This window comes from Ramlibacter sp. WS9 (assembly GCF_003797765.1).
GTDB lineage: Bacteria > Pseudomonadota > Gammaproteobacteria > Burkholderiales > Burkholderiaceae_C > Ramlibacter.
On record NZ_RKMB01000002.1, the window covers coordinates 54975 to 276714 of the forward strand.

General features: G+C 65.8%; 220 protein-coding genes and 2 pseudogenes (2 of these 222 only partly in view). 120 read left to right on the top strand and 102 right to left on the bottom strand.

Going from position 1 to position 221740, the window contains the following annotated elements; translation table 11 throughout:
• Both glpK and EEB15_RS03155 read right to left on the bottom strand, forming a co-directional pair.
• Positions 1-1067 carry the 5' portion of a glycerol kinase GlpK gene (glpK, locus tag EEB15_RS03150; protein WP_141508090.1) on the bottom strand. 427 nt of this gene lie to the left of the window's left edge, so the window shows 1067 of its 1494 coding nt (coding positions 1-1067); it begins with the start codon at positions 1065-1067; the stop codon falls past the left edge of the window.
• A gap of 29 nt (positions 1068-1096) precedes the next feature.
• The gene (locus tag EEB15_RS03155) at positions 1097-1864 is read right to left on the bottom strand and encodes a DeoR/GlpR family DNA-binding transcription regulator (RefSeq protein ID WP_141508091.1); all 768 of its coding nucleotides are present in this window, start codon (positions 1862-1864) and stop codon (positions 1097-1099) included.
• Between the two features lie 154 nt (positions 1865-2018).
• On the opposite strand from EEB15_RS03155, the gene glpD reads away from it, so the two are divergent.
• The 7 genes from glpD to EEB15_RS03190 all read left to right on the top strand — a co-directional run bounded on the left by glpD (position 2019) and on the right by EEB15_RS03190 (position 9695).
• Positions 2019-3626, top strand: a complete 1608-nt coding sequence (gene glpD, locus EEB15_RS03160; RefSeq protein ID WP_199236445.1) for a glycerol-3-phosphate dehydrogenase — start codon at positions 2019-2021, stop codon at positions 3624-3626.
• On the top strand, positions 3626-4699 hold the full coding sequence (locus EEB15_RS03165; RefSeq protein ID WP_141508093.1) for an ABC transporter ATP-binding protein: 1074 nt from the start codon (positions 3626-3628) through the stop codon (positions 4697-4699). Before glpD ends, EEB15_RS03165 begins: the two co-directional genes overlap by 1 nt.
• Positions 4699-5775, top strand: coding sequence for an ABC transporter ATP-binding protein (locus tag EEB15_RS03170; protein ID WP_141508094.1), 1077 nt, complete (start codon positions 4699-4701; stop codon positions 5773-5775). The genes EEB15_RS03165 and EEB15_RS03170 overlap by 1 nt, the downstream gene beginning before the upstream one ends.
• A gap of 115 nt (positions 5776-5890) precedes the next feature.
• Positions 5891-6781 (top strand): carbohydrate ABC transporter permease, encoded by an 891-nt coding sequence (locus EEB15_RS03175; RefSeq protein WP_141508095.1) that lies wholly within the window; start codon positions 5891-5893, stop codon positions 6779-6781.
• Positions 6778-7593: a carbohydrate ABC transporter permease gene (locus EEB15_RS03180; protein WP_141508096.1), complete on the top strand. Its 816-nt coding sequence runs from the start codon at positions 6778-6780 to the stop codon at positions 7591-7593. The genes EEB15_RS03175 and EEB15_RS03180 overlap by 4 nt, the downstream gene beginning before the upstream one ends.
• Before the next feature lie 16 nt (positions 7594-7609).
• Positions 7610-7918, top strand: coding sequence for a DUF2160 domain-containing protein (locus EEB15_RS03185; RefSeq protein WP_141508097.1), 309 nt, complete (start codon positions 7610-7612; stop codon positions 7916-7918).
• A 46-nt stretch (positions 7919-7964) separates the two neighbouring features.
• The gene (locus EEB15_RS03190; RefSeq protein ID WP_141508098.1) at positions 7965-9695 is read left to right on the top strand and encodes an ABC transporter substrate-binding protein; all 1731 of its coding nucleotides are present in this window, start codon (positions 7965-7967) and stop codon (positions 9693-9695) included.
• A gap of 112 nt (positions 9696-9807) precedes the next feature.
• Here EEB15_RS03190 and EEB15_RS03195 read toward each other — a convergent pair whose 3' ends face one another.
• Positions 9808-11529 (bottom strand): 7TM diverse intracellular signaling domain-containing protein, encoded by a 1722-nt coding sequence (locus EEB15_RS03195; RefSeq protein ID WP_158289976.1) that lies wholly within the window; start codon positions 11527-11529, stop codon positions 9808-9810.
• A gap of 196 nt (positions 11530-11725) precedes the next feature.
• Here EEB15_RS03195 and EEB15_RS03200 point away from each other — a divergent pair, with 196 nt between their 5' ends.
• Positions 11726-11974, top strand: coding sequence for a hypothetical protein (locus tag EEB15_RS03200; RefSeq protein ID WP_141508100.1), 249 nt, complete (start codon positions 11726-11728; stop codon positions 11972-11974).
• A gap of 11 nt (positions 11975-11985) precedes the next feature.
• Here the strand turns inward: EEB15_RS03200 and EEB15_RS03205 are convergent, their stop codons facing one another.
• The 4 genes from EEB15_RS03205 to EEB15_RS03220 are packed head-to-tail and all read right to left on the bottom strand — an operon-like array spanning position 11986 to position 14362.
• Positions 11986-12465, bottom strand: coding sequence for an Lrp/AsnC ligand binding domain-containing protein (locus EEB15_RS03205; RefSeq protein ID WP_141508586.1), 480 nt, complete (start codon positions 12463-12465; stop codon positions 11986-11988).
• A 26-nt stretch (positions 12466-12491) separates the two neighbouring features.
• Positions 12492-12851: a phosphomannose isomerase type II C-terminal cupin domain gene (locus EEB15_RS03210; RefSeq protein ID WP_141508101.1), complete on the bottom strand. Its 360-nt coding sequence runs from the start codon at positions 12849-12851 to the stop codon at positions 12492-12494.
• 16 nt (positions 12852-12867) lie between these two features.
• Complete coding sequence (locus EEB15_RS03215; RefSeq protein ID WP_141508102.1) at positions 12868-14112, bottom strand: type II toxin-antitoxin system HipA family toxin; 1245 nt, start codon at positions 14110-14112, stop codon at positions 12868-12870.
• Positions 14105-14362: an XRE family transcriptional regulator gene (locus EEB15_RS03220; RefSeq protein WP_233259332.1), complete on the bottom strand. Its 258-nt coding sequence runs from the start codon at positions 14360-14362 to the stop codon at positions 14105-14107. Before EEB15_RS03220 ends, EEB15_RS03215 begins: the two co-directional genes overlap by 8 nt.
• 297 nt (positions 14363-14659) lie before the next feature.
• On the opposite strand from EEB15_RS03220, the gene EEB15_RS03225 reads away from it, so the two are divergent.
• From EEB15_RS03225 to EEB15_RS03290, 14 genes are all read left to right on the top strand, one after another.
• On the top strand, positions 14660-17677 hold the full coding sequence (locus EEB15_RS03225) for an L-glutamate gamma-semialdehyde dehydrogenase (protein ID WP_141508104.1): 3018 nt from the start codon (positions 14660-14662) through the stop codon (positions 17675-17677).
• Between the two features lie 59 nt (positions 17678-17736).
• A complete protein-coding gene (locus tag EEB15_RS03230) occupies positions 17737-18249 on the top strand; it encodes an RDD family protein (RefSeq protein ID WP_141508105.1) in 513 nt (170 codons plus the stop codon).
• Between the two features lie 31 nt (positions 18250-18280).
• Complete coding sequence (locus tag EEB15_RS03235; protein ID WP_141508106.1) at positions 18281-18994, top strand: RDD family protein; 714 nt, start codon at positions 18281-18283, stop codon at positions 18992-18994.
• A gap of 10 nt (positions 18995-19004) precedes the next feature.
• The gene (locus EEB15_RS03240) at positions 19005-20024 is read left to right on the top strand and encodes a stage II sporulation protein M (protein ID WP_141508107.1); all 1020 of its coding nucleotides are present in this window, start codon (positions 19005-19007) and stop codon (positions 20022-20024) included.
• Positions 20014-20748 (top strand): hypothetical protein, encoded by a 735-nt coding sequence (locus tag EEB15_RS03245; RefSeq protein WP_141508108.1) that lies wholly within the window; start codon positions 20014-20016, stop codon positions 20746-20748. Before EEB15_RS03240 ends, EEB15_RS03245 begins: the two co-directional genes overlap by 11 nt.
• Positions 20732-21493: a DUF4129 domain-containing protein gene (locus tag EEB15_RS03250; protein ID WP_233259333.1), complete on the top strand. Its 762-nt coding sequence runs from the start codon at positions 20732-20734 to the stop codon at positions 21491-21493. The genes EEB15_RS03245 and EEB15_RS03250 overlap by 17 nt, the downstream gene beginning before the upstream one ends.
• Before the next feature lie 58 nt (positions 21494-21551).
• A complete protein-coding gene (locus EEB15_RS03255; protein WP_141508110.1) occupies positions 21552-22784 on the top strand; it encodes a DUF4350 domain-containing protein in 1233 nt (410 codons plus the stop codon).
• Positions 22785-22792: 8 nt separating this feature from the next.
• Positions 22793-23788 (top strand): MoxR family ATPase, encoded by a 996-nt coding sequence (locus EEB15_RS03260; protein WP_141508111.1) that lies wholly within the window; start codon positions 22793-22795, stop codon positions 23786-23788.
• A 21-nt stretch (positions 23789-23809) separates the two neighbouring features.
• Positions 23810-25168, top strand: coding sequence for a DUF58 domain-containing protein (locus EEB15_RS03265; RefSeq protein ID WP_141508587.1), 1359 nt, complete (start codon positions 23810-23812; stop codon positions 25166-25168).
• Between the two features lie 48 nt (positions 25169-25216).
• The gene (locus EEB15_RS03270) at positions 25217-25750 is read left to right on the top strand and encodes a DUF805 domain-containing protein (RefSeq protein ID WP_141508112.1); all 534 of its coding nucleotides are present in this window, start codon (positions 25217-25219) and stop codon (positions 25748-25750) included.
• Between the two features lie 139 nt (positions 25751-25889).
• Positions 25890-27047, top strand: coding sequence for an ABC transporter substrate-binding protein (locus EEB15_RS03275; protein ID WP_141508113.1), 1158 nt, complete (start codon positions 25890-25892; stop codon positions 27045-27047).
• A 36-nt stretch (positions 27048-27083) separates the two neighbouring features.
• The gene (locus tag EEB15_RS03280) at positions 27084-29192 is read left to right on the top strand and encodes a DUF3857 and transglutaminase domain-containing protein (RefSeq protein WP_141508114.1); all 2109 of its coding nucleotides are present in this window, start codon (positions 27084-27086) and stop codon (positions 29190-29192) included.
• Between the two features lie 45 nt (positions 29193-29237).
• Positions 29238-29561 carry a transcriptional regulator gene (locus EEB15_RS03285; protein WP_141508115.1) on the top strand — a complete coding sequence of 108 codons (324 nt, stop codon included), beginning with the start codon at positions 29238-29240 and terminating at the stop codon, positions 29559-29561.
• A gap of 7 nt (positions 29562-29568) precedes the next feature.
• Positions 29569-29838, top strand: a complete 270-nt coding sequence (locus EEB15_RS03290; RefSeq protein ID WP_233259334.1) for a DNA-binding transcriptional regulator — start codon at positions 29569-29571, stop codon at positions 29836-29838.
• 9 nt (positions 29839-29847) lie between these two features.
• Here EEB15_RS03290 and EEB15_RS03295 read toward each other — a convergent pair whose 3' ends face one another.
• The 3 genes from EEB15_RS03295 to EEB15_RS03305 form a co-directional block, all read right to left on the bottom strand.
• A complete protein-coding gene (locus tag EEB15_RS03295; protein ID WP_233259335.1) occupies positions 29848-31356 on the bottom strand; it encodes a hypothetical protein in 1509 nt (502 codons plus the stop codon).
• Positions 31357-31358: 2 nt separating this feature from the next.
• Positions 31359-32603, bottom strand: coding sequence for an SPFH domain-containing protein (locus tag EEB15_RS03300; RefSeq protein ID WP_370283393.1), 1245 nt, complete (start codon positions 32601-32603; stop codon positions 31359-31361).
• Between the two features lie 71 nt (positions 32604-32674).
• Positions 32675-33340: a hypothetical protein gene (locus tag EEB15_RS03305; RefSeq protein WP_141508118.1), complete on the bottom strand. Its 666-nt coding sequence runs from the start codon at positions 33338-33340 to the stop codon at positions 32675-32677.
• A 165-nt stretch (positions 33341-33505) separates the two neighbouring features.
• On the opposite strand from EEB15_RS03305, the gene EEB15_RS03310 reads away from it, so the two are divergent.
• Genes EEB15_RS03310 through EEB15_RS03320 form a run of 3 tightly spaced genes read left to right on the top strand, consistent with a single transcriptional unit; the run spans position 33506 to position 37619 of the window.
• Complete coding sequence (locus tag EEB15_RS03310; RefSeq protein WP_141508119.1) at positions 33506-34201, top strand: response regulator transcription factor; 696 nt, start codon at positions 33506-33508, stop codon at positions 34199-34201.
• A gap of 20 nt (positions 34202-34221) precedes the next feature.
• Positions 34222-36294: a HAMP domain-containing sensor histidine kinase gene (locus tag EEB15_RS03315; RefSeq protein ID WP_141508589.1), complete on the top strand. Its 2073-nt coding sequence runs from the start codon at positions 34222-34224 to the stop codon at positions 36292-36294.
• A 23-nt stretch (positions 36295-36317) separates the two neighbouring features.
• Positions 36318-37619 (top strand): UDP-N-acetylglucosamine 1-carboxyvinyltransferase, encoded by a 1302-nt coding sequence (locus EEB15_RS03320; RefSeq protein ID WP_141508120.1) that lies wholly within the window; start codon positions 36318-36320, stop codon positions 37617-37619.
• Between the two features lie 57 nt (positions 37620-37676).
• Here the strand turns inward: EEB15_RS03320 and EEB15_RS03325 are convergent, their stop codons facing one another.
• The gene (locus EEB15_RS03325) at positions 37677-38984 is read right to left on the bottom strand and encodes a type II toxin-antitoxin system HipA family toxin (RefSeq protein ID WP_141508121.1); all 1308 of its coding nucleotides are present in this window, start codon (positions 38982-38984) and stop codon (positions 37677-37679) included.
• Complete coding sequence (locus EEB15_RS03330) at positions 38981-39355, bottom strand: XRE family transcriptional regulator (protein WP_233259336.1); 375 nt, start codon at positions 39353-39355, stop codon at positions 38981-38983. Before EEB15_RS03330 ends, EEB15_RS03325 begins: the two co-directional genes overlap by 4 nt.
• A gap of 150 nt (positions 39356-39505) precedes the next feature.
• Between EEB15_RS03330 and EEB15_RS03335 the strand changes: the two genes are divergently transcribed.
• A complete protein-coding gene (locus tag EEB15_RS03335) occupies positions 39506-40978 on the top strand; it encodes an amino acid permease (protein WP_141508122.1) in 1473 nt (490 codons plus the stop codon).
• Positions 40979-40990: 12 nt separating this feature from the next.
• Here EEB15_RS03335 and EEB15_RS03340 read toward each other — a convergent pair whose 3' ends face one another.
• Complete coding sequence (locus EEB15_RS03340) at positions 40991-41320, bottom strand: hypothetical protein (RefSeq protein ID WP_141508123.1); 330 nt, start codon at positions 41318-41320, stop codon at positions 40991-40993.
• 228 nt (positions 41321-41548) lie between these two features.
• Here EEB15_RS03340 and EEB15_RS03345 point away from each other — a divergent pair, with 228 nt between their 5' ends.
• Positions 41549-42037, top strand: a complete 489-nt coding sequence (locus tag EEB15_RS03345; protein ID WP_233259337.1) for a RidA family protein — start codon at positions 41549-41551, stop codon at positions 42035-42037.
• Here EEB15_RS03345 and EEB15_RS03350 read toward each other — a convergent pair.
• From EEB15_RS03350 to EEB15_RS03360, 3 genes are all read right to left on the bottom strand, one after another.
• On the bottom strand, positions 42034-43131 hold the full coding sequence (locus EEB15_RS03350) for a hypothetical protein (protein ID WP_141508125.1): 1098 nt from the start codon (positions 43129-43131) through the stop codon (positions 42034-42036). The two genes, EEB15_RS03345 and EEB15_RS03350, sit on opposite strands and share 4 nt — an antisense overlap.
• Positions 43132-43291: 160 nt before the next feature.
• Positions 43292-44269, bottom strand: coding sequence for a tripartite tricarboxylate transporter substrate-binding protein (locus tag EEB15_RS03355; protein ID WP_141508126.1), 978 nt, complete (start codon positions 44267-44269; stop codon positions 43292-43294).
• 25 nt (positions 44270-44294) lie between these two features.
• The gene (locus EEB15_RS03360; RefSeq protein ID WP_141508127.1) at positions 44295-45461 is read right to left on the bottom strand and encodes a mandelate racemase/muconate lactonizing enzyme family protein; all 1167 of its coding nucleotides are present in this window, start codon (positions 45459-45461) and stop codon (positions 44295-44297) included.
• 98 nt (positions 45462-45559) lie between these two features.
• Between EEB15_RS03360 and EEB15_RS03365 the strand changes: the two genes are divergently transcribed.
• The 3 genes from EEB15_RS03365 (at position 45560) to EEB15_RS03375 (ending at position 47682) form a co-directional block, all read left to right on the top strand.
• On the top strand, positions 45560-46465 hold the full coding sequence (locus EEB15_RS03365; RefSeq protein WP_141508128.1) for a LysR family transcriptional regulator: 906 nt from the start codon (positions 45560-45562) through the stop codon (positions 46463-46465).
• 81 nt (positions 46466-46546) lie between these two features.
• Positions 46547-47134 carry a helix-turn-helix domain-containing protein gene (locus EEB15_RS03370; protein ID WP_141508591.1) on the top strand — a complete coding sequence of 196 codons (588 nt, stop codon included), beginning with the start codon at positions 46547-46549 and terminating at the stop codon, positions 47132-47134.
• 2 nt (positions 47135-47136) lie between these two features.
• Positions 47137-47682 carry a GNAT family N-acetyltransferase gene (locus tag EEB15_RS03375; RefSeq protein WP_141508129.1) on the top strand — a complete coding sequence of 182 codons (546 nt, stop codon included), beginning with the start codon at positions 47137-47139 and terminating at the stop codon, positions 47680-47682.
• 7 nt (positions 47683-47689) lie between these two features.
• On the opposite strand, the gene EEB15_RS03380 is transcribed toward EEB15_RS03375, so the two are convergent.
• Positions 47690-48280: a DUF2087 domain-containing protein gene (locus EEB15_RS03380; RefSeq protein WP_141508130.1), complete on the bottom strand. Its 591-nt coding sequence runs from the start codon at positions 48278-48280 to the stop codon at positions 47690-47692.
• Between the two features lie 235 nt (positions 48281-48515).
• Between EEB15_RS03380 and EEB15_RS03385 the strand changes: the two genes are divergently transcribed.
• Entirely contained in the window at positions 48516-48866 is a 351-nt protein-coding gene (locus EEB15_RS03385; RefSeq protein ID WP_141508131.1) for a hypothetical protein, read from the top strand.
• Positions 48867-48905: 39 nt separating this feature from the next.
• On the opposite strand, the gene EEB15_RS03390 is transcribed toward EEB15_RS03385, so the two are convergent.
• From EEB15_RS03390 to EEB15_RS03405, 4 genes are all read right to left on the bottom strand, one after another.
• Complete coding sequence (locus EEB15_RS03390; RefSeq protein ID WP_199236446.1) at positions 48906-50060, bottom strand: DUF1501 domain-containing protein; 1155 nt, start codon at positions 50058-50060, stop codon at positions 48906-48908.
• Positions 50057-51424: a DUF1800 family protein gene (locus EEB15_RS03395; RefSeq protein WP_141508133.1), complete on the bottom strand. Its 1368-nt coding sequence runs from the start codon at positions 51422-51424 to the stop codon at positions 50057-50059. Before EEB15_RS03395 ends, EEB15_RS03390 begins: the two co-directional genes overlap by 4 nt.
• Before the next feature lie 619 nt (positions 51425-52043).
• Entirely contained in the window at positions 52044-56663 is a 4620-nt protein-coding gene (locus EEB15_RS03400; RefSeq protein ID WP_233259338.1) for a CheR family methyltransferase, read from the bottom strand.
• 45 nt (positions 56664-56708) lie between these two features.
• Positions 56709-57683, bottom strand: a complete 975-nt coding sequence (locus EEB15_RS03405; protein WP_141508135.1) for a chemotaxis protein CheB — start codon at positions 57681-57683, stop codon at positions 56709-56711.
• A 38-nt stretch (positions 57684-57721) separates the two neighbouring features.
• On the opposite strand from EEB15_RS03405, the gene EEB15_RS03410 reads away from it, so the two are divergent.
• Positions 57722-58201 (top strand): hypothetical protein, encoded by a 480-nt coding sequence (locus EEB15_RS03410; protein WP_233259339.1) that lies wholly within the window; start codon positions 57722-57724, stop codon positions 58199-58201.
• Positions 58202-58232: 31 nt separating this feature from the next.
• Here the strand turns inward: EEB15_RS03410 and rocF are convergent, their stop codons facing one another.
• Entirely contained in the window at positions 58233-59141 is a 909-nt protein-coding gene (gene rocF / locus EEB15_RS03415; RefSeq protein WP_141508137.1) for an arginase, read from the bottom strand.
• A gap of 64 nt (positions 59142-59205) precedes the next feature.
• Here rocF and EEB15_RS03420 point away from each other — a divergent pair, with 64 nt between their 5' ends.
• From EEB15_RS03420 to EEB15_RS03450, 7 genes are all read left to right on the top strand, one after another.
• The gene (locus EEB15_RS03420) at positions 59206-60246 is read left to right on the top strand and encodes an NAD(P)-dependent oxidoreductase (RefSeq protein ID WP_141508138.1); all 1041 of its coding nucleotides are present in this window, start codon (positions 59206-59208) and stop codon (positions 60244-60246) included.
• A 20-nt stretch (positions 60247-60266) separates the two neighbouring features.
• Positions 60267-61334: a dihydrodipicolinate synthase family protein gene (locus tag EEB15_RS03425; protein WP_141508139.1), complete on the top strand. Its 1068-nt coding sequence runs from the start codon at positions 60267-60269 to the stop codon at positions 61332-61334.
• A gap of 78 nt (positions 61335-61412) precedes the next feature.
• Positions 61413-62423 carry a tripartite tricarboxylate transporter substrate binding protein gene (locus EEB15_RS03430; RefSeq protein ID WP_141508140.1) on the top strand — a complete coding sequence of 337 codons (1011 nt, stop codon included), beginning with the start codon at positions 61413-61415 and terminating at the stop codon, positions 62421-62423.
• Between the two features lie 101 nt (positions 62424-62524).
• Entirely contained in the window at positions 62525-63040 is a 516-nt protein-coding gene (locus EEB15_RS03435) for a tripartite tricarboxylate transporter TctB family protein (protein ID WP_141508141.1), read from the top strand.
• A 10-nt stretch (positions 63041-63050) separates the two neighbouring features.
• Entirely contained in the window at positions 63051-64580 is a 1530-nt protein-coding gene (locus tag EEB15_RS03440) for a tripartite tricarboxylate transporter permease (RefSeq protein WP_141508142.1), read from the top strand.
• Between the two features lie 7 nt (positions 64581-64587).
• On the top strand, positions 64588-65436 hold the full coding sequence (locus EEB15_RS03445; RefSeq protein WP_141508143.1) for a sugar phosphate isomerase/epimerase: 849 nt from the start codon (positions 64588-64590) through the stop codon (positions 65434-65436).
• Positions 65433-66848 (top strand): mandelate racemase, encoded by a 1416-nt coding sequence (locus tag EEB15_RS03450; RefSeq protein WP_141508144.1) that lies wholly within the window; start codon positions 65433-65435, stop codon positions 66846-66848. The genes EEB15_RS03445 and EEB15_RS03450 overlap by 4 nt, the downstream gene beginning before the upstream one ends.
• Here EEB15_RS03450 and EEB15_RS03455 read toward each other — a convergent pair.
• Positions 66829-67833: an asparaginase gene (locus tag EEB15_RS03455; protein WP_141508145.1), complete on the bottom strand. Its 1005-nt coding sequence runs from the start codon at positions 67831-67833 to the stop codon at positions 66829-66831. The genes EEB15_RS03450 and EEB15_RS03455 overlap by 20 nt on opposite strands.
• Before the next feature lie 22 nt (positions 67834-67855).
• Positions 67856-68491 (bottom strand): glycoside hydrolase family 75 protein, encoded by a 636-nt coding sequence (locus tag EEB15_RS03460; RefSeq protein ID WP_141508146.1) that lies wholly within the window; start codon positions 68489-68491, stop codon positions 67856-67858.
• Between the two features lie 114 nt (positions 68492-68605).
• On the opposite strand from EEB15_RS03460, the gene EEB15_RS33590 reads away from it, so the two are divergent.
• Both EEB15_RS33590 and EEB15_RS03475 read left to right on the top strand, forming a co-directional pair.
• Positions 68606-71392 (top strand): PAS domain S-box protein, encoded by a 2787-nt coding sequence (locus tag EEB15_RS33590; protein ID WP_158289977.1) that lies wholly within the window; start codon positions 68606-68608, stop codon positions 71390-71392.
• Positions 71393-71507: 115 nt separating this feature from the next.
• On the top strand, positions 71508-71945 hold the full coding sequence (locus tag EEB15_RS03475) for a hypothetical protein (RefSeq protein WP_141508147.1): 438 nt from the start codon (positions 71508-71510) through the stop codon (positions 71943-71945).
• Here the strand turns inward: EEB15_RS03475 and EEB15_RS03480 are convergent.
• Complete coding sequence (locus tag EEB15_RS03480) at positions 71876-72661, bottom strand: sulfite exporter TauE/SafE family protein (RefSeq protein WP_141508148.1); 786 nt, start codon at positions 72659-72661, stop codon at positions 71876-71878. The two genes, EEB15_RS03475 and EEB15_RS03480, sit on opposite strands and share 70 nt — an antisense overlap.
• Positions 72662-72761: 100 nt before the next feature.
• On the opposite strand from EEB15_RS03480, the gene EEB15_RS03485 reads away from it, so the two are divergent.
• Complete coding sequence (locus EEB15_RS03485; protein ID WP_141508149.1) at positions 72762-73022, top strand: hypothetical protein; 261 nt, start codon at positions 72762-72764, stop codon at positions 73020-73022.
• A gap of 24 nt (positions 73023-73046) precedes the next feature.
• Here EEB15_RS03485 and EEB15_RS03490 read toward each other — a convergent pair whose 3' ends face one another.
• The 9 genes and pseudogenes from EEB15_RS03490 to EEB15_RS03535 form a co-directional block, all read right to left on the bottom strand.
• Positions 73047-75203, bottom strand: a complete 2157-nt coding sequence (locus EEB15_RS03490; RefSeq protein ID WP_158289978.1) for a TonB-dependent siderophore receptor — start codon at positions 75201-75203, stop codon at positions 73047-73049.
• A gap of 1139 nt (positions 75204-76342) precedes the next feature.
• Positions 76343-76780 (bottom strand): hypothetical protein, encoded by a 438-nt coding sequence (locus EEB15_RS03495; RefSeq protein WP_141508151.1) that lies wholly within the window; start codon positions 76778-76780, stop codon positions 76343-76345.
• Positions 76781-76870: 90 nt separating this feature from the next.
• Positions 76871-77296 (bottom strand): hypothetical protein, encoded by a 426-nt coding sequence (locus tag EEB15_RS03500; protein WP_141508152.1) that lies wholly within the window; start codon positions 77294-77296, stop codon positions 76871-76873.
• Between the two features lie 85 nt (positions 77297-77381).
• Positions 77382-78689 (bottom strand): McrC family protein, encoded by a 1308-nt coding sequence (locus EEB15_RS03505; protein WP_141508153.1) that lies wholly within the window; start codon positions 78687-78689, stop codon positions 77382-77384.
• Positions 78670-80994, bottom strand: a complete 2325-nt coding sequence (locus tag EEB15_RS03510; protein ID WP_141508154.1) for an McrB family protein — start codon at positions 80992-80994, stop codon at positions 78670-78672. The genes EEB15_RS03505 and EEB15_RS03510 overlap by 20 nt, the downstream gene beginning before the upstream one ends.
• Positions 80995-81131: 137 nt before the next feature.
• Positions 81132-81265: pseudogene (locus EEB15_RS03515) on the bottom strand (transposase domain-containing protein); the annotation flags it as partial.
• 113 nt (positions 81266-81378) lie between these two features.
• Positions 81379-82269: a hypothetical protein gene (locus EEB15_RS03520; protein ID WP_158289980.1), complete on the bottom strand. Its 891-nt coding sequence runs from the start codon at positions 82267-82269 to the stop codon at positions 81379-81381.
• Between the two features lie 213 nt (positions 82270-82482).
• Positions 82483-84828: a xanthine dehydrogenase family protein molybdopterin-binding subunit gene (locus EEB15_RS03530; RefSeq protein ID WP_141508156.1), complete on the bottom strand. Its 2346-nt coding sequence runs from the start codon at positions 84826-84828 to the stop codon at positions 82483-82485.
• Positions 84825-85313 carry a (2Fe-2S)-binding protein gene (locus EEB15_RS03535; protein ID WP_141508157.1) on the bottom strand — a complete coding sequence of 163 codons (489 nt, stop codon included), beginning with the start codon at positions 85311-85313 and terminating at the stop codon, positions 84825-84827. The genes EEB15_RS03530 and EEB15_RS03535 overlap by 4 nt, the downstream gene beginning before the upstream one ends.
• Before the next feature lie 160 nt (positions 85314-85473).
• Between EEB15_RS03535 and EEB15_RS03540 the strand changes: the two genes are divergently transcribed.
• The 6 genes from EEB15_RS03540 to EEB15_RS03565 all read left to right on the top strand — a co-directional run bounded on the left by EEB15_RS03540 (position 85474) and on the right by EEB15_RS03565 (position 90293).
• Positions 85474-86199 (top strand): hypothetical protein, encoded by a 726-nt coding sequence (locus EEB15_RS03540; RefSeq protein ID WP_141508158.1) that lies wholly within the window; start codon positions 85474-85476, stop codon positions 86197-86199.
• 413 nt (positions 86200-86612) lie between these two features.
• Positions 86613-86882, top strand: a complete 270-nt coding sequence (locus EEB15_RS03545; RefSeq protein WP_141508159.1) for a BrnT family toxin — start codon at positions 86613-86615, stop codon at positions 86880-86882.
• Positions 86866-87165, top strand: coding sequence for a BrnA antitoxin family protein (locus tag EEB15_RS34440; protein ID WP_141508160.1), 300 nt, complete (start codon positions 86866-86868; stop codon positions 87163-87165). The genes EEB15_RS03545 and EEB15_RS34440 overlap by 17 nt, the downstream gene beginning before the upstream one ends.
• Positions 87166-87258: 93 nt before the next feature.
• Positions 87259-87750 (top strand): hypothetical protein, encoded by a 492-nt coding sequence (locus tag EEB15_RS03555; protein WP_141508161.1) that lies wholly within the window; start codon positions 87259-87261, stop codon positions 87748-87750.
• A 244-nt stretch (positions 87751-87994) separates the two neighbouring features.
• On the top strand, positions 87995-88771 hold the full coding sequence (locus tag EEB15_RS03560) for a DUF6602 domain-containing protein (RefSeq protein ID WP_141508162.1): 777 nt from the start codon (positions 87995-87997) through the stop codon (positions 88769-88771).
• A 181-nt stretch (positions 88772-88952) separates the two neighbouring features.
• Positions 88953-90293 carry a putative sensor domain DACNV-containing protein gene (locus EEB15_RS03565; RefSeq protein ID WP_141508163.1) on the top strand — a complete coding sequence of 447 codons (1341 nt, stop codon included), beginning with the start codon at positions 88953-88955 and terminating at the stop codon, positions 90291-90293.
• A gap of 394 nt (positions 90294-90687) precedes the next feature.
• Here EEB15_RS03565 and EEB15_RS03570 read toward each other — a convergent pair whose 3' ends face one another.
• The 6 genes from EEB15_RS03570 to EEB15_RS03595 all read right to left on the bottom strand — a co-directional run bounded on the left by EEB15_RS03570 (position 90688) and on the right by EEB15_RS03595 (position 96712).
• Positions 90688-91050, bottom strand: a complete 363-nt coding sequence (locus EEB15_RS03570) for a glycine cleavage system protein H (protein WP_233259340.1) — start codon at positions 91048-91050, stop codon at positions 90688-90690.
• Positions 91047-91658 (bottom strand): peroxidase-related enzyme, encoded by a 612-nt coding sequence (locus tag EEB15_RS34140; RefSeq protein WP_141508164.1) that lies wholly within the window; start codon positions 91656-91658, stop codon positions 91047-91049. Before EEB15_RS34140 ends, EEB15_RS03570 begins: the two co-directional genes overlap by 4 nt.
• Complete coding sequence (locus EEB15_RS34145; protein WP_141508165.1) at positions 91655-92179, bottom strand: CMD domain-containing protein; 525 nt, start codon at positions 92177-92179, stop codon at positions 91655-91657. The genes EEB15_RS34140 and EEB15_RS34145 overlap by 4 nt, the downstream gene beginning before the upstream one ends.
• Positions 92176-93666, bottom strand: coding sequence for an NAD(P)-binding domain-containing protein (locus tag EEB15_RS03585; protein ID WP_141508166.1), 1491 nt, complete (start codon positions 93664-93666; stop codon positions 92176-92178). The genes EEB15_RS34145 and EEB15_RS03585 overlap by 4 nt, the downstream gene beginning before the upstream one ends.
• A gap of 11 nt (positions 93667-93677) precedes the next feature.
• On the bottom strand, positions 93678-94655 hold the full coding sequence (locus EEB15_RS03590; protein ID WP_141508594.1) for a tripartite tricarboxylate transporter substrate binding protein: 978 nt from the start codon (positions 94653-94655) through the stop codon (positions 93678-93680).
• 71 nt (positions 94656-94726) lie between these two features.
• Positions 94727-96712, bottom strand: coding sequence for an aminotransferase class V-fold PLP-dependent enzyme (locus EEB15_RS03595; protein ID WP_141508167.1), 1986 nt, complete (start codon positions 96710-96712; stop codon positions 94727-94729).
• Between the two features lie 85 nt (positions 96713-96797).
• On the opposite strand from EEB15_RS03595, the gene EEB15_RS03600 reads away from it, so the two are divergent.
• A complete protein-coding gene (locus tag EEB15_RS03600; protein ID WP_141508168.1) occupies positions 96798-97274 on the top strand; it encodes an Lrp/AsnC family transcriptional regulator in 477 nt (158 codons plus the stop codon).
• Positions 97275-97276: 2 nt separating this feature from the next.
• Here EEB15_RS03600 and EEB15_RS03605 read toward each other — a convergent pair whose 3' ends face one another.
• The 3 genes from EEB15_RS03605 to EEB15_RS03615 all read right to left on the bottom strand — a co-directional run bounded on the left by EEB15_RS03605 (position 97277) and on the right by EEB15_RS03615 (position 100322).
• Positions 97277-98176, bottom strand: coding sequence for a LysR family transcriptional regulator (locus EEB15_RS03605; protein WP_141508169.1), 900 nt, complete (start codon positions 98174-98176; stop codon positions 97277-97279).
• A 66-nt stretch (positions 98177-98242) separates the two neighbouring features.
• Positions 98243-99310 (bottom strand): NAD/NADP octopine/nopaline dehydrogenase family protein, encoded by a 1068-nt coding sequence (locus EEB15_RS03610; RefSeq protein ID WP_141508170.1) that lies wholly within the window; start codon positions 99308-99310, stop codon positions 98243-98245.
• Between the two features lie 10 nt (positions 99311-99320).
• A complete protein-coding gene (locus EEB15_RS03615) occupies positions 99321-100322 on the bottom strand; it encodes a tripartite tricarboxylate transporter substrate binding protein (protein WP_141508171.1) in 1002 nt (333 codons plus the stop codon).
• Between the two features lie 315 nt (positions 100323-100637).
• Between EEB15_RS03615 and EEB15_RS03620 the strand changes: the two genes are divergently transcribed.
• The 5 genes from EEB15_RS03620 to EEB15_RS03640 all read left to right on the top strand — a co-directional run bounded on the left by EEB15_RS03620 (position 100638) and on the right by EEB15_RS03640 (position 104365).
• A complete protein-coding gene (locus tag EEB15_RS03620; protein WP_141508172.1) occupies positions 100638-101120 on the top strand; it encodes a GreA/GreB family elongation factor in 483 nt (160 codons plus the stop codon).
• 70 nt (positions 101121-101190) lie between these two features.
• Positions 101191-101397, top strand: a complete 207-nt coding sequence (locus EEB15_RS03625; protein WP_141508173.1) for a dodecin — start codon at positions 101191-101193, stop codon at positions 101395-101397.
• 230 nt (positions 101398-101627) lie between these two features.
• Positions 101628-102287 carry a metalloregulator ArsR/SmtB family transcription factor gene (locus tag EEB15_RS03630; protein ID WP_141508174.1) on the top strand — a complete coding sequence of 220 codons (660 nt, stop codon included), beginning with the start codon at positions 101628-101630 and terminating at the stop codon, positions 102285-102287.
• Between the two features lie 19 nt (positions 102288-102306).
• Positions 102307-103038, top strand: a complete 732-nt coding sequence (locus EEB15_RS03635; protein ID WP_141508175.1) for an MBL fold metallo-hydrolase — start codon at positions 102307-102309, stop codon at positions 103036-103038.
• A 4-nt stretch (positions 103039-103042) separates the two neighbouring features.
• Positions 103043-104365 (top strand): MFS transporter, encoded by a 1323-nt coding sequence (locus tag EEB15_RS03640; protein WP_141508176.1) that lies wholly within the window; start codon positions 103043-103045, stop codon positions 104363-104365.
• 10 nt (positions 104366-104375) lie between these two features.
• Here EEB15_RS03640 and EEB15_RS03645 read toward each other — a convergent pair whose 3' ends face one another.
• Entirely contained in the window at positions 104376-105215 is an 840-nt protein-coding gene (locus tag EEB15_RS03645) for a sterol desaturase family protein (RefSeq protein ID WP_141508177.1), read from the bottom strand.
• A gap of 128 nt (positions 105216-105343) precedes the next feature.
• Here EEB15_RS03645 and EEB15_RS03650 point away from each other — a divergent pair, with 128 nt between their 5' ends.
• Positions 105344-106483, top strand: a complete 1140-nt coding sequence (locus EEB15_RS03650; protein WP_141508178.1) for a helix-turn-helix transcriptional regulator — start codon at positions 105344-105346, stop codon at positions 106481-106483.
• Between the two features lie 13 nt (positions 106484-106496).
• On the opposite strand, the gene EEB15_RS03655 is transcribed toward EEB15_RS03650, so the two are convergent.
• Positions 106497-107267: a methyltransferase domain-containing protein gene (locus tag EEB15_RS03655; RefSeq protein WP_141508179.1), complete on the bottom strand. Its 771-nt coding sequence runs from the start codon at positions 107265-107267 to the stop codon at positions 106497-106499.
• A 26-nt stretch (positions 107268-107293) separates the two neighbouring features.
• Positions 107294-107662 (bottom strand): DsrE family protein, encoded by a 369-nt coding sequence (locus EEB15_RS03660; protein WP_141508180.1) that lies wholly within the window; start codon positions 107660-107662, stop codon positions 107294-107296.
• A gap of 203 nt (positions 107663-107865) precedes the next feature.
• Here EEB15_RS03660 and EEB15_RS03665 point away from each other — a divergent pair, with 203 nt between their 5' ends.
• Genes EEB15_RS03665 through EEB15_RS03675 form a run of 3 tightly spaced genes read left to right on the top strand, consistent with a single transcriptional unit; the run spans position 107866 to position 110835 of the window.
• Positions 107866-108399: a DUF4395 family protein gene (locus EEB15_RS03665; protein WP_233259366.1), complete on the top strand. Its 534-nt coding sequence runs from the start codon at positions 107866-107868 to the stop codon at positions 108397-108399.
• Positions 108323-109468: a sensor histidine kinase KdpD gene (locus EEB15_RS03670; RefSeq protein WP_141508182.1), complete on the top strand. Its 1146-nt coding sequence runs from the start codon at positions 108323-108325 to the stop codon at positions 109466-109468. The genes EEB15_RS03665 and EEB15_RS03670 overlap by 77 nt, the downstream gene beginning before the upstream one ends.
• On the top strand, positions 109465-110835 hold the full coding sequence (locus EEB15_RS03675) for a sigma-54 dependent transcriptional regulator (RefSeq protein ID WP_141508183.1): 1371 nt from the start codon (positions 109465-109467) through the stop codon (positions 110833-110835). Before EEB15_RS03670 ends, EEB15_RS03675 begins: the two co-directional genes overlap by 4 nt.
• Before the next feature lie 294 nt (positions 110836-111129).
• Here the strand turns inward: EEB15_RS03675 and EEB15_RS03680 are convergent, their stop codons facing one another.
• Positions 111130-111480 carry an RNA-binding protein gene (locus EEB15_RS03680; protein ID WP_141508184.1) on the bottom strand — a complete coding sequence of 117 codons (351 nt, stop codon included), beginning with the start codon at positions 111478-111480 and terminating at the stop codon, positions 111130-111132.
• A gap of 242 nt (positions 111481-111722) precedes the next feature.
• Positions 111723-112061, bottom strand: coding sequence for a c-type cytochrome (locus tag EEB15_RS03685; RefSeq protein ID WP_141508185.1), 339 nt, complete (start codon positions 112059-112061; stop codon positions 111723-111725).
• A gap of 141 nt (positions 112062-112202) precedes the next feature.
• Between EEB15_RS03685 and EEB15_RS03690 the strand changes: the two genes are divergently transcribed.
• Entirely contained in the window at positions 112203-113186 is a 984-nt protein-coding gene (locus tag EEB15_RS03690; protein ID WP_141508186.1) for a DUF3616 domain-containing protein, read from the top strand.
• Between the two features lie 178 nt (positions 113187-113364).
• Here the strand turns inward: EEB15_RS03690 and EEB15_RS03695 are convergent, their stop codons facing one another.
• Positions 113365-113973 (bottom strand): hypothetical protein, encoded by a 609-nt coding sequence (locus tag EEB15_RS03695; RefSeq protein WP_141508187.1) that lies wholly within the window; start codon positions 113971-113973, stop codon positions 113365-113367.
• Between the two features lie 213 nt (positions 113974-114186).
• Here EEB15_RS03695 and EEB15_RS03700 point away from each other — a divergent pair, with 213 nt between their 5' ends.
• Positions 114187-114393, top strand: a complete 207-nt coding sequence (locus EEB15_RS03700; RefSeq protein ID WP_141508173.1) for a dodecin — start codon at positions 114187-114189, stop codon at positions 114391-114393.
• Between the two features lie 40 nt (positions 114394-114433).
• Here EEB15_RS03700 and EEB15_RS03705 read toward each other — a convergent pair whose 3' ends face one another.
• Positions 114434-115321, bottom strand: a complete 888-nt coding sequence (locus tag EEB15_RS03705; RefSeq protein ID WP_141508188.1) for a LysR family transcriptional regulator — start codon at positions 115319-115321, stop codon at positions 114434-114436.
• A gap of 82 nt (positions 115322-115403) precedes the next feature.
• On the opposite strand from EEB15_RS03705, the gene argC reads away from it, so the two are divergent.
• On the top strand, positions 115404-116333 hold the full coding sequence (gene argC, locus EEB15_RS03710) for an N-acetyl-gamma-glutamyl-phosphate reductase (RefSeq protein WP_141508595.1): 930 nt from the start codon (positions 115404-115406) through the stop codon (positions 116331-116333).
• Positions 116334-116346: 13 nt separating this feature from the next.
• Here the strand turns inward: argC and EEB15_RS03715 are convergent, their stop codons facing one another.
• Positions 116347-117144 carry an IclR family transcriptional regulator gene (locus EEB15_RS03715; protein WP_141508189.1) on the bottom strand — a complete coding sequence of 266 codons (798 nt, stop codon included), beginning with the start codon at positions 117142-117144 and terminating at the stop codon, positions 116347-116349.
• A gap of 108 nt (positions 117145-117252) precedes the next feature.
• Between EEB15_RS03715 and EEB15_RS03720 the strand changes: the two genes are divergently transcribed.
• The 3 genes and pseudogenes from EEB15_RS03720 to EEB15_RS34150 all read left to right on the top strand — a co-directional run.
• On the top strand, positions 117253-118224 hold the full coding sequence (locus tag EEB15_RS03720) for a tripartite tricarboxylate transporter substrate binding protein (RefSeq protein ID WP_141508190.1): 972 nt from the start codon (positions 117253-117255) through the stop codon (positions 118222-118224).
• 7 nt (positions 118225-118231) lie between these two features.
• Complete coding sequence (locus tag EEB15_RS03725) at positions 118232-119407, top strand: alpha-hydroxy acid oxidase (RefSeq protein WP_141508191.1); 1176 nt, start codon at positions 118232-118234, stop codon at positions 119405-119407.
• A 131-nt stretch (positions 119408-119538) separates the two neighbouring features.
• Positions 119539-120624 (top strand): annotated as a pseudogene (locus EEB15_RS34150) (radical SAM protein); the annotation flags it as partial.
• A 470-nt stretch (positions 120625-121094) separates the two neighbouring features.
• On the opposite strand, the gene EEB15_RS34155 reads toward EEB15_RS34150, so the two are convergent.
• A complete protein-coding gene (locus EEB15_RS34155) occupies positions 121095-122549 on the bottom strand; it encodes an amidohydrolase family protein (protein ID WP_233259341.1) in 1455 nt (484 codons plus the stop codon).
• Positions 122542-123516: a tripartite tricarboxylate transporter substrate binding protein gene (locus EEB15_RS03740; protein WP_141508192.1), complete on the bottom strand. Its 975-nt coding sequence runs from the start codon at positions 123514-123516 to the stop codon at positions 122542-122544. The genes EEB15_RS34155 and EEB15_RS03740 overlap by 8 nt, the downstream gene beginning before the upstream one ends.
• Before the next feature lie 180 nt (positions 123517-123696).
• On the opposite strand from EEB15_RS03740, the gene EEB15_RS03745 reads away from it, so the two are divergent.
• Positions 123697-124602 (top strand): LysR substrate-binding domain-containing protein, encoded by a 906-nt coding sequence (locus EEB15_RS03745; RefSeq protein WP_158289981.1) that lies wholly within the window; start codon positions 123697-123699, stop codon positions 124600-124602.
• Here the strand turns inward: EEB15_RS03745 and EEB15_RS03750 are convergent.
• Positions 124599-126461: an ABC transporter ATP-binding protein gene (locus EEB15_RS03750; protein ID WP_199236449.1), complete on the bottom strand. Its 1863-nt coding sequence runs from the start codon at positions 126459-126461 to the stop codon at positions 124599-124601. The genes EEB15_RS03745 and EEB15_RS03750 overlap by 4 nt on opposite strands.
• Positions 126462-126587: 126 nt before the next feature.
• Between EEB15_RS03750 and EEB15_RS03755 the strand changes: the two genes are divergently transcribed.
• Positions 126588-127268 (top strand): glutathione S-transferase family protein, encoded by a 681-nt coding sequence (locus EEB15_RS03755; RefSeq protein ID WP_141508194.1) that lies wholly within the window; start codon positions 126588-126590, stop codon positions 127266-127268.
• 580 nt (positions 127269-127848) lie between these two features.
• Here EEB15_RS03755 and EEB15_RS03760 read toward each other — a convergent pair.
• Both EEB15_RS03760 and EEB15_RS03765 read right to left on the bottom strand, forming a co-directional pair.
• Positions 127849-128604 (bottom strand): hypothetical protein, encoded by a 756-nt coding sequence (locus EEB15_RS03760; RefSeq protein ID WP_141508195.1) that lies wholly within the window; start codon positions 128602-128604, stop codon positions 127849-127851.
• Positions 128605-129171: 567 nt separating this feature from the next.
• Positions 129172-129693 (bottom strand): M48 family metallopeptidase, encoded by a 522-nt coding sequence (locus EEB15_RS03765; protein WP_141508196.1) that lies wholly within the window; start codon positions 129691-129693, stop codon positions 129172-129174.
• A gap of 112 nt (positions 129694-129805) precedes the next feature.
• On the opposite strand from EEB15_RS03765, the gene EEB15_RS03770 reads away from it, so the two are divergent.
• Positions 129806-130717, top strand: a complete 912-nt coding sequence (locus EEB15_RS03770) for a Tim44 domain-containing protein (RefSeq protein WP_141508197.1) — start codon at positions 129806-129808, stop codon at positions 130715-130717.
• A gap of 3 nt (positions 130718-130720) precedes the next feature.
• Here the strand turns inward: EEB15_RS03770 and nhaR are convergent, their stop codons facing one another.
• Genes nhaR through EEB15_RS03795 form a run of 5 tightly spaced genes read right to left on the bottom strand, consistent with a single transcriptional unit; the run spans position 130721 to position 135999 of the window.
• The gene (gene nhaR / locus EEB15_RS03775; RefSeq protein WP_141508198.1) at positions 130721-131620 is read right to left on the bottom strand and encodes a transcriptional activator NhaR; all 900 of its coding nucleotides are present in this window, start codon (positions 131618-131620) and stop codon (positions 130721-130723) included.
• A gap of 30 nt (positions 131621-131650) precedes the next feature.
• Entirely contained in the window at positions 131651-134197 is a 2547-nt protein-coding gene (locus tag EEB15_RS03780) for a carboxypeptidase-like regulatory domain-containing protein (protein WP_141508199.1), read from the bottom strand.
• Positions 134194-134949, bottom strand: a complete 756-nt coding sequence (locus tag EEB15_RS03785) for a DUF4139 domain-containing protein (protein WP_141508200.1) — start codon at positions 134947-134949, stop codon at positions 134194-134196. The genes EEB15_RS03780 and EEB15_RS03785 overlap by 4 nt, the downstream gene beginning before the upstream one ends.
• A 34-nt stretch (positions 134950-134983) precedes the next feature.
• The gene (locus EEB15_RS03790; protein ID WP_141508201.1) at positions 134984-135457 is read right to left on the bottom strand and encodes a hypothetical protein; all 474 of its coding nucleotides are present in this window, start codon (positions 135455-135457) and stop codon (positions 134984-134986) included.
• A 20-nt stretch (positions 135458-135477) separates the two neighbouring features.
• Complete coding sequence (locus EEB15_RS03795; protein ID WP_141508202.1) at positions 135478-135999, bottom strand: hypothetical protein; 522 nt, start codon at positions 135997-135999, stop codon at positions 135478-135480.
• Positions 136000-136257: 258 nt separating this feature from the next.
• Between EEB15_RS03795 and EEB15_RS03800 the strand changes: the two genes are divergently transcribed.
• The 3 genes from EEB15_RS03800 (at position 136258) to EEB15_RS03810 (ending at position 138489) form a co-directional block, all read left to right on the top strand.
• Positions 136258-136614, top strand: coding sequence for a hypothetical protein (locus EEB15_RS03800; RefSeq protein ID WP_141508203.1), 357 nt, complete (start codon positions 136258-136260; stop codon positions 136612-136614).
• A 93-nt stretch (positions 136615-136707) separates the two neighbouring features.
• A complete protein-coding gene (locus EEB15_RS03805) occupies positions 136708-137964 on the top strand; it encodes a putative Na+/H+ antiporter (protein WP_141508204.1) in 1257 nt (418 codons plus the stop codon).
• 45 nt (positions 137965-138009) lie between these two features.
• Positions 138010-138489 carry a VOC family protein gene (locus EEB15_RS03810; protein ID WP_141508205.1) on the top strand — a complete coding sequence of 160 codons (480 nt, stop codon included), beginning with the start codon at positions 138010-138012 and terminating at the stop codon, positions 138487-138489.
• A gap of 662 nt (positions 138490-139151) precedes the next feature.
• On the opposite strand, the gene EEB15_RS03815 is transcribed toward EEB15_RS03810, so the two are convergent.
• Both EEB15_RS03815 and EEB15_RS03820 read right to left on the bottom strand, forming a co-directional pair.
• Entirely contained in the window at positions 139152-139418 is a 267-nt protein-coding gene (locus EEB15_RS03815; protein WP_233259342.1) for a GIY-YIG nuclease family protein, read from the bottom strand.
• Positions 139415-140170: an IclR family transcriptional regulator gene (locus tag EEB15_RS03820; protein ID WP_141508207.1), complete on the bottom strand. Its 756-nt coding sequence runs from the start codon at positions 140168-140170 to the stop codon at positions 139415-139417. Before EEB15_RS03820 ends, EEB15_RS03815 begins: the two co-directional genes overlap by 4 nt.
• 101 nt (positions 140171-140271) lie before the next feature.
• Between EEB15_RS03820 and EEB15_RS03825 the strand changes: the two genes are divergently transcribed.
• From EEB15_RS03825 to EEB15_RS03850, 6 genes are read left to right on the top strand one after another with little or no spacing between them, the layout of a single operon-like run.
• Positions 140272-141240 (top strand): tripartite tricarboxylate transporter substrate binding protein, encoded by a 969-nt coding sequence (locus EEB15_RS03825; RefSeq protein WP_141508208.1) that lies wholly within the window; start codon positions 140272-140274, stop codon positions 141238-141240.
• Positions 141241-141242: 2 nt separating this feature from the next.
• Positions 141243-141923, top strand: coding sequence for an RraA family protein (locus EEB15_RS03830; protein ID WP_141508209.1), 681 nt, complete (start codon positions 141243-141245; stop codon positions 141921-141923).
• Positions 141920-142846 (top strand): NAD(P)-dependent oxidoreductase, encoded by a 927-nt coding sequence (locus EEB15_RS03835; protein ID WP_141508210.1) that lies wholly within the window; start codon positions 141920-141922, stop codon positions 142844-142846. Before EEB15_RS03830 ends, EEB15_RS03835 begins: the two co-directional genes overlap by 4 nt.
• Positions 142847-142897: 51 nt before the next feature.
• Complete coding sequence (locus EEB15_RS03840; protein ID WP_141508211.1) at positions 142898-143305, top strand: DUF1801 domain-containing protein; 408 nt, start codon at positions 142898-142900, stop codon at positions 143303-143305.
• Between the two features lie 5 nt (positions 143306-143310).
• Complete coding sequence (locus EEB15_RS03845) at positions 143311-143799, top strand: helix-turn-helix transcriptional regulator (protein ID WP_233259343.1); 489 nt, start codon at positions 143311-143313, stop codon at positions 143797-143799.
• Entirely contained in the window at positions 143796-144212 is a 417-nt protein-coding gene (locus EEB15_RS03850; RefSeq protein ID WP_141508212.1) for a VOC family protein, read from the top strand. Before EEB15_RS03845 ends, EEB15_RS03850 begins: the two co-directional genes overlap by 4 nt.
• A 5-nt stretch (positions 144213-144217) precedes the next feature.
• On the opposite strand, the gene EEB15_RS03855 is transcribed toward EEB15_RS03850, so the two are convergent.
• Entirely contained in the window at positions 144218-145114 is an 897-nt protein-coding gene (locus EEB15_RS03855) for a LysR family transcriptional regulator (protein WP_141508213.1), read from the bottom strand.
• Positions 145115-145201: 87 nt separating this feature from the next.
• Between EEB15_RS03855 and EEB15_RS03860 the strand changes: the two genes are divergently transcribed.
• The 3 genes from EEB15_RS03860 to EEB15_RS03870 are packed head-to-tail and all read left to right on the top strand — an operon-like array spanning position 145202 to position 147896.
• Entirely contained in the window at positions 145202-146587 is a 1386-nt protein-coding gene (locus EEB15_RS03860) for an acyclic terpene utilization AtuA family protein (protein ID WP_141508214.1), read from the top strand.
• Positions 146587-146922, top strand: a complete 336-nt coding sequence (locus EEB15_RS03865) for a hypothetical protein (protein WP_141508215.1) — start codon at positions 146587-146589, stop codon at positions 146920-146922. Before EEB15_RS03860 ends, EEB15_RS03865 begins: the two co-directional genes overlap by 1 nt.
• A complete protein-coding gene (locus tag EEB15_RS03870; RefSeq protein ID WP_141508216.1) occupies positions 146919-147896 on the top strand; it encodes a tripartite tricarboxylate transporter substrate binding protein in 978 nt (325 codons plus the stop codon). Before EEB15_RS03865 ends, EEB15_RS03870 begins: the two co-directional genes overlap by 4 nt.
• Positions 147897-147955: 59 nt before the next feature.
• On the opposite strand, the gene EEB15_RS03875 is transcribed toward EEB15_RS03870, so the two are convergent.
• The 5 genes from EEB15_RS03875 to EEB15_RS03895 are packed head-to-tail and all read right to left on the bottom strand — an operon-like array spanning position 147956 to position 152796.
• A complete protein-coding gene (locus tag EEB15_RS03875; protein WP_141508217.1) occupies positions 147956-148951 on the bottom strand; it encodes a D-2-hydroxyacid dehydrogenase family protein in 996 nt (331 codons plus the stop codon).
• A 22-nt stretch (positions 148952-148973) separates the two neighbouring features.
• A complete protein-coding gene (locus EEB15_RS03880; protein ID WP_141508218.1) occupies positions 148974-149702 on the bottom strand; it encodes an RraA family protein in 729 nt (242 codons plus the stop codon).
• 29 nt (positions 149703-149731) lie between these two features.
• The gene (locus tag EEB15_RS03885; RefSeq protein ID WP_141508219.1) at positions 149732-150778 is read right to left on the bottom strand and encodes an alpha/beta fold hydrolase; all 1047 of its coding nucleotides are present in this window, start codon (positions 150776-150778) and stop codon (positions 149732-149734) included.
• 16 nt (positions 150779-150794) lie between these two features.
• Positions 150795-151769, bottom strand: coding sequence for a tripartite tricarboxylate transporter substrate binding protein (locus EEB15_RS03890; RefSeq protein ID WP_141508220.1), 975 nt, complete (start codon positions 151767-151769; stop codon positions 150795-150797).
• A 25-nt stretch (positions 151770-151794) separates the two neighbouring features.
• Entirely contained in the window at positions 151795-152796 is a 1002-nt protein-coding gene (locus EEB15_RS03895; protein WP_158289982.1) for a cyclase family protein, read from the bottom strand.
• Between the two features lie 120 nt (positions 152797-152916).
• Here EEB15_RS03895 and EEB15_RS03900 point away from each other — a divergent pair, with 120 nt between their 5' ends.
• Complete coding sequence (locus EEB15_RS03900; RefSeq protein WP_141508599.1) at positions 152917-153825, top strand: LysR family transcriptional regulator; 909 nt, start codon at positions 152917-152919, stop codon at positions 153823-153825.
• A 247-nt stretch (positions 153826-154072) separates the two neighbouring features.
• A complete protein-coding gene (locus tag EEB15_RS03905) occupies positions 154073-154528 on the top strand; it encodes a cupin domain-containing protein (protein WP_141508222.1) in 456 nt (151 codons plus the stop codon).
• 67 nt (positions 154529-154595) lie between these two features.
• Here the strand turns inward: EEB15_RS03905 and EEB15_RS03910 are convergent, their stop codons facing one another.
• From EEB15_RS03910 to EEB15_RS03945, 8 genes are read right to left on the bottom strand one after another with little or no spacing between them, the layout of a single operon-like run.
• Positions 154596-156137 carry a CoA-acylating methylmalonate-semialdehyde dehydrogenase gene (locus EEB15_RS03910; RefSeq protein ID WP_141508223.1) on the bottom strand — a complete coding sequence of 514 codons (1542 nt, stop codon included), beginning with the start codon at positions 156135-156137 and terminating at the stop codon, positions 154596-154598.
• Positions 156138-156142: 5 nt separating this feature from the next.
• Entirely contained in the window at positions 156143-156316 is a 174-nt protein-coding gene (locus EEB15_RS03915) for a DUF1508 domain-containing protein (protein ID WP_141508224.1), read from the bottom strand.
• An 18-nt stretch (positions 156317-156334) separates the two neighbouring features.
• The gene (locus EEB15_RS03920) at positions 156335-156994 is read right to left on the bottom strand and encodes a glutathione S-transferase family protein (protein WP_158289983.1); all 660 of its coding nucleotides are present in this window, start codon (positions 156992-156994) and stop codon (positions 156335-156337) included.
• A gap of 4 nt (positions 156995-156998) precedes the next feature.
• Entirely contained in the window at positions 156999-157811 is an 813-nt protein-coding gene (locus tag EEB15_RS03925) for an amidohydrolase (protein WP_141508226.1), read from the bottom strand.
• Positions 157812-157814: 3 nt separating this feature from the next.
• Positions 157815-158792 carry a tripartite tricarboxylate transporter substrate binding protein gene (locus EEB15_RS03930; RefSeq protein WP_141508227.1) on the bottom strand — a complete coding sequence of 326 codons (978 nt, stop codon included), beginning with the start codon at positions 158790-158792 and terminating at the stop codon, positions 157815-157817.
• A complete protein-coding gene (locus EEB15_RS03935; RefSeq protein WP_141508228.1) occupies positions 158789-159541 on the bottom strand; it encodes an RraA family protein in 753 nt (250 codons plus the stop codon). The genes EEB15_RS03930 and EEB15_RS03935 overlap by 4 nt, the downstream gene beginning before the upstream one ends.
• A gap of 17 nt (positions 159542-159558) precedes the next feature.
• Positions 159559-160605: a dipeptidase gene (locus EEB15_RS03940; RefSeq protein WP_255466283.1), complete on the bottom strand. Its 1047-nt coding sequence runs from the start codon at positions 160603-160605 to the stop codon at positions 159559-159561.
• A gap of 20 nt (positions 160606-160625) precedes the next feature.
• The gene (locus tag EEB15_RS03945) at positions 160626-161462 is read right to left on the bottom strand and encodes an IclR family transcriptional regulator (protein WP_141508230.1); all 837 of its coding nucleotides are present in this window, start codon (positions 161460-161462) and stop codon (positions 160626-160628) included.
• Positions 161463-161555: 93 nt separating this feature from the next.
• Here EEB15_RS03945 and EEB15_RS03950 point away from each other — a divergent pair, with 93 nt between their 5' ends.
• The 11 genes from EEB15_RS03950 (at position 161556) to EEB15_RS04000 (ending at position 171262) form a co-directional block, all read left to right on the top strand.
• On the top strand, positions 161556-163019 hold the full coding sequence (locus EEB15_RS03950; protein WP_233259345.1) for an aldehyde dehydrogenase: 1464 nt from the start codon (positions 161556-161558) through the stop codon (positions 163017-163019).
• The gene (locus EEB15_RS03955; protein ID WP_141508231.1) at positions 163016-163534 is read left to right on the top strand and encodes a thiamine pyrophosphate-binding protein; all 519 of its coding nucleotides are present in this window, start codon (positions 163016-163018) and stop codon (positions 163532-163534) included. Before EEB15_RS03950 ends, EEB15_RS03955 begins: the two co-directional genes overlap by 4 nt.
• A gap of 3 nt (positions 163535-163537) precedes the next feature.
• On the top strand, positions 163538-164137 hold the full coding sequence (locus EEB15_RS03960; protein WP_141508232.1) for a thiamine pyrophosphate-dependent enzyme: 600 nt from the start codon (positions 163538-163540) through the stop codon (positions 164135-164137).
• Entirely contained in the window at positions 164134-164925 is a 792-nt protein-coding gene (locus EEB15_RS03965) for an ABC transporter ATP-binding protein (protein WP_141508233.1), read from the top strand. The genes EEB15_RS03960 and EEB15_RS03965 overlap by 4 nt, the downstream gene beginning before the upstream one ends.
• Complete coding sequence (locus EEB15_RS03970) at positions 164922-165632, top strand: ABC transporter ATP-binding protein (RefSeq protein ID WP_141508234.1); 711 nt, start codon at positions 164922-164924, stop codon at positions 165630-165632. Before EEB15_RS03965 ends, EEB15_RS03970 begins: the two co-directional genes overlap by 4 nt.
• Position 165633: 1 nt before the next feature.
• Positions 165634-166515, top strand: coding sequence for a branched-chain amino acid ABC transporter permease (locus tag EEB15_RS03975; RefSeq protein ID WP_141508235.1), 882 nt, complete (start codon positions 165634-165636; stop codon positions 166513-166515).
• On the top strand, positions 166512-167501 hold the full coding sequence (locus EEB15_RS03980) for a branched-chain amino acid ABC transporter permease (protein ID WP_141508236.1): 990 nt from the start codon (positions 166512-166514) through the stop codon (positions 167499-167501). The genes EEB15_RS03975 and EEB15_RS03980 overlap by 4 nt, the downstream gene beginning before the upstream one ends.
• Complete coding sequence (locus EEB15_RS03985) at positions 167498-168730, top strand: ABC transporter substrate-binding protein (protein WP_141508237.1); 1233 nt, start codon at positions 167498-167500, stop codon at positions 168728-168730. Before EEB15_RS03980 ends, EEB15_RS03985 begins: the two co-directional genes overlap by 4 nt.
• 8 nt (positions 168731-168738) lie before the next feature.
• Positions 168739-169881 carry an ABC transporter substrate-binding protein gene (locus EEB15_RS03990; RefSeq protein ID WP_141508238.1) on the top strand — a complete coding sequence of 381 codons (1143 nt, stop codon included), beginning with the start codon at positions 168739-168741 and terminating at the stop codon, positions 169879-169881.
• Between the two features lie 117 nt (positions 169882-169998).
• Positions 169999-170445 (top strand): SRPBCC family protein, encoded by a 447-nt coding sequence (locus EEB15_RS03995; RefSeq protein ID WP_141508239.1) that lies wholly within the window; start codon positions 169999-170001, stop codon positions 170443-170445.
• Positions 170446-170494: 49 nt separating this feature from the next.
• Positions 170495-171262 carry a transglutaminase family protein gene (locus tag EEB15_RS04000; RefSeq protein WP_141508240.1) on the top strand — a complete coding sequence of 256 codons (768 nt, stop codon included), beginning with the start codon at positions 170495-170497 and terminating at the stop codon, positions 171260-171262.
• Between the two features lie 47 nt (positions 171263-171309).
• Here EEB15_RS04000 and EEB15_RS04005 read toward each other — a convergent pair whose 3' ends face one another.
• Together EEB15_RS04005 and EEB15_RS04010 are read right to left on the bottom strand one after the other, a co-directional pair.
• Positions 171310-171825, bottom strand: coding sequence for a DUF3237 domain-containing protein (locus EEB15_RS04005; protein WP_141508602.1), 516 nt, complete (start codon positions 171823-171825; stop codon positions 171310-171312).
• An 11-nt stretch (positions 171826-171836) separates the two neighbouring features.
• Positions 171837-172235: a nuclear transport factor 2 family protein gene (locus tag EEB15_RS04010; RefSeq protein WP_141508241.1), complete on the bottom strand. Its 399-nt coding sequence runs from the start codon at positions 172233-172235 to the stop codon at positions 171837-171839.
• Positions 172236-172449: 214 nt separating this feature from the next.
• On the opposite strand from EEB15_RS04010, the gene EEB15_RS04015 reads away from it, so the two are divergent.
• Positions 172450-172893 (top strand): helix-turn-helix domain-containing protein, encoded by a 444-nt coding sequence (locus EEB15_RS04015; RefSeq protein ID WP_233259346.1) that lies wholly within the window; start codon positions 172450-172452, stop codon positions 172891-172893.
• Between the two features lie 40 nt (positions 172894-172933).
• Positions 172934-173566 carry a LysE family translocator gene (locus EEB15_RS04020; RefSeq protein WP_199236450.1) on the top strand — a complete coding sequence of 211 codons (633 nt, stop codon included), beginning with the start codon at positions 172934-172936 and terminating at the stop codon, positions 173564-173566.
• A 72-nt stretch (positions 173567-173638) separates the two neighbouring features.
• Here the strand turns inward: EEB15_RS04020 and EEB15_RS04025 are convergent, their stop codons facing one another.
• A complete protein-coding gene (locus tag EEB15_RS04025) occupies positions 173639-174394 on the bottom strand; it encodes a DUF2182 domain-containing protein (RefSeq protein WP_141508243.1) in 756 nt (251 codons plus the stop codon).
• Positions 174387-175202, bottom strand: coding sequence for a DUF899 domain-containing protein (locus EEB15_RS04030; RefSeq protein WP_141508244.1), 816 nt, complete (start codon positions 175200-175202; stop codon positions 174387-174389). The genes EEB15_RS04025 and EEB15_RS04030 overlap by 8 nt, the downstream gene beginning before the upstream one ends.
• Positions 175203-175304: 102 nt before the next feature.
• Here EEB15_RS04030 and EEB15_RS04035 point away from each other — a divergent pair, with 102 nt between their 5' ends.
• Genes EEB15_RS04035 through EEB15_RS04045 form a run of 3 tightly spaced genes read left to right on the top strand, consistent with a single transcriptional unit; the run spans position 175305 to position 178682 of the window.
• On the top strand, positions 175305-176528 hold the full coding sequence (locus EEB15_RS04035) for a helix-turn-helix domain-containing protein (RefSeq protein WP_141508245.1): 1224 nt from the start codon (positions 175305-175307) through the stop codon (positions 176526-176528).
• Between the two features lie 9 nt (positions 176529-176537).
• Entirely contained in the window at positions 176538-177185 is a 648-nt protein-coding gene (locus EEB15_RS04040; RefSeq protein ID WP_141508246.1) for a PQQ-binding-like beta-propeller repeat protein, read from the top strand.
• A gap of 57 nt (positions 177186-177242) precedes the next feature.
• Positions 177243-178682 carry a hypothetical protein gene (locus EEB15_RS04045; RefSeq protein ID WP_141508247.1) on the top strand — a complete coding sequence of 480 codons (1440 nt, stop codon included), beginning with the start codon at positions 177243-177245 and terminating at the stop codon, positions 178680-178682.
• A gap of 4 nt (positions 178683-178686) precedes the next feature.
• Here EEB15_RS04045 and EEB15_RS04050 read toward each other — a convergent pair whose 3' ends face one another.
• On the bottom strand, positions 178687-178914 hold the full coding sequence (locus EEB15_RS04050; protein WP_141508248.1) for a hypothetical protein: 228 nt from the start codon (positions 178912-178914) through the stop codon (positions 178687-178689).
• A gap of 188 nt (positions 178915-179102) precedes the next feature.
• Here EEB15_RS04050 and EEB15_RS04055 point away from each other — a divergent pair, with 188 nt between their 5' ends.
• The 6 genes from EEB15_RS04055 (at position 179103) to EEB15_RS04080 (ending at position 183501) form a co-directional block, all read left to right on the top strand.
• Positions 179103-179339, top strand: coding sequence for a hypothetical protein (locus EEB15_RS04055; RefSeq protein ID WP_141508249.1), 237 nt, complete (start codon positions 179103-179105; stop codon positions 179337-179339).
• 213 nt (positions 179340-179552) lie between these two features.
• Positions 179553-180224 carry a hypothetical protein gene (locus EEB15_RS04060; protein ID WP_141508250.1) on the top strand — a complete coding sequence of 224 codons (672 nt, stop codon included), beginning with the start codon at positions 179553-179555 and terminating at the stop codon, positions 180222-180224.
• 82 nt (positions 180225-180306) lie between these two features.
• Complete coding sequence (locus EEB15_RS04065) at positions 180307-181053, top strand: hypothetical protein (protein ID WP_141508251.1); 747 nt, start codon at positions 180307-180309, stop codon at positions 181051-181053.
• Between the two features lie 140 nt (positions 181054-181193).
• Entirely contained in the window at positions 181194-182117 is a 924-nt protein-coding gene (locus EEB15_RS04070) for a toll/interleukin-1 receptor domain-containing protein (RefSeq protein WP_141508252.1), read from the top strand.
• A gap of 375 nt (positions 182118-182492) precedes the next feature.
• On the top strand, positions 182493-182984 hold the full coding sequence (locus tag EEB15_RS04075) for a DUF4440 domain-containing protein (RefSeq protein WP_141508253.1): 492 nt from the start codon (positions 182493-182495) through the stop codon (positions 182982-182984).
• Positions 182985-183039: 55 nt separating this feature from the next.
• Positions 183040-183501, top strand: coding sequence for an isoprenylcysteine carboxylmethyltransferase family protein (locus EEB15_RS04080; RefSeq protein ID WP_141508254.1), 462 nt, complete (start codon positions 183040-183042; stop codon positions 183499-183501).
• An 81-nt stretch (positions 183502-183582) separates the two neighbouring features.
• On the opposite strand, the gene EEB15_RS04085 is transcribed toward EEB15_RS04080, so the two are convergent.
• From EEB15_RS04085 to EEB15_RS04120, 8 genes are all read right to left on the bottom strand, one after another.
• Positions 183583-183837 (bottom strand): Txe/YoeB family addiction module toxin, encoded by a 255-nt coding sequence (locus EEB15_RS04085; RefSeq protein WP_141508255.1) that lies wholly within the window; start codon positions 183835-183837, stop codon positions 183583-183585.
• Positions 183834-184085, bottom strand: a complete 252-nt coding sequence (locus tag EEB15_RS04090) for a type II toxin-antitoxin system Phd/YefM family antitoxin (protein ID WP_141508256.1) — start codon at positions 184083-184085, stop codon at positions 183834-183836. The genes EEB15_RS04085 and EEB15_RS04090 overlap by 4 nt, the downstream gene beginning before the upstream one ends.
• A gap of 61 nt (positions 184086-184146) precedes the next feature.
• Entirely contained in the window at positions 184147-185118 is a 972-nt protein-coding gene (locus EEB15_RS04095; RefSeq protein WP_141508257.1) for a tripartite tricarboxylate transporter substrate-binding protein, read from the bottom strand.
• Positions 185115-186554, bottom strand: coding sequence for a sensor histidine kinase (locus tag EEB15_RS04100; protein ID WP_141508258.1), 1440 nt, complete (start codon positions 186552-186554; stop codon positions 185115-185117). The genes EEB15_RS04095 and EEB15_RS04100 overlap by 4 nt, the downstream gene beginning before the upstream one ends.
• Positions 186535-187200: a response regulator gene (locus EEB15_RS04105; RefSeq protein WP_141508259.1), complete on the bottom strand. Its 666-nt coding sequence runs from the start codon at positions 187198-187200 to the stop codon at positions 186535-186537. The genes EEB15_RS04100 and EEB15_RS04105 overlap by 20 nt, the downstream gene beginning before the upstream one ends.
• A gap of 12 nt (positions 187201-187212) precedes the next feature.
• The gene (locus tag EEB15_RS04110) at positions 187213-188190 is read right to left on the bottom strand and encodes a tripartite tricarboxylate transporter substrate binding protein (protein ID WP_141508260.1); all 978 of its coding nucleotides are present in this window, start codon (positions 188188-188190) and stop codon (positions 187213-187215) included.
• A 63-nt stretch (positions 188191-188253) separates the two neighbouring features.
• A complete protein-coding gene (locus EEB15_RS04115; protein WP_141508261.1) occupies positions 188254-189180 on the bottom strand; it encodes a pseudouridine-5'-phosphate glycosidase in 927 nt (308 codons plus the stop codon).
• Between the two features lie 37 nt (positions 189181-189217).
• A complete protein-coding gene (locus EEB15_RS04120) occupies positions 189218-189424 on the bottom strand; it encodes a hypothetical protein (protein ID WP_141508262.1) in 207 nt (68 codons plus the stop codon).
• A 133-nt stretch (positions 189425-189557) separates the two neighbouring features.
• Between EEB15_RS04120 and EEB15_RS04125 the strand changes: the two genes are divergently transcribed.
• The 4 genes from EEB15_RS04125 to EEB15_RS04140 all read left to right on the top strand — a co-directional run bounded on the left by EEB15_RS04125 (position 189558) and on the right by EEB15_RS04140 (position 192399).
• Positions 189558-190217: a CoA pyrophosphatase gene (locus EEB15_RS04125; RefSeq protein WP_141508263.1), complete on the top strand. Its 660-nt coding sequence runs from the start codon at positions 189558-189560 to the stop codon at positions 190215-190217.
• A gap of 64 nt (positions 190218-190281) precedes the next feature.
• Entirely contained in the window at positions 190282-191178 is an 897-nt protein-coding gene (locus EEB15_RS04130) for an SPFH domain-containing protein (RefSeq protein WP_141508264.1), read from the top strand.
• A gap of 25 nt (positions 191179-191203) precedes the next feature.
• Positions 191204-191398, top strand: coding sequence for a hypothetical protein (locus tag EEB15_RS04135; RefSeq protein WP_141508265.1), 195 nt, complete (start codon positions 191204-191206; stop codon positions 191396-191398).
• Complete coding sequence (locus EEB15_RS04140) at positions 191395-192399, top strand: serine hydrolase (protein ID WP_141508266.1); 1005 nt, start codon at positions 191395-191397, stop codon at positions 192397-192399. Before EEB15_RS04135 ends, EEB15_RS04140 begins: the two co-directional genes overlap by 4 nt.
• Here EEB15_RS04140 and iaaH read toward each other — a convergent pair.
• On the bottom strand, positions 192396-193907 hold the full coding sequence (gene iaaH, locus EEB15_RS04145; protein WP_233259347.1) for an indoleacetamide hydrolase: 1512 nt from the start codon (positions 193905-193907) through the stop codon (positions 192396-192398). The two genes, EEB15_RS04140 and iaaH, sit on opposite strands and share 4 nt — an antisense overlap.
• A gap of 178 nt (positions 193908-194085) precedes the next feature.
• Between iaaH and EEB15_RS04150 the strand changes: the two genes are divergently transcribed.
• The 3 genes from EEB15_RS04150 to EEB15_RS04160 are packed head-to-tail and all read left to right on the top strand — an operon-like array spanning position 194086 to position 196091.
• Complete coding sequence (locus EEB15_RS04150; protein WP_141508268.1) at positions 194086-194823, top strand: LuxR C-terminal-related transcriptional regulator; 738 nt, start codon at positions 194086-194088, stop codon at positions 194821-194823.
• 42 nt (positions 194824-194865) lie between these two features.
• On the top strand, positions 194866-195606 hold the full coding sequence (locus EEB15_RS04155) for a GNAT family N-acetyltransferase (protein WP_141508269.1): 741 nt from the start codon (positions 194866-194868) through the stop codon (positions 195604-195606).
• Entirely contained in the window at positions 195603-196091 is a 489-nt protein-coding gene (locus EEB15_RS04160; RefSeq protein ID WP_141508270.1) for a GNAT family N-acetyltransferase, read from the top strand. The genes EEB15_RS04155 and EEB15_RS04160 overlap by 4 nt, the downstream gene beginning before the upstream one ends.
• Positions 196092-196135: 44 nt before the next feature.
• Here EEB15_RS04160 and EEB15_RS04165 read toward each other — a convergent pair whose 3' ends face one another.
• Positions 196136-196912 carry a phosphatase PAP2 family protein gene (locus EEB15_RS04165; RefSeq protein WP_141508271.1) on the bottom strand — a complete coding sequence of 259 codons (777 nt, stop codon included), beginning with the start codon at positions 196910-196912 and terminating at the stop codon, positions 196136-196138.
• 199 nt (positions 196913-197111) lie between these two features.
• Here EEB15_RS04165 and EEB15_RS04170 point away from each other — a divergent pair, with 199 nt between their 5' ends.
• On the top strand, positions 197112-198263 hold the full coding sequence (locus EEB15_RS04170) for an efflux RND transporter periplasmic adaptor subunit (protein WP_233259348.1): 1152 nt from the start codon (positions 197112-197114) through the stop codon (positions 198261-198263).
• Positions 198264-198275: 12 nt separating this feature from the next.
• Complete coding sequence (locus tag EEB15_RS04175; RefSeq protein ID WP_141508272.1) at positions 198276-201473, top strand: efflux RND transporter permease subunit; 3198 nt, start codon at positions 198276-198278, stop codon at positions 201471-201473.
• 722 nt (positions 201474-202195) lie between these two features.
• Here the strand turns inward: EEB15_RS04175 and EEB15_RS04180 are convergent.
• Genes EEB15_RS04180 through EEB15_RS04195 form a run of 4 tightly spaced genes read right to left on the bottom strand, consistent with a single transcriptional unit; the run spans position 202196 to position 207023 of the window.
• A complete protein-coding gene (locus tag EEB15_RS04180) occupies positions 202196-203017 on the bottom strand; it encodes a class I SAM-dependent methyltransferase (protein WP_141508273.1) in 822 nt (273 codons plus the stop codon).
• Positions 203018-203065: 48 nt separating this feature from the next.
• Positions 203066-204532: an ATP-binding protein gene (locus EEB15_RS04185; RefSeq protein ID WP_141508274.1), complete on the bottom strand. Its 1467-nt coding sequence runs from the start codon at positions 204530-204532 to the stop codon at positions 203066-203068.
• A 2-nt stretch (positions 204533-204534) separates the two neighbouring features.
• Entirely contained in the window at positions 204535-205098 is a 564-nt protein-coding gene (locus EEB15_RS04190; protein ID WP_158289985.1) for a YfiR family protein, read from the bottom strand.
• A gap of 20 nt (positions 205099-205118) precedes the next feature.
• Complete coding sequence (locus EEB15_RS04195) at positions 205119-207023, bottom strand: TonB-dependent siderophore receptor (RefSeq protein ID WP_158289986.1); 1905 nt, start codon at positions 207021-207023, stop codon at positions 205119-205121.
• A gap of 244 nt (positions 207024-207267) precedes the next feature.
• Between EEB15_RS04195 and EEB15_RS04200 the strand changes: the two genes are divergently transcribed.
• From EEB15_RS04200 to EEB15_RS04215, 4 genes are all read left to right on the top strand, one after another.
• The gene (locus tag EEB15_RS04200) at positions 207268-208230 is read left to right on the top strand and encodes an HlyD family secretion protein (protein WP_141508277.1); all 963 of its coding nucleotides are present in this window, start codon (positions 207268-207270) and stop codon (positions 208228-208230) included.
• Positions 208227-209015, top strand: coding sequence for an ABC transporter ATP-binding protein (locus tag EEB15_RS04205; RefSeq protein WP_141508278.1), 789 nt, complete (start codon positions 208227-208229; stop codon positions 209013-209015). The genes EEB15_RS04200 and EEB15_RS04205 overlap by 4 nt, the downstream gene beginning before the upstream one ends.
• Positions 209012-210142, top strand: coding sequence for an ABC transporter permease (locus tag EEB15_RS04210; protein WP_141508279.1), 1131 nt, complete (start codon positions 209012-209014; stop codon positions 210140-210142). The genes EEB15_RS04205 and EEB15_RS04210 overlap by 4 nt, the downstream gene beginning before the upstream one ends.
• 86 nt (positions 210143-210228) lie before the next feature.
• Positions 210229-210837 (top strand): M15 family metallopeptidase, encoded by a 609-nt coding sequence (locus EEB15_RS04215; RefSeq protein ID WP_141508280.1) that lies wholly within the window; start codon positions 210229-210231, stop codon positions 210835-210837.
• 25 nt (positions 210838-210862) lie between these two features.
• On the opposite strand, the gene EEB15_RS04220 is transcribed toward EEB15_RS04215, so the two are convergent.
• Positions 210863-211660 carry an alpha/beta fold hydrolase gene (locus tag EEB15_RS04220; protein ID WP_158289987.1) on the bottom strand — a complete coding sequence of 266 codons (798 nt, stop codon included), beginning with the start codon at positions 211658-211660 and terminating at the stop codon, positions 210863-210865.
• Positions 211661-211838: 178 nt separating this feature from the next.
• Between EEB15_RS04220 and EEB15_RS04225 the strand changes: the two genes are divergently transcribed.
• Entirely contained in the window at positions 211839-212447 is a 609-nt protein-coding gene (locus EEB15_RS04225; RefSeq protein WP_141508282.1) for a hypothetical protein, read from the top strand.
• A 27-nt stretch (positions 212448-212474) separates the two neighbouring features.
• Here the strand turns inward: EEB15_RS04225 and EEB15_RS04230 are convergent, their stop codons facing one another.
• From EEB15_RS04230 to EEB15_RS04250, 4 genes are all read right to left on the bottom strand, one after another.
• On the bottom strand, positions 212475-213926 hold the full coding sequence (locus tag EEB15_RS04230; protein WP_158289988.1) for a LamG-like jellyroll fold domain-containing protein: 1452 nt from the start codon (positions 213924-213926) through the stop codon (positions 212475-212477).
• 306 nt (positions 213927-214232) lie between these two features.
• Positions 214233-215522, bottom strand: coding sequence for an ABC transporter substrate-binding protein (locus EEB15_RS04240; RefSeq protein WP_141508284.1), 1290 nt, complete (start codon positions 215520-215522; stop codon positions 214233-214235).
• Between the two features lie 29 nt (positions 215523-215551).
• The gene (locus tag EEB15_RS04245; RefSeq protein ID WP_141508285.1) at positions 215552-216565 is read right to left on the bottom strand and encodes an ABC transporter ATP-binding protein; all 1014 of its coding nucleotides are present in this window, start codon (positions 216563-216565) and stop codon (positions 215552-215554) included.
• A gap of 93 nt (positions 216566-216658) precedes the next feature.
• Positions 216659-217432, bottom strand: a complete 774-nt coding sequence (locus EEB15_RS04250) for a helix-turn-helix transcriptional regulator (RefSeq protein ID WP_141508286.1) — start codon at positions 217430-217432, stop codon at positions 216659-216661.
• Positions 217433-217551: 119 nt separating this feature from the next.
• Here EEB15_RS04250 and EEB15_RS04255 point away from each other — a divergent pair, with 119 nt between their 5' ends.
• The 3 genes from EEB15_RS04255 to EEB15_RS04265 all read left to right on the top strand — a co-directional run bounded on the left by EEB15_RS04255 (position 217552) and on the right by EEB15_RS04265 (position 220439).
• Complete coding sequence (locus tag EEB15_RS04255) at positions 217552-219105, top strand: wax ester/triacylglycerol synthase family O-acyltransferase (RefSeq protein ID WP_141508287.1); 1554 nt, start codon at positions 217552-217554, stop codon at positions 219103-219105.
• Between the two features lie 84 nt (positions 219106-219189).
• The gene (locus EEB15_RS04260; RefSeq protein WP_141508288.1) at positions 219190-219870 is read left to right on the top strand and encodes a helix-turn-helix transcriptional regulator; all 681 of its coding nucleotides are present in this window, start codon (positions 219190-219192) and stop codon (positions 219868-219870) included.
• The gene (locus EEB15_RS04265) at positions 219867-220439 is read left to right on the top strand and encodes a DUF6036 family nucleotidyltransferase (RefSeq protein ID WP_141508289.1); all 573 of its coding nucleotides are present in this window, start codon (positions 219867-219869) and stop codon (positions 220437-220439) included. The genes EEB15_RS04260 and EEB15_RS04265 overlap by 4 nt, the downstream gene beginning before the upstream one ends.
• Positions 220440-220502: 63 nt before the next feature.
• Here the strand turns inward: EEB15_RS04265 and EEB15_RS04270 are convergent, their stop codons facing one another.
• On the bottom strand, positions 220503-221740 hold the 3' portion of the coding sequence (locus tag EEB15_RS04270; RefSeq protein WP_141508290.1) for a winged helix-turn-helix domain-containing protein. Its footprint extends 1519 nt past the window's final position; the window shows 1238 of its 2757 coding nt (coding positions 1520-2757); the start codon falls outside the window, past its right edge; its stop codon occupies positions 220503-220505.

Below are 221740 nucleotides of genomic sequence, written 5' to 3' on the forward strand. Positions count from 1 at the left end.
TCGGGCTTCCAGTACGGCGCGCCCAGGCCGGTGAAGGCCGGCACCATCATCACGCCGCCGGAGTCGGGCACGCTTTCGGCCAGCGACTGGACCTCGCCGCTGCCCTTGATCGCGCGCAGCCCGTCGCGCAGCCACTGCACCACAGCGCCGCCGACGAACACGCTACCCTCCGTCGCGAACTCGGTGCGCGCCGTCACCTGCGCGGCGCTGGTCGTGAGCAAACCGTTGGATGACGTCTGGAACTTCTCGCCGGTGTTCATCAGCAGGAAGCAGCCAGTCCCGTAGGTGTTCTTGGCCATGCCCTCCTTGAAGCAGGCCTGGCCGAACAAGGCGCTCTGCTGATCGCCGGCGACGCCACCGATCATGATCGCGCCGCCCAGCAGCCGCGGCTGGGTATCGGCGAAGTGCCCGCTGGAAGGCAGCACCTTGGGCATCAGTTCGATGGGAACATCGAGCAGCTTCAGCAGCTCTGCATCCCACTCGTTCTTGCGCACGTTGAACAGCATGGTGCGCGAAGCGTTGGTCACGTCAGTGGCATGCAGCGCGCCCCCAGTCAATTGCCACATGAGCCAGCTGTCGATGGTGCCGAAGGCCAGTTCGCCGCGCTGTGCCTGCTCGCGCGCGCCGGCCACGTTGTCGAGCAGCCATTTGATCTTCGTTGCGGAGAAATACGAGTCGATCAACAAACCCGTGCGCGACTGGATCAGCTGCGCGTGCCCCTGCTCACGCAGTTGCGCGCAGACCGGCTCGCCGCGCCGGTCCTGCCACACGATGGCGTGATGAATCGGCTGGCCGGTCTTGCGGTTCCAGATGACGGTGGTCTCGCGCTGGTTGGTGATGCCCAGCGCGCGGATGTCGGCCGCCTTGATGCCGGCCTGGGCGATGGCGTCCTGCGCCGTTGCCAGTTGGCCGCGCCAGATCTCCATCGGGTCGTGCTCGACCCAGCCGGGCTGCGGATAGATCTGCGGCAGCTCACGCTGGGCCTGCGCGACGATGTGCCCGCTCTGGTCGAAGACGATGCTGCGCGAGCTGGAAGTGCCCTGGTCGAGTGCAAGAAGGTAGGTCATGGCGTTCGTTCAGTTCGATTCTGCTGGGCTCAGTTGGCGGCGATGTCGCAGCGCACTCCGGCGTCCGCCAGCAACGCCGGGAACGGATCCGACGGCGGCCTGTCGGTGAAGAGGCGGTCGATCTGCGAGAGCGTGGCCAACTCCACCATCGCGGGCCGATTGAACTTGCTGTGGTCGGCGGCGAGCCAGACCTCGCGGGAGTGCTCGATGATGGTTTGCGCAACCTTTACCTCGCGGTAATCGAAGTCGCGGAGCGACCCGTCGGCCTCGATTCCCGAGATGCCGATCAGCGCGATGTCGACCTTGAACTGGCGAATGAAGTCCACCGCCGGCTCGCCGATGATGCCGCGGTCGCGCGTGCGCACCACCCCGCCGGCAACGATCACCTCGCACTGCGGGTTGCTGCTCATGATCGCCGCGACGTTCAGGTTGTTCGTGATCACGCGCAGGCCCGTGTGGCCCATCAGCGCGCGTGCGATCGCTTCCGTCGTGGTGCCGATGTTGATGATCAGAGAACAGTCGTTGGGCACCTGGCTCGCCACCGCGCGCGCGATAGCGGCCTTGCCTGCCGCATGCAGGCTTTCGCGCTGCTGGTGCGCGATGTTCTCGATGGTGGAACTGGGCACCCGCACGCCGCCATGAAAGCGCGCCAGCAGGCCCTCGTCGGCCAGGCGCTGTACGTCGCGGCGGACCGTCTGCAAGGTCACGCCCAGTTGGTCCGCCAGTTCTTCCACCGTGGCCGAGCCGCGGCCCCTGACGACGTCGAGCAGCTTGAGCTGCCTTGGATTTGAATTCACGCGTTTTTTCTTTCGGACGATTGGCGCCCACGGCGAGCGTAATACGAACAAGAAAGAGCGAATTAAGGGAAAACGCCTAGCTAAAACGAATCGAAACGAACAACAATAGAACGGATTCGAAAAACACATTGATACATTTCAATTAGGGATCCCTGTGTCTGTTGTCGTTCCTCCTCGCGGCGCCGCGTCGGCCGCGTCCACACCCGGCGCGCCTTCGAGTGAATTCGATTGCGACGTCCTGGTCGTGGGCGGCGGCATCAATGGCGCGGGCATTGCCCGCGACCTGGCCGGGCGCGGCTGGCGTGTTGCGTTGTGCGAGCAGGACGATCTCGCCTCGCACACCTCGTCCGCGGCCACCAAGCTCATTCACGGGGGCTTGCGCTACCTGGAGTACTACGAGTTCTCGCTGGTGCGCAAGGCGTTGCAGGAGCGTGAGGTGCTGATGCGCAGCGCGCCGCACATCATCCGCCCCCTGCGCTTCGTGATGCCGCACGACCCCTCGATGCGCCCGGCCTGGATGATCCGTGCCGGGCTGTTTCTCTATGACCACCTGGCGCGCCGTGACGTGCTGCCGGGCACCACCACCATCGACCTGCGCGGCCACGAAATGGGGGCCTGCCTGCAGCCGCACCTGGGCCGGGCCTTCGTGTATTCGGACGGTTGGGTCGACGACGCGCGGCTCGTGGTGCTGGCCGCGCTCGATGCGCAAGCGCGCGGCGCCACCATTCATACGCGGACGCGCTGCGTGGCCGCACAGCGCGACGCTGACGGCTGGACCGTCACCCTGCAGAACGCAACCGCGAACCGCCAAGTGCGCGCTCGCGCGCTGGTGAACGCGGCCGGCCCCTGGGCCGAGTCGTTCCTGCGCAACGAAGCGCGCGCCGCCCACGGCGAGCCGCTCGCCAGCCGCAGCCTTCGTCTCATCAAGGGCAGCCACATCGTCATCCCGCGCCGCTTCGAGCATGACCACGCTTACGTGTTCCAGAACGCCGACAAGCGCATCATCTTCGCCATCCCGTACGAAGGGGAGTTCACGCTGATCGGCACGACCGACGTCGAACTGCAGGGCGAGCCGCGCAGCGCGCGCATCGACGCGCAAGAGACGCGCTACCTGTGCGAGCAGGCCAGCCGCTACTTCAACCGGCCGGTCTATCCGTCCGAGGTGGTGTGGAGCTATTCCGGCGTGCGACCGTTGCTGGACGACGCGTCGGGCGACCCGTCCGCCGTCACGCGCGACTACCTGCTCGAACCCAACACGCAGGCCGCGCCGCTGCTCTCCATCTGGGGCGGCAAGATCACCACGTTCCGCAAGCTCGCCGAAGAAGCCGCCGACCAGGTCGGCCGCATGCTCGGCGATGCGCGCAGCGCCTGGACCGAAGGCGCATCGCTGCCAGGCGGCGATTTCTCCAGCTGGATCGGCGTAGCGCAGCGCCCCGACACCGACTTCGAACGCTTCGCCGCCGAAGTGCGCAAACGTTACCCGTGGTTACCAGAGTCGCCTCTGCGACGCATGGCGCGCTCCTATGGTTCACGCATCGATCAAGTGCTTGCAGAATCGGCGCCCGGCATGGGACGCGAAGTGGCGCCCGGCCTGTGGGAAGCGGAACTCGACTACCTGCAGCGCGAAGAGTGGGCCACCTCGGCCGACGACGTGCTGTGGCGGCGCAGCAAGCTGGGGCTGCATTACGACGCCCAGCAGCGCGATGACGTCGCGCAGTGGATGGGAAACACGGGAACCGAACAAATGAAAAAGGTCGCGTGATGCAGCTGACCCTGGATGGCATCAGCAAGAAAGTCGGCGCGGAGGATTGGCTCTACGAGATGAACCTCGCGCCGCGCCCGGGCGCCGTGACGGTGCTGCTCGGTGCGACGCAGGCCGGCAAGACCAGCCTGATGCGGATCATGGCGGGCCTGGACACGCCCAGCCATGGCCGCGTGCAAGTGGATGGCCAGGACGTGACCGGCATGCCGGTGCGCGAGCGCAACGTCGCCATGGTCTACCAGCAGTTCATCAACTACCCGTCGCTCAAGGTGGCGGACAACATCGCCTCGCCGCTCAAGCTGCGCGGCGAGAAGAACATCGCGCAGCGCGTGCGCGAACTCGCGGAACGGCTGCACATCGACATGTTCCTGGACCGCCTGCCCGCCGAACTCTCCGGTGGGCAACAGCAGCGCGTGGCACTGGCGCGTGCGCTGGCCAAGGGCGCGCCGCTGATGCTGCTGGACGAACCGCTGGTGAACCTGGACTACAAGTTGCGCGAAGAGCTGCGTGAAGAGTTGACCCAGCTGTTCGCCGCCGGCGATTCGACGGTGATCTACGCGACCACCGAACCGGGTGAAGCGCTGCTGCTGGGCGGTTACACCGCCGTGCTGGACGCGGGCGAGCTGCTGCAGTACGGGCCGACGGCTGAAGTGTTCCATTCGCCCAAGTCGCTGCGCGTCGCCCGCGCATTCAGCGATCCGCCGATGAACCTGATTTCGGCGGAGGCTGCGGTGCTCGGCGTCAAGTTGGATGCCGGACCTGAACTTTCGATTCCGCTGCCCGCCGCCGCGTCCAAGTCGCTCACCATCGGCGTTCGCGCCGGGGCGTTGCGAGTGGGCAAGCGCGAAGGCGATGTCGCGCTGCAGGGCAAGGTGGAACTGGCCGAGATCTCCGGCTCCGACACCTTCGTGCACGTGGAGACTTCCGTCGGCGAAGTGGTGGCGCAGCTCACGGGCGTGCACTACTTCGACCTGGGCGCACCCATCACGCTGTACCTGAACCCCGCGCAGGTGTATGTCTTCGACGCGACCGGCTCGCTGCTGGTCGCACCTCAACGAAAGGCAGGCCGCTGATGTCCCGCATCGACCTCGACCTGGCGCACGCCTACAGGCCCAACCCCAAGCAAGACAGCGACTACGCGCTGCTGCCACTGAAGATGACGTTCGAGGACGGTGGCGCTTATGCACTGCTCGGCCCGTCCGGTTGCGGTAAGACGACGATGCTCAACATCATCTCCGGCCTGGTCGCGCCGTCGCATGGCAGCGTGAAGTTCGACGGCCAGGACGTCACGCAGCGCAGCCCGCAGGAGCGCAACATCGCGCAGGTGTTCCAGTTCCCGGTGATCTACGACACGATGACTGTCGCCGAGAACCTGGCCTTCCCCTTGCGCAACCGCAAGGTCCCGCAGGCTCAGATCACCAAGCGCGTCGGCGAGATCGCGGAGATGCTGGAGCTCTCCGGCCAGCTGAACCAGCGCGCTGCCGGCTTGGCCGCTGACGCCAAGCAGAAAATTTCGCTCGGCCGCGGCCTGGTGCGGCCCGACGTGTCTGCGGTGCTGTTCGACGAGCCGCTCACGGTGATCGATCCGCATTTGAAGTGGCAGCTGCGCCGCAAGCTGAAGCAGATCCACCACGAGCTCAAGCTCACGCTCATCTACGTCACGCACGACCAGGTGGAGGCACTCACCTTCGCCGAACAGGTCGTAGTGATGACGCGCGGGCGCGCGGTGCAGGTCGGCGGTGCCGACGCGCTCTTCGAGCGCCCACAGCACACCTTCGTCGGCCACTTCATCGGCTCGCCGGGCATGAACTTCCTGGCCGCGCAGGCTGCGCCGGGCGAACTGCGCATCGCCGGCACGACGCTGTCGTTCGCGGCACCGAACCCGCTGCCTGACGGCGACCTCAAGCTCGGCGTGCGGCCTGAATACGTGAAGCTGGTGCCACAAGGCACGCCCGGCGCGCTGCCTGCGGAAGTCAAGCAAGTGCAGGACATCGGCACCTACCTGATGCTCACCGCTTCTATCGCGGGACAGCCAGTCAAAGCGCGACTCACACCCGAGACGCAAGCCCCGCAGCGCGGCGACACCGTCTGGCTGCAGATGGTGGGTGAGCACACCTGCTTCTACAAGAACGAGGAGCTCGTCGCATGAGCACGCACGGCAATTGTTCCCTCTCCCTCTGGGAGAGGGCTAGGGTGAGGGCTCTGCGCGCGGTGCCCCTCACCCCACCCTCTCCCCAGAGGGGCGAGGGAGAAAGGCAACCGACATGAGCACGACAACAAAGCCCGTCAACCAGAAAGCCTGGCTGCTGATCCTGCCGGTGCTGGTCTGCGTGGCCTTCTCGGCCATCCTGCCGCTGATGACCGTTGTCAACTACTCGGTGCAAGACATCATCTCGCCCGAGCGGCGCGTCTTCGTCGGGACCGAATGGTTCGCCGCCGTGATGCGCGATGAAGACCTGCACGCCGCTTTGTTGCGACAGCTGACGTTTTCCCTCGCCGTGCTCGCCGTCGAGATTCCGCTGGGCATCGCGCTCGCGCTCTCGATGCCCGCGACAGGCTGGAAGGCCTCGATGGTCCTGGTGATCGTCGCGCTCTCGCTGCTCATTCCCTGGAACGTGGTCGGCACGATCTGGCAGATCTACGGCCGCGCCGACATCGGCCTGTTGGGCGCCACGCTGCAGTGGATCGGCATCGACTACAGCTACACCGGCAACGCGCGCGATGCCTGGATCACCGTCCTGGCGATGGACGTGTGGCATTGGACGCCGTTGGTCGCGCTGCTTTGCTACGCGGGCCTGCGTTCGATTCCCGATGCGTACTACCAAGCGGCACGCATCGACGGCGCCAGCAAGCTGGCCGTGTTCCGCTTCATCCAGCTGCCCAAGATGCGCGGCGTGCTGATGATCGCGGTGCTGCTGCGCTTCATGGACAGCTTCATGATCTACACCGAGCCCTTCGTGCTCACCGGCGGCGGGCCCGGCAACGCCACCACGTTCCTCTCGCAATTCCTCACGCAGAAAGCCGTCGGCCAGTTCGACCTGGGCCCGGCCGCCGCTTTCTCGCTCATCTACTTCCTCATCATCCTGCTGCTCTGCTTCGTCCTCTACAACTGGATGCAGCGGGTGGGTACGCAAGAGAAAGAGGTGACGGTATGAACAACGCCGGCAAGTTCCAGTTCAAGACTCTCTTCCTCATCGCGTACATCATCTTCGCGCTGTTGCCCATCTACTGGATGGTCAACATGAGCTTCAAGACCAACAACGAAATTCTCTCCAGCTTCTCGTTCTTCCCGCAGGAATTCACCTGGGCCAATTACCAGCGGATCTTCACCGACGAGAGCTGGTATTCCGGGTATATCAACAGCCTGATCTACGTCGCGATCAACACCGTGATTTCTGTGGCGGTCGCCCTGCCCGCGGCCTACGCGTTCTCGCGTTACAGCTTCCTGGGCGACAAGCACGTGTTCTTCTGGCTGTTGACCAACCGCATGACGCCGCCCGCTGTGTTCCTGCTGCCGTTCTTCCAGCTGTACACCACCGTTGGCCTGATGGACACGCACATCGCGGTGGCGCTGGCGCACCTGCTGTTCAACGTTCCGCTTGCCGTGTGGATCCTGGAAGGCTTCATGAGCGGCATTCCGCGCGAGATCGACGAGACGGCGTACATCGACGGCTACTCCTTCCCGCGCTTCTTCGCCACCATCTTCCTCCCCCTGATCAAGGCCGGCGTGGGCGTGGCGGCGTTCTTCTGCTTCATGTTCAGCTGGGTCGAGCTGCTGCTGGCGCGCACGCTCACCAGCGTCAACGCCAAGCCGATCGTCGCGACGATGACGCGCACGGTTTCCGCCTCGGGCATGGACTGGGCCACGCTCGCCGCCGCCGGCGTGCTGACCATCGTGCCGGGAGCGATCGTCATCTGGTTCGTCCGCAACTACATCGCAAAAGGCTTTGCGATGGGTCGCGTCTAACTTCGAGGAAGCAATCATGTTCGACTGGATGGTCTGGACGACACCGGTGACGGTGTTCTTCACTTGCATCGCGCTGATGCTGGCCGGCATGACCGTGTGGGAGCTCAAGTCACCCACCGTCATGCGCAAAGGGTTCCTGCCGATCGCCACCACCCGCGGCGACCGGCTCTTCATCGGCCTGCTGACCGCGGGCTACATCAACCTGGCCTTCATCGGCCTGGCGGGCAAGTTCGCCGCATGGTTCTCGCTGGAGCAGGAACCCAGCATCTGGATCAGTTTCGTTCTCTCGATGGCCGTGCTCGCACTCATCATGCGGCGCGGCTGAGTTTTCGCGTTTCCTTCACACCAACCAAGCAACCAGGAGAAGACAAATGAAGATGAGATACACGGCGCTGGCCATCGCGGCCGCGCTGGCCGTGGGCAGCCAGGCCTGGGCCGACGAGGCCGCGGCCAAGAAATGGGTCGACAGCGAATTCCAGCCGTCGACACTCAGCAAGGAGCAGCAGATGGCCGAGATGAAGTGGTTCATCGACGCCGCCAAGAAGTTGCAGGCCAAGGGCGTGAAGGAAATCTCGGTGGTTTCCGAGACCATCACCACACACGAGTACGAGTCGAAGACCATGGCCAAGGCCTTCGAAGAGATCACCGGCATCAAGGTCAAGCACGACCTGATCCAGGAAGGCGACGTGGTCGAGAAGCTGCAGACCTCCATGCAGTCCGGCAAGTCGATCTACGACGGCTGGATCAGCGATTCCGACCTGATCGGCACGCACTACCGCTATGGCAAGGTGATGAACCTCACCGACTACATGGCGGGCAAGGGCAAGGACTACACCAACCCCGGCCTGGACCTGAAGGACTTCATCGGCACCAAGTTCACGACCGGCCCGGACGGCAAGCTGTACCAGCTGCCCGACCAGCAGTTCGCCAACCTGTACTGGTTCCGCGCCGACCTGTTCGCGCGCCAGGACCTGAAGGACAAGTTCAAGGCCAAGTACGGCTACGACCTGGGCGTGCCGCTCAACTGGTCGGCCTATGAAGACATCGCCGACTTCTTCACCAACGACGTGAAGAACATCGACGGCAAGCCGATCTACGGCCACATGGACTACGGCAAGAAGGACCCGTCGCTCGGCTGGCGCTTCACCGATGCCTGGCTCTCGATGGCCGGCACCGCCGACATCGGCGCGCCCAACGGCCTGCCGATCGACGAGTGGGGCATCCGCGTCGCCGCCGACAAGTGCACGCCGGTGGGTGCCTCCGTCGCCCGTGGCGGTGCGACCAATTCGCCCGCCGCCGTCTACGCGCTCACCAAGTACGTCGACTGGATGAAGAAGTACGCGCCCAAGGAAGCCACCGGCATGACCTTCGGCGAAGCTGGCCCAGTGCCTGCACAAGGCCAGATCGCGCAGCAGATCTTCTGGTACACCGCCTTCACCGCCGACATGACCAAGCCGGGCCTGCCGGTGGTCAACGCCGACGGCACGCCCAAGTGGCGCATGGCGCCCGGCCCGAACGGCCCCTACTGGAAGCAGGGCATGCAGAACGGCTACCAGGACGTCGGCTCGTGGACCTTCTTCGCCAACCACGACGAGAACAAGACCGCCGCCGCCTGGCTCTACGCGCAGTTCATCACGGCCAAGACCACGTCGCTCAAGAAGACGCTGGTGGGCCTGACGCCGATCCGCGAGAGCGACATCCAGAGCAAGGCCATGACCGACATGGCGCCCAAGCTGGGTGGCCTGGTCGAGTTCTACCGCAGCCCCGCCCGCGTGGCATGGAGCCCGACCGGCACCAACGTGCCCGACTATCCGAAGCTCGCGCAACTGTGGTGGAAGAACGTGGCCCAGGCCGTGACGGGTGAGAAGACCCCGCAAGGCGCGATGGACACGCTGGCCGATGAGATGGACCAGGTGCTGGGCCGCCTGGAGCGCGCCGGCATGGCCAAGTGCGCGCCCAAGCTCAATGCCAAGGGCGACCCGGCCAAGTGGCTGAGCGACAAGCAGGCGCCGTGGGCCAAGCTGGCCAACGAAAAGCCGAAGGGCCAGACGATCGCCTATGACTCGCTGCTCGCGGCGTGGAAGGCCGGCAAGGCTCGCTAAACAGATAGGCGTCCAACGGCACCCCGTCGGGGGTGTTTCTTATTTCGTGGGGTTCAAGCCGTGTGGGCGCAAGCTCACACGGCTTTTTTTCGCTTGGCGTGGGACCATGCGGTCACGCCGCTGTCTTGCCCAGTGTGTACACAGCTCGCTTGCTGTCTTCGGGCACGTCGGCGAGCAGTGCCTCCAGGCGCTCGATCACGCTCGCACCGCTCTCGTTGTCGTACGGCACCGTCACCTGCGCCACCCGCAGGTGCGCGACCCATTCCATTGGCTTGTTGTGCGAGGGCATGAGGCAACGGGCCACGATGCGCTGGCCGACGGTCTGCGCCTGGTCGGTCGAAAGCGGCCCCTCCACCAGCATGCCGAAAGTGTGCGCTCCCAGGCGCGCGACGGTGTCGATCTCGCGCGCACCGGCCAGCAACCGGCCCGCCACGCTCATGGCGAGCTCGTTGGCCCACTGGCGGTCGAAGTCGCGCCGGATGCGCTCCGAGTTCGCGATTTCGAGTACCACCGCCACACTCGCGTAGCGCAGCCGCCTGGAACGGGCGATGGTGCGGTCCAGCCGCTCGCGGAACACATGCGCGTTCACCAGGCCCGTCCCCGGATCGATGCGGTCCAGGCCCTGCAGCCGCCGCCGGTGTTCGCGCCGGTCGTGGCTGCGCAGCATGAGGACGATCAGCAGCAGGGGCAGCTCGATGGCGATCGCCACCTGCATCAGGTGCAAGGTCCAGCCTCGCACCGGCGTGATGCCCCAGGTGCCTGCCAGCGGGAGAAAGACGCTGAAAGCCACCGGCAACAAGGCCCAGAGCATCCAGCGCGCATAGCGGTCGCCGTGCCGCGCGGCCCAGGACAGGACGAACACGCTCACCAGGCAAGCGAAGCCGATGGCTGGCACCATCAGGCGAAAGCGCATCGAGGGCTCGACCTCGGCGATGGCCACGGCCAGGCCTACGCCCGCGAGCGCCAGCGCAAGCAGCGCGTTGTGCAGCCGCGCAAAGCGGCTCGGCAATTCCACGGCCGATGAAAAGAACCAGAGGAACGCGCTGGCGGCAAGGACCGGCAGTGTCAATGGCGCCAGGTCGTTCCACCAGGGCCACCGCGGCCACAGGAACAGCCCGCCGATCCCTGTGACCGCCGCCTGCGCCAGCGCCATGGTGACCACGGCCAGCCCGTAGCGCGCATACATGCCGTCGCGCAGCACGACGCCGCTCAGCAGCGCGACCACAGCCGCCAGCGCGGCCAATCCGAAATACGCGCCCAGGAAAAAGGAATCGCGCTGCTCTTCGTTGCCGACGAACCCACGATCGACCAGTGTCATGGGCGCGCTGAAGCTGTGCGGGTTTTCGATGCGCAGCAGGAACTGGCGCGGGGCGTCACGCGCCGCCGCTACCGGCAGCAATGGATGCCGGTGCGGTACCGGCCACTGCGCCACGGCGATGGTGTCGCCCGCGCTGGGCGTGGGAAGCGATGGCGCATCGACGGCGAACAGCGTCGCCCGGTTCAGGGCCGGGTACTGGATGCGCAAGAACCAGCCTTGTTCCTGGACCGTGGGCAGCACCGAAAAGCGGATCCAGAGCGCCTTGCCGGATTCGAGCGGGTAGATGGAATCGGCGTCGACCATGGACCAGGCGGCTTCGGGCAGGCTGGCAACCTCCTGCTGGCCGGCCGCGCCGCGTTGATCCACCCACGCCTGCGCACGGGACGCCAGGGAGATAGGTTGAGCACCCGCGTTGAGCGAGATGGGCGGCACTTCGGCCCGCGCGGGCACGGCCGCGCACATCGTCAACGCCCAGAGCAAAAGCAAGGCGCCCCGGAAAACCCACGAGTTGCCCATGTGTCCCAAACCCATTCAGCCAAAAGACTTCCATTGTCATGGCAACGCCCCAACCGGGCTTATTTCACGGATTGCCAGCCCTCCTGGGCCCGCCCGCACATCAGTGGCTTTGTCCTACAAGCACAATTCGTTGCTCCTAGTAGTGTTGTGTAGCCCGGCTGTAAGCGGGCGCTCCAGATGTACAGGAGAAGCGACAATGGTTGAACGCGTGGTCGGCCCGATCGGGGGCTATTACATCGCCAGCTATGCCTGCGCCATGGGCGAGTTTGGCCGCCAGTTCCTGGGGTTCGCCAAAGTCTGCGCCGCCAAGCCGCAAGATTACTGGAAGGCCCAGGCGTTTGCGGAATGCAGCACCACCGAGTTGCTGGATTCCGCCGAAACCGCGCTGGAGTGCGCCGAGCGCGTGGCCCGCTCGCACATCGCGCAGATGAAGCCGGTGCGCTGACTGCGCGGCCGTCAGCCGCGCAGCGGCAGTCGCGTCGTGCTCTTCACTTCTTCCATCACCGCGTAAGTCCGCGTCTCGCGCACCCCCGGCAGCTGCCACAGCACCGTGCCCGCGAAGTCGCGGTAAGCCACCATGTCGGCCATGCGGGTCTTGAGCAGGTAGTCGAAACCACCGGCCACCATGTGGCATTCGGCGATCTCGTCGTGCACCTGCACCGCCGCCTTGAACGCCTCGAACACGTTGGGTGTGGTGCGATCGAGCAGCACTTCGACGAAGACCATCATCCCCGCGCCCAGCTTCATGGGGTTGAGCCGCGCCTCGTAGCCCAGGATGTAGCCGTCGCGCGTGAGCCTTTGCACCCGCGCCAGCACCGCCGTGGGCGACAGCGTCACCGCTTCGGCGAGCTTGAGGTTGGAGATGCGGCCGTCCTGCTGCAGGACGTTCAGTATCTTGAGGTCGATGCGGTCGATGTCCAGCCCGGTTTCGCTCATGGTCACGGGGGCGGTGCGTTGTCCGCCTAGGCGCGCCCGTAGCTGTCGGCGAGCCGGGTGATGTCGTCCTCACCCAGGTAGTCGCCGATCTGGACTTCGACGATCTCCAGCGCCTCGCGGGTTCGGTTCTCCAGGCGATGCACTTCGTTTTTCGCGATCTGGCAGTGCTGGCCCGTGCCCATGTCGCGTTCGCTCTCGCCGATGACCACGCGGGCGGTGCCCATGGTCACGACCCAGTGCTCTTCGCGTTGCCGGTGTTTTTGCAGGCTGAGCTTGTGACCCGGCAGCACGTGGATGCGCTTGATCTTGCTGCCCGGCGTCTCACCGATGACCTCGTACCAGCCCCAGGGCCGGTCCTCTCGCGTATGGATGGGTGTTGGGTTCATGGCGTCGGATTGTCACTCATCCGCCGCGGTTGTATTCCGCTCTCTGCAGTCGCAGTGCGTCACGGTCGATGAAGCGCGCCAGGTAGTCGATGTCGTCGTCCTTCACGCCGGCGGCGGCGAAGGCCTGCTTCCAGCCGTCGACTGCTCCGCACACCTCGCGCACGACGGCACGGGCCGCCGCCGTCCGAAGCCCGAACTGGGCGGCGGAACTCATGGCGTTGGCGAGCGTGGACTCGGCGCCGTGTTGGCCGACCGCGAGTTGCTGGTAGCCTAGGCCCTGCGCCGCCGGCACGACGTCGAAAGCCGGCGACAGCAAGTAGCGCCCGTCGGCCTGGCGCAGGAGCGCGTGGTTCTTCTCGTGGTCATCCGTGTTGTCCATGAGGATATTGAAGACCATGCGGCGGAACAGTTGCTGCTGCTGCTCGGCAATGCGATCGGCAGGCGCCATCCGCCGCAGAAGCTGGGCGAGTTCCGGATAACCCAGCTCTTCACCGGCGGCTTTGAGCAGGACGTTAGCTGAAACGGCATGAAGCCGGGCGCCTTCCGCTCGGTCGAAGCGTTCGACCGCGACCACGTGTCCGCGACCGTGGTTGTGGCCCAGCTTGATGGCCCGCGTCGGTGCGACATCGATGCCGCAGACGGCCGCCAGGCGCATGGTGGCATGTTCGACCAGCGGCTCGTCGTACTCGGTCACCTCGGGGAACTTCACGATCCATTGCCGCCCATCCATTTGCAACAGCGACTTCGGGCGCGCACCGCCGAGCGAGCCTCCGGGACGCACCAGGCGCCGCTGGCGTTCAGGCACAGGCTCGTTCGCGAGCACCATGCGCACCGCTTCGGCCATGGGCTCGAGCTGGTGGAACTCGGGAACTGGCCCCGGCGTCCAGGGCACGTACGCGTCGCCGCGCGAGCTGACGCCCAACGCGCCGGAACGATCGTCGCCGGCAAACAGCAGGAACTCCAGAATGGACAGGCGAGGCGTCATCTCGAACTTGCGGATGACACGTTCACCCCACCGATCGGTCCGGGCGTCGTCCACCGCGCCGGCGGCCCGGTCCTTCTCGGCGGGGATGAAGAGGCCGTCGCGCAGCGGCAAGTCGTCACTCAACGCAAATCCAGCGGCCAGCCAGTGGTCGGCGTACCGCAAAGCCACCGCACGCCCACCGAGGGCCAGGCTGAGCTGCCCCACCGGCTCGGGCCGCTGCGGGTCACCCAGCCACCACAACGACAAGGAGTCCTGGGGTTGGTACGGCTCAAGCATCGGCTTTCCCCCTTCGATGCCGCGCGCGGGCCGAACTCACCTCGTTCTCCAACGCTTCGATGTCATTGGCTGGATCCGCCAGTTGGCCCAGGGCCTGCTGGCGGTTGATGAGCCAGAGCGCGGTGACATACACACCCATCGAGACCGTTGGATCGCCTTTTTCAAGCTTCATCAAGGTGGGCACAGAGATGTTGAGCCGTTGGGCCCAGCCCTTGAGTGGCTCCTTGCGCCGCTTGCGGGCAGTGGCCAAGTCACCGCCGAGCTTGCGCAGCGCCGCAGCGGCGGAGGACGGAAGGGAATCAAGTGCGGGCGACAGTTGTGGCACACGTATAGTTTAATTTATTCGAGAAAATGTTCAATAATACTTTCACTATTCGGCCTTGTATTGCTCTGCGAGTCGTTAGGGTGTTTCCGAACTAGGCATTTGATAATCACCTAGCGATCCAATCTTTCTGGTTAGTTTCTCTAATTTATCTAAGTTAATTGGCGAAAAACTCACCAAATATTGGAAGAACATAGCGGAATTGTCCACACGAGATGACCCGCCATGCAACGCTTGCCCTTCCCCTACCGGCCCGAATCCGACGTCGTCGGCCACCGTCTTCAATCACTGAGCGGAAATGGCCCCCACGCTTCGCTGCCCCCCGAGGGGGCCGTCGCCGCCTTGGGGCGGCCCAGCGGCGGCGGCCTCGATTGGGCCGCCGCCGCCAGCGTCGCCCAGCCCTGGGTGCAGGCGGTGCGCAAACACCCTCCGCCGTTCTGGGCGATGGAAAGCCTGCTGAAGGAATACCCCATCTCCAGCGCCGAGGGCTTGGCCTTGATGCGGCTCGCCGAAGCACTTTTGCGCGTGCCCGACGCCGAAACGGCGATCGCACTCACGGCCGATCAATTGGGTCGCGCCGATTTCGAAGGTTCGGCCGACAGCGCGCTGGCACGGTTGTCGAGTGCGGCGCTTTCGATGTCCAAGAGGTTCCTGCCCGATGCCGAGCGCGAGAGCGGCCTGTTCGGCAAGCTCGGCGCCAAGACCGTCGTCGCGGCGACGCTGCGCGCGGTGCAACTGCTGGGGCGCCAGTTCGTACTGGGCCAGGACATTGCCGAGGCGATGCGGGAGGCGGATGGCGCACGCAAGCACACCGCGAACCTGCGTTTCTCGTATGACATGCTGGGCGAAGGCGCGCGCACCGAACGCGATGCGCTGCGCTACCTGGAAAGCTATCGCAACGCCATCGAGAAGATTGCCAAGCGCGCCCGCGCCGAGGGCCCGGTCGAAGCCAACGACGGCATTTCGATCAAGCTGAGCGCGCTGCACCCGCGCTACGAAGACGCGCAGCGCGAGCGCGTGCTGGCGGAGCTGGTGCCGCGCGTGTGGAGCCTCTGCGAACTGGCTGCCCGCGCCAACATCAACCTCACCATCGACGCCGAGGAAGTGGACCGCCTGGAGCTCTCGCTCGAAGTGTTCGAGGCCCTCGCGGCGCAGGTCGCGACTCACCATCGCCAGTGGCAGGGTTTTGGCCTGGCGCTGCAGTCGTACCAGACTCGCGCGCTGGAGCTGATCGAGCATGTCGCCGGCGTCGCACGCCGCTACGGCCTGCGCTTCATGTGCCGCCTGGTCAAGGGCGCGTACTGGGACGCGGAGATCAAGCGCGCGCAGGAGATGGGCCTGCCGCACTACCCGGTGTTCACGCACAAGCACCACACCGACATCTCGTACCTGGCCTGCGCGCGCGCGTTGCTGGAAGCGCAGGACGTGATCTACCCGCAGTTCGCCACGCACAACGCCGGCACCATTGCGGCGATCCTGCAGATGGCCGCACGCACTTCCTCCAAGTTCGAGCTGCAAAGACTGCACGGCATGGGCGAAGGAATCTATCGCGAGGTGCTGAAGAACCCGCTGATCGCCTGCCGCGTCTATGCGCCGGTGGGCCAGCATCGCGACCTGCTCGCCTACCTGGTGCGGCGTCTTCTGGAGAACGGCGCCAACTCCTCCTTCGTGCACCAGCTGGCCGACGAGTCGGTGGGCATGGACCAGTTGCTGGTGTCGCCGCTGCGGCTGCAGGCCGTATCGTCCCTGCCGCTGCCGCCTGACCTGTTCGGCACCGCGCGCAAGAACAGCATGGGTCTGGACCTCACGGTGGAAAGCATGCGCGCGCCTTTGCTCGCGGCCTACCAGACGGTGCAAGTCACGGCCATTCCGATGTTCGATCCGCAACGTGTGGCCGCCGCGGTGAAGCGCTCTTCTGCCGCGTACCCCGCGTGGCGCGCGACGCCGGTAGCCGTTCGCGCCGCGATCTTGCGCCGCGCCGCCGACGCAATGGAAGCCCAGATGCCCAACCTCTGCGCGCTGCTGGTCAAGGAAGCGTTCAAGACCTGGGGCGATTGCGTGGCCGAAGTGCGCGAGGCGGTGGACTTCTTGCGCTACTACGCCAACGAGGCTGAGCGCATCATGCAGCCGGTCACTTTGCCGGGACCGACAGGCGAAAGCAACGAGTTGCGCCTCACGGCGCGCGGCCCGTGGGTGTGCATCAGCCCCTGGAACTTCCCGCTCGCGATTTTTGCGGGCCAGGTCGCGGCCGCGCTGGCCACCGGCAACACGGTGTTGGCCAAGCCGGCGGAACAGACACCGGCGATCGCGATGGAAGCCGTCAAGCTGCTGCATGCCGCGGGCGTGCCCCACGATGCGCTGCAACTGCTGCACGGCCCTGGCGAGACCGTGGGCGCGGCGCTGGTGGTCGAGCCCGGCATCGCGGGCGTGGTGTTCACCGGCTCGACGCAAGTGGCGAAGATCATCAACCGCGGACTGGCGGCCAAGGACGGCCCCATCGTGCCGCTGATCGCCGAGACCGGCGGCATCAACGCGATGGTGGTCGACTCCACGGCGTTGCCGGAGCAGGTCGCCGACGCCGTGGTGCAAAGCGCTTTCCGCTCCGCGGGGCAACGCTGTTCCGCGCTGCGCCTCTTGTGCGTGCACGAAGGCATCGCCGACGGTGTGATCGAGATGATCCAGGGCGCGGCGCGCGAGCAGGTGACGGGGGATCCGGCGCTGCTTTCCACGGATGTAGGGCCGGTGATTGATCAGGAGGCTTATGAAGGAATCCACAAGCACATCGAGTGTCTGCGCACGACGGCCAAAGACCTCTGTCATGCCCGCGATGACACCCCGACTGACATTCGACACCTCATCCCGCCCCAAGCCTTCGAAGTCAAATCCATCGCCGACGTGAAGCAGGAGATCTTCGGCCCGGTACTGCACATCGTCCGCTGGCGCGGCGACCCGCAGGCCGTGATCGACCAGATCAACGCGCTCGGTTACGGCCTCACGCTCGGCATCCAGACCCGCATCGACAGCCGCGCGCTGGCGATGGCTGCGCGTGCGCACGTCGGCAACTGCTACGTCAACCGCAACATGATCGGCGCCGTGGTCGGCGTCCAGCCGTTCGGCGGCGAGGGCCTGTCGGGAACCGGCCCCAAGGCCGGCGGGCCGCACTATCTCTACCGCTTCTGCGCCGAACAGACGCTCACCATCAACACCACGGCGGCGGGAGGCAACGTGCAACTGCTTGCATAAAGCCGGGCGTGAGCTGGCCCTAGAATCTGCGTACGAAAGAACTCGCAGGAGGGGGCCCCATGAGCAGCGATATGCAGGACGACCGCTTTGCGCCGCCGCGCGCCCACGTGGAAGACGTGGAGACGGCGGCCGAAGGCATGCAACTGGCCACGCGCGGCACCCGCTTGGGCGCGGCGATCATTGACGTGGTCATTGCCATGGCCGCCATGTGGGTCGTGTCCGTGGTCACGCCGTGGAACCCGTTCAACACCGAGGGCTTCACCTGGTCTAAGGCCCAGTTCCTCAGCCCCGCGCTCGGTTTCCTTCTGTTCCTGGCCGTCAACGGCTGGCTGCTGGCCACGCGCGGGCAGACTGTCGGCAAGTCCCTCCTCAAGATCCGCATCGCCCGGCCCGACGGCAGCCCGGCCTCGCTGGGCCGGCTCATCGGGCTGCGCTACGGCGTCGGCAGCGCGATCAACATCATCCCTGCCGCCGGCCAGGTGTGGGGCATCGTCGACGCCCTGCTGATCTTCCGCAAGTCCCACCGCTGCCTGCACGATTCCATCGCCGACACCATCGTGCTGAAGGCATGACCGCCTGACCTCCGCTGCCCCTATCGCCCCCGTGCCCCTGGACACGCTCTACACGGCCGAGACGCCCGAAGGCATCGCGCTGTCGCTGCGGCCGGCCGGCGTGGTGGCGCGGGCATTGGCGTACGCCGTCGACTTCGGCATCCGGCTCGGCATCTTCTTCGTCATCGCGATGATCGCCGGCGCGCTCGGCGGCATGGGCTCGGCGGTGCTGCTCATCTCGTACTTCGCCCTGGAATGGTTCTACCCCGTGGCATTCGAGCTGGCGCTGGGCGGCGCGACGCCGGGCAAACGGATGGTGGGCATCCAGGTGGTGATGGATTCGGGCCTGCCGCTGACGCCCGGCGCTTCCGTCATCCGCAACCTGCTGCGCGCGGCCGACTTTCTGCCCTTTCTCTATGCGGCCGGCGCGGCCTGCATGCTGCTGCGGGCGGATTTCAAGCGGCTGGGCGACATCGCCGCCGGGACGCTGGTGGTGTACGCCGAGAGCGTGCGGCTGCATGGCGAGGTGCCCGCTGCCGACCCGCTCGCGCCCGCGCGCCCACTTGCGCTGCGAGAGCAGGTCGCGATCCTCGCGTGGGCCGGCCGCGCCACGCGCCTCACGCCCGAGCGGCTGGAAGAACTCGCGCACATGGCTTCGCCCGTGATCCCGAACAACGGCACGCGTGCCGCGAACAGCAGCGCCACGTCCCGCCTGCTGGGGCTGGCGCAATGGGTGCTGGGCCGGCGCCACGGACAGCGCAAATGAGGCGCCGCCAATGAGCCCGCTGAAATTCGAAGCCGACCACGCAACAGCGTGGGCCGAACTGGAAGCACTGCTGGACCATGCGGAAGGCCAGACCAAAAAGCGCGCCAAGACCGCCCTGGACGGTGCGCGGCTCGCCGCCCTGTACCGCGCGGTGTGCGAACAGCTCGCGCTGGCTCAAGCGCGCGCCTACCCGGTGCACCTGACGCAGCGCCTGGAATCGCTCACGCACCGCGCGCATCAATTGATCTACCGCCGCCGCGCCTGGGGCATGGAACGGCTGCGCAGCCTGGCGCTGGTGGACTTTCCCGAAGCGGTGCGCGCGCACCGGCACTACCTGTGGGCGGCGGCACTGCTGTTCATCGTGCCCGCACTCGTCACCGGCTGGGCCATCTGGCGCGACCCAGGCTTCATCCTGCACCTGGTGAGCGCGGACGACGTGCAGCAGTTCGATTCGATGTACGGCGACAACGATCGTGCACTGGGCCGCGAGCGCGGAGCCGACACCGACTGGGAGATGTTCGGCTTCTACATCATGCACAACATCGGCCTGGGCTTCCAGTGCTTCGCCGCCGGTGTGTTCGCGGGCATCGGCAGCGCCTTTTTCCTGGTGTTCAACGGCCTGTTCCTGGGCGCGATGACGGGCTACATGATCGCCGGTGGCTACTCGGAGAACTTTCTTTCCTTCGTCGTCACGCATGGCGCGTTCGAGCTCACCGCCATCGTGCTGGCCGGCGCCGGCGGGCTGCGGCTGGGGCACTCGTGGCTGTCGCCGGGCCGACTCACACGAACGGAATCCATCAAGCTCGCGGCGCGCGAGGCCGTGGTCGTCATCTACGGTGTGATCGGCCTGTTGCTGATCGCCGCGGCGGTGGAGGCTTTCTGGTCGTCCGCGCGCTGGATCGCGCCGCAGGTGAAGTACGGCGTCGGCGCGGTGTGCTGGACTTTCGTGCTGTCCTACCTGGCCTGGCAAGGCCGGCCCCGCGCGGCCGCGCCGCCTGCGGCACGCAACGAAAGCCCCGATGCGCGTTGATGCCCTGGCCGTCAAGCTGCGCCCGCGCCCCATGGCCGAAGCGGCGGATCTGGGTGTGCTGCTGGTGCGCACCCACGCGCGTTCCATCTGGCTGACATGGGGGCCGGTGTTCGCAGCGACGCTGCTGCTTGCCCTGGCCACCATCGAGATCGCATCGTGGCTACCCGCGCTGCTGATCTTCTGGCTCAAGCCCTGGCTCGACCGCAGCCTGCTGTTCGTGCTGTCGCGCGCCGTGTTCGGCCAGGAGACGCGCTTCATCGACTTGTGGAACAACCGCGGCACCGTGTGGTGGGCGCAGCTGCTGGGCACGCTGACGTTGCGCCGCCTGTCGCCCTGGCGTTCGTTCACGCAGCCGATCTACCAGCTCGAAGGCCAGCGCGGCAAGGAAAGGCGCAAGCGCCGCAACCAGCTGCTGCGCGCCAAGCGCGGTGCCGCCGGCGCAATGCACCTGGTCTTCGCGCACACCGAAGTCGCGCTGGGGATAGGAGCGATGGCCGTCATGGTGTGGTTCGCGCCGGAAGGGACGCACCGTCACATGCTGCAGTGGCTTTTCGATTCGCAGGCGCAAGGCAATAGCCTGTTGCTCGCGGCCATCTACGGCGCCGTGGTGCTCGCGCTCGAGCCCTTCTATGTGGCCGCGGGTTTCGCGATGTACCTCAACCGGCGGGTCGAGCTGGAAGCGTGGGACATCGAACAGGAGTTTCGCCTTGCGTTCGGCAGTTAGGCGTCTGGGCGCCCTGCTTCTCTGCGCCTCGCTGGCCGGTGCGGGATATGTGGCCGGCGCGGCCCATGCGCAAGACGCCGCGCCCGCGCCGTCGCGCCAGGAGGTGCAGGCCGCAACCGTGCGGGTGGCGCAGGACCCGGACCTCGCCGTCAAGGTGAAGGAAAAGACGCTGCGGTTCAAGCCCAGCGACGAGCCCAAGAAGCCCGAGGCCTCACCCGGCTTGAAGTGGCTGGCGGACCTGATGCAGTGGATCTCGGAAACCGGGCGGCTCCTGGTGTGGGCCGGTGGCGCCGTGGTGGTGGCGCTGCTGCTGGTCGGCCTGCGCCGCTGGGTGCAGGCCCGTGCCGAGGCGCGCCTGCCGGCGCTGGGCGCGTTGCCAAGCCACGTGCAAAGCCTGGACATCCGCCCCGAGAGCCTGCCGGACGACGTGGGCGCCGCGGCGGCTGTGCTATGGCAACGCGGCGAGCATCGCGCCGCGCTGTCGCTGCTGTATCGGGGCGCATTGTCGCGGCTGGTGCATGACCACGCGGTGCCGATCCGCGCGGCCACCACCGAAGGCGAATGCCTTGCCTTGGCACAGCGCACATTGGACGCGGGACGCGGCGATTTCTTCGCGCGGCTGGTGCGCGCGTGGCAACTCGCCGTCTATGGCGCCCGCCTTCCTCAGGATGCCGACGCGCTGGCGCTGTGCCGCGAATTCGATGTTCACCTGCGCGCCGCACCGCGCATCGAGGCCGCGCGATGAGCCGCTGGGCCGCTCCCGAGGCTCATGGCACCGCAGCACGTAGTGCGGAGGTTTTCTGATGAGCCGCGACAACCTGATCCGCCTGTTGGTGGCCGTGCTGGTGGCTGCGGGCGTTGCGTGGCTGGCCACCGCGACTGAATGGGCCGAAGTCGATGTGACTCGCCCGCCGCGCGGCGAGGCTGCAAAGAATCGGCTGTACGCGGTGCAGTCGCTGCTGCGCACACTGGGCGTGACGGTGGTCAAGCGCCAGAACCTGGAAGCGATGCCGCCGCCACAGGCCCGGCTGGTGCTGCAGTCGCGCCACTGGGACCTCTTCCCCGAACGCGGCAAGCGCATGCGGCAGTGGGTCGAACAGCAAGGTGGGCATCTCATCATTCCGGGGTCGCTGGTAGACCATAGCGAGCTCGCCGACTGGCTGCCGGTGCAAGTGATCGAGGAAGACACAAAGAAGCGCGAGGAGGAGCCGGACGCCCGGCCCGCGCGCAAGCCAGCGCCTGACAGAGACTGCCGCCCGCTGGCCGAGCCCGAGGACGTGGCGCCGGTGTACCCCGAAAGCCGCAGCTACAGGATCTGCGTGCCGAAATACTGGGAGCGCTACAAGCTCGCGCCAGGCCGCGCGGCGCAGTGGTCGCTGGCCGGCCCAGCCGGCATGGAGATGATGCGCGTCGCCGCCGGCCGTGGCAGCGTCACGGTGATCGCGCCCTGGTCGGTGCTGGACAACACCAACGTGCTGCGCGCGGACAACTCACTCGCCGCGGTAGCGGCGCTGCAAGCCGGCCCCGGCGCGCAGGTGTGGTTCGTGGCCGAGGAAGCACGCGAGCCGTTCTTCTCCTGGTTGTGGCAGGAAGCCTGGCCCGCCGTCGTGCTGGCGCTGCTGGCGCTCGCCCTCTTCCTGTGGCGCGGTGCGGTGCGCTTCGGTCCTACGGCCGCCATCGCCCCGAGCCATCGCCGCTCGATGACAGAGCAGGTCGGCGGCACGGCGCATTTCCTGCAGCGCCACGGCGCGGCGGCGCTGCATGCCGCGCAGGTTCGCGCACTGCACGAAACAGCGGGCCGGCATGTCCGCCATTACGCGCAGCTCGACGCTTTCAAACGCGCGCAGGCACTCGCCGACGCCACGGGCGTGGAGCGGCAGGCCATCGCGCGCGCGCTGCGGCCGGGCGCGCGCAAGGCGGCCGATTTGCCCGCGCACCTCGACATCCTGGAGACGGTGCGGCGGCGCCTCGGCGCGGCAGCAGCCTCGACGTCCAAGCCTTCTTCAGAGCATCCCTCTTCCGATCTTTCTTCCTAGGCAACGCCATGCAACTCATCAAACCCGAAGACCTCGCCCGCGCCGCCGAACTGCTGCAGCACCTTCGCACCGAAGTCGGCAAGGCCGTGGTCGGCCAGCAGGAAGCGGTGGAGCAAACACTGGTCGCCCTCGTGGCCTGCGGGCACGTGCTGATCGAAGGCGTGCCCGGCCTGGGCAAGACACTGCTGGCCCGCGCGTTGGCCAAAGCGATGGCGCTCAGTTACGCGCGCGTGCAGTTCACGCCCGACCTGATGCCGTCGGACATCACCGGCCATTCGGTGCTGGACGCCGCCACGCCCGGGGAAGGCGGCATCGGCAACCTGCGCATGCACAAGGGGCCGGTGTTCACCAACCTGCTGCTGGCCGACGAGATCAACCGCGCGCCGGCCAAGACGCAGAGCGCCTTGCTGGAAGTGATGCAGGAATACCAGGTGACGCTGGAAGGCCAGCCGATGGCGCTGCCGCAGCCTTTCATGGTGATGGCCACGCAGAACCCGATCGACACCGAAGGCACTTACCCGCTGCCGGAAGCGCAGCTGGACCGCTTCCTGCTCAAGATCAACATCGGCTACCCCACACAGGTGGAAGAGACGGCGATCCTGCGGCTGACGACCGAGCGCCAGGCCGGCAACCAGTTCCCGCTCGACGCGGTGAACGTCTGCCTGGAGGAGCGCCAGGTGCTCGGCCTGCAACGCATGGCCGCGTTCATCCTGGCCGACGACAAGGTGCTGGACTACGCGGTTCGCATCACGCGCGCCACCCGCGCGTGGCCGGGCCTGTCGTCGGGCGCGGGGCCACGGGGTGCGATCGCGTTGATCCGCGCCGCGCGCGCCACGGCGCTGCTCCAGGCACGCGACTTCATCACACCCGACGACGTGAAGCGGCATGCGCTGCCGGCCCTGCGCCATCGCGTGCTGCTCGCGCCGGACGCGCAGCTGGAGGGCCGCTCGGTCGACGAGCTGCTGCGCAACGCGCTGGAAAGTGTCGAGGCGCCGCGGCTGTAAGCGAGGCACGCCTTCTTCGTGATGCGTTCGTTCACGCTCCCCAGCCGCAAGGCGGTGCAGGCCGCCTTGCTGTTCACCGTGGTGACGGCCGTGGCTTTGGTCGCGGGCTGGCCGCTGGCCGACGTCAGCGCGGCTGCCGGCGTGGTGCTGGCGCTGAGCCTGTTCTGGCTGCTGCTGGACCTGTGGCACGGCAGCCGCGCCTGGAAACGCGCGCCCCTGCGCACGGAGCGCAAGCTGCCCAACGCGTTCGCGCTCGGCGTGCCGACGGTGCTCACTCTGGGCGTCGTCAACGAGGGCGACACACCTTGGTCCGTCGAAGTGTTCGACGAGGTCGACCCGCGCTTCGCCTTCGAGGGCCTGCCGCAGTCGGTGACGGTACCGGCCGGCGGCCGCGCCGACATCCGCTACACCGTCACGGCATTGCGGCGCGGCGTCGCGCGCTTTGGCGTGACGCAGCTGCGCTGCCGCAGCCGCGGCGGCAGCCTGGATGTGTTGCGCTCGGTGGGCGAATCCAAAACCATCCGCGTGTACCCCAACTTCGCCGCCGTGGCCGGCTACGCCTGGCTGGCGGGTGACCGGCGCCTGGCGCAGATCGGCATCAAGACCTATGCGCAGCGCGGCATGGGCACGGATTTTCGGCAACTGTCGGAATACCGGCGCGGCGACTCGATCCGCCACATCGACTGGAAGGCGAGCCAGCGCCACGGCAAGCCCATCGTGCGCGAGTTCCAGGACGACCGCGACCAGCGCGTGTTCTTCATGCTCGATTGCGGCCGGCGGATGCGCGCCGACGAGGGCACGCGCGAAGCCGGTGGCAGCCACTTCGACCAGGCGCTCAACGCCCTGATGCTGCTGGGCTACGTGGCGCTGAAAGAAGGCGACGAGGTCGGCGCCATGACCTTCGGCAACCCGCCGGGCGAGCAGCGCGATTTCGCGCCGCGCAAGGGCATCGCCACGCTCAACGCGCTGATGAACCGGCTGCACGACATCGAGCCGGGCGCCACACACTCCGACTACCTGGTGGCCGCGCAGGATCTGCTTCGGATGCACCCCAAGCGCGCGCTGGTGATCATGCTCACCAACTTCCGCGACGAGGACGCCGCGGAGTTGAAGCCCGCACTGCGCCTGCTGCGCCAGAAACACCTGGTGCTGGTGGCCAGCCTGCGCGAGCGCGTGCTGGGCGAGATTGCGGCGCAGCCACTGCGCGAGGCGCGGCACGCCGTCGAGGTGGCGGGCGCGCACCTGTTCCAGCAGTCGCGGCGCGACGCGTTCGCCGGCGTGGTCGGCAACGATCCGCTGTCGATCGACGTGGAACCCGCGCAGCTGGCCGTGGCCCTGGTCAACCGCTACCACGCGGTCAAGAAGTCGGGCCTGCTTTGAACTTCGGCGCGGCCACCCTAGAATCTTTTTAAAACAAGGAGGATGGAAATGTCTGCAGTGAATCCCTATCTGCCCCCCAACGCGGCGGTTGCCGATGTCAGCGGCGGCGAGACCGGCGTCCAGCCGGTGAAGTTCTTTTCTTCGCAAGGCCGCATCGGGCGACTGCGGTACCTGGCGTACCTCACGTTCGGCTACTTCGCGCTGATCGCCGCGTCGATGGCGGTCGGCGCGCTCGCGGGTTTCCTGGGCGGAAGCAATATGGCCGCGGTGCTGGGCGGCCTGATGGCCGTCCCCTTCATGGTGTACTGGGCGCTGGTGTCGATCCAGCGCAGCCACGACATGGGCTGGAACGGCTGGACCTGGCTCTTGGTCCTCATCCCCATCGTCGGGCTGATCTGGATCTTCAAGGGCGGCACGCCCGGCCGCAACGACTACGGCCTGCCCCCGCCGCCGAACACCACCGCCGTGCGGATCGGCGCCTTCCTCTTCCCCACCATCATGGTCATCGGCATCCTGGCCGCGATCGCTCTGCCAGCTTACCAGTCGTACGTGATGCGCGCGAAGGCCGCGCAGGTGAAGTAGAACCCGGGGCTTTGTCGGCGGCGGGACAATTTCGGGGAAAGTCCCGCCCGGGTACACCCGCAGATTGTCGCTGCGAGGACAACGGCCGCACCCTTGAAAAACTAGTCTGGCGCTCCCGCATCACTGCAAGGAGCAGCCCATGACTTTCGCCCGTCCACCTTTCCGGATGACGCGCCGCCGCGCGCTGGCGTCGCTGGCCGCAGCGCCCCTTGCGCTGCACGGTGTCGCAAGAGCGCAGGACAGCCAGGCCGTACGCATCTGCCAGTCGATCGCGCTGTCGGGGCCGCTGGGCGATCTGGGCCAGGCCATGCACCAGGGCGCGCAGGCGTGCTTTGCCGCCGTCAATGCGCAAGGCGGCGTCCACGGCCGCAAGATCGCGCTGTTGGTGCAGGACGATGGCTACGACGTCAAGCGCGCACTGGCCAATGCCGAGGCTTTCCTCGCCGACCGCTCCACCTTCGCCCTTTTCAACTGCATGGGCACCCCGATGATCGACGCCATGCTGCCGCAGGTGATCGAAAGCGGCTTGCCGTTCTTCGCCCCCTTCAGCGGCGCACTGCTGGCGCGGCCGAAGAACGGGCGCAACGTATTCAACATCCGCGCGAGCTATCCCGACGAGGCCGAGCAGCTGGTGCAGCACCTGGCCACCGTCGGCATCAAGCGCATCGGCATCGCGTACCAGAACAACTCTTTCGGCAAGGAGGTGTACGAGGGCGCGCGCATCGCGATGGACAAGCACCAGCTGAAGGGCGGCGCCGCCGTGACGGTGGAGAACAACGGCGCGGACGCGGCCACGGCCGCCGCGAAGCTGGTCGAGGCCAACCCCGAGGCGGTGCTGGTCGGGCTGGCCGGCAAGCCGACGCTGGACTTCGTCAAGGCGATCCGCGCCCAGCGGCGGGGCCTGCCGCTGTACGCGCTGTCGGTGATGGGCTCGGCCGCCACGTTGCGCGCGCTGGGCGACGACGCCATCGGCATCGCCGTCTCGCAGGTTGTCCCCTCGCCCGCCAAGAGCGTCATGCCGGTGGTGCGCCAGTTCCAGCAGGCCTGGAAGGCCACGGGCACCGCGCTCGAACCTTCGCACCTGGCGCTGGAGGGGTACATCAACGCCCGTGTGTTCGTCGAGGCTTTGACCCGCGCCGGCCGCAACCCTTCGCGCGAACGTTTCATCGAATCGACCTGGGCCATCAAACGGCACGACCTCGGGGGCTTCGAAGTGAACTTCAGCGAGCCGGGAAAGAACGCCTCGCGCTACGTGGAGTTGACGATGGTGGGCAGGGACGGGAAGTTCATCCGCTAGCGTGGGATACCATGGCTCCAGGAAGAGGGGCGCCGGATGATTCGAGGCTTTGACAGGTTACTGCAACGCGCGCGCCAGGCCGCGCGCCTGCTGGCTCTGGGCAGTGCCGTGCTGCTGCCGCTCGGTGCCTGGTGCGCCCCCGACTACCTGCGCGGGCCGGCGCCGCGTTGGGTGGCACCACAGGCACTCGATGTCGAAGCGCAGGCGCCGCTGGGGCAGACCACCAACGGGATGCACTACCTCCTGGTCGACCAGCAGGTGCAGCTCGATCCTCAGGGCAGGACCAATTTCAAGCGCCTGGCCATCCGCGCGCTGAACCAGCGCGGCGTGGAAATCGTCGGCCGCATCGGCATCGACTTCGACCCGTCGTACGAAACCTTGACGCTGCATTCGCTCAGCGTGCACCGCGACGGGCGCGTGCAGGACCGCATGGCTTCGACGCAGGCGCGCGTGCTGCAGCGCGAGACCGAACTCGAGAACCAGATCTATGACGGCAGCCGCACGGTGGACCTGACGCTGGACGACGTGCGCCCAGGCGACGTCGTCGAATACGCCTTCAGCATCCGCGGCGGCAACCCGGTGTTCGGCGGACGCTCGTTCGGGCGGATGGACATGCAATGGCGCGCGCCGGTCCACCGGCTGCACCGGCGGCTGCTGGTGCCGGAGGGCCAGGCCATGCAGTTCCGTTCGCACCTGACGGCGCTTCAGGCGCGCACGCGGAACGCCGGCGGGTGGGTCGAGCATGTCTGGGAGGCGGCCGGCGTGCCGCCGATGGCGCGGCAGGACGACGTGCCCGGCTGGTACGACCCATATCCGGCCATCCAGTGGAGCGCCTTCGCCGACTGGGCCGCCGTGGCGCGGTGGGCCGAACCCTTGTACGCGGTGCATCCGAACGCCGCCGCCGCACTGCGGCCGGAGATCGACCGCATCGCGGGCAGCGCGGCGACGCCGGAGCAGCGACTGCTGGCGGTGCTCGATTTCGTCCAGTCGCAGATCCGCTACCTGGGCATCGAGATGGGACCGGGCTCGCACGCGCCACGGCCGCCCGACAAGGTTCTGGAGCGCCGCTATGGCGATTGCAAGGACAAGGTACTGCTGGCCGTGACGATGCTGCGCGCGCTCGGCGTCACCGCCCATCCTGCGCTAGTGCACACCCGCTTGCGGGGAACCATCGACAACCGGCTGCCCTCGCCCGGCGCGTTCAACCACGTGATCTTCAAGGCCAAGGTGGACGGACGCGAGCTGTGGTTCGACCCGACTCGCTTTCCGCAGAAGGGCCGGCTGGACAGCATCCCGCAGGCCGACTTCGGCCGGGCCCTGCTGCTCGATGGCGATGCCACGGCACTCAGCGCCATGCCCGCCACCACGGGCGGCCTGCGCCAGCGCCATGTCGCCTTCCACATCGATGCGTCGGCCGGATTCGACACGACCGCGACCGTGACGGTCACCTCCACATTCGATGGCCTCGCCGCCGAGCGGATGCGCGACACGCTGCGCAACACCAACCTCGACGACCTGCAGCGCAACTACCTCAACTACTACCTGCGCTCGTACAGCAAGCTTTCGCAGGCCAAGCCCCTGGACTTCGCCGACGACGACGCAGCCAACCGGCTGGTGACCACCGAGCACTACCAGGCCGCTTCGCTGCTGGGCAAGGAAAGCGGCACCGGCAAGCCCGTCGTGTATTTCGACGTACCGGACATGAAGGCCATGCTGGGCCGGCCCGACGACACGCTGCGCAGCGCTCCCCTGGGCATCGCCCACCCGGAGGACGTGTCGGTCGACCTGACGGCGCGGCTGCCGAGAAAATGGACCATCGAGACCTCGTCCAGCGAAGTCAAGGACGCGGCGTTCCACTACAGCGAAGCCAGCAGCTACGACGGCAAGACCCTCAAGCTGAGCTACCGCTACCGCAGCCTGGCCGACCATGTTCCGCCGGCCGGCCTGGCCGGCTATGTCGCCAACCTGGAAAAGGCGCGCCGCACCGTCGGCTACACCTTGTGGCCGCACGCGGCCCCCGCCAACCCATGGACCGAGAGGCCGCCGCTGGCCTGGTCGCTGGGCATGCTGCTCGTGGTCCTGCTGGTAACGGCCGTGGCTTTGTGGTGGCAAAAGCGCGCCCGGAAGGCCGCGCCTGCCGCATAGAGAATCGCCCATCGCGCAAATACCCCAATGGGGTATACTTCCAGCATGTACTTGACCGTAGCCCAGACGGCCATCTTTCAGCGTCAGGCAACGGACATCTGGGCAGAAACCGAGCTCGACGAGTTCGTTTCCTGGATCGCGCGCAACGCCTTGGAGGGCGACGTGATCCCGCAGTCCGGAGGACTGCGCAAGGTGCGCTGGAATGCTAGCGGCCGGGGCAAGCGTGGTGGCGCTCGAGTGATCTACTACAACCTCATGGAAGACGGCACGGTTTGGCTATTGACGGTTTACACCAAGGCGAGGTTCGATAACTTACCGGTCGCCTATCTCAAGGAGTTAAAAAATGCCATCCCGAAAAAAAGTCGTTGATCCCGACATGCTGGCCTTCCAGGCTGACCTGCTGGCCAGCGTCAAGCAAATGGCGGCCGGCAAGGCCGCACGCAAAACGCGGGTCGCCGTGCCGGCTGTGGTCAGCGCACGCCTGTCCAGCGGGCTGAGCCAGGCTCAGTTCGCAACCCTGCTTGGCATTTCGGTCAGAACCTTGCAAAAGTGGGAGCAAGGCGAGCGCGAGCCAACTGGTGCCGCGCGCAGCCTGATCCGGATCGCGCAGAAGCACCCGCAACTCCTGCTGGATGCCTTGCAATAGCAACGCGTCTCAGCGCAAACTCACCGTCATCCTCTTCCAGCCCGGGTCCTGCCAGCGCTGAAACACGCCGAGCACGCTCGCCTCACCGGCCTGCCGCTCGGTGGTGAGCGAATCGATGCGGATCAGCTCGAAGCTGCGCTTGTACTTGCCTTCGCCCTGCGCCTCGCGCGCCACGAGCATCTGCTTGCCGCCGGGCACCCAGCCCGCGAATTCGGCATAGCCGACTTCTGGCGCTGTGGTCGCGGGCGGCAGCACGTCGATGGTCCAGCCCTGAGGCTGCCTGCGGAACACCCACAGCTCGCTCCAGGCTTCCATCGGCTGCACAGCCAAGGCCAGTGCATTGCCCTCGCGGTTCAGGCTGGCCGACTGCGCCCACACGAGCGCGTAGGTGCAACGTTTCGCGAGCGGGTTGCTTGCGTCGCGCTTCGCATCGACCAGCATCACACAGGTTTCGCCGGGCTGTCCGGCGGCCGTGACGATCGCAGGCAGGCGTGCAGCGTGCGCGGCGGATGCGGCCACAGCAGGCACGGCTGCCCAGCGCGAGGCATTGGTACGCATCGCCGCCTCGTTGTACGCGGGCTGGTCGACGTCGGTGAGTTCGGTCTTGCTCACGCCGGCGAGCTCGGCCAGCGCGCGCTGGGCAGCCGCATCGGCCGGCTGGCCCTGGCGGGTGCGCTGATAGGCGATGGTGCTCCACAGGCCGGCGCGGCGCATGTGCACGCGGTTCTTCAGGTAGCCCGGCAACGCCGCGGCATCCACTCGCTCCAGCGCGTCGGCGCGCCACTGGTCCAGCTGCGCGCGCTCCAGCGGCCGCAGGTTGGGGTCCACGCATTCGGGACGCGTCAGCGCCAGCGCGGCACGGGCCCGCTGCGGCGCCGTCGATTCCATGGCCAGGACGCGGCGGAACGCTTCGCCCTCGTAGCAGATCTGGATGCGCCCTTCGCGCTCGTAGCTCTTGAACTTGATGCCGTAGCGGCCCGCGACCTCCAGGTGCGCGGCCAGCGTGGCCTGCGCGGGCTTGGAGAGGGCCGCGCCGAAGGCCGCGCGATGCGCCAGCCGGTCGGCCATCGTCCCCAGCGCATCGAAGGCCTCGATGCCTTCCTTGCCTCGCAAGGTTTCCGCCGGTGCAGCCTCGATGTACGCCATCGTGAAGCCGATGCCCAGCGCTTCCGAGCCGGGCGTTTCACGCACGAAGCGGATCACCGACATCAGCTCCGGCGCCTCGGCCGGCGCCAGCGCGGTGCGCCGCACCTGGCTCGCCTTGACGAAGCCGGCGCGCTCGCGCTTGTGGTCATAGACCTGCAGGTAGTCCAGGCGCTCGCCGCGCACTTCCACCAGTTCGCCCTGCCACAGCTGGGCCTGCTGCTGCGCGGAGTCGCGCGGCGCGGCGCGCAGTGAAGCCTGGTCGCTGATGACGATGCCGGCCTGGTTGGACGCCGCCGCGCCCGCGGGCAGCGCAGCGGCGCCGGCGTTGACAGCCGTCAATGCAAAGGCCATGGAGGCAAGTGCGCGCCGCATGATCACTGCTCCTCTTTCGCTGCGGCCTGCTGCTCCGCCTGTTCACCGGAAGGCTGGCCGCGCTTGCTGCCCAACAGCGCCGCGCCGATGAAGCCGCCATCCGAAGGCGGCGCCGCGATGATCACCTGGATCTTGTCCGAGAGCTTGTCGGCCATGGTCTTCTGGATCAGGAGCGGGTGCCGCGTGACGAGCGCGCCTTCGCGCGCCATCTGCTCGGCGTTCACCTTGCCGATGCGGTCCAGGCGCCACGCTTCCACCTCGGCCAACTTCTGGCGCGCGTCGGCTTCGCCGCTGGCCTCGATGCGCCGGGCCTGGGCGGTGCCCTCGGCCACCTTCATGCGCGACTGCTTCTCGGCTTCGGCTTCCAGCTGGCGCTGCTCGATCTGGCGCTGCTTGAACGGCAGCACGTGCTTCATCGCTTCTTCCTGCGCCTTGGCCGCGATGATCTGCTCGCGCGCGGCGGCTTCGGCCCGCACTTCGCGCTGCACTTTCTCCGCGCTGGCTTCCAGCTCGGTCTGCTTGACGCGCTTTTCCTTCAGTTCCAGCGTGTAGCGCATCTTCTGCGTTTCGAGTTCCTCGGCCAGCAGGCCTTCCATGCCGCGCTTGTAGTCGGCCGGCAGGTCCACCTTGCCCATCAGCACGCCGCGCAGCACGATGCCGTCGGCGGCCAGGCGCGGCTTGAGTTCGCCCTCGATCACCTGCTGGATCTCGGCGCGGCGGGTCGAGAATATCTCGCGCACGGTGTAGCGCGCGAACACCTTGTAGATCACGCCCTGCACCGCCGGCTCGACGATCTCCTGGGCGTAGTTGTCCGGCAGGTTCTTCGACACCGTGGCCAGCTTCGCCGGGTCGAGGGCATAGCGCACCGTGAGGTCGACGCCCACCGACAGGCCTTCGACGGATTGCAGGGGAGCCGCGCCGTTGGACTGGCGCACTTGCTCGGGGCGATAGACCTGGTCGCGCAGCGAATACACGCGCATGTCGTGCAGGCCCGGCAGCACGAAGACGCTGCCGTCGCGAAATTGCGTGACGGTGCCGGTGAGCTGGTTGGTGCGCACGCCGATGTCGCCGCGCGGCACGTTCTCCACCGGGAAGTGCTTGTAGAGGAGCCAGCCCGCCAGGCCGGCGGTGCCCACGAAGAGGATGACGCGCTGGGCACGAGCCAGCCGCGACAACGTGGCTTCGGCATTGAAGGGGAAGGCCGCGGCCGTGGCGTCGCCGACGGGACGAATCTTGCGGGCCAGCATCCGGCGAACGGCGCGGGCAATGACTTGGAGGCGGTGAAGCATGATGGTTTTCCTTGGTTTGATGAAATTTCTCAGCAGCCTTCACCCATCGCCCACAACTGGGCGCTCGGCGGGTTCTGGCCGGGCTTGGCGCGGGTGGACAGCAGCAGGAAGCGCTCGTCACCCACTTCCACCAGGAAGTCGGGCATGGCGTCGCCATCGAGGTCCGCGACGGTGTGGACGCGGGTGGCGGCGGCCGGCAGGCCGAGGGTGTAGGTGTGCGTTTCGCCGCCGTACGTGATGGCGTACTGCGTGCCCTGCTCGTTGCTTTCCACGACGAACGAGAAGCGCGTCTTGCCCAGCATCAGCTCGTACTGGTGGCCGGCCTTCGGGCGGAGGATGACGTTGGAGAAGCGATAGACCGGGCGGCGGCCTTCCTTCAGCCGTGCACCCGGCACACGCACATACGTGGCTTCGTCGGACTCGATGCGATCGGTTTCGCTCGGCGTCACGGCTTGCACTTCGATGCTCTTGCCCGAGGGCGTCAGGCGGTACCAGCCGTCCACCGGCCAGTCGGGCGAAGGCACGCCCGCCACTTCGTTGCGCCACGCGGAGGCTTCGAGCATGTAGCCTTCTTCATGGATCCCCGCGGCCCAGGCGGAGGCGGCGAGCGCGGCGCCGGCCCAGAGCAGGCCCAGCTGGCGCAAGGCGCGGGCGGTGGTGGAACGGGCGGAACGGGTGGTTTGGGTGGTGGTCATCGCTTTCTCCTTCAGGTGTGTTGCGATGGGATTGATTCTTCGCAGAAGGCCCGGAGCGAACAACGCGGGCGCGGGGCGGCTTCGTTCCGGCCCCGGAAGAAACCTTCACACCGCGCGGCCGCCCCCGCCGGGATAATCCATGCAGCACATCCCGCAGGAGCCGCCTTGACCCTCGTCGCCGTGATCGAAGACGACCAGCCCACCAGCAACCAGCTGGCCGGGTGGATTCGCGCCGCCCGCCCCGGCATCGAGGTGCACCAGTGGTTCACCCGCGACGACGCGGAAGCGGCGCTGGCCCGCGAGGCTTATGACGTGGTGGTGCTGGACATCGAGCTCGGCCGCGAGCGGCATGCCGGCGTGGCACTGATCAACGCGATCAACAAGCAGCGCCAGGGCACACCGGTGCTGGTGGTGTCGGCCATGCCGGCCGCGATCTACCGCAGCATCATGAAGGCGCTGGACGCCTGGGACTACCTGCAGAAGACGACGTTCGAGGAAAGCGATTTCATCGAGACGTTCCTGGAGATCCTGCGTGTCGCCAAGAGCACCAAAGCCGCCGATGCCAAGCCCGTGGCCGCGGAAGAACTCTCGCTCGACCCGCTCTGGCAGCGCACGCCGATGTGGCGTGGCGAGCGCATCAACCTGCCGCTGACGGCGCAGCGCATCCTGGCCACGCTCTACCAGCGCGCCGGCGAAGTGGTGTCTTACGACGAGCTGTTCGACGTGGTGAAGAGCGGCCGCAACCGCGACAACGTGCGCAAGCACGTCAGCACCATCCGCGACGCCTTCCGCGAAGCCGACCCGAAGTTCGAGGGCATCGAGAACGTGCCGATGCGCGGGTTCCGGTGGGTGAAGCGGTGAGCGTCCTCCCCAAGCTCGAAATGCCGCGCCTGGGTCTCGCGTCGTTCCGGCGCCGGATCCTGTTTCGCGGCGTGTTCCTGCTTCTGGCGACCGCCACCATCGCGCTCGCCCTGGTGCTGCTCAAGGAAGAAAAAGAGCGCAGCTACCAGAACTACCGGCAGAACTTCGGCCGCACGCAGGCCGAGGTGCTGGCGCGGCTGCGGCATCCGGCCGGCCTGCTGGCGCTGCTCAACCCCCGGGTGCAGGACGACGTCACGCCGCTGCGGCCGCTGATGCTGCCCTATGGCGCGCTCGATTTCGACGACCAGAACAAGGCGCAGCAGGCGGTGGAGATGGCTGGCTGCTCAGTGCGTTATCCGGACGACAGCTCGATCTGCGTGGCGATCGGCAACAACCCCTACGCGGGCGGTTTCATCTATCTGGTGGGCCGCTTCGCCGCCGGCGAGCTGGTGCCGCGCGAGCGCGGCGCGCTGGATCTGGACACGGTGCATCGCGCGGCAGTGAGCCTGAACATTCGCGGCCAGACGATCAAATGGGTCGCGCCCTTCGAGGCGCTGTCCGATCCCGGTGCGGCGCTCGCGCGCGGCCGCCTCACCGGCTTCGAGGACACCGGCGAACCCACGCTGGCCAGCGGTGCTCGGCCGGTGCGCGATTTTCGCGGGTGGCTGTGGCAGAGCGGGCGCTGCATCGATGCCGATGCGACGCCACCCGCGTGCCCACGGCGCGCGTTCTTTTCGATCCGCCTGCCGGTGGAGGCCTTCCGCGAAGCCCTCTTCGCCGGCCCGCGCCCGGTGTGGCCGCCGGCCGACCTGGACACCATCCGCGTGCACATGCAGATGTTCGCGCCCGGCAGCGACAAGCCGCTGTTCGACAGCAACGCGGCCGGCGCGGTGCCGCCGCCTTCGCTGGACGATTTACGCAAGGCGCTATTGCCCGGCGAGACCCTCACGGTGCGGAAGGCGCAAGACGCGAAGCAGGCGCCGCTGGTGCTCAAGGGCGAGGAGGAAGCCGAACTCACATCGCCGCTCATCGCTCGCCTGATCCGCCAACTGCCGGTGGAAGGCGCGAGCCTGCCGCCGCCCGCACGCGAGATCGTCACCACGCCCGTCGGCCGCTACGAGGTAACGCTGGAAGGCGATGCGCGCGGCATCGAGCGCGGCTTGAGCGCCGTTGCGACGCGTGTGTCCTGGTACGTCGCCGCGATGCTGGCGGCCATCGCACTGGCGTGGCTGCTGATCGAAGTGGGCCTGATCCGCCGCATCGCGGTCCTCACGAAGCGCGCCGCTGCTGTCTCGTACAACGTGCAGGACGCGCGGGCCGACCAGCGCATCGGCCGTATCGACCTGTCGGACCTGCGCGGCTCGGACGAGCTCGGCATCCTGGCCGGCAGCCTGGCCGACCTGCTGCAGCGGGTGAAGGACGACGTGCAGCGCGAAGAGCTGCGCGCGCAGCAGGAGCGCGACATGCTGCAGGCCGTGGGCCATGAAATTCTCTCGCCGCTGCAGTCGCTGATGGTGCTGCATCCGCAGCCCGGCGACGCGGGCCACCGCTACGTGCAGCGCATGCAGCAGGCCGTCAAGGTGCTGTACGGACAGGCATCGCCCACCGAGGCGTTGCAGGCCGCGCACCTGGAAGTGGGCACCATCGACCTGGACGAGTTCCTGCATCACGTCGCGAGCAATGCGCACTTTGCGGGCATCGACAACGTGCGCTACGAGCGCAGGGGCGAACCGGTGATCGTGCGTGCCGACGAGTTCTCGCTGGAGGATGTGGTGACGCATGTGCTTCGCAACGCCGACCGGCATCGCCATGCCGGCACGGCGATCACGATGTCGCTGTCCATGGACGCACCTGGGTTGGCCACCGTGACCATCCACAACCAGGGCGCGCCGATTGCGGAACCGCTGCTGGAGCGCGTGTTCGAATACGGCGTGTCGGGCGCGGGTGCAGGCGCTGAGGCGCCGTCCACTGGCCAGCGCGGCCAAGGCCTCTTCGTCGCGCGTACCTACATGAACAAGATGGGTGGGACGATAGAGGCGTGCAACGAGCCCGGCGGCGTCAACCTGGTCCTAAACCTGCAGCTGGCCCCGTGACCTTCCTGTATCAAGGCTGAACCATGTCCAATCTCATCGTCCACGGCGGCAAGCCGCTTTCCGGCCGGATCATCCCGTCGGCCAACAAGAACGCGGTGCTGCCCGTCTTGTGCGCGACGCTGCTCACCGTGGAGCCCCTGCGCCTGCACGGCATCCCCGACATCACCGATGTCCGCAAGATCCTGGACATCTTCCGCTCGCTCGGCAGCGAGGTGCGCTGGGACCAGGCGGCGGGCACCCTTGACCTGAACCATCGCGACTCCGCGTTCGACCCGGCGCAACACCGGCTGCCAGAAGAGATGCGCTCGTCCATCATGCTGGTGCCGCCGCTGCTGGCGCGGTTCGGCGTGGCGCGGCTGGAGGACAACGTGAAGGGCTGCACGCTCGGGATGCGCGAGATCGACCCGCACATCGAGGTGTTCCGGCGCTTCGGCGGCGAGGTCGAGCGCGCCGCCGGGTCGCTGCTGCTGCGGCGCACCGGCCCGCTGCGGCCCACCGACCACTGGCTCGACTACGCATCGGTCACCACTACCGAGAACTTCGTTCTGTGCGCCGCCGCCGCAAGCGGAACCTCGACGCTGACCAACGCGGCGTCGGAGCCGCACGTCCAGGAATTCTGCCGCTTCATGGCGATGATCGGCGTGCGGATCGAAGGCACAGGCACCTCGCGCGTGACGGTGCACGGCGGCACACCGCTGCGCGGCGGCGAGTTCACGTTCGACGAGGACTTCCACGAGATCGCGACTTTCCTGGCGCTGGGGGCCATCACCGGCGGCGACGTCACCGTGCGCAACACGGCGCCCGGCAACTTCCCGCTGATCGACCGCACGTTCGCAAAGTTCGGCGTGCAGATCGTGCACGAAAACGGCTGGTCGCGGTCCAGCCGCCCGGGGGCGCTTCAAGTGCAGGCGCCGTTCACCAGCAACGTGCTGACAAAGATCGAAGCCGCGCCTTGGCCCTACGTGCCGGTGGACCTGCTGCCGATCTTCATCGCGCTCGGGGCACGCGCGCAAGGCAATGCGATGTTCTGGAACAAGGTCTACGACGGCGCGCTCGGCTGGACCGGCGAGCTGTCGAAGTTCGGCGCGCATGTGTTCTCGGCCGACCCGCACCGCATCATTACTTTCGGCGGCGGCACGCTGACGCCGGCGGTCGTGGAAAGCCCGTACATCATCCGCGTCGCCATCGCGCTCTTCATGATGGCGGCCAGCATCGAGGGCCGCTCCGAAATCCGCAACGCCACGCCGATCCGGCGCGCCCATCCGCGCTTCGTGGAGAACCTGCGCAGCCTGGGCGCGGACGTGGAGTGGACGAGCGAGGAATGAAGGCTCCATCCCACGGAGCATTCGAGTCGCGACGGGGCGCGCGCCCGCGCCATCGCGTTACCGGAGTGAGAACGGGTTGCGCCGCTTGGGGCGCCCGGATCGCAAATGGTCCTTCGGCGAGAACTGCTGTCGTTCTTCTTTCTTCTCGCCGGAGTCGAGCCAACCCTGCAGCGTCTTCATGTCGGCGCCGCTCACGCCGCATGATCTGAAATGGTCCCGCCATCCGTTGACGATACCGATGAGCCGAACGACTTCTTCCGCGGCGGCGGGAGGCGGCAGCCCGAAGTCTTCGCACATCGTCATTGCGTTGGCGAGCGACGACTCTGAACCGAGGGCTCCGCACTTGAACTGTTGGTGCCCCTGGCCGGACATCGCAGGGAGCACGTCGTAGGCCGGCGCGAGTTGCATGCGCCCGTGCTTCCAGGGATCGGCGACCAACAGGGCGTGGTTCTTCTCGTGATCGTCGGTGTTTTCCACCAGGATGTTGAACACCATGCGCCGAAACAGCTCCACGCCATCGCGATCCGTGACGCCCGGCGCCCCCAGCCGCCGCAGCAGCTGCGCGAGTTCCGGATAGCCGAACTCCGCGGGCTCGACGTTCGCGGCACGCAATGCCGTCCCGGCGGACAGCGCGTGGAGCCGGCCCTTGCCATCGGCCGCGCGGTCGAATCTGCGGATCGCGATGGCGTGCCCGTCGACAAGCCTGATGGGCTGCGTCCGCGCGACGTCGATCCCTGCCTTCGCCGCCATCGTCATGGTGGCATGCTCGAGCAGCGACGTATCGACGTTCGAGCCCTGCGAGTTGAACTTGAGGATCCACTCGATTCCATCGATCTGGACGAGCGCTTTCGGCTTGACCCCACCGAGGGTTCCGCCGCCGTGGAGCACTTGCGCCTCGGCCTTGGAAACGGATTGGCCTTCCTCGATCTTTGCGGCGACTTCGCTGATCTTCTGGGCCTTGTCGATCGTAGGCAACGGGCCGAGAGGGGCCGGCTCGTACCGGGTCGCCGAGGTGGAAACGCCGAGGGCGCCAAAGCGATCGTCGCCGGCAAAGTAGAGGAACTCCATCAGCGAGTTCCTGCCGGGGTTGATGACCCATTCGATGACGCGCTCGCCCCACCTGTCCGGGCGCGCATCGTCGATGGCACCGACAGCCACCGGCTGACCGCCTTGCTGGCGGGATGGCGGAAGAAACAGCTGGTCCCTCAGCGGCAGGTCTTCGCTGAGGGCGAACCCGGAGTTCATCCACCCGTCCGCGTAACGCAGTGCGATGCCGGGACCGGTCGCGGACTTCGTCAGCACGCCGACGTGGATCGGGCTTGCCCGGTCGGCGACGAACCACAGGTGCAATTCCCGGAAGTTCATGCCGAATCCTTGGGCTTGCGCTTGTTCAGTTCGCGCCTGGCGGCCTGTGTGGCGCGCTGCCGGCCCAGGTCCATTGCCTGCTGCACGCTCATCTCGATCGCACCGCGGTCGTGCTCCGGGGCCGCGAGAGTGCCCAGTTCGCCATCGCGGCCGATCAGCCACAGAGCGGACGCGACGATGCCGACGCTGATGCCCGGATCGCCCGCTTCAAGCTTCATCAGCGTCGGCACGGAGATGCCGACGCGTTTGGCCCATACCTTCAGGGATTCACCACGGCGCAGCCGAGCCACGGCCAAGTCGGCGCCGAGGTCTCGGATTGCCGTGGTGGAGCTGATGGGCAATTGCCGAAGGGCGCGCGACTGGATTGGCATTAAGTAGATTTTAATAAAAATTCATTTTGTGTGCAAATCTAATTTATTTGGACGCCAACTTCCAGCGCCTCCCGAAACTCAGGCTGCGCGCCGCGCGAGGTATCGCTCGCGGCGGATTTCGGTCAAACTGCGGCCCCAAAGGAGGTGCACATGGGCAATCCCTCGGGCGTGGAATACGCCAAGGTCGACGCGAGCTACTTCACACGGCGCGGGCTGCGGCGCTACGCGGGCGTCTGGTCGCTCTGGGCGCTGGGCGTGGGCGCCGTGATCTCCGGCCATTTCTCCGGATGGAACCTGGGGCTGGCGAACGGTTGGGGCAGCATGCTGCTGGCCACCATCGTCATCGCCGTCATGTACCTGGGCCTGACGTTCTCGCTGGCGGAGATGTCGCCCGCGCTGCCGCATACCGGCGGCGCCTATTCCTTCGCGCGCACGGCGATGGGCCCCTGGGGCGGCTTTCTCACGGGACTTGCCGAGAACGTGGAGTACGTGCTGACGCCCGCCGTCATCGTCTACTTCATCGGCAGCTACATGGGTGGCATCTTCGGCACGCCCGCGGCCTGGCAGCCCGTGTGGTGGGTCGCGTTCTACCTGGTGTTCGTGTGCCTGAACATCGTCGGCGTGGAGCTCTCGTTCAAGGTGACGCTGGTGGTGACGCTGCTCGCCCTCGCGTGCCTGGTGGTGTTCTGGGTCAGCGCGCTCCCGGCCGCCGATTTCAGCCGCTGGGCGCTCAACGTCGGCCCGGGTGGGGTGGCCTTGCCGGAAGGCAACGGGCCCTTCCTGCCACTGGGACTGGGCGGGGTGCTGGCGGCGATGCCTTTTGCCGTCTGGTTGTTCCTCGCCATCGAGCAGCTCCCGCTGGCTGCCGAGGAATCGGTGGACCCGCGCCGCGACATGCCGATCGGCATCCTTGCGGGCATGGGCACCTTGTTGGTGTCGGCCTTCCTCGTCCTGTGGCTCAACCCGTCGCTGCCCAACATCGGATCGCACGCACTCGCAAAGTCGGGCGAGCCGCTGCTCGACGGCTTCAAGGCGATTTACGGCGCAGGCGTTGCGAAGGCGCTGGCGCTGGTGGCGGTGTTGGGGCTCATCGCGAGTTTCCACACCATCATCTTCGCCAAGGGCCGGCAGATCTATTCGCTCAGCCGCGCGGGCTACTTTCCGTCCGTGCTTTCAGTCACGCACTCCAGCCGCAAGACACCGCACCTCGCGATGACCGTGGGCGCGCTGATGGCGCTGGCCGTGATGTTCGCGCTGTGGCTCACGCTGGGCGCGGAACGCGGCGCCGCGGTGATCGGCGGCATCCTGTTGAACATGGCCGTGTTCGGCGCGATGTTCTCGTACCTGATGCAGGCGCTGGCGTTCATCCTGCTGCGGCGCCGTTTGCCGAAGCTCGATCGGCCCTACCGCAGCCCGCTGGGCGTGCCGGGTGCCGTCCTCACCATCGCCATCGCATTGGTCACGCTCTGGTTCCAGTTGAACGACCCGGTCTATCGCACCGGCGTGCTGTGGGTAGGCCTGTGGTTCGCCATCGGCGTGGCCTACTTCGCTTTGTGGGGGCGCCGCCGCCTCATCCTCTCACCGGAGGAAGAGTTCGCGATGAACGCCCGGTCGCCGGCTTAGGGACGGCCGGGATTAGTTCCGGTCGGCCTTTGCCACGCGCATCGGCTTGGCCGGCGCGGTGGTGTTGCCCATCGCGGTCGTGCCGGCGGTGCTGGCGCTGGTCGCAGGTTCGGCCGTCGTGGTGCCTGTGGTGGCGGCAGCCGCGGTGTTGGCGCTGCCTTGCGTGCCGCAAGCCGTCTTGGAAGGGTTGGCGCTCATGTTGCCGCCCTTCATGGCGTTGCCCGTGGCCGTGCAGTTGTTGCCTGCGGTGGAACTGGGCGGGTCGGCCTGTGCCATGGCGAAGCCGCTGGCGGCGAGGGCGGCGGCAGCGATCAGCGTGCCGAGGGTGGTCTTTGTCTTCATGGGGTCTCCTTGTGTTGACCCACCAGACCGTAGGGCCCCACGGTCGAGCCCGGCGTGCGAACTCGGCGGTACCAGCCGTAGGCCAGGCGGCCCTCCGGTGCAGCGCGGCGTCCTACGCTTGGCGCGGTGCTCCTGTATTTGGGCCGATACAGTACTCATGCCGTACTCATGGCATGTACCTGTGCCGCAGGCGCCGATGGCCTTACGCTCGAGGCAGGAGGTCTACCCGTGCCACACGCCCCATCCCGCCAGGACGCCCTGGACAGCATCATCCGCCGCCTCGGCCACTCGTTCGAGGGCGAGATCCGCATCGGCGGCAACTATGTGTCCGTGGTTCACGAAGGCCACACCGCCTGGGTCAGCGGCCAGGTGCCGCGCGTGGGAGATAGCGTCGTCGTCACCGGGCGCGTCGGCCGCGATGTCACGCTGGCGCAGGCGCGTCATGCCGCCGAGATTTGCACGGTGCGCGCGCTGCTATTGCTGAGGCAATCGCTGGGCAGCCTGGATGCGGTGAGCCGAGTCCTGCGCGTGGGCGTGTTCACCCAATGCGAGGCCGACTTCACCCAATTGAGTGAAGTGGCCGATGCGGCCTCCGACCTGTTGCACGCCGTGTTCGGCGAAGCGGGCCGGCATGCCCGCACCTCCGTGGGCGTTTACCAGTTGCCCAAGAATGCGTCGGTGGAACTGGAGATGACGGTGGCGACCGCAGACCGCTAAGCTGCGCCGGTCACGGGCCCTTCGTTCGTCATCTTCAGCCCCAGGTAAGTGCCGGAGCTGATGCCCAGCAGGCCCAGCAGCGTGCCGTTGAACTGCGGCATCGCCAGGTTGGCCCACACCTCGTGCAGGAAGATGATGCCCAGTACCAGCGTCCACGCGAACATCTGGAAGCGGTGGAAGTTGACGCCCTTGTCGTCGCTCAGCACGTCGCGCAGGAACCCGGAGGAAGCCGGGGCCGGCGCAGCGGCCGCGGCGGCAGTGCCCGCATTGGGCGAGGCGTCGATCAGCGATGAACCCAGCGCGGTGCCGGCGCTGATGCCCATCAGCGCGAGCACGGTGCCCGTGATGGACGAGTCGTAGTCGCCCGTGATGAGCCCGATGAACGCGTAGGAAGCCAGCGTGAGGAAGAACCAGACGGCCGCCTGCACGCGTGCCAGGCTGTACGCCTTGGCGCGCCCGCCAGCGGGCGCGGCGCCGTAGTCGCGAAGCATGTCGCTCTTGGCGGCCATGCGCCAGAACGTGAAGCCCAGCACGAGAAGCACCACGCCCCACGCCGCGAGCCAGCGCAGGTCGATGACTTCGAACAGCACCTTCGCGTTCGACGCGACGGGGTAGCCATCGGCCAGTCCCACGCTGGCTTCGGTTTCGCGGGCGACGGAGCGCGCGCGACCCAGCAGGTGGGTCCACACGTCGCGCGAAGCCTCGTCGCGCCGGAGCTCGAACCTCAGCGTCCCGGATTGCGGGTCGGTCGGCGGATAGGGCGACAGGTCCGGCACGGGACGGCCGTCGAGGAACAGGACGATCTTTTTCTTCACCGTGCTGCACGACGCGAGGTTCAGCAGCGTCTGCAGGTTCTTCACCTTCAGCTCGATGCCGCTGCGCAGCCGCACCGTGCGCGCATCGTCGGGCTTGGCGCCGTTGTGCACGTCCACGCGGGCGGCCTCCAAGACGGCCACCTGGTTCAGGTCCTGCGCGGTGGGACAGGCAGGCGGCGGGCTGACCGCGGGAACCACGGGCGGCGCATCCGCCGCGAACGCGTGCGCCGCGGCGGCCAGGGCCAGACCACAAACCAGGACAGCTCTTGCGAGTTTCATTGATCCCTCCCGCACGGACTGGCGCCGCGCTGCCGGGAGTATAGGGAATCGTCAGGGGTTCGCATCCTCCAATCAAAGGAGGCTCCTGGCCAAGGAGGCGCCCCGCGGGGTGCTCGCGCGTCCGCCAACGTTGACCTGTCGCGAACAGGAACCTACGAAATCAATCAGCGTACTCGCCGGCGTCCTTGATCACCTTCGACCACCGGGCCATCTCGGCCTCCACAAATTTCTTGTGTCCCGCCGGATCGAGTCGGCCGTCACTGATCACCGAAAGTCCCAGCGCCTCCTGGCGCTTGACCAGCTCTGGGTCCTTCAGGGCAAGGCGAAGGGCCGCGTTCAGCCTGGCAAGCACTGCTGGCGGCGTGCCACGTGGCGCGTACAGGCCGTGCCAGACCTGGACGTTGAAGTCCTTCAGGCCCGCCTCGGACAATGTCGGCGCATCCTTCAAGGCGGGAATCGGCAGGCGTTGCAGGCTCGTCACACCGTAGACCTTGACCTTCTTCCCCTCGATCTGCGGCACCGCGTTGGTCGCCTGTTCGCACATCAGGTCCACTTGCCCGCCGATCAAGTCCGTCATCGCCGGCGCGGTGCCCTTGTACGGAACCGTCGTCATGTTGATCTTGAGCGCGTTCTGGAACATGAGCCCACAAAGATGGGACGCCGAGCCCAGCCCCGCATTGGCGAGGTTGACCTTGCCACTGTTGGCGGCGATCCAGGTGCGCAGGTCCGCAAAGTTGTTGGCCGCCAGGCCGGGCTTGCCGATGAGGACGGACGGCGCTTCGTTGATCAGCCCGAGAAATTCGAAGTCTTCCAGCACCTTGAAGCCCAGCTTGCGGTACAGCGCCGGAGCCGTCGACATGCCGATGTGGTGGACGAGCAGCGTGTAGCCGTCCGGGCTCGCCTTCGCGACCTTGGTGGCGCCGATCGTGCCGCCCGCACCGCCGGCGTTGTCGACGATGACCGTCTGGCCGAGCGGCTTGCGAAGCGCTTCGGCCAAGTCCCTGGCGATCTTGTCGCTCGGCCCGCCGGCGGCAAAGGGCACGATCAGGGTGACCGGCTTGTCGGGGAATTCGGCCCAGGCGCCGATCGAGACAGTGGCCAGGACGAGCATGCCGACGATGCGATTGAAGATATTCATGTGATGGCTCCTGTTGAATCGGGCATCAGGCCGACAGCGCCTGCATCTCGCGGTACAGATCCGCCTTGCCTTCGAATCCGATGCCCGGCAAATCCGGCAGCGTGACGTAGCCGTCCTGCACCTTCACACCGTCCGGAAAGCCGCCGAAGGGCTGGAACAGGTCGGGATACGACTCGTTGCCGCCCAGCCCCAGGCCCGCCGCGATGTTCAGCGACATCTGGTGGCCGCCGTGCGGGATGCAGCGGCTCGCGGACCAGCCGTGTTCCTTCAGCATGTCCAGGGTGCGCAGGTACTCCACCAGCCCGTAGCTCAGCGCGCAGTCGAATTGCAACCAGTCGCGGTCGGGGCGCATGCCGCCATAGCGAATCAGATTGCGTGCGTCCTGCATCGAGAACAGGTCTTCGCCCGTGGCCATCGGGTTCTTGTAGTAGTTGCGGAGCAGCGCCTGCAACTCGAAGTCGAGCGGGTCGCCCGGCTCTTCGTACCAGAAGAGGTCGTATTGCGACAGCGCCTTGGCATACGCGATGGCGGTGTCCAGATCGAACCGGCCATTCGCATCCACGCACAGCTTCTGCCCGTCTTGCAGCACGCTCAGGATCGAGTCGATGCGGCGCAGGTCTTCGTCGAGCGACGCGCCGCCGATCTTCTTCTTGACGACGGTGTAGCCGCGGTCGATGTAGCTGCGCATCTCGTCCTTGAGCTTCGCGTGGTCCTGGCCGGGGTAGTAATAGCCGCCCGCCGCGTACACGAAGATCCTGCGGTTCGGCTGGCCGTTGCCGTAGCGGTCGGCCAGGAGCTGGAACAAGGGCTTGCCTTCGATCTTGGCGACCGCGTCCCACACGGCCATGTCGATGGTTCCGATCGCCACCGAACGCTCGCCGTGGCCGCCGGGCTTCTCGTTGGTGAACATGGTGTTCCAGATCTTGTGGGGATCCAGATTCCTGCCGCTGCTGTCGATCAGGGAGTCGGGGTTCGCCTCCATGAGGCGGGGGATGAAGCGCTCACGCATGAGCTTGCCCTGGCCGTAGCGGCCGTTGGAATTGAACCCGTAGCCCACCACCGGCTTGCCGTCGCGCACCACGTCGGTGATCACGGCGACCAGGCTCAGCGTCATCTTGCTAAAGTCGATGTAGGCGTTGCGGATCGGGGAACTGATGGGAATGGTTTTTTCGCGGATTTCGACGATCTTCATGAAATGTCTCCAGGGGTCGGTGAGGTGCCTTATGGTCGGCAGTTCGCCTTTGCGCGGCCAATGCTCTTTTTCTCTCCTTTGATGCCCGGAAAGCACCGATGCTGAATCTCGTCTGGCTCGAAGACTTCCGAACGCTGGCCGCCACCGGCAACTTTTCGCGCGCTGCCGAGGAGCGACACACGACGCAGCCCGCCTTCAGCCGGCGCATCCGGGCCCTGGAGGAATGGCTGGGCGCCGACCTGTTCGACCGGAGCACGCAACCGGCACGTCTCACGGAAGTGGGCGAATGGTTTCGCGCCGTCGCGGACGACCTGTTGTTGCGTGTCGCGCGCGTGCAGGGCGAGGCGCGCATGGTGGCGGAAGCCAGTTCGGTGACGCTGCGCATCGCCGCCACGCACGCGCTCTCCTTCACCTTCCTGCCGCGATGGCTGCGCGATCTCGAATCGCGCACCACGCTCGGGCCGGTGCAGCTCGTCTCCGATGTGCTGCAGCGATGCGAGTCGCTCATGCGGCAAAGCCAGGTGCAGTTCGTCCTCAGTCACGCGCATTCGCAGGCGCGCGGCGAACTGGACGCCGATCCGTACCTGTCCATCCCGGTGGGGCAGGACCAGCTCGTCCCGGTAGCCCAGGCGGACAGCGACGGAAGTCCCCGGTATCGGATCGGCGGGCGCGACACCGGCCAGGTTCCCGTGCTGCAGTACCCCGAAGAGTCGGGACTGGGACGCATTGTTCGCGCGGTGGTCGGGCGGCGGCTCGACGCGATGCCGGTGCGCGTGGCATTCACCGCGCACCTGGCGTCGGTCTTGCGGACCATGGCGCTCGATGGGCGCGGCATCGCGTGGCTGCCACTGACCCTGGTGCAAGAAGACCTTGCGGCGAACCGGCTCGCCGTGGCGGCCGCCGACGACTGGAAGATTCCGCTGGAAATCCGGCTGTACCGCGACCCGCGCCCTGCGGGGAAAGCCGCGGAGTCGTTCTGGCAATCGGCGAACTCGGGCCACTGAAGACGGGCACCCGCAGCTGGTTCGGTTCGTTTCGCGCGCCCGCTTGACGACTAATCCAATATCTTGGACACTCCGTCCAAGATGAAAGAAGAAGCCGCATCTCTCAACGACCGCATCGCCCAGCGCGTGCGCGACCTGCGCGCCGCGCGCGGCCTGTCGCTGGACGCGCTGGCCACGCACTGCGGCGTCAGCCGCTCGATGATCTCGCTGATCGAGCGCGGCGAAAGCAGCCCCACCGCCGTGCTGTTGGAGAAACTCGCGACCGGCCTGAACGTGCCGCTCGCCTCCCTGTTCGACACACCAGAGCCCGCGGCCAGCCCCGTTGCCCGCGCGGCCGACCAGCTGCCCTGGCGCGACCCGCATTCGGGCTATGTGCGCCGCAACGTCTCGCCCGCCGGTGCCGGCTCGCCGATCCAGATCGTCGAAGTGTCGTTCCCGCCCAAGGCGCGTGTGGCCTACGAGTCGGGCGCGCGCGAGCCGTTGATCCACCAGCAGGTGTGGGTGCTCGAAGGCACGATCGAAGTGACTGTCGGCGACGAGACCCATCGCCTCGGCGAAGGCGATTGCCTGGCCCACGTGCTGGACCGGCCCATGACTTACCACAACCCCACCCGCAAGACGGCACGCTATGCGGTGGTGATCGCCGCATTGCCCGGCGCACGGAGATGACGATGGCCCATGACACTTCCACGGATAACTTGACGGTGCGGCAACTGCACGCCGTCTCCGGCGACGAGCTGCGGCAACTCGCGGACGTGCTGTGCGACTGCGTCGCCGGCAACGCATCGGTGAGCTTCATGCAGCCTTTCGGCACGGAGCGTGCCCTCGCCTTCTGGCGCGACGTGGCTGATGGCGTCGAGCGCGGTGAGCGCGTGCTGCTGGTGGCCGACGACGAGGCGGGCATCGTGGGCACGGTGCAGCTGGTGCTGGCGCAACCCGAGAACCAGCCGCACCGTGCCGACCTGGTCAAGCTGCTGGTGCACCGCCGTGCGCGGCGTCGCGGCGCCGCCGCGCTGCTGATGCAGGCGGCGGAGCAAGCGGCGCGAGACTGCGGCAAGACGTTGCTGGTGCTGGACACCGCGAGCCCCGAAGCCGAACGCGTTTACGAACGCCAAGGCTGGCAGCGCGTCGGCGTTATCCCCAACTACGCCCTGATGCCCGATGGCGCGCTGTGCAGCACGACGTATTTTTATCGAGACTTGGCGACGTGGGCATGACAGCCATTTAGCGAAGCCCCGCCCGCCACGCCTGCAGAAACGCCCGAACTTCCCCATCGGGCCGGTGCGGCTCCTTCCAGTATTCGCGGCCGTCGCTGGTTCGGCCCAGCAGCTTCATGTTGACCAGTTCGCGCCGCAGCGTCGCGTAGTCGCCAAAGGTGTGGTTGGCGTTGATGATCGCGTTCACCTCCTTCTCGGTGTAGGGCCGGCGCGCCGCGAACTGCGTCCACAGCGCCCATGACGCCATCTGCTGCACCGACAGTTTGTGCGGCAGTCTCACCAGCCGCCGCGATTCGTCGAACTGCAGCAGCGTCTTGCGCGCGGTCGGCGACAACGCCTTCAGGTCGATGGCGGCATCCGCTGCCGGCGCGGCTTCCTGCGCGCGCAAGGCAGCGGGCAACGCGGCGGGCGCGGCGAGGGCCCGCGCCTTGAGCGTCGCGAAGTTGCGCAGGCCCGCCGAGCGGGCCAGCAGGTTCAGCAACTCCACGTGCGTGGGTGGCGGTTTGCCGGCGTCGTGGCGCTCGTGCAGAAAGCCCTTGAGGGTTTTGGCCAGCGCCGAAACGTCGGGCGTGGCAAAGGGGACAAGCAATCGTGTCATCGAACATTTCCCAACGTGCCCGGCTCGGGTGAGGAGTGCTGGAGTCGCCGCTTGCAGCCAGGGCACGGAAAGAATGTTTCAGGTGCTGGTGCTTGTCGTCACAGGTTCAGCTTGGAACTTGCGCTCCCGGCAACGTCTGGGTGAACTGTGGACCCGCCAGGATTGTAGCTGGCCGATACGTAACGCCTTGTTGATGAGGTACATCGCGCCGCGTGGGCGCCTACAGTTGCGCCCCATGGCACAAGACCACGTATCCGATATGAGTGTGATGGAGTTCCTCGTCGCGGCGGCGCTGGAGCGCTACCAGGCGAGCTGGGACCAGCTGATCGACAGCTGGTTCGACCGTGAGCGCTTCAGGACCGTCAATGCCGAGCTCGATGAAATCCGCAAGCTGGCCGCCGCATTGCCCCAGTTGTCCGTGGACATGGTCGAAGTGATCATGCGCCACGCCCAGCTGCTGCATGCCCTGGTGCGCACCGCCGGTTCGCGGCACGCGGCCCAGGTGATTGCCCTGCGCGACAAACACCTGACTGCCATCAACGCCATCAGGGGCAAGTGCACTCGCCTGCTTGCTGCGTCGCACTGACAGGCAGCGGCGGCAAGCTCAAGCTTCAGAAACTGACGTTCACGCCGACGTGCGCAGCAAGCGCGGCAACGGCTTGCCTCGTCCACCGTGCGGGAACAGCACCGGTGAAAGACGGTCCGGCTCCAGCGCGAAGCTCTCCGCACACGCGGCGGTGACCAGTGCGTCAAGCGCCAGCGTCGGCTTGAGATCGCGGCCATCCTGCAGGTTGGCGCTGCCGAGGCCGGGCCAATCGCTGACGATGCGCCCGCCGTGCACCGCGCCGCCGACCAGCATCGCCACTGCGCCGGTGCCGTGATCGGTGCCACCGGTGCCGTTGGCCGCCACCGTCCGGCCAAACTCGGTGGCCACGAGCACGACTGTCTTGTCCCACGCCGCGCCCATGCCTTCATGGAGCCCGGCGAGGAGGTTGTCGAGGTTCCTGAGCTGAGCCGCCAGCCGCGCGTTCTGACCACTGTGCGTGTCCCAGCCACCCGTCTCTATCATGGCGATGCGCGGGCCATCGGCGCGGCTGAGGAAGCCGGCCGCCATGCGCCCCAGCGCGGTCGCGTCCTGGCGGTTCGCGCCGCCCGCGCCAGCGGCCATGCCGCGCGCCTCCAGCGCGGAAGACCACAGCGCATGCAACTGCCGGTCCTGGGCATAGAGCTGCTCCACGCGCATCATCAAGTCTTCGTTCGCCTGCGGCAACGCGGAAGGTGCATAAGACGCCACTTCGAGCGGGCCACGCAGTGCCATCGGAATGGCCGGCGAGAACGCGATCGCGTCCTTGCCCCTGCGCGGCAGCACGCCCAGCAAGCGGTTCATCCAGCCGTCCTTCACCTGGTACGGCGCATTGCCACCGGTTTCCAGCACGTTCTGGCCATCGAAATGCGAGCGGTCTCGGTAAGGGGACGCGACCGCATGAAAGAAGCTCGCTTGCCCCGCCCCGTACAGGTTGCGCAGATTCGCGAGCGAGGGATGCAGCGCGAAAGTGCCATCCAGCTTCAAGGCGCTGGCGGGGTCGATGGCAAGCGCGCCGCGCGCAGTGGCGTAAGCGGGCTCGGCATACGGGATGACGGTGTTCAGGCCGTCGGCCGCACCACGCTGGACGATGAAGATGAAGCGTCTTTCGGTCGCGGCCTGCGCGAACAGCATGCGTGGAGAGGCAAGCAGTGCGGTCGCGCCGAGGAAGCTGCGTCGGTCCAGGCTCATTCTCATCTCCTCAGGAATTCCGGGGCCACGAGCAGCAGCGCCAGCGCGGTGCCACCACTGTCGGCACGGGCGATGGCACCGGCGGTGGCTTCGCTGAGCACGCCGCCAGGCAAGACGCGTGGGGCGAGCGCGCGCGCGTCGACGGCGTTGCCCGCCTGTTCGGCCAGTCGCTGCGCCGTCTCGACGCGCCGGATCAACGCATCGGGCGCAGCCCAGGTCCCGGCCAGGTCCGCGTAGCCGGCGGGCGAGCCGGGCCGCCACACCGGTTGGCCGAGCTGGTTCATGAGGTTGGCGGCTTGCCTTGCCGGCACCTCGCGCCGTCCCATCGCGCGCAGGCCGGAAATGCTCCACTCCCACGGCGACTTGAACTTGGCCTGGGCCGGCAACCATGCCTCGGGCGAACCCACCAGTTCGCGGTAGACGCTGGGCAAATCACCGCCCGTGCGAGCGAAGGTGTCGGCCAGGCGCCGCACGAGCGCCGGCGGCGGATCGTCGGCGACGAAGTGACGCGCAAGTTTGGTGGCGATGTGGCGCGCAGTCGCCGGCGCGGTGACCAGGTCGTGGAGGATGGCGCGGGCCTGCTGCTCGCCGCCTTCGGCATAGCTTCTGCCGAGCACCGTGCGCGCGCCGGGTTCGTGCAAAGCGGCGACGAAGCGGAACGTCGCCGCGGAGCCGTCTGCAGATCCATCGCCCGGCAGGGTCCAACCCGTGAGCGCCCGCGCGAATTCGGTCACGTCGTCCTGCGTGTAGCCGCTGCGCACGCCGAGCGTGTGCAGCTCCAGGATCTCGCGCGCCAGGTTCTCGTTGAGGCCGCGGCCGCGCTGCTGCCGCTCCTGCGCGCGCCGGGCCACGAAACTTTGCGGGCCGATCGACTGCGCCTGGTCGAGATAGAGCAGCATGGCCGGGTGGCGCACCACGGCCAGCAAGAGGTCTTCGAAGCGCCCCAGCACATTGGGGCGGATGGCATCGGCCTCGAAGCCGCCGGCCATGGCCACCACCAGCAGCTTGTCCACGGACACCGCGAAGTGGTTGGACCAGAAGTGCACCAGCCGTTCCACGAACGGCGTCGCGGTCTGCAGCGCGTTGGTGGTGCGGGCACCTACGGCCGCCAGATATTCTTCCCGGCCCGTGCGCAGATAGGCCTCGCGAATCCCGCTGCGCTCGCCCTGCGGCGCCTGCCGGACGGCGCGCTGTTGGGCGAGCCAGGAGTCGACCAAGGCCGGGGTGTGGGCAACAGGTTTCCAGGGCGCCGGCAAGGCCTCGTATTGCTCGAACTGCGCGAGCAGCCATCGCTGCGGATCGGCCGGCGCAGGCTCGTCGGACCGCGCACCGATGCCGAAGCGGTTCAGGGCAATTGCAAGAGCGCTCATGGCCGCATTGTGAAACGGGTAAACGCAACAACTCGTGTCGGGGTTGTATCCGAAAGGTAAAGCGCAGCTGAAGATGATCGAGTGCAGGAAGAACGAGTGGCAGCAATGCGAGCGGCCTTCGGGTGAATGAGGACCTGAGCGAGGCCCCGTAGGTTCCCGGTATTTCAGAGATCGAAGAGACTGGCGTTCTGAGACCTCGCGGCAACGCCGTGCATGGCCGGGCCGCGGCGCGATGGCTACGGCGTTGCTGTGAGATGGTGGCGTGCCAGCGGTGGCGTGCCACTGTCTTTGCCGACGGCGGAGGGGTGGCCAACGACCGGTGGCGCACCAACAAAGTCCCTGCGAAGCTGTGCGTGGGCGGGCTGCGGCGCGAATAAAGCCCAGGCGCTTGCGGCGGACGACCCCGCGACCCAGCACGGCTCAAGCCGTGCGACCGTCTCATGCTCGCGAAAACTGTTTGACCGGAGCGAAGCGCAGGGAGTTTTTTCGCGCGGGTCGCGGGGTCTCCCGGCGCAAGGGATTCGGCAGGAGCTTGCGACAGCAGGCGATGCCGAACGCCGTAGCCATCGCGCCGCAGCCCGCCCACGCACAGCTTCGCCGCGAGGTCCAACCAAACCGACTAGCGGCGCTTGCGCAGCAGCAACTCGTCCACCACCGCGCTCAGCTTGCGCAGGTCCACCGGCTTGGTCATGTGGGCATCGAAGCCGGATGCCAGCGCCTCGCGCGCATCGGACTCCTGGCCCCAGCCGGTGGCGGCGATCAACACGATCTTCTTGCCCCACTCCGTGCCGCGGACCTGGCGCGCCACCTCGTGGCCGTTCAGGTCGGGCATGCCGATGTCGAGGATGCCGACGTCGGGCCTCTGTCGCTGCATTTCCTGTACGGCCTCGAGCCCGCCGCTCACGCGAACCGTCGCGAAGCCGGCGATCTCCAGCAACCGCGCGATGCCCCAGCCCGCGTCGATGTTGTCGTCGGCGATCAGCACCAGGCCGCGCGTTTTCGACTTGGCGGCCGCGCCGGCTGCGGGCACGGTGACGCCGGGCGCCGGCACCGGCGCTTCAACCGCCTGCACCGCGCCGCGCACCGCGGGCAGCATCACGCGGAACTGGCTGCCCTGCCCCGGCCCGGCCGAAGACGCCTCGACCTTGCCCCCGTGCAGTTCGACGATGTTTTTCACGAGCGCCAGGCCGATGCCCAGGCCGGTCTTGCCGCGCTGGGCCGCGGGCTGGACCTGGGTGAACATCTCGAAGATGCGCTCCATCTGCGCAGACTCCATCCCCACACCGTTGTCCGTCACCGAGACGACGGCGCTCTTGCCCTCCAGCCGGGCCTTGAGGGCAATGCGGCCGCCGGGTTGCGTGTACTTGATGGCGTTGGTCAGAAGGTTCGACAGCACCTGGCCGATGCGCAGCGGATCGGCATCGAGCTCCACCGCGTACTTCGGCATGTCCAGCGTCAGGCTGTGGTGCGCGGCGTGCAGCAGCGGCCGCGTCGCCTCCAGTGCCGTGTCGACCACGGTGGACAGCATCACGCGTTCGCGGTGCAGCTCGAACCGGCCGAGCTTCAGGCGCGACACGTCCAGCAGGTCGTCCATCAAGGCCTTCATGGCTTCGGCCTGGCGCTTGACCACCTGGGCGGCCGCATCCCGGTCCGTGTCGGGCAGCTCGTGCGTGAGCAAGAGCCCGGCCGCGCTGTCGATGGAGGCCAGCGGGTTGCGCAGCTCGTGCGACAGCACGGCCAGGAAGCGGTCCTTGGCGCGGTCGGCTTCTTCCAGTTCGGCGCGCGCCCTTTCCGTGTCGGCGAGCGCGCGCCGCAACTGCGCCTGGCTGTGTTCCAGGGCCTGCTGGTTCTGGCGCTGCGCCGTCTGGTCGCGCAGGATCTTGACGAACCCCACCGCTTCGCCTTTTGCGTCGCGCATCAGCATCATCACGCCGCTCGCCCAGAAGCGGCTGCCGTCCTTGCGGCGATGCATCCGGTCGTCGCTGGCACGGCCCTGCTCCTGTGCGGTGGCGCCTTCCCGGTCGGGCGCGCCTTGCGCGCGGTCTTCCTCGGTGAAGATGATGTCGGCACTGCGGCCCATCACCTCATGTTCGGTGTAACCCAGCAAGCGCTGCGCGCCGCTGTTCCAGATGGTGACGCAACGCTTCAGGTCGGTCGAAAATATGGCGTACTCCGTCGCGTTCTCCACCACGAGCCGCAGACGCTCCTCGCTGTTGCGCAACTTCTCGGCGGCCTCTTTCTGCTGCGTGATGTCGCGCGCGATCTTGGTTCCGCCGATGACCTTGCCCTGCGTGTCCTTGATCGGCGAGATGGTCAGCGCGACGTGGATGTTCGTGCCGTCCTTGCACTGGCGCATCGTCACGAAATTGCTGATCGATTCGCCGCGGCGCACGCGATCGATCAGTTGCACTTGCTCCTCCTCGCTCCCCGGCGCAAGCAAAGTCAGCGGCTGGCCAATGGCCTCCATCGCCTGCCAGCCGAAGATGCGCTCGGCCCCGGCGTTCCATGACAGCAGCGTCTGGTCCAACGCGAAGCTCATGATGGCGTCCATCGACGAACCCACCACCGCCGACAGCCACAGCCGCACTTCCTCGGCCTGCTTGCGCTCGGTGATGTCGATGAAGGACACCACGACGCCGGCGATGTGGTCGCTCAGCGTTCGATAGGGCAACAGGCGCGACAGGAACCATTTGCCGTCGGGCAGGCCCACTTCGCGTTCGATCGGCACCAGCCGCTCCAGCACCCGCGCAGCGTCCGCGCTGAGCTGCGGATAGTCCAGGCGCGTCGCGAGATCGGCGAGCGGCCGGCCCAGGTCGGTGGCGATCAGGTTGAACAGCGTGATGGCCGACGGCGTGTAGCGCGTGATGCGCAGCTCGCGGTCCAGGAACACCGTGGCGATGGACGTGGCGTCCATCAGGTTCTGCATGTCGCTGTTGGAGTGCCCCAGCTCGTCGACCTTGTCCTTCAGCTCGTGGTTGACGGTGGTCAATTCCTCGTTGATCGACTGCAGTTCCTCGCGGCTGGTTTCGAGTTCTTCGGTGGCGGAGCGCAGCTCCTCGTTCATGGCCTGCAACTCCTCGTTGCTGGCCTTCAGCTCTTCTGTCGACGCTTCATACTGCTCCACGGTGTCGCGCAGGTGCGCCTTCAGGCGCTCCAGCTCGCGGTCGAGGTGGCGCGCGACGGGGTCGGCACCGGCACGCTCCGGTTGTGCCGCATCGGCCGGCACGGCAGTGCCCGTTGGCCGCGCGCTGAGCGTCACCAGGAACATGTCGGTCCCGATCGCGCGGGCCGGCGTCGCCCGGATCTCGACTTCGATGCTTTCGCCCGCGAGTTCGACCGGGCTCACCAGCACGTCGGCGGTGGCGTTGGTCTGCGCGGCCTTGTACAGCGCCGCGCGCAGCTCGATGCGCAGGCTGGAGTGCACGGCGTGCAGCAGGTTCTTGCTCGGCTCGCCGCCGCTGTACTGCAGGAAGCGGCCGGCATTGGGCGACAGGTGCAGGATTTCGTGTTCGCCATCCACCAGGATCGACGGCGGCGCCAGCGCTTCCACCAGCTTGAAATGCAATTCGCCCAGGGAGCCGCTGCGGCCCTCGCCCACGCGTGACGGCGGCGCCGGGGCCGCGGCATGCTCGAAGGCGCGTCCCGCGATCACCGGGCCGGTGTGCGCATGCTGCTGCGCCACCAGGGCCAGGGCGAGCGTACCGGTGCCCAGGGGTAGCGGCAATGCCATGCGCGGCAACGGGCGCTGGGCGAAGATGCGGTTTTTCTTGTCCAGCACCGTGAACAGCGGCGCGGCGTCTTCGGCCGATTCGGACGAGCCGAGGAACAGCCGGCCGTTGGGCACCAGCGCGAAGTGGAAGATCTCGAACACGCGCTTCTGGGCTTCACGGTTCAGGTAGATCAGCAGGTTTCGGCACGAGATGAGGTCCAGGCGCGAGAAAGGCGAATCCTTCAGCAAGTCGTGGTGCGCGAACAGCACCATCTCCCGTACCTCGCGCCGCACCCTGTAGCCGCGGTGTTCCTTGATGAAGTACCGGCGCAGGCGCTCCTCGGACACGTCGGCGGCGATGGTGGGCGGGTAGCTGCCTTCACGCGCGCTGCGGATCGCATCTTCGTCCAGGTCGGTCGCGAAGACCTGGATCATCGGCGGCGCCTCGATCTCGCGCGCCTTTTCCGTCAGCAGGATCGCCAGCGTGTACGCCTCTTCGCCCGTGGCGCAGGCCGGCACCCAGACCCGCACGGTGTCGTTCGGGCGCTTGCCCGTGAACAGCGCGCCCAGCTGCTCGTTCAGCGCGTCGAAGCAGTCGGCATCGCGAAAGAAGTTGGTGACGCTGATCAGCAGGTCTTGCAGCAACGCGCCGGCCTCGCCCGGCTGGGTGCGCAGGCAATCCAGGTAGCCGGTGAGGTTCTCGACACCGTTGACCTGCATGCGGCGGGCGATGCGGCGCACCACGGTGGCCCGCTTGTAGTTGGCGAAATCGCGGCCCGTGCGCGTGCGCAGGAATCCCAGCACGTCGCGCAGTTCCGACTCCTGGTCGGCGCGGGTGGGCGGCTTGTCGTGGGTGGGCGGCGGTCCCTCCTCGGGCGGTAGCTGCAACTCCTTCTCCAGCGCGAAGTAGCGGGCCACGCGCCCATGCATGTCGGCAACGGGCAGCACCCAATCGACCATGCCGGTGGCGATGGCCGAGCGTGGCATGCCGCCGTGTTCGGCCTCTTCCGGATCCTGCGCGACGGTCAGGCCGCCGCGCTCCTTGATGCGTTTGATGCCGATGGCCCCGTCGCCGTCGGCGCCCGACAGCACGACGGCCGCCGCATGCGGCCCGTAGGTGTCGGCCAGGGTGCGAAAGAACAGGTCCACGGCCACATGACGCCCGCGCGGCGTCAGCGCGTCGTCCGCCAGCACCAGGTAGTTGTCGACGGCACGAATGGCCTTGCCCGGCGGGATCACGTACACGTGGTTGGGCTCGACGCGCTGCCGGCCTGTCACCTGCACCACGGGCATGGACGAGCTGTGCTGGATCACCTCTCTCAGGTGACTCACGTGTTCGGGATCCAGGTGCATCACCACCACGAACACCTGGCCCGGGTTGGCCGGCACGGTTGCGAAGAATTTCTGCAGGGCGGGAATGGCGCCGGCCGAGCCGCCGAGACCGACCAGCGGGGTCAACTGGTAGCCGCGCGTGGGCACCACGTTGTCGATCAAATCCGCCATCGCCAGCTCGGCGTGGTCGGGCGTCATGTCGGTCATCCTGCCCTCTGGAGCTAACGGCCAATTATGCGCCGCTCAACTCTTCTCGCCGAGCTCCGCCAGCCGCTGGGCTTGTGCCTTGACCTTGTCCGCCTGGCGCCGTCCGGCCTCGGCCTGGGCCGGGTCGCCGGTGAGCTCCGCCACGACCGCCAGGCGGCGCAGCAGCATCTCGCGCTCCTGCAGCGAGCGCATGCTGCTCCACAGCGAATGCGCGGCCTGCTCGACCTGTGCGCTCTCGAGCGAGCGAGAAGTAAATGCATGGCCGGTGTGGCAGCGGTAGCGCAAGGGCCGCGCGTCGTCTATCTCCCAAAGGCCGCCCCCGCAGTCCGGACACGTGAGGCCCGACGGGTTGCCAAGGGTTTGGAGGTTCTCTACCGGTTCTCTCCCTTCAAAAACAGCGTGCTCTTGTTGCAGGCGCGCAGGTGCCGGCACCGGCGGCATGGATTGGGTACGGCCGGCCAGGTCGGCCAGCGCGGGTGCGATGTCGGGCAGGGGCAGGCAGGCGTCGACCGCGACGTTGGCCAATGCGCTTGCCGGCATGCCGGGCGCGAGAGCCGTTGCCGGATCCTGCACCAGAGCCGTGCCGCCGCAGTCCTTGATGGCGGCCAGCCCTGCCGTTCCGTCGTCGAGTTCGCCCGTCAGCACCACCCCGACGGCGCGGGGGCCCCAGGCCAGGGCCGCCGAGCGGAACAACGGGTCGAGCGCCGGCCGCGCGTGGTTCTCCCGCGGCCCGCGCGAAAGGCGCACGGTGTCTTCGGTGAACAGCATGTGGCGATCGGGCGGCGCGACGTAGATGATGCCGCGCTCCAGCGGCTCCCCGTCTTTCGCGTGCCGGGCGCCCAACGGCGCGCGCCGGTTGAGCAGCTCCGGCAGGATGCTCGGCTGGTTGCCCACGTGCAGCACCACGCCCACCACCGCGTCGAGGCTGGCGGGCAGCGCGGCAACCACTTCGATCAGCGCGGAGACGCCGCCGGAAGAGGCACCGATGACGATGGCACGTTGGGCATCCATGAAGTCGACAAGACAAAGAGTCCGCCCCCCAATTCTGCGTGTTTTTGCACGTTTTGAAATGCCGAACGGGCCATGTAGCCGCCGTCCCACAGCGCGGCGCCGCCACTTCCGACGCGGCCAGCGCAGCCGTGGCGGGAGACTCACTGCGGTCTCAACTTTGCAAGGACACGCACATGGCCTACAGCAGCATCCTGGGCGCCGAAGTCGCGCCCATCCACCCGAGCGGGCGCGACGCCGAACTGCTGGGCCCGAGCGACAGTTCCGACTCGGGCAGCGACGCGCTCGGCACCGACGAGCTCCATGCCGACAGCGATTCGCACGGTACGGGCGAGCGTGGCTTCGTAGCAGGCCGTGACGCCCGCGAGGGCGGCGACATCCTGCCCGACCGCGTGGTGAACCTGCGTGACGGCGAGGTCGACGCGCCCGACATCGACGCGCTGGGGATCACCGATCTGGATGACGGCGCGGACGACGCCGACCTCGACGACGAGGCGCAAGACGACGAGCGCGGCCGCTGATGCGTGCGCGCCGCGCCGGCGCCGGACGCCGTCAGCGAGCCAGCGTAGACGCGCCGAACAGGCTTTGCACGAACTCCACCGCGAGTTCCGCTGTGCGGTTGCGCACGTCGAGCGCCGGGTTGATCTCGACCACGTCGAGCGAGCCCATGCGGCCGGTGTCGGCGATCATCTCCATGCACAGCTGCAGTTCCCGGTAGGTCGGCCCGCCGCGCACGCCGGTGCCCACGCCGGGCGCATCGGCCGGGTCCAGGCAGTCCAGGTCGAAGCTCACGTGCAGGTGCGTGTCGTCGTCGATGTCGTGCAGCGCCTCCAGCATGGTGTTGCGCATGCCGTGCTCGTCGATGTGGCGCATGTCGAACACCTGCAGGCCGAGCTTGCGGATCGTCTTCTTCTCTTCGGCGTCGACGCTGCGGATGCCGATGAAGTCGATGTCCTGCGGCGCAATGGCGGCGGGCTCGCCGCTCCAGCCGACCAGCGACTTGGGGCCATGGCCCAGCAGGCACGACACCGGCATGCCGTGCACGTTGCCCGAAGGGGAAATGGTTTCGTTGTTGACGTCGGTGTGCGCGTCCAGCCAGAGCACGCGCAGGTGCTTTTTGGTGTAGCGGCAGTGCCGCGCGACGGCGCTGATCGAACCGATCGCCAGGCAGTGGTCGCCGCCCATCAGCAGCGGCACCTGCCCGGCGGCCAGCACGGCCGCCACGCGGTCGAACACGGAGCGATTCCACGCCACCACTTCTTCCAGGTGCCGCACGCCGCCGCTGGGCGCGGTCCACGGCGTGGGCGGCCCGGCCAGGTTGCCGTGGTCGATGACGTTGAGCGTGTCCGAGCGCAGCGCTTCGAACAGCCCGGCCACGCGCAGGGCGTCCGGGCCCATGCCCGCGCCGCGGACGCTGGCGCCGACGTCGGTGGGTGCGCCGATGAGGCTGACGGTTTTCATGGGGCGGATTGTGGCAGTTCGCGGCGGAACGTGGGGCGTTCCCGCATTGCCCCGATTTCACCAAATGGTTAAAGTCGCCGCGATGGAACTGCCCCAGCGTTTCGACGACGTGGCTCATCTCGAAGAGGTGATGTCGCAACCTTCCGATGCGTTGGTGCGCGACCTGGAACGCGCGCCCGGGGACATCATGGTGCTGGGGGTGGGCGGCAAGATGGGGCCGACGCTGGCGCGCATGGCCAAGCGCGCGTCGCCCGGCCGCAGGGTGATCGGCGTCGCGCGGTTCTCGCAGCGGGGACTGCGTGAAGAGTTGGAGCAGCACGGCGTCGACTGCATCGAAGCCGACCTGCTCTCGCGCGACGCGTTGGCCCGGCTGCCGGACGCACCGAACATCGTCTACATGGCCGGGCGCAAGTTCGGCAGCACGGGCAGCGAATGGTTGACGTGGGCGATGAATGCGCATGTGCCGGCACTGGTGGCGGAGCGGTTCCCTCGGTCACGCATCGTGGCCTTCTCGACGGCATGCGTCTATCCGTTCGTGGACACTGCCGGCAATGGAGCGACTGAAGACATGCCCCCCACTGCGCCGTCCGGCGAGTACGCCAACTCGTGCGTCGCGCGCGAGCGCATGTTTCAGCACTTCTCGCACGAGCATCAAACGCCCGGCCGCTTGCTGCGCCTTTCTTATGCCATCGATATGCGCTACGGCGTGCTGCACGACGTGGCGCAGAAAGTGCTGCGCCGCGAGACCATCGACCTGGCGATGGGCCATGCCAACATCATCTGGCAGGGCGAAGCCAACGAGTGGTCGCTGCGCGCGCTGGCGCATTGCGACACGCCCACCTCGCCGCTGAACATCAGCGGACCGAAAGTCAGCATCCGCGAAGTCGCCACGGCCCTGGGCCAGCGGCTCGGCATCGAACCTGTGCTCACGGGACAGGCGGCGCCGACGGCGTGGCTGGTCGATTGCACGAAGGCGTTCGAGCTGTTCGGCCCGCCGCAAGTGAGCCTGGAACGCATGCTCGACTGGACGGCCGATTGGGTGCGGCGCGGCGGCGACAGCCTGGGCAAACCCACACACTACGAAGCAAGAGACGGCAAGTATTGACCACCCCGAAAGAGTGACTGATGCATTGGAGCGATATTCCCGCCGACTCGCTCGCCGTGCTGCGCCGCGGCTCGGTGATCCCTGCGCACTTGCTGGCGCTGGACGCCGGGCGGAAGCTCGATGAGCGCCGCCAGCGTGCGATGACGCGCTACTACCTCGACGCCGGCGCCGGTGGTGTGGCCGTCGGTGTGCATTCCACGCAGTTCGCGATCCGCGATGTCGGTCTGTACCAGCCCGTGCTGGAGCTCGCGATGCAAACCGCACGTGAGTGGGAGCCGCTGGGCGGACGCCGCCCGCTGTTCATGGTCGCCGGCCTGGCGGGCCGCACCGGTCAAGCCGTGCGCGAGGCGGGCATCGCCCGCGGCCTGGGCTATCACGCCGGCTTGCTGAGCCTGGCCGCGATGAAGGGCGCGAGCGAGGACGAGTTGATTGCGCACTGCGAGGCGGTCGCGCAGGTCATGCCGCTCGTGGGCTTCTACCTGCAGCCGGCGGTGGGCGGCATCCACTTGCCGGCCGGCTTCTGGCGGCGCTTCGCTGAAATCGACAACGTGGTCGCGATCAAGATGGCGCCCTTCAATCGCTATCGGACGCTGGACGTGATCCGCGGGGTGGTGGCGGCGCGCGCGGAGGAGCGCGTAACGCTGTACACGGGCAACGACGATCACATCGTGCTGGACCTGCTGGCGCCGTTCACTTTCATGCGCGATGGCCAAGCGGTGACGGTGCGCATCCAGGGTGGCCTGCTCGGCCATTGGAGCGTGTGGACGAAGCGCGCCGTCGAGTTGCTCGAACGGATCCATCACGCTGTCGCTGCCGGCGTCGTCACGCCCGAGCTGCTCGCGCTGGACGCCCAGGTCACCGATTGCAATGCCGCGCTGTTCGACGTGGCGCACGACTTCCATGGCTGCATCGCCGGCTGCCATGAAGTGCTGCGCCGGCAGGGTCTGTTGCAAGGGACTTGGTGCCTGGATGCGAACGAAGGATTGAGTCCGGGGCAAGCCGACGAGCTCACGCGGGTGCAGCGCGACTATCCGCATCTCGTGGATGACGGGTTCGTTGCGGCGAACCGGGAGCGGTGGCTGAGTTAGGGCATCCCGGGTTGACAGCCCTTCCACCAATCCGTAGAGTCATTCAATTAACCAGTTAGTGAATTACCGGAGGCACCCATGCAAAAGCGCTACTTCCTCAAAGCCGTTTCGTTTGCCGTCGCCGCGCTGGCCGTGAGCGCACCCGTCATGGCCCAGCAATGGAAGCCCAACAAGCCGATCAACCTGGTCGTGCCCTGGGCCGCGGGCGGATCGACGGACCAGGTGACGCGCGTCACGGCCGCCGAGCTGGAGAAAGTGCTCGGCCAGAAGATCGTGGTGGTGAACCAGCCGGGCGCCTCCGGCTCGATCGGCACCAAGAGCGTGTGGGATGCACCGAAGGACGGCTACACCTGGGCCGCTGGCGCCGCACAAGACCTGGGCGCCTACCAGACGCTGGGCATGCTCGACGTGCCGGCCACCCAGTGGCACCTGTTCCTCACCGTGGCCAACGTGCCGGTGGTCGGCGTCAACGCCGGCAAGCCGTGGCAGACCATGCCGCAACTGCTGGCGGAGATGAAGGCCAAACCGGGCGAGGTGAAGGTGGCCACGGCCGGCGTCACCTCCGGCGGGCACAACGCCATGGAGCTGATCTCGCGCGCGGCCGACGTGAAGTACCGCCATGTCACCTACGACGGCGGCAACCCCGCGGCCGTGGCCACTGTGTCCGGCGAAACCGATCTCACGACGCAACTCGCGGTGGAGCAGGCCGACTTCATCCGCGGCAAGCGCATTCGCCCGCTCGCGGCCGTGAGCGACAAGCCGCTGGAGCTGGAAGGCTTCGGCACCATCCCGCCCATCACGCAGTTCGTGCCCGGCATCAAGGTGCCGACCAACTACTTCGGCATCTTCATCCCCAAGGGCGTGCCGCCGGAAGTGGTGGCCGAGGTGCAGCGGATCTGGGCCAGCAACATCGCCAACAACGAAGCGCTCAAGAAGTACGCCAACAGCCGCGGCGCCCTGTTCGCACCGGTGTCGGGCGACGCGGCTATGGCGGCCGCCATGCCGGCTATCGCCGCCAACGCCTGGCTGATGCAGGACACCGGCAAGGCCAAGGTGTCGCCGGACAAGGTCGGCATCCCGCGTCCTTGATGAATGGCACGCTTTTTTCGTCATCCTCGCGAAGGCGGGGATCCAAAGCTTCCGGACGCCTTGGATTCCCGCCTGCGCGGGAATGACGCTCCATAAGCGCCATGGACACTGAAGCGCAAGACCTCCCATCCCCCCGCTCCGACCTCATCTCCGGCGGCGTGTGGGTGGTGATCGGCACGGCCATTGGCATCGGCTCGTGGAACATGGACCGGCTCGCCAATCAGGGCGTGCCGGGCTTTGCCGCACCCGGCCTGGTGCCGGGCATCCTGGGCGTGCTGATCACGCTCACGGCGCTGGTGATCGTGATCCGCTCTTTGCACCGCGGCGCGCTCACGCCTGAAGGACGCGGGGAGCCCGGCCGCGCGACGATGGGCCGCACGGCCCTCGCGCTGGTGCTGTGCCTGGGCTTCGCGGCCGGGCTGGTCGGCCACGGCCTGCCGTTCTGGGTGGCGGCCAGCACCTACCTCTTCCTGCACATCTTCTTGCTGCAACTGCCAGAGCGCCGCGCTGCGGGACAAGTGGGCCGCGGCATCGTGGTCGCCCTGGCTGTCGCGTTGGGCGCCGGCCTCACCATCTCCCTGCTGTTCCAGTACGCCTTCCTGGTGCGGCTCCCTTAAAAAAGCAAACATGCTCGAAGGCCTCTACGCGCTCGGCCGTTCGCTGGGCACCTTCTTCACCTTCTGGCCGCTCACCTATGCGCTGGGCGCCACGCTGGTGGGCATCCTGGTGGGCTGCATGCCGGGCCTGTCGGCCACGCTGGCGATCGCGCTGCTCACCACGCTCACGATCAAGATGCCGCCCAACGACGCCATCCTGATCCTCATCTGCGCGTACGTCGGCGCGATCTACGGCGGCAGCCGCACCGCGATCCTGCTCAACATTCCGGGCACTGCCGCCAACGCGGCAGCCTGCCTGGATGGCTACCAGCTCGCGCTGAAAGGCCAGGCCGGCCGCGCCATGGGCATCGCGACTTGCGGATCGGTGGCGGGCTCACTGTTCGGCATCCTGTGCCTCGCGTTGCTGACGCCGATGCTCGGCGAAGTGGCGCTGTCGTTCGGCGCGTTCGAGTTCTTCTGGCTCGCGTTGTTCGGCGTGATGATGTCCGGCACCATCGCGGGCAGCGACCCGCTCAAGGGCTGGTTGATGGGCTTCGCCGGCCTGTTCCTCACACTGATCGGCCAGGACGGGATCAACGCGCACGACCGCTTCACCTTCGGCTACGGCGAGCTGTCGGGCGGGCTGTCGCTCATCCCCGCGCTGATCGGCGCTTTCGGCCTGTCGGAAATCCTCACCGTGCTGTCCGAGCCGGTGCGCAAAGCCGTCGTCAACAGCGTCGACTCGGTGCTGCCGCGCATCAAGGACGTGATCCAGTACTGGCGCACCATCCTGCGCTCGGGCGTGATCGGCGTCTACATCGGCATCCTGCCGGGTGTGGGCGAAGACATGGCGGCCTGGTCGTCGTACGCCGCGGCCAAGCGCGCGAGCAAGGAAAAAGAGATGTTCGGCAAGGGCTCGATCGAAGGCCTGATGGCGGCCGAGACCGGCGACAACGCCTCCATTCCCGGCGGCATCATCCCTGCGCTGGCGCTGGCGATCCCCGGCTCGGCGCCTTCGGCCGTGCTGATGGCCGCGATGATCATCCACGGCGTGCAGCCCGGCCCGATGCTGATGGTGAACCAGCCGCAGTTCGTCTACGACGTGGTGGCGATGACGCTGCTGGCCACGCTGGGCATGCTGTTCTTCGGGCTGTTCCTCGTCAAGCCGCTGCTGGCCATCATCCGCATCCCGCGCTCGATCATCATGCCGGTGATCATGGTGCTGTGCACCGTCGGCTCCTTCGCCATCGCGTCGCGGCTGTTCGACGTCTACATCATGCTGTTCATCGGGGTGTGCGGCTTCATCCTGCGCAAGCTCAACTACCCGATCCCGCCTTTCGTGCTGGGCATTGTGCTGGGCGACATCCTCGACAAGAGCCTGCGCCGCGGCCTGACGCTCAGCAATGGCGACCTGTCGCCGTTCATCACCCGGCCGATCTGCGCGTTGCTCGCGGGCGTCACCGTGTTTACCATGTTGATGTACGTGCCTTCGTTCAATCGCGGCATCAAAGCCGCGAACGCGAAGGCATGGGGATCGCTCAAGGGCCTGGTGGGCCGGTGAGGTCAGCATGAAATTCGCACTGTGCAACGAGGTGCTGCATCCGCTGCCGTTCGGGCAGCAGTGCAAGATCGCGGCGGCGCTGGGCTACGACGGGCTCGAAGTCGCGCCCTTCACGCTGGCCGCCGACCCGATGGACCTGTCGGACGCGCAGGCCGCGGAGTTCACCCGCATCGCCGCGGACTACGGCCTGGCCATCTACGGCCTGCACTGGCTGCTGGTGGCGCCGGCGGGCCTGTCCATCGTGAGCGAGGACGACGCCGTGCGGCAGCGCACGCTGATGGTGATGTCGCGCCTGGTGGAGCTGTGCGCGATCATGGGCGCCAACTACCTGGTCCACGGCTCGCCCAAGCAGCGGTCCGTTCCGCCGGGCATGGCGCGCGATCGTGCGCTGGCCCTGGCCACCGAGTGTTTCGCGCGGATGGGCAATGAGGCCAGCCAGACCGGCGTGGTCTATTGCATCGAGCCGCTGTCGCGCCGCGAGACGAACCTGATCAACACCGTGGCGGAAGCCGCCGCCATCGTCGACCAGGTCGCTTCGCCGGGCCTCAAGACGATGATCGATTGCAGCGCCGCCGGCCAGGCCGAATCGCAGCCGGTCGACGCGCTGATGGCGCAATGGATGCCGTCGGGCCACATCGCACATGTGCAGGTGAACGACCCGAACCGCCGCGGGCCGGGCCAGGGCGAGATGCGGTTCGCGCCCATCCTGCGCACGCTGATGCACATGCAGGCGCTGGGGCACTACAACGGTGTCGTCGCCGTGGAACCATTCGACTACGTGCCGGACGGCCCGGGCTGCGCGGCGCGGGCCATCGGCTACCTGAAGGGCGTCGTGGAAGGGCTGGCACGGGGATGACCGAAGCGCCGCGCTTTGCCGTTCGTGAGATCGAGCTGTACGAACGGCCTGTGGTGTTGCGCCTGCCCTTTCGCTTCGGCGTGGTGACGCTCACGCAATGCCCGCAGGCTTTTGCGCGGGCGCGCATCGAGTTCGCGGACGGCCGCAGCGAATGGGGCGCGGCGGCGGAGATGATGGCGCCGAAGTGGTTCGACAAGAACCTGCAGCTTTCCAACGAAGACAACTTCGATCAGCTGCGCGACGTGCTGCAACTGGCGCGCAAGGCGTATCTGTCGGACGCTTCGCCGGCCAGCGCGTTCGGCCACTTTGCGCGTCATCACGACGGCCACATGTCGGCTTCGGCAGCACGCGGCTTCAACCCCCTGCTGGCGAGTTATGGGCCGGCGTTGGTGGACCGGGCGGTGCTGGATGCGCTGTGCCGCGCGCAAGGTGTTTCGTTCTACGCCGCGATGGCGGTGAATCTGCCTGGCATCGGCGCGGGCCGTGCCGAATTCGCGGGGTTGGGGATGGACGGCTTTCTCGCAGGCTTGGCGCCCGCGCCGGGTATCGAGGCGCGCCACACCGTCGGCCTGCTCGATGCCGTGACCGCCGGCGACCTGTCGCACCGCATCAACGACGGCTTGCCGGAAACGCTGGAGGAAGTGATCCAGGCTTACCGGCATCGCTACTTCAAGCTCAAGGTCAGCGGGCAAGTCGATGCCGACGTGGCGCGGCTCGAGGCCATCGCCTCGGTGCTGGACCGCAGCGCGCTGCCCTACTTCGCATCGCTCGACGGCAATGAGCAATATGAGGACGCGCACGGCGTCGCGCAGCTCGCGAATGCGATCCGGGCCCGGCCTGCGCTTGCGCGGCTGTGGGAATCCATCCTCTTCATCGAACAGCCGATCGCTCGCAAGCTGGCGCTGGACGCGGACTTGCGCGAAGCGGATTTCGGCAAGCCGGTGATCATTGACGAGTCCGACGGCGAGCTCGACACCTTCGTGCAGGCGCGCGAGCGCGGCTACGACGGCGTGTCGTCCAAGACCTGCAAGGGCTTGTACAAGTCCATCCTCAACGCCGCGCGCTGCGCCGCGTGGAATCGCGAAGCCGGGCAGCCGCGCTACTTCATGTCGGCGGAAGATCTGACGACGCAGGCCGGGCTGTCGGTGCAGCAGGACTTGGCGCTGGTCAACCTGCTGGGCATTGCGCATGCGGAGCGCAATGGGCACCACTATGTCGATGGCATGGCGGCGCAGCCGCGGCACGAGCAGGACGCTTTCTTGTCTGCGCATCCGGATGTGTACGAGCGCAGCCACGGCGCCGTGCGGCTGAAGATTCGCGAGGGGCGCATTGCGCTGGGCTCGCTGGCGTGCGCGGGTTATGCGAGCGCGGCGATGCCGGATTTTGCGGCGCTCAGTCAAATACGAGCTTGAACGCCGCCTTGCGCTCCCCCACCTGCGTGCCCCGCGCATTCGCGATGGCCTCCGAGCGCCACGGCCGCAGTTCCTCGCGCTGACGCGCATCGAGCCAGCCCAGCTGATCCAGCACCGCCACTGTCGCCGAGATCACCGCAATCTTGTTGCCGTCGGAAATCTTCAGCGCAAAAGCCTGCTTGCGGCTGCGGCTCGCAAAGGCCTGCATGCCGTCCGCGCCGGCCTTGACCACCCAGTCGCCACGGCCCGCGCGCATGAAAGCCTGGTCGGCCCGCGCGGTGCCGGACACCAGATCCGGGTGGGCCGTCATGGCGTCGGCCAACTGCGCGAAGCTGTCGCCGAATTCCCCGTCGGCAACGCCGCTGGCCAGCCGCGCGTAGCCCCGCGCCAGGTGCGCGAGCGGCATGGCGAAGTTAGGCGCCGAGCAGCCGTCCGTCCCGATCTTCAGGTCTTCAGCCGCAAGCCCCACAACGCGCGCAACGTTGCGCCGGATCGCCTGCTGCAGCGGATGCCCCGGCGCCAGGTAGTTGCCGACGGGCCAGCCCTGCTGCACGCAGTGCGCCAGAAAGCCGGCGTGCTTGCCGCTGCAGTTGTTGTGGCGCTCATCGATGGTGGCGGGCGCGGGCCCCACGCCGTTCTCGACGTAGTACGGCATGTGGCAGCCGCACTGCAAGGTCTTGTACGTGAGGCCGGCCTTGTCCAGCATCGCGTCGACCTGCGCCACGTGCATGGGCTCGCCGCTGTGGCTCGCGCACATCATGGCGATGTTCTCGCGCGAGAAGCCGAAGAGCTTGGGGCCGTCGGCCTCAACGAACGGCAGGGCCTGCAGCGCCTTGAGCGTGGAGCGGGTGAACGAGCGCCAGTGCGCATCGCCGGCGTGGGCGACGACGCGGCCTTGCGTGTCGGTGACGGCGACAGCGCCGAAGTGAATGCACTCCAGCGTGCCGCCGCGGTATGTTTCTATCAGCGGAACCAGGGACGTCATGGGCGAATTATCGCCCGCGTCTTCAGGCCGGCTGCAACACGTAGCCCGGCGCGGCGGCGCCGGGCCACAGCTCGTACAGCACCTCGGGCTGTTCCGTGCCGCCGTCGCGCGGGCTGTCGGGCAGGCCCAAGGCCCGCGCGGCGGCAATGCTGAGTTCGCCGATCTTGCGTGCCGGGCCGCGCTCGGCCACGACACAATCGACGCTGCGGCCACGCCACGACGCGCGGGCCTTGCACCCGCGCACCACGCCCGTGGTCTGCTGCACCACCAGCGGTGGCACCACGATGTAGGGCACGGTCTCCGAATCCACGTAGGCCGCCGGGTCGTCATAGGCCTTGCCGGGATGGCGGTACCAGGTCATCGACGCGATGACGCCGCCGGCGAACACACGCGGCTGGTTGTCGTCACCCAGGATCACGATGGTGCGCGCCCAGGGCTTGGCGCACACGACCTTGCCGTCCACGATCTTCATGCCGCCATTGGCCAGCAGCTCCGAGCCGGTGTCGTCCACCTTGTACGCCGCCAGGCCGCCGTGCTGGCCGTTGGCGCCGTCCGCATCGATGTCGGCGTCGGCCATGTAGTGCACCCGCCCGTCCTCGTCTTCGAGGATGCGGCAGGCATAGCCTTCGGCGGTGATGGTTCCCAGCAAGCGTGTCATGGTGGCCTTTCGGTGGGGGCATTGTCGCTCGACCGGTACGCGGCGGACCCCAGCCTGCGCCACGGCCCGCCGATCAGCAGCGACTTTGCAACCCACTGTTGGCACAATGCGGTTGTGAAAAACCCCGCTCCCGCTGCTGTTGAGCTGGACACCGAACAGCGATTCCAGACCCTCTTCGAGCAGGCGCCGTTCAGCGTGCAGCTGCTCTCGGTCGATGGCCGGACGTTGAAGGTCAACCAGGCCTGGAAAGACCTCTGGGGCGCGCAGGACGGCGACCCGCTCCTGGAGTTCGTGCTCACCGAATACGACATGCTGGCCGACCCGCAGCTCGAAGCCAAAGGGGTGACGCCGCACTTGCGGCGCGCCTTCGCGGGCGAGTCGGTGCGGCTGCCCATCGCCTACTACGATCCTGCCGAGCTGGGCAAGCCCGGTCGTGCGCGCTGGGTGGAGGCCACGGCGCGGCCCATCAAGTCGGCCGACGGGCGGGTCATCGAAGTGATGTTGATTCACGAGGACGTGACCGTGCGCCTGCTGGCCGAGCAGCAGCTGCGTGCGAGCGAGATGCGCCTGCGGCAGCTGGCCAACACGATTCCCCAGATGGCCTGGATCTCGGACGCGCAGGGTGCAGTGGAGTGGTGCAACGACCGCTGGTTCGAGTACACCGGCCGAACGCTGGAAGAGATGGCCGGATGGGGTTGGCAGAGCGTGATGGATGAGCGGGTGATGCCGCTGGTGCTGCAGAAGTGGCAGCACTCCCTGGCCACCACCGAGCCCTTTCAGATGACGTTCCCGATCCTGGGGCGCAATGGTGAGTTCCGGCCCTTCTTCACGCTGGTCGCGCCTTTGAAGGACGAAACCGGCAAGGTCGTTCAATGGTTCGGCACCAACACCGATGTGACGCCGCTGCAGGACGCGGAGCGGCGAGCCCGCACCCTGACCGAGCTCTCGGAGCGGTTTCGCGCGCTCGACGACGGGGCGCAGCTGCAATACGCGGCGTCCGAGATCCTGGGGCGGTCGCTGGCCGTCAGCCGCGTGGGCTACGGAACGATCGACCCCGAGGCCGAGATCCTGCGTGTCGAGCGCGACTTCACGGCGGACGGCGTGGGCACCCTGGCCGGCGTGCTGCACCTGCGCGACTATGGCTCGTTCATCGACAGCCTGAAGCGGGGCGAATTCATCAGCATCGCCGACGTGCGCCTCGACGAGCGAACGGCAGCGGCAGCCAACGCGCTGGAGGGACGCAGCGCGCGCTCTTTCGTCAACGTGCCGGTGCTGGAGCAAGGGCGTCTTGTGGCGGTGCTGTTCGTCAATCACGCCAGCGCCCGCGAATGGACCGACGAGGAACACGGTTTCATTCGCGACGTGGCCGAGCGCACCCGCATCGCTACGGAGCGGGCCCGCGCCGAGAAGGCGCTTCGTGAGAGCGAGGCGCGGTTTCGCACCATTGCCGACGCCATGCCGCAGATGGTGTGGTCGACGCTGCCGGGCGGCTACCACGACTACTACAACCAGCAGTGGTACGACTTCACCGGCGTGCCGCCGGGATCGACCGATGGAGAAGGCTGGAACGACGTGTTCCATCCGGAAGACCAGCCGCACGCCTGGAGCATGTGGCGGCACAGCCTGGCGACGGGAGCAACGTACGAGATCGAATACCGGCTGCGCCACCGGTCCGGCGAGTACCGGTGGGTACTGGGGCGGGCGCTGCCCGTGCGCAACGAGAAAGGTGCGATCGTGCGGTGGATGGGAACCTGCACGGACATCCACGAACAGAAGCGGGCGCAGGAAGAGCTTGTGGCCAACAGCCGGCGCAAGGACGACTTCCTGGCGATGCTCGCGCACGAGCTGCGCAACCCGCTGGCGCCGATCAGCACCGCCGCGCAGCTGTTGAAAGCCGTGCCGACCGACAGGGCGACCGTCGAACACTCGGCGGACATCGTCAGCCGCCAGGTGCGGCACATGACGGCGCTGGTGGACGACCTGCTCGATGTCTCGCGCGTCACCCGTGGGTTGGTGGAGCTGGAGCGCGCCCCGGTTGACGTGAAGGCGGTGCTGGGCAATGCCGTCGAACAGGTGCGCCCGTTGATCGAGGCCCGCGGACACCAGTTGACCACGCGCATGGCCTCCGGCGACGTGTACGTTCTGGGCGACCGCACCCGCCTGGTCCAGGTGATGTCGAACCTGCTGAACAACGCCGCGAAGTACACGCCGCAGAACGGTTCGCTGTCGCTTTCGATGAGCGTCGGCAAGCAGGTGGAAGTGCGCGTCGCCGACAACGGCATGGGCCTGGAGGCACAGCTGTTGCCTCATATATTCGACCTGTTCACGCAGGGAGAGCGCACACCGGACCGCTCGCAAGGCGGGTTGGGCCTGGGGCTGGCGCTCGTCAAGAGCCTGGTCGAGCTGCATGGCGGCCGTGTGGCGGCTGAGAGTGAAGGACGCGGCCGGGGCAGTGCATTCACCGTGACGCTGCCTCTATTGAAAGCCTCGCCTCCGGCAGAGTCCCCAGTCCACCACCACGCTGGCACCGCCCCAACCTCTCCACCCCGGCGTGTCATGGTCGTGGACGACAACAAGGACGCGGCCGACGTCTTGGGGATGCTGCTGAAAAACCAGGGGCATGAAGTGCGTGTGGCGCACGACTCGGAGGAAGCGCTCGATGCGGTGCGCGACGCTCCCAGCGACGTTTTCATCCTCGACATCGGGTTGCCGGGCATGGACGGCTATGCGCTCGCCGGGCATTTGCGCGCCCATCCCAACGGTTGCGCCGCGATTTTCATCGCGCTCACCGGTTACGGCAGCACGCAAGACAAGCAGCGCGGCGACGAGGCGGGGTTCGACCATTACCTGGTGAAGCCCGCAGAGTTCAGCGAACTGATGCGGCTGCTGCAGATGGCGTGATGCGGGTTCTGTAATCTCAATCCGACATCGCTTGCCGACGCTCGCCGACGACGAGGGGTGGTGTGTTTGCGTTGGTATGAAGCAGCTACATCCTCTTCACTCGAAAGGTTCCACCATGAAAAACCACCTCATCTCCCTCGCGATTGCCATCGGCTTCGGGCTCGGCTCCAGCGCCTTCGCCGCGGACGGCATGACACGCGACGCCTACAAGGCCGAAAAGGACAAGATCGAAACGCAGGCGAAGGCCGACAAGAAGGCTTGCGACGGCATGAAGGACAACGCGAAGGACGTGTGCCAGGCTGAAGCGAAGGCCAAGGAAAAGATCGCCAAGTCCGAGCTCGACGCCAAGAACAACCCAGGCCCGAAGGCCGATGAGAAAGTCACCAAGATGAAGGCCGAAGGCGAGTACGAAGTCGCCAAGGAAAAGTGCGAAGACCAGCAAGGCGCGGCCATCGCCACCTGCAAGAAGGATGCGAAGGCGTCTTACGAGAAGGCCAAGGCGGCCGCCAAGTCCGCAGCGGCACCGAAGACGGATACGAAGGCCAAGTCCTGATACGCCAGGGCCAGCAGCACGAGCCCTGACACCACCATCAGGGCGTCGACGATCACGCCGAACGCGTGCGGCGAAAGCCGCAGCACGACGTGCTTGCCCAGAAAGGCGCCGCACATCAGCGCGGCGCCCGCGATCAAGCCTTTCAAGACCACGGCGGCCGGCAGCGCGTCCATGCTCGCGAACGTGAAGAGCTTCGTGGCGTACACGGCCAGCGAGGCCAGCGCCTCGGTGCCGAGCAGGCCGCCGCGCTCCAATCCGTAGGCTGTGAAGAGCGGCACCTTCAACGGCCCCGTCGAGACGACGATGCCGGTGAGAAACCCCAGAGGCGCGCCGATCAGCATCACGCCCACCCACGACACGCGCAGGCCGCGGTGCTTCAGCCAGCGGCGGGCCGGAACCATCGCCAGGAAGAAGAAGCCGAGCGCAACCTCCACCCACGAGGCCGGAACCGTCAGCAGCGTGCGCACGCCGAGCACCGCCGCCGGCAAGGCCGTGAGGCAGAAGGCGCCTGCGATGCGCCAGTCGACCTCCCTGCGCCAGGCGACGACACGCCCGAAGTTGCCCATGAACGCAGCGATGGCCATCACGGGCACGGCTTCGACCGGCCCCCACGCACCCACGAGCACCGGCATGAGCACGATCGACGAGCCCGTGCCGACGATGCCGCCAAGCGTGCCGCCGAACAGGCCGACGAGAAGAACAAGGGCGTAGTCCACCAGCTCGACTTTACGTTTATCTCAGGATCGCCGGATCCTCGTCCTCTCCAGCAGTCAGGATGGCGGCGACGGGTGGACAATGCAGATGTCAAGGAAGCCCATGAAGTACGACACGACTGAGCGCGGAGAACGCATCGAGGCGATTGGCCATCACAGCGGCTATCGGATCCGGATCTGCACATTGGCGGCAGCCAACCTCGCGATGTGGCCTGTCAGCATCCATGTGCGCGGATCGGAAAGCGAAGACGAGGTGAAGGTCGACGCGCCCAAGCGGCATCTGTCCAGCGCCGCCGAAGCCATCGAGTATGGGTATGAGTGCGCGGTCCTTTGGATCGAGGCGCAGGATCATCACGGGTATTGAATGGCTGGGAGCCCGCACTCGACCTCAGAACTGTGTTCCCACCGTTAGATACGCCCGCGGGGTCAGGTACAGCTCGCCCTGGCTGGTGGTCGTCCCGGCCGCCGGATCCTCGTAGCGCCGCATGCGGCGATAGGGTGCGTCCGTGATGTTCTGCAGGCCGATGCGCCAGTAGCCGAGGCCCGCCACCACACCGCCCAAATGCACGTCCAGTGTCGTGCGCGCTCGATCACGGCCGGTGCGCCCCGGCGCGGTCATGAGGTCGGCCGCACCGTTCACGTTCAGCGTGAAGCCGCCGAACAGGCCGCCCGTGCGGCGGATCGGCTTGGCGACATTGAGGCTGGCCGTGTAGCGCGGCTGGCCGGGAATGCGCTGCCCGGTGTTCGGCCCGCTCGTCATGCGCGAATTCAGCAGGCTCAAGTTGGTGTTGAGCGTCCAGTCGCGCGGCAGGCCGAGCACGCCCAGGTGGGTCCGCGCATCGAACTCGAGGCCCCACACCGTAGCGTCGCCCACGTTGCTGCGCTGTTCGAGCCAGCGGCCGCCCACTTGCTGCGTCACCAGCGGTCCGATCGCGTCGCTGACGCGCCGCACGAACAGGTTGCCGCCGGCCTGTCCGTCCGTGCCCAGACGTCGCTCGACACCGGTGTCCAGCGCCCACGACGTTTCGGGGCGCAGCGCGGGGTTGCCCGCGGTGTCCGGGTTGACGAGCGAATTCAGGCCGCTGCTGGGCGTGGTTCGATCCACGAGGTCCCACACGCGCGGGTTGCGCGTGGTCCGCGCCAGGTTCGCGCGCCACTGCCATTGATCATCCCAGGGCCTGCGCAGGTGCACGGAAGGCTGAACGACCGGGATGTGGCGCCGCACCGTGCCGAGCGTCGGCCCGCGGGTCGTGATGACGATGGACTCGCCGCGCAGGCCGGCGGTGATCGTGCCGCGCTCGCCCCACGCCCATTCGTCCTGCGCCCACAGAATGCGGCGGTCCAGTGTGGCCTCGGCGCTGAACGGGCCGGTGGCGCTGCTGTCGGTATCGATGCCCAGGGTGCGATGCTCTATTTCCGCACCGCCCATGCGCAGCAGCGGCGAGCCGGTGGTGGAGAGCTTGGTCTTGAAATTGGCGACGTCCTCGCGCCGCCGGTCGCCGAAGAAGGACGTACTGCCTATCGCTGGACCGGCCACCACGCTGCCCGCGCGATCGACGTCTTCGCGCAGGCGGTTCGCCGCCAGGGTGGTCTCCAGCTTGGTGCTTTCGAAGCGGTGCGTCCAGTCGGCGCCCAGCGTGGCGAAGTGGCGCACCTGGTGCTGGTGGTCCCGGGTGGCTGATGTGGCCGGCGGGTTACCGTCTATCGTGGTGGCGCTGTCGACGGCGCCGCCGAAGGTCGCGCGGCTGAAGAACCCGCGCAGCGTCAGCTGGTCGCCTGGGGCCAGCTTGCCCGTGAGCCGTGGCGTCAACGAGTATTCCTGGCGGCGGTAGCGGGAGACGCTCTCGCTTTCGGTCGTGCCCAGCGGCCCCACGACGCGGCTGTGGCCGTTCGAGCCGAGGAGCACACCGGTGCTGGCAGCGGCCAGGAAGTAGGCCCACGGATCGTCCGCGGGCTGGCCGGGCGTGGCCGGCCCGCGCTCGGTGAGCGGCCCGGTGCGGGAAAAGAAGATCTGCCCGCGGTGATGGCCCCACACGGTGTTGTCCGTCACCCGGACCGACGTCTCGCGCTTCACGGTGGCCTGCCGTAGCACGATGTTGATCGTGCCACCGGTGGCACCTGAGAACTCCGCCGACGGCGAGCGTACGACCTCGATGCGTTCCACCATCTCGGGAGGTAGCTGGTCCAGCGCCAGTTGGCCGCGACCACTCGCCTGCCGCTGGCCGTCCACCAGCAACTGCGTCGCGCTGCGCTCCATGCCGCGCATGCGGATCTCGACGCTGCCGTCCGCCGCGGTGTTGACCACCACTCCGGGCAACTGCTTGAGCACGTCGGCGACCGAGAACGCGCCCAGGCGTTCGATGTCGCCTCGGTCCAGCACCACCATCGAGCCTGGTGCAAAGAACCGGTCCTGCAGCGCGCGCCGGCTGGTGACCTCCACCGGTTCGAGCTGCGCACCCTCGCCACCCGCCTCTGGTGGCCGCTGCGCGTGCGCCAGACCGAGTGTCGCAACCGCGAGCAGCCCTCCAAGCCATGGTCGTGCCATGGTGTCTCCTCTTTTGTTTCCGTCGGCGCAATTGTGCCGCGCCATCGGCCGCAGCCTGCGCAAATGTCCGCTGGACAGAGGGGCACCATGTCCGCTTTCGGCCAGAAGCGGACCTCCAGCTCTTGCTAGCTACTGCCACCCGAACATCGCGGGATAGCCAGTACAGGCCTAGCTATCGAAAGCTACATATTGTCGTTAGCCAGCGCGACGCAGCGCCACCCTTGACACAGCTATGCATCGCGTCAGTACTCCGCAATATGATCAAAGACCCGACTTTGAAGAGACTTCACATCCGCGAGTAGGTCGTCAACGCACGGAAAAGCGACGGCCCCATTTTTTCGGTACTCGAACCTCTTTGATCCGTAAGCGTTAGAAAGCATCCGAACGTGCTCAAGCGAAACTCGCTCCTCAAGGCCGTGGCTCCGGGCAGTGTCGACAAGCCCGGCAAGATCGTGAGAGTACTTCTTCTTCAGTTCCGCGATTGCTACGCCATGCTTGTGTAGGAAGCACTTCAGCAGCAGCTCAGCGGAATGGCCCAGAAGGTAGTAGGCAACGATGTCTACCTTGACTTTGTAGCGGGAGTACGCGCAAGTATGTTCGCCGCCTCGAAGTACTCTGAAGCAAGTGAAAAAAGCGTCGCTTCGTCCTCATAGTGCGGGGGTTGTACGGCGTCTCTCATGACAGGCGGATGAACTCAAACTCGTACTCCTCACCGTCGATACGGGAGACCCGACCTATCCAATCTTCCCGAACGCTGAACGATTTCCTCACGGTGCTCGCATTGGTACCCGCCTGAACTTCGTCAGGCTTGTCTGAATGAGATATCACAAGTCGTACTTGCTGGTGCGAAGTGAATGCTCGTTGGACTCTTTCGCGGAACTCAGTGTTGCCCGGACCTTTCCAGCGGTCGAAGCGATCACGGCAAAGTACTCGCCCATCCTTCGGCAGAGAAAAGTGGTGCTCCCATAGACTTACAACCAGACTTCCATCTGGGGCCTCTGCGCAAACCGACCACTGAACGTTCTTCAGCTTTGCGCCGTATTTTGAGAAGGCTTCTGCGAAACGTAGATCAGCCATCCGGATACCGAGTTCTAGCGACTAGGCCGACGCACCGAAGGGCAACGTGTGGAGCAGACCTGCTATATGGCATGACTACGCACCAAACATTCATACCTCACATCGTCCCGCGGCATGAAATAGGTCGCATGAGGAAACGCATGGCCTGAATGCTGGGTAGGCAGATATACCCACCAGTCAGAGTCACCTGTCACGACTTCATACAGTTGCATGCCGAGCACCTGGGATGGCTTCGAGTCAAAGCGCTCGTTGAACTGGCGGTGGAAGTTGTGCTGGGCTCCGAAGCGGGTAAGAATCTCCGAGATTGCCTGTTGCGCGTCCAAGAAGGGCCTGGCCTGAGTCCGCACACCGTCCAAAGCTGCTTGAAAAGCCGCTTGAGTTAGAGCATGCAACTCGGGCGCTTCCCGAGAAAAATCGAAGTACTCTTGCCAGTAAGGCTTAAGCTTCGCCCGATCCAGGCTAGGACCGATCTCTGAGCGGCACTCGATATCAGTAATCATGTCCTGCTGCCTCGGGGCGGAGTTGAACGGTGGAGGAGAACGAGTCCGGCAACCGCGGAGGCCATTGGGCATCGCGAGTTGAGTGACTTCCTATTCCTCATCAGCATCTTCTGCACAAAGTTGAAAGATTCTGCACCCAAACCTGGTGCGTCCGAAATCAGCGCAAATCATCGCACCTCGTTCGCGATGGTTTCCCAAGAACGGGGTCATATGCTCGATATTGGAACGACGTCCAAAAATGCAGAGAAAAGCACGTGACTTGGGCTTGTCTTTCAGAAACGCCCGAAGTTTCTCCACGTCGTTCTTGACCTTTGCGGTCGCTGACTTCGCCCACTTCACCTCCATCGCGAATGAACTCCCAGGTTTTCTCGCGAAGAAGTCGAGTCGCTTCTTGTCACCGACTTCGGCGTGCTCCACACCAGGGCACTCATATTCACACTCTACTTCGTAGCCTTGCGCGGTCAGGATTCGGAGAATGGGTTCATATAAGACGTACTCGCTGAACGCGCTGTTCATTTCGCATGCTGCGAGATAGCTTACGTACGACGCCAGGCCGCGTTTGATTCGGGAAACGGCGTCCGCCGTTGGTGATAGGGGCCGCTTAGCCATTGCGGTCGTCCCGAGCATCAACAATCAACGACATGGCGAGCGAGGTCCGCTCCTCATGGGCATCCTTGCCGGGTCTTCCGAGTAGGGCGCCGAGCTTTCCCAGTTGAATAGGGCGAAGTACAACGGCGCCTAGCTCATTCCCCGTGATCGGGTCGCTCATCAGGATTGATTCATCCGTCGCCGCGTTCGACATTGTCGGATAGAGCAATACGCTTGATCGCGACGGTGAGGCAAGTGCGTAGGCAGAGAGTTGATAAAGCCACTCCGCCGGCAGCGACGTGCGCCAGAGATCTCGATACTTGGCATCCAGGTAGCGGAGAAGCTCGCCCTTCAAGTTGAAGACTCCAAAATCCGGCCGCGGGGTCGGCGTGCGCCGCTTGCGCAACGCTGTCTCCATCTTGAAGAACTGCTTGATACTCGATTCATCGGCTATGCGTGCCGTGACAAGATGGTCGTGCAGGAATCGGGACAACAGTCGTTGGAAAAAGCGATTCATGTCAAACAGAAAACTTGATCCGCCTATTTGCAAGTCCTGGTCAAATCCCATTCCCCGTCCTTCAAGAAGAAGTTGAATCAGATCCAGTGCCGGTGCGGCACGGTCTGTCATTCGTGTCAGCGCGACGCGCGCGCTACGGATATCGCGCAGTGTGAGGTTCCTGAGCCGCTCGACACCTTGGAAAAACTTGGTGGTTTGCTCTACGCGTCGTCGTAAAGCGAGGTCTTCGGTCAAGTGAAGAGTCAGTTGCAGCCCCGTCAACAATACCTGATTCAAGAGCCAGTTGGGCGTTCGGTCGAAGAATCGGCACGGGAGGCGAGAGTCCAGGAGAACTCCACGTCGTGTGATCGCAGTCGTATCTAGTCTCCCGCGCAAGGATTCCAAGCGATCAGTTCTATGCTGATAAATTCTGTGGAGACCAGCGAAGCAAAGGGCTTCCGCCTCTTCCACTAGTAACGCAATCAGCAGCTCTTGTAGGCCCCCATGCTCGATATCTATCATTGACTGAGAGTCGAGTAGGGACAGGTCGCGCAGGCCATACGCGTACTTGAGCAGACGAGTCAATGGCGTTTGATCGATCTTGGGCTTGATCGATATTCGCAGAGCCCCTACATCCACACGGCCCACGAATGAGGTCGAAGTTACCTCAAGGCCTCGAAAACCAGGAGCCACGACCAATCTGTCACCCAAGGCGTCTAAGAGCGCGGGGTTACCCCCGATTGCTTCTTGCACGCTGGGAGCTACCGCGAGGGGCCCGGTGCTACTCCACTCTGAAAGCGATATGTCAAGACGCGCCGTGTTCATCGGAAAGCTCTGAGTCGGCCCTTGTGTCGTCCTCTGCTTCGTCGCCACCTACATCGTTGATCGACTCGGCGGCTCTTTGAATCGCGTAGTCAGCCATCTCTTCAAATGCAATTGCTTGGATCAGCTCTGCCTCGCATGATTGATCGAACAAGTCCTCGTTGATCCGCCCACGCTCAACATCGACAAGATCCGTTCCAAGAATCTTGCCGAGCGTCGCGAAGTCGTCATAACAATACTCCTCCAACAGCGGAATGATGTCGTCGCGCAATATCCGCGAGAACTCTGCGACCGTCGTGATTGAAGGGGAGGGCATCAGGTAGGCATGTCCGACCTGGAGATTCCGAGCGTCCCTCTTGAGACACTTTCTCAGGCGGTCATTTAAGGCATCGAGCCAAACCCCAAGTGAGAATTCCCCGAGCTGCGTACCTGCCAGCCAGCGGCTGTCCGGCATGAGTTCGATGAACGAAAATCGTCGTCGCAGTGCCGCATCGAGTAGCGAGATTGACCGGTCCGCCGTGTTCATGGTGCCTACGATGAACACGTTTCTGGGTATGTTGAAGTCTTTTCCGGTGATCGGGAGAGTGATTGGGATGTGACGCTTGTCCATCTCCAGGACAGTCATCAGCTCGCCGAATATCCGTGGGATATCGCCGCGATTGATCTCATCGATGATCAAATAGAAATGACGTTCTGGGGATTTCCTCGCCTTGTCACAGAGGCACTTGAAGATTCCATCTCTGTCGGCAAAAGACACCACGCCCTTTTCGGCGTGAGCGCGGATGCCCTCCATGAAGTCTTCGTAGCCCCAATTCGGATGAAATGTGCAGATCTGCACAAGCCCCGCGCCACCTGCGAGCGACTCTCTTTCCGCCGGCGCCAACTGGGAGTGAGTCTTTCCGAAAGCCTGTCGGGAAGCGAGTTCTTTGGCCAACGCCAGGCCCCGATATGTCTTTCCCGTTCCTGGGGGGCCATAGAGAATGACCTGGCCCTTCCTTTTTAGCGACGCTTCCGCACGGGCACTCCATGGGTCAAGTGGAGCGAGCGGCTGCCCTTCACTCGTGGTGCTCGGCCTAGCGACGGGGACATCTTCTAATGGCGCGGCAGAGAGTTTCTGTTCGAGCTGAAGTACGTTTTGTGGATCACGTCCAAACGCGTAAACGGTCGTCCGGGGACCTTCGGTGGTGGGTGGTGTCCAGGAGCTCGCTGAAAGCCATTCAACAGCGCGGGTGTGCGGAAACACTAGCTCTGGCTTGTATTCATATGGGCCCGTGACTCTTCCAATCCCTAAAACAGTTGCTCCGTTGCAGGCCAAAACCAGGTCCCCTGGAGCGATCTCTCTCGCGAAATTTGTGATTTCGCCGGCCTTCCGGGTGCGCGTGCCAGCATCCTGGTAGTCACCCTCCAGGAGAGCGGCGATACGCGACTTGAGGTCCTTCTCCTTGAGTAGGCTTGAAAGATCCGGCACATGCTCTTTCCACCCAATCGATACCAAACCACCAGAATGCATTGCGGCCCACTGACTCTCGCCTGTACTGCCAGCGGTCGTCCCGACTTTCCAGTAGCGATGAAATGGTGATCTCATGCCCAACACTTTGCACATTACCGTCATCGAGACATCAAGCTGTCGCGCAACATTGAGGAATCGGGCGGCACAAACAAACCTGGAGGCATCGGCGCTAAGCACACCGACGTGGTCGGGTGGCACCTCAAGCAACTTGAGCAGGTGGAAACGTTGGTACTGGGGGGTGTGGTAAATATCGAGGCGATCTGGATAAATCAGACTCCAATACTTGTGCGCCCATCCAGCAGCCCACAAGGTAGGCGCCGCGGCTTTCATAGCGGTGTCCATGGCCGCTGAACTCGCGTCGTCAGCGGTCCCCGGGTCGAAGGAGGCCAACACCTCACAGCCCGAAATGAGCTGGCCTCGTTGCCCTCGTGCCAATTCAATTGCTTGGTCTACTGAGATCGGGTGCTGCGCGTTGGCGGCACCTGTCAACCACACCCCTTTTTTGTCATACAGGCCGAACTTCAGAGCGCTGCCACCAGCTATGCTTCCGAACAGCTTGCACGAGAACTCTTCGTCGTTCTTGAACTCAAGCCAAGATACCATGCATCGCGGCTCGCCGTCGGCGCGACCATGCATCACCTTGAGGAGCGCCTCGCCATCGAGATCTCTCAAGATCTCAGGCCCGAAGTGACGCTGAAATAGCTTTGTTTGCCTATCGATCTCGGCCTGATTCAGTGACCCGCTCGCCAATCCCTTTTCAAGGATTTTCCTAAGGTCGTTCAAGATTTCGGGTGTCATGCGCTCCTCCTACGTGCCATGCTATCACCCAGCTATCGGGAACTGCGCCTCTACACCATGGCTTTCGCCAGTCATCCCCAACGAGTCGGGCTCTCTTCGTAAGCGCGCGGTGATCCCGTCTTGAAGACGGGGTGACTTCAGGTTTGCGCTTGGGTCGGCTGCCAGATGTAAGGCAGCAATTCGTCGATGCGGCTGGCCGGCGCGTGGGCAGCCGCTCAAGGACATTGCGCAGATAGGCAAACGGATCGTGTCCGTTCAGCCGCGCCGAGTGACGGCGCCGCACGATCTTCTTGGAGTCTTTCATGGTGTCCACCTAAATTTCCTTGGTGGATTACCATCGTTGCCGCTTAGACGGACATGTTCAAGACGGGGTTGGCCGGACTCTTACATCGAATAGAAGACCTTCGTAAAGGTTTCGTCGAAGCCGGCCAGAACCCTTTTCAGCCGTTCATACTTCTTGTCGCACAGAGTTTCCGCTGCTCGCACCTCAGTGGAAGCGCTGGCGTGCAACACAAAGTCGCGGCTCCAGATTGGTAAAGTTCCAATTAGGCAGGTCGCGTACGAAACGTCGATGTGCTTTCGGTTCAAAGTCTCAATAAGATTTGCATTGCGGACGAGGAAGCGGCGTAGGGCTGCCCTGATCTCTTTGTCGGCATCATCGACCGTCTCGACCACCTGACTTAATCCGGACAAGACACAGCTCGAGACATCGAGGCAAACGATACCGACCACTTCCTCTTTAACTTCTGTCATTGCCGCCGCCAACTGATCGGCGGCCTTGTTGATGCGTTTTTTCAGCTGCTTCTCTGAGGCAAGACGCTTGCATTCAGCGCGGACAACCAAGCCATCGCGCTTCGCAACAACATCGCTTGTGTCATCAAAGTCGATGGCGTAGCCAGCTAAGTGGAAACGGGCAGCCACTAGTAGTTCAAAAAGGAAGTTGCGGGAGGCGCCAGCGACCTCAAGGTCCGGTACATCGTTACCCGAGACCACCTTCGACAACTTAGAGATGAAGTTTGGATGCCTGACGTGCTGGAAGCACTTGTAGACAAGGTAGATGTCGATGCATTCCCGGTAAGCTTCGGTCAGTTCTTTGAGAAACTGCCTGCCTTTTTTTGACAAGAGATCGAGTCCGGGACGATAGAACTTGTTGATGTGTTCTTCGTAGCGCGCATAGCGCGAGTTGCGAGCAGGAAGGCCCAGTGCCGTCATCCAGGCAATAATATTATGGAGCTCCTTAGTAATCTGATCTTCGTTGACCATCGCTCTTGCCATATTCGAGCCATTCTTCTAAGTGTTATTGAGACCTAAGGACGCCCCGAGACCACTTCCAGCTTGAGGCGTCGGGTGCTCACTCCTGGCCGTTAGTGACCGTGGACTGCGGCTTCATGTACTCGCGGGACCTCGCCGACCCGGACGGTCACCTGTGGGCCACGTTCTGGATGAACCCCACGGCAACGCCATCCGGCGCTCACACATGAGGTGATCTCACTGCAGCCCCGCCGCCTCGAACTCGCCCCGCAACGCGCTCCACACGGCCATCCCCGTCAGCGGCATCTGCACCTTCTCAGCCGCGCGCCCCAGCCCCGCACTCGCCAGGGCATCGACAACGGCGTTGACCACTGTAGGCGTCGCGCCGATCGTGCCGAGCTCGCCCACTCCCTTCACGCCGAGGGGATTCGTCGTGCAGGGGATGGACGTGTCGAACTCGGTCTTGAATGCGCGGAACACGTCAGCGCGCGGCAGGGCGTAGTCCATGAAGCTCGCGGTGAGCAGCTGGCCAGACTCCTTGTCGTACACCACGTGCTCGCTCAACGCCTGGCCGATGCCCTGCACGGCGCCGCCGTCCACCTGGCCGCGCACGATCGCGGGGCTCACGACCCGGCCGATGTCGTTGACGGAAGCGTAGGCGGCGATCTCGACGACGCCGGTTGCGGGGTCGATTTCCACTTCGCAGATGTGGCATGCATTGGGCCAGCTCGGCGCGCCGGCGGTGGCGCTTGCCTCCACGCGGATGCGGGCGTCCTGCTGCTTGCCCGCCAGTGCGAACAGGTCGATGCCCACGTCGGTGCCCGTCACGGTGAATCGGCCTTCGCTGTAGTGGATATCGCTCGCCGCGGCTTCGAGCGCCGCGGCGGCGAGGGACCTCGCGTGATCGATCGTCTGTTCCGACGCAACCTTCACCGCCGAGCCGCCCGTGAAGAGCGAGCGCGAGCCCGCGCTGCCGAATCCGTTCGCGGCATCGGTGTCGCCCTGCAGGACGCGAATGCGCTCGGGCGGCACGCCGAACACATCGACGGCAAGCTGCACATAGCTCGTCTGGATGCCCTGGCCCATGGCCTGCGTGGCCGAGGTGAGTTCGATGATGCCTTCAGGCAGCACGTTCACCGTCACGAGCTCGGTCAGCGCGTTGCCGCCGGTCCACTCCAGGAATGTCGAGATGCCGCGGCCACGCAGCTTGCCGCTCGCCACGGATTGCGCGCGCCTCGCGTCGAAGCCTTTCCAGTCGGCGAGGGCCAGCGTGCGGTCCATGATCTTCTCGAACTCGCCGCAGTCGTACACCTGCTGCATCGGATTCGTGTAAGGCATCTGGTCGGGCCGGATAAGGTTTCTCCGGCGCAGCTCGGACGGGTCCATCTTCATCTCGCGCGCCGCCGCGTCCATCAGCCGCTCGGTGACATAGATGGCTTCGGGCCGCCCCGCGCCGCGGTACGCGCCGATCAGCATCGTGTTGGTCATCACTGCCGTGAGATGCAGGTCGATCGCGGGAATGTCGTAGACGCTGGTCGTGACCCAGGGGCCGATCAACAGCGGGATGACGACGTTCGTCTCCGTCGCGTAGGCGCCGATGTTGGCGACCGAGCGCACGCGCAAACCCAGCACCTTGCCGCTCGCATCGAGCGCCATCTCCGCATGCGTGACCTGGTCGCGTCCGTGGGTCGACGCGAGGAATTCCTCGATGCGCTGCGAGTTCCAGCGCACCGGCCGTTTCAGGGCGCGCGCGGCGAACGCCACGACCACATCCTCGGGGTACAAGCCCGTCTTCATCCCGAACCCGCCGCCCACGTCGTTCACGAGCACGCGCACCTTCGAGGCGTCGATCCCTAACGCGCCCGACAGGCCATCGCGCACCGCGGTCGGCATCTGGCTCGACAGGCGGACCACCAGGCGGTCCGTGCCCGCCTCGGGTTCGACCGCGACGGAGCGTGGCTCCATGGGACTCGGTGCGAGGCGCTGGTTGACGATGTCGACCGACACCTTGTGCGCCGCGACGGCGAATGCCCGGTCCACCGCGGCCGCATCGCCGTGCCGCGTCTGGGCAGCGATGTTGTCGGGGGCGTCGGGGCACAGCGCGGGGGCGCCCGGTTTCATGGCGGCCAGCGCATCGACGACGCAGGGCAGCTCCTCGTACTCGATCACCACGGCTTCGGCCGCGTTCGTCGCGGTTTCGCGCGTGTCCGCCACGATGGCCACCACGGCTTCGCCAACGAATCGCACGGTTTCATGCGCGAGCGCGTACCGGCTTGCGGTTGCACCCGGCTTGCCATCGGGCCGCGGGAAGGGCAGGGGCTGGGTCAGCGTCTTCACGCCCGCCTGCACGAGTTGGGCGCCCGTGTACGCGGCCGATACGCCCGGCATGGCCAGGCAGGCGCCGACATCGATGGACACGATCCGCGCGTGCGCGTAAGGCGAGCGAAGGAACACCATGTGCACCTGTCCCGGCAAGGCGATGTCGTCGGTGAATCGTCCACGGCCCGCGACGAGCGCGGGGTCTTCCGCGCGGCGCACGTTCTTGCCGCTGCCGAAGCGGGCGGTTGTGAGGGGTTCGTTCATACCGCACCTGCCCGGCGTGCCGACATCGCGCCCGCCGCCTGCTGCACGGCGGCGACGATGTTCACGTAGCCCGTGCAGCGGCACAGGTTGCCTTCCAGGGCGTCCACGATCTGCGCCTCGGTCGGGTTCGAATTGCCGGCCAGCAGATCCGCGGCGGCCATGAGCATGCCCGGCGTGCAGAAGCCGCATTGAAGACCGTGTACGGACATGAACGCCTCCTGCAAGGGGTGCGGCGGCCCCCCTGCGGGCGCAAGGCCCTCCACCGTGGTCACCGAAGCACCTTGCGCCTGGACGGCGAGGATGTTGCAGCTCTTCACGGCCCTGCCGTCCAGCAGCACGGTGCACGCGCCGCACTGAGCCGTGTCGCAACCCATGTGCGTTCCCGTGAGCGCGAGCGGTCCGCGCAGCAGCTCGACGAGTAGCGTGTTGGGCGTCACCTCGGCGGCTGCGGGGCGGCCGTTGACCTTCAATTGCAGTTGAGTCATCGCGTCTCCTGTATTGCGTCCCGATGATAGGCACAACTGCAAAGGCGGGTGGGCGAGTCGCTGTTCGTCGAGATGCCGGCACGGATGTGGACACGTTGCCGTCGGCGCATGGCGGGGATGTCCGCTTTGGGTCGATAGCAGACGTCGCGATAATCCGGCCGTGTCCACGCTGTGCTATCAAGACTACTTCGACCTGCAACTTCGATTTGCCGCCCGGTACTCGCTACTTGCCGGCATCTCGTTCAGCGAAGGTGTGGCCGTATCCACCAACCTGCGTCGGCGGTTCGGTCTGTGGGGTTCGGCCGGCGAGCTCGAATGGGGCGGGTTCCTGCGGAAGATCGAGGGCAGCGCTTCACACCCCGAGATCCTGCGGGTCGTGATGGCAACTTACACCAGCGCTCCCCATCGAAGTCCATCGCACTTCGGCTGCTTCACTTATGACGCACCCGACGCGCGGGGTAGCCTCCGGCTCCACTTCATGCCTGACGAACGTCACCGGCAAGCAAGCCCGCTGGCCCAGACGTGTCTTCCCGAGCGCCGCGCAGAGCTGAGGGGACTGTTCATGGAGGTGCGGCGGCTCTATCCCGACGTGCGGGAAGTGAGAGGTCTCTCATGGCTTTACCACTTGCCGGGGTACAGAAGTCTCTTCCCAAGAACGTATGCGGTTTCGGCACGACCGACCACCGGACCCCTGAACATGAACGGCAGTTCCACGTGGGGGCAGGTCTTGGACTTTCGGCTCCAGCTACGGCCAGGCATCGCAGATCAAGTGCTCGCCCTGCTTGGTCCCTCGACGGTAGATATGCCCTGGCTGGCTTTCCCGCTCCATCCGATGTCCGCGGTCTGTCCGGCCTCTGAATTTTTTGATTGGCTTGCCCGGCGCTAGGCGACTTGCGCCGTATGGCGGCTTTCGGCCATGAACGGCCCCACACGAAGGACCGCTTGGGGCAAGCTAAATTCTCGCCTGCCGCTCGTGGACTGTGTACTTATCTGCTACGAAGCGGTAGGATCGCGACGAGATTCGCACTGATGCGGACTTAGGAGAGGGAGATGCCAGCCCAGCGCTGCGCGCCGGCTTATCGCGCGACACATCCTACGGACGTTTTGGTTCGCCAGAGCGCGTTCTCCGCTGGCGTGTGCCGTCCGAGCCGCAGCCCGCCAACGATGATGTTTGGTCAAATATCCTGGAATCGCCAGGATATTTCGTCGCCGACACCAAGTTCGACCTCATCGGACCGCATGCGCTGATCCACCTCCTGACACACTTGACAGGCGCATTTAGTGTAGCTACATTAAAGCATGCAAATTGAGTTCGACCCGGCCAAAGACTCGGCGAATCTTGAAAAGCACGGCGTATCGCTGGCCTTGGCTGAAGAACTCAATTGGGAAGCTGCGCTGGTATGGGTGGACGAACGCTTTGAGTATGACGAATTGCGCATGATCGCGCTCGCGCCAAAGACCGAGATCCTGTACTACGTAGCCTTTGTTGATAACGGCGAAGTATTGAGAATCATCAGTCTGCGCCGAGCTACTCGTCGTGAGGTGAAGCACTATGTCGAAAATCTCTAAGCGACCTGCCGTCGTCTTGCCTAGCGTTGAGGAGGACAAGGCCATTACAAAGGCGGCTCGCAACGATCCTGATGCGCAGCCGCTTACGCCAACGCAGCTAAAGGCCATGGTTCCCATGCGTGCGTTGCGGGGTCGGCCGAAATCTGAAAATAGAAAACTATTGGTGTCTGTACGGTACAGCCCGGAGGTGGTCGCCTATTTCAAGTCCACTGGTGACGGTTGGCAATCAAAAATGGATGGCGTGCTTCGTCAATATGTAGCTCGCCATTCCCGCAGAGCGTGAGAATGAGGTCGAACTGGGCGGTCAACGCGGACGCTGCGCAAACGGCCGCGCAGCGCCGGTTACCTCCACGTTAAACCTCAGGAATTTACACGCATGGCGCAAGAGTTCGACCGGATTGAACCCACCTTTAACGGCGGTCCGATCCAGACGCCATCACGCGCTCCAATTGCCGACGCGACATTCGATCATCGATACAGGCCAACTTCCGTGCCACTTGAAGTCGCCTCCAACCTTAGAGGAAAGCGCCAAGGTCGATTGGCGCCTTACGAGAAGGCTGGAAGAGTCATCCGTTTGATGGCGTGGGTCACGGCTGCCATTTTCGTGGGCATCGGCGCCGCAGTCGGCTTCCCGGCATTTGCATCTGGGAAGTATCCGCCACGTGAGTTCATAGGACTGGCCGCATTTGCTGTGGTGATCACAGGGGCATTGTTTTGCGTCGCGTGGGGAGTATTTCGTCGCAGAACTTGGGCCCGTGTCGCTGGCGTCATCTACGGAGTCATTAGTTTGCCGGTTTTTCCGATCGGGACTATGGTTGGCATCTACCTTCTTTGGATACTTCCGTTTCGGTGGCACCATGAGGCGTAGATTCAATCGACGCGGACCCACAACGGCAGGCTGCGGCTTCGCCGCTCACGTTGGTGGTCCGGTCATTTTTGCGTTGAGGTTGTGCAAAAACTAAAACGAGGGCAATGACATCGATGCGCCAAGAAAATCGACCCCTCAGAACGGCCTACAAGCGACGATCGTGCACCTCGGAAGGGGTCAAGGACCCCGGAAATCGACCGTGTTGTCCCGAAGCCAACCTTTTTGCACAACCTCGTTAGCCCTCATGAGCGCCGTAGAGATCAAGCTCCAATTTCGCCGAATTGCGAACGCACTTGCTGCCGCGGCCGAAGTAGCCGGTGGAACCGGTCATGCGAGCACAACAGGCCGGTTACGCGAAGTCCTAGTCCAGCAATTTCTTCGCCCCCACCTGCCGCGAAATCTTGAGATCCGATCTGGTGTGATTCTGGACGCTACTGGCGCCAAGTCGAAGCAGCAAGATTGCGTGCTGGTGGACACACGGCTACCGTTAGTTGATGTCGGTTCTAGTACCGATGCTCTGCTTATCGCGGAAAGCGTGGTCGCCACGGTCGAGGTGAAGAGCTATCTTAGTGTCGAGGAGCTTAAGACCACAATCGAAGCCATTTCCCAGACTATTCGCCTTGTGCGAAATGGAGTCCAAGTTTATCGAAAGGGGTCGGTTGAGATGCGCCTTCCTAAACCCAACCCAATCCTGACATACATCTTTGCGTATGACGGAGCATCGCTTGAGACCCTCTCTCAAACGATCACAACAGAAGCAAACGAAAGAAAGGATGGTGGCGTTTCTCCTGATGCTATTTGCGTGTTAAAGAAAGGCGTATTACTTCGCTCACAGCTTATGCCCGTGGTCGATGGTTCACACGTCCGACTTCCCTCCTTCAAGGAAACGACCCTAACCGGGCAGCCTTTAGTCAAGGATGCCCTTCTTGCCTTTTACCGTCGGCTGATTGATGACGTGATGCCGTTACGAATGGAGAACATCGACCTCGATGGTTACTACTCTCACGGAGACCTCGAATGATGGCTAACAAGTCGCTCGACACGGAAACGCAACTGCAGGCTGCGGCTTCGCCGCGTGTGTTGCGTTCCGGTCAGCTCCAACGTTCGGCGGCCCCCGAGGCTCCGCTGTGCAGCGGGTGTATAGCCTCAGGACGAAGGACTCATCGGATGAATGGAACTCGAAGAGTCCTGCGGGCGTCGCCGTGACGACAAAGAAGCAAGCCAAGATTCTGGATCGTGTGTACCCGCGAAATCTGCATCGGATACTGCAGGGATTGTGGGACAGCAAGCCGTTCTTCCACGGCCGGCCGAACGTGGAGCTGCCAACAAAGGCAGTGTTCGACGAGATCATTGACGTCTGCTACCACGCGAGCATGCTAACGGAGGAAGGTCGGCCGACGGTATTCCGCATCGTCTTCCTCGACAGTCAAAGCGCGGTATCACCACGGGATGATGACGAGCTGCCGCCGGTCGGGCGATACCTGCTCAAGGGGCCTGTTCCATTCACTCCGGGGGAGCTTCGGCGGCTGGCCCCGGTGGCTGACCCGCGGCGGGTACTGATCGCGGTTGAGCAGTCCGGCGGACGGCTGCAAATCTACGGGTTATTAGATGTCGGCATGGCGCTGTGGGAGATGGCCCGGCACGAGCGAGTTATGGGAACCTCGTCGCCCGATGCCCTGGTCGTGACGTCCACCCGACCTGGCGAGCTGAGCATCTCTCGCGGGGACAGGTCGGTGATCCGGATGCGCGACGGGGGGATCGTGTCCGCGGCGCAGAGCGTCTTGCTAAAAGGGCCAGTGGCCGAGTTTTTCGATGCGGCGTCCTGGTTATTCATCCACAACGCCTGTCAGCTATCGGGCATAGATCAAGACCCCGCCGAGGACGACGGGCTGAGCTTCGCCCACCAGTCATTTATCGAGATGGTTCTCTTGTACACAGCCGAACTCAAACACGGCGGCACGCTGCTGTTCATGCCGGAGGAGATTACACATGAAGACTCTCGCCTGCTAAGCCGGGCGTCGATCAAGTACGTCTTGCCCAGCACGCGACCGCAAGACGCTCTGATGTCGGCAATGGCGGCGAGGCTGAAGCGCAACGCCTTGGCGGAGAAACTGCAAAATCGGCGAACGGTGAACGCGGAAGAGCTGGAGCAGCTGGATGCGCTGGCGTGGGATCAGCAGAACTGCGAAGACGTGGCGAGGGATGCCGCGCGATTCATCGCGTCGCTGACAGCCGTTGATGGTGCGGTGGTGTTAACCGACACATTGAGAATCATCGGCTTCGGGGCGGAGGTCACGGCTAGCTTTTCAGGAGCAGACAAGGTGTACGTTGCGCACACGGCGGAAGCAACCGACACGAAAGAGGTACGGTTTGCGGAATACGGTACGCGGCACCGATCGACCTTCCGGTTCGTCGCGAGCATGGAACCGTCGGTGGGGTTCATCATGTCTCAGGATGGCGGGGTTAAGGCGGTCAGGCAGGTGGGATCGAAGCTGGTGATGTGGCCGTACTTTCAGATTGGCTTTACCACGGCCTTGTCGTAGGCATCCGAATGCCACAACAATGCTTCTGTTTGGCTTGCGCAGCCGTCGTCGTTCTTCGGGGTGGGCGGTGCGGGGGGAGTGGAATGCTTGGTGGGAGCAACAGCAAAGGTGCTAACTAAAGGCCGCGGGCCAGGTCGCTGGACCGGAGCGGCCGAAGCGAATCTCCATGGTTCCACGAGTGTTACGCGGCGGCCCGGTCAACGCCAACCTTACGCGCCGGTCGACCAATTCACACCCGCTCCGATGGACTGGTTTGTGCCGGCGACCTTCTCCAATTGGTCGGCTGCTCAGGGTCGGAAGCGGCCATTCGCTGCGTGCAGTCCATGGCGTCCTTCATCACGTAGACCTACAAGCCCTTTGGCTGCCGGGGTTCGGCCTTCGTCGGCGTTGACCCTCAGCCTGTCATGGCGTGGTACGCCACTTCGTCCATGAGCTTATCGAAACGTCCGAGGTCGACCTTGTCGAGTTTCACAATCCAGCCCGCACCCAGGGGGTCGTCGTTGACCAGGCCCGGCTGTTCTTGCAAGGCGGGGTTGACCTGTGCAATCTCGGCATCGAGTGGCATGTACAGGTCGGAAGCGGTCTTCACTGACTCGACGATGCCGATGACGGTGTTTTCGTCTTGCGGGCCGCGTGCGGTGACCTCTACGGCGACGATCTCGCCGAGCGTGTCTTGCGCGTGACGGGTGATGCCGGCGGTGGCCTGTTGACCGCCATCCATCCGGATCCAGAAATGCTCGGTGGTGTAACGGATCACAGCTGTCCTTTCTCGGCCAGGGTGCCGTCGAGGTGAATGGGCTCGCCCAGGTTCAGCATCAGGCGATTGGCCCAGGCGAACAGGGCGACCGCGTGCACCAGGTCCAGAATTTCGACATCCGTCAGGCCGGCGTCGCGTGCGTCGCGCACATGCTCGGCATCGAGCTGCGCGGGCGACAGCGCCAGGGCGGTCGAGAAGCGGACAATGGCGCGTTCACGCTCGCTGGTGCCGGCCGTCAGCGGGTCTTCAAACACCTGGGTGATGACGTCGTTGCGCTTGGCCAGTTGTTCGAAGCGCTGCGCGTGCACCGATGCGCAGTACACGCAGCCGTTGAGACGCGACTCCACCGTGGCACCGAGTTCGCGCTCGGCCCGCGGCATGCCGCCCGGTGCGAACATGATCGCGTTGAAGGCGATGGAGCGCTGCAGCAGCATTTCGGGCTGGTGCGCAAGCAGGAGAAAGTAGGCGGAGCTCTTCGCTTGCGGACTCATGGCCTCCAGTGCAGCCATCTGCTCCGGTGTGGCGGCCTCGGGCTTGACCGGCTCCAGCCACGGTGCCCACTCGAGCACTTCATTGGTGAAGCCTTTGATGCGGATGACATCACTCATGCGGGCATCTCCGCGGCGGCCATCGCGCGCAGGCCGGCTTGCAGCCGGATCTGGTAGGACAAGAAGGCGATGAGCTGGCTGACGGCGACGACGGCCGGTGTGCTCAGGCCTGCCGCGATCAGGGCACCGACCGCTTTGCGGTCCCCCTCGATGGGCTTCTCGATCAGCGTGCGGGTGAAGCCGAGCAAAGCACGCACACGTGCATCGGCGGCGATGACCTGATCGGCCCCCTGGTCGACCGTGCCGACCAGGGCGGGGTCGGCCCCTTCGGCCTGTAGCCGTTCGCGGTAGTGTTCGGCCAGGGCGACAGCGCCACTCAGTCGGCAGGCATGCAGCGCGACGAGGAGCCGCTCGACCACGCTGATGCCCGTCACGGCAGCGGAAAACATGGCTTCGTAGCTGCCCTGGGTGGCGGCGACGATCTTGGGGCGCTGCTGCCGCAGGCTGTGCAGGGGCTCGCCGGTTGCCAAGGGCACGGTGTGATCGATGACGTCGACCGTCGCCGAAGTGGAGGGGGTCATGACAGTGTGGCCTTCATGGGGTAGTGGTTGTTTGGCAAGGATTCGGCGGGCACCCATTCGTCGCCCAACAACTCGGGTTCGTCGTAGGCCTCCAGGTTGGCCAGATGCTGCTCGAAGTCTTCGCAATAGAAATGGCTGGCGATGCCCGCAGCCAGCCGGCGTGCGCCGTCGCTGATGTTGGGGATGTCGCCGGAGACAGCGCCATGCGACAACGTGGCGGGGTAGCAGAAGCAGTGCACGCGCGACAGGCCGCGGCAGTTGCCAGGCGTCTTTTCCCGGAATTCGAAGCAGGGCCCCAGGTCCGGCGAGTCGGCCAGCTCCGGGTCTTCGTGACCGCGCGGGGGCTGGAAGCGATCCGCCCACACGCGGATGTGGGGCGCGATGGTTGCGTATTCGGGGCGGGAACTCCAATCGGTGCGAAAACCAGTGGAGGCGATCAGGAAGTCAAACTCGAATTCACCCTTGGGCGTCCGGACGAGCAGGCCGTCATCGTGACGCTGCACGTCCAACACGGGGCAGTCCAGTTGGAAGTGGGCATTTGGATGCCGCGATACGCGCAGGGTGCTGCCGCGTGGCGGCGGCACCTGGGAAGCATTGATGAAGTGACGCAACCGCCATTTGTCGGCGTCGGGCAAGTCATGGTGACCCTGGGTCAGCCCGGCCACGCTGGCGCCCTTGCCTTTGTTGATACGCGGCAAATCTTTGCGGCGGATCAACAGATGCACGCTGTGGGCGCCCGCCTCCAGCGCCGTCGCAGCGCTGTCCATCGCGGAGGAGCCGGCGCCAATGACTGCCACCCTTTTGCCGGCGAGCGTTCCGTAGTCCATCGCATCCGAGGAATGGGCCCACAGCGTACGCGGCAGCGCACTCACGAAGCCAGGCACCGCGGGCCCGCCCAGGCCGTCGCGGCCGGTGGCCAGCACGACACGGCGCGCCAGCAGGACGCTGCTACCCGCCGGGGTTTGCAGGTCGAGGTGCACCAGTCCGTCGGCCCGAGGCACGATCCCGGTGACGGCGGTGTCGTTGCGCACGTCCACCCGCATCACGCGCCGGTACCAACGCAGGTAGTCCATCCACTGCAGGCGCGGGATCTTGTCCAGCGCCGCCCAGGCCGCGTGGCCGAACTGGGCCACGAACCAGGCCCGGAAAGTGAGCGCGGGCAGCCCCATGGCAGGGCCGGTCAATTCCTTGGGCGAGCGCAGGGTTTCCATGCGGGCGGTAGTGGCCCACGGACCTTCGAAGCCCTCAGGGGCGCGGTCCAACACGACCGCCTTGATGCCCTGATGCGCCAGCCCCACCGCAGCGGACAAGCCCGCTTGCCCGCCGCCGACGATGGCAACATCGAGGACGGAGCTACCTTCGTGTTCGCGTGCCTGCATCCAGGCCCGCGGCGGCAGGCCAAGGCACACGAGGTCCTCGGCCAGGCGCTCTTCCAGTGCGGTCAGGCCGGTGAGGCCGGTGGGTCCGGTGTGAGGGCTTGAGGGCATGGCGGACGGGTTCAGTTCAGTTGGATGGAGGCAGCCTTGATGACTTCTGCCCACTTGATGCGGTTGTTGTGCACGGTCTGCTTGAACTGCGCCGGCGTTTCGATGCGCAGGGTGTTGCCTTGGCTTTCGAACCTGCTGCGGATGTCGGGCTGCTGCACCACGGCGGCGATGGCTGCATTGAGCTTGTCGACGATGGCGGGGTCGGTGCCAGCGGGCGCGAACACGCCGAACCAGATGGAGCTGTCAAACCCTTGGGCACCCGGCACTCCGCTGGAGGCGATGGTCGGGACCTCGGGAATCGCAGCCACGGGTTTGGCGGTCGTCACGCCCAGCAGGCGGACCTTGCCGGCCTTGTAGTGCGGCAGCGCGGTCTGCACCTGGCTCATGACGCAGCAGGTTTCACCGCGCACCACCGAAGTCAGGGCTTCGGGGCCACCCTTGTAGGGCACATGCGTCATGGTGAGGCCCAGCCGCGCATTGAACTCGGCAAAGGCCATATGGGTGCCCGTGCCATTGCCGGTGGATGCGAAGTTGTACTTGCCCGGGTTGGCCTTGATGAGTGCCACGAATTCCTTGAGCGTGGTGGCGGGGACGATGTCGGGGTTGACCATCAACACGTTGGAGACGTCGAGCACGGGGGAAACAGGCACGAAGTCGGCTTCCACATCGAAGGTGAGCTTCTTGTACAAGGCGGCGTTGCTGCCATGGGTGGCGGCAGTGCCGAACGCCAGGGTATAGCCATCGGCTTTGGCTCGCGCCACGTATTCGCTGGCAATGTTGCCGGCTGCCCCGGATTTGTAGTCGATGATGATCGGCTGGCCCAGGCTCTGGCTCAGGGGCTCCTGGATGGAGCGTGCCACCACGTCGACGCCGGAACCGGCAGGAAAACCCATGATGAGCGTGATGGGCCGCGTGGGCCAGGATGCAGCAGGTTGCGCATGGGCGACTTGAAGCGCCATGGCCGCGCAGGCGGCGATGATGGCGGCCATCGGGCCGCGATGGAACAGGGTCGAGGGCAGCGTGAACATGGGTTTCCTTCGAGGAGGCGATGAACGGTCGGTCATATGTTAAGCGCGAGCCCGCCCTCCAGGCTCCACGCGCGCCCGTGGCCGAGGCGGCGAAGGGCGCGAGCGGCTTGGGCACTGCGGTTGCCGGAGCGGCAATAGAAGACGACGTGCCTGTCGGGCGAAGCGAGCCACCGGGGCAGCGCGTTCACCAGCGTGGAGAGCGGAGCCGACTGGCGCTGCACCGCGGTTTCGAACGCCGGGGCCAGTCCCAGCTTCTGTTCAAAAGCCTCGCGCACGTCCACCACGATGCATAGTTGGCCATCCGCGGCGATCTTGTCGAATTCGCGGCGTGACAACGCGACCCGCTCGTCGCGGGAGCAACCTCCAACCCCCTCGGTGCGGAGCGTGCTGGCGAAATGATCGTCGTGGTCATGGCCCGGCAAGAGCAATGCGTTCTGTCCCGTTGCGTTGCCGAAGGCGCGCAACGAGGAGCCGGGCATGACGGTATCGCCGACAAATGCAAAGACAAGGTCATCGCCCCGATGCAGCAGGTACATCGTCGAATCCACCGTGTGCCCGGGAACCCGAATGCGGCGCAAGCGGTGTTGACCCAGCGCGATCGACTCCTCGCCGATCGGCCATCCGAGCGCATCGCGCTCGCCGCCGTGACTGTGGGTGTCGAGAACCGCAACAAGGGTGTAGGGGTTGCACTTGAACCAGTTGGCGATGCGATCCTTCAGTTCCGGCAGCGGGTCGATCACCACGCAGCGGCGGCTGGGAGCGTCCGCCACAAGATAGCAGCAGGCCCCGTCGACGGCAAAGCGCGTGACCAGTTCCGGTGGCGCAACCGACGTCGCGGCTGCAGCCGGCAGGAGGCAGCTGGCTCTGGCCGATTCGCCGCAATCGCGGATGCGCGTGCAGGCGACCGCAATCGTGCCCGCGTCGACGTCCGGGGCGAATGACATCCGGATCGCCGAGGCTGTTTGCCACTGAGGCAAACCCATGGCTTCGAGCACGTGGCTCGGCGCAGCCTGCGACGCACTGCACGCGGAGCCGCCGCTGACCCGCAAGCCCGCGGAATCGAACAGATCGAGAAGCAGCTTGGAGCCGAGCCCCGGCACCGAAAAATTGACGGTGGTGGGCAAGCTGTTGTCCAGCGGCGCGTTGAAGACGACGCCGGGAAATGCGCCACTCAGTGCGGCCACCAATTGCTCGCGGTAGGCCGCGAGCGTCGCCGACGGCTGCAAGAGCTTTCCATGCTCCATCTCCGACAGCACGGCACCGAATGCGGCGATACCCGACATGTTCTCGGTGCCGGAGCGCCAGCCCTCCTCCTGGCCGCCGCCCGTGAACATCGGGGTGAAGGGCGCGCCTTCGCGTACATACAGGATGCCCACGCCCTTGGGTGCGAACAACTTGTGCCCCGACACCGGCGCATAGTCGATGGGCAGATCCGCGAGGTGCAGCGGCAGTTTGCCCAGCGCCTGCACGCTGTCGACGAGCCAAAGTGCTTGGGTTCCTTCGAGGACGGCGGCGATGCCCTCCAGATCGCTGATCACCCCCGTCTCGTTGTTGGCGGCCATCGTGCACACCATGGCCGCTTGCGCCACGTGGTCCGCCAGCCAGCCTAGGTCGTGGCGGCCGTCGCGTCCAACGGGAATGGCTCGAAGCTGCAGCCCCAGGCCGAGGACGGCGTTCCAATGCGCAAGCGCTTCCGGCACGGCCTTGTGCTCGGTGCCGCCATACAGCAGGAGTGTGGGACGCGCCGGGCCTTCCGAATGTCGCACCGCCGCCAGGGCGGAAAGGACTGCGGTGTGAATGCCTTCGGTCGCGCCGCTCGTGAAGAACAGGCGCCCCTGCGGCGCGCCCATCACGCGCCGGGCGGCGGCCCGGACGGAGTCGAGCACGGCTCTTGACCGCAACCCGGCGCTGTGTGTGCTGCTGGGGTTCGCGAAGTCATCGGCCATGGCCGACACCGCAGCCCGCTGCGCGCTGGCGAGCACCTGCGTCGTGGCGTTGCAATCGAGGTAAATTTCCATTGGACTGATTCTTCCAAATGGGGTGTGGAAGATTTTTGCGTTGTAGACTGGAGAATCGGTCCTTTGTAGAAGAATCTTCCACGCCATGCCCGCCCTCAAACTCGATGCCATCGACCTGAAGATTCTCGAATCCGTGCAGCGGGACGCGGGCCTGCAGATCTCGGAGCTGGCCGCCCGCGTCGGTTTGTCGCAGACGCCTTGCTGGCGCCGGATCCAGCGCCTGCGCGAGGCCGGCGTCATCACGCGCAACGTGATGCTGGTCGATGCGCAAAAGGTCAATGTCGGCGTCACCGTGTTCGTCGCGGTGAAAACCAGCACGCATACCGAGGCGTGGTTCAAGCGCTTCAAGAGCACGGTGGAGCTCATTCCCGAAGTCGTCGAGTTCTACCGCATGAGCGGCGACATCGACTATCTCTTGAAGGTGGTCGTTCCGGATATCGCCGCGTACGACCGCGTCTACAAGCGTATGACGGCCGATACGGCGATTTCCGACGTGAGCTCGAGTTTCGCAATGGAGGAACTGAAGTTCACGACGGAATTGCCGCTGACCTACGCCGGCTGACGCTATCCGACCGCGATGAAGAGCGGCGCCGATACCGCCCTGAGCGTGTTGATCGTCGCCTTCATGGCCGGCGTGACCGGACGATTGCGGGCGGTGGCCAGCACCGTCCTCACCTTGAATTCTTCGCCCAGCGAACGCTCCACGAAAGTGCCCTCGGCGAGCTCGCGGTAGATCGACAGCCGGGACACGATGGCGGCCGCGCGCCCGGCCGCGATGATCTCCTTGGTCATGTCGATGTCGTCGATCTCGTAGGCGGCATTCAGCTGGATCCCTTGCTTGGCCGCCCACAGGTCGATGTGCCGGCGCAGGCCTTGGCCGGGGCTGGGAAGGCGCAGCGGCAGGCCCTCGAAATCCGACGGGACGAACCCCTGCGGCGGAAGGGGAAAGTCCGGCCGCGCTGCCAGCACCACCCGGGCGGCGCCGAGTTCTTCGAGCACAAGCTGTGACGATATGCCCACGTCGCTGAGCACCCCGATGTCGACCTGCGCGTGAAGGACCCACTCGTAGATGTAGCGCGAATTGCCGCTCACGAGGCGAACGCGCACATCCGGGTACTCGGCGGCCATGGCGTCGAGCAGGCGCAGCCCGGCGGCACGGATGAACGATGGAGAAAGGGCAAGGTCGACCGGGCCGGCGGGTGTGCGGTCCTGGGCGGCGGCATTGGCCAGCGCTTCCTGCAACTGCGTGAGAAGCGGCCGCACGCTTTCCCGCAACCGCTCGCCTGCCAGCGTGAGGCTCACGCCGCGGCCGTGCCGGTACAGCAGCGGCGCACCGCAGGCTTCCTCGAGTTCCTTCACGTGCCGGCTCACTTGCGATTGAGGCACGCCAAGGATGCTGGCCGCGCTCGAGAGGCCACCCGATTCCGCGACGAGCAGGAAGGTTTCCAGGATGCGGGTTTCCATGTGGGTCTGGCCCACGTGCGGCGGGCACGCCGATCTTAGCGCCCCCTGCCTGTTGCCGGTGCGTGGTCATCGGTTGGCGTTCACCCGCGCCAGCAGGCCGTTCACCGACTCGGCCGGCAACCGCAGCGCGAAGATCAGGTCGTTGGCCGCGACGAAGTCTTCGCCGACGATCAGTCCCGCCATCGTCGCGATGGCTTGCGTCGCGGGCGCCGGCACCTGGGCCACGTGGCTGAGGGCCAGGGTGAAGACGAGCCCGTAGGGAACGTCCTCCGAGAGGAAGCGCGTCTGCACGTCCGTCGGGCCGGGCGGGCCGCCGCGCTTGTCGTGCAGTTCGGCGGCGATGTCGGCGAGGTGCTGCGCCTGTGTGTTGAACGACTGGGCGAAGTGCCGCTCTATGGTCCGCACGCGCAGGCCGAAGGCGCCCGCCACGGCCCTGCGCTCGGCGTCGAGCTGCTCGATGACGGCCGCCACGCGCGGCGTCATGAAGTGGTACTGCGGCCAGTTCTCGCCCCGCTCGATCCGCGTCCAGTTGAACAAGGCCAGCGGTGCGTGCACCACCGGATTGACGTTCGTGAGGGCAGTGGCCAGCGCGTTCTCGTCGGTGGTGAAGCCGTCGCCGAACAGCGCTTTGCACGTCGTCAAGGCCTGCTGTTCGCCCGAATGCGGCAGGCAGGAAACCCCCAGCGAAGTACGCCGCGTCATGATGCGCACGTGCGCCGCGGATTGCCGGCGAGCGGTCAGCACGGTGGTGCCGAAGCTGGCGACGGTGATGGACACCCCGCGCGTCAGCGCCGCCTCGTACAGGTATAGCGAGGACAGGGATGCCATGGAGCTGACGATGACCAGCTGGCCCGCACGCAGGTGCGGCAGCAATGCGTCCATGACCGCGCGGTGGCCGTTCAGCGGCACGGCCACCAGCAGGGCGTCCGCCTGCGCCGCAAGTTCGGCTGCACTGTCCGCCACGCCCACGTGCACGGCCGCTTCCAGCACACCCGACGACGTCAGCGCTTCCTTGCGCAGCACCTGCGCGCCGTTGCCGCGCGGTGCCCACAGCGTCACCTCATGGCCGCGGTGAACCATCCATGCCGCACTGGCGAGCGCGATTGCGCCGCAACCGACGATTCCAACCTTCACTCGATGTGCCTCACTCGCCCTTGATGTTTCCCTGGCGGGTGACGCGCTCCCAGCGCTGCGAGTCCTCGGCGATCACCTGGGCGAAATCGGCGCTGCCGGCGCAGGTGGCTTCCGCGCCCGATTCGCGCAGGCGCCGCTGGGTTTCGGGGAGGCGGCAGACAGTGAGCACTTCCGCGGCCAGCCGGTCCTGCATCGCCTGGGGCGTCTTGGCAGGGGCGAGCAAGCCAACCCATACCGGTACCGCGAGCCCGGAGATGCCGGTGGCCTGCTGCACCGTCGGCACGCGGGGCAGGTTGGCGATCGGCGCGGTCGTGAAGCTGGCGAGCACGCGGGCCTTGCCACCCTCCACCATCGTTTCGATCGAGGCGGCGCTGGTCACGATGGCGGCCACCTGCCCGCTCAGCAAGTCAACGATGGCCGGCGCCGCGCCCCGGTAGGGCACGTGCGTGAGCTTGACGCCGGATGCCTGGGCGAGCAGTTCGCCCGTCAGGTGTGAGACCGTGCCGTTGCCGGTCGACGCATAGGTCACCTTCCCGGGTTGTTCCTTCGCGGCCTTCAGCAGGTCGGGCAAGGTGCGCCAGCTGCTCTCGGTGCGTACCGCCACCACCATCGGCGTTTCCGCCACCATCGCGATCGGCACGAAGTCTTCGCGCGGCCGGTACGGCAGTTTCGACAGCAGATTGGGGGCGATGGAGATCGCGCCACCGGTGGCGAGCAGGAGCGTCGTTCCGTCCGCCGGTGCCTTGGCGACCGCGTCGGCGGCGATCACGCCGCCCGCGCCGGCCTTGTTCTCGACGATGACCGTCGTGCCGAGACGGCTCGCAAGATGTGTCGCCAGGTACCGGCCGATGATGTCCTGCGCCCCGCCGGGTGCGAAGGGGACCACGATCTTGATCGGCCTGGCAGGCGCCTGGGCCATGGCTGGCGCGAATGCGAACAGGGCTCCAGCGGCGAGCCCCGTGACGAAGGTGCGTCGCGCAAGACGGCGGGGAAAGGCAGGGAAGCGATCCATCGAGGGCACCTGGTTGTTGCGAGTCAGGGCAGTATTGACGGAAACCGCGCGCCGATGAAGGCCAAAACTCGGATGACAGCTATCCAGAGTGCGAGCGCGGGAGTTCCTCTCCTGCGGCGCGGGCAGTGACTTGGCAGGGGAAGACGTGGAAGATGACGGCTGCAATGGGTCTATGGTGTTGAAGAACTCGCCCGGACGGCGCGACCGTTTGAAAGATTGACGGCGCACTGCCGAAACCGCAATCGGGTCGACGGCTGGTGGAGCCCTTCATAATCAAGGCCTGCCCCCGCTTGTCTGAGATGCCTACCTTTCGTCATGGATAAATTCTTGCTGCAACAGCAGGTGCTGAATCGGCTCGCTGAAGACCTGCTGCAAGCCGAACAGGCAGTGCGGGCGGCCCATGAAACGGCGACCCACGAAGAAAACATCGCCGAAAACAAATACGACACATTGGGACTCGAAGCCGCCTACTTGGCCACCGGCCAAGTTCGGCGCGCCGAAGCCATCCGTAAGGCGCTGGCCAATTGGCGCCAATTCCGCCCGCCTTCCTACGACGTCAGAAAAGGTATACAGCTCGGCGCGCTGGTCTGCCTGGTCGATTCCGACGACAAGCAGCAACACCTCTTTCTCGGCCCGGATGGGGGCAGCATGAAGTTGGTCAGCGGCACTCAGCTGGTTCAGGTCATCAGCGGCGAAGCCCCTTTGGGCAGGGCCATGCTGGGCAAATGCGAGGGTGATGAGGTGTCGATACAGGTCGCTTCAATCCGACAGCAATTTGAGGTGCTGCGGGTTCATTAAGCCGTGAACGACTCCTGGGGGTCGAAAGCAGCCATACTGCTTTCATGTCCATCTCCAGCAAGGAGCCGCCATGTCCAAGCACGTCTACAAAACCGTCGAGCTCACCGGGTCGTCGCCTGTGGGCATTGAAGATGCCGTCACTTCCGCCATTGCCAAGGCGCACGAAACCGTTCGCAACATGCAATGGTTCGAGATCGTCGAGACACGCGGCCACATACAAGACGGCAAGGTCGCCCACTGGCAAGTGACGATGAAAGTTGGATTCACCCTTGAGTGAGAGCTGAATTCTGATTGGCCCTGGTGCGCACGAGGGCCGCTTTCGGCCAGAAGCGGGCCTCCATGGGGCTGCGCGGAAAGCGGCTGCCTTGCGGTCGAGGTGAGCCAAGTCGCCACGCGAAGACTCCGTCAACGGCTAGGTGGCCATCTGAGCAGCCACGGTTCCCGACTTCGTGCGGTGCGAAACCGAAGACCTAGCTCGATCATTCCAATAAGCATTAGAATGACAGAATGAAAAAGCGAGCGCTCAAGGATCTGCTGTACGAGCAAGTCGCCCGCATCGGCAAGGCAGTCGCCAGCCCCAAGCGGCTGGAGATGCTGGAAGTGCTGGCCCAGGGGGAGAAAACTGTCGAAGCTTTGAGCGTCGAGCTGTCGATCGACGTGAAACTGGCCAGTGCGCACCTGAAGGCGCTGCGCGAGGCGCGGTTGGTCGAGAGTCGGCGCGATGGTAAGTACATCTGCTACCGGCTTAGTGGCAAGGATGTCGCCGCGCTTTGGGTGAGTTTGCGCGAGGTTGCGCAGGAGCACCTGCTGGAGCTGCGCATGGCCGTCGACCAGATGATCGCGCAGCCAGAGAAGCTTTCCGGTGTCGGTGGAAAAGCTCTGATGGAACAGGCCAAGCGCGGCGAAGTCGTCGTGATCGACGTTCGGCCGCATGAAGAATACGAGGCCGGCCATCTTCCGTTCGCGCGGTCGATGCCCGTGGCCGAACTGGAGCAGCGGCTTTCGGAGCTTCCGCGCCGACAAACGATCGTCGCCTACTGCCGCGGGCCCTTCTGCATGCTTTCGGACGAAGCGCTGAAGCTGCTGCGCGCGCGCGGCTACAAGGCCACGAAGATTCTCGATGGCGTGAGTGAGTGGCAGGCAGCCGGCTTGCCTCTGGCGAAGTAGCGCGCAGAAGGGAGCCGCCATGTTCTTCAAGCAACTTACCGCCAAGGACGCGTCGCTCTCCTACTTGTTCGGATGCATCGGGCACGGGAAGGCGATTGCCGTGGATGTGGTTTCGGGTGACGAATCCTGGTTCGCCGAACAGGCTGCGGCGCTGAGGGTAAGCATCGGCTACGTCGTGGACACGCATCTGCACGCGGACCACTACTCCGGTGGACGAGCGCTCGCTGCACTGGTCGGAGCGCCGTATTGCCTGCATGAAGCGGCGCGCGAAGTGGTGGATTTCTCCTTCGAGCCGCTGCGCGATGACCAGGAGCTGGACATCGGCAATGTGCAGGTCACGGTCCTCCACACGCCTGGGCACACGCTGGAGAGTGTCTGCCTGCTGGTCAAGGATCTGCGCCGCGGCGATGCGCCTTGGTTCGTGGTCACGGGAGACACGCTCTTCGTCGGCGCTGTGGGCCGGCCCGACCTGGCGGGGCGCGAAGCCGAGATGGCCGGCATGCTGTACGACAGCCTGCACGACAAGCTGCTGAAGCTGCCGCCGGAGCTTGAGCTGTTTCCCGCACACCAGGCAGGCAGCGCGTGCGGCGTCGGGCTTTCCGGCAAACCGTCCTCCACGATCGGATTCGAAAGGCGCTGCAACGCGCTGCTATCCCTTGACCGGGAGGCGTTCGTCGCCGCGCTGACTTCCGAGATTCCGCCGCGGCCCGTCGGCATGAATGCGATCCTGGCCGCCAATACCGCGGCCTGAAGCGATGCAGCTGCAGCACGGCATCCGGCCCAATGCCGGCCAGTTCGTCCATCTGCTGTTGCAGGTGCTGCTGGTGGGCCTCACCATCGGGATGATGCGGACCGTGGTGCCCGCGATCGCCGAGGCCGAATACGGCGTGCCGCGCAACTCATTCCTGCTGCTCTCCGCATTCGTGCTCGCCTTTGGGGTCGTCAAAGGCGTCCTCAACTTCGTTGCAGGGCGTCTCTCCGAACGCATGGGACGCAAGAAGGTGCTGCTGCTTGGGTGGCTCGTGGCCGTGCCGATCCCGGTCATCGTGTGGCTTGCGCCCAGTTGGAACTGGATCGTCTTTGCCACGATTCTTCTGGGGTTCAACCAGGGCTTCTGCTGGTCGATGACGCAGACCGCCAAGCTGGACATCACACGCGCCGACGAGCGCGGGCTGACGCTCGGGCTCAACGAGTTCGCCGGCTACGCGGGCGTCGCAGCGGCCGGAATCGTGACGGCCTACATGGCCGCCGGGTTCGGGCCGCGCACGGGACTCCTGGTCTTCGGCCTGTCGGTGATCGGCGTGGCGCTGGTGCTGACCGTGTTTGGCGTGCGCGAAACGCTGCCGTGGGCGCACGCCGAAATCGCCGCACATCACGGTGTGGATCCCGGCCGGCCCACACCGCGCTACAACGCAAGTGTGTCGGTGCAGCCGACCACCCGCGAGCTGTTCGTGCTGGTGTCATGGCGCGACCGCCGCCTGGCCGCGTTGAGCCAGGCTGGCCTGGTCGAGAAGTTCGTGGATGCGCTGGTCTGGGTCTTCTATCCGGTGTACCTCTCGCAGCGCGGCCTGACGCTGCCCCAGGTGGGCTGGGTCATCGGCGTGTACGGCTTCGTCTGGGGAGGCTCGCAATTGTTCACCGGACGCCTGTCCGACCGGATAGGCAGGCACATGCCCAACGTCTGGGGAATGTGGCTGTGTGGCGCCGGCGTGGCCTTGATGTTGGCGGGCGCGGGGGTAGCATGGTGGTCGATGTCGGCGGCAATCACCGGCTTCGGGATGGCGTTGCTCTACCCCAATCTTTCCGCCGCGGTTGCAGACATCTCCCATCCCTCGTGGCGCGGGACTGCCATCGGCATCTACCGTTTCTGGCGCGACTTGGGTTACGGCGTAGGTGCACTCGGCCTGGGCCTGGCAGCACACTTCAGCGGCGCGATGGACGCGGCCTTCGTCTTTGTTGCTGTCTCCATGGGCTTGTCCGGCCTGGTGCTTTACCTGCTGGGCGAGGAAACCCACCCACTGCTGAATCCTGCGCCGGCAGCCGAGGCGCAGCGCAACCTGGATCACGGTGCGACATGAGTACACCCATCTACCTCGACTTCAACCCAACCTCACCCGTGGCGCCGATGACATCGCTGGGTTCCCGGTCGCCAAGGCCCTGCACCAGAGCCTGCAAGCGCTGGCAGTATTCCGGATGCTCGGTGCCGCACCAGCGGTCCCACCAGGTGAAGTACAGCCCGTAGTTGTGCCGGCCATAGGCATGGTGCATTTCGTGGTGCAGCGTGGTGGTGAGCCAGCGCCCCCACCAGCCGGCCAGCCAACTGCGCGGCAGCAGCTCGATACCACTGTGCCCCATGACGTTGCGCAGCACCATCCAGATCATCCACAGGAAAAGGACGGCTTGGTGGGCCGGCACGACGAGCAGCACGACGGGGAGATAGAGCGCCTGCACGAGGGCCTCCGACGCCGAGAACGAGTAGGCGGTCCAGGGTGTGGGCGCCACCGACAGGTGGTGCGTACGGTGCAACCAGTGGAAGAGTCGCGGTTGGTGCATGAGCCGGTGCGTCCAGTAGAACCACGCATCGTGCAGCACGATGAAGACGAAGAAGCTGGCGATCAGCCAAGGCCAGCCATACCGGTCCACGTCGAAGTAGAGCTTGCTGATGCCAAGTTGGTAACCCACCCAGACACAGGTGCCGACGAGGGAGAAGATGAGCACCGTGCGCATCGAGCGGGCGAATTCGCGCAACTTCTGTCCATCGGCAAGAGGCCGTATTCGGACCAAGCGACGGCGCAGCCATCCGGCCGAGGCCACGTCCAGGATCGCGACGATCGCCCCCGCGCCGACCAGGTAGCGCATCAGGTCCATGAACCAGATGAAGGGCCAGGCCGTGGCTGCGGTGAAAATCAGCTCGTTGAAGCAAGTCATGGGTGATTCCGGTCGGTTGAAGTGCCGTCAATCTAGGAAATCAGCCTTGCACCGTCTTGCCGGAACCCTCGGATGCTTGCCGTTTCCTGCAAAAGGCCTGAAATTGAGGTTTTCGGCGAGATGCCACCATGACCAGCCTGCAGAATTCGCACGTGGCCATGCCTCTTGACGTCCTCCTTCGTACTGCCGGCGTGGCGATCGCGCTGGTATTTTTGCTGGTCATCGCCGTGCGCGGCGGCTGGCGCCAGCGCACCGACTTGCTGCTCATGGTCGCGTGTGCGGCTGCGTACCTGGTGTGCTCGGCCCCGACCAGGCCCTGTTGCGGCACGCCGGTCGCGCTGCCGGTCCTTCTGGGGGCGATCACCTTTCCATTCGCGCTCTGGCGGCTGGCCCGGGTGGTACTAGACGACGAGCCGCGCATTGCGCCTGTCGCATGGGTGGGCCTGCTGATCCTGCTGGGCAGCGGATGGCTGGCGGCCAGCGACTACCTTGAGATCCCCACTTCCGCCCGCATGGCCGCCGCCGTGCTGAACAAGCTGGCGGGGTTCGGTTTCCTGGGCACCGCTTTGTATCGGGCATGGAGCAGCTGGGACGGAGACCTCGTCGAGCCGCGCCGGAAGCTCCGATGGGCCCTGATTGCCTATTTGGGCGCCTACGGCTTGATGATCCTGCTCGCCGAGGTGTACCTGCTCGGCGAGCGGCCACCGGATTGGCTCGATCTGGCAAATGCCGCGGCAATCGACCTGACCATGCTAGCCACACTCGTCTTCCTGGTTCAGCCAAGCCAGGCGGCGATGGACACCCTTTTCGCTCCCAAATCGCCTGAGCCGCCGTTGGCACCAAGTGCTCCCCCGCCTGATCCCGGGGACGAGCCGCTACTCGAGCGGCTTCATCAGTTGATGGACGGCCAGAAGCTCTACCGCGAGCCTGACCTCTCGGTGGACAGTTTGGCCAGGCAAGTTGCTGTTCCTGAATATGTGCTGCGCCGGCTCATTCACGAGCGGCTGGGCCACAGGAATTTCGCGGCGTACGTCAACGAGTTCCGGCTGCAGGAAGTCGCTGCGCGGCTCTCCGATGCGCAGCTGGCGCGGCGGCCGATCCTGACGCTGGCCCTGGAGGCGGGCTTCGGCTCCATCGGCCCGTTCAATCGGGCGTTTCGCGATCGTTACGGAGTTACGCCCACGGCATTCCGGGTTGCGGCAATGCGTGGAGACCGCGCGCCAGGCGAGGGTTCGACGCAGACCCCCGCCGGCGCGACTTCGCCTTGACGCGATTTCGTCCTCAGACCTTGTCGGCGCGCAGCGAAATGCTCTTCACGCCGAACTTCTTCGTTGCGCCCTGCGCGTTGTCGGAAAGGAAGCGGTACTCGTCGTTGATCTGCTCGGCCACGACGCGCAGGCCGGCCGTCTCGATGGCGTCCTTGTAGCGGGCGGCCTGCCAGGCACCGCCGATACAGGCGGCCCACAGTGTGGTGTTGCAGGTGATGTTCTCCGGCAACTGCGCGTCGGTCACGATGTCCGCCAGGGCCAGCTTGCCGCCGGGTCGCAGCAGGCGGGCGATCTCCCGGAACACCTGCGGCTTGTCGACGGCGAGGTTGATCACGCCATTGCTGATGACCACGTCGAAGCTGCCGTCCTCGAATGGTGCGGCGTCGATGTAGCCTTTGACGTAGGTCACGTTGCGCACGCCGTCGCGCTGGCGCAGGCCCTCCGCCTTGGCACGCTGCGAGTCCGTCATGTCCAGGCCGATCACGGAACCCGTGGGGCCCGCCAGCAGGCTCGCCACGAACGTGTCCATGCCCGATCCGCTGCCGAGGTCGAGGATGCGAGCGCCTTCCAGGTCGTCGAGCAGGTGGAAGTAATAGCCGACGCCGGCGAAGGAGTCGATGGATTCAGCCGGTACCTTGTCGAGGTCGGCCGAACGGTAGCCCAGCCGTTCAGCCATGGTCCGTCCCATTTCGAAGTGGAATTCACCGTGCGGATGCTCGGCAACGTCCTTGTACATGGCCTTGACCTTGCCCTCCAGCTCGGCGCGATCGACTTGTACCGTCATGATGGTCTCCTATGGGAATGCAGGTGTCAGAAGCTCAGGCTTGCCGCGCCGCGCAGGAAGCGTTCGTGAATCACGCTTGCGCCCGCGATGGTCACGCCTTCGACGAAGTCGGACTGCTCGTAGCCGCGTGCTTTCACGCACGGTGTGCAGGCATAGAGGGCGCCGCCGCGCGCCACGAAGTCGCGTACCAGATCGGCCAGCGGCTCCAGCGGCTTGACTTGCGTGGTGTCCGCCGCCTTCTTGCGCACGATGTCCACTGCCGCGCTGGTCAGGAAGACCGCAACCTTCAACCCGTTGGTGATCCCGCCGTTGGCGATGGTGAAACCCACCGAAGAAACTTCGTGATCGATGCCGTGCGTGATGACCACCACCAGTTCTCTGCTTTCGTCTGCCATTTCGTTGCTCCTTGAGGAATGGAGCAATTCGTACAGCGAATGGCGTGCCAACCTGTCTGAAGTCGCGCTTCTCCTCTGAAACCACGCAGTTTGGCCCGCGAAAGAGGCGGCTCGTCCATGTGCAAAACAGCATGGCCCATGTCTGTTTGGATATGACGAATCTGCTGGCGCCGCGCAGCCGTAATCATTAGACTTTGATCGAGGTGACCATGGATACAGTCCGAGAGTTGCAGTTCGGTCCGGGCATGCGCGTCGAGCGCCTGGCCGAAGCGGCATTTCTGCTCGCCGCGATCTTCACGCAGGACGTGCGCTTCGCGTACGTCACGTTCATCCTCACGCTGCTGCAGGCCGTGTCGCCGCGGTGGGCGCCGGTTGCTCAGATCGTCGCGCGGTTCGCGCGCTTTCGCGGCCAGCACCGGATCGGCGACATGTACTTCGACCTGGGCGGGAGCCGCGGCGCCTGTGCCATTTCGGTGGTGGTGCAAGGCGTCTGTCTCGGGCTGATTGCGGCGGGTTTTCCAATCACTGGGTTTGTGCTCCTGACGGTGCCAACGGCCTCGTTTCTGATCGCGCCGACATTGGGTTTCTGCGCAGGCTGCTGGTTCTACGTTCTCGGACGCGACCTGGTCGGCCGTCGCGGCTGGCTGAAAGGAGGTTTCGATGATCACCACGACATCAACATCGACGGCGAAGAGTCCCGCGATCAACCTGAATTGCGTCCTACGGCGCAACGTTGAAACGCAGCCCTACGGGCGCTGCAGCGTCTGCACGCTCGAGCTCAAGCAATGCCATGCGTGGCAATCCAACGGCTGGAGTTTTGCGCTGGTGGCGCTCGCACTGTCCCTGACCCTGATGCCTTCCGGCTGGCCGCAACGATTGATTGCCCTCGCGCTGCTGGGCGTGATCGTTTGGCAGGGCCTCGCCAACCATAGGCGTACCGACGACCTGATCTTCGGCCAGCACAAGCTGATGGCATTAACGCAGGAGCTGCGTGGCAAGCAGCTCGTGATCGAGAGCCAGAACGAAACGCTCGCCGCGCAGGTCGATGCGCGCACCTCGGAGTTGCGCGAGTCGAACATGCGCCTGGCCGCCGCCAACCTGGAACTGCTCGAACTGGACAAGCTGCGATCGGCGGTGCTGTCGAACGTGTCGCACGAGCTGCGCACACCGCTCACCGGCATCCTCGGCTCAGCACAGAACCTGCGCGACGGCCTGGCCGGCGGCCTCACGACAGCGCAGCAGGAATACGTGGGCATGATCGAGAAGGACAGCGGCCGGCTGATTCGCGTCGTCAATGAGTTGCTGGAGTGGGGGAGGCTGCAAGGCGGGCACATTGAACTGCATCGCGCAGCCGTGCCGCTGCAACCGATGCTGGCCGAAGTCGCAGTGCTGCTGCGCCCCGTCGCGGACCGCAAGGGCGTGCAGCTGTCGATGCCCGATGGCGAATCGACAGTGCATGTTCAGGCCGACGCAGACAAGCTCAAGCAGATCATCATCAACCTGGTGGACAACGCCGTGAAATTCAGTCCGCCGCAGTCACGAGTTGATGTCCGCGTTGAAGCAAATCGGCAAGCCGTCAAGATTCTGGTGGAAGACCAGGGAGCCGGCGTGCCGCTCGAAGACCGTCCCCATCTCTTCGAGCGCTTCTACCGTGGCCATGGCGCCGAAGCCGCGGCTGGAAGCGGCCTCGGGCTCGCGATCGCCAAGAACCTGGCGCGCCTGCATGGCGGTGACATCGCGCTGCAATGTGGCGCGGCGCCAGGAAGCGTCTTTGTCCTGAGCCTGCCGATGGAGGCCGAGGCATGAATCGCATCGTCGTTGCCGACGACGATGCGGGCATCGCACGCATCCTCAGCGACCGGCTCCGGGACGCAGGCCACGAAGTCGATGTCGCGCGCGACGGCGTCGAAGCCTTGCGCATGGCCGAAGGCGCCGACTTGCTGCTGCTGGACCTGGAGATGCCGCGCATGGATGGGCTCACCGTGCTCGACAGCCTTCGGAGCCTGCCGGCTGCGCCCCTGGTCATCGTGATCACGGCGCACGGCGACATGGCCAAGGCCGTGCGCGCCATGCGCGCCGGCGCGTACGACTTCATCGCCAAGCCTTTCGATTCGACCACCATCCAGCTCGTGGTGCAGCGAGCGCTGGAGACGCGGCGGCTGAAGGCCCACGTGCATAGTTTGCGCAGTGAACTCGGGCGCAAGCACTTGTGGGTGCGCGGCAGCGACCCCGCGATGGCGCGGATTGCCGACACGGTCGAGCGCGTGGCGCCGAGCAATGCGACTGTGTTGCTGCTGGGCGAGACTGGCACCGGCAAGGAGGTGATCGCACGGGCCCTGCACTTGCAAAGCAGCCGCGGCGATCAGCCTTTTCTGGCCGTCAATTGCGCTTTGCTCAAGGGCGAGCTACTGGAGAGTGAGCTGTTCGGTCACGAGAAGGGAGCCTTCACCGGGGCCGATCGTGCGCGCGCGGGCCGCGTGGAGACGGCGCGCGGCGGCACCTTGTTCCTCGACGAGATCGGTGAGATGTCGCCGGCGCTGCAGGCCAAGTTGTTGCGACTGCTGCAGGAGAAGGAGTACGAGCGTTTGGGAAGCGATCGCACCCTGAAAGCCGACATCCGGGTCGTTGCCGCGACACACCGGGATCTGGGCGCGGCGATTCGCGAAGGCAGCTTCCGCGAGGACCTGTACTACCGGCTGAAAGTCATCAGCATCCGGATTCCGCCGTTGCGCGAGCGGGCAGGCGACATCTTGCCGCTGGCCGAATGGCTTCTGGAGCAGCATGCCGCTGAAGCAGGGCGAGCAACTCCGAAGTTGACCGAGGAGGTGCGCCAAGCGGTGCTCCGCTACAACTGGCCCGGCAACGTTCGCGAATTGTCGAACGTGATGCAGCGATGCGCGCTGCTTGCCGGTGATGCGGTTTCGCTGTTCGATCTATCCGAGGAATTGGTGGGCGGAGCATTCAGTGACGCAACACCAGTAGCCAGCGCCGAAGAGCTGTTCGAACTGCCGTACAACGAGGCAGTCACGGCCGCACGCCGGCTGATCGTTCAGCGCGCTCTCGAGCGTGCGGGCGGCCATCAGACGCGTGCCGCCGAGCAGCTTGGGGTCACACAACCATATCTGTCAAGGTTGGCTAAGCAGCTTGGCTTGCGCCGTGATGACGCCCAATGAGACGAAGGCGCTCGTGACGCAGGCATCGGCATCGGCTTAAACGCGCGCAATTTTGCGCGACGCCAGAAGCGACTTCGGCGGACAGTGCTCTGGGTGCAGTCGGCATACTTGTTTCCGAGATAACAGAACTGAGGGGACTGTTCATGGAGGTGCGGCGGCTCTATCCCGACGTGCGGGAAGTGAGAGGTCTCTCATGGCTTTACCACTTGCCGGGGTACGGAAGTCTCTTCGCAAAAACGTATGCGGTTTCGGTACGACCAGCCACCGGGCGGGTTCTTGCTGAAGCGACTGGCGTTAGTAGCGGCCACCGCCGTAGCCGCCATTGCCATAGCCAATGTCCGCGCGCTTGGCTGCCTTGAAACCGTCTGCGCCGTACCCGTCCCGGCCACGTCCTTCTTCACGAGGGCGGGCCAGGTTCACGGTGATCGAACGTCCATCAACGGAGACGCCGTTTAGCGCCTTGATGGCAGCCTGGGCGACTTCCTCAGAGGCCATCTCGACAAAACCGAACCCTTTGGAGCGGCCGGTTTCACGGTCCATCATGACCTTGGCGGAGGAAACGCTGCCGAACTCGGCAAAGTTGCTTTCCAGGGTCGAGTCGGTCACGGAGTAGGGCAGGTTGCCCACGTAGATCTTGCTGCTCATGGATGAGCCTTTCTCAATGAGGCGCGCAGCAACATGCCGCGCGGTGCACAACGCCGGAGAACATCGAGAGGGACTCAGACAAAGACGCGGGGGTTGCAAGTCCGCCGGTGGGGAAAGTAGTGCCTTGAAGTGCGACGATCTGTTCAACGTCTAGCAGACCCGCAGGTTAGCACGTTATGCACTTTCCTGCAGAGCGCGGCTGACGATCGCCGATTGCGAGTCCGTTGGCGCAATGTCAGCGGTCAGCGTGCGCCCGACAGTATCCAGCGTGCGAGCTGCTTCGCCTCTTGGTCATTGATGGCCGGCCGCTCGCTCATGTCGGGCATTCGCGCGGAGCCAGACATCGGGCCCAGGTGGGCGGCGCTTCCAAGGCGCATTACGTCGATGAGCTTTTGCTGGGGATGTGTCACCGTCTTGTACGTGGCGCTGATCTTGCGGAATGACGGTCCGATGGAGTCCTTGTCGACGGCATGGCATTGGAGACACTGCTTCTCCTGCGCGAGCTTGAGGCTCGCGACGCTTTGCCCGCACGCAAGCGTGCCAAACAGGAAGGCTGCGGGGGCGAGGATGGCATGCTTCAAATCGGGCTCCGGATTGGATCGATGTGTCTAAGCTTAGCTGCCGGCAACTCCGTGGGGTTGACGCATATCAAGGGAGGGCAAACAAGGCGTCTGGCTGTAACCTCGGTACGCTGGCGGAATCGGAATCTTGCAAGGATCCACATGACATCGAAATCGATATTCGCGATGGCGCTCGCGTTCGGCTGCCTCACATTGGCGGTTCAGGCGGAGCAGACAGCCAAGTACAACGGCTGGTGTGACGCTTCCGCCGCCGTCGCTCTGGACGACGAACACTTCGTCGTCGCAAACGATGAGCACAATGAGCTTCGCATCTATCGCCGCGGCAAGCCGGATGCCGTCGGATCCCCCGTGGACCTTGGGCAGTTCCTCGGAACGAAGAAGCAGGAATCCGATCTGGAAGGGGCGGCGCGAATCGGTAACCGTATCTACTGGATCGGGTCACATGGCCGGAACAAGAATGGGAAACTCCGCGAAGAACGCCACCGCTTTTTCGCGATGGAGATGGGGCCGGCGCGGCCGCCGTCGCTCCAACCCTTAGGCAAAGCCTACACCGGCCTGTTGGACGACCTCCTCGCCGCCGAGTCGCTCAAGCCGTATGACCTCGCCACCGCCTCGACGCTTGCTCCGGAATCGCCCGGCGGACTCAACATCGAAGGGCTCGCGGCCACGCCCGACGGGAAGCTCCTGATCGGTTTTCGAAGTCCCGTCCGGAACAGGAACGCGCTCGTCGTTTCCCTCGAAAATCCTGACGATGTCATCAACGGGCGCGCCAAAGCGCGGCTCGGTTCTCCAATACCGCTCGATTTGGGCGGTGCCGGTATCCGCAGCATCGAACTGGTCGGCTCCAGCTACTGGATCGTGGCTGGCCCGCCGGCGGACACCGGTGATTTCGCGCTGTTCCGGTGGTCCGGCAAAGCAGCGGATCGTCCGACGCCTATTGTGGGTATTGATTTCAAAAAGTACGGCCAGTTCCGGCCGGAAGCGCTGTTTGCGGTTCCGAATACAACACTGGTGCAGATTCTGAGCGACGACGGCGGGGTCAAGGTGGGCTCGATGGAGTGCAAGGACCTCGATGCGTCGAAGCAAACATTCCAAAGCATCACGATTGACGCCACCAAGCAGTAGCCGTTGCACAGGAGCCATCATGCGTGTGCTGTTTCACAGGGTCGTATCGCCCTATCGTCGAAGCGCATGAAAAACAGCGCATCCGTCAGCTTGCGCGACGTACGCGAACCCCGCGTCGCATCCATCGCTGCTGGATCCTCAAGCGTCCGCGAAGTCCGCTACCGGCCAGAGGCGGACGTCACGTCTCGCGCGGCGGATCGGTTCGGAGGCCAGCCACAGCGGCCGCCTCAAGCGTCATGCGTGCCTGAAATGCGCCATAGTTGGAGAAGTGAAGATGCTGGTAGATCGTCGTTTCTCCAATCTTGTGCAGTACGGGAAGCACCTGCTTAGCGATGGGTTTGCGCAGCCAGCCGAAGTGCCCGCTGGCGCGCATGACTCTGATCACCTTGTCCGAAAGGAAGACGTTTCGCCTGGCGCCACGGAGAATGAGACCGTTCAGCTCGTCTAGGTGTGCCGAGTCAAGGTCGCTCGCCATTAGCTGACTCTCGCCGACAGTTGGAATGTGCAACAGTTCGACGAAAGCCACGCGATCTGCGTGTTCCGGTCCGAATCCGGTCCTTGCGAAGTTGCGGTGATAGAGTTGGCCATCACCCCTGTAGTCGGCCAAAAGAAATGGGTGGTGCACCTCGTGACGGTGCCAGAACGAAACGCCATTTTCGTGGTACTCGATCACTCGTTGAAAGAAGGTACTGCTTTCGATCTGAGCGTCATAGTTCGCATCTAGCCCCACGAAGACAAATTCCGCATTCTCCGGTTGAGCCCCTTGGTAGGGCTTGGCGCGGAACATCTCGGTGAGTTTCTGACTGGGGTGTGGCTGGTACACCCCGGCAGCTTAAAAGGAATTTTTGTGGCGCGCCAGTGGCGCAACCGGCCTGTCTCCTCCCGTCGCGTTTTCAAATCATGAGTGATGCTGGGCCATTCGTGGAAACGTCTGACGAGGTCTGCAATGGGTCGAAAGCAGCCATACTGCTCTCATGTCCATCGCCAGCAAGGAGCCGCCATGTCCAAGCACGTCTACAAAACCGTCGAGCTCACCGGGTCGTCGCCTGTGGGCATTGAAGATGCCGTCACTTCCGCCATTGCCAAGGCGCACGAAACCGTTCGCAACATGCAATGGTTCGAGATCGTCGAGACACGCGGCCACATACAAGACGGCAAGGTCGCCCACTGGCAAGTGACGATGAAAGTTGGATTCACCCTTGAGTGAGAGCTGAATTCTGATTGGCCCTGGTGCGCACGAGGGCCGCTCACGCAGCCGACCTTTCAGGCAGCAAAGCGTCCAGCACGAAACGTGTCGGTCCGCCGGCGCCCCGGTCGCTGACCGCGAGACCGAGCTGCCGCCACAGGGCCGGGGTGAGCGTGCGGAAGGCGATGCGCGGATCAAGCGCGTGTTCGTCCGGTTCCTTCGGCAACAGCGCCGCTCCGTAACCTGCGGCGACCAGCGTCCTGATCGCATCGTTGTAGTTGAGCTCGATGCACGGCCGGCAATGGACGCCGGCCGCAGAAAACCATTCCGCGGTCAGCTTGTAGAGACGCGTGGAGGCGTCGTTCATGATCAGCGGGCGTTGGGCCAGCCACTGCGCAGTCAGCCGCTTCGGTGCTTCCCAGGCCGCCGGTAAATAGGCGACGACCGCCTCGCGCCTCAGGGGTGTGACATGGACGCCCCGCACAGGCGGCTGCGGCAGCGCGACGACCGCCAGGTCCAGGCTTCCCGCGGCGAGCCGGGCCATGCTTTCGTTGGAGGTGAGCACCTGCACGTTCACGTCGACGCCGGGATGGTTCCGGGCAAGGCGTTCGAGCGCGGGCGGCAGCAGGTGCGCAATGGCGCCCGTCGAGGCGCCCACCCGCACGCGGCCTGTCTGGCCGGCGAGCTGGCGTCGAACATCCTCCACCGCGTCGTCAGCGTCCGCCAGCAGCCTGCGGGCACGCGCGATGAACTGCTCTCCCAGAGCCGTCGCTTGCGCAGGCCCCCGCCCGCGAACGAGCAACTGGCCACCCAGGCGCGACTCCAGTTCCGCGATCTGAACGGTGACGGTGGGAGCCGCCAGGTGAAGGGCGCGCGCGGCACTGGCCAGGGACCCGAGATCGGCGATGGCGACCAGGGTGCGCAGATGGTCAAGGCTCAGTTCCCGCATGCCGCAAGTTTAGCTTTTCTTAATTTCAGCTTTCCTATATTTAACTGGAGCAAATTGGCTCATGTCCCTACGATCGCACGCCATGGACCTGAATATCTTCATCGACGGCGACCAGGGCACCACCGGCCTTGATCTGCAGAACCGGCTCCGCAATGGAGAATTCCGCATCAGCACCTTGCCGGCAAACGTGCGCAAGGACGCGGCGTCCCGACGGGCCGCGCTCAACGCGTGCGACATCGCCATCCTTTGTCTTCCCGATGCCGCGGCGCGCGATGCGGTGGCGATGATCGAGAACCCTTCGGTGCGTGTCATCGACGCCAGTTCGGCTCACCGCACCAGCGCGGGCTGGGTCTACGGCCTGCCGGAGCTCGATGCACGGCAGCCCGAACGTATCGCTGCCGCATCGCGAGTCACCAATCCGGGCTGCTATCCCACCGCGGCGGTCGCCCTGCTACGGCCGCTCACGGATGCGGGCCTGCTGCCCACCGGCTATCCGCTGGTCATCCATGCCGTCTCAGGCTATTCGGGGCAAGGCAGGGCGGGGGTGGAAGCGCACGAGGCCGCAGCGGGCGGCGCAGGGGCGCATTCGTTCAAGGTTTATGGCCTGGCGCTCGAGCACAAGCACGTACCGGAAATCGAGGCCTATGCCGGCTTGACGGAGCGGCCCATCTTCGTGCCGGCGTATGGCAGCTACCGACAGGGCATCGTGCTCACCATCGGGTTGCATGCGCGGATGCTTTCCGGCGATGTCTCGGGTGCACGCATCCACGAATGCCTTGCGGAGCGATACCGCGATGCGGCGCATGTGCGCGTGCTGCCGATGTCGCCTGCCGTGCCGTTGACCGAACGGGATCCGCAAGTCCACAACGGCACCAACGAGATGAGCCTGGCCGTTGCATGCAATGAGCGCACGGGCCAGATCGTCTTGAGCGCGGTTCTCGACAACCTGGGCAAAGGGGCGGCAGGCGCCGCCGTGCAGAACCTGCGATTGATGGCGAGCGCGTCGCGGTGAGGTTCTCGCAAAATCAAGGATGCCAAGTCGCCCGCAGCGCAGTGGCCGGCATGGCGCCGAGCGCTTCCCCTAGCTGCTTCGCTGCAAGAACCGTCGCGGGCGCGTAACGCACCAGCACCGGCGTGGTCAGCCTTTCCACCGGCCCCGCAGTGCTGACGGATCCCAGAACGGCACCGTAGCGTCCTCGCACGGCGGCCGATACGCTCGCGAACATCGGGTTCCGCTCGCCGCGGGTGATGTGGAAACCGCGCCGGCGGATGCGCTCGTTGAGGTCCCCCGGTTCACCCAGGGCGGCCAGAATCACCCGGCCGGCGGATCCGCGGTCCAGGGGAAAGACCTCGCCCGAGCGAATCCGGCTGTGCACAACGGCCGTTCCCTCGCAACGCATCAGGCAGCTGCGCAGGTTGCCTTCGAAGACGAAGAACGACGCGCTTTCTCCGGTGGCCGCACTGAGCTGGCGCAGGATCGGTTCGATGGTGGAGTCCAGGTCGAACTGCGCCTGGTAGCGCGATCCCATCCACCCGACCGCGGGGCCGAGACGCCAGGCGCCATCTTCGCGCCTCACCAGGAAGCGGGCTGCAGCCAACGTGCGAGCAAGCCGCAGCACGGTGGGCTTGTGCATGCCCGTGCGGCGTGCCAGTTCAGCGAGGGGGAGGTAGAGCTCGTCGCCTTCGAAGGCGGTGAGGATAGCCAAGGCACGCGTGACGGCCGCGACGTTCTCGTCGACTGCACGTGCCGAGCCGCCTGGTGGCTCATCGGCGAGCAGCCGCTTCGTGGCAGGCGCCGGCTTGATCCTGGACTGCTGCGGCATGGTGCGAATCGTATTCCACTTTGCCGCACCGTTACGGCAGGCGTAACGCATTGCCGATCCACGGCCTTTGTTCGGATCATGCGCTCCTCGATCCAGGAGACACGTTTCATGACCAGCATGCACATCGGCCGTCGTGGCTTCCTTGCCTCGGCGGCTGCGTTCGCCGCGTTCGGCGCACAGGCCCAGGGCGCCCCCCCTGTGCCCATCCGGATGGTGATTCCATTCGCCGCCGGAGGTGCAACCGACGTCCTGGGGCGGGACCTCGCCAAGGCGATGGGCGCCACCCTGGGGCAGCCTTTCGTCATCGAGAACGCCGGCGGCGGCGCCGGCGTGCCTGCCATGCAGAAGGTGACAGGCTCGAAGGCCGATGGCAGCACGCTGCTCTTCGCCGCCTCAGGCAACATCACGGCGCAGCCGCTGCTGCAAAAACCGCGCGTGGACATCCTGACCCAGCTCACGCCGGTGGGGATGATCGCCACGGCACCGCACGTGCTGGTGGTCACGGCGAAGATGCCGTTCAAGACGCTCGCGGAGCTGGTTGCGTATGCCAAGGCACATCCGGGCCAACTGAACTTCGGCTCTGCGGGCATCGGGGGATTGGCGCACCTCGGCACGGAACTGTTCGCGCGCGCCGCGCAGATCGACATCAAGCACGTGCCCTACCGCGGGGCTTCGGCGGCGACCACGGACCTTGCCTCCGGCCAGATCCACGCGATGTTCGGAACCATGCCTTCGTTCACCGGCATGGTCCAGAACGGCCTGCTGCGCGTCATCGGCCTCACCGCCCCCAGCGCCGCAGCACCTCTGAAGGGGATCCCCTTGATCTCGAACACCGTTCGCGGCTTCGGCTACAAGAGCTGGAATGCCATCTTCGCGCCGGCCGGTGCGCCGGCGCCCGTCGTCGCGCGCCTCTACGCGGCGATGAAGAAAGCGTCGCTCGACCCTGGGGTGGCCCAGCGTTTCGAAGAACAGGGGGTCGACATCGAGCTTGCGGACGCGGCCGAGCTCACCGACATGATCCGCAGGGAGACCGGACTGTGGGACAAGGTGATCCGCGAAGCAAACATCCAGGTGAACTGATCTGCGTATGTCGCAACGGAAATTCCTGTCGTTGCGGGATTTCGAGACAAGCGCTCGCCGCCACCTGCCGCGCCCGCTCTTTGAATACATCGCCGGCGGAGCGGAAGACTCGGCATCGCTGCACGAGAACCGCGCCGCGTTCTCGGAGTTCGGCTTCGTCACGCGGGTGCTGCGCAACGTGTCCGGCCGCAGCCAGGCGGTCGACCTTCTCGGACGGCGCTACGCATCACCGTTCGGCATCGCGCCGATGGGCATCAGTGCGCTCAGCGCGTATCGCGGTGACCTCGTGCAGGCCCGCGCGGCGGCGGCCGAGGGCGTGCCGATGATCATGAGCGGCTCCTCGCTCATCCCGCTGGAAGAGGTGATCGCCGCGGCCCCCGAGACGTGGTTCCAGGCTTACCTGCCGGGCGAGACCGCGAAGATCGAGGCGCTCGTCGACCGCGTCGACCGTGCGGGCGTCAAGACGCTCGTGCTGACGGTGGACACCGCTGTGCTCGCGAACCGCGAGAACAACATCCGTGCAGGCTTTTCCACGCCCCTGCGTCCCAGCTTGCGCCTGGCGTGGGAGGGGCTCACCCATCCGCGCTGGATGATCGGCACCTTGCTGCGGACGATCGCCCTGCACGGCATGCCGCACTTCGAGAACTCGTATGCGACCCGTGGTGCCCCGATCCTCTCGTCGCGGGTGGCACGCGACTTCGGCGCCAAGGATCACCTGGACTGGGAGCACCTGGCCCTCATCCGCCGCAAGTGGAAGCGCACTCTGGTCGTCAAGGGCATCATGAACCATGAGGACGCACGCAAGGTGCGCGACACGGGCGCCGACGGTCTCATCGTGTCGAACCACGGCGGCCGCCAGCTCGATGGCACGGTCTCGCCGCTGCGCGTGCTGCCCGAGGTCGTCCAGGCGGTGGGCGCCGACTTCCCGGTCATGATGGACAGCGGCATCCGGCGCGGGACGGACGTCCTGAAGGCACTCGCACTCGGGGCGAAGTTCGTGTTCGTGGGCCGGCCGTTCAACTACGCGGCCGCCGTTGCCGGCGAAGGGGGCGTGCGCCATGCGATTCGAATCCTGGCCGACGAAGTCCAGCGTGACCTTGGCCTGCTCGGCCTGATGTCCATTTCGGAAGTGCAGCGCGCAGAGCTGCGCGACCTGGCCTGCCGCAACCCTCCACGCCGGTGACGTCCTGGTGATCGGATTGCCGATCGAGCCTGCCGCGACCGCCAAAAGGGCACGCTCACTTCTCCCGGACTTCACTCTCACTTCGCAGGCCGTGGCGATGCTCGCATCACCTTCACTCCTGACGAACGGCGATGCACAGCCCATCCCATCGACGCCTGCGCGTCTGCCTGCTCAATCCAACCCACACCGCCATCGGTAGCCGCATTCCAGACGACCATCTGCCGCCGCTCGGCCTGCTCGCGGTCGGTGGGCCGCTTCTGGACGACGGCTTCATCGTGCGCCTGGTCGATGCGGACCGGCTCGGCCTGAGCGCGCAGCAAGCGGTGACCGCCGTGCTCGCGGAACCGGTCGACGTCGTGATGATGGGCCACTCCGGTTCGTCGTCCGCGAACCTCACCGTGCTGAATCTGGCTTTGCGATTGAAGCGGCTTCGTCCGGGCCTTGTCATTGTCTGCGGCGGCGTCCACCCCACCTACCATTGGCGTGACGTGCTGGCGCAGTGCCCCGCGATCGACTTCATCGTGCGCGGTGAAGGCGAGCGGACCACGCGCGATTTGCTCCGGCTGCTCGAAGCCGGTGAAGATTGGCGCCACCTGCCCGGAATCGCCTGGCGCGAGACAGGCGGTCCAGTGGCGAGCACCAAGGCGCCGATGCTGGAGTGCCTGGACGACTGGCGGGTGGGCTGGGAACTCGTCTCCCATGCCGACTACTCGTACTGGGGTGGCCTGCGGGCGGTGGTGGTGCAGTTCTCGCGCGGCTGCCCGTACCTTTGCAACTACTGCGGCCAGCGTGGGTTCTGGACGCGCTGGCGGCATCGCGACCCGGTTCGGTTTGCGAAGGAGCTGGCGCGCCTGTATCGGGAGCATGGCGTGCGGCTGATCAACTTCGCGGACGAACTGCCCACCGGTTCACGCAAGGCCTGGCGCGCCTTCCTTGAAGCGCTGATCGCAGAAGACGTCCCGCTCACGCTCGTCGGGTCCACACGCGCCGGCGACATCGTGCGCGACGCCGACATCCTGCACCTGTACAAACGCGCGGGCGTCATCCGCTTCCTGCTGGGCATCGAGAGTTATGACGAGTCGACGCTCGCGGCGATTCGCAAGGGCACGACCGCCAGCGAAGACCGAGAAGCGATTCAGCTGCTGCGCCGTCACGGAATTCTCTCCATGGCTACGTGTGTCCTCGGGTTCGACGAGAAAGGCGATGCCGATTTTTTCCGCACGCTGAAACACCTGCTGGACTACGACCCCGATCAGATCCAGACCTTGTACGCCACGCCGCATCGCTGGACACCCTTCTACGACACGGTGGCAAACCGGCGCGTGCTGGAACCTGATCTGCGCAAGTGGGACTACAAGCACCAGGTGCTTCAGACGCTGGGGGTGCCGGCCTGGCGGGTTTTCGCGTGGACCAAGTTCATCGAGCTGGCCGTGCAACTGCGGCCGAAGGCGTTGCGGCGCACACTCTTCAACAGCGACCCGGATCAGGCGCACGCGATGCGATGGTACGCGGCGATGGGCCGGCGGGTGTGGTTCCATGAAGTGGCCGAGTTCATGTTCCGCCGCAGGCACTTCAAGTTGCCGCCGGTGCTGGAAGCTTTCGCCGGCAAGTCGTTGGCGAGTGAGGAATACGCCATGGTGCTGCCCCGCACGCGCCGGCCGGCGACTGCCATCATTCCGCTTCCAGTTCAGGAGTCAGAACGCCGAAGGCAGTGCCCCGGCCTGGCACCTGTCGGCACTCCCGAAGCCCACACCGCCGTGCCGTTGACGATGACGTGCTCGATGCCAAGCGCCGGCTCGGTGGGCGCAAGATAAGTGGCGCGGTCGATCACGCTGCCCGCGTCGAACACGGTGATGTCCGCCGCGTGGCCCACCCTGAGTTCGCCGCGGCCCTGCAGGCCGAAAGCCATCGCGGTGGCGCCTGTCATCTTCCGCACCGCCACCTCCAGCGGGAACAAGCCCAGCTCACGGCTGTAATGTCCCAGGACGCGAGCGAAGGTGCCCCACAGGCGCGGGTGCGGGTAGCTGTCGGCGGAGATGCCGTCCGAGCCAATGATGGTTGCGGGATCGGCCAGCACGCGCCGCACATCGGCCTCGTCCATCATGAAGTACATGCCGGTGCCCGGCATCACCCGGCCCAGTGCCTCCTCGCGCGAGCAGTTCCAGCGCACCGCCAGTTCGGACAGGCGCGCGCCCGCGCAATCGGGCATGGTGCGCGAGCTGGTGATGATGATGTCGTCGCACTGCTGCAGCCGCTCCAGGCGCAGGAGTGAAGATGACGCCGTGTAGGGATAGCAGTCCTGGCAGATCTTCTGCGTCTGCGACAGCAGGCGCAGCTTGTCCAGTGTCTGCACCGTGCGGCCGAAGTTGGCGGCCCCCATGACCTTGTGGTGCGAAACCACCAGCGGCACGCCCAGCGCGGCGGCGATCGCGGCCGACTCGTCTATCGCTTCCATCACGCCATCGCCTTCATTGCGCATGTGGGTGGCATAGACACCGGCGTAGCGGGCCAGGTCGGCGCCGACGGCGACGATCTCCTCCTGTGTGGCTGCAGCGGCCGGGGGATAGAAAGTTCCGGTGGAGAGGCCCAGTGCACCAGCCTGCAGCGCGGCCTGCACGGCCTGGCGCATGGCGAGCGCTTCCTCCTGCGTCGCAGGCCGCCCAAGGTCGCGCACATGGCAAACGCGCAGGGAGGTGTGGCCCACCAGCGACGCCACGTTGACGCTGGCCGGATGAGCCTGCAACTGGTCCAGGTAGGCGGCGAAATTGTCGAACTGGTACTGCGGAGCGACATCGCGCAGCGGCAGCGGGGGAACAGTGCCTTTGCGAAACGGCGCCAGGCTGTTGCCGCAGTTGCCATTGATGACAGTGGTGACTCCTTGCGAGATCTTGGCCTGCATGCCCGGGTCTGCCAGCACCGCACGGTCGTCGTGGGCATGGCTGTCGATGAAACCGGGCGCGACCACCAGGCCCTGCACGTCCAGCACCTGGCGTGCCTCGCACCGCCCAGCTTCACCCACGAAGGAGATCGCGCCGGCTGTCACACCCACATCCGCCAGGAAGCGCGGCGCTCCCGACCCGTCGATGACCGTGCCGCCGCGCAGCAACAGGTCCACGCGGGAAGGCAAGGCAAGCTCAGTCAAGCTTCACTCCGGCATTGCGGATCACAGCGCCCCATTTCTTGACCTCGCTGTCGATATGCGTCTTGAAAAACTCGGGCGTTCCTCCCAGCGCGACCTGCCCCAACTGCGCGAATTCGGCTTTGGTCGCAGGCGCCTGCAGCCAGTTGTTGATCTCGCGGTTCAGGCGCAGGATCACTTGCCGAGGCGTGCCGGCGGGCGCCACGATGCCGCCCCAGGCCACCACCTCGAAGCCTGCAACGCCCGCCTCTTCCATGGTCGGCACGTCGGGCAACAGCGCCGAGCGCCGTTTGCTGGTCACAGCGAGCGGGCGCACCTTGCCTGACTGGATGGCGCCCACCATGGACGGCAGGTTGTCGAACATGAAATCGATCTGCCCGCCGATCAGGTCGGTCTGCGCCTGCGGGGCGCCGCGGTAGGGAATGTGGTTGAAGCTGATGCCGGCCTTCTCCTTGAGGATTTCGCCGCTGAGGTGGCTGGTGGTGCCGTTGCCGCCCGAGCCCATGGCCAAGCGGCCCGGATGGCTCTTGGCATAGATGATCAGGTCGCGTACCGAGGCTGCCGGAAAGCCCTGGCGGACCACCAGCACGTTGGGGACCTGCGAGAGGACGGCCACAGGCGCCAGGTCCTTGTCGGGGTTGTAGGGCATCTTGGCGATCAGGCTGCGGTTGATCGCCATGGTCACGATGTTGCCAAAGCCCAGCGTGTAGCCATCGGGCTTGGCGGTGGCCACCGCCTGCATGGCGATGGTGCCTGCCGCGCCGGGGCGGTTCTCGACGATCACCGATTGCTTGAGCTTGTCCTGCAGATAGTTGGCCAGCTTGCGGCTGGTGAGGTCAGGCGTGCCACCGGCGGCCGAGGGCACGATCAGCTTGATGGACTGGGCAGCGGGCCAGTCTGCCGCCAGGGCGGTGCTGGCCAGCGTGCTCGCTGCCAGCAGCAGCGCAAGGGGTGTTTGAAATTTCGGCATCTGCAACTCCAACGTTCTGTTCGTGATGGGCAGCCCCTGCGGGCGCCCTGAATGTCAGGCATGCGCGCCGGCCTGTCCAACGGAATAAACGCATACCCTCCTGCATTTATTTCATGCCCCGCGCACCATGTTTTTCATTGCGGGCGCCCGGATGCCATGCCAATATCGGCCGCACCCGCCATGAAATCTCCAACGCAGCGGCACCTGCCCTCCATCGTCAACCTCAATACCTTCGAGGTGATTGCGCGGCGCCTGAGCATCACTGCCGCGGCCGATGAACTGAGCCTGACGCAAAGCGCGGTGAGCCGCCAGCTGTCGGACCTGGAGGGCTTTGTCGGCGTTGCACTTTGCCGGCGCACACCCAGCGGGTTGGAGCTGACGGCCGACGGCGCCGGCTACCTGCGGCGGGTGCGCACCCTGCTGGACGAGCTGGAGTCAGCAACCATCGCTGCCTCGATGGGCTCCATGCCGGGCAAGGTGCTGCGCCTGTCGGTGCCCCCCACGTTCGGCACGCTGTGGGCCATGCCGCGGCTGTGCGCATTTGCCGCTGCGCACCGGCAGATCCAGCTGGATGTGACCACACATACCGGGCCGATCAACATGCGTGATTCGGGGCTGGATGCGGCGATCATCTACTGCGAGGGACCGGAGCCCGGCTGCGTGGCGGACCTGCTGCACCCCTTGCACTCCTTTCCTCTTGCGGCGCCCACGCTGAGCCGGCTTGCAGCGCCGCTGACAGGCGTCCAGATGGCCGCGCTGCCCTTATTGCACCAGGGGACAGTCCCCAATTCGTGGCCCGCCTACCTGCGCCAGTTGGGCACGCCGGTGGAAGTGCCGATGCCGGGGGCGCACTACGGATTGCTGTCGCTGACATTGACCGCAGCCGAGGCCGGCCTGGGCGTTGCGCTGCTGCCAGACTATGTGAGCGAGGCAGCGCTGCGGGCCGGGCGCCTGGTGAAGCTGAACGAAAAACCCTTCATCTCGCCGCGCAGCTACTTTCTGGTGACGACCAACGAGCGCGCGAAAGCACCGGTGATCCAGTCGCTGCGCCAGTGGCTGACGGGGCAGCCACCGGCCAACCCTTAGGCCCGCACCATCTCCCCCGCTTCCGCCCCTTCGGATTCTTCCCCCAGATACCCGCCACTCTGGTGCGCCCACAAGCGCGCATACAGCCCACCCCGCGCGATCAACGTGCGGTGGTCGCCCTCCTCCACGATGCGGCCCTGGTCCAGCACGATCAGCCGGTCCAGCGCCGCGATGGTCGAGAGGCGGTGGGCGATGGCGATCACGGTCTTGCCTTGCATGAGCCGCTGCAGGCTGGCCTGGATCGCGGCTTCCACTTCGGAATCCAGCGCGCTTGTTGCTTCGTCCAGGAGCAGCAGAGGCGCGTCCTTCAACATCACACGCGCAATCGCAATCCGCTGGCGCTGGCCGCCCGAGAGCTTGACGCCGCGCTCGCCCACCTGCGCGTCGTAGCCGCGCCGGCCTTTCGGGTCGGTGAGGTGGGCGATGAAGTCGTGGGCCTGCGCCAGGCGCGCGGCGGCCAGCATCTCTTCCTCGGTCGCGCCGGGGCGGCCGTACATGATGTTGTCGCGCACCGAGCGGTGCAGAAGCGATGTGTCCTGCGTGACCATGCCGATGCTCGCGCGCAGGCTGTCTTGCGTGACGTGCGCGATGTCTTGTCCGTCCACGAGGATGCGGCCGCCGTCCACGTCGTAGAAGCGCAGCAGCAGGTTCACCAGGGTGGACTTGCCGGCGCCCGAGCGGCCGATGAGGCCGACTTTTTCGCCGGGCCGCACGGTGAGGTTGAAATCCTGGAGCACCGGCGTCTTGCCGCCATACGAGAAGTTGAGGTGCTCGAACTTCACTTCGCCGCGCGGCACCTGCAGGGGTTGGGCATCCGCTGCATCCACAACATGGCGGCGCTTGGTGAGCGTCGCGATGCCGTCCTGCACCGTGCCGACGTTTTCGAAAAGGCCGGCCAGCGACCACATCACCCAGTGAGACAGGCCGCCGATGCGCATACTCATCGCCGTGACGGCCGCCACCGCGCCGGGGCCGACCGCGCCATGGCTCCAGAGCCACAGCGACTGGGTCACGGCGCTGGTGGTGAGCAGCACGACCAACGTGTGGTTGACGATCTCGAAATGGGTGATCAGCCGGTTCTGCACGTAGCCGATCTCGCCCGACTCCGCGAGCGCCTGGCGCAGGAAGGTCGACTCGCGCTGCGTGTGCGAGAACAGCTTCACGGTGGTGATGTTGGCGTAGGCATCGGAGATGCGCCCCGTCACCAGCGCCTTGGCGTCGGCGTATTCCTTGCCGATCTTCGCGAGGCGCGGCACGAAGTACGCCGTCGACAAGCCGTACAGCACCAGCCATCCCAGGAACGGCGCCATCAGCCGCAGATCGAAGGCCGCCGCCAGCGCGAGGAAGGTGATGAAGTACGCGCCGATGCCGATGATCACCTCGGCGATGGTGAAGATCACTTCGCGCACCGCCAAGCCCGTCTGCATTACCTTGGTGGTGATGCGGCCGGCGAATTCGTCGGCATAGAAGGCCATGCTCTGGCCCAGCATCAGCCGGTGAAAATTCCAGCGCAGGCGAAACGGGAAGTTCATCGCGAGCGTCTGCCGCTTGACCAGCGACTCCATCGCCACCACGCCGATGCTCACGACAAGGATCGCCGCGAACCAGCCGAGGTCTGCACCGTGCTCCTGCAGCAAGCGATCGGGCGGCGTGGTGGCGGCCCAGTCCACCACGCGCCCGAGCACGGAGAACAGCCACGCCTCGAAGCCGGACACCAGCGCACTCAGGAAGATCAACGCGGCGATGTAGTTGCGCAGGCCCTCGGTGCACGCCCACATGAACGAGAAAAAGCCGGTCGGCGGATGCGCCGGTTCGGCTTCGGGATAGGGGTGCAGCAGTCTTTCGAAAAGGCGAAACAAATGGGCGACTCCGGGGAAGGGCCACATCATCGCAGACGGGGCGAATTTGCGTGCAGGCCTCGTGTGGACAACGCGGAAAGCAGCCGCTACGCTTGGCCATCCCGCATTTCATTTGGACGAGCCGCCATGGCGTTGAGCCTCTACTACCACCCACTTTCTTCGTGTTGCTGGAAGGTTCTCATTGCACTTTACGAGCTGGGCGCTGCGTTCGAGCCCCGTCTTCTCAACCTGGGCGACCCGGAGGAGCGAAAGAACTTCCTGGCGCTGTGGCCCACCGGCAAGATGCCCCTGCTGCTCGATGGAAGCCATGTGGTACCGGAGACGAGCATCATCATCGAACATCTGTCTCACCACCATCGCGGTGGTGCCTCTCCGCTGGTTCCGGCTGACCCGGAAGCGAGCCTTGAGGTGCGGCTGATGGACCGGCTGCTGGACCTGTACGTGATGACGCCCATGCAGGCCATCGTGGCCGACCGGTTGCGCGACGAGGCGGATCGCGACCCGATCGGCGTGTCGAATGCGCGCGGCACACTGGCGATGGCCTATGGCTTGCTAGAACAGAAGCTGGAAGGCCGCGCCTGGATGGCCGGTGACTCGTTCAGCCTGGCGGACTGCGCGGCGGCGCCGTCACTGTTCTACGCGACCACGCTGGTTCCCTTGCAGGCGGAGCACCGCCGGCTCGGCGGCTACCTTGAACGCGTGCTGCAGCGGCCTTCAGTGGCTCGCGTGCTCGAGGAGGCGCAGCCCTTCTTCCAGTACTACCCCTACCGCGAAGCGCTGCCCGCGCGGTACCAGCCAGCGACTTGACGCGCCTGCGCGATCTGTCATGCCGGACTCGATCCGGCATCCATGCATCGCTGGACGAAATGTTGGGTTGGCGTGAGATGGATTGCGGGCTCGACCCGTAATTCATGGCTTTCGATCTTCCTCGCGTCGCGGCAGGCGGTACCCGGCAGGGCCTCACACTGTGGCGGTCGGCACTGTCGCGCCGACTTCGCTGCGATTTCCGGCCTGAGGTCGGCACCGCAAAACTCACTCCGCGCCCAGAGGCCGCTCCGTTCAAACACTTGCGGTGAGCATGACAACGAGGCGCGCTAAAGCGCGCTCCGACCTCAGGCCGAAAATCGCAGCCGCCACAGAGATCGGCCCTGCCGGGTACCGCCTGCCGCTCAACGAACTCGGTCGGCATTCGACGGTTGCTCCGGGGCTATAGTGTTGCCATCGATGTGGTGGAGCTCACCAACATATGAGGTCGGCTAACTTGGCGGATTCGACGACTGCGCGCGGAACGATGCGAAGCCGCAAGCGGGCGCTGGCCGGGCTCTGCGCAGTTCTATCGGGCAGCGTCCGGGTTGAGCGCAATGTTGGCACACATTTACAGCGCGCTCTACTTGCGAGGCTTGATCTTGATGACACGATACGCCTCGACGCCATCTTGACCCTGCCTACCCATTAAGTAAGTTGCATCCGGGTATTCCCATTCAACAAGCAAGCCGTTCCGGTCGCTTCCAACTTGCCGTGTCGACATCGCTCTTCCGCGAAATCCGAGGACGGTGTCTGCAAGAGTTCCAACGACTACCGGGGAAGATCCATTGGCGTTGACGGAAGTGCTTTGAGATAGGGCAGGAGAGGCGACAGCGAGCGCTATCCAGCCAATCCACAGTGTTTCTCCGGTGGTTCCACAGCGGATAGAAATTGGTCCAAGCGACTTCCTTGGTGCTTGGTTGGAACCGCCGGAATAGTGCTTCGATTGCTGGGACTTTGCATACTCAACAATGGCTTTGGCTTGACCAGGGACGCCCCAAAAATCCGCTAGGTCTTTGAGTTGTTCGATTTTCTTGGGCGACATTTTGGCGGGCCGCAGTGTTGATTGCCCATTCCAATGAATCCCCACCTCGACGACATCCTGACCTTTTGTTGTGAGTTCAACGCCGATGGATGAATCGGCGTTCTCTGTGTCTTTGAAGGAATACGAGTTGTTCCTTCCCCCAGTCCGGAGGTCATATGCAGGGTCTTTGCTTATCAGAATTTCCTTCTTATAAAAGTTACTCGATTCGAAGTCGGCGATTGTTCTACTTTGAGCGACTGATGGCGTCGCAAGTGCAATGGAAGCGAAAAGGATTAGGCATAGATGTTGACGCATGATGAGTTCCTCCCTGTTGCGTGGCCTCACGCAATGTAATCAGTCGCCTGCCCTGGCCATTCCAGGATAGGCCATCGTCTAACCCAGCGGGCGAGGACGCATCAAGGTTCCAGACTTGGCCGCAAGGCCCAGCCGGCCCGCGCTTGCGACTTCGCATCATTCCGCACGCGGTCGTTGAGCCTGCAAGGTTAGCCGACCCCATATTGGGGCACTCCACCACATCGACAACACCACTATAGCTTCAGATAGCCGTTGAACGCCAATCGAGTTCGTTGAGCGGCAGGCGGTACCCGGCGGGGCCGATCTCTGTGGCGGCTGGGATTCTTGGCCCGGGGCCGGGCGCGCCATGGGCGCGCTTCGTTTCATATTCGCCGGACCTGTTTGAGCAGAACGGCCTTAGGCGCTCTGCGAGTTGTACGGCGCCGGTCCCGGGCCAAGAATCTCAGCGAAGTCGGCGCGAAGCGACGACCGCCACAGTGTGAGGACCTGCCGGGTACCGCCTGCCGCGACCGCGAGGAAGATCGAAAGTCATGGATTGCGGGTCAAGCCCGCAATGACCATGCGAAGTCAATCGTCCAGCTCCCGCGCGGTCAGCCACAACCGCAGGTCGAACTCGAGCTGGTGGTAGTCGGGCTCCATGTGCAGGCACAGCGAGTAGAACGCCTTGTCGTGCTCGCGTTCCTTCAGGTGCGCGAGCTCGTGCACGACGATCATGCGCAGGAAGTCCGCCGGCGCTTCCCTGAACAGCGTGGCGATGCGGATCTCGCGCTTGGCCTTCAGCTTGCCGCCCTGCACGCGCGACACAGCGCTGTGCGTGCCCAGCACACTCCTGAGGATGTGCAGCTTCGGGTCATACGCCACCTTGGAGAGTGGCGGCGCGCTCCTCATGTGGCTGGCCTTGATTTCGTTCACGTAGTCGTAGAGCGCGCGCTCGGTCCGCACGTCGTGCGGCTCGGGATGGCGCTTTGCCAGGGTCTCGACGAGGCGGCCGCTGTGGATCAGTTGGCGCACCTGGCCCAGCAATTCCGGCGGATAGCCGTGGAGGTAGGGAAGCGGCGGCTCTGCGGCCGCCAGGAGAGGCGATGACATCGGCCGAATCTTCCCACATCGTAAATTTCTGAGTTGGACGCAGCTTGAGTCTGCTTTTTTCTTCAGGCTTGTGGCCCTATCCTGCTGGAGTCACTATCGAAGGAGACCCTTGATGAAGAAAGCACTGGCACTTTTTACCGTCGTACTCGCATTGGGTATGACTGCAGCCGCGGACGCCGAGGCCAAGCGGCTGGGCGGCGCGCGCAACAGCGGCATGCAGCGGCAGCAAACCACGCAGCCGGCCAACACGCCGCCTGCCAACACCGCCAACCCGGCGGGCACTTCAGCGGCCGCACCCACGGCAGGCGCCGCCGCAGCAGCAGCACCCGCTGCCGCGGCCAAGCGCAGCTGGATGGGGCCGTTGGCCGGGCTGGCCGCCGGCATAGGTCTGATGGCGCTCGCGTCCCACCTCGGCTTTGGTGAAGGGTTGGCCAACATCATGATGATCGCCTTGGTTGTCATGGCCGGCCTGGCACTCGTCGGCTTCATCATGCGCAAGCGCGCCGCGGGCGCTGGGCCGTCCTTGGCGGGCGCGGGCGGTAGCGCAGGCGGCACGTCGCCCAACGGCGGACGCAGCCTTCTCGGCTCCGGTATCGGCTCGGCACTCGGCGCCTCGGCGGCGCAACCCGCAGCCGCGGGCGCGATCCCGGCCGACTTCGACGTCGCCTCGTTCGTTCGCAATGCCAAGTCGCAATTCGTGGCGTTGCAAACGGCGCACGACGCGGGCGACCTGGACCAGCTGCGCAGTTACCTCACGCCCGAGATGTACGAGGCGGCGCGTGAAGACTTGCAGAGCCGCGGCGACGCAACGCAGCGCACGGAGGTGTTCGGCCTCGAAGCGCAGGTGGTCGAAGTGGTCGAGGAAGCCGATCGCTACATCGTGAGCGTTCGCTTCACCGGTAGCACGCGAGACCAGGCCGGCGCCGTTCCGGAAGACCTGGACGAGCTGTGGCACCTGACGAAGCCGCGCACCGGCTACGGTGGCTGGATGGTCGCGGGCATTCAACAGGTCCGCAACGACTGACCTTCAGGCGCCGGCATCCTCCGACGCCGCCTTCAGCAGCCGCTGCACCAGCGGATGCTGGATGCGGCGTTCGGCGGAGATCAGGTAGAAAGCCTCGGTCAACTCCGGCGAGTCGCCCAGCAGCACGACGGCCTTGTCAGCCATCAAGTCCTCACGCGACCAGCGCGAGACCGGGAACGCGCCCATCCCCGTGCGACCGAAGGCGGCCAGCAAGGCGCTGTCTTCGAATTCCCCCACCACACGCGGGCGCAGCCCTTCCCGGTCCAGCCACTGGTCGATGCGGGGCCGCACCTCGGCGTGCTTGGTGGGCAAGAGAAGCGGCAGTTCGGCCAGGCAGGCCGGGAAAGCGGACATCCGCTTTTTCACCAGCGCTTTCGGCGCGAACCAAGACAGCGGCGCCTCGCCCAGCTTGTGGCCGTAGAGGCGCAGGTTCGGGTTGGCGGGCGCGGGCCGGTCCGACAGCACGACGTCGAGCCGGTGGAGCGCAAGATCGGCCAGCAACCCCTCGAACTCGTCTTCATGGCACAGGAGCCGCACGCCGCCGTCGTCGACCGCCGGCCGCAGCAGATGCCGCACGACGAGCTTCGGCAAGCCATCTGAAATGCCCACGCGCAGGCGGACGCCCTGGCCCGTGGCGGCGTCGCGCACAGCGGCCGGCAATTCCTCGCCCAGCTGGAAGATCTGGTCCGCATAGGCCAGTGCGGCCTCGCCCGCGTCCGTGAGCGCAAGCGCACGGCCCGAAGGCTTGAGCAACGCATGGCCAAGCGACTGCTCCAGCGCCCGCACTTGCGCGCTCACGGTCTGCAACGCCATGTTCAGCCGCTCGGCGCCGCGCGCCATGCCGCCTTGCTTGGCGACGACCCAGAAGTAATACAGGTGGTGGTAGTTGAGCGGGGCGGCCATGCCCCAAAGTCTAGGGCCTGTTCACAGGCTCTAGGGCCCGAGCTTCGCTCCGCGCACGATTCCGGGTTCGACCGGAACGTTGATGGACGCCCTGATGTCACCTGTCGGGCAGGTTGCGACGAGCGTGTGCACGCCCGCCGGCATGCGGCGCAGCACGAAGCGGCCCTTGTCATCGGGCGCGGCCTCGCGGGCGATCTCTTGCACCCGCACCAGCGGCGCAGCGCTGTTGCCGCACAGGGCCGTCCCTTCGATGCTGCGCAACGCGCGAATCGCAAAATTCACCACCACCGGTTCGCTGAGCGCGAGTGCGCGCGCACGGGGCGGAATGTTCGCCACTTCGTAGCCGGGCGGCAAGGTTTCTGCCACGACGAAGACGCGCGCGTCGCCGGGTGGGGAACCGAGGCGGTACACGCCGTTCGAATCCGTGATGGCGGTCGCGGTGCTCGGGCCTTCGACGCGCACGGTCACGCCGCCGATCGGCTGCCCCGCGTCGTCGCGCACGGTGCCGCTCAGGCGGGCACCGGAAAAATTCATGGCAAAGCTCGCGTAGCCGCCCGGCTCGACCGTCTGCATCGATGGCGACGTGAAGTACACGCCGGGCTGCGGCGGCAGCGCCACATCGACGCGATGCGCGCCGCTGCCGGGGTTATCGAAACTGAAGCGGCCTTCGGCGTCGGTGCGAGTGCGGCGGCCGCGGTCGAGGATCACGTCGACGCCGGGCGCCGGCACCGTTGCCGCGTCGGCTTCAGGGCCCACGTTGCGCATGACGACGCCGGTGATCGACCGGCTGCCCTGGCCCGGCACGGCCAACGCATCGAAGCGCGTGCGCAGCATGAGCTGGAACGACGAGTTGGCGTCGGCGTCGAAGCTGCCCTGCCGCAGGCTCCAGCGCGAATAGCTCACGCCCACATCGACGTCTTGCGTCAGCCGCCAGTTGGCGTAGAGCGAACCCACCAGCGCGCGGCGCCCGTCCGTCACGCCTTGCGAGCGGTCTTCGATCAAACGCAAACCCAGTTCGGGCCGGGCTTCGCCCTGGCCGCGCCACGACACGTCCACCCCCGCCTGCACGCGCAAGGGATTCAATCTCAGTTCACCGATCATCACACCGCGCGATGCGAGCAGCGCGGCGTTGTCGCGCAGCTGGCGCACCACTTCCTCGGGTTGGGACGCCGCGATGCCCAGCTCGGTCATCGCGCGCCGTACGTCCGGATCGCCTCGCAGGATGAGGTCCAGCGTGGCCGCTTGCTGCTGCGCGTCGATGTAGGCACTGCCGCGCCAGCCGCCTTCCGCGGCGCGAATGGAGAGGCGCCCACCGTTGCCGCCGCTGTCCGTCAGCGAAGACCGCTGGTGGCGCAATTGAGCCGTCACGCCGGCGTTCGTGCCTTCGTACGCAACGCCCGCCGCGACCGTGCCGCGCGTGACCCTGTCCCCCTCGGTGCCGCGGTACATGCCGGTCGACGCAGCCAGCGTTGCGCTCCATTTCTCCGCGAACTGATGACGCACGTCTGCGCCGGCCGACGCGCCGGTCGCATGCCCGCCGTGCACGTCGACCCGGCTGGCGGCGCCGTTCATGCTGAGCACGGTGGCCGTCGAGAGCGGCTCCGTCCACGCGCCCTCGAGGGAGGTGCCGGCCGGCCGGCCGGCACGGGTCGAAGCGAACTCCGATGGCCGATGCACGCCGCGTATCCAGCCCTGGCTGCCGTCCCTGCGGTAGTCGGCTTCGAAGGAGCCGCCGGGCGTTCCGCTGTAGCCGACCTCGGCGCGGTAGTGCAGCGGATCGGCACCCTGCCCGCCCTCGACACCGACCGACACCACCCCGGGCATCGAGGTGCCGCTGTCGGGCAGCCACACCACCGAAGGCACGATCTTCAGCGGGCCATACTGCGTGTGCCACGCGACCGATGCGGCGCGGTCCGCGTTGCGCGGCACCAGGGGATCTTCCGTGGGAGAAATCGAAGCCATGCCGGCGTGCACCTCCACGTCGCCATCGCGCACATGGGCGCCGCGCAGCACGACGCCATCGAGCGTGAGCGGCGTGGTGCGCAAGAGCTGGTCGAGCAGCACCAGCGAACGTCCCGGCGATTGCAGCTCGAGGCTGGCAAAAGGCAGCGCGGTGTAGGCGCGCTGGCCATGCAATTCTTGCTGGCGCAAGGCGTCGACGCGCAGCCGCGCAGCCTTGTCGCCCTGGCCGAACTGGGCCGAGAGCGACGTGGAAAGACGGCGCAGCCCCGTGTCGTAGCGGCTCTCCCAGACGCCGCGGTTCTGGATGCGCGCAGCGTCGCGCATCCAGGGCAGCGGCGCCGGCGGGTCGATGTGAACCTGCAGGGTGAATGTCTGTCCGGCCGTGACGACGGTGACCACGGTGTCGCCCGCGCGGCGGCCGAGCAGGACCAGTTGGCCCGCCACCACCGCGGTCTCGACCGTCGACGGATCGACGGCGAAGGCCGCGATGGCGCCGGGTACGTCGATCGTGACGGACTCGCGCGCGGCCAGGCGCACGACGTCCGCATGGGCAGGCCCGGCAACACCCAGCCATGCCGCCATCAGCAGCGCGACGATAAGGAGGCGGCGCTTCACGGCACCGAGAGCGAAGAGCTGAGCGTGAGCGGACGGCCGGCGATGTCGAACGTCGCGACGGCGCGGTAGTTGCCCGTGGGCAGATCGCCGGGAAAGTCGGCCACCAGCGTGGCCTTTTCTCCAGGGAGCAGGCGCTTCTTCTGGAACGGCACCTTGCCTACCAGCTTGCCCTGCTCGTCGAGGATGATGCCCATGCCGCCGGGGATGGCCGGCTCGGTGCCGTCGTTGACGACCTGGCTGCGCAGTTGCGCATTGGCCGACGCGGAGGGCGGGATCACCTCGAGCGGCTGCGCCTGGATCGAGATGCGATCGGAAACTGTGAAGGTGAACAGCGTGCCCAGCGACAGCAGCGCGCGCTGCTTGCCGGTGACCACAGCGTTCGTACCGCGAAACAGCGCGACCACCGCGCGATGGCGCATGGTCGGCGGCAAGGTGAAGGTGACGCTGACGCTTCCGCTCGAACGCGGCTCGACGCGGATGCGCGGTGGCGAGAACACGGCCGATGCGGCGATGCTGTCCGGAAGGCGCCCGGCCTCGACGAACTGCCGCGCGCCCTCGCGCACGACGACGTCCTTGGCTTCCATCACGAACTCGAGCGCAACGTCGCTTTCGTTCTGCATGGCGAGCGACTGCGTCACGCTCTGGCCGGTCTCACCTTTCAAAGGCACGACGGCCGGACGCAGGATCAAGGTTTGCGCCGCGGCCGCGGCACAGGCCGCGTGCAGGAAAAGCGCGAGAAGAAGGCGAGTCATCGGGAGCATGGAATCCATCGGGCCGGTGGCGCGGTCAATCGGTTTCGGCCAGCCATTGCAGGTTGTTCAGGAAGGGGCCGGCGGGAACCCCGGCGGGAATGATCATCTCGATCTGGTGCACGACGACCGAACCCACGCGGTGCGCCGGATCGACGAGGCGCGGCACGGTGGACAGCGCCGCGCCGTCGACACGGACGGTCACGCCCGGCGTGTCAGCCTGCAGCGCCACCGACATGCGCGCTGTTGCGCCCACGCCTTCCAGCTTGACGGACACGCGCCGGGTGATGCGGATCGCATTGGCGCGTTCGCGTCCCCCGGACGCCGACACGCGGCCGACGTCCAGGAACACGTCGCTGCCCGAGGGGCCGGAGGCGCCTCCTTCAACGAGCGGGAACGTGATGCGAAGCGGCTGCGGCGCCAGCAAGGAAGGCGTTGCCGCGGCCATGCCGGCCGCGTGCGCCGCGGGCATGAGAAGCAGCAGCAACCAGAGGAGGCACGGGCGCGCCATCGCAACAGTCCAGCGCCGGCTTAGTTGGAGGTGGCGGTGAAATTGATCGCGTTGTCAATGGCGGCGGCGGCGGCCGAGTCGGCAACCACCATGTCCCACGAGTAGGAGCCTGTGGACGCGTAAGTGCCGGTCGACGTCAGCGTGGTCGCGGCGGAGTCGCTCAGCGTGCTGCCATTGAGTTTCCACACGATGCCGCTGGCGGGTGCGCTTCCGAGTTGCGCGTCCAGCGTGTAGTCGGTGCTGGTGAGGTTGGCCTTGTCGACCTTGACGCCCACGGTCGACGACAGCGTCCAGTCGGAAGCGCCGCGAGCCAGCGTGAAGCCCGTCGGTGCGGAACCGTACTTGCTGATGTTGCCCAGCGCGGACGTGGCTGCGGCGGTGCCGGTGCCCGAGGTCGTGCCGCCTGCGGATTCAATCGTCAGGTTGATCGAACTCTCGACCGTGCCGGTCACGGTGAGGGTGCCGGACGAAGTCGCGGCGCCGGCGGCCGTTACGGCGGTCAGTGCGGCAAGGGCAAGGGCGCTCAGGAAAAACTGCTTCATGGTGTGGAATCTCGTTCGGTTTCGGGTAGAGGCCTTGGTCCCCCTCGGCCTGCCGGCAAACGCTGCCTGCAGAGCCAGTAGGCCAGCCGCATTCGATTCATCCTTAGGGAATTGGCTTACGCGCAACTGAGGAAATCAGCGGGTTGACGCCGTGTTCGCAACAAAGCTTTACCCGCGCGAAACACACTCGTGTTTTCGTTCAGCACCGGTTCAGCGGTGCGGTCGCACCATGCAAGCACCTAACCCAAGGAGCTTTCGATGACCCACTTTCTTTCCACCAAGACCCTCGTTGCTTCGGCCATCGCGCTGGGCACCATCGTCGCGGGCTCCGCGGCCCACGCCCGCACCGACGTGACGCTGGTCTACGCACAGCCGCAGCCGCACACCGTGCAGTTCAACCACGACAGTGACCGCTTCGATCGCTTCGATCGCCACGACCGCCGCGGCGGCGCATTCGGCGACGCCGACCGTGATGGCATCCCGAACAAGTTCGACCGCGACTCGCGCTACTTCGATGCACGCGCCACGTTCCGCCACGCGCAGTGGAGCGACTTCGACCGCGACGGCTTTGTGAACCGGTTCGACCGCGCGCCGCGCAACCCGCGCTGGCATTGAGCCTGACAGCGGTAGACTAACGACGGGTGCCGCATCCCTCGATGCGGCAGGTTCAGCGACGGTCGGGCCGCCTCGCGGCTTTGCCATGAACCGATGCAAGACTCCCCGTCACTTCTCCAGGCCATTGCGGCTGCGCTTTTCGGCGTGGCTTTGCTCCACACCTTCGCGGCAAAACAGTTCGAGCGGCTGTCCGCGCGCTACCCCCGTCACGCCGGACTGTTCCACCTGCTCGGCGAGATCGAGGTGGTGTTCGGCTTCTGGGCCATCGTCCTCGTCACCGCCATGGCCGTCCTGGCGAGCCCTGCCCAGGCACTGCAATACGCCGAGAGCCGGCAATACACCGAGCCCCTGTTCGTCTTCGTCGTGATGGTGGTGTCGGCCTCCAGGCCAGTCATCCAGGCGGTCGGCGCGATGATCGACTTCCTGGCCGATCGGCTGCCCGTGGACACCACCGCCGCGCGGGCATGGCTGTCGCTCGCGGTCGTTCCCCTCGTCGGGTCCCTCATCACCGAACCCGCGGCCATGACGATCGCGGCGCTGGCTCTTGCGCCGCAGATATTCCGGCGAGAAGTCCCCGAGGGGCCGAAGTATTTCGCGCTGGGCGTGCTGTTCGTGAACATCTCCATCGGCGGCACGCTGACGTCGTTCGCCGCGCCGCCCGTGCTGATGGTGGCGGGCACGTGGGGCTGGGATTCGCCGTACATGGCGTCGACGTTCGGATGGAAGGCCACGCTGGCGGTGATCGTCAACGCAACCGCGGCGACGTGGCTGCTGCGCGGGCATCTCGCCCCGCGCGTCGACAAGGATGCGGAGCGCGCCGCGCCGCCGCTGGTGGTTGCGATCCACCTCGCGTTCCTGGCTGCGGTTGTGGTATTGGCCCACCACCCTGTCGCCTTTCTCGCGCTCTTCCTGATGTTCGTCGGGTACACGCACGCCTACCAACGGCACCAGGATCCGCTCCTCATCAAGGAGGCGTTGCTGGTCGCCTTCTTCCTGGCGGGCCTCGTGGTGCTGGGCGGGATGCAGCAGTGGTGGCTGCAGCCTCTCGTCGAGGCCATGTCTCCGGCAGCCCTCTTTCTCGGCGCTGCCGCGCTCACGGCCGTGACGGACAACGCGGCGCTCACTTACCTCGGCTCGCTCATCGTTGGCATCTCGGAGCCGGCCAAGTACAGCCTGGTGGCCGGCGCGGTTGCGGGTGGTGGATTGACGGTGATTGCAAATGCGCCCAACCCGGCAGGCATTGCGCTGCTCAAGTCCGGCTTCGCTGACGGGACCGTGGGTGCAGCTGAGCTGCTGCTGGGTGCCGCGGCACCTACAGTTGTTGCACTCGCGGTTTTCTGGTTCCTGTAGATGTGTGGCACAGTGGTTTTCGATTCCGCCACAAGGAGTGCACAGATGATGAGCAAGAACACGATTTGTCTCTGGTACAACGGCACGGCATTGGACGCCGCGAAGTTCTACGCCGAGACGTTCCCCGACAGCGCGGTGGGCCGCATCAATCGCGCGCCGGGCGACTATCCCTCGGGCAAGCAGGGCGACGTCTTGACGGTCGAATTCACCGTGATGGGCATTCCCTGCCTGGGCCTGAACGGCGGCCCGACTTTCACGCACAGCGAGGCGTTCTCGTTCCAGGTTGCCACAGAGGACCAGGCGGAGACCGACCGATTGTGGAATGCCATCGTGGGCAACGGCGGCAAGGAAAGCGCATGCGGCTGGTGCAAGGACAAGTGGGGCCTGAACTGGCAGATCACGCCCCGCGTGCTGAGCGAAGCGATCAACAACCCCGATCGCGCGGCCGCCAAGCGCGCCTTCGAGGCGATGATGGAGATGGGAAAGATCGACGTCGCGAAGATTGAAGCGGCTTTGCGCGGTTAGTGGCCTGTCCCGCACTTCAATGGCTGGTGCTCTTGGACCTCGCGGCAACGCCGTGCACGGCCGGGCCGCGGCGCGATGGCTACGGCGTCCGGCTGCGGCGCTTTCGCGCCTTTAGCCGGAGTCCCCGCGCTGAACGGTCTTGCGGCCCGCGCGGCACAACTCACCACGCTTTGCGCGGTTCAAACAAGTGCCGCGAGCATGAGACGGTCGCGTCGCAAGCGACGCTGGGCCGCAAGACCGTCCACCGCGGGCGCCTGGGCTTTATTCGCGCCGCGGCCCGGCCATGCACGGCGTTGCAGTGAGATGGTGGCGTGCGGCGCAGGCGTGCCGAGATCCTGGCGGACGACCAAAGCGTTGGCCTTCCACCGGGGGCGCGCCAACAGTGTCTCTGCGAAGCTGTGCGTGGGCGGGCTGCGGCGCGAATAGAGCCCAGGCGCTTGCGCCGGGAGACCGCGCGACCCAGCACGGCTTCAGCCGTGCGACCGTTTCATGCTCGCGAAAATTGTTTGAGTCGCAGCGTAGCGGAGGCGAGTTTTTTCGCGCGGGTCGCGGGGTCTCCCGGCGCAAGGAATTCGGCAGGAGCTTGCGACAGCAAGGCGATGACTAACGCCGTAGCCATCGCGCCGCAGCCCGCCCACGCACAGCTTCGCCGCGAGGTCCAATCACGCCAACCGTGTCTTCGCTTCCACCTCGAAGAACCCAAGCTTCGAAGAGCGAGGCAGCGCCTTGAGCCGCAGCTCCGCCCGCAACGCATCGCCCTTGCTCAAATACTCGCGCGCCGCGAGCACCCGCAACGGCGGACGCGAACGTGTGAACTTCGCGCCCAGCCCGAAGACATGCTGGAAGAACCGCTGCTCCACGTCGAGCGCGATGCCGGCGTAATACACGCCGCCTTCGCATTCCAGCAGGTAGAGCCAATAGGGCGTCACGGATGCCATCGCGAAAGCGCCCGAGGCGTTTGGGCGGACTTGCTTCCCGCGAGCGCATACGACAGCTGGTTGGCCGCGCGAATGACGGTCTTGGCGTGTTTCATCAGCTTGGCCTTGGACAGGCGAGCGCTTGGGCCGGAGATGCAGACGGAGCCGAGCAACCGCCAATTGAGGCCGAAAACGGGCGCTGCCACACTGGACACTTCGGCTTCGCGTTCGCCCATGGAGAGCTGGAACCCCTCCTCGCGGATCGACTCGTAGGGCTCCCCCACCGCGCCGCTGAAGGCCAGGATCACGCGCCCCGGGGCGCCTTTGTCCAACGGCAGCCGCTCGCCGACACGCACGTGATGCCGCACGGATTGCGGCCCTTCGACGCGGGCCACGCAGGCGCGAATGTCGCCCTCGCGCACGTAGAACGACGCGCTCTCGCCGGTTGCCTTGACGAGCTCGTGCAGTGTCGGCTCGACAACCCGGTTGACGTCGAACCCCGCCTGGTAGCGCGCGCCCAGCCAGCCGGCCGCCGGCCCGAGCCGCCATTGCCCGCCATCTGCCTGCACCATGTACTGCGACAACGCCAGCGTGCGCGCCAGCCGCAGCGCCGTCGTCTTGTGCATGCCCGAACGGCGGCTCAGCTCTGCCAGCGAGAGTGTCGACTCGCCCACCTCGAAAGCCTCCATCAGCGAGAGCGCTCGCGTCACCGCGATGACGCCGCCGCCCGCTGCCGCGGGCTCATCCGTTGGATCGTTGCGCATGCCGCACCATGGTTCACTGTGTGGAACGGTATTGTACGGTGTGCAACGCGCACCTAAAGTCCCTCCCATACCGCGATTTCCAGCGGACCTTGGAGACACCCATGAAGATTTCCCGCCGTTCCGCGCTGGCCCTGGCCATTGCGTGCACCATGGCCACCGGCGCGTACGCGCAGGCCTGGCCCGCCAAACCCATCCGCCTCGTCGTGCCCTTCCCGGCCGGCGGCGGCACCGACATCATTGCCCGTGAGGTGGCGAACAAGACCGCCGGCTCGGGCTACAGCTTCGTCGTCGACAACAAGCCCGGCTCCGGCGGCAATCTCGGCGTCGATGCGGTTGCGAAGTCGCCGGCCGACGGGTACACGCTGGTGCTCGGCCAGACGAGCAACCTGGCCATCAATCCCAGCCTCTATGCCAAGCTGCCGTACGACCCGACGAAAGACCTGACACCGGTGAGCCTGGTGGCGAGCGCGCCGATGCTCATCGTGGTGGCGGCGGACTCGCCCTACAAGACGCTCGCCGATGTGGTTGCGGCGGCGAAGGCCAAACCCGGCTTCCTCAACTACGCGACGTCCGGTAACGGCACGGTCGCTCACCTGGCGACCGAATCGTTCCAGAAGGCGGCCAACATCAAGCTGACACACGTGCCGTACAAGGGCGCGGCCCAGGGCGTCACCGACGTCATCGGCGGACAGGTGCAGTTGTACGTGTCGTCCATCCCGACCCTCATTGGCCATGTCAAGAACGGCAAGATGCGCGCCCTCGCCGTCACGTCGGCGAAGCGCACGGACGACCTGCCCCAGGTGCCGACCATCGCCGAGTCCGGCTACAAGGGCTTCGAGGCCGTCACCTGGTTCGGCATCGTCGGGCCCGCGAACTTGCCGAAGGAAGTCGTCGCCAAGCTCAACGCCGACATCAACAAGGCATTGCAGGCAGCAGACCTGCAAAAGAAACTTGGCGACCAAGGGGCCGACGCAGCGGGCAGCACGCCCGAGCAATTCGGCAAACTGATCCGCGACGACATTGCCCGCTGGGGCAAGATCGTCAAGGAATCCGGCGCGAAAGTGGATTGAGCATGACGCAAGACATCATTCGCAATTTCCTGCGCGTGCCTGCCGACGTCGTGCGCGACGCCGCGGTCTTCCAACCCGCCATCCTGGCCGACGTTGCAGGCCGCCGCGGCGCGCTGCACGGCCGCATCCAGGCCCTTCGCCCCCGCATGAAGGTCGCAGGGACAGCCTTCACCGTGGAGGTACGACCGGGCGACAACCTCATGATCCACGCCGCGATGTCGATGGCCAGGCCGGGCGACGTGCTGGTGATCGACGGCAAGGCCGACCTCACGGCCGCGCTCATGGGCACCATCATGATGACGGCATGCAAGCAGCTGGGCATTGCAGGCGTGGTGATCGACGGCGCGGTGCGCGACACGCTCGAGATCGACGAGATGGACTTCCCCGTGTTCGCCGCGGGCTTCAACCCCAACGGCCCGACCAAGACCTGCCCCGGCCGCATCGGACACCCCGTGACGGTCGGCGGGGTCACGGTGCATGCCGGCGACTTCATCATCGGCGATGCCGACGGCGTGGTGGTGGTCGAGCGCGAGAAGATCTCGTCGCTGCTACCGCTCGCCGGGAAGAAGGTGGCCGACGAAAGCGCGCGCATCGAGGCGATCAAGAAGGGCGACACCACCGCCAAGTGGCTGGCAGGCGCGCTGCGCACCGCCGGCGTGCTGAAAGAAGGCGAATCGCTGTGAGCGAACGAAAGCCCGTCGTCTTGGTCACGGCCGCCGACCTGGCGCCGGAGGCGCTGGCGCTGTTGGGGGGCTATGAAATCGTCTACGCGGGCAAAACGCCCAGCGACGACGACATCGTCTCGCTCTGCGGGCAGCATGACCCGGCCGCCATCATCGTGCGCTATGGCAAGGTGGGCGCGGCCGCGATGGCCGCGGCGCCGTCGCTGCGCGTGATCTCGAAGCACGGCAGCGGCACCGACACCATCGACAAGACGGCCGCCGCCGCGCGTGGTATCGCAGTCCGCGCTGCAGCCGGCGCCAACGCCGCAGCCGTCGCCGAACATGCCTTGGCGCTGATGCTGGCTTGTGCAAAGTCGGTTCCCTTGCTCGACGCCCGGATGCGCGCCGGACACTGGGACAAAGCCGTGCACAAAAGCCTGGAGCTTCATGGCCGCACCGTCGGCCTGGTGGGCCTGGGCGCCATCGGCTTGCGCTTTGCCCGGATGGCGGACGCGATGGGGATGAACGTGTTGGGATTCGATCCTTACGCGAAGGAGCTGCCAAGCTTTGTGCAGCGGGCCGATCTGGACACGCTGTGGAAGCAGGCCGATGTGATTTCGCTGCACTGCCCGCTGACCGAAGAGAACCGCAACTTGCTCGACGCGAAGACGCTGGCCCGGTGCAAGCGCGGCGTGATCGTTGTCAATACGGCGCGGGGCGGGTTGATCGACGAAGCCGCATTGCTGGAAGCTGTGCGCGGCGGACAAGTCCGTGCGGCGGGTCTGGACAGCTTCGCGGTCGAACCGATGCTGGCCGGTCATCCGTTCCAGAAGGAAAGCGGATTCATCCTGAGCCCGCACATCGGCGGCGTGACCAGCGATGCCTACGTCAATATGGGATTGGCCGCCGCGCGCAACGTGCGCGGCGTGATCGAAGCGAGGTGAGCGAGCCTCCGGTACGATGCGCGATCGACCGGAAGTTCTGGAGCCCAAACCATGCAAAAACAGGGTGCAAGCACGTCGCTTGCCGCATCGGACCTCATCGACCGAAAGATCGCCGAGCTTGGCGACTGGCGGGGCGACACCTTGGCAAGGCTGCGCAAGCTCATCAAGGACGCCGTCCCCACCGTCGTCGAAGAATGGAAATGGAACATCCCCGTGTGGTCGCACGAGGGGATCATCTGCACCGGAGAGACCTACAAGGCCAAGGTGAAGCTGACCTTCGCCAAGGGCGCGTCGGTGGCCGACCCGGCCGGGCTGTTCAACTCCAGCCTCGAAGGCAACACTCGCCGCGCGATCGACATCGCCGAGGGCGCGAAGATCGACGCCACGGCGTTCAAGGCGCTCATCCGCGCCGCGGCCGCGGTCAACGCTTCGGGTGCGACAACCAAGCGGGCGAAATAAGCCGCGTGTCCACCACCGAGAACCCCGACCCGGAGCTGCTGCGCCGCCTGCTGCGCGCGAAGGACAGGATGGACGCCGCCTCGCACGAGGCATGGCCCGTCAGCCGGCTCGCGGGCGTGAGCCACGTGTCCGAGGCGCACTTCGCACGATCCTTCAAGCAGGCCTTCGGCGTGCCACCGCACCGCTACCTGCTCACGCGGCGCATCGAGCGCGCGACGGCGCTGCTGCGCGACACCGACATGGCCATCACCGACATCGCCTTCCAGACCGGATGGGAAAGCCTGGGCACCTTCGGACGCACCTTCCGCGACATCACCGGCGAGAGCCCCGGCGCCGTTCGCGAGCGCGCCCGTGCTGCCGCACAGGAACTGGGCCGCGTGCCGGGTTGTGTGGTGAGCGCGGCGCAGCGGCCCGGCCTCACGATCGCAGTTTCGGAGAAGCGGCGCCGGGCCGCCGCCGATATAAACGGATCTTCAGAAAAGGAGATCCCATGACCCAAGGTGTTGAAACAGTCGGTTTGTACGTGCGAGACCAGGATGAGGCGCTCGCGTTCTATGTCGACAAGCTCGGCTTTCGCGTCCACACGGACGTGCGCAACGGCGACTATCGCTGGCTCACGGTGCAGCATCCGGAGCAGCCCTCGTTCCAGCTCGGGCTGTTCGTGCCCGGCCCGCCGGTGCTGGATGAGGCCACGGCGCAGGCGGTGCGTGCCATCGTGGCCAAAGGCGCGATGCCGCCGCTGGTGCTGACGGTGGACGACTGCCGCGGCTCTTACGAACGCATGGTCAACCGCGGCGTCGAATTCACCCAGGAACCAGTGGAGCGCTACGGCACCGTGGATGCGGGTTTTCGCGATCCGTCGGGCAACGGCTGGAAGATGATCCAGGCGCGGCGTCAGCAGTCATAGCTGCTTCAGCGCTTCGCCTGTCGCGCTTCCGACAGGATTTCTTCGACCATCGCCTTGGCCGCGACAGACAGGGCCTTGCCTTTGCGGCGGGCCAGGATGATGGGCCTGCGCAGGTGACGGTCGCGCACCGGAACGCAGACGAGCCCGGCCCGCTCGAAGTGAAACAGGGCCAGCTCCGGCACGATGCTCACGCCGAGCCCTTGCGCTACGAGCGCGGCCACCGTGGCGAGGTGCTCCACTTCCAGCGCATTGGGCTGCGCCGTCGCGCCCGCGGCCTCGAGGTGCTGCCGCACGCTGCTGCTGCGCGCCAGATGGATCACTTCCTCGCCTTTCAGCTGCGCCAACGACACGCTGCGCTTGCCGGCGAAGCGGTGCGACGGGCGGCAGACCAGGTGGAAGGGTTCGTTCCGTAGTTCAGTCACGTCGAACTCGCGCACGTCCGCGCCGGCCGCGATGAACACGTCGACGCGTCCCTCGCGCAACAAAGCGAAGCCGCCTTCCGCCAGCGTGTCGAACAGTTCGATGCGGATGTTGGGGTTGGCGGCGCGGTAGCGCGAAATCACTCGGGGCATCCACACTGCCGCCACCGAAGGCAGCGCCGCGATGGCCACCTTGCCGATGCGGCGCGTCGCCAGCTCGTTCAGGTGGGAGACGGCGTGCTGCAGGTCTTGCTGGATGCGCGTGACCTCTTGCGCGAAAACTTCGCCCTCGGGCGTGAGCGTGACGTGCCGCGTGGAGCGCTCGAACAGCGCCACCCCGGCCGTCTGCTCGATGCGGGCGATCTTCTGGCTGAACGCGCTTTGCGACAGGTGGCACTTCTCCGCCGCGCGCGTGAAGTGGTGCGCGTGGGCCAGGGCCAGAAAGGCCTCGAGGTCGCGAGTTGACAGATTGATCAATGCCATGGATGAAACGATCCAATCTTTCCATTTTACCGATCCCTTGCCGCGTCTTAACCTTGGTGCATTGCCATCCCGGATCAGGAAGCGACGATGAAACTCCAGAGTACGGACGCGGCGTCGCCGCGCCGCACATTGCACATCGGGTGCGGCGCAGGCTTTTCCGGGGACCGCTGGGACGCCGCCGTCCCCGTGGTGAAGACGCTGCGCCAGAGCGGCCAGCCGGCGGTGCTGATGTTCGAGACCCTGGCTGAACGCACCCTCGCGCTCGCGCAGCTCACGCGGCGCAAGAACCCCGACAGCGGCTGGGAACCTTCGCTGGAACGCTTCCTCACGCCCGTGCTGCGAGATTGCGTCGAAGCGGGCATTCCCATCGTGAGCAATTTCGGCGCCGCCAACCCCGCGGGCGCCGCCGGCCGCATCCATGCACTGGCTGCACAGCTGGGTCTGCGGCCATTGAAGGTTGCAGTGGTGGAAGGCGATGACTTGATGAAGGCGCTCGCTCCGGCCCGCCTGGCAGAGCTCCTGCCTTCCTCTCTCCAGGGCAGGCCCCTCGTCAGTGCCAACGTCTATCTCGGTGCGCTCGAAATCGCGCAGGCCTTGCAGGCCGGTGCGGATGTTGTCGTCACCGGCCGGGTGGCCGATCCGGCTCTCGCCCTCGGTCCGATGCTGGCCCACTTCGGGTGGAGCACGGACGACTGGGACCGGCTGGCCTGCGGCACCATGGCGGGCCACCTGCTCGAATGCGGCGCGCAAGTCACGGGCGGCTACTTCGCGGACCCGGGACTGAAGGACGTTGCAGGCCTGGCCGAAGTCGGCTACCCCATCGTCGAGATGGAACACGACGGCAGCTTCGTCGTCACCAAGGCGCAGGGCACAGGCGGCCGCGTGGACAGGCAGACCGTCACCGAACAGCTGCTGTACGAATTGCACGACCCGGCGCAATACCTCACGCCCGATGTGGTCGCGGACATAACCGATGCGGGTATCGAGCAGGTGGGCATCGACCGCGTCCGCATTACCGGCGTGCGCGGCCATGCATTGCCACCCACGCTCAAGGCGACGCTCTGCTACGAAGGCGGATGGCTCGCCGAAGGAGAAATCTCCTATGCGGGACCGAACGCAACGGCGCGCGCCCGCCTGGCGGCCGACGTCGTCCGCGAGCGGCTGCGCCTGCTGGGCCACGAAGCCCTGCCGCTTCGCGCGGACCTGGTCGGCGTGACGAGTGTGTTCGCGGATGACGCGGGCCGCTGGTGGGACGGCCACGCTGCGCCGGCCAGCGACGACGTGCGCCTTCGGCTCGCGGCCGCCTGCGCGACGCAAGACGAAGCCAACGCCGTAGTCCGCGAAGTGCTGGCGCTCTACACCTGCGGCCCCGCGGGCGGCGGCGGTGTGCGCACGCAAACGACACCGCGGCTTTCGAGCGACTCGTGCTTCGTGCCACGCGAGTGGCTGCAACCCGGCTGGAGGTTCATGTGATGACAGTCTTATTGCATTCGCTCGCGCACGCGAGAACGGGCGACAAGGGCGACCGCTCGTGCATTTCGGTGATCGCCTACGACGCGCAACACTGGGCGGCGCTGGTCGAGCAAGTGACGGAAGAGCGAGTCATGAATCTCTTCGCCCACCGGCGCCCCTCGGCCGTCAAACGGTACCTGTTGCCCAAGCTGCACGCGATGAATTTCGTGCTCGACGACGTCCTCGACGGCGGCGTGAACGGCTCCCTCAACCTGGACACGCATGGCAAGTGCCTTTCGAGCCTGCTGCTGTCCTTGCCCATCCATCTGAACGCTATCCCGGAGACAACACCATGACCATCATGCGGCCTTTCGCCATCGCTGCCCTCGCTGCCATCGCAGCCGCCAGCCTCGCGGCCACCGCCGCCAATGCGCAGACGTATCCCGACAAACAGATCACCTTCATCGTGCCTTTCGCCGCCGGCAGCGCCACCGACCAGCTGGCGCGCGCGCTCGGCCAGGGCGTCACCGGCGAAACGAAGCAGCCAGTGGTCATCGACAACAAACCCGGCGCCAATGCCTTCATCGGCGCGCAGGCCGCGGCCAAGGCGGCGAAGGACGGGTACACGGTCTTCATCACCACCAACACCACACAAGCCGCCAACGAGCACCTGTTCAAGAAGCTGCCGTACGACCCGGTCAAGGACTTCGAGCCCGTCACGCTCTTGAGCAAGGGCGGGCAGATTCTCGTGGTGAACAACAGCCTGCCGGTGAACAGCGTGCAGGACCTGATCAAGTACGCCAAGGCCAACCCGGGCAAGCTGTCGTTCGGCTCGGGCAGTTCGTCGAGCCGCCTCGCGGGCGAATTGTTCAAGCAGATGACGGGATCGTTCATCGTGAACATCCCCTACCGCAGCAACCCGCCCGCCGTGACGGACCTGATCGGCGGCCAGATCCAGCTGATGTTCACCGACATGGCCACGGGCCTGCCGCAGGTCAAGGGCGGCAAGGTCAAGGCACTGGGCGTGTCGACCACCAAACGTATCGCGCTGGCGCAAGACATCCCGACGATCGCCGAAGCCGGCGTGAAGGGTTACGAGAGCACCTTCTGGTTCGCTGCGTACGTGCCGGCCGGAACGCCCGCACCGGTGGTTGCGCGCCTGAACGACATCCTCAGCAAGGCGAACAAGAGCCAGGCGGTGACGAACTTCTACCAAAGCGTGGGGTTCGAGCCGCTGGGCGGCAGCCCGGACGATCTTCGCAAGTTCCAGGCGGCCGAGTCGCAGAACTGGGGAAAGATCGTCAAGGCCGCGGGCATCGAGAAAGAGTGAAACGCGTGCGCAAAGCCGCTCAGCTGGTTCAGATCGATCCGACCCTTGGTAACAACAACTTAGTGCGCCGCCACTTCGAACGACATCCCCTTGACCGCCTCCGGATTGTGGACGTTGATCGGCTTTCCGGCGTCGAAGGCAATGATGTTCTTGAACGCGTTGCCGTACGCGATCTCGTGGTTGTCCACCTCGACATAGCCGATGTGCGGCGTGCACAGGGCATTAGGCAAGGCAAGCAATGGATCCTTGCCGTCGAACACGGGCTCGTTCTCGAAAACATCGACGGCGGCCATTCCCGGCCTGCCAGCTTTCAGTGCCGTGGCCAGCACGCCGGGTGAAATCAGCTCGGCGCGGCTGGTGTTGACAAGCAGCGCGGTCGGCTTCATGCAGGCGAGGTCGTGCGCGGTCACACTTCCGCGCGTTTCCTCGTTGAGCCGCACATGCAGCGAGAGCACATCGGACTGGGCAAAAAACTCCTCGCGGCTCGCCGGGATGTCATGTCCGTCCTTGCGCGCCTGCCCGCTGCCGTTCTCACGCTCCCACACCAGCACGCTCATTTCGAAGGCCTTGGCGTATTGGGCGATGACCTTGCCGATTCGCCCGTAGCCGAGGATGCCCAGCGTGCGGCCGCGCAGGCCTCTGCCGATCGTGGACTGCCAGCGCCCCTGTTTCAAGGCTTCGGCTTCAAACGGTATGTGGCGCATCGCCGAGAGAATGAGTCCCCAGGTCAGTTCCGCCGCGGCATACGAGGGACGGGAAGTCAGCGCCGAGCAAACAACGACACCGTGGTTCGTGCAGGCATCAAGGTCGATGTGTGGCACATGGCCGTTCTGGGTGATGAGCTTCAGGTTGGGCAGGCGCTCGAGAAGCGCCTCGCCGACCGGCGTGCGCTCGCGCAGCAGGACCAGTGCCTCCGCGTCCCGAACCCGCTTGGCCAGGAGATCGACATCGGAGACGTAGTCGTTCAAGATGGTGACTTCGTGACCGTCGAGGGCGCTGAAACAGTCGAGGTGGCGGACGATGTCCGCGTAGTCGTCAAGGATGGCGATTTTCATGGTGATCTCGGGTGTCGGTCGGTCAGGCGTTGGCGGGCAGGTCGGCAACCGCCCAGCCTTCGTCGATAAGCTTGCACTTGCGGGCTTCAGCCGCGGCCTTTTTCTCGGCCAGCACCAGCACTTCCCCGGCCCGGGTGCGGGGGAGGAAACAGACGCCGGTGTCATCTGCCAGCACGATGTCGCCGGGCGAAACGCGGATGCCGCCGATCTCCACGTCGCCATTGATCTCGACGGTTTCGATGCGCCACTTGCCGGTTACCGGTGAAATCTCGGTGGCCCAGACGGGATAGCCCACGGCCCTGGAATGGGAAACATCGCGAATGGCGCCGCTGATGACCGCGCCCGCTTCTCCCTGGCGCTTGCCGGTTTGCGCCGAGATTCCGCCCATGTTGGAGATGCCGCTGACACCGTCGATCACGAGCACATCGCCCGGCAACGCGAGGTTGTGCGCCTCGAACTCGGCCATCTTGTTGACATGGGCCCGAGCGGTCTCATAGGCATGCTCCCGCTGCATCACGTTGCGCACCGTCAACGCAGGTCCCACCATACACGCGCCGGCGATGGTGGGAACGAACCGCGAAGCCGGCAGAACACCGACGATGCCCAGTTCGTCCATGATGTCGGAGACGATGCTGCTGGCGTCGCCGCCGAGGGACTTGAAGCCGTCGATCAAGGCTTGAGCCGGGCGCGGCACCTGCATCAGGCGAATGCGCTCACGGGCGATTTTTCCGGTCAGTTTCTTTTCGGTCATGGTTTGGCTGCTTTGCACTGTGTCTTTCGTCACTTCTCGATGCCCTGCTTGACCAGCCAGTCACGCACCAGGCGGGCGACCTGGTCGCTGTTGCGATCCATCATCACCATGTGGCTGTTGCCGCGAATCCCCATCGCGGGCAGGTCGATGGTGTCCGTGGTGCCGCCAACTTTCTTGATGGCATTCGTGTAGGTCTCCGCGGTGTTGCGGTAGCGCGTCCAAAGCGCGCTGTCGCTCAGGTAGTCGCCCCACACTGTCAGGTGCGGTATGTGCTTGACTCGGGCGGGATCGACCTTCGCCGGGTCAAGGGCCGAGGCCGGCTCGATCAGCACGACGGCCTTCACCTTGTCGGGCGCGCGCTGGGCCGCGGTGTAGACGAACTGGCCGGCTTGGCTGTGCCCGACGATGACGCAAGGGCAGACCCGCTGCACCAGCGCGTCGTAGGCGCTCTGGATCTGCGCATCGGTATTCGTCCAGCGCGCGACAAACTGCTTGGTGAACTGGTCGATCGAAGCCACCGGGAACTGCATCCCCGGATAAGATTTTTGCTTGCTGACATCGGCCGCGTAACCATCGGCGGGACCGAAGCGAAAGATGCCCCACGATTGATCGATGGTGCGGTGCTCGGGCTCGGAGGGGTTGAGTTCCGGATAGCGCGCCCACGAGGAGCGGCCTCGTTCCACAGCGTCGGAAACCAGCGTGTCATAGCCCGCGCGCATGAAATACTCATGCCATCCGGCCCGGCCATCGGGCGTCGTCTCCCAGGTGACCCCGGTCAAACCGCCGCCATGCCACAGCAGCATCGGCACCTTCGCCTTGGGCGATGCCAGAGTGAACTGCTGGACGTACAGCTGGCCAACCTGGTAGTCCCCGTTGGGATCGGACTTGCGGATCGGTGCCTGGGGATTGGTGCGCACTTCCTTGATCGGCAAACCCGACAAGGTCTTTCGTTCGCCGCCGACGTGATAGCCGCGCACGCTCTTGAGCGGGATCGCGCTATCGGTCGGTTGCGCCATGCCGGCACAACCCGCGAGCAAGGCGCCCGATGCGGCCAGCATCCATATTCTGGGATTCATGGGGTTTCCTCCGAACTTAGTCGACCTGCGCGCCGGACTTTTGGACCAGCGCGGCCCAGCGCGGAATTTCCTTCTGCATGAACTTCGTCAGCTCCTCCGGGGTGCTCCCCACGACTTCGATCCCGGTCGCCGCCATCTTCTCGCGCACCTCAGGCGACTTCACCATCGCCACGATTTCCTTGTTGAGCCGGTCGACGACCGCCTTCGGCGTGCCCTTGGGCGCGTACACGGCCTGCCACGCCGCCATCTCGAAGCCCTTGACGCCCGCCTCGTCCATGGTTGGCGCATCGGGCACTGCCGCGATGCGCTTGGCCGTCGTCACGGCCAGCAACCTGAGCTTGCCCGCCTTCACCAGCGGCATGCCCGCCGTCAGCTGGTCGAACAGGAACGCCACCTGGCCGGCCGCGACATCCTGCAGGGCCTGCGGTTGTCCCTTGTAGGGCACGTGGGTCAGCGGCACCCCGATCAGGTCAGCGAAGAGTTCACCGGCCAGGTGCGTGGACGAGCCGGCGCCGGGCGATGCGAAGGTGCGCGCGGCAGCGTCCTTCTTGAGTAGCGCGATCAGCTCCTGCACCGTGCGCACAGGCAGTTGCGCGTTGACGTACAGCGCATTGGGAATGAAGCCCACCAGCGAGATGGGCTCGAAGTCCTTGACGGGGTCGTACCCCAGGTTCTTGTAGAGGCCCGCATTGATCGCATGCGTGCTGATCGTGCCGCCCAGAAGCGTGTAGCCGTCCGGATTCGCCTTCGCCACCAGGCGAGCAGCGATGGCGCCGGCCGCACCCGGCTTGTTATCCACGATTACCGGCTGGCCGAGCGCGGTCGCCAGTCCGTGACTGATGGTGCGGCCCACCACATCGGTCGTTCCGCCCGGCGTGAACGGCACGACGTAGGTGATCGGCTTGGCGGGCCAGGCCTGCGCCATGGCAGCGAGCGGCGCACACGCGAGAATGGCCGTGGCGACGAGGGCGAGTAACTTGGGTTGTTTCATTGAATGGCCCCGTTCGGTATGCAGGCTACTTTTCGCAGATGGCGATGACCCGGGCTGGGCTACCACTGCCAATGACCAGGGGGAGCGCGCCTGCGATGAGGGTGCAGCTGTCGGCCTTGGCCGAAGCGATCGAGGCCAGGTTGGTGGCGTTCTCGATGAACTTCCAGCCCCGCTGCAAGCCGCGCACATGCGATGCATAGATATGCCCCGTAAAGCTTGCGTCATGGCCGGCCTGGCCCTCGCCAGAGTCGATGCCAATATTGTCGATGGCGATTCCGTTGATGCGGATTCCCTTCTGTTTTTCCAGGGCGATCAGTGCCTCGATAGCCGACCCGCTCACGCCAGGAAAATTCCAGCCATTGATGTAGGGCGATGTCGCAAGATCACCCCCTTTGTAGAAGCGCGACCAGCCGGTGTTCACGACGATCCAGCTGCCGTTCTGGAGCTTGTCGGCCACAGCCGCGATGTCCTGGGCCGTGACGTTGTTGGGCGAGGCCTCCGAGAAGTCCATCACGGTTTTCTGCGGGCTGGGCGTGCCGCCGTTCTTGTCCAGTTGGGCCTGCACGCGTTGGCCGATGTCGACCAGGACAATGGGGCCGGTCAGGTCTGCAAGGGTCAACTGATTTTGAAACCTGCGAGGCAAAGTGGCATCGGCCTCGACCGTTCCGGGAACATTGACGTAGTGAGCCGGCGCATCGATGTGTGTGCCAAAGTGCTCCGCGATCGTCATGTAGGACCGATAGAAATGCCCGTCATCAAAGTGATTTTCGCTGGGCTGCAATGCAACCTGCCTGAAGAAGCTGGGCACCGGCTGGCTGTGTGCATGGGGCTGGGTCAGGTCTGGCTTGGCGGGGTCGCTGGCCAGAGGCGCGAAAGTCGGGATCTCGTGGGTCAGGTCAAGGTAGAGCGGCTTGGCCTTGGCGTCACTTTGCAAGATCGGCGAACCCTCGGCCGATCCACATGCAGTGAGCACCGCACCGCTGATCGCGGCGAGCCCTATCGCGCCAATGGCGATCAACTTTTTCAATCTCATCGAAATCTCCTTTTGTGTTTGGCTCGCCTCCTGCACGAAGCGGCTGCGCGTATTAAAGGAGCACTGGGTTCATAATTCAAACGAATCTTTTCAATAAACAAATTCTTGAAATTCATGAATCTGACGGTTCGCCAGTTGCGCGCTTTCACATTGGTTGTCGAGAAAGGCAGCTTCACAGCCGCCGGACACGCGATGCACCTGACGCAATCGGCGGTCAGCATTCTGGTGAGGGACCTGGAAGAAGAACTGGGCTCACGCCTGATCGATCGCACCACTCGAAGCATCGCCGTTACCACGGTAGGGCAAGAGTTCTTTGCCAGCGCACAACGCATACTGATCGACCTTGAGCATGCGATCGGCAACGTGGACAAGCTGATCACGAAGCAGCGCGGCCGCGTGGTCGTGGCCGCGCCGCTGGTTCTGTCGAGCACCTTGTTGCCGTCCATCCTGGCGACGTTCGGGCGCCTGCACCCTGGCGTCGATGTGCTGGTACTGGACTCACTGACGGACCAGGTGCTGCCGAATGTGCGTTCCGGCGCGGCAGACCTGGGCATCGGTACTTTCCGCAAGACAGAGGCGGATCTCTCCAGCACTCTGCTCTTTCGCGAACCGCTGGTAGCCATCTTCCTCAAACACCATGCGTTCAGCCGCGCAAGCCGCCTGACCTGGAAGGATCTGCGTGGCAACCCCATCCTGGCCCTGCGCAGCGGCAGTGTCTTCAGGGAACTGACCCAAGCCGGTTTGGCTGCTGCCGAGTTGCCGCTGGAGCCCGCCTTCGAAGCCACGTACAGCGGCACGCTGATCGGGTGGGTGAAGGCCGGGCTGGGTGTGGCGATCGTCCCAGCGCATGCCACGGCACTGGTGGACCAGAGGCGGTTCGGCTGGAAACGCCTGGAGAAGCCCGCGATCGAACGAGAGGTCCTGATGGTGCACCGGGCCGGAGTTTCACTGTCACCTGCGGCGCAGGCATTCGCCGAGCACTTGCTCGAGCATGGCCCAAGCAGCGCTGTCTCCGCCCCCTGATAGTCCAATTGGCGGAACCGGACCCTGCGATTCTGCCGCTCCGTCCGGTCATGCGCCAATGAGCCAACCCCCTCAAGAGGTCCGCATCATGGAACGTGTTGAAAAAAACTTGGCGCGCACAAGTTACTGACTAGCATGTCGAAACCGAGGCGGAAGCCGCAGCGGTAGCACCGCAGACCAGCAATGCACCACTCCGCTTGGCGCGAAGGTTCTTGCGGCTCGTATGAACAATTTCAGGAGACAACTCATGGACGCCATCAAGCGGCCCGCCTTCTTCATCGAACCCGCCACCTACCCGCGCCCGCTCGAGGTGGTCGGCCTGCAAGTCAAGGTCCTCGCCTCGGGCAAGAACACGGGTGGATACGAAATCTTCCTGCAGGACGGCGTGGAAGGCAGTGGCGCACCGCCGCACCATCATCCGTGGGACGAGTCTTTCTATGTGGTGCGCGGTGACGTGAAATTCGGCTTCGGCGATGAGGAGCATGTCGCCCGAGCCGGTACGCTTGTGCACTTGCCGGCAGGCACGGTTCACTGGTTCCGTGTCGGCACGGACGGTGCCCAGATGATCTCCATCACCGGCCGCGAAGCCGCCTCGGCGATGTTCGAACACATCGATCGCGAGATTTCGCCCACCTCGCCTGATTTCAAGCGACTCGCGGCCATCTCGGCCGAGCATCAGTCGCTGATCCGCGCGCCGGGCTGAGCCGGCACTATCCCTTTGGCGTCAATGCTGCCGCAGATGGCAGCATGATGCCAATTCGGCGGTGCGATCAAACTGCCGTAGGCATACTGAACTCGGCGCCCGTGCGCTTGCCCACCGGCCAGCGCTGCATGACGGATTTTTGCTTGGTGTAGAACCGCACGCCCTCCTCGCCGTAGATGTGCATGTCGCCGAACAGGCTCTTCTTCCATCCGCCGAAACCGTGCCAGGCCATCGGCACGGGCAACGGGACGTTGATGCCGACCATGCCCACCTCGATGTTGCGTGCGAACTCGCGGGCCGTGCTGCCATCACGGGTGAAGCAGCACACGCCGTTTCCGTATTCATGCGCGTTGATCAGTTCCACGGCTTCCTCGAGCGTCGCAACGCGAAGGCAACTGAGCACGGGACCGAAGATCTCATCCTTGTAGACGCTCATCCCGGGGGTCACCTGGTCGAACAGCGTGCCACCTAGCCAGAACCCGTTGTCGCAACCGCCGCCTGCACTCGCCTGCCTGAACTCGCGTCCGTCCACCAGCAGCTTCGCACCTTCGCTCTGCCCTTGCGCAATGTACCCGGCGATCCGCTCCCGCGCGGCTGTGCTGATGATCGGCCCCATCTCCGCTTCGGGGTCCGTTCCGTTCCTGACTTTCAGGGCGCGAGTCTTCTGCGTGAGGATCGGGAGGATGCGTTCGGCTGCGTCGCCGACCAACACGGCGACGGAGAGGGCCATGCATCGCTCGCCCGCGGAACCGAACGCCGCACCGATCAATGCGTCCGCTGCCTGGTCCATGTCCGCGTCGGGCATCACGACCATGTGGTTCTTCGCACCACCCAGGGCTTGCACCCGCTTCCCGTGTCTGGCGCCCTCCATGTAGATCTTGTGCGCCACGGGCGTCGACCCCACAAACGACAGCGCCTTGACGTCCGGGTGTTCCAGGAGTGCGTCCACTGCGTCCTTGTCCCCCTGCACCACATTGAACACACCATCGGGAAGGCCCGCTTCCTTGAAGAGCCGCGCCAGCATGATCGAGGGCGTGGGATCCAGCGGGCTGGGCTTGAGGATGAACGTATTGCCCGCCGCGATCGCGACCGGGAACATCCACATCGGCACCATCACCGGGAAGTTGAAGGGGGTGACACCGGCCACCACGCCCAGCGGTTGACGCAGAGTCCAGTTGTCGATGCCGGTGGACACCTGGTCGGTGTAGTCACCTTTGAGAAGCTGCGGAATGCCGCACGCGAACTCCACGATCTCGATGCCGCGCGTGACTTCGCCTTGGGCATCGGATGCCACTTTGCCGTGCTCGCGGGTGATCGCCGCGGCCAGTTCGTCCCGATGCCGGTTCAGCAGCTCCAGGAACTTGAACAGCACCCGCGCGCGGCGGATGGGCGGGGTCTGGGACCACTTGGGGAATGCCCTGGCGGCGGATGCGACCGCGCGGTCAACATCCGCTCGGGTAGCGAGCGCAACATGGCCGATGTTCGTTCCCGTCGCGGGATTGAAGATGGGGGAGGTCCTGGCGCCGGCGACCTGTGGGTCCTGCCCGTCGATCCAGTGACCGACGTAAGCGATGGCTTCGGCGCCGGCGGTTCGACTGATAGTGCTCATGTCGCTCATCGTTGATTGACCTCTGCATCCTTCGAGTTCTTGACCAGCTCGATGGCGGCCAGGCAGTCGGCTTGGTTGTAGTACTTCTCAACACTCTCTGCGACTTTGCGACGGTCTTCGCCGTACAGCGTCCAGCGCCAGAGGTTCGAGCTTTCCTCGCGGTAGTAGATGAATTTCATGAAGTGTTTCTCCTGGAATCAGCGCGGGGTCTCGCCCTGCATGGTTATTTGCATCGAAGGACGCTGGGCAAAGCTGTCGTACCACTTCGCCAGGCGTGGCGCCGGATTGCGCCAGTCGTCCTCGGGAAAACGAAAATCGGAAGTGGCGCAAGCGCAAGCGACCGCGATCTGGCCCAGGTCGGGCTCATCGCGGAAGTCGCCGCATATCTTGTCGAGGTACTCGTAGCAGCGGTCCTGGCGGTCCATCATCTTGCGCACGAAGCTGCCGGAGAATTCCTGCGGACTGGGCGATCCCTCGCGTTTGCGCAGCATCTCCGCGCGCCGCAGCACCTGGGCCTCCATCAAGCCATGCGTGGCGATGGAAACGACGGACAGAATCTCCCAGCGCTCCCTCCCGCTCTGAGGGCACAACCGGAAGTTGCCGAGTTCGTCGTTCAGGTACTCGCAGATGGTGGACGAGTCCGCCAGGCGCAGTCCATCGTCGGTCAGCAGCGCCGGAATCCTGGCGATGGGCGACGCGTCAAGAAAGTCTTCCCGGTATGGTGTGGTCTCGGTCCCCCAGTTGTGCGGCCAGCTGGTGGGGATCAGTTCGAAGCGGTCTTCCAGACCGAGTTCGATGAGCGTGACGCGGCACTTGCGCGTGAAGTGGGAGGCAGGGGTGATGAAAAGCTTGTTCATGGGATTAGTGGCCAAAGTACAGCCGCAGTGCTGTTTCAGAGATTTGCCGCCGCTGCAGAGGGTCGGGGACGGCATCGAAGAAGGACTTGACCGCTTCGCCGTAGGCGTAGCCCTCATGCGCGGCGACGAAGGGCCAGTCGCTGCCCCACAGCACGCGCTCGGTACCGAGTGCGGCGAGCAAAGCGCTGCCAACTTGCGGGCCGGCCTCGCCGAGGCGGTGCCACGCGGCCATCTTGACCCAGGTGCGTCCGTTGTCCACGGCGCGCACAGCCGCCTGGTAACCGGGGCACTGGGTACCGAGCTTGGGGTCCGGGAAGCCGAAGTGGTCGACGACCACCTTCGCAGGGCAGTCCGCGAGCGCCTCCAACACCGGCGCAAGGCGCTCACCGCCCAACAGAATCTGGACGTGCATGTCGAGGTCCGCCAGGCGCGCCAGGAACAGGCGGTACTCGGCGGAACGCACATCCGGGAGATCGGGCCGCATGAACCACACCCAACGCACTCCCACCACCCCGTCGTCGCGCATGCGGCGCAAGAGGTAGGGATCGATGGTCGGCGGAACAATGACCGTGCCGCGCAGCCGTGGCGACCCCCGCAGGGACTGGAGGGTGTACTCGTTGTACTCCCCGAACATGCTGGCGGCGGCGATCACGCCGAACGGAATGTGATGCGTATCCAGCGTCGCAAGAAAAGCCTCCACCGGCGCCGGCTTCTCCACTTTTCGCCACGCATCCTTGGCGAGCGGCATGGACGTGGTGTAGATGTGGGCGTGCGTGTCCACCAGCGGCAACTCCGCCGTGTCTGCGATATCTAACATGCGCTAGCCTTCTTCGAGTTTGATGTTGGCGCCCTTGACGATCTTCCTGTAGAGGCCGACCTGCTGCTTCCAAAAGCTGGCGAACTCCGCTGGCGTCATCGGGTGGCCTTCGGCACCGAACTCCTGCAGCTTGGTGGCCAGCTGGGGCGACACGGTCGCCTTGCGGATCTCGCCGGCCAATTTGTCGACGATGGGCGCCGGGGTGTTGGGAGGCGCGAAGATTCCGGTCCAGAACGGCAGCTCGTAGCCAGGAAGGACTTCGGCCATCGTCGGCACATGGGGCAGCGCGTTTGATCGCTTCTTCGAGGTGACGGCGAGCGGACGCACGCGGCCGAGCTTGATATGCCCGGACTGCGGGGGCACGCCATCGAAAAGCATGTGCACCTGCCCGGAGATGAGGTCAGGCATCACCGACCCGGTGCCCTTGTACGGGATGTGCAGGATGTGGACCTTGGCCATCAGCTTGAACCACTCCGCGGCGAGGTGCGTGCCGGTGCCGACGCCCGCCGACCCATAGCTGTACTTGGCCGGATTCGCGCGCAGCAGGGCGATGAACTCCTTGATGTCCTTGGCCGGCACATCGGGATTGACGACCATCACGAGCGGAAACTCCGCCGCCATGGAAATCGGTGTGAGCGCATTGACCGGATCGAACGGGAGCTTCGTGAGGGAGGCGGCATTCACTGCCGCCGTCGTTGCCTGGAAGATCAATGTGTAGCCGTCCGGAGCCGCCCTGGCCAGGGCGCCAGAGGCGATGGTTCCGCCCGCGCCGCCCACGTTGTCCACAATGAACTGCTGACCCATCTGCTCGGACAGGCGCTGCGCAAACATGCGGGCGAGCAAGTCGATGCCGCCGCCGGCTGTCGATGGCACCAACACGCGGACCGGCTTGTTCGGATAGGGCTCCTGCGCGCGCAGTGGCAGTGCGGCCGCACAGCCGGCGGCGAGGATGGCCCGGTTGATCTGGCGTCGCTTCATCATTGCTGTTGCGGGTTGAATTTATACACGTGCGTGCGCTGGGCCAGCTCCGGCACCGGCACACCCGACCGAATATCCGCGTAACGCACGGCTTCGCCGGCTGCGATCTCGTGCGCCCTTTTGAGCACTGCCTCCACTGCGTCACGCGGGACGAAACACACGGCGCCCTCGTCCGCCACCACCAGGTCGCCAGGGCGCACCTGAACGCCCAGAATGGTCACCGTCCCGTTCACGGCCACCGTCTCCAGGCGCCACTTGCCGGTAATGGAGCTGGCACCGCGCGACCAGACGGGGAACTTGAGGTTGCGCGAGTGCTGAACATCCCGAACACCGCCGTCGATGATGGCGCCGATTTCGCCCTGGCGTTGCGCGATGGTGACCGAAAGCCCGCCCATGTTGGAGATACCCACGACGCCTTCAATGACAAGGACATCGCCAGGCTCGGCCAGGTTGTGGGCTTCGATCTCCGCCATCTTCGAGACCCGCTCCTTCGCTCCGCGGTAGGCGTTGTCGCGCTGCTCCACATTGCGCAGCGTGAGCGCCGGCCCGACGATCCTGGCCGAGGGAAGGTTGGGCGGCAGGTTGCAGCCGGGGACCACGGTGTCGATCCCCAATTCGTCCAGTGCGTCGGAGACCGTGCCGGTCAGATCCTCCAACTGGTGGAAACTGTCGATGATGCGCTGGTCGTAGCGCGGGATGTCGAGCTGCAGGACCGCTTCGCGCGGGATTTTTCCTAGAGGTTGTTTGGACATGGTGTCTCCTTGCCTTCTCACGAGAGAACGGCTTTGAAAAGCCGCATGAAATTGTCCTGGGCGATGCCCTCGACCTGGGCGCGGGTGAAGCCCTGCGCGAGAAGGGACTCGAGCAGCACTTGCTGCTGCTGAAGGTTGTCCACCGGGTAGCGCCAGGGCCAGGTGCCATACACCTCGGGCTTGCGCATGAACTCCTGGTACCGTTCCGCAGGCTGGTCGGTGATGAAGTCCGAGCCGATGCCTACGTGCTCCGCACCGATGCGCGTCACGCAGTGCGCGATGTGGGCGATGACGTCATTGGCGGTGGGCGCATCGCCGCCGGGCATGCGAACCACGGGTGGCAGGTAGGTGATGCCGATCACCCCGCCATTGACCTTGAGCGCGTCCAGCAGCGCGTCGGACTTGTTGCGCATGTTGGGGCAGACCGTGAAGGCGTTGGCGTGCGTCACGGCGACGGGCTGCCTGGACAGCTTCGTAGCCTCGATCCCGGAGCGGTCGCCCACATGGGACAGATCGATCACGATGCCCAGCTCGTTCAGGGCCACCACCAGCTCTCGCCCCAATGACGAGAGACCGGCGTCGGCGGGTTCCGCGCATCCGTCACCGTAGAGGTTGCGGATGTTGTGCGCGATCTGGATCACGCGCACGCCGGCGTCATGGAACAGGCGCAGCAGGTTCAGATCGCGCTCGACGCCGGGCACGTTCTGGTAGCCCATCACGACGGCGAGTTTCTTTTCGGCCCTGGCTCGCTCGAAGTCGTCGAACGATTCGACGATCCTCACCAGGCCGTCCAGCGTGCGCAGGTGCGCGCGGTAGTTGGCCAGCTGGTTGAGCGAGTGACGCAGGTCAGGGACGGGGTTGATGCCCTGGAAGTTGTTGAGCGTGATGTGAATGGCGGCTACACCATTCGCAAGGCAGCTCTCCACATACGGGGCCGTCAGGCGCGACCCATTAAGAAGATCGAAGATTTTGAACATGAGTGCGGTTGGGTAGTTCGAGTCGCGATCCACTACGTGGACCTTTTCGACAACCGGATCATCTTCTCGATCAATACTCCCCGGCAAACTGTCGCCGGAATGGTCCGCTATTTGGACCTGCTGCTTCCTTTCGCCTTGGCCGATGCCCCGCGGAACTGGCGGACGCTGCCCGTTCCCGTGCCGCTCTCGGCCGCCGCGATGCGTTGCTGGATGTGGCTGGCGTGCATCCGCAGGATCTTGATGATCTCGGGGATGCGCGCGTTGCGCATGCGGTCGCTGATGGCGGCGGTGCCGATGGCGGCGATCGGGCGGTCCAGCGTGTTTCTGATGACCACTGCAACGCCGCGCACCCCCTTCAGCATCAGGCCGTCGCTCAGCGCATACCCCGTCGTCCTGGCCCGCTCCACTGTTTCCCGTATCTGCCGGATCGTCAGGCCGGGGAAGCGGCCGAGGCCTCCTTGAATCGAGTCGAGCACACTCGCGCATTCCTCGGGCGGCAATGCGGCCAGCAACGCCACACCCGTCGCGCCTATCCCCAAAGGACGCCGCGTGCCCACCTCCACGGTGAAGGCCTTCACCGGGTAGTCACCCGTCTGGCGATCGATGCATACGGACTCCAGCCCACTGCGAATCGCAAGGAAACTGGTGTCGCCCGTCTTGGCGGCCACGGCCAACATCTCTTCGGCGGCAAGCTCCTTGAGGTCGTAGACAGTCCGGCTTGCCGACCACCCCAGCACAGCGAGCTCCTGACCCAACCGATAGCGGCGGGTCTCGTCCATCTGCTCCACCACGCCCTCTCTCTTCAGCGTGTCCAGGATGCGGTGGACGGTGGGCTTCGTCAGGCCCGAGGCCTGCTGCAACTCGACCAGGCGCCGCCCATCCGCGCCGGCCGAAGCAAGGATGCGGATCAGGCCGATGGCTCGTTCGAGGGTTTGTGTTGTCATGAATAGTCCAATATACGGAACAAAAGTCAGAGCATTTGATAGCTAACCACCGTTTGACGGAAAGTACCCGCCATGAATGGTCCGAATGTTGGAATGATGCCTGAGAAAATCGAAGTCGCGCGATACCCCATGCAGATCGGAGGAAGCGCGCATGACCCCTGCGGTGGTGAGTGGCTCGCCTCACTGAATCCGGCCACCGAAAAAGCCTGGGCGATGATCCCCCGCGGGAACGCGGACGATGCGGGCGTGGCTGCTGCTGCCGCGCACGGGGCGCTGCGCGGACGGTGGGCGAAACTGACGCCCACCGAACGCGGCGCCCTGATGTTCGCCCTGGCGGACCTGCTGGAGCGGGACGCGGAACTGCTTGCGAGACTGGACGCGCGCGACAACGGCAAGCCCATCTCCGAATTGCGCAAGCAGTACGCGTACCTCCCACAGCACTGGCGCTACTTCGCGGGATTGGCAGACAAACTCCAGGGCGAGGTCATCCCAGTCGACCGCGTGGGCGTGTTCAACTTCACGCGGCACGAGCCGGTGGGCGTGGTGCTCGCGATCACGCCCTGGAACTCCCCGCTGGTCATCGCCTCGTGGAAGATCGCACCCGCTCTCGCCGCAGGCTGCACAACGATCGTCAAGCCGTCGGAGCACGCGTCGGTGTCCACACTGCACTTCGCCGGGCTCGTGACCGAAGCCGGGTTCCCGGCAGGCGTGGTGAATGTGGTGACCGGCTACGGGCACGAGGTCGGCGAGGCCCTGGTCGCGGACAAGAGAGTTGCGAAGGTCACCTTCACCGGCGGGGAAGCCGGCGGACGCGCCGTCTCGATGCTCGCTGCGAAGCACCTCAAGCCCACGGTGATGGAGCTTGGCGGCAAATCGCCGGTCATCGTCTTCGACGATGCGGACCTCGATCGGGCGGTCCCGACAGTGGCCGCCGGCATCTTTTCGTCCAGCGGACAGTCCTGCGTGGCGGGCTCGCGTCTGCTGCTGCAAGCTGGCATTTACGATGAGTTCGTGCGGCGCCTTGTAGAGCGAGCCCGTGCCATCGTTGTCGGCGACCCACTCGCCGCCGAGACAACGATGGGGCCGATCACAACCCGCGCCCAGTTCGACACGATCCAATCGCACTTGCTCGATGCGCACGAGCAAGGTGCCACCCGGGCATTCAAGGGCGAACTCCCTCCGGGCTGCCCTTCAAATGGATTGTTCGTTCCGCCCACGATCTTCACCGGCGTGACCGCCTCTATGCGGGTCTGGCGGGAAGAAGTCTTCGGCCCCGTGCTTGCCGTGATGCGCTTCAAGACCGAGGCCGAAGCAGTGGCAATCGCCAACGATTCCCCCTTCGGCCTGGCGGCCGGCGTGTGGACGCGCGACCTGGACCGCGCGTTGCGCCTCCACGAAGAACTCGAGGCGGGAACGGTCTGGATCAACAGCTATCGCGGCGTCAGCAGCATGACGCCCCTGGGCGGCTTCAAGAAGTCGGGATTCGGCCGCGAGAACGGCCAGGAGGCCGTCCGCGAGTTCCTGCAGACCAAGAGCGTGTGGGTGGAATACCAATGAGCGACGCACACACCCCACTCAGTGGCGCCGCCATCCTTGACGCCCTCAAGAGCGCGGAGATCGAGTACGTCATCTCCGTTCCCGACCTGACCACCTCCGACGGCGTGCTGCGCCCCCTCGCCACGGACCCACAGCTCAAGCTGCTGCGGGTGTGCCGGGAGGAAGAGGCCATTGGCATTTGCGCTGGGCTCCTGGCCGGCGGAAAGCGCGCGGCGATTCTGATCCAGTACACGGGCTTCCTGGCGTCCATGAACGCGATCCGCGCGATCGCGATGGAGTATCGACAACCCATCTGCATGCTGGTGGGCCTGTTGTTCGCGGACGCGCCGGAGGATCCGAGGCAATCCGCCAACTACGGCGTCAATCGGATGATCCCGTTGATCGAGGCGATGGGCATGCCGTACCGGCTGGCGCGAAACACCGATGAAGCCGCCGCCATCGCGCCCGCCATCACCCGCGCCTTCGACCTGAGCGAACCGCTCACCGTCCTCATCACCCGCTATCCCGGTGCCTGACTCATGAAACGTGACGCCTGCTTCCAACTGCTCGCCAGTCTTTTGCCCGACGACATCGTGGTCTCCACCTACTCGTCCGCCTTCGAGTGGCTCGCCATACGGCCCCATCCTCTGAACTACGTGGCCGTGGGCGCGATGGGCTTGGCCTCGTCGCATGCGCTCGGCCTGGCGCTGGCCATGCCGCAGCGGCGCATCGTGGTGCTCGATGGGGACGGCAGTCTGCTGATGAACCTCGGAACGCTGGTCACGATCGCGGCGGCGGCGCCGAAGAACCTCATCCACTTCGTCTCGCGCAATGGAAGCTACGAGGCCAACGGCGGCCACCCCATCCCCGCGCAAGGCGTCCTCGATTTCGCCGGGATCGCGCGCAGTGCCGGATACCGTCATACCGAATCGTTATCGGAACTGTCCGCTTTCGCGGCGAAGGTGCCGGCGCTGTTGAGCGCTTCTGGCCCGACGTTCGTCGAGCTTCACCTGGAGCCGGGAGACACAACGCCTGCGCCGGACTACGAGCACATCCACGGGGTGCGCGCAAGACGTGAGTTTTCCGAGGCGCTCGCGAGAGGAGAAGGCTTTCGGGCAACGATGGAGAGCCATCAATGACGCCGCCCCTGCTGGAGATCGACCGGGTGAGCGCGCGCTTCGGCGGCGTGCGCGCCCTGGACGCGGTCAGCCTGTCACTTTCCGAAGGCGAGATCTGCGGGCTGATCGGGCCCAACGGCGCGGGCAAGACCACGCTGTTCAACGGGATCACGCGCATGTACGACACATTTGGCGGCAGCATCCGCTTCGCCGGCCGCGCCATCGATCGCATCCATCCGCGCCATGTCGTCGCCGCGGGCATCGCCCGCACCTTCCAGAACGTGGGGCTGTACGGCGGAATGACCGTGCTGGAGAACGTGATGCTCGGTGGACACCATGCAGCGGGGCAGTCGATGCTCGGCAGCCTGCTGCGGCCCGCGGCGGCGCGGCAGGCCGAGCGCGACCTCGTGGCGCGGTGCCGTTCCATCCTGGACGAGCTCGATCTCGATGCGCTGCGCAACGAACCGGCCGGCGCCATACCGTATCCGACGCAGAAGCGCGTGGAGATCGCGCGCGCGCTTGCCTCTCGGCCGCGCCTGCTGCTGCTGGACGAGCCGGCCGGCGGCCTCACGCACAGCGAAGTGGCGCAGTTCGGCGAGCTGGTGCGGCGCATCCGCGATGCGCATCGGCTCACCGTGCTGCTGGTGGAGCACCACATGGGCCTGGTGATGGGCCTGTGCAGCCGGCTGGTGGTGATGCACCTGGGGCGCAATCTCGCGCAGGGCACGCCCGCCGAAGTACGCGCGAATCCCGAGGTGGTGGCTGCCTACCTGGGGCGCCCATCGAACGCCGCCGGAGCGCAGACATGACATTGCTGCAAGTGAGCGGCCTGCGCTCTGGGTACGGCGCGGTCGAGGTGTTGCACGACCTCGCCTTCCACGTGCATCCGGGCGAGATCGTGGCCCTGCTCGGGGCCAATGGCGCCGGCAAAACCACCACCTTGCGCGCGATCGCCGGCCTGCTGCCCGCGCGCGGCCGAATCGCCCTCGATGGCGCGGACGTGACAGCCGCATCGCCGGCTCAGCGCGTGCGACTCGGGCTGGCGCTGGTGCCGCAGGGCCGCGGCACTTTCGGCGAATTCAGCGTGGAAGAGAACCTCGCGCTGGGCGCCTACACGGTGGCCTTGCGCCGCCAGATTGCGCAGGACATCGAGCGCTGGTTCGACGTGTTTCCGCGCCTGCGCGAGCGGCGCCGCCAGCCGGCCGGCATGCTCAGCGGCGGCGAACAGCAGATGCTGGCGATCGCGCGCGCACTCATGTCACGGCCACGCCTGTTGCTGTGCGACGAGCCCTCGCTGGGACTGGCGCCGGCCGTCACGCAGGAGATGTTCGCGACGCTGCGGCGCATCAACCAGGAGCAGGGCACGGCGCTGCTGATCGTGGAACAGAACGCCGATCTCACGCTGCGCCTGGCGAACCGGGCCTATGTGATGGAAACGGGCGCCCTCACGATGCAGGGCGCGGCCGGAGACCTGCTCGCCTCTCCCGACATCCAGCGTTCCTACCTCGGAGCTTGACGTGCAACTTCTACTTCAGCAAATCGTCGACGGGCTCGCGGCCGGCGCCATCTACGCGGCGCTCGCGCTGGCGCTGGTGCTGATCTACGGCGCCACCCGCATCATCAACTTCGGCCAGGGCGAGATGGCGACTTTCTGCGCCTACCTCGCCTGGCAGCTCGCCGAATGGGGCATGCCGTTGCCACTGGCCCTGGCGCTGGGCGGCGTGGCCGCGTTCGCGCTGGGCGTGTTCGTGTTCCAGGCCGTGGTGCGGCCGGTGTCGCGCGCGCCGGTGGAAACGGTGGTCGTGGTCACCCTCGGCCTCTTCCTGTTCTTCCAGGCGCTGTGCCTGTGGCTGTGGGGCTCCGACCCGCAGGTCTTTCCGCCGGTGTTTCCCTCCGGCGGTTGGACGCTTGGCGGCGTGCGGCTCACGACCGGCACGCTCGGTGTGCTCGTGGTGCTGCTCGCGCTGGCACTCACACTCGCGGCCTTGCTGCGCTTCACGCGCGTCGGGCTCGCGCTGCGCGCCGCCGCGGTGGATCGCGAGAAGAGCCTCATCGTCGGCATCCGCGTCGACGTGATGCTGATGCTCGGCTGGGGCCTGGCCTCGCTCGCCGGCTTCGCCGCGGCGGTGCTGGTGGCGCCGCGCCTCTTCCTCAGCCCCACGATGATGGCGCCGGTGCTGGTGTACGCGCTGGCCGCCGCCACGCTCGGCGGCTGGGGCAGCGCGGTGGGTGCCATCGTGGGCGGGCTCGCGATCGGTGTGGCCGAAAGCGTGGGCGCGACCTACCTGCCCTTCATCGGCGCCGAGCTGCGCCTGGCCATTCCGCTCGCGGCCATGCTCGCCGTGCTGCTGTTGCGGCCCCAAGGCCTGTTCGGCCGGAAGCTGGCGGTGCGCGTATGAAGGCGATCTCTCCCCGGCTCGCGTTGCTGCTGCTGGCCGCGCTCGCGCCGGCCGTGCTGCCCAAGTTCTTGCTGCTGCAACTGAGCATGGCCCTGTGCTTCGCGCTGGCGATCCTCGGGCTCAACCTGTTGCTCGGCTTCGCGGGCCAAGTCTGTTTGGCCCAGGGCGCCCTGTTCGCCGTCGGCGCCTACACCACCGCCATCCTTTCGGCCAAGGCCGGCTGGCATCCGCTCGCGACCTTGCTTCCGGCCGCGTGCGCCGCCGCGCTGGCCGGTCTCGCCATCGGCCTGCCCGCGCTGCGCCTGGGCGGGCTGCAACTGGCCATCGTCACGTTCGGCGTGGCGGTGCTCGTTCCGCAATTGATCCTGAAATTCGACCGGCTGACGCAGGGCGTCACCGGCATCAGCTTCGACGCGCCGGCGCCGCCGTCCTGGCTTCCATTGGCGTCGGATGTGTGGCTGTACGCGATCTGTGTCGGCGTGGTCGCGCTGTGCATGGGCCTGGCCATGCGGGTGCTGCGCGGCGACACCGGCCGCAGCCTTCGCGCCATGCGCGACAACGAACTGGTCGCGCGCTCCATGGGCGTGGACCTGGTGCGGCTGCGTCTGGGTGCCTTCGCGCTCAGCTCCGCCTTTGCCGGCCTGGGCGGCGGGCTCTACGCGATCCTCAACGGCTACGTCAGCCCGCAATCGTTCCTCGCCGCCAAGTCGATCGAGATCCTGATCGGCGCCATTGTCGGCGGCATCACGAGCTTGCCCGGCGCACTGCTCGGCGCGCTGTTCGTGGTGTTCGTCCCCGAATGGACGTCAGACCTCAGCCCCGCCCTGGGCGGCTTGATCTACGGCGCCTGCCTCGTCGGGATGATGCTCGTCGCGCGCGATGGCCTTGCAGGCTTGGCCGTGCGTGCGTTCGCCCGCTGGCGCAAGACTTTCTTTCCCATCCGGCCCGCTGCGGCCACCACCCTTCCCCAGGAGACAACCCCATGACTCGCCATTCCTTCTGCGCCCTGCGCGGCGCGCTCGCCACCCTGGCCGTGGCCGCAGCCTCGGTGGCCCACGCAGCCGACCCCGGCATCACCGACAGCGTGATCCGCATCGGCATATCCGCCCCGCTCACCGGTCCGGTCGCCGCGGTGGGCGCGGTGTCGGAGGGCATCAAGGTCCGCGTCGCCGCGGCCAATGCCGCCGGCGGCGTGAAGATGGGCGATGGCAAGACCCGCACCATCGAACTCACGGTGCAGGACGACGGCATCGATCCGCAGCGCACGCTGACCAACGTGCGCAAGATGGTGGAACAAGGCGAGGTGTTCGCGCTGCTAGGCATCTCCGGCACGCCGAACAACCAGGCGATCGGCAAGTACGTCGAGCAGAAAAAAGTGCCCAACCTCTTCATGTACTCCGGCGTACAGGAACTGCAGGAAGGACCGAACTGGATGATCGGCCTCGTGCCGTCTTTCACCACCGAGGCGGCAGCCTTTGCCGAGCACCTGAAGGCGAGCAAGCCCGACGCGAAGGTGGCGGTGCTGTTCCTGAACACCGAAACCGGCTTGACCTTCAAGTCGGCGCTCGCCGGTGCGCTCAAGGGATCACGCGTGAAAGTTCTCGCCGAGCAGGCCGTGACACCGGTGGATCCCACCATCGATACCCAGATGAGTAACCTCAAGGCATCGGGCGCCGACACGCTCGTGATCATCGCGCCTCCGCGGCAGGGCGCGCAGGCAGTGAAGTTCGCGGCGGAGAGCGGCTGGAAGCCCGTCACGCTGCTCTCGTACATCGCGTCGTCGGTGGCGGCGCTCCGACCGGCGGGGCTGGACAATGCCATGGGCCTGATCACCAGCCAGTTCATCAAGCCGGTGGACTCCCCCGCGTTTGCCGAGGACACGGCCGTCAAGCGCTACCTGGCCGACCATGCGGCCGCCAAGCCGCGCTTCGACAAGACGGATTCGCAGGGCCAGGTAGGCTACGTCACCGGCGAGGCGTTGATCCGCGTGCTGGAGCAGATGAAGCAGCCCACGCGCCAGGCCATGATGGACGTAGCGCGCCAGATGAACAAGGTGGAAGTCGGCCTGCTGCTGCCGGGGATCACGCTCACCACACAGGGCTCGGCCGACCCGTACCCGATCGAAAGCCTGCAACTCGTGCGCTTCGATGGCGCGCAGTACGCGCCGCTGGGCAAGCCCATGTCGTTCGAGGGCAAGACGCCCCGCCACAACTGAGACGCGGCATGGCACTCGACCGCCGGAGGCTGATCGCTGCGCTCGCGTCCTGCGGCGCGCCGGCCCTGTTCGCACAGAACGCCGTGCCCGGCGTCACCGACCGTGAGATCCTGGTGGGCCGAATCACCCCGGCCGACTCGCCGTTCGCGGACATGGCGCGCCAGCGGCGGCTGGGCGCCGATGCCTGCATTGCCCGCATCAACGCGAGTGGCGGCATCCACGGCCGGCGCATCCGGCTGCTGGATCGCGACGACGGCTATCGCGCGGACAAGGCGGCCGCGGCGGCCGACGAGCTGCTGCAGCAACAACGCGTGTTTGCGCTGCTGGGGGCTTTCGGCACACCCACGCTGCCCGCCATCATGGATCGCGCGGGCGCAGCCGGTGCGCCCTTGGTGGGCGCGAACTCGCTGACCCACGACGCGCGCCAGCCGTTCAAGCGGCACGTGTTTCCGGTGCGCGCGGCTTCGCTGGCCGAAGCCGCGCATGTCGTGCGGCACCAAAGGACGCTGGCGATCGACCGCTTCGCCGTGCTGACCAGCACCGAGGCCTACGGCCCGCCAGGGGCTGCGGCGTATCTGGCGGCCCTGCAGACAGCTGGGGTCAGGCCAGTGGCGCACATTGCCTTTTCCGCCAAGGACGATCCCGCGGCGGTGGCGCGTGCGCTGCACGCGAGCGCGCCGCAATCATTGCTCGTCGCCGCGCTGCCCAAGCCGTTCGCTGTTGTGCTCGCCCATTACCGCAAGCTCGGTGGCGCGGCGCAGGGCATCGCGTTCTCGGCGATGCGCATCGAAGATGTCACCTCGGCACTGGGTCCGGCAGCGGCCGGCCTGGGCCTGTCGCAGCCGGTGCCTTCGCCCACGCGGCTGGGTGTCCCGCTGGTGCAGGACTATCGCGCTGCGCTCGCGGCCGCCGGCACCGCCGAGCCCGCGTCCTACCACGGCCTCGAGGGCTACCTCGAGGCGCGCGTCCTGGCCGAGGGGCTGCGGCGCGCGGGCCGCACGCTCTCGAGGGAGGGCTTGATCGACGCACTGGAATCGCTGAGGCACCACGATTTCGGTGGCGTCACGGTGAACTACGGGGCGACGGACCGCACCGGTTCCACCTACATCGACATCGTGCTGGTGGGCCGGCGCGGCGAACTGGTGTATTGAGCGTTCGCTGGCCTGGCCTTGGGGGTTTCCCCTCATCGCCCGGGTTGTCGATTTCGCACAGGCTCGTTCGTCGTGTGGATAGAGGATGATCCTCTGCACTTCAAGGAGAACCCAGCCATGGCCACCAGCACCGTCCGCCTGCACCGCGTCCTGCGCACGCCGCCCGAGCGGCTCTACCGCGCCTTCATCGATCCCAGCGCCTTCGAGCGCTGGCTCCCGCCGTTCGGCTTCACCGGCAAGGTCCACAGCATGGAGCCTGTCGTCGGCGGTACGTGGCGCATGTCGTTCACCGCGTTCGGCTCCGGCCACAGCCACTCGTTCGGCGGCAAGTACCTGGAGCTGGTCCCCGGCAAGCTCATTTCTTACGACGCGGCCTTCGACGACCCCAACCTGCCGGGCACGATGAAGACCACCGTGACGTTGACCGCGGTTTCGTGCGGCACCGACATGTCCGTGGTGCAAGAAGGCATCCCCGACGTGATCCCGGTCGAGATGTGTTACCTCGGCTGGCAAGAGTCGCTCATCGCACTCGCGCAGCTGGTCGAGCCCAACATTCCGGGTTGAGCGCGGCGGTGGCGGTTACCATGGAGACCAATTCCTCGGCATTGGCTCCATGGTCCTCCTCGCCTCCCAATTTGACGCACCCCGCCCGCAACCGGCAGAGCACGTCAGTGACCGGCCGCAGGACTGGCTGGGCAACACGCCATTGCTGGATCTGGACGACCCGAAGCTGCGCCTGAAGGCCCGCTCTCTGATCCAGTTGTGCCGCAACGACCGCGACAAGGCCCTGGCCATCTACCGGTTCGTCAAGAACCTGCCGTACACCAAGCGGATCAAGCTGCACTACCCCACGGCGCGCGACGTGCTGCACGATCGCGGTGGCGACGGGGACGACAAGGTGACGCTGCTGATCGCGCTCATGCGGTCGGCCGGCATCCCGGCGCGGGTGCGCTACATGGAGATGCGCGGCGAGATGCTGCGCGGCCTGACGCCCGGCACCACGCCCGCGGCACGCCCGTTGGCGGAGATCTGGCTCGGCCGCTGGGTGCGCACCGACACGTTCATCTTCGACGCCGCATACGTGGCGGCGGCCCGCGAGCGCCTGAAGGCGAACGGCTGGGAATGCGGCTGGGGCTTCCACATGGATGCCCAGCAACTGTGGAACGGAAAGGACGACGCCTTCCTCGGCGGCCTGCCGATCGAACAGGACCCGATGCTCACACGCGTCCTGTGCGTGGTGAGCGATCCGCTCGAGCTGGTATCGGCCGCGTTGCGCCGCAACGGGCTGCGTTACCGCAGGTCGCTGCGGGCTCTGCAATGGAACATCCTGGCGCCGACCATGATCCGGGCCATCCGGGAGCTGCGGGCCGGGCGCTTCTGAACCTTGGCTGCGGCATGACTCGAACATCGCGCCCTGCACAGGTCATGTCACAAAATGCAGTACATCCGATGATCGATGCGGCCGGGGCCATATTCGCCATAGCCGACGGTGACAATTCCGCAAAGCCACGCGTATCGCTCGTCCGACGTCTCGAACCTGGGTGTTGGACGCACGTAGCTTTCATCGAAGGACAACCTCTCGCCCTTGGCCAGACGCTGTCGACCATCCGGCGGATACCTGAGAATGCCGTGCGACGCGTAGTGAATGAGAACACCGTCATGGGTGCGCATGGTTGCTCGAACATCCATGCGGCTGATTCCGTCGGTGCCGAGGGAGACCCAGTCTCCCCCGCCCGGCAGCATTTCGCCCCGGAAGCGGGGACCTTCGAAGCGACCACCTTTCACGACGAAGGTCAAACGGGTGCCCAGAGGGGTAGAGATCACCTGGCCGAGCTCCAGATCGATGCTGAGATCGCACAGGTGCTCGACCGGCAATGCGTTGATAAACGCTCGATCGAACAAGGGTGTCGCTCGATCGGCGGTAGGGGTATTTGCGTTCGCCATGTTCTTGTCCGTCACTTCGCTTCGAACGCTGCCTTGACTTGAGCAAAGTCGAAGAAGGTGTCTTTCCTGGTGACAAGTCCGTCGTCATCCACCTCCACGACGTCGACCGCATGGAACTTTCTGCGCTCTTTTCCGGGGGGCTGGAACGTCAGGTCCCAATCGAGGGTCCAGTGCCTGTCGCCCAGAAGGAGGCGGCGTGTCTCGAAGCCGAAATTGGGATAGCGCTCGAATACCTCGGCGAACTCCTTCAGCAAGGCAGCCTTTCCCTTCACCTGTCCGTTACGGCCATGCGCCTGGAAGGTCGAGTCAGGCGTGTGTAGCGCGACAATTGCCTCGGGTTTGTGAGAGAGCCATGCCGCGGCGTATCGGTCGGCGATTGCGGCAAGATTCAATTCGGTAGCCTCAGACATATTTAGCCTTTCTGAATCGATAGTCTCTGTTCGCGGTGCATCGGCTGATTCCGCGGTTCGCGACTGGTCGATAGGCCCTCTCGCGAACACGGCCACTATACCTATGATTATCATAGCCACATGAATTGTGAGGACACCAATGGCTAGAAATGCGTCGCTCTCGCCGTCGGCGGCACAGGACACCCTCTGCCCGGTCGCGTTGGCTCAGAAGATCGTGGGCGACCGCTGGACAGTGCTGGTTTTGCGCGAGCTGTTTCTCGGAAGCCATCGCTTCGAGGAGATTCAGGTGCAGACGCAAGCAACACCACAGATGCTGGCGGGTCGGCTGAAGAAACTGGAATCGGACGGAATGATCGAACGCCGGCCGTACAACACGAAGCCGTTGCGGTACGAGTACTACCTCACCGAGATGGGCATCGGGTTTTACCCCGTGTTTTTGGCATTTCGCGCGTGGGGCGAGACTTGGTGCAAGACGAGCAAGCAGAAGGTCGCCATCCGCTACACGCACCTTCCGTGCGGAAAAGACCCGGGGTTGGGCCCGACGTGCCAGGAATGCGGGAAGGAGATGCGCAGAGAAGAGCTTTCCGCTGCGCTGAGCAAGCCGTTCATTGCGGAGCGACAGGAGCGCAGGGAGGCGTTCAAGCGCGGCCAAGTTTGATCGTTTGCCGCAGCCCGCAGTTCCTGGAAACATCATCGCAATGCCAACACTTGAGACCTTCATCCTGTTCGCGATTGCCGACCTGGCATTGAAGATCACGCCGGGGCCGGACATGGCGCTGACGCTCAGCCGGGGGGTAACCCAAGGTTTCCGCGCGGCGTGGGTCAGCGCTCTCGGAACCAGCTCCGCAGGGTTTGTGCACGTACCCCTGGTCGTCCTCGGGCTCGCGACACTGTTTTCGCGATCTCCCCTGCTGTTCTCGGCCGTCAAGACAGCGGGCGCGCTGTATCTGGTCTATCTTGGGGTCCGCGCCCTGTTTCGCAGCCGCCGAGGCCGGTTCCCGGATGAATGCGCTTCGGTTGCGAGTGATCGGGAGATCTTCTTGCAGGGTTTCGTCACCAATCTGCTCAACCCCAAGGTACTGTTGTTCATGGTGGTTTTCCTGCCTCAGTTCGCTGATCCCGCCCTTGGGCCGCTTTGGATTCAGATAGGGGTGCTCGCGATCTATCAGAAGGCCTCAGGGCTGGTTATTGGCGCTTTCTTCGGCTACGCAGCCTCCCGCATTCGGAACTGGGTTGTCGACAACCCTTGGTTTGTCCGAGCACAGGAAGGGATTCTTGGTGCGACGATGATCGGCATTGGAGGCTGGATCGTGTTAAGCCGCGATCGATAGAACTCATGCCAGCACCCGGCCGGGACGGCATGAGGGTTCAACAGTTCCTCCACTCCCCCGACATCCTGGGGCTCACCGCCATGCCGCCTGCCCCATCAGATACACACCCGTCATGATCGACACACCGCCGATCGCCCAGGCCACACGCTCGCCGTGCGGTGCCAGACGTTCGGCGGTGATGGCGGCCGCGATGACCGCCATCGCCCGCAAGTCCATCACGCCGATGACCAGCAGGATCGTCGTCAAGCCCGCGCACGCGATGCTGCAATGCAGGCCCAGCCGCGCGCCATAGCCCAAGGCGGCGAGTGTGTTGGCGGGAGTCGCGCAGTGCAGCTGTGTCACGGGCCGGCAGTGAGCGACATGACGCGCTTTGTACGTGCTGAACTGGAACACGCCCGCGAGCAGCACGACCAGTGCGAGCGTCGACGGCACCACGCGAGCCAGTGACGGCACCCGCATCGCGGCTTCAGCGAACGCCGCGCCCAGCGCGAAGATCATCGCCCCGAGGGCAGTCCATACGAAGAAGTAGCCCGCGCCCGCCGCCACCGCTGCCATTGGGCGATGCCGCCACAGCAGCGGCGCCAACGACGGCAGCATCATCGCGACCATCATCACCACCCACATGCCGATGAACGATGCGGCGGCCGCCGCCCAGGACTGGCCGCACATCGGCATCCACGCCATCGACAGCGTCCAGCCGCCCGGCATCGCGACCTCGCCCATCTCGGCCATGGACCGGCACCAGGCGACCGTCACCGCCGCGCTGCCAACGAACAGCAGCGCCGACACGCCGGCGAAGGCGTGCCGGCGCTGGGGCTCGTCAGGCACAGCAAGTCTCGCCGGCGGTGCGCGCCGGCGCCTCGTACTCGTCGTGGCGGCGCCACCAGATGCCCTGCTCGTTGCGGCCCAGCGGCGCGCGGTCGAGCCACTGGTAGGAGCCCCACAGGCCATCGAGGCCTCGCGAGTAGGTGGAGTACGTGTGATAGATCGCGTCGCCCTCACGCACGAATGCGCTCATGCCGGGCCGCTCGCGCGTGTACGTGGCAACGTCAGTGCCGGTGGTGGCCGCGATCTGCGCGACGGGACCTTCGCCGTCTTTCGTGAGCGAATCGCCGATGCCGTTCAGCGTCCACGCGGGTTCGCGGCGGTAGTTGTATTCGACGGTGCCGTCGAGTTGCTGCTTCTCGGTGAGCGACGTGTTGAAGTCGTAGTTGAACTCGCTGCCCAGCGAAGACGCCCAGGGAAAGCTCCACCCCATGCGCTGCTTGAATGCCTGCAGCTTGGCCAGCGGCGCGCGCGAGACGGTGCACAGCTGCACGTCGTGGTTGGCCAGGTGCACAGCGAAACCGTTGAATCCGTCCGCAATCATCGAGCACGAGGGGCAGCCCGCCTTGTAATCGGGCCCGAACATGAAGTGATAGACCAGCAGCTGCGAACGGCCCTGGAAGAGATCGCCCAAAGTGGCGCGGCCGCCTTCCGTGTCGAAGCTGTAGTTCTTGTCCACCTTCACCCACGGCAGTTGCTGGCGCTGCTGCGCAAGCGCGTCGCTGCGGCGCGTGTGCTCTTTTTCGGCGGCCAGCAGTTCCAGCCGCGCGTCCATCCATTCCTTGCGGGTTGCAATCTTGTGTGTCGTCATCGCTCATCCTTTCGTTGGTTGTTGATAGCGCGGACTTATAGTAGGAACGATCAAGCGAAAGGTGAGAGTGACAAGTGTGTCGGGATATCGGATGCGGCAGCGATGGACTCGCTGATCACCGCGGCGGCGCGCGCGCTGGCGGCCGGCGACGTGCTCGGCGCGCTGAAGCGCGTGGCCCTGCGCGACGACCCGCCCGCGCTCGCATTGCGCGGCATCGCGATGGCGCGGCTCGGCGACTATGCGCGCGCGAAAGAATTGTTGAAGCGTGCGGCGCGGGGCTTCGGACCGAAGGAGGCTGTGGCCCGCGCGCGATGCGTCGTGGCCGAAGCGGAGATCGCGCTGGTCTCGCGCGACCTGGGCTGGCCGGCGAAGGAGCTGGACAACGCGCGCGCCACACTCGCCGCGCACGGCGACCACACGAACGCCGCGCACGCGGGCCACTTGCAGGCGCGGCGCTATCTCTTGATCGGGCAGCTGGACGACGCCGAACGCACGTTGGCCGGTCTCGACCCATCTCCCCTGCCGGCGGCCACCCGAGCCGCGCACGCGCTGGTCGTGGCGGGCGTGGCCGTGCGGCGCTTGCACACCGGCGCAGCGCGCACCGCGCTCGCCGAAGCCGCGCGTGCTGCGCAAGACGCGAGGATCGCCGCACTGATGGCGGAAGTGCACAGCGCATCGCACGCGCTTCACGCCCCTGCTGCGCGCGTCATCGCGGGCGGCGAGCAGCGAACGCTGTCGCTCGAAGAAGTGGAAGCGCTGCTGGCGTCCCATTCCTTCATCGTGGACGCGTGCCGCTACGCGATTCGCTGCGCAGACGTCGCCGTTCCCCTGGCGAGCCGGCCGGTGTTGTTCGCACTGGCTCGCGCGCTGGCCGAAGCGTGGCCCGCCGACGTTGCACGCGACGTATTGGTCGCCCGCGCCTTCCGCGGCAAGGAGGCCGACGAGTCTTACCGCGCGCGCTTGCGAGTCGAGATGGGGCGGCTGCGCACGCTGCTCAAACCCATCGCCGCCGTCTCCGCGACCAAGCAGGGGTTCCTGCTCGAGCCGCACCGCCCGGCGGATGTGGTGGTGCTGGCGCCGCCCACGGAAGAAGACCACGGCGAGGTGCTGGCCTTGTTGGCCGACGGCGAATCGTGGTCGAGCTCGGCGCTGGCATTGGCACTGGGCGCCAGCCAGCGCACGGTGCAGCGCGCGCTGGAAACGCTTGCGGCGGCGGGCAAAGTGCAATGGGTGGGGCATGCGCGATCACGCCGGTGGATGACGGCATTGCGGGCGCCAGGATTCACGACAGCGCTGTTACTCCCCGCTTCGCTGCCGGGTGAGTAGGATGGCGGCATGAAACCCAAAGCAGCCGGCAAGCGCATGGCCGAGATCGTGCGCGAGTACGGGCCCTTCCCGGGCGTCGACAAGGTCGCGGGCGTCACGCATGACGGCACGCAGGTGTGGTTCGCATCCGGCGACAAGCTGAACGCGCTCGACCCTGCGAGCGGCCAGACGGTGCGCACGATCGACGTGGCCGCGCACGCGGGCACGGCCTTCGACGGCAAGCACATCTTCCAGATCGCCGAAGACCGCATCCAGAAGATCGACCCCGACACCGGCCGCGTGGTGGCCACCATTCCCGCACCGGGCGCGGGCGGCGACTCGGGCCTGGCGTGGGCCGAAGGAACGCTGTGGGTGGGCCATCACCGCGACCGCAAGATCCGCCAGGTCGACCCCGAGACGGGCGCCGTGCTGCGCACCATCGAGAGCGACCGCTTCGTCACCGGCGTGAGCTGGGTCGACGGCGAGCTGTGGCACGCGACGTGGGAGGGCGAGGTGAGCGAACTGCGGCGCATCGACCCGCGCTCCGGCGAGGTGCTCGACGCAGTTGAGATGCCGGCGGGCATGCACATCTCGGGCGTGGAGTCCGATGGGGCGGATCAGTTCTTCTGCGGGGGCGGCACGAGCGGGAAGGTCCGCGCGGTGCGCCGGCCGAGGTGACGCCCCATCCCCGCACAGTAGGCGGTGCCACAATCCCCTCTATAACGAGGGGACGGGATGCGCAGATTCAAGTACGGATTCGCCGCGATTTCGGTGAGCATGTTGGCCGTGGCATGCGGCGGCGGCGATAGCAAGACGGAGCTAGAAGCGCCCGCGTCCCTCGCCTGGAGCGAGCCGCAGGCAGCGGCCACCGTGCAAGGTCAGGGGCGGACTCCGGAGCTCAAGCTCGATGATTCCGGAGGGCTCAATCTGGTGATCCCGTGGTGGAACATCGGCACGAGTCCCGGCCCTGGCCCTGCCTTTTTCTCCGTAGGGCACTGGACGGCGCTGAGGCAAACGCTTGCGCGGTCTGACAACTGGTCGACGATGCTCGTCCTGCCGCACAACCTTAACGTGAAGGACTGGACTGTCGACGCCACCGGGCTGAGTTCAGTCCTGATGGTAGATCCCACGGCACCGACCATGTTTGCGCAACTGCGCAGGACGGAAGCAGGCTGGCCAGCCCCGACTCTTGTGCCCTTCGCCCAGGCGTACCCCGTCGCGGAAGTTGTGGAAAGTGGCGTTGGCGCGGAGCCGCAACTGCGACCTTTTGTCCGTTACCGCCTCGCCGATGGATCGGACATGCTGGCGGTCGTCGAGCATCGACCCGCGGATGGCTGGCGAGTCGAGGGCATCGCAGTCGGCCCGCCGGACTCGATGGAACCCATCGCCCTCGTGCGGGGAAAGTCCGGCGACGCGATCGTGTTGTGGCGGCAGGGATCGCAACTCATGCGTCGCGTGTACGACAAGCAGGGCTTGGGGAGTTGGGGGCCTGCTGCGCAGATCGAAGGGGCGCACGCATGGCGTGGCGCGGCCCTGGCTGTCGCGGAGCCCGGCGCCACCTTTCTGCTCGCCTACGCGACCTGCGCGACTCTCAGCGGACCTTGCAACCTGATGGCCGTACAGCACAATCCGGTGTCGGGCTGGGGCCCATCTTCAGTGGTCGCGGCGGGCGTGTCCGAACTGCGGGTACGCAATGCGGGGATTGGCCGCAACGGCCACGCGATGGTATTTTGGAACCGCGCTTCCACCCGGCTGACGAACGGCGGCCCGCTGCCCGGCAACCCGCAGGCCAGCGGCCCACAGGCCGGCGTCCCCCCACCGGGCCACGAGCCGGTCGCCTCCCTTCGCGACCCTGTGGCAGGCTGGAGCTTGCCGGAACTCGCTCCAGGCGACGCGTTCCAAGTCCAGATCGACGCCGCTGGTCGCGTCACCACGGCGGGCGAGGCCACGGTCGGGCGCTATGTGCGCAGCACAGGGTGGCAGGCCGCACCCCCACCCTTTTTCGACCCGCTACGCATCTACCGTCAATACGGCTTCGTCATCGACGCCATGGGTGGCGTCACGGCGGCGTGGTCGGAACGGTCTACCGATCTCCATAGTTTTTCGGCGGGGGATCCGCCGACCTACTTCTTCACGGCCCGTCTCAACGGAACCACCATGAGCCCACCACCGTAACGGGCTACGGAGATCGATGCAGCCTGGGCGCCGAAAGCGCCTGCAGGCTTTCGGTGAGGGCGACGTCGACATCGGGCCAACGCCCGGCCAGCTTTGCAGCGGCAAGCGCTTTCTCCAGCGCCTTCAGGTCACGGACACTGGGCGCCACCTTGATCTGCGCAATGGCGGCCGCCGGATTGCCGGCGCGCAGAAGTGCGATGACTTTGTCGGGCCAGGGTGAGGGGTGTGCCAAGTTCGTTTTCCAGGGGTTGCAGCGAAGCAGCTATTGTCTACCGCGCGGCGCGGCGATGGCGCCCGCGGCATTTCCTCGCCCGTTACGGCAATATTCGATAGCTCGCGTGGCTAGGCCCTGATATAACTTGAGGACTTGGAACGCAGAAGAATCGAAACTCGGCGAATAGCTCTAACCTGGAGGAGAGAATGAATGACCACTACGTCATGCTGTATCTGAACCAAGCATCGACCGAGTTCACGATTACCGCCAGGAAGAAGTCCGCAAGGCTTCCGCAAGTAACACGACAAGCCAAACTGCTTGGATACAAGCCAATTTTGCTTGCCCATCGCCTGACCAAGGTTTCCGCCGAGTCAATGAAGAGAATGATCTGTAGCGCCTATGCAAACGCGGGCTATACATACAACACGCGCCCTCCCCTGTAGCCGCCAGCCTTGAACCCATGTACCAGTTAGTCTCGGTAGCGACTCCGGCTTCAGAGATCGGGGCGATCTCTTTCCGCGACTGGGGCCGGAATGTTGTTCTTTGGCTGGGGTGCAAGATGAGCGGTAATGACTTGTTTGGCGTTGACGCGTACGTCCAAGCGTCTCTGCGACACTCGCGCCGTTCCTGCGCCGGCCAACTCCGGCGTTGACTGCATGGCAACCATCGTGTTACCCGGCGGGACGGATGTTGCGGAAGTGGCGATCTTCAGCCTCGACTCTCTTCCAGACGTGGCGACGGATTCAGACGCCGTCGATTCGATAGTACAGAGCGGCGAACTTGTCCGTTTCCCGACCGGCGCGGACGGGGCGTATCTGTTGCACGCATACGTCGACGAAGCGATACCTGAGGATATCTACCAATACTGCGCAAAGGAAGATGCAGTTCGCGGTCGGTTGTTCTTGGCTTCGGGCCGAATAGGCTTCGGAGGCATCGAGTCAACGTTCTCTGCGTTCAAGTCAAATGCAAATATTCGGTCGGACGGCCAAGTCCCGCCGGGGGACTACGCCTTGACTGCCTTCCATGCTGAATTTCCCGACGATCTTGTGGAGAAGGCCGTCGCAGCTGCGATCGGACGAAAAGGTCAGCTGTTGTTGTGGCTGCCATCGGTTGTCATTCCACTTGCAATAGTTTTGGGAATGATCGCACTCTTCTTCAAAGGACCGCTTGGCGCACTGACCGTCGCGGCTGTCACAGTACTTGGCCTGAAGTTCGGGTACTTCTCTAACTCCACAATACGACGCCTGGATGAACAGAACAGCCGCGTCAGTTTGGCCTTTCCGAGTATCGTGGTGGAAATGCGGTCTAGGAATGCCTCCGAAGCGTGAGCTCATTACGGTCGCACCGCGATCTTCTCACACGCACTTTTAGCCTTCAAGGATTGCGTCGGTGCCAAAGTCACTAACTGGTTTGAGCGAACACATTGCCGACATCTCGTCCGTTCGGGCGAAGACGAAGGCCGCCAGGTTCAAGCCACTCCCCGACGGCGTGGAGAGCATCGCGGCTGTCGTCGCAGAGGCGTTGGCGTACCTAGAGAGCCATCTCGCGGCAGGATTCAAAGCACATCGAAGCCAACAGTCTTTGACACGAAGAGGTTCAGAGCTCACGCAGTCAATTCAATTGCGCCTTGGCTCCGGAAACTTGTCTGGCGTGAGCGTCGAGGTGTCTGCGTACGCCGCCGTGCGTTCATCAAAATTCAAGTCCTGGTGCTCAAGCGAAGGCACTGGATACGCTCGTGACCTGCTGTGGAGTCGGCAGGTTGGCTACCTCGGCGGCGCCAACGACTATATCAAGTGGCAACTCGGGGATAAGCTGCACCGAGCCGCAGAGCTGAACGACCTGTGCTTGACGCTGCAGACCACGGCGCTTCCGTCCCTCGATGCCTGGGCGACCAAGGAAGCAATTGCGACAGCGGTGTTTCGGCGAACCGAACTTGACCGCATTGACTGGCTTATGGAAGCTGCCCTTTGGTCCGGGGCTACCGCAACCGCGGAACGCCTGCTAGGAGAGCATCTATTGGCAAATCCACAGCAAGTCGCGGACTGCGCTCTTGAGCTTGCCCGCTTCCGTTCGAGTGGCGGTGCGACGCCGCTGCCTAGCGCCATAAGTGGTGCAGCATACTTGGCGGTCCGTTACGGACTCTCACTGCCGCAATGACAATCCACCGCTCAACTAGCCGGCCCGAAAGACAGCGCACCCTGCGCACCCGAAAAGTGTCAATCGACGCGCGCCCATGGCAGCAGATGGCGGTCTGCCGCACGTGTTGGTAATCCGTCGTCTTTACCCCAAGCGAGCCCATGCAAGTAATTTCACCTCCTCGAGTATTTGTTTCGTACTCATGGGATAGCGAGGAACACAAACGCTGGGTTCTTGGTCTTGCTAAACGCCTCACACATAACGGTGTAAACGCGCGCTTGGATCAGTGGCACATTCTTCCCGGACAAAGTCTCACCCAGTTTATGGAGACTGAGGTTCAAGCCTGTGAGTTCGTACTTATCGTTTGCACGAGGGAGTACGCGCGGAAGGCACTGGCACGCGCAGGCGGTGTGGGGTACGAACAGCAAATAATCACCGGAAATATTGTGGCAGGCAAGCCGCGAGAACAATTCATCCCCATCGTGCGTGACGGCGAGTTCGCTCCAGGCCCTGAATGCTCAATACCTGGCCCGTTCATGGGAATCTATGCCATTGATATGCGTGAGGGCGTAGATGCGGACACCTCTGCAGAGACGCTGCTGCGCGCAGTCTTTCGCGAGCCTGCGCTTAGACCTCCTGCCATGGGACCAAGGCCCACGTTTCTCAGTCCCCCCGAGGATTCGAGCTTGGAAGAAGACCATGAAGAGGTACGTCTTGCAGTGCAAGACATTGATGGTTGGCATCTCAATAGCGGCGTCGCGAGTCACCATCGGTGGCCTGAAACGTTTGAAATTCCAGATGAAAAGGAGCGTAGAGGGCTCGTGGAAGGCGACGTGGTAAAGCTTCAATTCGAGATCCAGTTGACTTATGGCGACGGTGCAAGGGAAACCTTGGGCGAGCGCATGTGGGTGATCGTTCGCGAAAGATCGGGGCCCTACTACATTGGTGAATTGAACAGTGCACCCGCTAGCTCGATCGAGCAAAAGCATCTCCGCACCGGTGATCGGGTCGTCTTTCTGCCGGAGCATGTCATACAGATTTATAGTCGCGGCGGCGAGGAGGTGCACGTTGAGCCCACCCCCTGACAAGCTCGCGAACACTGAGCTCCAATGGAATCCCGCTGCGGCGCGGCGTCCTCGCCCTCGTCGCGAGTTCCGCCACCTAGACAGTAGGCGAAGCGCCGGAGGAACAGGCGCCACGCGGTTCCGTCTGAATGACCTGGCTGGGAGCCGCGCATTGGCGTTAGTGCCATGGCGGCGCATCGGTTCTTCGGCTGCTTGTGGCACGCGACGGAAAACAAGGAACCCGCGTTCGGCCGGGGCTTGCGAGCTAGCCTGTTGGATTGCCGGAGCGCGGCGGGGTCGTGGAAAGCGCTCTGACTCGCCGCAATTGTTGGCGTTCCGGTCCTTTCTGCGGTATACCCCTATGCATTCCCAACCCACACTGCTAGGAGCGCTTTGATGAAATTGCTCACCTCGATTGCACTTGCCGGGTGCGTGGCCATTGCAGGATGCGCCTCCAGTGTCGGCACGCAACCTTCCTCTCAGGCCACACGAGCCGAAAATTGCAAGGTCCCCACCGAACAGGAGGTCGCGTCGCTCTTCGACCGTTGGAATGGGTCATTGCAGACTGGCGATCCGCATAAGGTCGTTGCCAACTATGCGGTGCGCTCCATTCTGTTGCCCACCGTTTCCAACAAACCGCGTTTGACTCCGATGGAAAAGGAAGACTATTTCCATCACTTCCTTGCGGATCGCCCGTCCGGAAAAATTGATCTGCGCTTCGTGGAGCTCGGTTGCAATACCGCGGTGGATGCTGGCCTCTACACATTCACGTTCGCCAAGACAGGCGCCGTGGTCAGCGGCCGCTACAGCTATACCTATCGCTGGGATGGCTCGAATTGGCTCATTACAAGCCATCATTCCTCCGCAATGCCCGAGAAAAAGCAGTAGCAAGCGGAGGGGCATACCCCGAATGGCACTTACTTAGACCTCAGCATGGAACGCCATGAGTTCGCTTGAACTGAAAATTCCACCACCGGTCGTCGCGCTGCTCCTGGCGACGCTCATGTGGCTCACGACATTCGTCGCACCGTCTCTTGCGCTGCCATTCGGGTTTCGCCTTGGCGTCGCGCTTGTTTTGGTGTGTATCGGTCAGGGCATCAGCATTTCTGGCATGGTCGCGTTTCGCCGCGCGAAAACCACTGTCAACCCGATCAAAGCGAGTGCCGCGTCGTCGTTGGTCACGCTTGGCGTTTATCGCTTCACCCGGAACCCCATGTACCTTGGCCTGCTGCTCACGCTCCTGGCATGGGCGGTGTATTTGTCGTCCCCGCCGGCCGTGCTGTGGATCCTGGCTTACGTGCTCTACATCAGTCGGTTCCAAATTCTCCCGGAGGAGCGGGTGTTGTTGTCGCTCTTCGGGGCCGAGTATGCGACCTACCAGGGCCAGGTGCGTCGTTGGCTCTGAGCAGTAGCAAGCAGAGAGGCAGAACCGAATGGCACTTGCTTAGTCAGGCACGAATGACCGTGCCCACGCACGTCTGTAGCGCTAGTAGTGGTAGCGAAGCTGCGCGATCAGGAGCCCGTCGCGCTCGGGCTTGTAGACCATCCGGTGCTCGTCGGTGATCCGGCGAGACCAATATCCGGCCAAGGCATGTTTCAGCGGCTCTGGCTTTCCGATTCCAATGAACGGTTCGCGCGCGGTGGTCTCAATCAGCTCATTGATGCGCTTCACAATGCGCTTGTCGTGCTGCTGCCAGTACAGGTAGTCTTCCCACGCTTGTTCGGCGAAGACCAGCTTCACTTCGTGAGCTTTCGCACCTTGCCTTTACCGGTTTCCAGTTCCTGCATCGCGCTGAGCAGGCGCCGTGCGTTGGTCGGGCTGCGCAGCAGGTATGCAGTTTCTTCAAGCGCCTTGAAGTCGTCCAGGGCAAGCATGACCACCGATTGTTCGCCGCCGCGGGTGATGATCAGGGGTTCGTGGTCTTCGCACACCCGGTCCATGGTCTTGGCCAAGTTGGCGCGAGCGGAGGTGTAGGTGATGGCGTCCATAGTGTGCCCCGAGGTTGCTGTACGTGAAATTGTACAGGCGTTCGGCTTCCTCCGCTCCGCCTCACCGCACCCGCAAACCCAGCGAACCCGCCAGCGCCCGCATCTGCAGCACCTGCTGCCGCACATAGGCATCCATCTCCGCACCTGACAGCGCAAACGGCTGCAGCGCATAGGTCTCCAGCAGCCGCATGTACTCCGGCGTCGCCATGATCCGCCGCAGTGTGCGCGCCCATTCAGCCGCATCCTTTTCAGCAACCCCCGGCCCCATGTACAGCCCCCGCACGGTTTGCCACACCACGTCGACGCCTTGCTCTCTTGCCGTGGGCACAGTGCGGAACGCGCCGCCCAGGCGCTGCGGCGCCAGCACGGCGATGAGCTTCAGCTCGCCGGCCATGAAGGCGTCCCGCGCCTCGGCGGCGTCGCCGCAGAACACATCGACGTGCCCGCCCTTGAGCGCCGCGATGGCCTGGCCGCCGCCTTCGAACGACACGAAGCGCATCGCCTTGTGATCGCCGCCCGCCGCTTTCACCAGCAGCGCGGCCTTCACCCAGTCCTGGCTGCCGACACCACCGCCCGCGCCGAACACGGCCGCCGCCTCGTTGGTGCGCAGCAGATCGCGCAGCGCCGCGAGCGATGTGATGCGCGAATCCTTGCGCACCGCCACCACGCCGTATTCCGTGCCCAGCGTCGCCAGCCAGCGCACGTCCTTCGCGTCGTGCGGGCCGAACTTGCCTTGCGCCAAGTTGAGCAGCGAGCCGGTGGAGAACGCGACGAACACGCGCGGGTCCGCCCACTGCTGGCTCACGGCGCGATCGAACGCCACCGCGCCGATGCCGCCCGGCAGGTACTTGAGTTCGACCTCCGCCGCGGGCTGTGGCAAGGGCAGGCGCAGCATGTCGCGCACCAGCCGGCACGTCAGATCGAACCCGCCGCCCGGTTTGGCGGGGGCAATGCATTCGGCCGTCGCAGGCGCGGCAATGGCTTCGAGCGCACTGCAGGCGAGCAGACTGAAAGCAAGCACGACGTGTTTCATGACGGCGACTCCGCGTTGTTCGGCTGGCGCGGCCACCAGAGCGTTGCGCGCAGGCCTGTGGCCTCCGAAGACGACTCCGAAGACGGCTCCAGTCTCAACACGCCGCCGTGACGCTGCGCGATGGAGCGCACGATGGCCAAGCCGAGACCGGAGCCGGTGCGCGGGCTGCCCGCGCTGCGCGTGAAGCGCGAGCCCGCCGTGCGCTGCAAGTCGGCGGGCAGGCCCGGCCCGGTGTCTTCCACGGTCACGGCCCATCCGAGTGCGTCGCCCGCGCAGCTGAGCGTGATGCTGCCTTGTGGCGTGTACGCGATGGCGTTGGCCACCAGGTTCGAGACGGCCTCGCGCAATAGGCCGGCGTCTGCGGTGGCGTTTCGCGGCTCGCCTTCCAGCCCCAGATCCAGCCCCTTCGCACGCGCCAGCGGCAGGAACTCGCGGGCCACTTCTTCCAGCAAGGCGTGCAGGTCGAACTCCGCCAGGGCCAGTGCCGCGGTGTCGCTGCGCCCCAGGCTGAGCAACTGGTGCGTGCTGCGTGTCGCGCGCTGCAACTCGCCGGCCAGCGCGGCGACGGCGTCGCGTGCCTGCGCGGCATCGGTCTCGCGCAGCGCGAAGTCCGCCTGCACTTGCAACGTCGTGAGGTGGGTGCGCAGTTGATGCGACGCGTCGTCCAGGAACTCTCGCTGCTGTGTCGCCAGATGGTCGATGCGCCGCATGTGCTGGTTCATCGCCTCGACGACAGGGCGCACGTCGGCGGGCAGGCCTTCGCCGGGGATGGGGCTCAAGTCACCGGGGCCACGCGCGGCGATCTGCCCCGACAACCCGGCGAGCGGCCGCAGGGCCAGCACGACCGCAAGGATCGACAGGCCCACCGTCAGCGCCAGGAACAACGCGTTCTCCACAGCCGCGCGGCGCAGGAACACGCGCCGGAACTCGTCGCGCGCCTGCGTGCTTTCCGCCACCTGGATGGTGAGCTGCTTGGCGGGCGACTGCGCCGTGGGCCGCTCCAGGTCGCGCATGTAGGCCACCAACCGCACCGGCGCGCCGAAGTAGGTGCCGTCGTAAAACACCGGAACGCCGGCGCGCAAGGGCGCTGGCGGTGCGGGCAAGTCCGCGCTGCCCAGTTCCACCAGGCCGTCGGCGGTGGCGACGCGGTAATGCACCGGCCCGCTCGCGGTGAGCTCGAAGAACTCGAACATGCGGTAAGGCAATTCCACGGAAAGGCCGCCCGATTCGGTGGAGACGTTGGCGTCGATGGACTTCAGCGCGCCGAGCAGGGACCGGTCGTACGCGGTGTTGGCCGCATGGCGCACGTCGAGCGCGGTGACGCGCAACTGCAGCAGTGACAAGACCAGCAGGGCGGGCAGCAGCAGGAGCAGCAGCGCGCGCGCAAGTTTGAGCTGCCGGAACCGCTGCCAGCGACTACGCGGCTTCGAGTGCATACCCCAGGCCGCGGAAGGTGGCCACGCGCACGCCCGTTCCGTCCAGGCGTTTGCGCAGGCGGTGCACGATCACTTCCACCGCTTCGGGGTGGATGTCGGCTTCGTCGGGCAGCATGCGCTCCAGGATCTGCTGCTTCGACATCGGCTCGCCGCTGTGCTGCAGCAGCACGCGCAGCAACGCGTGTTCGCGCGGCGACAGCGCGAGCACTTCGTCATTTAAGGCGAAGCGCTGGCTGGCCAGGTCGTACGACAGCGGACCGCAAGCCAGTCGCGCGGCCTGGGCACCCCGCGCGCGTCGCAGCAGCGCGTGCAGGCGCGCCTCCAGCTCTTCCAGCTGGAAGGGCTTGGCGAGGAAGTCGTCGGCGCCGGTGTGGAAGGCGCGCACCTTGTCGGCGAGGGTGTCGCGCGCGGTGAGCACGAGCGTGGGAACCAGCGGGTCGCGCGCCCGGATCTGCGCCAGCAGTTCCTGCCCGTCCACGTCGGGCAGGCCCAGGTCGAGAACGATCACGTCATGCGCGCCACGGCCCATGGAAGCGAGCGCCGTGCGGGCGCTGTCCACCCACTGGGCGATGATGCCCGAGCGCTCCAGCGCCTTGCACAGCCAGGTGGCCAGCGTGTGCTCGTCTTCAACGAGCAGGATGCGCATGAGGGCGTCGCTTCATTCGGGCTTGATTTTGGCCCGATCCACGACGATTTTCCAGCGCTTCTGTTCTGCCGCGATGAACTGCGCGAACTGCGCCGGCGTGCCGCCGATGGCTTGCGCGGCGTCCAGGTTCAGGCGTTCCAGTGACGTGGGCGACTTCATCGCCTTCATCGTCTCGGCCGAGAGCTTGTCGATGTTGGCCTGCGACATGCTCGCGGGCGCCAGCATGCCGTACCACTGCGTCATCTCGAAACCGGGGAAGCCTTGTTCCGCCACCGTCGGCACGTCGGGCAATTGCGGCAAGCGCTGCGCGGAGCCGGTCGCGATGCAGCGCAGTTTGCCGGCCTTGATGTGCGGCAGGATGGCAGAGGCGCCGACCGATGCCGCATCGAGGCGGCCCGACAGCAGGTCGGTGAGCTGCGGGCCGGTGCCCTTGTAGGGAATGTGCAGCATGAAGATGTTGGCCGTCATCTTCAGGAACTCGAAGGCCAGGTGGCCCGCGCTGCCCGTGCCGGCCGAACCGTAATTCAGCTGGCCGGGTTTGGCCTTGGCCAGAGCGATGAACTCCTTCAAATTCTTCGCGGGCATGCTCGGATGCACCACGTACAGGCTGGGCACCTTGGCCAGCAGGCTGACGGGCTTGAAGTCCTTGTTGGCGTCGTACGGAAGTTTGTCGTACATGTACGGGTTGACGGCCAGCGTGCCGATGTGCCCGAGGATGATGGTGTGCTGGTCTTCGGCGCGCGCCACTTCGGCCATGGCGATGTTGCCGGAGGCACCCGGCTTGTTGTCGACGAAGACGCTCTGGCCCAGGGTTTTGGTGAGCTCGGTGGCTGCGGATCGCGCGATGATCTCGGAGCTGCCGCCGGGCGCGAAGGGCACAACGAAGCGCACGGGCTTCGCTGGCCATGCGGCCTGCGCGTGGGCGAGGAAGGGGCTGCCGCCGGCCAGCGCCGCCGCGGCCCCGAGGATGGAGCGTCTCGTGGGGTTCATCTTGTCTCTCTTTGTTGTCCGCCTGTGTGGCGGGATACGGTGGACCTTACCCGGGCGCGGCTTTCAAGCGCCTTTCAGTGCCAGCGCCAGCCGCGCACCGACCTCGGCATTGTGTTTGACCAGGGCGATGTTGGTCGCCAGGCTGCGTCCGCCGGTGAGGGACTTGATGCGGGACAGCAGGAACGGCGTGACGGCCTTGCCGGTGATGCCCTGCTCTTTGGCTTCGGCCAGTGCTCGCTGGGTGATCGCGTCGATTTCTTCGCGCGGCATTTCTGCCGACGTGGGCACCGGGGTGCTCAGGACCACGCCGCCTGCCAGGCCCAACTCCCACTTCGTGCGGATGAAACGCGCCTGCGCGGCCGGGTCGTCCAGCCGGTAGTCGGCGCGAAAGCCGCTGTCGCGCGTGTAGAACGCGGCGAAGTTGTCCTGCTCGCAACTGAGCACCGGCACGCCGTGCGTCTCCAGGTATTCCAGCGTGAGGGCGATGTCCAGGATGGACTTGGCGCCCGCGCACACCACGGCCACCGAGGTTCTGGCCAGCTCCTGCAGGTCGGCCGAGATGTCGAACGTTTCGGGCGCGCCGCGGTGCACGCCGCCGATGCCGCCGGTGACGAACACCTCGATGCCAGCGAGCGCGGCGCAGATCATGGTGCCGGCCACGGTGGTGGCACCGGTTTCGCCGGAGGCCAGCACCGCCGGCAGGTCTCGGCGGCTCACCTTGTGCGCTTCGCCCGAACGGCCCAGCAGCTCCAGCTCGTCGTCGGAAAGGCCGATGCGGACGCGACCGCCGATCACGGCGATGGTGGCGGGCTCGGCGTCCATGGCGCGGATCAGCGCTTCCACTTCACGGGCGGTGCGCACGTTCTCCGGGTACGGCATGCCGTGGGCGATGATGGTCGATTCCAGCGCGACGATGGCGCGGCCGGCGGCTTGCGCGGCCGCCACGGGGGCGCTGAAGGTGAGCCAGGAGCGGGCGGAGTCTGCGTTCATGCCGCCATGATGCCCGGCGGCGGCGGCCCTTGTCGAGTCAATGCAGCCCGACGGCTTCCACGGCGGGCGCCGCGAGTTCACGGCCGACCATGGCGCGGGCGAAGAGGTAGTTGTTGCGGGCGTTTTCGCTGAGCTGGTCCAGGTCCACCCGGCCATCGCCGTCGCAAGGAAACGCATAGCCCCGCCCCGGGTCGAACAGCGACCGAAAGCACAACTGAAACGGGCCGGATCTGGACTGCATCATCTGGCGTACTCCTGCGGGGTTGCCCCACGCGGCCTGCGCAAGTTGCGCAGTGCCGTAGTGCTTCAACGGAAGCGGTGGCCAACCCGATGACGGGGTTGTGCAAAGAGTTTGTGAAGACGACGAAAATGCCCCCATGCTGCTCGACCAACACCTACAGCGCATCATCCGCAAGCGCCTGTCGGAGTTTGCCGTCCACTCACTCGATGTCGGGCCCCACCGGCACGCCGCCGTCGTGGCGGCGCTTGCCGAAGAAGGCCTGGGCGCGCGGGTCGACGGGCTTGCGGTGCCGGACCACTGGAGCAACGACGCGGCGATCATCGTCACGCGCCGTGCGGAAACCCTCAGCAACCACGCCGGCCAGTGGGCGCTGCCGGGCGGGCGCGTGGACCCAGGTGAATCCATCGAGCAGGCGGCACTGCGCGAGCTGCGGGAAGAAGTCGGCCTGGAGTTGCCGGAGAACGCCGTCCTCGGCCGGCTCGATGACTTCGTCACCCGCTCGGGCTATGTGATCTCTCCCGTTGTCGCCTGGGCCGGCACGGCACCGGAACTTCAAGCGAACGACGCCGAGGTGGCCGGCATACACCGCATCCGGCTCGAGGAGTTCATGCGCGCGGACTCGCCGATGCTCGAGCCCACCGAAGACCCCGCGCGGCCTATCCTTCGCATGCCCGTGGGCCGGTCGTGGATCGCCGCACCGACGGCCGCCGTGATCTACCAGTTCCGCGAAGTCTGCCTCGCGGGCCGGCCCACGCGCGTCGCCCACTTCGACCAGCCGATGTTTGCGCGGCGCTGACGCGCCTGTTGACTTCCCGCATTTTCGATATTAAAGTGATATCACTTTTCATCGGAGGCATGACATGAACCATCTCGCCAACACCACGCACCGGCCCGTGCGGAAGGAGATGCCGTATCACTCGGCCAGCGGCTACGTGATGACGCTGGTGGCCCTGCTCCTCATCGGGCTGGGCGCGCTGGTGCTGTTCCAGCGTCTCGCCCCCTGGGCATTCGGTGTGGTGCTGGTTCTGGCCGGCATGGCCTTATTGCCCGGCCTGTACATGTTGCAGCCCAACGAGGCCATCGTCCTCACGCTGTTCGGCAAGTACCAGGGCACCAACCGCTCCGAAGGCCTGCGCTGGACCAACCCGCTGCAAACCGGCAACAAGATCTCGCTGCGCGCGCGCAACCTGAACACACCGTCGCTGAAGGTGAACGACAAGCGTGGCAACCCGGTGGAGATCGGCGCGGCGGTGGTCTGGCGCGTGCACGACACGGCGCAGGCGGTGTTCGAGATCGACGACTACACGCGCTTCGTCAGCATCCAGGCTGAAGCCGCCATCCGCCATCTCGCGACCTTGTACGCCTACGACAGCGGCGAGGACCTGCCGGCCGATGAAACGACCTTGCGCGCCGGCCTCGACGTCGTGGCCGACGCGCTGAAGGCCGAGCTCAACCAGCGGTTCGCGAGCGCCGGCGTCGAGGTGCTGGACGCCAAGCTCACCCACCTGGCCTACGCACCGGAGATCGCCCAGGTGATGCTGCGCAGGCAGCAAGCGACCGCCATCGTCAGCGCGCGGCACCAGATCGTGGCCGGTGCGGTGGGGATGGTCGAATCGGCGCTGAAGGGCCTGTCGGAGCGCAACCTCGTGGTGCTCGACGACGAGCGCAAGGCCGCGATGGTGTCCAACCTGCTGGTCGTGCTCTGCTCCGACAACAACACCCAGCCCGTGATCAACACCGGCACCCTCTACACCTGACCGCGGACAGGCAGCGCGGCAACCGATGGCCAGCCCGGGCAAGAAAGCATTCCCCCTGCGGATCGACCCGGTCCTGTGGGCCGAGATCGAGCGCCTGGCGGCGCAGGAATTGCGCAGTGCCAACGCGCAGGTGGAGTTCCTGCTGCGGGAGGCCTTGGTGAAGCGCGGCCGGCTGCCGCGCGGCGGCGAACCGGACAAGAAAAGGGATAGCCAGAAATGAATTTCCATTGCAATGGATTGCGGCGAGCTGCGTTGTGCATCGTTCTCGCATTGGCGACCTCGCACGCCGCGGCGCAGTGGCGCACGTCGACGCCCGCGGAACAAGCGCTGGACACGGCCGCATTCCAGGGCGTCGCCGAATCGATTGTGGGCGAGCTGCCCGACGTGCAGAGCGCAGTCGTCGCGCTGCGCGGCCGTGTGGTGTTCGAGTACTACCGCGACGGCTCGGTCGACACGCTGCGCGAGCAGCAGTCGGTATCGAAAAGCGCACTGTCGATTCTGGCCGGCGTCGCATTGGGTCAGGGCCGCATCGCCGGCCTCGACCAGCCGGTGGTGGCGCTGGTGCCGGAGTGGGCTGCATTGAACCCGGATCCACGCGCGGCGTCTATTACGGTGAGGCATCTGCTGACCATGACGGCCGGCTTCGAAATCAACGATCCGACGGGAACGGCCGCGCCGCTTGCGCCGCGCGAGGGCTGGGCGCGGCGCCTGGTCGCCGACCCGGGGCAGAAATTCGCCTATGACAACTCGGTGGTAACGCTCACAACCGCCGTCGTCGAGAAGGTGGCGGGCATGCCGTTCGCCGACTACGCGCGCCAGGAGTTAGGGGTGCCCTTGGGGATCAAGGAACCCGGCTACCGGCGTGTCTTGCAGGCGCGCACCGTCGACATGGCGAAGCTCGGCCAGCTGATGCTGCAAAAAGGCATGTGGGAAGGCAAGCAGCTGGTGCCGGAGTCTTTCGCGCTGGCCGCGGCGCGCCAGCAGAACGCGGGCGGCCCGCCAGTGGGCTTGCGGTACGGCTTCATGTGGTGGGTACCGCCTTCCGACGCGGAGCGTCCCGCGTTCCTGGCGAGCGGCTATGCGGGGCAGTTCATCTGGGTCAATCCGGCGCTGGAGGTTGTCATCGCGGTCAATTCCACCGTGTCGCCACAGAGCCAGCAGCGCGGGCAGGCGTTTCAGTTGATTCGGCAGAGGCTGTATCCGGCGGTGCTTCAGCGCTAGCGCGCCGGCGCGATGCGGCCCAGCACGGCTTCGATCGCCATGCCGATGGCAACGAGCCGGCGGTCGGAGCCGCTCGGGCCGTCCAGCTCCAACCCGATGGGCAGCTTGCTGCTCGCGCCCAGGCCGATCGGCACCTGGATGCCGGGAATGCCGGCGTTGCTGCCCGGGTCGGTGTTCTGGATGAACAGCAGGAAGTTGTCGAGGCTGCTGGAATCGGCATTGGCGGTCAGCGCGACACGCGGCACCGTCGGGAAGATCAACGCGTCGAGCTGGTTGTTGGCGAAGGTGTCGGCATAGAGCTTGATGAGCGCCGGGCGATGCACGGTCATCGCCGCGTTGTAGACCGGTGCGGCGTCGATGAGGCCGGTCGGTGTCGGCAGCTTGCGCGGGATGACGAGCCCGTCGTAGGTGCCTTTGACATCGGGGCTCGCGATGCCCGCGGCCAGCTGCGCGATGGTGACGCCGGTGTTGTAGGTGGCCAGGTAGCTCACCATGTCGTCATAGGCTTCGTACAGCGCGACTGGGAAGCCGACGTTGCCGTTGATCGTGGCGAGATTGGGCATCGTCACGTCGACCACCGTCACGCCCGCGGCCTTGAGTTTCGCGATGGCGCCGTTGAAGGCCGCCTGCGTGTCGGCGTCCATGTTGGCCATGAAGTCGGCCGCGATGCCCACGCGCACGGCTTTCAGGTCCGCGGGCTGCGTAGCGGCGGCGCCGGTGATGACGCGGTCCATCAGCTCCACGTCGGCCATCGCCACCGCCATCGGCCCCGCCGTGTCGCGGGTGTGCGAGATCGGGGCGATGCCGGCCTGCGAATAGCGGCCCACCGTCGGGCGCAGCGACGAGCAGCCGTTGAGCGCGCAAGGCAGCCGCACCGAGGCGCCGGTGTCCGTGCCCAGCCCCGCCGGCGCCATGCGCGAGCCCAGCGCGGCGGCCGTTCCGGCGGACGAGCCGCCGGACATCTTCGTCGCGTCGTAGGCGTTGCGCACGCCGACATTGCTGCTGGTGTTGTAGGCCGGGTTGTAGCCTGAGATGCCGAAGGCCAGCTCGTGCATGTTGGTCTTGCCGAGCACCACCGCGCCGGCGTCGCGCAGCTTCTTGAGCACCGGCGCATCGGCGGCGGGCACGAAGTTCTTCAGCGCCGGCGTGCCGGCGGTGGCGGGCAGGCCCGCCACCTGGATGTTGTCTTTGACCACGATGGGCACGCCTTCGAGCGGCAGGCAAGGCGCGCCGGTCGCGCGGCGGGTGTCTGCATCGCGCGCTGCCTTCAGCGCACCGGCTTCGTCCAGCGTGACGAAGGCATTGAGGTCGGGCCGCGCCTTGGCACGCGCCAGGTAGGCCTTGACCACGGACTCGCTGGTCATCGCGCCGCTGCAGATGTGGCCCGCGGCCTCGCTCGCGCTGAGCGTGTAGATGTCCGGCTCGATGCGGACGGCAGCGCCGCCGCAGGCAGCGAGCGCGAGGGCCAGCGCCAGCGGCGCGGCCAGTCGGCGAGGCAATGAAATCATGGTGCTGCTCCTCATGCGTAGTGGTGGCTGCATGATCGGCAACGGGTGCGGGCCTGTCTGTCCTTGGATCGGATGACGGCGTGTCATCGATTTCGATGACACGAAACGTGTGCAAAACCGTTGACCGGCGCGGCGGGCCGCAATATAACGTTCTCACCACTCTCGAACGAGCCACGCCATGTTCCTGTCCGGACCCGAGCAACGCGCCCTGGCGTCCTGCTTCGCCTTGCTGGCGCAGGACTTGAACGAGCGCGAGATCCGCGAGCGCATCGGCCGCGCCACGCTCGACCTGTTCCGCGCGGACTACTTCGCATCCTTTGTCTGGAGCCCCGAAAAAGGTCGCTTCGCCGACGGCGTCTCCATGAACATGGACCTGTCCAACCTGCAGAAGTACGACGCCTGGTACCAGTACCGCGACCCGATCACCTTCGCCCTGCAATCGAAGCGCCACGCCACCGCGGTGAGCGAGGTGATGCCGCGCAGCGAGCTGCTCAAGACCGAGTTCTTCAACGACTTCCTGGCGCATGACGGCCTGCATTGGGGCATCAACCTGCACGCCTTCGACGGCCCCATGGCACTGGGCGACCTGCGCATCTGGCGCAGCCGCGCGCGGCGCGAATTCGACGGCCACGACAAGCTGCTGCTGGACCTGATCGAGCCGGCCTTCGTCGCGGCATTGCGCCGCGCCCATGACGCGCACAAGCCGCCGCCCTCGCCGCAGGCGGCGCTGGCGGGCTTGAGCCGGCGCGAGCTGGAAGTGGCGCGCTGCGTTTGCCGCGGCCTCACCGACAAGGAAATCGCGCGCGAACTCGGCATCGCATTGCCCAGCGTGCGCACCTACTTGCAGCGGCTGTTCGACAAGCTGGGCGTGCACCGGCGCGCGGGGCTGGCGCAGCTGGCGGACAGACTGCACTAGGGCCTTCGGCTCGCCGCAGCGGACAAGCGGCACAATGCCGCCATGACCTCGCAAGACATCGAAGACATCGAACGCGCGACCGTCGTGGCGGTTTCGCCGCAGGCGCAGGAAGAGATCGCCGGGTGGTTGCTGCCGTTCGATACCGGTGCCGTGTGGCGCGCGAAGAGCGCGGTGCCGCTGTCGCACGGCGAGCCGCAGCCGGGCATGATCGACGTGATCGAGTCGCGCTACGCCGCGCGCGGCATGCCGGCGGTTCTGCGGCTGCCGGATATCGCGGCATTTGCATCGTTTCGGGCCGCGCTGACGGAGCGCGGCTACGCGCCCGCGAAACCGACGCACGTCCAGGCAGCGATGGCGCCAGACGTGCGCGCCGTCTCGGCAGCCCCTTTGGCGCAGACCGCACCCAGCCCCGACGAAGCCTGGGCCTCCGTCTTCGTCGGCGAAGGGTTCGATCCCGTCGAAGGCGCGAGCCGCGTCGCCACATTGAGCCGCGCGCCGGGCGCCCTGTTCGCATCGATACGTGAGGGCGAAGCCACGGTCGCGGCCGGCATGGCCGGCTTCAGCCACGGGTGGGCCAGCGTGCACGGCATGCGCACCGCCCAGCACTGCCGCGGGCGCGGGCTTGCGGCGCGGGTGCTCGCCACTTTGGCCGACGCAGCGCTGGCGCGGGGCCTCGATCGCATGGTGCTGCAAGTCGAGGTGGGAAACGCCACTGCCCTGGCGTTGTACCAGCGCGCCGGTTTCAGCACCGCATGGTCCTACAGCTACTGGAAAAAAAGATGACACAGCCCGTTTCGATCCGCAAAGCCGAACTGCCCGACGCGGAAACCATCGCCGCGTTCAACACGGCGATGGCCCTGGAGACCGAAGACCGGCGGCTCCTGCCCGAGCGCGTGGGCGCGGGCGTGCGGCGTCTTTTGAGCGACCCGTCGCTGGGCTTCTATGTGGTTGCCGAAAAGGCCGGCCAGGTGGTGGGCTGCCTGATGATCACCCACGAATGGAGCGATTGGCGAAACGGGCTGTTCTGGTGGATCCAGAGCGTGTACGTCGAGCCTGGCTCGCGACGCGGCGGCGTCTACCGAAGCCTCTATGAGTTCATCCGCACCAAGGCGCAGGACGACGCGGGCATCTGCGGCTTCCGGCTCACGGTGGAGAAAGACAACGTCGACGCCCAGCAGACCTACCGTTCGCTCGGCATGGAAGCCACCGACTATCGGGTCTTCGAAGAGCTGAAACAAGGCGTGGAGTACTTCGGGCCCACGCCCTGAAGCAACCTGAAGCGCCCTGAGAGTCCGCGCGGCAGAAGGTTTTGTCATGCAGGCGGATGGGTTCGCCTTCTGCCTTGCGCGCGATGCTGGAAGTAGGTGCGCGTCCCGACCACGCACAAGGTCAGCCACGCCACGGCCTCGGCGAAGCCTGCGATGATGTCGCTGAGGAAGTGCGCGCCCAGGTACATCCTGCTCACGGCAACCAGCGCGATGGCGGCCATTGCGACCATCGCGATCGCCATGCGTGTGCCCCGGGCCGCGGCGCCCGTGATGAGCATGGTGGCCATCACGCCATAGAACAGCGTCGCGCCCGCCACATGTCCGCTGGGGAAACTGTAGGTGGCCAGGATGACGATGGGATCGTCGAAGCTCGGCCGCGCACGCTGGAAAGCAAGTTTCATCAGGGTGTTGACCAGCATGCCGCCCGGCACGCAAAGCACTACGATCAATAGCCATTGCCACTGGCGCTTGCAGAACAGCACCAGGCCCAGGACGAAGGCGGCCGCGCCCAGGTGAATCGGATCATGGAGCCGCGAAACCAGCAGCATGAACCGCGTGAGCGAGGGAATGGCATGGGCATGAAGCCATTGGGCGATGTGCACATCCACCAGCGTCAGCGCATCGCCGGTCACGACATCCTCGGCGACCCCGCCGAACAGCCACCCGGCGCCGACCAGAACGGCGGCGCCCACGGTCAGCTGCAGTCCCAGGTAGCCCTGGGGGGAAAGCCGCGCCTGGACAAAAGCCAGCTGCCTCGCGAACCGCCGGCGAAAGGCCAGAACGCGCGGCCGCACCAGCCATCGGGCCAATTTCTGGTTCATGTCGAGCGGGACTGCCTTTCCGGGGACGGCACCCAGTTTACGGCCCCGGCGTTTTCCCGTGGGGTGGTGGCTTCGCCCGGCGCCACCACCCCGGTTTTCCCCGGTTCGTCGCACCGGGCTGCAGTTCGTCGCATGGGACTGGTGGAAGAGGCGTCATTCCCGATAATCGAGGGCTTATAAAAAAGTACCGGAGGCCCCCGTGCGGTTGTTCCACTTTGTTCTGGCTCTGACGACGGCGCTTGGCCTGGCCGGCTGCAACCGCGGCGGCCCCAACGCGGATGCCAAGGCGGCATCGGCCGCAAGCGCCGCGCCCGCGCTGCTGGTGGCGCCAGAAGACGTCATCACCCTGCGCCCGGCCGCCGTCTCCGCCGGGCCGCTCATCACCGGCACCATCCAGCCCGACCGCCGCGCCGACCTGCGCGCCGAGGTGTCCGCCATCGTGCTGGCCGTGCTCAAGGAAAACGGGCAAGCCGTCAAGCGCGGCGACCTGCTGGTGCGGCTGGACGACACGTCCATCCGCGACAGCCTGGTTTCGGCGCAGGAGACCGAGCGCGTCGCCGGCCAGGCGCATGACCAGGCCGAGCGCCAGCTGCAGCGGCTCACCACGTTGCGCGCCTCCGGCATGGCGTCGGCGCAGCAGATGGAAGACGCGGAGATCCGCCGCAACAACACGCAAAGCGACATGTCCGCGGCCAAGGCGCGCGTGGTGCAGGCGCGCCAGCAATTGGCGCGCACCGAAGCGCGCGCGCCTTTCGACGGCATCGTGAGCGACCGCAAGGTCTCGGCCGGCGACACCGCGCAGATCGGCAAGGAACTGCTGAAGGTGATCGACCCGCGCAGCCTGCGCTTCGAGGGCCTGGTGTCGTCCGACGCGATCCAGTCGGTGCGCGCCGGGCAGGCGGTGAGCTTTCGCGTCAATGGCTACGGTGCGCAGGATTTCACCGGCCGCATCCGGCTGGTGAGCCCGACGGCCAACCCGACGACGCGCCAGGTCGAGGTGCTGGTCGACATCGCGGGTGAGGCGCCCGCTCGGCTGGCCGGCTTGTATGCCGAAGGCCGCGTGGAAGCATCGAGCACCACGGCGCTCGTCATCCCCGCGTCGGCTCTGGTACGCGAAGGCGACAAGGCCTGGGCTTGGCGCATCGCCGGCAACGCGATCCAGAAAGTGGCGCTCACGGTGGGCGAGCGCGACCCGCGCCGCGGCGACTACGTGGTGCTGACCGGGCTGGCTGACGGCGACCGCCTGCTGCGCCACCCCAACGGCACGCTCAAGGACGGGCAGGCCGTGCAGCCGACCGCCTCCGCCGTGGCGGCCTCCACCGCCAGCGCCGCCTCCGCGGCCGTGCGCTGAAAGGAGCGCACCATGTTCCTTTCCGACTTTTCGATCAAGCGTCCGGTGGCGACCGTGGTGGTCATCCTCGGGCTGATGTGCCTGGGCCTGCTCGCGCTGAACAAGCTGCGGGTGAACGAGATTCCCGACGTCGAGCAGCCGGTGCTTTCGGTGGACATCAACTACCCCGGCGCGGCGCCCGAGACGGTGGAGCGCGAGATCATCAACCGCATCGAGAAGTCGCTGCAGAGCATCACCGGCGTGTCGGAGATCCGTTCCACGGCCAAGGACAGCAACGCCTCGATCATCATCATCTTCAAGTTCAACAAGAACATGATCGAGGCGTCGGACGAGGTGCGCAATTCGATCGCCACCGTCCGCTACAAGCTGCCGACGGAGATGCGCGAGCCTGTGATCCGCCGGCGCGACCCGGGCGCCTTCCCGATCATGGACCTGGCGCTGTCGTCCACCGCGCAGACGCACGCCGCGATCTCCCGGCTGGCCGAAGACCAGCTGTCCGACAAGTTCCGGGGCTTGGACGGCGTGTCCATCGTTACCGTCACCGGGTCGCTGAAGCGCCAGCTCTCGGTGTTGCTCAAGGCCGACCGGCTGCGCGAATACAACGTCTCGGTGGCCGAGGTGGTGGCCGCGCTGCAGAGCCAGAACACCACGGCGCCCGTCGGCCGCATCATCGGCCCGCTGAAGGACCAGAGCATCCGCCTGGTGGGCCGCATCGAGTCCCCAGCCGAGTTTGCGCAGATCATCGTCAAGCGGCGCGGCGACGAGATCGTGCGCCTGGGCCAGGTCGCGAACACCGTCGACGGTTTCGCCGAGCTGGACAGCTTCAGCGTGCGCAGCGCCCACCCGAACGTGAGCATCTCCATCACCCGCGCGCGCGACGCGAGTACGGTCGCGGTGGCCAAGCGAGTGCGCGACATGGTCACGGAGATCAACAAGACGCTGCCGCAAGGGACCAAGCTGGAAGTGACGCGCGACGGCGGTGTGGACGCGCAGGACAACCTGAACAACGTGATCCATGCGCTGACCATGGGCGCGGGCCTGACCATTTTCGTGGTCTACATCTTCCTCAACTCGTGGCGCTCCACGCTGATCACGGCGCTGAGCCTGCCCACGTCGGCCATCACCGCCTTCATCGCGGTGTGGCTGTGCGGCTTCACGCTCAACCTCATGACGCTGCTGGGCCTCTCGCTGGCGATCGGGGTGCTGATCGACGACGCGATCGTGGTGCGGGAGAACATCGTGCGCCACATGGAGCGCGGCGCCGACCGGATGACCGCAGCCAGCCGCGGCACGGCCGAGATCGGCACGGCGGTGGCCGCCACCACCTTCTCGATCATCGCGATCTTCATCCCCGTGGCCTTCATGCCGGGCGTGGCGGGCGAGTGGTTCCGCCCGTTCGCGCTGACGGTGGCGTGCTCGGTGATGGTGAGCCTGTTCATCTCGTTCACGCTCGACCCGATGCTGTCGGCCTACTGGGGCGACCCGGTCGGCAGCCACGAGCGCGAATACAAGGGGATCAGCCTCTACCTCAAGCGCTTCAACGAATGGTTCGACCACCAGGCCGACCGCTACGGCAACCTGATCGCCTGGGCATTGCACCACCGGCGCTGGATGACCGTTGCTGCCGTGGGCAGCTTCGCCGGCGCCATCGGCCTGCATGCGGCTTTCGGCGGATCGAGCTTCTTGCCGGTGCAGGACGCGGGCGTGATCGCGGTGGAGATCCGCACGCCCTCCTCGGCCAGCCTGGAGTACACACGGCTGAAGATCGAGAAGGCGGCCGAACTCGCGCGCACGCTGCCGGAGACGCGAGCCACCAACAGCGTGGTCAATATGGGCGGCGGGCGCGTGTATGTCGACATCGGCAAACTCTCCGAGCGCAAGCGCAAGGCGCAGGAAATCGCGGTCGATTTGCGCAAGCTGATGGCGCAGCTCGTCGGCGCCGAATACACGGTGCAGGACGACCTGAACAACGGCACGCGCAAGCCGGTGCAGATCCAGTTCTACGGCACCGATTCGCGCACGCTGCTGGGTATCACCAATGCCTACATGGAGCGCCTGCGCACGGTGCCGGGCGCGGTGGACGTGGGGTTGTCGGAGGCGAGCCCCAAGGAAGAACTGAAGATCGAGTTGAACCGAGGGCTGGCGAATTCGCTCGGCATCTCGGTGAACGATGCGGCGCAAGCATTGCGCGTGGCCTTCGCGGGTGTCGAGATCGGCGACTGGGTGGACCCGACCGGCGAGTCGCGCGACGTCGCCGTGCGCCTCGATCCGAAAGACCGCGTGGAAGCCGAGAACATCGAGCGCCTGCCGATCGCCGTGGCCAACAGCAACATGGTGGTGCCGCTGAACCAGATCGCGACCATCACCATGGGCGAAGGGCCGGCGCAGATCCAGCACCTGAACGGGCGCCGCATGATGGCCGTGTCGGCCAACGCGCAAGGCCGCGCCTCGGGCGAGGTAACGCAGGACGCGATCAAGCTGGCCAAGACAATGGAGTTTCCGCCGGGTTACGGCGTGGAGCTGGGCGGCGCGGGCAAGGACCAGAAGGAAGTGTTCGGCGCGATGCAGACCGCGCTGGTGATGGGCGTGGGGTTGATGTACCTGATCCTGGTGATGCAGTTCGGCTCTTTCACCGCGCCGCTGCCCGTCATGCTGTCGCTGCCGCTTTCGTTGATCGGCGTGGTACTGGCCTTGCTGGCGACGCACGCCACGCTCAACCTCATGAGCTTCATCGGCATCATCATGCTGATGGGCCTGGTGGCCAAGAACGCCATCTTGCTGCTGGACGCGGCGCGCAAGCGCGAGGCCGACGGGATGGACCGGGAGGACGCGTTGATGGCCGCCGGCCGCTCGCGCCTGCGGCCCATCCTGATGACCACCTTCGCGCTGATCGCGGGCATGCTGCCCGTGGCCATCGGTATCGGCGAAGGCGCGGACTTCTACCGGCCCCTGGCGATCGCCATCATCGGCGGCACGATCACCGCCACCGTGCTCACGCTGCTGGTGGTGCCCGCGTTCTACGACAGCATCGAACTCGCGCGCGACGGCATGTTGGCCAAGTTCCAGCGGCGGCAGGCGCTGGGCAACCCGGTGGTCGCGTTCGCGTTGACGGCGGGCGAAGCGCTGGCCACGCTGCTGATGCTGCGCTGGGTGTACCGGACGGTGCGGGGCTTTCGGGCCAGGGCACCGGTCACCAGCCCCGCGCGTTGATGAACTCCTGGACCTTGCCCGCGATTGCGACCGACCCGTCGTGGTGCTCTGGGACCGCGCGGCAACGCCGTGCACGGCCGGGCCGCGGCGCGATGGCTACGGCGTCCGGCATCGCTTGCTTTCGCAAGCTCCTGCCGGAGTCCCCGCGCTGAACGGTCTTGCGGCCCGCGCGGCACAACTCACCGCGCTTTGCGCGGTTCAAACAAGTGCCGCAAGCATGACACGGTCGCGTCGCAAGCGACGCTGGGCCGCAAGACCGTCCACCGCGGGCGCCTGTGCTTTATTCGCGCCGCGGCCCGGCCATGCACGGCGTTGCAGTGACAGGGTGGCGTGCCAGCGGTGGCGCGCCGATGTGTTGGTGGACCCGTGAAGCGTTGGCACGCCACCGGTGGCGCGCCTCGATGGTTTGCAAAGCTGTGCGTGGGCGGGCTGCGGCGCGAATAAAGCCCAGGCGCTTGCGGCGGGCGACCGCGCGACCCAGCACGGCTTCAGCCGTGCGACTGTCTCATGCTCGCGAAAATTGTTTGAGTCGCAGCGTAGCGGAGGCGAGTTTTTTCGCGCGGGTCGCGGGGTCTCCCGGCGCAAGGAATTCGGCAGGAGCTTGCGAAGCATGCGATGCCGAACGCCGTAGCCATCGCGCCGCAGCCCGCCCGCGCACAGCTTTGCCGCGAGGTCGCGCCGGGTTACGCCGAGCCACGCCAACAACTTGGCCGGGTACCAGCCTACGCGGTCTGCGCCCGAACAAAGCGAAACGCCTGCGGAAATTCAAGCCGTCCGTCGGCGTCGCAATGCGCCGCCACCGACGACAGGTACTCGCGGCGCACTTCATCGCGTTGGTCTTCGCCGATCTGGTGGATGTCGTACATGCGCATGAACCAGGCCCAGGTTTCATCGGGCGTGAGCCTGCGGTGGCTGCGGATCTCATCCAGCTCGAGGCCATGCCACTGCGCCGCGAACATCGCGCGGACGCCTTCTTCCTTGCGAAAGCGCGCGTCCCCGAGGCGCAGGAAGCTGCCGCTCGCGTGAGCGTTGATGACGCGAATGTACGCGTCGAATGCCGCGGACGGCGGGTTAGGCGCGCCCACGACCGCGGCGAGCGTGCCACCCGGTTTGAGCACGCGGCGCAACTCGGCGAGCACTGGATCGGCATCGCCCATGAGCATCAGCGCGAGGTGGCACACGACGGTGTCAATGCTCTGCGCGGCAAGGGGGAGGTGCTGCGCGCGAGCTTCGATGAGCCGCGCCTGGCCGTCAAGGTCCGCCGCGGCGAGCCGCAATTCGTCCGCGCTCATGTCGACGCCGATCAACTCCAGCCCCGGCTGGCGGCGAGCGGCGAGCAGCGACAGCAGAAAGCCCGAGCCGCACGCCAGGTCGAGCACCGCGAGGGGCGAGCGGTCTGTGGGCACTGCCGTTGCGAGCACCGCGTACGACGAAGCAAACGACTGGCCGCGAAACTGCACGGGCAGTGTGCCGAATGCCTCGGCCGTCGCGCCCGGCAGGGTGGCATGAAAATCGATCAGAAATTGTTCGGCGGGCGAGCGCATGGGCCGCGAATTATGCGCGCTGCAACCCAAGTGGCGTCGACTGGCCGGTCAATCGTCGGCCGGTGCGCTTTCCAGCGTGAAGTAGAACGTTGCGCCTTGACCCGGCGCCGACTCCGCCCAAATTTTTCCCTCGTGCCGGCTCACGATCTTCTGCACTGTCGCGAGGCCGATGCCGGTACCGGGGAATTCGTGAGGCGAGTGCAGCCGCTGGAAGGCGTTGAACAGCTTGTCGGCATAGGCCATGTCGAAGCCGGCGCCGTTGTCGCGCACGAAGAACGTGGCCGGGCGGCCGGCGCTCGCCTCGCAGCCGATGGTGACGTGGGCCACGGCCTCCTTGGAGGTGAACTTCCACGCATTGCCCACCAGGTTCTGTACCACCTGGTTGACCAGCATCGTGTCGGCCAGCGCGTGCATGCCGGGCGCGACGTCGATCACGGCCACGCGGTGCGGCTCTTGCTCGCGGCAACGCTGGAGCGCCTCCGCCGCCAGCGCCGTGAGGTCGACTTGCTCGCGCTCCAGCGTGGCGCGCGACACGTGGGCGAGTGTGAGCAACGCGTCGATCAGCTTCGCCATCAGGCGCGCGTTGACCTGGATGCGATTGATGAAGTGCCGGCCGCGGTCGTCCAGGTGCTCTCTCACCGATTTTTCGAGCAGGTTGCTGAACGAGTCGATGGCGTGCAGGGGCGCGCGCAGGTCGTGCGAGGCCGAATACGAAAAGGCTTCCAGCTCGAGATTGGCGATCTCCAACTGCGACGTGCGGCGGCGCACGCGGTCTTCCAGCTCGGCGTTCAACGCCAGCGTCTGCTGGTTCGCCTGCTCCAGCACTTCCGCGCGGCGGGCCAGTTCCACCAGCATGCCGTTGAACGCGTCGACCACTTCGCCCACTTCGTCGTCCGTCGTGCGTGTGGCCCGCAGGCTGTAGTCGCGCCCTGCCGTGATGCGCCGTGCCACGTCGCTCACCGCGAGAAGGGGCCGCGTCACGACCGACAGCAGCCGGTTCGACAGCAGTAGCGCCAGGGCCAGGCTGCCGGCGATCACCAGCGCGACGACCATCAGGTACTGCTGGAGGTGGTCGAGTTTTTCGTGGCGCGCTCGCAGGTGCACCGCGCCCAGCCGTTCGCCTTCATTGACGATGGTCTTGAACGCAACCAGGTCTCCGCCATCCACCCGCACCCCGTCAGCCCCGTTCGCCGGCCCTGCGCCCGCATTCGCACCGGCGCCATAGCTCGCGAACAGCCGGCCGTCCGGCGTGTAGATCGCGGCTCCGAGGATGTTCGGCCGCGCCTTCAGCAGCGCCAGGTTTTCGCGGGCTGTCTTGGGGTCGTTGAAGGACAACGCGGGCGCGGTGGCGAGCCCCAGCAGGTCGGCCTGCGTGAGCAGGTCGCGCTCCCAGGTCCGCTGGTAGCTGCGCAGGTCGTAGATCACCATCGCCAGGCCGGCCAGGCTCAGCGCCACGAACGTCGTGGCCAGCACCACCCAGTTGAGTTTGTATCGGATCGAGCGTGGGCGCGCCATGCTCAGCGGTTCCTGGCCTGCGGGTTGTTGGACACGGCGACGAGGCGCGAGCTGAGTTTCAGCCCGCGCTTTTCCGCGGCCTCGAGCGACAGCTCGAACCGGATCTGCCCGTCGATGATGAGGAAGTTGAGCGCGCTTCCCTGGTTGAGCGCGCCGGGGCTTTCGGTCACCACCAGTGCCATGCCCAGTTGTGGGCTGGCCAGTGCTTCGGCCAGCCGCGCGGTACGGTCCCGGGCGAGGAAGAGCACGTGAAGGCCGGCCAGCCCGCCGGCATCCTTCACCCGCCGCACCTCGAGCCGCCGGCCTTCGATGGTGCGCGCGGCCACCAGCCCTGCGAGGTCATCGGCCAGATCGTCGTTGCCCCAGATGCCGACCACCAGAGGCGCGTCGGCCTTGGTGAACGCGGCCGGCGGCCATTCGGCGTAGCCGGCAAACCGGTAGAGGTAGGCAGCCTTGACCCGGCGCTCCGCCAGAGCTTCTTCGGGCGAATGATCGGCAGCGTGTGCAGGCATGGCTTGCACGAGCAGCAACACGAGCAGCGCGTGCGCCCAATCACGCCATCTCAAGCGCGATAGAAAGAGTGTTCTCACATCCGCCACACCAGCTTTAGCCATCCGCCGCGCCGGACCTGCGAGCCCTTGGCGTCAGTGAACTCCGCATGGCTGCGGTCGAACAGGTTTTGCAGGTTGAGCGACAAATCGACCGCCGGCGTCACGCGCCAACCCCAGCGCATGTCGACGGCCGTGTACGCGGGGATGGCGGGATTGGGCAGCGCCGCCACATGCCGCACGCTGACGTCGACCTCATGCCGCTCGCCCACGTTGAGGCTGGAGCGCAGCAGCCACTGATGGCGCGGGTCGTTGCCCTGCGCGCTGGGCCCGGTGGGATCGCCGCTGCCGGGTTTGACGCGCAGGTGCTTGCGCAATTCGGAGAGGCCCGCGGTCAGGCGCCAGTTGGCTGTGGCCTGCCAGTGGGCCCAGGCTTCGAGTCCGCTGGTGTTCCCTTCCATCATGTTCTGCACGACGGCCGGCGGGCGCTGCCCGCTGCGCAGCTTGTCGTAGCGATGATGGAAAAGGGTAGCCGAGTACGACAGCGTGGGCGTGGGCTGGGCGCGCCAGCCCAGCTCCAGCACGTTGGCCACCTCCGACTGGAAATCCGGCCCGCCGTTGATGGCGAAAGGCGGCTTCCCGGGAAAAAAGAATTCCCGGTCGAGCCGCGCGGGCGCGCGCACGGCGCGCGACACGGCCGCCCAACCCGCCTGCGTGTCCGACGGCACCCACGAAAGGCGCGCGCTGGGCAGGAACTCCCAGCCGGTATAGACATTCCTTTCGGCCTTGGCGCCGAGCGTGAGGCGCAGATGCTCCGCCAGCGCGATCTCGTCCTGCACGAACACGTTGGCCCACCGCAGCCGCTTCTCCATCGGCGTAAAGCGCACCAGCAGGCTGACTTGCGTCTTGTCGCGCGCTTCACGCAGCCCCGCGCCCCAGATCAGCCGATGGCTGCCCGAGGGCGCCAGCGTCTGCTGCCATTCGGTGTCGAATATCTCCATCTCGTCGCGAAAGGTGATGGGCTCGTCGCGGCGGCTGTGGTCGTAATAACTTTGCAGACGCCAGCCCGATCCGTCCGCGTGCTGGCGGGTCCAGCGTGCGAGCACATTGGTGCCCGACAAGTCCGGCGCTTCGGGCACGCCGGGTGCCTTGCCTGAGCGATAGGTGTCGCCCTGGAAGGTGAAGCCGTTTTCGGCCGGCCCCCAATCGATGCGCCAGCCGGCTTGCTTCTTTTTCGTGGCGTCAGGCACGACGGCGCCATTGGCCTTGGTGGTGTGCTCGCGGTCGGTGCCCATGGCATAGACCCGCCATGCTCCGTCTTCGCCGAACTTGCCGCCGTAGCGCGCCGACGCATGCGAGTTGCCGTCGCCGCCGCTCGCCGCAACCAGCCCGCCCTCCGTGGCGCCGGCCCGCCGGGTGGTCACGTTGATGACGCCGTTCATCGCGTTCGCGCCCCACAGCGTGCCGCCCGGCCCGCTGATGACCTCGATCTGCTCGATGTTCTCGAGCATCAGGTCCTGCTGGTCCCAGAAAACGCCGGAGAACAGGGGCGAGTAGATGACGCGGCCGTCCACCAGGACCAGAAGCTTGTTGCCGATGCCGTTGTTGAAGCCGCGTGCGCTGATGGCCCATTGCCCGGCGCTGGTACGCGCCACGTGCAGGTTAGGCGCGAGCCGAAGCACCTCGGGCAGGGTGCGAGCGGTGGAACGGCGGATGTCCTCGCCGGTGATCACGAAAACCGAGGCCGCGGCCTGCAGCAGCCGCTCGGGCCTACGGGACACCGACGTCACCCTGATGTTGCCCAGTTGCTCGAGCGACAGGTCCGCAAGGCGGTCCAGGCTCAATTGCGCAACGTCCACGCCTTGTGCGTTCGAGGACGCCGAGCACCACACCAGCGCTAGCGCCGCGCATCGGTGCACTCGCGCGATCCGCCTTTTTTGCATGCCGCGATTCTTCATCTCTTCCCCCTGGATGCGTTGGGGCGCATCGATAAATCTGCTTGTAATGCTTGCCAGGATACGGGGCATCAGGGTTTGCCGCCATCGCACGCTTTCGTGTTATCTCCTTTCGTTTACGTCGCGCCGTTGCCAATACGTTGCCAATAGCCAGTCACGCACCTAATAATGCGATGCGCCGGGTCTTCGTTCGCTGGGCGTTTCGCCCGACGGCGCAAGAATAAGGAACACCATGAAGGCGCTCAGGTGGCAATGCGTGGTGGCCATGGCATGGGGCCTCGCCGCATGCGGCGACAAGCCTGACCCGGGCTGGTCCGGCTACGCCGAGGCCGACTATGTGTATGTGTCCTCACCGCTGGCGGGCACGCTGAGCGCACTGCACGTGCAGGCGGGCCAGCAGATCGCGCGCGGCAAGCCGCTGTTCGCACTGGAGTCGGAAGCCGAGCGTGCGGCCCGCGAGGAAGCCAGTGCCCGCGTCGACGTGGCCCGCTTTCAGGCCGACAACACCGACAAGGGCAAGCGTGAGGCCGAAGTGGCCATCAACCAGGCGCAGCTGCAGCAGGCGCGTGCGCAGGCGGAGCTGGCGCAGCACGACCTCGCGCGCAAACGCGAACTGGTCGCGCGCGGCTTCATCTCGAAAGCGCAGGCCGATGAGGCGCAGTCGGCGCTCACGCAGGCGCAGGCCCGAGTGCGCGAGCTGTCGTCCGTTGTGCAGGTAGCGAAACTGCCGGCGCGGGCCGACGAGCGGGCCGCAGCCGACGCGCAGGTCGAGGCCGCGCGCCACGCGCTGAAGCAGACCGAGTGGCGCCAGCAACAGAAGCAGCAGGCCGCGCCCGCCGATGCGCAGGTGGCGGACACTTTCTTCCGCGCCGGCGAGTTCGTCGCGGCCGGCCAGCCGGTGGTGGCGCTGCTGCCGCCGGGCAACATCAAGGCGCGTTTCTACGTACCCGAGGCCGAGCTGCCGTCGGTGACCCTTGGGCAGAACGTAACGCTGGAATGCGACGGCTGCGGCGCGGCGATCGGCGCACGCGTCACGCACATCGCGACGCGACCGGAATACACGCCGCCCGTCATCTATTCGAATTCGCAGCGCAGCAAGCTGGTGTTCATGGCCGAAGCGCAGCCCGCGCCGGCCGATGCGCAGCGGCTGCGGCCGGGCCAGCCGCTTTCGGTGCGCCGTCCGGCGAAGCCATGACTGGGTTGGCCATCGACGTGCGCGGGCTGACCAAACGGTTCGGCGAGCGGGCGGTCGTCGACAACGTGGACTTGCAGGTGGGCGAAGGCCGCATCTGCGGTTTCCTCGGGCCCAACGGCAGCGGCAAGACCACCACCATCCGCATGCTGTGCGGCCTGCTCAAGCCGGACGCGGGCGAAGGAACCTGCCTCGGCCTGGACGTGATCCGGCAAGCCCGCGAGATCAAACGCCAGGCCGGCTACATGACGCAGAAGTTCGGCTGGTACGAGGACCTGTCGATCCGCGAGAACCTGGACTTCATCGCGCGGCTGTTCGAGATCCCGAACCGCGCGCAGGCTGTCAACAGCGCGTTGCAGCGGCTGGGCCTGGTCGAGCGGCAGGACCAGTTGGCGGGTTCGCTCTCCGGCGGATGGAAGCAGCGCCTGGCGCTGGCGGGCTGCCTCATCCACAACCCGCGCCTGTTGCTGCTCGACGAACCCACGGCAGGCGTCGACCCGAAAGCGCGCCGTGAGTTCTGGGACCAGATCCACCGGCTGGCGGGCGAAGGCATCACGGTGCTGGTTTCGACGCACTACATGGACGAGGCGGCGCGCTGCCACGAGCTGGTCTACATCGCGTACGGCAAGGTGCTGGCGCACGGCAGCGAAAGCGAGATCGTCGAACAAGCGGGGTTGGCGCCCGGCGCCTCGTTGGAGGAAGTGTTCGTCAAGCTGATCGACCGTGCGCAGGACAACTTCGCGGCGCCACCCAAGGCGGCGAAGTTCGCGAAGGGGGGCCGGCCATGAGGTTTTCCGTCGCGCGCATGGTCGCGGTCTTCATCAAGGAATTCCAGCAGATGATGCGCGACCGCCTGACCTTCGGCATGGCGGTGGGCGTGCCCATCCTGCAACTGGTGCTGTTCGGCTACGCCATCAACACCGACCCGAAGGGGCTACCCACGGCGCTGGTGGCGGCCGACACCGGGCCGCTGGCCGGCAGCATCGTCGCCAGCCTGCAGAACACCGGCTACTTCCGCATCGTGCACCAGGGCACCAGTGAGGCCGAAGCCGAGAAGCTGCTGGAAGCGGGCGACGTGCAGTTTCTCGTGATCATCCCGCCGCAGTTCACGCGCCGGCTGGTGCGCGGCGAGCGGCCCGCGCTGCTCGTGGCGGTGGATGCGACGGACCCGTCCGCCTCCAGCAACGCGCTGGCGGCGCTCAATGCGGCTGCGGGGCAGGCCCTGGAGCGCGACCTGGCAGGACCGTTGCAGCGCCTGCGGCAGGGACCGGCGCCTTACGAGGTGATCGTGCACCGCCGCTACAACCCCGAGGGCCTGTCGCGCTACAACATCGTGCCGGGCCTGATCGGCACCATCCTCACGATGACGATGGTGATGCTCACTTCTCTCGCGATGACGCGCGAGCGCGAACGCGGCACCATGGAGAACCTGCTGGCCACTCCCGTGCTACCCGCCGAGGTGATGGCCGGCAAGATCCTGCCTTACGTCGTCATCGGCTACATCCAGCTCGGCGTGATCCTGGGCGCGGCCTGGCTGTTGTTCGAGGTGCCGCTGGTGGGCAGCTTCACGCTGCTGATGGCGATGATCGGCGTCTTCATCGTCGCCAACCTGGGCGTGGGCTTCACCTTCTCCACGCTGGCGCGCAACCAGCTGCAGGCGATGCAGATGACGTTCTTCTTCTTTCTGCCCAGCATGCTGCTCTCAGGCTTCATGTTTCCCTTCCGCGCGATGCCGCAATGGGCGCAATGGCTGGGCGAGCTGCTGCCGCTCACGCACTTCCTGCGGATCGTGCGCGGCATCATGCTCAAGGGCAACACGGCCGGGCTGCTGCTGCCGGAGTTGTGGCCGATGCTGGCCTTCATGGCGGTGGCGGTATTCGTCGCGCTCAAGCGGTATCGGCAGACGCTGGATTGAGACACGCAAGCCTCCCCCGTTTGGAGGAGGCGCGCAGCATGCTCTGGCGCTATGCTGCGCGGGCTAAACCAAACTCAGGGGGTTCCATGGATATCACCGACATGATCAAGGCCGTCCAGAAGAAGCTGGGCGTCGACGTCGACGGCAAGGCAGGCACCGAAACCTGGGGCGCCATCTTTGCCGCGCTGGTCAAGCCCACCATCGCGGGCAAGCCGCCGGAAGAAGCCATCGACAAGGTCGATGACCGCAGCGAAGGCAACATCGCCACGCTGCTGGAAGAGGTGCGGCCGATGGCCCGTGCGCTGGTGCAGAAGGCCGCCGCCAACGGCATCCAGATCAAGGTGATCAGCGCCACGCGCACCTTTGCCGAACAGGATGCGCTTTTCGCGAAGGGCCGCACCGCCCCGGGCAGCATCGTCACCAACGCCAAGGGCGGCTTCTCGAACCACAACTTCGGGCTGGCCTTCGACGTCGGCGTGTTCGAAGGCAAGAAGTACATGCCTGAATCGCCGAAGTACGCGGCCGTGGGCGCGCTGGGCCTGGAGCTGGGACTGGAGTGGGGCGGTAACTGGAAGACTTTTGCGGACCAGCCGCATTTCCAGCTGCGTCCGTCCTGGGCCGACGACATCACCGAAAAGGCGATGCTGGCCGAACTGCGCGACCGGGTTGCGGCGGGGACGCCGGTCTTCGCCTGACTTCAATCTGGAGTGAACGCCGCCTTCAGAGAAACCCCGCCATGGCCGCCAGCATGGCGTCTGGATGGCTCAGCTGCGGAAAATGGCCTTCGGACGGGACCAGGGACAGCTGTGCATGCGGCAGGTGCTTCTGCAGGTAGCGTCCCACTTCCGCCGGCACGAAGTCATCATCCGTGGGTTGCAGGAGCAGCACCGGCAACGAAATCCTGCTCATTTTGTGGCGCAGGTCCATCTGGAAGGTCATGCGAGCCAACGGCAACGCGATGTCGGGGCGCATGGCCGCGACGCACTGCATGTGTTCAGCGGCCAGTTCGGGACGATTGGGATTTTTCATCGCCGCCGGTGCTGCTCCGCGCAGCCAGCCGAAGAAGTCGATCGATATCGCTTCGTAGATCGCATCAAGTTCGGCCGCCTCGAACCCGCCGACATAGGCGCCGTGGTTGCACAGGCACGGAGTGGCACCCAGCCAGACGAACTTCTCGAAGAGCGCAGGCCGCTGCAGGTAGGCCAGCGCCGAGATCATCGTGCTGATCGAGTGCGAGATGACGGACACCTGGCGCATCCCGAGCACGTCGCAGATATCGATCAGGTCCTGCGCATGGCCTTCCAGCCCGCCATAGCGCAACCGCGAAAACTCCTTGATGTCGGAGCCGCCGCAACCTGTCATGTCGTACAGAACCAGCCGGTGGTCCTTTTCGTAGGCGGGGGTGATGAAGCGCCAGAATTGCTGGTTGCTGCCGAACCCGTGAGCGAACACCAAAGTCCGCTCCGCATGGGGGTTGCCCGCAACTGTGACGTTGTTGGTTCGCAGCCTGTCAGTCATGGCACGTACCTCCATCGTTCGAGGCGCCGGCCCAGTCCGCAGGCCTTTACCAGCGCCGCATTGCTCCGATTATGCTACTTTGCGGCGTCACAAATGATCTCGCGCCCCACGGTCGAGTGGCGTGTGGTGGCGACGCCCTCCGAGGCAAAAGGAATCCGCGTCGCTACACTCAGGCCCAATGGAATTGTTTGTTCTGGCGACATTTGTCCTCGTCATCATCGCCTGGACGCTGAAGGCGCGGGATCAGCAACAGCGCATCGCGCTGCTGGGCAGCTATCTGTCCAGGTATCAGATCGAAAAGCACATGGAGACGTTGACGCAGGGTTATCTGCGCGCGCTGGCAGAAGACGACCCGCAGCGCAGCGAGCCGATCTGGAACATGTTGCGCTCCACCGAGCGGGAGCTGAGTGAACAATTCCAGCGCTTTGCCGCCGATTTCTCTCGCGCCGCCGAAACAGACACTCGCGTGAGCAAGCTGCCCATCGCCCTCCCGTTCGCGGCTGTACTGCTCCCCAAGTTCACCTTTGACATGCGGCAGGCACTGGCCATCCACGAGCGCGGCATCCGCCAGGCCACGGAGGGCAGCGAAGAAGTGTCGGCCAAAGACAAGGCCTTCACCGTGTCGGCGGAACTGCTCCTGATGCAGCACACCTGCCACTGGTTCTGCAAGTCCAAGACCGTCGCCTCGGCACGGATGCTGGCGCGGCACAAGACGTCTTATGAACAGCTTGTGGCGGCCGTACTGCCGCCAACGCGCGCCGCATATGGCGCGCTGGTGGCGCCTTAGCCGGGTGTGGCATGAAGCCCAGAGGTCTTAGTGATCCCGCCACTTCTGCACCATCACCTGCTGGACCTTCCCCTTGAAGAAGAAGCGCCGGTCGGTCGCGCCCTGAGGGTCGGCGCCGATCACCACGGGGCTGTTGTTCATCACCACGCCCCCGCTGACCGAGGCTGACGCGGTCTTCTCCACATTGTTCACCCACAGCCGCACCGCGCCGCTGCCGTCGTAGGCCCCGGCAATGAAGTACGAGTTGCTGCCGTTGAGACCCGAGAGCGGCGTCGTCGCGTAGTAGTAGGTGCCGCCGACGTTGACGCCGAAGCGCAGCTGCGCGCCGGCCTGCTCCAGCGCGAAGCCGCCGCTGTCGCTCTTGGCCACGATGGCCAGGGTGCCGCTGCCGGTCAGGTCGTCAAAGTTCACCACCGCCGTCACCAGGAAGCCGCCGCCCGCCGCGTTGTCGGCATCCCAGGTGGTCAGCGACTGCGCACCCGTGAACAGCATGCTGCCGCCGACACGGTCTTCGTCGGAAGCGACACCGAGGATCTCCAGCGCGGGCGTGGTGCCGCTGGAAGCCAGCAGGAAGTCTGTTGTGTTGGTGCGCTTGTAGTTCAGCGGGTAGGCGGTTTGCTGCCCGGTGTTGATGTAGACCAGCGACGTTGACTCCTGGATAAGCGAGCGCGCCGAGGATGCGGCCGCGGTGGCTGCCAGGTCGTAGTCGGTGGTGATGAAATCGATGTCTTCGCGCATCGCCGAGATGTACACCTCGCCCATGGTGGCGGGCGCCGTGTACACGCCAACACCCAGGCCCAGCAGCTTGGCCTGCATCACGGCGCCGAACAGGTCGGCCATCCGGTATTCCAGCTCGATGCCGTGGAAGCCGAGGTTCTTGCTGGCGCGGATGTTGTTGCGGATGTCGCTCTGGATCAGGGTGTGGAAGCGCACGTGGCTGCTGATGCCGGCGAACTCGCTGTCGGCCAGCATGGCTTTGGCGCGCACCAGGTGGTTGTGCCGGCCGTCCATGAAGGCGCGCAGGAACACCGGGCGCCCCGCCGATGCATAGTTGTTGTCGCGTACAGAGCGCAGCACGCTGCGCATCATGGTGTCGCTCAGGGCCGCGGTGCTGTAGCCCTCCTTGACTTCCAGGAACAGCATCCGGTCGCTTTGCTGCAGCGCCGTGTTGACCAGCGTCGCGTCGAAGGTGCCGTGCGCGATCTCGCTGTCGGTGTGCTCGACATAGACCTGCCCGTTGGCATGCAGCGTCAGGTCGAACTCGACCAGGTCGAAGTTGCGCGCCAGGGCCTTGGCAACTTCGGTTTGCGTCTGGGCCACCGTGTCGCCATAGCAGTTGTGGCACGACACGGCGATCTTGTTGCCGTGGGGCGTGACGGGCATCGCGCGGGTGACGCCGGCCCAGTAACTGCTGGGCGCGACGGCGCTCATGGGCTGCATGGCGCCGTTGGCGGACTGGGCGGGGAGTTCAGCGTCCAAGCCGCCTCCTCCACAACCGGAAAGAACGGCAGCCGCAAACAGCAGCGCCGAAGCAAGCGAGGATTTCATGTAGTTGTCCTTTTTGACGACGGGCCGCCCCTAGGCAAAAACGCCCCCTCGGGGGGGCAGCGAAGCGTGGGGGCAGACTTGTGATGCCACGGCACTCCCGGGGCGTCACGAGGCTACGGTCGCAATGTGACATCCGCAAAACAGAGACACGACGATTTACTTGATCCCCGCGCGCATGAAGCTTTGCACGAACTGGCGCTGAAAAAGGAGAAATCCGATCAGCAGCGGCGCGGCGGGTCACCTATACGAGCGCAGCAGGCGGTCGGCTTCCTTCTGCGCGTCCTGCATTGCCTGAGCCGGCGTCTTGGTGCCGGTCAGCGCGGCCTGAAGGCCATCGTTCAAGACCTTGGTGACTCGCTGGTTCTCATGGGTAGAGAACTCCGCGACCGATACGGGCAGCTGGTCCTTGGCGACCAGCGCAGGCGGGAAATCGCGGCCGTACTTGCGAAGGGCGTCCGTTGCATAGGCGGCTTCCGAGGTGCCGGCGTAGCCGGTCTCCATGCTCCACAGCGCGGCGCGCTCGGGCTGGGTGATCCACTTGATGAACTTGAACGACGCTTCCTGCTGGGCGGGCGCGGCCTTCTTGAAGATGTAGAAATTGCCGCCGCCGGTGGGCGAGCCCTTGCGCTTGTTGCCGGGGATCATGGCCACGCCGAAGTCGAACTTGGCGTTGTTCTTCACGTTGGTCAGGTTGCCGGTGGTGGTGAACATGATCGCGGCCTTCTTCTCGAAGAAGTCCTTGGGCGTCGTGCCCCATTCCACGACGCCGGGCGGGTGCACGCCGGCCTTGCCCAGGTCAACCCAGTACTGCAGCGCCTCGATCACCTTCGGGTCGTCGAACTTCACCGCGTTGCCGGCCTCGTTGGCCAGGATGGCGTCGTTGGGTGTGGTGAGAATCTGGAACAGCCAGTAGGGGAAGCCGCTGGAAGGAATCTGCACGCCCCATTGCGTGACCTTGCCGCCGGCGTCCTTCTTGGTGAGCTTGACCGCGGCTTCTTTCAACTCCGTCCAGTTGGAAGGCGGGCTGTTCGGGTTCAGGCCGGCTTCCTTCATCAGCTCCTTGTTGTAGTACATCACCACCGTGGAACGCTGGAACGGCACGCCCCAGGTCTTGCCGCCAGTCTGGCTGTTGGCCATGAAGGCCTTGTAGAAGCCGTTCAGCCAGGCCTTGTCGTCGGCGGTCTTGACGAAGTTGTCGATCGGCACGATCGCGTCCTCGTCGATCAGCGTGAACATGTCGGTGGACAGCAGCACGGACGTGGCCGGCGGCGTGCCCGATTTGTGGGCCGTCAGCGCCTTGACGATGGTTTCCTGGTAGGTGCCGGCGTAGATGGGCGTGACCTTGATGTCGGGATTGGCCTTCATGAAGTCGCCGGCCATGCCGTCGATGTACTTGGCGATGGGCCCGCCCACGGCCACGGGGTAGAAGAACGAGATGTCGGTGGTTTGCGCCTGGGCGCCGCCCCAGCCCGTTGCCAAGGCGACGGTGGTGGCGATCATGAGCCGGTGAAAGGTCTTGCGTTGCATGGAGAGGTTTCCTCGTGGTGGTTGCTGGGCTATGGGACGCGTTGTCCGTGTGAATCGAAGTGGTGCATTGCAGCTTCCGGCCAGTGCAGCATGACCTCGCTTCCGGCAGCGAGCTCGTTGTGCCCGTGGGTACGCACAACCAGTTTTTCGCTGCCGACCGCGCACTGCAGGATCAAGTCGGCGCCCAGGTATTCGATGCCGCGCACCGTGGCCGGAATCCCGCCGCCCAGCACCACGGATTCGGGTCGCACGCCCAGCCAGTGCGCTTCGCGGCCGGCGCTGACCTGACTGCCGGCGATCCGCCCGCCCTCCAGTCGCAGCAGGTTCATCGAAGGGGTGCCAATGAAACTGGCGGCGAAGGTTGTCATGGGCCTGGCATAGAGGCTGCGCGGCGTCGCCGCCTGCTCGATGCGCCCGCGGTTGAGCAGCACCACCTGGTCGGCCATGCTCATGGCCTCGGCCTGGTCGTGGGTGACATACACCACAGTCAGGCCCAGGCGCTGCTGCAGCTCGCGCAATTCGCTGCGCATTTCCTGGCGCAACTGCGCATCCAGGTTGGACAGGGGCTCGTCCATCAGGCAGACCTTGGCCTGGGCTACCAGCGCCCGCCCCAGCGCCACGCGCTGCTGCTGCCCTCCTGACAGCTGGGAGGGCTTGCGCTGCAACAAAGACGTGAGGCCGAGCAGGTCCGCGGTTTCCGCAAGCCTTTTGGCCATCTCCGCAACCGGCATCTTGCGCACCGACAAGCCGAAAGTAATGTTTTCGGCGACGCTCAGGTGCGGGAACAGGGCGTAGTTCTGGAACACCATGGCCACTCCGCGTTGGGCCGGCGGCACGTGGGTGACGTCGCGGCCATCGATGAAGACCTGGCCGCTGGAGGCGGTTTCCAGCCCGGCGATGATGCGCAGCGTGGTGGATTTGCCGCAGCCGGACGGCCCGAGCAGCACGCAGAAGCTGCCGGGTTCGATGCTCAGGTTGATCCCCTCCAGGGCAGTGGTGTTCTCCCACCGCTTCGCCACGTCGACAAGTTGAATTGAAGACATCCGTTCACTATAAGAACGCTGTGTGACACTTTGGGGAGCAGGCTTGTAGCGTGCGGAACCCCGCGCCGACCAGGCCTCGCGCAACCGCTTGGGCTATGTCGCCGACTGCTGACCCGGGGTTGAAGTAGCCGGCTTCTTCCGGCGCAGCGCCCGCAGATTGCGGGGCTCCCAGGGCCGCACGGCGAGCACCAGCGTCATGCTGTTCTTCTCGCTGATCGGCAACGGGCCGTCGTGCTGGTTCATCTCGGCGAACTCGTGCGCCACGTTCTTCAGCCGGTTCAGCAATGCCGCGCGCGACTGCGCCGACACGCTGCCGAACACCTGCAGCATCAGCTCGTTCTCGTCGCTGAAGTGCGACTGGAAAAAGTCCATCTGCGCGTACTTGCGAAAGTGCTGCTGAAAGGGCCCGTCGGGCAGCCAGCGGAAAGTGCCGCTGATGCGCAGGCGGAACCGGTTGTTGGGCTGCAGCTCGATCATCTTCAGCCGGTCCAGCCGAACCAGCATCTCGATGACTTCGGCGCGGGTCAGCGCGTAGTGTTCGACGATGTCTTCCAGCGTCCAGTAGCTCAGCACGGCGCAGCCGACCAAGAGCAGCTTCGGGTCCTCGATCAGCTCCTGCTCCTGCTCCAGCGTCATCTGGGAAAGGAGGCTCGTGCGGGCCACGGCGCTGGCGGCCAGATCGGTGAACTCCATGCCCAGCAGCGCGCACGTGGCGTCGATGCGCTGAAGGCTGAGCTCGTTCTGGGCGAAGAGGCGCTTCACCGTGGCCTCGCTCAGCGCCAGGTGTTTGGCGACGCGGGCATAGGTGATTCGGCGAGCGCGCAGTTCGCGCTTCAGGACGTCCATGAGGGCGATGGAATGGGGCATGCGGAAAAGTATCACCGGCTGATACCGTCCGGCATATAGGTATCAACCATTGCGATAGGGCGGGGTTTCGCGAATTTGCGTGGGACAGTTCGATACCCACAAGCCCAAGGAGACAAGAAATGCACCACCTGAGCGGCCTCGACGCCACCTTCCTGTACATCGAATCGCCCGAGATGCCCATGCATGTGGGCAGCGTGCACCTGTTCGACCTGCCCGAGGGCTACCAGGGCGACTTCTACGACAACGTGCGCGCGCACCTGGCCAAGCGCATGCACCTGGCCCCGCTGTTCCAGCGCAAGCTGGCCCTGATGCCCTTCGAGCTGGCCAACCCGGTGTGGGTGGATGACGAAGACGTGGACCTGGACTACCACCTGCGCCGCGTTTCGCTCGCCAAGCCGGGCACCATGCTGCAGCTGGAACAGATGATCGGCCGGCTGCATTCCAGCCTGATCGACCGCAGCCGCCCGCTGTGGGAGTTCTACGTGATCGAAGGCTTCCACACCGGCCAGTTGGCCTTCTATACCAAGATCCACCATGCGGCCATGGACGGCGCCGCCGGTGTAGCGCTCGGTCAGGCGGTGTTCGACCTGACGCCGGTGCCCCGCGCTGTGAAGCCGCCGCGCCAGCGCGTGCGCACCAACCGCTACCAGCTGGGCATGGCCGAACTGGCCGGCGCGGCGCTGTCGAACACCGTCGCCCAGTACGTGAAGCTCGCGCGCATGCTGCCCGACATGGGCCGCGCCGCCAAGAGCCTGCTCAAGCGCGAGGATGACGGCGCGGGCAAACGCCGCTTCGTCGCGCGCAAGCAGTTCAAGTTCGGCCCGCGCACGCCGATCAACGGTGCCATCACCAATGCGCGCTCGTTCGCGGGTGCTCGCGTGTCGCTGGCCGAAGTGAAGGAGATCACGCGTGCCACCGACACCACCGTGAACGACGTGGTGCTGGCCATGAGCTCCGCCGCCCTGCGCCGCTACCTGGCGGACGAGGACTGCCGCCCGGCCAAGTCGCTGATCGCCGGCGTGCCGGTGAGCCTGCGCGAAGCGGGCAACACCGACTTGAACAACCAGGTGTCGATGATGCTGATCGGCCTGGCGACCGACATCAAGGATCCACTGGAGCGCCTGGCCGCCATCAAGGCCAATTCGGTCGCCGCGAAAGACCTCAACGGCCAGATCAAGACCGCGATCCCGATGGACTTTCCGTCCTTCGGTGCACCGTGGCTCATGAGCGGCCTGGCGTCGCTGTACGGCCGCTCGAAGCTGGCCAACGTGATCCCGCCGCTGGCCAACGTGGCCATCTCCAACGTGCCCGGCTCGCCCGTGCCGCTGTACCTGGCGGGCGCAAAGGTGGCGACATACCTGCCCGTGTCCATCCCCGGCCATGGCGTGGGGTTGAACATCACGGTGCAAAGCTACGACGGCGTGCTGGGATTCGGCATCACGGCCTGCCGCCGCGCGGTGCCGGATCCGCAAGCGCTGGCCGTGTACCTGGAAGGGGCGCTTGCGGAACTGCTCGCTGCGGTGCGCGCGAGCGCTGCGAAGCCGGAGAAGGCATTGGAAGCGCCGAAGAAGGCGAAGCCGGCGGTTGCAAAGCGCAAGCCGGCTGGCGTGCGCGCGCCGCTGGCGAAGGGCGCCAAGGCCAAGCGGACGAAGTTGCGCGTCGTGGCGAGCTAAGAGCAACCCGGCGATGATCAGCAGGCCGATCATGTGTATAGCGTTATAGACAAATAAGCTTGATTTGTATAAAATGCCATACAAATGCCCGCCTCGCCGCAGCTCGCTTCTGCTCTTGACCGCCAACTTCTCATCCAACTGGGTGAGCGTCTGCGGCGCGCGCGCCAGAAGCAAGGCTTAACGGCTGTAGCGCTGGCCCATCGCGTGGGGATTTCGCGCATGACACTCAACGCGGTAGAAGCGGGCCAGCCAGCGCCAACCATGGGGACTTACCTTCGCGTCATGTCCGCGCTGGGCATGGCCGGCGACTTGGCTCTTCTTGCAAGCGGCGAGCTTCAGGCGGATCGAGTTGGCGAGCAAGCGACCAAGGTGGTCGTGACCGCAAAAGATGCGCAACACGACGTCCAGGACCTTCAAAGCCTGATGCTCCACGAGGCGGCAGTCAGGCTGATGCGGCAACGCCCAGAGTTGATCACGAGCGCGATGGAAACCCTCGACAAGTGGCGTTCAACGGCAAACGCCCACAGCCGCCCGCTTTGGGACGAGTGGTCTGTGATCCTGCATCGCAGGGACTGGCGCCGCGCCTTGGCGCAAACGCGCCGGTCAAGGGAGCTGCGCCAGGCATCGCCCCTGCCGGTCCTGCTGCCGCCGGAGGATCGCGATCGGATACTGGAAGAAGTGCGTCAGCTGAAGCGGGGCGTCACGGTGGGTCAGGTGGCCTCTGTTGCACGCGCTCGCAACGTGCGCGCGAAGGATGCCCCATGAATCGCGAGAACCTGGAGCACCTCATACGCGCGGCGGCGGAGGTCACGAACGAGTATGAGTTCATGATCATCGGCAGCCAGTCGATTCTGGGCCCGATCCCCAATCCACCCGCCGAGCTCAAGATGTCTATGGAGGCGGACATCTATCCGATGAACGCCGAGGAGAAGTCCGACAAGATCGACGGCGCCCTGGGCGAGGGTTCTCAATTTCACGACACCTATGGCTACTACGCTCAAGGCGTTGGCTCCAATACCGCGTGCCTGCCAGAAGGCTGGAAGGATAGGCTGCAGCGAATCCAGAACGGCGCAACAAATGGGCGCGTCGGCTATTGCCTGGACGCGATCGATTTGTTCATGGCGAAGACGGCGGCCAATAGGGAGAAGGACCGGGAGTTCAACATCGCGTTGCTGCGCTATGGCTACGTGTCGGCTGGAGCGGCAATCGACATGGTTGCACGGATGCCCATCGATGATGCGCAAAAGAAGGCGATGCGCGCGCGCATCAGGCGATGGGTGAAGATTCTTGAGGATAGGGGCTACCGCTTGCCGCCGCCGGCTCCCGCGCCGTGAGCCACAAGCGCAGATCGCCGCTCTGGGCGCACGAGACGCCGCTGTGCGTGCCCAGGGCGTTCCTCAGGAACTCCCTCTTAGCGCCAACGCGGCTTCGATGGCGTCATCGCGCGTGAGGGTGTGCCCAAGCCGGAACGCGTGTTCGAACGCTTCCTCGGGATGCTTTGAGAGGACGTCCGCGTGCCGCCGCTCGCGCTCCGCGCGCTCGACCGGCAACAGCGGAAGGTTCAGTTGCTCGCGCAATGTGGCCGCGCTGCCCAGCAGTTGGGCTGCGACGGGCTCATCCGGATGCTGCGCTGCAATCGACTCCAGCAGCTCGGGCAATGACGCGTCGCGATCCGATCGCTTCTGCTCGAGCAGCCCCTCGAACAGCGCGTGGCGCGCGGCGTGGCCCTGGCCGAGCGTGGCGTGCGCGCATCCCACCAGGCACAGCGCGCGCGCCCGGCGCGCGGGGAAGTCGAGCTCACGATAGGCGTCGGCGGCGGATTGGGCATGGGCCAGCGCCGCTGCCGCGTCGCCCATGGCGTTGAGAACGGTGGCGTGGAACATCGCCGTGCTCGCACTGCACTTCGGATCGTGCAGCGTGCGAAAAATGCGCAGACTCTCCGACGAGAGTGCGCGCGCCTCGTCCATGCGATCTTCGTTCAGTGCCAAACGCCCGAGCAGGCACAGCGTCGACCCCGTGTCGTGCACATTGCCGACTCGACGATGCAGCACCAAGGCATCGTTCAGCAGGCGCCGTGCGGCCGCGAAGTCGAGCTGTTCGAGCGCACACTCGCCGGCGTAGTGGAGTGCGGTGGCGGTGTCGATCACACATCCTGCGTCGGTGCCAACGCGCACGGCGTCCTGAAGGAAGCTTCGCGCCTCGGAATATCGGCCGCGCAACTTGGCGGCCCGACCGAGCTCGATGAGCGCAAGCAGTTCACGCGCGGGATCGCCGGCGGTTCTCGCGAGCGCCAGCGTGCGCACGATCAACGGCTCGGAGGCATCGCCGCCTTGCTGGGTGAAGTTGGCCGCAAGCCAGAAGGTTGCTTCGGCTTCGCGGCGCACGTCGCCGAGTTCCTGTGCCAGCCTGACGGCCTCCTCCAGGAGGTTGCCGCTGCGCTGGGCGTGGGCCAGCCGGAAGGCGGCAAGGCCCGCCCCCAGCAACACATCGAGGCACACCGTGTCGCGTGAAGCGTGCATGGCCAGGGCCCGATCGAGGCGCGCCAAACCTTCCGTATAGTGGCCGCGGGTATCCCAGAAGGTCCGCAGGGCGCCGGCCAGCTGCGCGTAGCGCCGCGCGTCGCCGGCAGACCGAT

Excerpts from the sequence above, each read along its gene's own strand:
- EEB15_RS03165 (WP_141508093.1), top strand. The coding sequence starts at position 3,626 with ATGCAGCTGACCCTGGATGGCATCAGCAAGAAAGTCGGCGCGGAGGAT.
- EEB15_RS03170 (WP_141508094.1), top strand. The coding sequence starts at position 4,699 with ATGTCCCGCATCGACCTCGACCTGGCGCACGCCTACAGGCCCAACCCC.
- EEB15_RS03175 (WP_141508095.1), top strand. The coding sequence starts at position 5,891 with ATGAGCACGACAACAAAGCCCGTCAACCAGAAAGCCTGGCTGCTGATC.
- EEB15_RS03180 (WP_141508096.1), top strand. The coding sequence starts at position 6,778 with ATGAACAACGCCGGCAAGTTCCAGTTCAAGACTCTCTTCCTCATCGCG.
- EEB15_RS03185 (WP_141508097.1), top strand. The coding sequence starts at position 7,610 with ATGTTCGACTGGATGGTCTGGACGACACCGGTGACGGTGTTCTTCACT.
- EEB15_RS03190 (WP_141508098.1), top strand. The coding sequence starts at position 7,965 with ATGAAGATGAGATACACGGCGCTGGCCATCGCGGCCGCGCTGGCCGTG.
- EEB15_RS03195 (WP_158289976.1), bottom strand. The coding sequence starts at position 11,529 with ATGGGCAACTCGTGGGTTTTCCGGGGCGCCTTGCTTTTGCTCTGGGCG.
- EEB15_RS03200 (WP_141508100.1), top strand. The coding sequence starts at position 11,726 with ATGGTTGAACGCGTGGTCGGCCCGATCGGGGGCTATTACATCGCCAGC.
- EEB15_RS03205 (WP_141508586.1), bottom strand. The coding sequence starts at position 12,465 with ATGAGCGAAACCGGGCTGGACATCGACCGCATCGACCTCAAGATACTG.
- EEB15_RS03210 (WP_141508101.1), bottom strand. The coding sequence starts at position 12,851 with ATGAACCCAACACCCATCCATACGCGAGAGGACCGGCCCTGGGGCTGG.
- EEB15_RS03215 (WP_141508102.1), bottom strand. The coding sequence starts at position 14,112 with ATGCTTGAGCCGTACCAACCCCAGGACTCCTTGTCGTTGTGGTGGCTG.
- EEB15_RS03225 (WP_141508104.1), top strand. The coding sequence starts at position 14,660 with ATGCAACGCTTGCCCTTCCCCTACCGGCCCGAATCCGACGTCGTCGGC.
- EEB15_RS03230 (WP_141508105.1), top strand. The coding sequence starts at position 17,737 with ATGAGCAGCGATATGCAGGACGACCGCTTTGCGCCGCCGCGCGCCCAC.
- EEB15_RS03240 (WP_141508107.1), top strand. The coding sequence starts at position 19,005 with ATGAGCCCGCTGAAATTCGAAGCCGACCACGCAACAGCGTGGGCCGAA.
- EEB15_RS03245 (WP_141508108.1), top strand. The coding sequence starts at position 20,014 with ATGCGCGTTGATGCCCTGGCCGTCAAGCTGCGCCCGCGCCCCATGGCC.
- EEB15_RS03255 (WP_141508110.1), top strand. The coding sequence starts at position 21,552 with ATGAGCCGCGACAACCTGATCCGCCTGTTGGTGGCCGTGCTGGTGGCT.
- EEB15_RS03260 (WP_141508111.1), top strand. The coding sequence starts at position 22,793 with ATGCAACTCATCAAACCCGAAGACCTCGCCCGCGCCGCCGAACTGCTG.
- EEB15_RS03265 (WP_141508587.1), top strand. The coding sequence starts at position 23,810 with ATGCGTTCGTTCACGCTCCCCAGCCGCAAGGCGGTGCAGGCCGCCTTG.
- EEB15_RS03270 (WP_141508112.1), top strand. The coding sequence starts at position 25,217 with ATGTCTGCAGTGAATCCCTATCTGCCCCCCAACGCGGCGGTTGCCGAT.
- EEB15_RS03275 (WP_141508113.1), top strand. The coding sequence starts at position 25,890 with ATGACTTTCGCCCGTCCACCTTTCCGGATGACGCGCCGCCGCGCGCTG.
- EEB15_RS03280 (WP_141508114.1), top strand. The coding sequence starts at position 27,084 with ATGATTCGAGGCTTTGACAGGTTACTGCAACGCGCGCGCCAGGCCGCG.
- EEB15_RS03285 (WP_141508115.1), top strand. The coding sequence starts at position 29,238 with ATGTACTTGACCGTAGCCCAGACGGCCATCTTTCAGCGTCAGGCAACG.
- EEB15_RS03290 (WP_233259334.1), top strand. The coding sequence starts at position 29,569 with ATGCTGGCCTTCCAGGCTGACCTGCTGGCCAGCGTCAAGCAAATGGCG.
- EEB15_RS03295 (WP_233259335.1), bottom strand. The coding sequence starts at position 31,356 with ATGCGGCGCGCACTTGCCTCCATGGCCTTTGCATTGACGGCTGTCAAC.
- EEB15_RS03300 (WP_370283393.1), bottom strand. The coding sequence starts at position 32,603 with ATGCTGGCCCGCAAGATTCGTCCCGTCGGCGACGCCACGGCCGCGGCC.
- EEB15_RS03305 (WP_141508118.1), bottom strand. The coding sequence starts at position 33,340 with ATGACCACCACCCAAACCACCCGTTCCGCCCGTTCCACCACCGCCCGC.
- EEB15_RS03315 (WP_141508589.1), top strand. The coding sequence starts at position 34,222 with ATGCCGCGCCTGGGTCTCGCGTCGTTCCGGCGCCGGATCCTGTTTCGC.
- EEB15_RS03320 (WP_141508120.1), top strand. The coding sequence starts at position 36,318 with ATGTCCAATCTCATCGTCCACGGCGGCAAGCCGCTTTCCGGCCGGATC.
- EEB15_RS03325 (WP_141508121.1), bottom strand. The coding sequence starts at position 38,984 with ATGAACTTCCGGGAATTGCACCTGTGGTTCGTCGCCGACCGGGCAAGC.
- EEB15_RS03330 (WP_233259336.1), bottom strand. The coding sequence starts at position 39,355 with ATGCCAATCCAGTCGCGCGCCCTTCGGCAATTGCCCATCAGCTCCACC.
- EEB15_RS03335 (WP_141508122.1), top strand. The coding sequence starts at position 39,506 with ATGGGCAATCCCTCGGGCGTGGAATACGCCAAGGTCGACGCGAGCTAC.
- EEB15_RS03340 (WP_141508123.1), bottom strand. The coding sequence starts at position 41,320 with ATGAAGACAAAGACCACCCTCGGCACGCTGATCGCTGCCGCCGCCCTC.
- EEB15_RS03350 (WP_141508125.1), bottom strand. The coding sequence starts at position 43,131 with ATGAAACTCGCAAGAGCTGTCCTGGTTTGTGGTCTGGCCCTGGCCGCC.
- EEB15_RS03355 (WP_141508126.1), bottom strand. The coding sequence starts at position 44,269 with ATGAATATCTTCAATCGCATCGTCGGCATGCTCGTCCTGGCCACTGTC.
- EEB15_RS03360 (WP_141508127.1), bottom strand. The coding sequence starts at position 45,461 with ATGAAGATCGTCGAAATCCGCGAAAAAACCATTCCCATCAGTTCCCCG.
- EEB15_RS03365 (WP_141508128.1), top strand. The coding sequence starts at position 45,560 with ATGCTGAATCTCGTCTGGCTCGAAGACTTCCGAACGCTGGCCGCCACC.
- EEB15_RS03370 (WP_141508591.1), top strand. The coding sequence starts at position 46,547 with ATGAAAGAAGAAGCCGCATCTCTCAACGACCGCATCGCCCAGCGCGTG.
- EEB15_RS03375 (WP_141508129.1), top strand. The coding sequence starts at position 47,137 with ATGGCCCATGACACTTCCACGGATAACTTGACGGTGCGGCAACTGCAC.
- EEB15_RS03380 (WP_141508130.1), bottom strand. The coding sequence starts at position 48,280 with ATGACACGATTGCTTGTCCCCTTTGCCACGCCCGACGTTTCGGCGCTG.
- EEB15_RS03385 (WP_141508131.1), top strand. The coding sequence starts at position 48,516 with ATGGCACAAGACCACGTATCCGATATGAGTGTGATGGAGTTCCTCGTC.
- EEB15_RS03390 (WP_199236446.1), bottom strand. The coding sequence starts at position 50,060 with ATGAGAATGAGCCTGGACCGACGCAGCTTCCTCGGCGCGACCGCACTG.
- EEB15_RS03395 (WP_141508133.1), bottom strand. The coding sequence starts at position 51,424 with ATGAGCGCTCTTGCAATTGCCCTGAACCGCTTCGGCATCGGTGCGCGG.
- EEB15_RS03400 (WP_233259338.1), bottom strand. The coding sequence starts at position 56,663 with ATGACGCCCGACCACGCCGAGCTGGCGATGGCGGATTTGATCGACAAC.
- EEB15_RS03405 (WP_141508135.1), bottom strand. The coding sequence starts at position 57,683 with ATGGATGCCCAACGTGCCATCGTCATCGGTGCCTCTTCCGGCGGCGTC.
- rocF (WP_141508137.1), bottom strand. The coding sequence starts at position 59,141 with ATGAAAACCGTCAGCCTCATCGGCGCACCCACCGACGTCGGCGCCAGC.
- EEB15_RS03420 (WP_141508138.1), top strand. The coding sequence starts at position 59,206 with ATGGTTAAAGTCGCCGCGATGGAACTGCCCCAGCGTTTCGACGACGTG.
- EEB15_RS03425 (WP_141508139.1), top strand. The coding sequence starts at position 60,267 with ATGCATTGGAGCGATATTCCCGCCGACTCGCTCGCCGTGCTGCGCCGC.
- EEB15_RS03430 (WP_141508140.1), top strand. The coding sequence starts at position 61,413 with ATGCAAAAGCGCTACTTCCTCAAAGCCGTTTCGTTTGCCGTCGCCGCG.
- EEB15_RS03435 (WP_141508141.1), top strand. The coding sequence starts at position 62,525 with ATGGACACTGAAGCGCAAGACCTCCCATCCCCCCGCTCCGACCTCATC.
- EEB15_RS03440 (WP_141508142.1), top strand. The coding sequence starts at position 63,051 with ATGCTCGAAGGCCTCTACGCGCTCGGCCGTTCGCTGGGCACCTTCTTC.
- EEB15_RS03445 (WP_141508143.1), top strand. The coding sequence starts at position 64,588 with ATGAAATTCGCACTGTGCAACGAGGTGCTGCATCCGCTGCCGTTCGGG.
- EEB15_RS03450 (WP_141508144.1), top strand. The coding sequence starts at position 65,433 with ATGACCGAAGCGCCGCGCTTTGCCGTTCGTGAGATCGAGCTGTACGAA.
- EEB15_RS03455 (WP_141508145.1), bottom strand. The coding sequence starts at position 67,833 with ATGACGTCCCTGGTTCCGCTGATAGAAACATACCGCGGCGGCACGCTG.
- EEB15_RS03460 (WP_141508146.1), bottom strand. The coding sequence starts at position 68,491 with ATGACACGCTTGCTGGGAACCATCACCGCCGAAGGCTATGCCTGCCGC.
- EEB15_RS03475 (WP_141508147.1), top strand. The coding sequence starts at position 71,508 with ATGAAAAACCACCTCATCTCCCTCGCGATTGCCATCGGCTTCGGGCTC.
- EEB15_RS03485 (WP_141508149.1), top strand. The coding sequence starts at position 72,762 with ATGAAGTACGACACGACTGAGCGCGGAGAACGCATCGAGGCGATTGGC.
- EEB15_RS03490 (WP_158289978.1), bottom strand. The coding sequence starts at position 75,203 with ATGGCACGACCATGGCTTGGAGGGCTGCTCGCGGTTGCGACACTCGGT.
- EEB15_RS03495 (WP_141508151.1), bottom strand. The coding sequence starts at position 76,780 with ATGATTACTGATATCGAGTGCCGCTCAGAGATCGGTCCTAGCCTGGAT.
- EEB15_RS03500 (WP_141508152.1), bottom strand. The coding sequence starts at position 77,296 with ATGAACAGCGCGTTCAGCGAGTACGTCTTATATGAACCCATTCTCCGA.
- EEB15_RS03505 (WP_141508153.1), bottom strand. The coding sequence starts at position 78,689 with ATGAACACGGCGCGTCTTGACATATCGCTTTCAGAGTGGAGTAGCACC.
- EEB15_RS03510 (WP_141508154.1), bottom strand. The coding sequence starts at position 80,994 with ATGACACCCGAAATCTTGAACGACCTTAGGAAAATCCTTGAAAAGGGA.
- EEB15_RS03520 (WP_158289980.1), bottom strand. The coding sequence starts at position 82,269 with ATGGCAAGAGCGATGGTCAACGAAGATCAGATTACTAAGGAGCTCCAT.
- EEB15_RS03530 (WP_141508156.1), bottom strand. The coding sequence starts at position 84,828 with ATGAACGAACCCCTCACAACCGCCCGCTTCGGCAGCGGCAAGAACGTG.
- EEB15_RS03535 (WP_141508157.1), bottom strand. The coding sequence starts at position 85,313 with ATGACTCAACTGCAATTGAAGGTCAACGGCCGCCCCGCAGCCGCCGAG.
- EEB15_RS03545 (WP_141508159.1), top strand. The coding sequence starts at position 86,613 with ATGCAAATTGAGTTCGACCCGGCCAAAGACTCGGCGAATCTTGAAAAG.
- EEB15_RS34440 (WP_141508160.1), top strand. The coding sequence starts at position 86,866 with ATGTCGAAAATCTCTAAGCGACCTGCCGTCGTCTTGCCTAGCGTTGAG.
- EEB15_RS03555 (WP_141508161.1), top strand. The coding sequence starts at position 87,259 with ATGGCGCAAGAGTTCGACCGGATTGAACCCACCTTTAACGGCGGTCCG.
- EEB15_RS03560 (WP_141508162.1), top strand. The coding sequence starts at position 87,995 with ATGAGCGCCGTAGAGATCAAGCTCCAATTTCGCCGAATTGCGAACGCA.
- EEB15_RS34140 (WP_141508164.1), bottom strand. The coding sequence starts at position 91,658 with ATGAGTGATGTCATCCGCATCAAAGGCTTCACCAATGAAGTGCTCGAG.
- EEB15_RS34145 (WP_141508165.1), bottom strand. The coding sequence starts at position 92,179 with ATGACCCCCTCCACTTCGGCGACGGTCGACGTCATCGATCACACCGTG.
- EEB15_RS03585 (WP_141508166.1), bottom strand. The coding sequence starts at position 93,666 with ATGCCCTCAAGCCCTCACACCGGACCCACCGGCCTCACCGGCCTGACC.
- EEB15_RS03590 (WP_141508594.1), bottom strand. The coding sequence starts at position 94,655 with ATGGCCGCCATCATCGCCGCCTGCGCGGCCATGGCGCTTCAAGTCGCC.
- EEB15_RS03595 (WP_141508167.1), bottom strand. The coding sequence starts at position 96,712 with ATGGAAATTTACCTCGATTGCAACGCCACGACGCAGGTGCTCGCCAGC.
- EEB15_RS03600 (WP_141508168.1), top strand. The coding sequence starts at position 96,798 with ATGCCCGCCCTCAAACTCGATGCCATCGACCTGAAGATTCTCGAATCC.
- EEB15_RS03605 (WP_141508169.1), bottom strand. The coding sequence starts at position 98,176 with ATGGAAACCCGCATCCTGGAAACCTTCCTGCTCGTCGCGGAATCGGGT.
- EEB15_RS03615 (WP_141508171.1), bottom strand. The coding sequence starts at position 100,322 with ATGGATCGCTTCCCTGCCTTTCCCCGCCGTCTTGCGCGACGCACCTTC.
- EEB15_RS03620 (WP_141508172.1), top strand. The coding sequence starts at position 100,638 with ATGGATAAATTCTTGCTGCAACAGCAGGTGCTGAATCGGCTCGCTGAA.
- EEB15_RS03625 (WP_141508173.1), top strand. The coding sequence starts at position 101,191 with ATGTCCAAGCACGTCTACAAAACCGTCGAGCTCACCGGGTCGTCGCCT.
- EEB15_RS03630 (WP_141508174.1), top strand. The coding sequence starts at position 101,628 with ATGAAAAAGCGAGCGCTCAAGGATCTGCTGTACGAGCAAGTCGCCCGC.
- EEB15_RS03635 (WP_141508175.1), top strand. The coding sequence starts at position 102,307 with ATGTTCTTCAAGCAACTTACCGCCAAGGACGCGTCGCTCTCCTACTTG.
- EEB15_RS03640 (WP_141508176.1), top strand. The coding sequence starts at position 103,043 with ATGCAGCTGCAGCACGGCATCCGGCCCAATGCCGGCCAGTTCGTCCAT.
- EEB15_RS03645 (WP_141508177.1), bottom strand. The coding sequence starts at position 105,215 with ATGACTTGCTTCAACGAGCTGATTTTCACCGCAGCCACGGCCTGGCCC.
- EEB15_RS03650 (WP_141508178.1), top strand. The coding sequence starts at position 105,344 with ATGACCAGCCTGCAGAATTCGCACGTGGCCATGCCTCTTGACGTCCTC.
- EEB15_RS03655 (WP_141508179.1), bottom strand. The coding sequence starts at position 107,267 with ATGACGGTACAAGTCGATCGCGCCGAGCTGGAGGGCAAGGTCAAGGCC.
- EEB15_RS03660 (WP_141508180.1), bottom strand. The coding sequence starts at position 107,662 with ATGGCAGACGAAAGCAGAGAACTGGTGGTGGTCATCACGCACGGCATC.
- EEB15_RS03670 (WP_141508182.1), top strand. The coding sequence starts at position 108,323 with ATGATCACCACGACATCAACATCGACGGCGAAGAGTCCCGCGATCAAC.
- EEB15_RS03675 (WP_141508183.1), top strand. The coding sequence starts at position 109,465 with ATGAATCGCATCGTCGTTGCCGACGACGATGCGGGCATCGCACGCATC.
- EEB15_RS03680 (WP_141508184.1), bottom strand. The coding sequence starts at position 111,480 with ATGAGCAGCAAGATCTACGTGGGCAACCTGCCCTACTCCGTGACCGAC.
- EEB15_RS03690 (WP_141508186.1), top strand. The coding sequence starts at position 112,203 with ATGACATCGAAATCGATATTCGCGATGGCGCTCGCGTTCGGCTGCCTC.
- EEB15_RS03695 (WP_141508187.1), bottom strand. The coding sequence starts at position 113,973 with ATGTTCCGCGCCAAGCCCTACCAAGGGGCTCAACCGGAGAATGCGGAA.
- EEB15_RS03700 (WP_141508173.1), top strand. The coding sequence starts at position 114,187 with ATGTCCAAGCACGTCTACAAAACCGTCGAGCTCACCGGGTCGTCGCCT.
- EEB15_RS03705 (WP_141508188.1), bottom strand. The coding sequence starts at position 115,321 with ATGCGGGAACTGAGCCTTGACCATCTGCGCACCCTGGTCGCCATCGCC.
- argC (WP_141508595.1), top strand. The coding sequence starts at position 115,404 with ATGGACCTGAATATCTTCATCGACGGCGACCAGGGCACCACCGGCCTT.
- EEB15_RS03715 (WP_141508189.1), bottom strand. The coding sequence starts at position 117,144 with ATGCCGCAGCAGTCCAGGATCAAGCCGGCGCCTGCCACGAAGCGGCTG.
- EEB15_RS03720 (WP_141508190.1), top strand. The coding sequence starts at position 117,253 with ATGACCAGCATGCACATCGGCCGTCGTGGCTTCCTTGCCTCGGCGGCT.
- EEB15_RS03725 (WP_141508191.1), top strand. The coding sequence starts at position 118,232 with ATGTCGCAACGGAAATTCCTGTCGTTGCGGGATTTCGAGACAAGCGCT.
- EEB15_RS03740 (WP_141508192.1), bottom strand. The coding sequence starts at position 123,516 with ATGCCGAAATTTCAAACACCCCTTGCGCTGCTGCTGGCAGCGAGCACG.
- EEB15_RS03745 (WP_158289981.1), top strand. The coding sequence starts at position 123,697 with ATGAAATCTCCAACGCAGCGGCACCTGCCCTCCATCGTCAACCTCAAT.
- EEB15_RS03755 (WP_141508194.1), top strand. The coding sequence starts at position 126,588 with ATGGCGTTGAGCCTCTACTACCACCCACTTTCTTCGTGTTGCTGGAAG.
- EEB15_RS03760 (WP_141508195.1), bottom strand. The coding sequence starts at position 128,604 with ATGCGTCAACATCTATGCCTAATCCTTTTCGCTTCCATTGCACTTGCG.
- EEB15_RS03765 (WP_141508196.1), bottom strand. The coding sequence starts at position 129,693 with ATGTCATCGCCTCTCCTGGCGGCCGCAGAGCCGCCGCTTCCCTACCTC.
- EEB15_RS03770 (WP_141508197.1), top strand. The coding sequence starts at position 129,806 with ATGAAGAAAGCACTGGCACTTTTTACCGTCGTACTCGCATTGGGTATG.
- nhaR (WP_141508198.1), bottom strand. The coding sequence starts at position 131,620 with ATGGCCGCCCCGCTCAACTACCACCACCTGTATTACTTCTGGGTCGTC.
- EEB15_RS03785 (WP_141508200.1), bottom strand. The coding sequence starts at position 134,949 with ATGACTCGCCTTCTTCTCGCGCTTTTCCTGCACGCGGCCTGTGCCGCG.
- EEB15_RS03790 (WP_141508201.1), bottom strand. The coding sequence starts at position 135,457 with ATGGCGCGCCCGTGCCTCCTCTGGTTGCTGCTGCTTCTCATGCCCGCG.
- EEB15_RS03795 (WP_141508202.1), bottom strand. The coding sequence starts at position 135,999 with ATGAAGCAGTTTTTCCTGAGCGCCCTTGCCCTTGCCGCACTGACCGCC.
- EEB15_RS03800 (WP_141508203.1), top strand. The coding sequence starts at position 136,258 with ATGACCCACTTTCTTTCCACCAAGACCCTCGTTGCTTCGGCCATCGCG.
- EEB15_RS03805 (WP_141508204.1), top strand. The coding sequence starts at position 136,708 with ATGCAAGACTCCCCGTCACTTCTCCAGGCCATTGCGGCTGCGCTTTTC.
- EEB15_RS03810 (WP_141508205.1), top strand. The coding sequence starts at position 138,010 with ATGATGAGCAAGAACACGATTTGTCTCTGGTACAACGGCACGGCATTG.
- EEB15_RS03820 (WP_141508207.1), bottom strand. The coding sequence starts at position 140,170 with ATGCGCAACGATCCAACGGATGAGCCCGCGGCAGCGGGCGGCGGCGTC.
- EEB15_RS03825 (WP_141508208.1), top strand. The coding sequence starts at position 140,272 with ATGAAGATTTCCCGCCGTTCCGCGCTGGCCCTGGCCATTGCGTGCACC.
- EEB15_RS03830 (WP_141508209.1), top strand. The coding sequence starts at position 141,243 with ATGACGCAAGACATCATTCGCAATTTCCTGCGCGTGCCTGCCGACGTC.
- EEB15_RS03840 (WP_141508211.1), top strand. The coding sequence starts at position 142,898 with ATGCAAAAACAGGGTGCAAGCACGTCGCTTGCCGCATCGGACCTCATC.
- EEB15_RS03850 (WP_141508212.1), top strand. The coding sequence starts at position 143,796 with ATGACCCAAGGTGTTGAAACAGTCGGTTTGTACGTGCGAGACCAGGAT.
- EEB15_RS03855 (WP_141508213.1), bottom strand. The coding sequence starts at position 145,114 with ATGGCATTGATCAATCTGTCAACTCGCGACCTCGAGGCCTTTCTGGCC.
- EEB15_RS03860 (WP_141508214.1), top strand. The coding sequence starts at position 145,202 with ATGAAACTCCAGAGTACGGACGCGGCGTCGCCGCGCCGCACATTGCAC.
- EEB15_RS03865 (WP_141508215.1), top strand. The coding sequence starts at position 146,587 with ATGACAGTCTTATTGCATTCGCTCGCGCACGCGAGAACGGGCGACAAG.
- EEB15_RS03870 (WP_141508216.1), top strand. The coding sequence starts at position 146,919 with ATGACCATCATGCGGCCTTTCGCCATCGCTGCCCTCGCTGCCATCGCA.
- EEB15_RS03875 (WP_141508217.1), bottom strand. The coding sequence starts at position 148,951 with ATGAAAATCGCCATCCTTGACGACTACGCGGACATCGTCCGCCACCTC.
- EEB15_RS03880 (WP_141508218.1), bottom strand. The coding sequence starts at position 149,702 with ATGACCGAAAAGAAACTGACCGGAAAAATCGCCCGTGAGCGCATTCGC.
- EEB15_RS03885 (WP_141508219.1), bottom strand. The coding sequence starts at position 150,778 with ATGAATCCCAGAATATGGATGCTGGCCGCATCGGGCGCCTTGCTCGCG.
- EEB15_RS03890 (WP_141508220.1), bottom strand. The coding sequence starts at position 151,769 with ATGAAACAACCCAAGTTACTCGCCCTCGTCGCCACGGCCATTCTCGCG.
- EEB15_RS03900 (WP_141508599.1), top strand. The coding sequence starts at position 152,917 with ATGAATCTGACGGTTCGCCAGTTGCGCGCTTTCACATTGGTTGTCGAG.
- EEB15_RS03905 (WP_141508222.1), top strand. The coding sequence starts at position 154,073 with ATGGACGCCATCAAGCGGCCCGCCTTCTTCATCGAACCCGCCACCTAC.
- EEB15_RS03910 (WP_141508223.1), bottom strand. The coding sequence starts at position 156,137 with ATGAGCACTATCAGTCGAACCGCCGGCGCCGAAGCCATCGCTTACGTC.
- EEB15_RS03915 (WP_141508224.1), bottom strand. The coding sequence starts at position 156,316 with ATGAAATTCATCTACTACCGCGAGGAAAGCTCGAACCTCTGGCGCTGG.
- EEB15_RS03920 (WP_158289983.1), bottom strand. The coding sequence starts at position 156,994 with ATGAACAAGCTTTTCATCACCCCTGCCTCCCACTTCACGCGCAAGTGC.
- EEB15_RS03925 (WP_141508226.1), bottom strand. The coding sequence starts at position 157,811 with ATGTTAGATATCGCAGACACGGCGGAGTTGCCGCTGGTGGACACGCAC.
- EEB15_RS03930 (WP_141508227.1), bottom strand. The coding sequence starts at position 158,792 with ATGATGAAGCGACGCCAGATCAACCGGGCCATCCTCGCCGCCGGCTGT.
- EEB15_RS03935 (WP_141508228.1), bottom strand. The coding sequence starts at position 159,541 with ATGTCCAAACAACCTCTAGGAAAAATCCCGCGCGAAGCGGTCCTGCAG.
- EEB15_RS03945 (WP_141508230.1), bottom strand. The coding sequence starts at position 161,462 with ATGACAACACAAACCCTCGAACGAGCCATCGGCCTGATCCGCATCCTT.
- EEB15_RS03950 (WP_233259345.1), top strand. The coding sequence starts at position 161,556 with ATGATGCCTGAGAAAATCGAAGTCGCGCGATACCCCATGCAGATCGGA.
- EEB15_RS03955 (WP_141508231.1), top strand. The coding sequence starts at position 163,016 with ATGAGCGACGCACACACCCCACTCAGTGGCGCCGCCATCCTTGACGCC.
- EEB15_RS03960 (WP_141508232.1), top strand. The coding sequence starts at position 163,538 with ATGAAACGTGACGCCTGCTTCCAACTGCTCGCCAGTCTTTTGCCCGAC.
- EEB15_RS03965 (WP_141508233.1), top strand. The coding sequence starts at position 164,134 with ATGACGCCGCCCCTGCTGGAGATCGACCGGGTGAGCGCGCGCTTCGGC.
- EEB15_RS03970 (WP_141508234.1), top strand. The coding sequence starts at position 164,922 with ATGACATTGCTGCAAGTGAGCGGCCTGCGCTCTGGGTACGGCGCGGTC.
- EEB15_RS03980 (WP_141508236.1), top strand. The coding sequence starts at position 166,512 with ATGAAGGCGATCTCTCCCCGGCTCGCGTTGCTGCTGCTGGCCGCGCTC.
- EEB15_RS03985 (WP_141508237.1), top strand. The coding sequence starts at position 167,498 with ATGACTCGCCATTCCTTCTGCGCCCTGCGCGGCGCGCTCGCCACCCTG.
- EEB15_RS03990 (WP_141508238.1), top strand. The coding sequence starts at position 168,739 with ATGGCACTCGACCGCCGGAGGCTGATCGCTGCGCTCGCGTCCTGCGGC.
- EEB15_RS03995 (WP_141508239.1), top strand. The coding sequence starts at position 169,999 with ATGGCCACCAGCACCGTCCGCCTGCACCGCGTCCTGCGCACGCCGCCC.
- EEB15_RS04000 (WP_141508240.1), top strand. The coding sequence starts at position 170,495 with ATGGTCCTCCTCGCCTCCCAATTTGACGCACCCCGCCCGCAACCGGCA.
- EEB15_RS04005 (WP_141508602.1), bottom strand. The coding sequence starts at position 171,825 with ATGGCGAACGCAAATACCCCTACCGCCGATCGAGCGACACCCTTGTTC.
- EEB15_RS04010 (WP_141508241.1), bottom strand. The coding sequence starts at position 172,235 with ATGTCTGAGGCTACCGAATTGAATCTTGCCGCAATCGCCGACCGATAC.
- EEB15_RS04020 (WP_199236450.1), top strand. The coding sequence starts at position 172,934 with ATGCCAACACTTGAGACCTTCATCCTGTTCGCGATTGCCGACCTGGCA.
- EEB15_RS04030 (WP_141508244.1), bottom strand. The coding sequence starts at position 175,202 with ATGACGACACACAAGATTGCAACCCGCAAGGAATGGATGGACGCGCGG.
- EEB15_RS04035 (WP_141508245.1), top strand. The coding sequence starts at position 175,305 with ATGGACTCGCTGATCACCGCGGCGGCGCGCGCGCTGGCGGCCGGCGAC.
- EEB15_RS04040 (WP_141508246.1), top strand. The coding sequence starts at position 176,538 with ATGAAACCCAAAGCAGCCGGCAAGCGCATGGCCGAGATCGTGCGCGAG.
- EEB15_RS04045 (WP_141508247.1), top strand. The coding sequence starts at position 177,243 with ATGCGCAGATTCAAGTACGGATTCGCCGCGATTTCGGTGAGCATGTTG.
- EEB15_RS04055 (WP_141508249.1), top strand. The coding sequence starts at position 179,103 with ATGAATGACCACTACGTCATGCTGTATCTGAACCAAGCATCGACCGAG.
- EEB15_RS04060 (WP_141508250.1), top strand. The coding sequence starts at position 179,553 with ATGGCAACCATCGTGTTACCCGGCGGGACGGATGTTGCGGAAGTGGCG.
- EEB15_RS04070 (WP_141508252.1), top strand. The coding sequence starts at position 181,194 with ATGCAAGTAATTTCACCTCCTCGAGTATTTGTTTCGTACTCATGGGAT.
- EEB15_RS04075 (WP_141508253.1), top strand. The coding sequence starts at position 182,493 with ATGAAATTGCTCACCTCGATTGCACTTGCCGGGTGCGTGGCCATTGCA.
- EEB15_RS04080 (WP_141508254.1), top strand. The coding sequence starts at position 183,040 with ATGAGTTCGCTTGAACTGAAAATTCCACCACCGGTCGTCGCGCTGCTC.
- EEB15_RS04090 (WP_141508256.1), bottom strand. The coding sequence starts at position 184,085 with ATGGACGCCATCACCTACACCTCCGCTCGCGCCAACTTGGCCAAGACC.
- EEB15_RS04095 (WP_141508257.1), bottom strand. The coding sequence starts at position 185,118 with ATGAAACACGTCGTGCTTGCTTTCAGTCTGCTCGCCTGCAGTGCGCTC.
- EEB15_RS04100 (WP_141508258.1), bottom strand. The coding sequence starts at position 186,554 with ATGCACTCGAAGCCGCGTAGTCGCTGGCAGCGGTTCCGGCAGCTCAAA.
- EEB15_RS04105 (WP_141508259.1), bottom strand. The coding sequence starts at position 187,200 with ATGCGCATCCTGCTCGTTGAAGACGAGCACACGCTGGCCACCTGGCTG.
- EEB15_RS04110 (WP_141508260.1), bottom strand. The coding sequence starts at position 188,190 with ATGAACCCCACGAGACGCTCCATCCTCGGGGCCGCGGCGGCGCTGGCC.
- EEB15_RS04115 (WP_141508261.1), bottom strand. The coding sequence starts at position 189,180 with ATGAACGCAGACTCCGCCCGCTCCTGGCTCACCTTCAGCGCCCCCGTG.
- EEB15_RS04120 (WP_141508262.1), bottom strand. The coding sequence starts at position 189,424 with ATGATGCAGTCCAGATCCGGCCCGTTTCAGTTGTGCTTTCGGTCGCTG.
- EEB15_RS04125 (WP_141508263.1), top strand. The coding sequence starts at position 189,558 with ATGCTGCTCGACCAACACCTACAGCGCATCATCCGCAAGCGCCTGTCG.
- EEB15_RS04130 (WP_141508264.1), top strand. The coding sequence starts at position 190,282 with ATGAACCATCTCGCCAACACCACGCACCGGCCCGTGCGGAAGGAGATG.
- EEB15_RS04135 (WP_141508265.1), top strand. The coding sequence starts at position 191,204 with ATGGCCAGCCCGGGCAAGAAAGCATTCCCCCTGCGGATCGACCCGGTC.
- EEB15_RS04140 (WP_141508266.1), top strand. The coding sequence starts at position 191,395 with ATGAATTTCCATTGCAATGGATTGCGGCGAGCTGCGTTGTGCATCGTT.
- iaaH (WP_233259347.1), bottom strand. The coding sequence starts at position 193,907 with ATGATTTCATTGCCTCGCCGACTGGCCGCGCCGCTGGCGCTGGCCCTC.
- EEB15_RS04150 (WP_141508268.1), top strand. The coding sequence starts at position 194,086 with ATGTTCCTGTCCGGACCCGAGCAACGCGCCCTGGCGTCCTGCTTCGCC.
- EEB15_RS04155 (WP_141508269.1), top strand. The coding sequence starts at position 194,866 with ATGACCTCGCAAGACATCGAAGACATCGAACGCGCGACCGTCGTGGCG.
- EEB15_RS04160 (WP_141508270.1), top strand. The coding sequence starts at position 195,603 with ATGACACAGCCCGTTTCGATCCGCAAAGCCGAACTGCCCGACGCGGAA.
- EEB15_RS04165 (WP_141508271.1), bottom strand. The coding sequence starts at position 196,912 with ATGAACCAGAAATTGGCCCGATGGCTGGTGCGGCCGCGCGTTCTGGCC.
- EEB15_RS04175 (WP_141508272.1), top strand. The coding sequence starts at position 198,276 with ATGTTCCTTTCCGACTTTTCGATCAAGCGTCCGGTGGCGACCGTGGTG.
- EEB15_RS04180 (WP_141508273.1), bottom strand. The coding sequence starts at position 203,017 with ATGCGCTCGCCCGCCGAACAATTTCTGATCGATTTTCATGCCACCCTG.
- EEB15_RS04185 (WP_141508274.1), bottom strand. The coding sequence starts at position 204,532 with ATGGCGCGCCCACGCTCGATCCGATACAAACTCAACTGGGTGGTGCTG.
- EEB15_RS04195 (WP_158289986.1), bottom strand. The coding sequence starts at position 207,023 with ATGCAAAAAAGGCGGATCGCGCGAGTGCACCGATGCGCGGCGCTAGCG.
- EEB15_RS04200 (WP_141508277.1), top strand. The coding sequence starts at position 207,268 with ATGAAGGCGCTCAGGTGGCAATGCGTGGTGGCCATGGCATGGGGCCTC.
- EEB15_RS04205 (WP_141508278.1), top strand. The coding sequence starts at position 208,227 with ATGACTGGGTTGGCCATCGACGTGCGCGGGCTGACCAAACGGTTCGGC.
- EEB15_RS04210 (WP_141508279.1), top strand. The coding sequence starts at position 209,012 with ATGAGGTTTTCCGTCGCGCGCATGGTCGCGGTCTTCATCAAGGAATTC.
- EEB15_RS04215 (WP_141508280.1), top strand. The coding sequence starts at position 210,229 with ATGGATATCACCGACATGATCAAGGCCGTCCAGAAGAAGCTGGGCGTC.
- EEB15_RS04220 (WP_158289987.1), bottom strand. The coding sequence starts at position 211,660 with ATGACTGACAGGCTGCGAACCAACAACGTCACAGTTGCGGGCAACCCC.
- EEB15_RS04225 (WP_141508282.1), top strand. The coding sequence starts at position 211,839 with ATGGAATTGTTTGTTCTGGCGACATTTGTCCTCGTCATCATCGCCTGG.
- EEB15_RS04240 (WP_141508284.1), bottom strand. The coding sequence starts at position 215,522 with ATGCAACGCAAGACCTTTCACCGGCTCATGATCGCCACCACCGTCGCC.
- EEB15_RS04245 (WP_141508285.1), bottom strand. The coding sequence starts at position 216,565 with ATGTCTTCAATTCAACTTGTCGACGTGGCGAAGCGGTGGGAGAACACC.
- EEB15_RS04250 (WP_141508286.1), bottom strand. The coding sequence starts at position 217,432 with ATGCCCCATTCCATCGCCCTCATGGACGTCCTGAAGCGCGAACTGCGC.
- EEB15_RS04255 (WP_141508287.1), top strand. The coding sequence starts at position 217,552 with ATGCACCACCTGAGCGGCCTCGACGCCACCTTCCTGTACATCGAATCG.
- EEB15_RS04260 (WP_141508288.1), top strand. The coding sequence starts at position 219,190 with ATGCCCGCCTCGCCGCAGCTCGCTTCTGCTCTTGACCGCCAACTTCTC.
- EEB15_RS04265 (WP_141508289.1), top strand. The coding sequence starts at position 219,867 with ATGAATCGCGAGAACCTGGAGCACCTCATACGCGCGGCGGCGGAGGTC.